Annotated in this window: 157 protein-coding genes, 1 tRNA gene, 1 pseudogene and 1 riboswitch (1 of these 160 only partly in view); of the genes and pseudogenes, 90 read left to right on the top strand and 69 right to left on the bottom strand. The window is 70.6% G+C overall.

The annotated features are described in order from the left end of the window. Positions 1 to 143: 143 nt before the first annotated feature. From ACGFNN_RS24960 to ACGFNN_RS24940, 5 genes are all read right to left on the bottom strand, one after another. The gene (locus ACGFNN_RS24960) at positions 144 to 1,394 is read right to left on the bottom strand and encodes an ROK family protein (protein WP_393559086.1); all 1,251 of its coding nucleotides are present in this window, start codon (positions 1,392 to 1,394) and stop codon (positions 144 to 146) included. Positions 1,395 to 1,475: 81 nt separating this feature from the next. Further along, positions 1,476 to 2,777 carry a phytase gene (locus ACGFNN_RS24955; protein WP_393559084.1) on the bottom strand — a complete coding sequence of 434 codons (1,302 nt, stop codon included), beginning with the start codon at positions 2,775 to 2,777 and terminating at the stop codon, positions 1,476 to 1,478. A gap of 164 nt (positions 2,778 to 2,941) precedes the next feature. Next, a complete protein-coding gene (locus ACGFNN_RS24950) occupies positions 2,942 to 3,589 on the bottom strand; it encodes a DUF305 domain-containing protein (protein ID WP_393559082.1) in 648 nt (215 codons plus the stop codon). Continuing rightward, on the bottom strand, positions 3,586 to 4,242 hold the full coding sequence (locus tag ACGFNN_RS24945) for a DUF3105 domain-containing protein (RefSeq protein ID WP_393559080.1): 657 nt from the start codon (positions 4,240 to 4,242) through the stop codon (positions 3,586 to 3,588). The genes ACGFNN_RS24950 and ACGFNN_RS24945 overlap by 4 nt, the downstream gene beginning before the upstream one ends. A 114-nt stretch (positions 4,243 to 4,356) precedes the next feature. Next, entirely contained in the window at positions 4,357 to 4,773 is a 417-nt protein-coding gene (locus ACGFNN_RS24940; protein WP_393559078.1) for a hypothetical protein, read from the bottom strand. A gap of 71 nt (positions 4,774 to 4,844) precedes the next feature. Here ACGFNN_RS24940 and ACGFNN_RS24935 point away from each other — a divergent pair, with 71 nt between their 5' ends. Further along, complete coding sequence (locus ACGFNN_RS24935; RefSeq protein WP_393559076.1) at positions 4,845 to 5,708, top strand: phospholipid scramblase-related protein; 864 nt, start codon at positions 4,845 to 4,847, stop codon at positions 5,706 to 5,708. A 103-nt stretch (positions 5,709 to 5,811) separates the two neighbouring features. Here ACGFNN_RS24935 and pcaD read toward each other — a convergent pair whose 3' ends face one another. Genes pcaD through pcaH form a run of 4 tightly spaced genes read right to left on the bottom strand, consistent with a single transcriptional unit; the run spans position 5,812 to position 9,630 of the window. After that, on the bottom strand, positions 5,812 to 6,969 hold the full coding sequence (pcaD, locus tag ACGFNN_RS24930) for a 3-oxoadipate enol-lactonase (protein ID WP_393559074.1): 1,158 nt from the start codon (positions 6,967 to 6,969) through the stop codon (positions 5,812 to 5,814). After that, positions 6,966 to 8,312: a 3-carboxy-cis,cis-muconate cycloisomerase gene (pcaB, locus tag ACGFNN_RS24925; RefSeq protein WP_393559072.1), complete on the bottom strand. Its 1,347-nt coding sequence runs from the start codon at positions 8,310 to 8,312 to the stop codon at positions 6,966 to 6,968. The genes pcaD and pcaB overlap by 4 nt, the downstream gene beginning before the upstream one ends. Continuing rightward, positions 8,312 to 8,887 (bottom strand): protocatechuate 3,4-dioxygenase subunit alpha, encoded by a 576-nt coding sequence (gene pcaG / locus ACGFNN_RS24920; RefSeq protein WP_393559070.1) that lies wholly within the window; start codon positions 8,885 to 8,887, stop codon positions 8,312 to 8,314. The genes pcaB and pcaG overlap by 1 nt, the downstream gene beginning before the upstream one ends. Continuing rightward, positions 8,887 to 9,630, bottom strand: a complete 744-nt coding sequence (pcaH, locus tag ACGFNN_RS24915) for a protocatechuate 3,4-dioxygenase subunit beta (protein WP_393559123.1) — start codon at positions 9,628 to 9,630, stop codon at positions 8,887 to 8,889. The genes pcaG and pcaH overlap by 1 nt, the downstream gene beginning before the upstream one ends. A gap of 214 nt (positions 9,631 to 9,844) precedes the next feature. Here pcaH and ACGFNN_RS24910 point away from each other — a divergent pair, with 214 nt between their 5' ends. The 9 genes from ACGFNN_RS24910 (at position 9,845) to ACGFNN_RS24870 (ending at position 19,293) form a co-directional block, all read left to right on the top strand. Next, positions 9,845 to 10,312 (top strand): MarR family winged helix-turn-helix transcriptional regulator, encoded by a 468-nt coding sequence (locus tag ACGFNN_RS24910; RefSeq protein WP_393559068.1) that lies wholly within the window; start codon positions 9,845 to 9,847, stop codon positions 10,310 to 10,312. Positions 10,313 to 10,464: 152 nt separating this feature from the next. Then, the gene (locus ACGFNN_RS24905) at positions 10,465 to 12,168 is read left to right on the top strand and encodes an FUSC family protein (protein ID WP_393559066.1); all 1,704 of its coding nucleotides are present in this window, start codon (positions 10,465 to 10,467) and stop codon (positions 12,166 to 12,168) included. Then, positions 12,165 to 12,668: a MarR family winged helix-turn-helix transcriptional regulator gene (locus ACGFNN_RS24900; protein ID WP_393559064.1), complete on the top strand. Its 504-nt coding sequence runs from the start codon at positions 12,165 to 12,167 to the stop codon at positions 12,666 to 12,668. The genes ACGFNN_RS24905 and ACGFNN_RS24900 overlap by 4 nt, the downstream gene beginning before the upstream one ends. Positions 12,669 to 13,280: 612 nt before the next feature. Continuing rightward, positions 13,281 to 14,912 carry a sensor histidine kinase gene (locus tag ACGFNN_RS24895; protein ID WP_393559063.1) on the top strand — a complete coding sequence of 544 codons (1,632 nt, stop codon included), beginning with the start codon at positions 13,281 to 13,283 and terminating at the stop codon, positions 14,910 to 14,912. Next, a complete protein-coding gene (locus tag ACGFNN_RS24890) occupies positions 14,909 to 15,316 on the top strand; it encodes a roadblock/LC7 domain-containing protein (protein ID WP_362550300.1) in 408 nt (135 codons plus the stop codon). Before ACGFNN_RS24895 ends, ACGFNN_RS24890 begins: the two co-directional genes overlap by 4 nt. Beyond that, positions 15,313 to 15,681, top strand: coding sequence for a DUF742 domain-containing protein (locus ACGFNN_RS24885; RefSeq protein ID WP_393559061.1), 369 nt, complete (start codon positions 15,313 to 15,315; stop codon positions 15,679 to 15,681). The genes ACGFNN_RS24890 and ACGFNN_RS24885 overlap by 4 nt, the downstream gene beginning before the upstream one ends. Continuing rightward, a complete protein-coding gene (locus ACGFNN_RS24880; protein ID WP_362550294.1) occupies positions 15,662 to 16,276 on the top strand; it encodes an ATP/GTP-binding protein in 615 nt (204 codons plus the stop codon). The genes ACGFNN_RS24885 and ACGFNN_RS24880 overlap by 20 nt, the downstream gene beginning before the upstream one ends. A gap of 77 nt (positions 16,277 to 16,353) precedes the next feature. Next, a complete protein-coding gene (locus tag ACGFNN_RS24875; RefSeq protein ID WP_393559059.1) occupies positions 16,354 to 17,865 on the top strand; it encodes a cytochrome P450 in 1,512 nt (503 codons plus the stop codon). A gap of 81 nt (positions 17,866 to 17,946) precedes the next feature. Then, entirely contained in the window at positions 17,947 to 19,293 is a 1,347-nt protein-coding gene (locus ACGFNN_RS24870) for a 6-phospho-beta-glucosidase (RefSeq protein WP_393559057.1), read from the top strand. 28 nt (positions 19,294 to 19,321) lie between these two features. Here the strand turns inward: ACGFNN_RS24870 and ACGFNN_RS24865 are convergent, their stop codons facing one another. Then, entirely contained in the window at positions 19,322 to 19,762 is a 441-nt protein-coding gene (locus ACGFNN_RS24865) for a hypothetical protein (protein WP_393559055.1), read from the bottom strand. Then, positions 19,756 to 20,214: an ATP-binding protein gene (locus ACGFNN_RS24860; protein ID WP_393559054.1), complete on the bottom strand. Its 459-nt coding sequence runs from the start codon at positions 20,212 to 20,214 to the stop codon at positions 19,756 to 19,758. Before ACGFNN_RS24860 ends, ACGFNN_RS24865 begins: the two co-directional genes overlap by 7 nt. A gap of 205 nt (positions 20,215 to 20,419) precedes the next feature. Here ACGFNN_RS24860 and ACGFNN_RS24855 point away from each other — a divergent pair, with 205 nt between their 5' ends. From ACGFNN_RS24855 to ACGFNN_RS24840, 4 genes are all read left to right on the top strand, one after another. Beyond that, positions 20,420 to 21,283 (top strand): helix-turn-helix domain-containing protein, encoded by an 864-nt coding sequence (locus ACGFNN_RS24855; RefSeq protein WP_393559052.1) that lies wholly within the window; start codon positions 20,420 to 20,422, stop codon positions 21,281 to 21,283. Further along, the gene (locus tag ACGFNN_RS24850) at positions 21,280 to 21,516 is read left to right on the top strand and encodes a DUF397 domain-containing protein (RefSeq protein WP_014049581.1); all 237 of its coding nucleotides are present in this window, start codon (positions 21,280 to 21,282) and stop codon (positions 21,514 to 21,516) included. Before ACGFNN_RS24855 ends, ACGFNN_RS24850 begins: the two co-directional genes overlap by 4 nt. A 64-nt stretch (positions 21,517 to 21,580) precedes the next feature. Continuing rightward, complete coding sequence (locus tag ACGFNN_RS24845) at positions 21,581 to 22,390, top strand: SAM-dependent methyltransferase (RefSeq protein ID WP_393559050.1); 810 nt, start codon at positions 21,581 to 21,583, stop codon at positions 22,388 to 22,390. A gap of 69 nt (positions 22,391 to 22,459) precedes the next feature. After that, the gene (locus ACGFNN_RS24840) at positions 22,460 to 22,906 is read left to right on the top strand and encodes a YchJ family protein (protein WP_393559048.1); all 447 of its coding nucleotides are present in this window, start codon (positions 22,460 to 22,462) and stop codon (positions 22,904 to 22,906) included. A 142-nt stretch (positions 22,907 to 23,048) separates the two neighbouring features. Here the strand turns inward: ACGFNN_RS24840 and ACGFNN_RS24835 are convergent, their stop codons facing one another. Then, positions 23,049 to 25,121, bottom strand: coding sequence for an MDR family MFS transporter (locus tag ACGFNN_RS24835; RefSeq protein WP_393559046.1), 2,073 nt, complete (start codon positions 25,119 to 25,121; stop codon positions 23,049 to 23,051). A gap of 55 nt (positions 25,122 to 25,176) precedes the next feature. After that, positions 25,177 to 26,013, bottom strand: a complete 837-nt coding sequence (locus tag ACGFNN_RS24830) for a hypothetical protein (RefSeq protein WP_393559045.1) — start codon at positions 26,011 to 26,013, stop codon at positions 25,177 to 25,179. 105 nt (positions 26,014 to 26,118) lie between these two features. On the opposite strand from ACGFNN_RS24830, the gene ACGFNN_RS24825 reads away from it, so the two are divergent. After that, positions 26,119 to 27,345 (top strand): cytochrome P450, encoded by a 1,227-nt coding sequence (locus ACGFNN_RS24825; RefSeq protein ID WP_393559043.1) that lies wholly within the window; start codon positions 26,119 to 26,121, stop codon positions 27,343 to 27,345. Positions 27,346 to 27,392: 47 nt separating this feature from the next. Here the strand turns inward: ACGFNN_RS24825 and ACGFNN_RS24820 are convergent, their stop codons facing one another. The 4 genes from ACGFNN_RS24820 to ACGFNN_RS24805 form a co-directional block, all read right to left on the bottom strand. Next, the gene (locus ACGFNN_RS24820; protein ID WP_362550263.1) at positions 27,393 to 28,607 is read right to left on the bottom strand and encodes an acyl-CoA dehydrogenase family protein; all 1,215 of its coding nucleotides are present in this window, start codon (positions 28,605 to 28,607) and stop codon (positions 27,393 to 27,395) included. Between the two features lie 4 nt (positions 28,608 to 28,611). Continuing rightward, complete coding sequence (locus ACGFNN_RS24815; protein WP_393559041.1) at positions 28,612 to 29,085, bottom strand: SCP2 sterol-binding domain-containing protein; 474 nt, start codon at positions 29,083 to 29,085, stop codon at positions 28,612 to 28,614. A 76-nt stretch (positions 29,086 to 29,161) separates the two neighbouring features. Next, entirely contained in the window at positions 29,162 to 29,425 is a 264-nt protein-coding gene (locus ACGFNN_RS24810) for a hypothetical protein (RefSeq protein ID WP_362550256.1), read from the bottom strand. Between the two features lie 199 nt (positions 29,426 to 29,624). Further along, positions 29,625 to 30,839: a helix-turn-helix domain-containing protein gene (locus ACGFNN_RS24805; protein ID WP_393559039.1), complete on the bottom strand. Its 1,215-nt coding sequence runs from the start codon at positions 30,837 to 30,839 to the stop codon at positions 29,625 to 29,627. A 651-nt stretch (positions 30,840 to 31,490) separates the two neighbouring features. On the opposite strand from ACGFNN_RS24805, the gene ACGFNN_RS24800 reads away from it, so the two are divergent. The 18 genes from ACGFNN_RS24800 (at position 31,491) to ACGFNN_RS24715 (ending at position 49,399) form a co-directional block, all read left to right on the top strand. Beyond that, positions 31,491 to 32,126 (top strand): hypothetical protein, encoded by a 636-nt coding sequence (locus ACGFNN_RS24800; protein ID WP_393559037.1) that lies wholly within the window; start codon positions 31,491 to 31,493, stop codon positions 32,124 to 32,126. 155 nt (positions 32,127 to 32,281) lie between these two features. Continuing rightward, positions 32,282 to 32,914 carry a hypothetical protein gene (locus ACGFNN_RS24795; protein WP_393559035.1) on the top strand — a complete coding sequence of 211 codons (633 nt, stop codon included), beginning with the start codon at positions 32,282 to 32,284 and terminating at the stop codon, positions 32,912 to 32,914. Between the two features lie 143 nt (positions 32,915 to 33,057). Further along, positions 33,058 to 34,512, top strand: a complete 1,455-nt coding sequence (locus ACGFNN_RS24790) for a DUF6801 domain-containing protein (protein WP_393559033.1) — start codon at positions 33,058 to 33,060, stop codon at positions 34,510 to 34,512. 56 nt (positions 34,513 to 34,568) lie between these two features. Further along, positions 34,569 to 35,522 (top strand): hypothetical protein, encoded by a 954-nt coding sequence (locus tag ACGFNN_RS24785; RefSeq protein WP_393559031.1) that lies wholly within the window; start codon positions 34,569 to 34,571, stop codon positions 35,520 to 35,522. A 693-nt stretch (positions 35,523 to 36,215) separates the two neighbouring features. Continuing rightward, on the top strand, positions 36,216 to 37,199 hold the full coding sequence (locus ACGFNN_RS24780; RefSeq protein ID WP_393559029.1) for an ABC transporter ATP-binding protein: 984 nt from the start codon (positions 36,216 to 36,218) through the stop codon (positions 37,197 to 37,199). Continuing rightward, positions 37,196 to 38,047 carry an MlaE family ABC transporter permease gene (locus ACGFNN_RS24775; protein WP_393559027.1) on the top strand — a complete coding sequence of 284 codons (852 nt, stop codon included), beginning with the start codon at positions 37,196 to 37,198 and terminating at the stop codon, positions 38,045 to 38,047. Before ACGFNN_RS24780 ends, ACGFNN_RS24775 begins: the two co-directional genes overlap by 4 nt. Positions 38,048 to 38,050: 3 nt before the next feature. Further along, the gene (locus tag ACGFNN_RS24770; protein ID WP_393559025.1) at positions 38,051 to 38,854 is read left to right on the top strand and encodes an MlaE family ABC transporter permease; all 804 of its coding nucleotides are present in this window, start codon (positions 38,051 to 38,053) and stop codon (positions 38,852 to 38,854) included. After that, complete coding sequence (locus tag ACGFNN_RS24765; RefSeq protein ID WP_393559023.1) at positions 38,854 to 40,155, top strand: MCE family protein; 1,302 nt, start codon at positions 38,854 to 38,856, stop codon at positions 40,153 to 40,155. Before ACGFNN_RS24770 ends, ACGFNN_RS24765 begins: the two co-directional genes overlap by 1 nt. Continuing rightward, a complete protein-coding gene (locus ACGFNN_RS24760) occupies positions 40,152 to 41,183 on the top strand; it encodes an MCE family protein (RefSeq protein WP_393559021.1) in 1,032 nt (343 codons plus the stop codon). The genes ACGFNN_RS24765 and ACGFNN_RS24760 overlap by 4 nt, the downstream gene beginning before the upstream one ends. Further along, a complete protein-coding gene (locus ACGFNN_RS24755) occupies positions 41,180 to 42,196 on the top strand; it encodes an MCE family protein (RefSeq protein WP_393559019.1) in 1,017 nt (338 codons plus the stop codon). Before ACGFNN_RS24760 ends, ACGFNN_RS24755 begins: the two co-directional genes overlap by 4 nt. A 1-nt stretch (position 42,197) precedes the next feature. Beyond that, positions 42,198 to 43,328: an MCE family protein gene (locus ACGFNN_RS24750; protein WP_393559017.1), complete on the top strand. Its 1,131-nt coding sequence runs from the start codon at positions 42,198 to 42,200 to the stop codon at positions 43,326 to 43,328. Continuing rightward, a complete protein-coding gene (locus ACGFNN_RS24745) occupies positions 43,325 to 44,473 on the top strand; it encodes an MCE family protein (protein WP_393559015.1) in 1,149 nt (382 codons plus the stop codon). Before ACGFNN_RS24750 ends, ACGFNN_RS24745 begins: the two co-directional genes overlap by 4 nt. Continuing rightward, complete coding sequence (locus ACGFNN_RS24740) at positions 44,470 to 45,717, top strand: MCE family protein (RefSeq protein ID WP_393559013.1); 1,248 nt, start codon at positions 44,470 to 44,472, stop codon at positions 45,715 to 45,717. The genes ACGFNN_RS24745 and ACGFNN_RS24740 overlap by 4 nt, the downstream gene beginning before the upstream one ends. After that, the gene (locus tag ACGFNN_RS24735; protein WP_393559011.1) at positions 45,714 to 46,235 is read left to right on the top strand and encodes a hypothetical protein; all 522 of its coding nucleotides are present in this window, start codon (positions 45,714 to 45,716) and stop codon (positions 46,233 to 46,235) included. Before ACGFNN_RS24740 ends, ACGFNN_RS24735 begins: the two co-directional genes overlap by 4 nt. Then, entirely contained in the window at positions 46,232 to 46,831 is a 600-nt protein-coding gene (locus ACGFNN_RS24730) for a hypothetical protein (RefSeq protein ID WP_393559009.1), read from the top strand. The genes ACGFNN_RS24735 and ACGFNN_RS24730 overlap by 4 nt, the downstream gene beginning before the upstream one ends. A gap of 13 nt (positions 46,832 to 46,844) precedes the next feature. Further along, on the top strand, positions 46,845 to 47,375 hold the full coding sequence (locus ACGFNN_RS24725; protein WP_393559007.1) for a nuclear transport factor 2 family protein: 531 nt from the start codon (positions 46,845 to 46,847) through the stop codon (positions 47,373 to 47,375). A gap of 34 nt (positions 47,376 to 47,409) precedes the next feature. Continuing rightward, positions 47,410 to 48,150 (top strand): hypothetical protein, encoded by a 741-nt coding sequence (locus ACGFNN_RS24720; RefSeq protein WP_393559005.1) that lies wholly within the window; start codon positions 47,410 to 47,412, stop codon positions 48,148 to 48,150. A gap of 19 nt (positions 48,151 to 48,169) precedes the next feature. Then, positions 48,170 to 49,399 carry a lytic transglycosylase domain-containing protein gene (locus tag ACGFNN_RS24715; RefSeq protein WP_393559003.1) on the top strand — a complete coding sequence of 410 codons (1,230 nt, stop codon included), beginning with the start codon at positions 48,170 to 48,172 and terminating at the stop codon, positions 49,397 to 49,399. A 4-nt stretch (positions 49,400 to 49,403) separates the two neighbouring features. On the opposite strand, the gene ACGFNN_RS24710 is transcribed toward ACGFNN_RS24715, so the two are convergent. Continuing rightward, positions 49,404 to 50,465, bottom strand: coding sequence for an ATP-dependent DNA ligase (locus ACGFNN_RS24710; RefSeq protein ID WP_393559001.1), 1,062 nt, complete (start codon positions 50,463 to 50,465; stop codon positions 49,404 to 49,406). A gap of 94 nt (positions 50,466 to 50,559) precedes the next feature. Between ACGFNN_RS24710 and ligD the strand changes: the two genes are divergently transcribed. Together ligD and ACGFNN_RS24700 are read left to right on the top strand one after the other, a co-directional pair. Next, entirely contained in the window at positions 50,560 to 51,570 is a 1,011-nt protein-coding gene (gene ligD / locus ACGFNN_RS24705) for a non-homologous end-joining DNA ligase (protein ID WP_393559121.1), read from the top strand. Beyond that, positions 51,567 to 52,664, top strand: a complete 1,098-nt coding sequence (locus ACGFNN_RS24700; RefSeq protein ID WP_393558999.1) for an ABC transporter permease — start codon at positions 51,567 to 51,569, stop codon at positions 52,662 to 52,664. Before ligD ends, ACGFNN_RS24700 begins: the two co-directional genes overlap by 4 nt. Here ACGFNN_RS24700 and ACGFNN_RS24695 read toward each other — a convergent pair. Next, positions 52,651 to 54,891 (bottom strand): OmpL47-type beta-barrel domain-containing protein, encoded by a 2,241-nt coding sequence (locus ACGFNN_RS24695; RefSeq protein ID WP_393558997.1) that lies wholly within the window; start codon positions 54,889 to 54,891, stop codon positions 52,651 to 52,653. The two genes, ACGFNN_RS24700 and ACGFNN_RS24695, sit on opposite strands and share 14 nt — an antisense overlap. Then, a complete protein-coding gene (locus tag ACGFNN_RS24690) occupies positions 54,888 to 57,386 on the bottom strand; it encodes a ThuA domain-containing protein (RefSeq protein ID WP_393558995.1) in 2,499 nt (832 codons plus the stop codon). The genes ACGFNN_RS24695 and ACGFNN_RS24690 overlap by 4 nt, the downstream gene beginning before the upstream one ends. A gap of 229 nt (positions 57,387 to 57,615) precedes the next feature. On the opposite strand from ACGFNN_RS24690, the gene ACGFNN_RS24685 reads away from it, so the two are divergent. Continuing rightward, positions 57,616 to 58,599, top strand: coding sequence for a multicopper oxidase domain-containing protein (locus ACGFNN_RS24685; protein WP_393558993.1), 984 nt, complete (start codon positions 57,616 to 57,618; stop codon positions 58,597 to 58,599). Positions 58,600 to 58,612: 13 nt separating this feature from the next. Here ACGFNN_RS24685 and ACGFNN_RS24680 read toward each other — a convergent pair whose 3' ends face one another. Beyond that, positions 58,613 to 60,796 (bottom strand): DEAD/DEAH box helicase, encoded by a 2,184-nt coding sequence (locus ACGFNN_RS24680; RefSeq protein WP_393558992.1) that lies wholly within the window; start codon positions 60,794 to 60,796, stop codon positions 58,613 to 58,615. A gap of 187 nt (positions 60,797 to 60,983) precedes the next feature. On the opposite strand from ACGFNN_RS24680, the gene ACGFNN_RS24675 reads away from it, so the two are divergent. Both ACGFNN_RS24675 and ACGFNN_RS24670 read left to right on the top strand, forming a co-directional pair. After that, the gene (locus tag ACGFNN_RS24675; protein ID WP_393558990.1) at positions 60,984 to 61,769 is read left to right on the top strand and encodes a VOC family protein; all 786 of its coding nucleotides are present in this window, start codon (positions 60,984 to 60,986) and stop codon (positions 61,767 to 61,769) included. A gap of 203 nt (positions 61,770 to 61,972) precedes the next feature. Further along, complete coding sequence (locus ACGFNN_RS24670) at positions 61,973 to 62,227, top strand: WhiB family transcriptional regulator (RefSeq protein WP_362550179.1); 255 nt, start codon at positions 61,973 to 61,975, stop codon at positions 62,225 to 62,227. Positions 62,228 to 62,284: 57 nt separating this feature from the next. On the opposite strand, the gene ACGFNN_RS24665 is transcribed toward ACGFNN_RS24670, so the two are convergent. Together ACGFNN_RS24665 and ACGFNN_RS24660 are read right to left on the bottom strand one after the other, a co-directional pair. Beyond that, a complete protein-coding gene (locus ACGFNN_RS24665; RefSeq protein ID WP_393559119.1) occupies positions 62,285 to 63,175 on the bottom strand; it encodes a chitosanase in 891 nt (296 codons plus the stop codon). 193 nt (positions 63,176 to 63,368) lie between these two features. Further along, positions 63,369 to 64,346: an acyl-ACP desaturase gene (locus tag ACGFNN_RS24660; protein WP_393558988.1), complete on the bottom strand. Its 978-nt coding sequence runs from the start codon at positions 64,344 to 64,346 to the stop codon at positions 63,369 to 63,371. 376 nt (positions 64,347 to 64,722) lie between these two features. On the opposite strand from ACGFNN_RS24660, the gene ACGFNN_RS24655 reads away from it, so the two are divergent. After that, entirely contained in the window at positions 64,723 to 65,070 is a 348-nt protein-coding gene (locus ACGFNN_RS24655) for a DUF1330 domain-containing protein (protein ID WP_393558986.1), read from the top strand. Between the two features lie 163 nt (positions 65,071 to 65,233). On the opposite strand, the gene ACGFNN_RS24650 is transcribed toward ACGFNN_RS24655, so the two are convergent. Then, on the bottom strand, positions 65,234 to 65,650 hold the full coding sequence (locus ACGFNN_RS24650) for an SsgA family sporulation/cell division regulator (protein ID WP_393558985.1): 417 nt from the start codon (positions 65,648 to 65,650) through the stop codon (positions 65,234 to 65,236). A gap of 348 nt (positions 65,651 to 65,998) precedes the next feature. Between ACGFNN_RS24650 and ACGFNN_RS24645 the strand changes: the two genes are divergently transcribed. Continuing rightward, a complete protein-coding gene (locus ACGFNN_RS24645; protein ID WP_393558983.1) occupies positions 65,999 to 66,613 on the top strand; it encodes a sugar O-acetyltransferase in 615 nt (204 codons plus the stop codon). Here the strand turns inward: ACGFNN_RS24645 and ACGFNN_RS24640 are convergent. Next, positions 66,576 to 66,917: a YciI family protein gene (locus tag ACGFNN_RS24640; RefSeq protein ID WP_393558981.1), complete on the bottom strand. Its 342-nt coding sequence runs from the start codon at positions 66,915 to 66,917 to the stop codon at positions 66,576 to 66,578. The genes ACGFNN_RS24645 and ACGFNN_RS24640 overlap by 38 nt on opposite strands. Positions 66,918 to 67,062: 145 nt before the next feature. Here ACGFNN_RS24640 and ACGFNN_RS24635 point away from each other — a divergent pair, with 145 nt between their 5' ends. The 3 genes from ACGFNN_RS24635 (at position 67,063) to mmpA (ending at position 68,783) form a co-directional block, all read left to right on the top strand. Further along, positions 67,063 to 67,845, top strand: coding sequence for a phosphotransferase enzyme family protein (locus tag ACGFNN_RS24635; protein WP_393558980.1), 783 nt, complete (start codon positions 67,063 to 67,065; stop codon positions 67,843 to 67,845). A 34-nt stretch (positions 67,846 to 67,879) separates the two neighbouring features. Continuing rightward, positions 67,880 to 68,557, top strand: coding sequence for an endonuclease V (locus tag ACGFNN_RS24630; RefSeq protein ID WP_393558978.1), 678 nt, complete (start codon positions 67,880 to 67,882; stop codon positions 68,555 to 68,557). 79 nt (positions 68,558 to 68,636) lie between these two features. Next, entirely contained in the window at positions 68,637 to 68,783 is a 147-nt protein-coding gene (gene mmpA / locus ACGFNN_RS24625) for a morphogenic membrane protein MmpA (RefSeq protein WP_393558976.1), read from the top strand. 26 nt (positions 68,784 to 68,809) lie between these two features. Here mmpA and ACGFNN_RS24620 read toward each other — a convergent pair whose 3' ends face one another. Continuing rightward, on the bottom strand, positions 68,810 to 70,000 hold the full coding sequence (locus ACGFNN_RS24620) for a saccharopine dehydrogenase family protein (RefSeq protein ID WP_393558974.1): 1,191 nt from the start codon (positions 69,998 to 70,000) through the stop codon (positions 68,810 to 68,812). Between the two features lie 205 nt (positions 70,001 to 70,205). On the opposite strand from ACGFNN_RS24620, the gene ACGFNN_RS24615 reads away from it, so the two are divergent. Genes ACGFNN_RS24615 through ACGFNN_RS24595 form a run of 5 tightly spaced genes read left to right on the top strand, consistent with a single transcriptional unit; the run spans position 70,206 to position 76,988 of the window. Next, positions 70,206 to 71,357: a CaiB/BaiF CoA transferase family protein gene (locus ACGFNN_RS24615; protein ID WP_393558972.1), complete on the top strand. Its 1,152-nt coding sequence runs from the start codon at positions 70,206 to 70,208 to the stop codon at positions 71,355 to 71,357. Then, positions 71,357 to 72,391 (top strand): LLM class F420-dependent oxidoreductase, encoded by a 1,035-nt coding sequence (locus ACGFNN_RS24610; protein ID WP_393558970.1) that lies wholly within the window; start codon positions 71,357 to 71,359, stop codon positions 72,389 to 72,391. The genes ACGFNN_RS24615 and ACGFNN_RS24610 overlap by 1 nt, the downstream gene beginning before the upstream one ends. Before the next feature lies 1 nt (position 72,392). Beyond that, complete coding sequence (locus ACGFNN_RS24605) at positions 72,393 to 73,535, top strand: acyl-CoA dehydrogenase family protein (RefSeq protein WP_393558968.1); 1,143 nt, start codon at positions 72,393 to 72,395, stop codon at positions 73,533 to 73,535. A gap of 36 nt (positions 73,536 to 73,571) precedes the next feature. Then, positions 73,572 to 74,786, top strand: coding sequence for an acetyl-CoA C-acetyltransferase (locus ACGFNN_RS24600; RefSeq protein ID WP_362671657.1), 1,215 nt, complete (start codon positions 73,572 to 73,574; stop codon positions 74,784 to 74,786). A 30-nt stretch (positions 74,787 to 74,816) separates the two neighbouring features. Next, complete coding sequence (locus tag ACGFNN_RS24595; RefSeq protein ID WP_393558966.1) at positions 74,817 to 76,988, top strand: 3-hydroxyacyl-CoA dehydrogenase NAD-binding domain-containing protein; 2,172 nt, start codon at positions 74,817 to 74,819, stop codon at positions 76,986 to 76,988. Positions 76,989 to 77,009: 21 nt separating this feature from the next. On the opposite strand, the gene ACGFNN_RS24590 is transcribed toward ACGFNN_RS24595, so the two are convergent. Beyond that, a complete protein-coding gene (locus ACGFNN_RS24590) occupies positions 77,010 to 77,750 on the bottom strand; it encodes a MerR family transcriptional regulator (RefSeq protein WP_362550135.1) in 741 nt (246 codons plus the stop codon). Positions 77,751 to 78,006: 256 nt separating this feature from the next. Here ACGFNN_RS24590 and ACGFNN_RS24585 point away from each other — a divergent pair, with 256 nt between their 5' ends. Further along, complete coding sequence (locus tag ACGFNN_RS24585) at positions 78,007 to 78,483, top strand: macro domain-containing protein (protein ID WP_393558964.1); 477 nt, start codon at positions 78,007 to 78,009, stop codon at positions 78,481 to 78,483. 112 nt (positions 78,484 to 78,595) lie between these two features. Next, entirely contained in the window at positions 78,596 to 79,228 is a 633-nt protein-coding gene (locus ACGFNN_RS24580) for a TetR/AcrR family transcriptional regulator (protein WP_393558962.1), read from the top strand. Positions 79,229 to 79,291: 63 nt separating this feature from the next. On the opposite strand, the gene ACGFNN_RS24575 is transcribed toward ACGFNN_RS24580, so the two are convergent. Then, positions 79,292 to 80,170, bottom strand: coding sequence for an oxygenase MpaB family protein (locus ACGFNN_RS24575; protein ID WP_393558960.1), 879 nt, complete (start codon positions 80,168 to 80,170; stop codon positions 79,292 to 79,294). Positions 80,171 to 80,465: 295 nt separating this feature from the next. On the opposite strand from ACGFNN_RS24575, the gene ACGFNN_RS24570 reads away from it, so the two are divergent. Next, complete coding sequence (locus tag ACGFNN_RS24570; protein WP_393559117.1) at positions 80,466 to 81,359, top strand: oxygenase MpaB family protein; 894 nt, start codon at positions 80,466 to 80,468, stop codon at positions 81,357 to 81,359. Here ACGFNN_RS24570 and ACGFNN_RS24565 read toward each other — a convergent pair. Next, a complete protein-coding gene (locus ACGFNN_RS24565) occupies positions 81,322 to 82,374 on the bottom strand; it encodes a LacI family DNA-binding transcriptional regulator (protein ID WP_393558958.1) in 1,053 nt (350 codons plus the stop codon). The genes ACGFNN_RS24570 and ACGFNN_RS24565 overlap by 38 nt on opposite strands. Before the next feature lie 261 nt (positions 82,375 to 82,635). On the opposite strand from ACGFNN_RS24565, the gene ACGFNN_RS24560 reads away from it, so the two are divergent. Then, complete coding sequence (locus ACGFNN_RS24560; RefSeq protein ID WP_393558956.1) at positions 82,636 to 84,372, top strand: BCCT family transporter; 1,737 nt, start codon at positions 82,636 to 82,638, stop codon at positions 84,370 to 84,372. 13 nt (positions 84,373 to 84,385) lie between these two features. Here the strand turns inward: ACGFNN_RS24560 and ACGFNN_RS24555 are convergent, their stop codons facing one another. Next, positions 84,386 to 85,309, bottom strand: coding sequence for an FAD-dependent oxidoreductase (locus ACGFNN_RS24555; RefSeq protein ID WP_393558955.1), 924 nt, complete (start codon positions 85,307 to 85,309; stop codon positions 84,386 to 84,388). A 104-nt stretch (positions 85,310 to 85,413) separates the two neighbouring features. Between ACGFNN_RS24555 and ACGFNN_RS24550 the strand changes: the two genes are divergently transcribed. Then, the gene (locus tag ACGFNN_RS24550; RefSeq protein ID WP_393558953.1) at positions 85,414 to 87,054 is read left to right on the top strand and encodes an ABC-F family ATP-binding cassette domain-containing protein; all 1,641 of its coding nucleotides are present in this window, start codon (positions 85,414 to 85,416) and stop codon (positions 87,052 to 87,054) included. A gap of 107 nt (positions 87,055 to 87,161) precedes the next feature. Here the strand turns inward: ACGFNN_RS24550 and ACGFNN_RS24545 are convergent, their stop codons facing one another. The 7 genes and pseudogenes from ACGFNN_RS24545 to ACGFNN_RS24515 form a co-directional block, all read right to left on the bottom strand. Then, the gene (locus ACGFNN_RS24545) at positions 87,162 to 87,959 is read right to left on the bottom strand and encodes a pectate lyase (RefSeq protein WP_393559115.1); all 798 of its coding nucleotides are present in this window, start codon (positions 87,957 to 87,959) and stop codon (positions 87,162 to 87,164) included. Beyond that, a pseudogene (locus tag ACGFNN_RS24540) lies at positions 87,933 to 88,412 on the bottom strand (RICIN domain-containing protein); the annotation flags it as partial. The pseudogene ACGFNN_RS24540 and the gene ACGFNN_RS24545, both read right to left, overlap by 27 nt. 243 nt (positions 88,413 to 88,655) lie before the next feature. Then, positions 88,656 to 89,648 carry a LacI family DNA-binding transcriptional regulator gene (locus ACGFNN_RS24535; RefSeq protein WP_393558951.1) on the bottom strand — a complete coding sequence of 331 codons (993 nt, stop codon included), beginning with the start codon at positions 89,646 to 89,648 and terminating at the stop codon, positions 88,656 to 88,658. A 470-nt stretch (positions 89,649 to 90,118) separates the two neighbouring features. After that, a complete protein-coding gene (locus ACGFNN_RS24530; RefSeq protein ID WP_393558949.1) occupies positions 90,119 to 92,551 on the bottom strand; it encodes a Tex family protein in 2,433 nt (810 codons plus the stop codon). Positions 92,552 to 92,763: 212 nt separating this feature from the next. Continuing rightward, entirely contained in the window at positions 92,764 to 92,895 is a 132-nt protein-coding gene (locus tag ACGFNN_RS24525; protein WP_362550104.1) for an LPFR motif small protein, read from the bottom strand. A 69-nt stretch (positions 92,896 to 92,964) separates the two neighbouring features. Further along, complete coding sequence (locus ACGFNN_RS24520) at positions 92,965 to 93,828, bottom strand: hypothetical protein (RefSeq protein WP_393558947.1); 864 nt, start codon at positions 93,826 to 93,828, stop codon at positions 92,965 to 92,967. 232 nt (positions 93,829 to 94,060) lie between these two features. After that, a complete protein-coding gene (locus tag ACGFNN_RS24515; protein WP_393558945.1) occupies positions 94,061 to 94,855 on the bottom strand; it encodes an enoyl-CoA hydratase/isomerase family protein in 795 nt (264 codons plus the stop codon). Positions 94,856 to 94,935: 80 nt separating this feature from the next. Here ACGFNN_RS24515 and ACGFNN_RS24510 point away from each other — a divergent pair, with 80 nt between their 5' ends. Continuing rightward, entirely contained in the window at positions 94,936 to 95,595 is a 660-nt protein-coding gene (locus ACGFNN_RS24510) for an HdeD family acid-resistance protein (protein WP_393558943.1), read from the top strand. A 183-nt stretch (positions 95,596 to 95,778) separates the two neighbouring features. After that, positions 95,779 to 96,201 (top strand): ATP-binding protein, encoded by a 423-nt coding sequence (locus tag ACGFNN_RS24505; RefSeq protein ID WP_362550086.1) that lies wholly within the window; start codon positions 95,779 to 95,781, stop codon positions 96,199 to 96,201. A 30-nt stretch (positions 96,202 to 96,231) separates the two neighbouring features. On the opposite strand, the gene idi is transcribed toward ACGFNN_RS24505, so the two are convergent. From idi to galE, 3 genes are all read right to left on the bottom strand, one after another. Continuing rightward, complete coding sequence (gene idi, locus ACGFNN_RS24500; protein ID WP_362550083.1) at positions 96,232 to 96,825, bottom strand: isopentenyl-diphosphate Delta-isomerase; 594 nt, start codon at positions 96,823 to 96,825, stop codon at positions 96,232 to 96,234. A gap of 154 nt (positions 96,826 to 96,979) precedes the next feature. Then, positions 96,980 to 97,921 carry a cation diffusion facilitator family transporter gene (locus ACGFNN_RS24495; protein WP_393558941.1) on the bottom strand — a complete coding sequence of 314 codons (942 nt, stop codon included), beginning with the start codon at positions 97,919 to 97,921 and terminating at the stop codon, positions 96,980 to 96,982. Positions 97,922 to 98,096: 175 nt separating this feature from the next. Further along, positions 98,097 to 99,083, bottom strand: a complete 987-nt coding sequence (galE, locus tag ACGFNN_RS24490; protein ID WP_393558939.1) for a UDP-glucose 4-epimerase GalE — start codon at positions 99,081 to 99,083, stop codon at positions 98,097 to 98,099. Between the two features lie 302 nt (positions 99,084 to 99,385). On the opposite strand from galE, the gene ACGFNN_RS24485 reads away from it, so the two are divergent. From ACGFNN_RS24485 to ACGFNN_RS24400, 18 genes are all read left to right on the top strand, one after another. Continuing rightward, a complete protein-coding gene (locus ACGFNN_RS24485; RefSeq protein WP_393558937.1) occupies positions 99,386 to 101,140 on the top strand; it encodes a DUF5941 domain-containing protein in 1,755 nt (584 codons plus the stop codon). After that, complete coding sequence (locus tag ACGFNN_RS24480; RefSeq protein WP_393558935.1) at positions 101,137 to 101,874, top strand: sugar phosphate nucleotidyltransferase; 738 nt, start codon at positions 101,137 to 101,139, stop codon at positions 101,872 to 101,874. Before ACGFNN_RS24485 ends, ACGFNN_RS24480 begins: the two co-directional genes overlap by 4 nt. Continuing rightward, positions 101,862 to 102,923 carry an iron-containing alcohol dehydrogenase family protein gene (locus ACGFNN_RS24475; protein WP_362550068.1) on the top strand — a complete coding sequence of 354 codons (1,062 nt, stop codon included), beginning with the start codon at positions 101,862 to 101,864 and terminating at the stop codon, positions 102,921 to 102,923. Before ACGFNN_RS24480 ends, ACGFNN_RS24475 begins: the two co-directional genes overlap by 13 nt. Then, on the top strand, positions 102,901 to 103,680 hold the full coding sequence (locus ACGFNN_RS24470; RefSeq protein ID WP_362674074.1) for a CDP-alcohol phosphatidyltransferase family protein: 780 nt from the start codon (positions 102,901 to 102,903) through the stop codon (positions 103,678 to 103,680). Before ACGFNN_RS24475 ends, ACGFNN_RS24470 begins: the two co-directional genes overlap by 23 nt. An 8-nt stretch (positions 103,681 to 103,688) precedes the next feature. Then, positions 103,689 to 104,561: a glycosyltransferase family 2 protein gene (locus ACGFNN_RS24465; protein WP_393559113.1), complete on the top strand. Its 873-nt coding sequence runs from the start codon at positions 103,689 to 103,691 to the stop codon at positions 104,559 to 104,561. A 102-nt stretch (positions 104,562 to 104,663) separates the two neighbouring features. Beyond that, complete coding sequence (locus ACGFNN_RS24460; RefSeq protein ID WP_362550059.1) at positions 104,664 to 105,593, top strand: ABC transporter permease; 930 nt, start codon at positions 104,664 to 104,666, stop codon at positions 105,591 to 105,593. Next, positions 105,586 to 106,371 carry an ABC transporter ATP-binding protein gene (locus ACGFNN_RS24455; protein WP_362550057.1) on the top strand — a complete coding sequence of 262 codons (786 nt, stop codon included), beginning with the start codon at positions 105,586 to 105,588 and terminating at the stop codon, positions 106,369 to 106,371. Before ACGFNN_RS24460 ends, ACGFNN_RS24455 begins: the two co-directional genes overlap by 8 nt. Before the next feature lie 403 nt (positions 106,372 to 106,774). Then, a complete protein-coding gene (hpnC, locus tag ACGFNN_RS24450) occupies positions 106,775 to 107,689 on the top strand; it encodes a squalene synthase HpnC (RefSeq protein WP_393558932.1) in 915 nt (304 codons plus the stop codon). A gap of 29 nt (positions 107,690 to 107,718) precedes the next feature. Further along, complete coding sequence (gene hpnD / locus ACGFNN_RS24445) at positions 107,719 to 108,639, top strand: presqualene diphosphate synthase HpnD (protein ID WP_362674087.1); 921 nt, start codon at positions 107,719 to 107,721, stop codon at positions 108,637 to 108,639. 115 nt (positions 108,640 to 108,754) lie between these two features. Further along, positions 108,755 to 110,143, top strand: a complete 1,389-nt coding sequence (gene hpnE, locus ACGFNN_RS24440) for a hydroxysqualene dehydroxylase HpnE (RefSeq protein ID WP_393558930.1) — start codon at positions 108,755 to 108,757, stop codon at positions 110,141 to 110,143. Continuing rightward, entirely contained in the window at positions 110,140 to 111,243 is a 1,104-nt protein-coding gene (locus ACGFNN_RS24435) for a polyprenyl synthetase family protein (protein WP_362550048.1), read from the top strand. The genes hpnE and ACGFNN_RS24435 overlap by 4 nt, the downstream gene beginning before the upstream one ends. Positions 111,244 to 111,349: 106 nt before the next feature. After that, complete coding sequence (gene shc / locus ACGFNN_RS24430) at positions 111,350 to 113,362, top strand: squalene--hopene cyclase (RefSeq protein ID WP_393558927.1); 2,013 nt, start codon at positions 111,350 to 111,352, stop codon at positions 113,360 to 113,362. 4 nt (positions 113,363 to 113,366) lie between these two features. Next, positions 113,367 to 114,026 (top strand): 1-hydroxy-2-methyl-2-butenyl 4-diphosphate reductase, encoded by a 660-nt coding sequence (locus tag ACGFNN_RS24425; RefSeq protein WP_393558926.1) that lies wholly within the window; start codon positions 113,367 to 113,369, stop codon positions 114,024 to 114,026. 6 nt (positions 114,027 to 114,032) lie between these two features. Next, positions 114,033 to 115,052 carry an adenosyl-hopene transferase HpnH gene (gene hpnH / locus ACGFNN_RS24420; RefSeq protein WP_362555440.1) on the top strand — a complete coding sequence of 340 codons (1,020 nt, stop codon included), beginning with the start codon at positions 114,033 to 114,035 and terminating at the stop codon, positions 115,050 to 115,052. Between the two features lie 193 nt (positions 115,053 to 115,245). Further along, on the top strand, positions 115,246 to 117,159 hold the full coding sequence (gene dxs / locus ACGFNN_RS24415; RefSeq protein ID WP_393558924.1) for a 1-deoxy-D-xylulose-5-phosphate synthase: 1,914 nt from the start codon (positions 115,246 to 115,248) through the stop codon (positions 117,157 to 117,159). Then, positions 117,156 to 118,550 carry an aspartate aminotransferase family protein gene (locus tag ACGFNN_RS24410; protein WP_393558922.1) on the top strand — a complete coding sequence of 465 codons (1,395 nt, stop codon included), beginning with the start codon at positions 117,156 to 117,158 and terminating at the stop codon, positions 118,548 to 118,550. The genes dxs and ACGFNN_RS24410 overlap by 4 nt, the downstream gene beginning before the upstream one ends. Before the next feature lie 71 nt (positions 118,551 to 118,621). After that, positions 118,622 to 119,245 (top strand): helix-turn-helix domain-containing protein, encoded by a 624-nt coding sequence (locus ACGFNN_RS24405; protein WP_393558920.1) that lies wholly within the window; start codon positions 118,622 to 118,624, stop codon positions 119,243 to 119,245. A 68-nt stretch (positions 119,246 to 119,313) separates the two neighbouring features. Continuing rightward, the gene (locus ACGFNN_RS24400) at positions 119,314 to 119,487 is read left to right on the top strand and encodes a DUF6126 family protein (RefSeq protein WP_362672406.1); all 174 of its coding nucleotides are present in this window, start codon (positions 119,314 to 119,316) and stop codon (positions 119,485 to 119,487) included. 54 nt (positions 119,488 to 119,541) lie between these two features. Here the strand turns inward: ACGFNN_RS24400 and ACGFNN_RS24395 are convergent, their stop codons facing one another. Next, positions 119,542 to 120,366, bottom strand: a complete 825-nt coding sequence (locus ACGFNN_RS24395) for a tyrosine-protein phosphatase (protein WP_393558918.1) — start codon at positions 120,364 to 120,366, stop codon at positions 119,542 to 119,544. 425 nt (positions 120,367 to 120,791) lie between these two features. Beyond that, a riboswitch (cyclic di-AMP (ydaO/yuaA leader) is annotated at positions 120,792 to 120,947 on the top strand. 5 nt (positions 120,948 to 120,952) lie between these two features. On the opposite strand from ACGFNN_RS24395, the gene ACGFNN_RS24390 reads away from it, so the two are divergent. Next, entirely contained in the window at positions 120,953 to 121,867 is a 915-nt protein-coding gene (locus tag ACGFNN_RS24390; RefSeq protein ID WP_393558916.1) for a peptidoglycan DD-metalloendopeptidase family protein, read from the top strand. A 163-nt stretch (positions 121,868 to 122,030) separates the two neighbouring features. Beyond that, entirely contained in the window at positions 122,031 to 122,855 is an 825-nt protein-coding gene (locus ACGFNN_RS24385; RefSeq protein ID WP_362555453.1) for an SGNH/GDSL hydrolase family protein, read from the top strand. A gap of 41 nt (positions 122,856 to 122,896) precedes the next feature. Here ACGFNN_RS24385 and ACGFNN_RS24380 read toward each other — a convergent pair whose 3' ends face one another. Next, positions 122,897 to 123,508: a TetR/AcrR family transcriptional regulator gene (locus ACGFNN_RS24380; RefSeq protein ID WP_365098024.1), complete on the bottom strand. Its 612-nt coding sequence runs from the start codon at positions 123,506 to 123,508 to the stop codon at positions 122,897 to 122,899. A 29-nt stretch (positions 123,509 to 123,537) separates the two neighbouring features. Beyond that, positions 123,538 to 124,797, bottom strand: coding sequence for a Glu/Leu/Phe/Val dehydrogenase dimerization domain-containing protein (locus tag ACGFNN_RS24375; RefSeq protein ID WP_393558914.1), 1,260 nt, complete (start codon positions 124,795 to 124,797; stop codon positions 123,538 to 123,540). Between the two features lie 158 nt (positions 124,798 to 124,955). On the opposite strand from ACGFNN_RS24375, the gene ACGFNN_RS24370 reads away from it, so the two are divergent. Together ACGFNN_RS24370 and ACGFNN_RS24365 are read left to right on the top strand one after the other, a co-directional pair. Next, the gene (locus ACGFNN_RS24370) at positions 124,956 to 125,078 is read left to right on the top strand and encodes a hypothetical protein (RefSeq protein WP_393558913.1); all 123 of its coding nucleotides are present in this window, start codon (positions 124,956 to 124,958) and stop codon (positions 125,076 to 125,078) included. Positions 125,079 to 125,336: 258 nt separating this feature from the next. After that, a complete protein-coding gene (locus tag ACGFNN_RS24365; RefSeq protein ID WP_393559112.1) occupies positions 125,337 to 126,488 on the top strand; it encodes an MBL fold metallo-hydrolase in 1,152 nt (383 codons plus the stop codon). A 262-nt stretch (positions 126,489 to 126,750) separates the two neighbouring features. On the opposite strand, the gene ACGFNN_RS24360 is transcribed toward ACGFNN_RS24365, so the two are convergent. From ACGFNN_RS24360 to ACGFNN_RS24305, 12 genes are all read right to left on the bottom strand, one after another. After that, positions 126,751 to 127,593 carry a S1 RNA-binding domain-containing protein gene (locus ACGFNN_RS24360; RefSeq protein ID WP_393558912.1) on the bottom strand — a complete coding sequence of 281 codons (843 nt, stop codon included), beginning with the start codon at positions 127,591 to 127,593 and terminating at the stop codon, positions 126,751 to 126,753. 101 nt (positions 127,594 to 127,694) lie between these two features. Continuing rightward, positions 127,695 to 128,522 carry an SDR family oxidoreductase gene (locus ACGFNN_RS24355; RefSeq protein WP_393558911.1) on the bottom strand — a complete coding sequence of 276 codons (828 nt, stop codon included), beginning with the start codon at positions 128,520 to 128,522 and terminating at the stop codon, positions 127,695 to 127,697. Next, positions 128,519 to 129,664, bottom strand: a complete 1,146-nt coding sequence (locus ACGFNN_RS24350) for an NAD(P)/FAD-dependent oxidoreductase (RefSeq protein ID WP_393558910.1) — start codon at positions 129,662 to 129,664, stop codon at positions 128,519 to 128,521. Before ACGFNN_RS24350 ends, ACGFNN_RS24355 begins: the two co-directional genes overlap by 4 nt. Next, entirely contained in the window at positions 129,661 to 129,858 is a 198-nt protein-coding gene (locus ACGFNN_RS24345; RefSeq protein WP_362555496.1) for a ferredoxin, read from the bottom strand. The genes ACGFNN_RS24350 and ACGFNN_RS24345 overlap by 4 nt, the downstream gene beginning before the upstream one ends. 20 nt (positions 129,859 to 129,878) lie before the next feature. After that, entirely contained in the window at positions 129,879 to 131,108 is a 1,230-nt protein-coding gene (locus tag ACGFNN_RS24340) for a cytochrome P450 (protein ID WP_393558909.1), read from the bottom strand. Between the two features lie 132 nt (positions 131,109 to 131,240). Next, positions 131,241 to 131,945 (bottom strand): response regulator transcription factor, encoded by a 705-nt coding sequence (locus tag ACGFNN_RS24335; RefSeq protein WP_393558907.1) that lies wholly within the window; start codon positions 131,943 to 131,945, stop codon positions 131,241 to 131,243. A 359-nt stretch (positions 131,946 to 132,304) separates the two neighbouring features. Next, positions 132,305 to 134,092: a sulfatase-like hydrolase/transferase gene (locus tag ACGFNN_RS24330; protein ID WP_393558905.1), complete on the bottom strand. Its 1,788-nt coding sequence runs from the start codon at positions 134,090 to 134,092 to the stop codon at positions 132,305 to 132,307. A 71-nt stretch (positions 134,093 to 134,163) separates the two neighbouring features. Continuing rightward, positions 134,164 to 136,188 (bottom strand): sulfatase, encoded by a 2,025-nt coding sequence (locus ACGFNN_RS24325; protein ID WP_393558903.1) that lies wholly within the window; start codon positions 136,186 to 136,188, stop codon positions 134,164 to 134,166. 121 nt (positions 136,189 to 136,309) lie between these two features. Further along, positions 136,310 to 138,043 (bottom strand): sulfatase, encoded by a 1,734-nt coding sequence (locus ACGFNN_RS24320; RefSeq protein ID WP_393558901.1) that lies wholly within the window; start codon positions 138,041 to 138,043, stop codon positions 136,310 to 136,312. Positions 138,044 to 138,145: 102 nt separating this feature from the next. Then, a complete protein-coding gene (locus ACGFNN_RS24315) occupies positions 138,146 to 139,087 on the bottom strand; it encodes a formylglycine-generating enzyme family protein (RefSeq protein WP_393559110.1) in 942 nt (313 codons plus the stop codon). Positions 139,088 to 139,638: 551 nt separating this feature from the next. Then, the gene (locus ACGFNN_RS24310; RefSeq protein ID WP_393558899.1) at positions 139,639 to 140,385 is read right to left on the bottom strand and encodes an SDR family oxidoreductase; all 747 of its coding nucleotides are present in this window, start codon (positions 140,383 to 140,385) and stop codon (positions 139,639 to 139,641) included. A gap of 128 nt (positions 140,386 to 140,513) precedes the next feature. Further along, positions 140,514 to 140,936, bottom strand: a complete 423-nt coding sequence (locus ACGFNN_RS24305) for a MarR family winged helix-turn-helix transcriptional regulator (protein WP_393558897.1) — start codon at positions 140,934 to 140,936, stop codon at positions 140,514 to 140,516. A 188-nt stretch (positions 140,937 to 141,124) separates the two neighbouring features. Between ACGFNN_RS24305 and eno the strand changes: the two genes are divergently transcribed. After that, a complete protein-coding gene (gene eno, locus ACGFNN_RS24300; protein ID WP_393558895.1) occupies positions 141,125 to 142,465 on the top strand; it encodes a phosphopyruvate hydratase in 1,341 nt (446 codons plus the stop codon). A gap of 85 nt (positions 142,466 to 142,550) precedes the next feature. Here eno and ACGFNN_RS24295 read toward each other — a convergent pair whose 3' ends face one another. Further along, positions 142,551 to 143,294, bottom strand: coding sequence for a LamG-like jellyroll fold domain-containing protein (locus tag ACGFNN_RS24295; protein ID WP_393558893.1), 744 nt, complete (start codon positions 143,292 to 143,294; stop codon positions 142,551 to 142,553). A 327-nt stretch (positions 143,295 to 143,621) separates the two neighbouring features. Continuing rightward, entirely contained in the window at positions 143,622 to 144,056 is a 435-nt protein-coding gene (locus ACGFNN_RS24290) for a VOC family protein (protein WP_393558891.1), read from the bottom strand. Positions 144,057 to 144,254: 198 nt separating this feature from the next. On the opposite strand from ACGFNN_RS24290, the gene ACGFNN_RS24285 reads away from it, so the two are divergent. Continuing rightward, a complete protein-coding gene (locus ACGFNN_RS24285; protein WP_393558889.1) occupies positions 144,255 to 144,755 on the top strand; it encodes a cupin domain-containing protein in 501 nt (166 codons plus the stop codon). Positions 144,756 to 144,898: 143 nt separating this feature from the next. Then, the gene (locus tag ACGFNN_RS24280; protein WP_393558887.1) at positions 144,899 to 145,342 is read left to right on the top strand and encodes an SRPBCC family protein; all 444 of its coding nucleotides are present in this window, start codon (positions 144,899 to 144,901) and stop codon (positions 145,340 to 145,342) included. Positions 145,343 to 145,444: 102 nt separating this feature from the next. Here ACGFNN_RS24280 and ACGFNN_RS24275 read toward each other — a convergent pair whose 3' ends face one another. Beyond that, positions 145,445 to 145,810, bottom strand: coding sequence for a hypothetical protein (locus tag ACGFNN_RS24275; RefSeq protein WP_393558886.1), 366 nt, complete (start codon positions 145,808 to 145,810; stop codon positions 145,445 to 145,447). Between the two features lie 224 nt (positions 145,811 to 146,034). On the opposite strand from ACGFNN_RS24275, the gene ACGFNN_RS24270 reads away from it, so the two are divergent. Further along, positions 146,035 to 147,831: an ABC transporter ATP-binding protein gene (locus ACGFNN_RS24270; protein ID WP_393558884.1), complete on the top strand. Its 1,797-nt coding sequence runs from the start codon at positions 146,035 to 146,037 to the stop codon at positions 147,829 to 147,831. Between the two features lie 77 nt (positions 147,832 to 147,908). Beyond that, on the top strand, positions 147,909 to 148,613 hold the full coding sequence (locus tag ACGFNN_RS24265) for a cupin domain-containing protein (protein WP_393558882.1): 705 nt from the start codon (positions 147,909 to 147,911) through the stop codon (positions 148,611 to 148,613). Between the two features lie 81 nt (positions 148,614 to 148,694). On the opposite strand, the gene ACGFNN_RS24260 is transcribed toward ACGFNN_RS24265, so the two are convergent. After that, on the bottom strand, positions 148,695 to 149,744 hold the full coding sequence (locus tag ACGFNN_RS24260) for a LacI family DNA-binding transcriptional regulator (RefSeq protein WP_393558880.1): 1,050 nt from the start codon (positions 149,742 to 149,744) through the stop codon (positions 148,695 to 148,697). Positions 149,745 to 150,187: 443 nt separating this feature from the next. Here ACGFNN_RS24260 and ACGFNN_RS24255 point away from each other — a divergent pair, with 443 nt between their 5' ends. The 6 genes from ACGFNN_RS24255 to ACGFNN_RS24230 all read left to right on the top strand — a co-directional run bounded on the left by ACGFNN_RS24255 (position 150,188) and on the right by ACGFNN_RS24230 (position 156,619). Continuing rightward, positions 150,188 to 152,197 carry a beta-galactosidase gene (locus ACGFNN_RS24255; RefSeq protein ID WP_393558878.1) on the top strand — a complete coding sequence of 670 codons (2,010 nt, stop codon included), beginning with the start codon at positions 150,188 to 150,190 and terminating at the stop codon, positions 152,195 to 152,197. A 472-nt stretch (positions 152,198 to 152,669) separates the two neighbouring features. Next, a complete protein-coding gene (locus ACGFNN_RS24250; RefSeq protein ID WP_393558876.1) occupies positions 152,670 to 154,724 on the top strand; it encodes a sensor histidine kinase in 2,055 nt (684 codons plus the stop codon). A 7-nt stretch (positions 154,725 to 154,731) separates the two neighbouring features. Beyond that, positions 154,732 to 155,166 (top strand): roadblock/LC7 domain-containing protein, encoded by a 435-nt coding sequence (locus ACGFNN_RS24245; protein WP_362555614.1) that lies wholly within the window; start codon positions 154,732 to 154,734, stop codon positions 155,164 to 155,166. A 2-nt stretch (positions 155,167 to 155,168) separates the two neighbouring features. Further along, positions 155,169 to 155,540 (top strand): DUF742 domain-containing protein, encoded by a 372-nt coding sequence (locus ACGFNN_RS24240; protein ID WP_362555616.1) that lies wholly within the window; start codon positions 155,169 to 155,171, stop codon positions 155,538 to 155,540. Next, positions 155,518 to 156,138 carry an ATP/GTP-binding protein gene (locus tag ACGFNN_RS24235; protein WP_362555618.1) on the top strand — a complete coding sequence of 207 codons (621 nt, stop codon included), beginning with the start codon at positions 155,518 to 155,520 and terminating at the stop codon, positions 156,136 to 156,138. Before ACGFNN_RS24240 ends, ACGFNN_RS24235 begins: the two co-directional genes overlap by 23 nt. A 106-nt stretch (positions 156,139 to 156,244) precedes the next feature. After that, positions 156,245 to 156,619, top strand: coding sequence for an MmcQ/YjbR family DNA-binding protein (locus ACGFNN_RS24230; RefSeq protein ID WP_393558874.1), 375 nt, complete (start codon positions 156,245 to 156,247; stop codon positions 156,617 to 156,619). Between the two features lie 5 nt (positions 156,620 to 156,624). On the opposite strand, the gene ACGFNN_RS24225 is transcribed toward ACGFNN_RS24230, so the two are convergent. Continuing rightward, positions 156,625 to 157,527 carry a transketolase family protein gene (locus ACGFNN_RS24225; protein WP_393558872.1) on the bottom strand — a complete coding sequence of 301 codons (903 nt, stop codon included), beginning with the start codon at positions 157,525 to 157,527 and terminating at the stop codon, positions 156,625 to 156,627. Positions 157,528 to 157,584: 57 nt separating this feature from the next. Continuing rightward, positions 157,585 to 158,295, bottom strand: coding sequence for a transketolase (locus ACGFNN_RS24220; RefSeq protein ID WP_393558871.1), 711 nt, complete (start codon positions 158,293 to 158,295; stop codon positions 157,585 to 157,587). Between the two features lie 130 nt (positions 158,296 to 158,425). On the opposite strand from ACGFNN_RS24220, the gene ACGFNN_RS24215 reads away from it, so the two are divergent. Further along, positions 158,426 to 158,499: transfer RNA gene (locus ACGFNN_RS24215), tRNA-Pro, on the top strand. A gap of 106 nt (positions 158,500 to 158,605) precedes the next feature. Here ACGFNN_RS24215 and ACGFNN_RS24210 read toward each other — a convergent pair. The 6 genes from ACGFNN_RS24210 to ACGFNN_RS24185 all read right to left on the bottom strand — a co-directional run bounded on the left by ACGFNN_RS24210 (position 158,606) and on the right by ACGFNN_RS24185 (position 163,880). After that, positions 158,606 to 159,436, bottom strand: coding sequence for an MBL fold metallo-hydrolase (locus ACGFNN_RS24210; RefSeq protein ID WP_393558869.1), 831 nt, complete (start codon positions 159,434 to 159,436; stop codon positions 158,606 to 158,608). Positions 159,437 to 159,590: 154 nt separating this feature from the next. After that, on the bottom strand, positions 159,591 to 160,226 hold the full coding sequence (locus ACGFNN_RS24205) for an SGNH/GDSL hydrolase family protein (protein WP_393558867.1): 636 nt from the start codon (positions 160,224 to 160,226) through the stop codon (positions 159,591 to 159,593). A gap of 95 nt (positions 160,227 to 160,321) precedes the next feature. Then, positions 160,322 to 161,803, bottom strand: coding sequence for a Gfo/Idh/MocA family protein (locus tag ACGFNN_RS24200; protein WP_393558865.1), 1,482 nt, complete (start codon positions 161,801 to 161,803; stop codon positions 160,322 to 160,324). Positions 161,804 to 161,972: 169 nt separating this feature from the next. Then, positions 161,973 to 162,674 (bottom strand): SAM-dependent methyltransferase, encoded by a 702-nt coding sequence (locus ACGFNN_RS24195; protein ID WP_393558863.1) that lies wholly within the window; start codon positions 162,672 to 162,674, stop codon positions 161,973 to 161,975. A 41-nt stretch (positions 162,675 to 162,715) separates the two neighbouring features. Further along, positions 162,716 to 163,339: a class I SAM-dependent methyltransferase gene (locus ACGFNN_RS24190; protein WP_393558861.1), complete on the bottom strand. Its 624-nt coding sequence runs from the start codon at positions 163,337 to 163,339 to the stop codon at positions 162,716 to 162,718. A 274-nt stretch (positions 163,340 to 163,613) separates the two neighbouring features. Beyond that, positions 163,614 to 163,880 (bottom strand): hypothetical protein, encoded by a 267-nt coding sequence (locus ACGFNN_RS24185; RefSeq protein ID WP_393558859.1) that lies wholly within the window; start codon positions 163,878 to 163,880, stop codon positions 163,614 to 163,616. Positions 163,881 to 164,176: 296 nt separating this feature from the next. Here ACGFNN_RS24185 and ACGFNN_RS24180 point away from each other — a divergent pair, with 296 nt between their 5' ends. Continuing rightward, positions 164,177 to 164,764 carry a fasciclin domain-containing protein gene (locus ACGFNN_RS24180; RefSeq protein WP_393558857.1) on the top strand — a complete coding sequence of 196 codons (588 nt, stop codon included), beginning with the start codon at positions 164,177 to 164,179 and terminating at the stop codon, positions 164,762 to 164,764. A gap of 256 nt (positions 164,765 to 165,020) precedes the next feature. Here the strand turns inward: ACGFNN_RS24180 and ACGFNN_RS24175 are convergent, their stop codons facing one another. Next, positions 165,021 to 166,169 carry a spore photoproduct lyase family protein gene (locus ACGFNN_RS24175; RefSeq protein ID WP_393559108.1) on the bottom strand — a complete coding sequence of 383 codons (1,149 nt, stop codon included), beginning with the start codon at positions 166,167 to 166,169 and terminating at the stop codon, positions 165,021 to 165,023. A gap of 154 nt (positions 166,170 to 166,323) precedes the next feature. Continuing rightward, a protein-coding gene (locus ACGFNN_RS24170) for an RNA polymerase sigma factor (RefSeq protein WP_393558855.1) crosses the window boundary here: on the bottom strand, positions 166,324 to 166,461 show its final stretch. It continues 471 nt past the right edge of the window; 138 of the gene's 609 nt are visible here — the last part of the coding sequence; its start codon lies beyond the right edge, outside the window; its stop codon occupies positions 166,324 to 166,326.

Raw genomic sequence — 166,461 nt, 5'->3', positions numbered from 1 at the left:
TCGACGCCACCGCCGCAGCGGAACGCTCCATGGCCTTCGAAGCCCTCGACCAACTCGCCATGGAACACCTCCTCAACGTCCGCTGACCCACCCCCCAGGGTGCCCGGAACACCGACCGGGCACCCCGGGCTGTCGGGCCCTCCTCAGGCGTCCGGCGCGGCCGGCCCGGCGTACGCGACCGGGTCAGCCAGGACGTCCTGGACCACCAGCGCGGCGGCTCCGCGTGCCGCGTCACCCGCGACGGACGACGCGCGCAGCCTGCCGCCGCCGCGCGACCACAGCCCCGACACCACCCGGTCCGTGAGCTCCGAGTCGGCGGGGGGCGAGAGCCACGGCATCAGGCCGCGGTAGATCCCGCCGAGCACCACCGCGTCGGGATCGAACAGGTTGACCGCGCCGGACAGCACCTGCCCCAGCATCCGGCCCGCCCCGGCCACCGCCGCCAGCGAGTCGGGGTCACCCGCGCCGGCCCGGCGCTCCAGTTCCATCACACCGGCGGCTCCCTCGGTGTCGATGCCCGCCGCGCGCAGCAGGGCCGACTGGCCCGCGTACTGCTCCAGGCATCCGCGTGAACCGCAGCGGCACTCGGGGCCCGCGGGGTCCACCACCACGTGCCCGATCTCCCCGGCGAAGCCGTGCGCACCGCGCAGCAGTTCGCCGTCGAGCACCAGGGCGCCACCCACGCCGATCTCGCCCGTCAGGTAGAGGAAACTGCGGATGGTGCCGAGCCCGCCGAACCACAGCTCGGCGAGCGCCGCCAGGTTCGCCTCGTTCTCCGAGCGCACCGGAAGTGCCGCGGTGCCGGGGGCCAGTCCGGCGAGTGCGTCGGCGAACAGGTCCTCGGCGGCCACCTGGTTCCAGCCGAGGTTCGGCGCCTGGCGCACCGAGCCGCCCGACACCAGTCCCGGCAGCGCGAGCGCCGTACCGACCGGGTACAGATCCTGCTCCCGGGCCGAGTCCAGCGTGCGCGCGGCGATCCCGGCCGCACGCGCCAGGACCTCCTCGGGCGGGGCGCCGCGATTGTCCAGATGCTCGGTCTGCCGCACCCGGCCGGTGCCCGCCAGGTCCACCACGCACACCGACACGTAGTCGATGTTGACCTCGACGCCGAGCCCCGCGGCACCCGTGCGCGCCACCTTGAGGGCCGTCCCCGGCCGTCCCGCCTGCCCGCTGAACGTCTTGCCCGACTCGGTGACGAAGCCGGTCTCCAGCAGTTGCTCGACCAGCGAGGACACCGCCGCCCGGGTCAGCCCGACCCGCGCCGAGACCCCGGCACGGGTCGCCTCACCGGCTTCACCCTCGTCCCGCACGGCACGCAGCACGAGGCTCAGGTTGTGGCGGCGCACGGTGTCCTTGTCGGCCTTGGACCCCAGAGGCGTGAAGTAGCTCTTCATATGGTCGACGAGCCTATGTGATGCCCTCCGGGGCCCGATCCCCGACAGGGCGGCCACCGACAGAGGGGCCGGACAGCCCGCTCACACGCCCGCGGCCCTGGTCACCGCCCGCAGGTCGACGAACTTGAAGCCCGTCGTCTCCCGCCCTTCCTCGCTCCCGTCGGCGGAGGTCTCGTGGCCGTCCTGGACCACCAGCAGTCCGTGCGGGTAGCGGGAGCCCAGGGGCTCGTCGAGCGCCGCCGCGCCGTCGCACTCCTCGCTCCCGTCCAGATCGGCCGAGACGGAGGTGACGCGGAAGCCGCCTTCGTACGCGTTGGTGCCGGAAGCGCTCCGCTCGTACAGGGCGAAGCTGTCGTCGCCCTGTCCGGACGCCATGAGGTGGCCGCGGCCCGGCTTGCCGAAGAGCGTCAGTCCCTCGACGTCGGCAGCCAGCCGCCTGCCGCCGAATCCGGGGTCCGCGCCCGGCGCGCACTCCTCGGTCTCCGGGTCGTACGTCCCGGGGACCCCGTACTCCCTGACCTTGTCCATCAGGACCGGGCGCCCCTTCAGCGTGGCCGGCAGACGCCAGATGCCCACGTCCTCCTGGCCCGCGTAGAGCGTGCCGTCCGCCGGGTCGACGACCATGCCCTCGACCTGCGGGAGCTCCCCCGGTTCCCCGCACGGGGTCCAGGAAGTGCCGTCGGGGAGCCGGAAGGCGGAGGGGAGCGAGAGCGTGCGCACCAGGCGGTAGCCGACCGTGCCGGCCGCGGTCGGCCGCAGTTCGAGCAGGGCCAGGTCGGTGGTGTTACGGCGGCTGACCAGGGCGTACGACCGCCCGGTGGAGCGGTCCTGCCAGGTGGCCAGCCCGTAGGCGGTCCGCTGCTCGTTGATCTCGGCCTGGTCCTCGGAGAAGACCGGTGCGGCGGCGGGGTCCGTGACGTCCTCCAGCGGGCCTCCGGGCCGCGAGGGATCGATGCGGTAGATCCGCAGGCGGTCGTTGCCGCGGTCGGTCACCACCGCCACGTCGGTGCTGCCGGCCGGGGTGCGCAGCCCGTTCACGAGGTCCACGTTGTTGAACCTGCCCGGCGCGTCGTCCTCGGCCGCCGGGGCAGGGGCGGGCACCGACTGGACCAGGGAGGCGTCCAGGCCGTAGACCCGCAGCCCGCCCTCCTTGGCGGTGGCCACGACCAGGCTGCGCCCCGGGTGCGCGTCGTCCCGCCAGATCGCGGGATCGTCGGCGTTGGCGTTTCCGCCGGCCTCGTCGTCGTGGAGCGGCGCGGTCTCCGCGGTCGCGCCCACACCCGGAAGGGCCCGGGCGTGCGCGGAGGACAGCGGGACGAGGGTGAGGAGGGCGGTGCCGAGGGCGGCGCCGGCCGCCAGGCGCGTGGACCGGTGTATGCGCACAGAGCTTCCTGTCGTGGGAGGGGCAGGGCGATGGCTCGTCAGGAAGCGTCCGGCGGCGGCATGGTGCATCGGTGTCGCGACCATGAGGAGTACATGGGATCCGGGTGAATTCGCGGTGCAGCGGGTCCGGCGTCCTGCCGGACCCGCTGCACCCGGCGCGGAGTTCAGGGTGTCGCGCCGCGCTCCTCGAGCATGTCGGCCATCAGCGAGATCTCGGACTCCTGCGCCCGCGCCATCCCCTCGGCGAGGTCCCGGATCTCGTCGGTGACCGCCGAACCGGCCGCCGCCCGCGCCATCTCCGCACCCGCGCGGTGGTGCACGGTCATCAGCCGCAGGAAGAGCACCTCGGCCTCCCTGCCCTTCGCCGCGCGCAGTTCGTCCAGCTCGGTGTCGGTCGCCATGCCGGGCATCAGGGAGCCGCCGGACGCGGTGACCGGATGCCCCATCCACTCCATCCGGGGGCGGTCCGAACTCTTCGGCCGGCCCCAGGACTCCAGCCAGCCGAGCATCATGCCCCGCTGGTTCGCCTGGGTGTTGATGATGTCGTACGCGAGCCGCCTGACGCTCTCGTCGGTGGTGCGGTCGCGGATCAGGAACGCCATCTCCACCGCCTGCTGGTGGTGGACGGACATGTCCCGTGCGAAACCGACGTCGGCCGAGCTCTCGGCCGGTGCGGCCTCGGGGCCCCCGGCCCCGGACGTGGAAGCGGCCGAGGGGCGTACGACCGTCAGCAGCACGAGCACCACGGCCACGACGAACACCGCGGCCCCCGCCCACACCAGTGGGCGGGAAGCACGTGCGGCCGGGGTCACTTGGCGATCCCGCCGGAGCAGGCGGCACCCGGCTCGGGGGTCTGTGCGCCCTGGACGTACTTGGTGAAGAACTGCGCGACGCGCGCGTCGGTGGCGCTCTTCACGGTGAGCTGCTTGCCCCACGCGCTGAGCATCAGCGGGTCCTTCTGGTCGGACACCGGGCTCATCAGGGAGTAGGGCGTCTTCGAGACGCGTTCGGACAGGGCCTTGATGTCGCTCTGCGAGGCCTTGTCGTTGTACGTGACCCAGACGGCGCCGTGCTCCAGGGAGTGGACGGCGTTCTCCTTCGGTATGGCCTCGGTGTAGACGTCGGCGTCGCAGTTCATCCAGACCGGGTTGTGGTCGCCGCCCACCGGCGGGTTCATCGGGTAGTCGACGGGCGTCTGCACGTGTTCCTGGGTCAGGTCGTCCCAGGACTTCTCACCGGCCACGGGCGACGTCCGGGCCTGCTCCTCGGCCTCGTCCTGCTCGTCGGCGGCGGACATCAGGTAGCCGCCCCCGGCGACGAGACCGACGAGCACGACGACGGCCGCGGTGATGGTGATGACGCGGCTGCGGCGCTCACGGGCCCGCTCCTTGCGGCGGGCCTCCTCGAGCTTGGCGCGACGGGCGCTCGCGGGGGTGTTCTTGTTCTGGTTCTTGGCGGAAGCCATGGTCAGTCCTCGGGATCGGCGGATCGCGTGCGCCGGGGCGTCACGCGGCGGAACGGGGCACGGCCGAGACACCCACGGCGCGCGGTCGGCGCGGTGGGTGGTCCCGGGCAGCCCTCAGGTCCGCCGGACCCGCAGACGCGTGAGGTCGACGGCGGTGACACCGTCGTGGGAGGGCCCGCGGATGACCGCGCCGCCGGTGAGCGGGGCGGCCCGGAGAGCGGACGAAGGGGCGGGCAGCGCCGCGGGCGCCGGATGCGCGGGCAGCACGACGGCCTTCGAGTGGTCCGTCGTGCCGTGGCAGGAACTGCCGATCCCGCGTTCGCCCGGGGCATCGGCGACGACCACGGAGACGACGGCGGACGGCACCGGGGTGAAAGTACGGGCGGAGACCGCGGGAGCGTCGGCCTGCGCGGCCGCGGACGGCGGGGCGCAGCAGAGGAACAGCGCCGTGAGCAGCAGTGCCCAGCTCAGCACTACGGGCAGGCCTCTGCCACCCCGTCGCGGGTCCGTCCGTCCGCTCACTCCGGTCATCGCCGTCATCGTAGATGGTGTGTGAAACTTCAATGGGTTCGGCCCACAGCCGGGCAGGATAGTGTGCCCGCGTGACGACGCAATCGAACGTACCTGCGGGCTGGCATCCGGACCCCCATGGCGCCCCTCAGCTGCTCCGATACTGGGACGGCTCCCGGTGGACCGAGCACACGCACCCCGCGCAAGGACCGGCCCCGGCCGCGGCTCAGCAGCCTGCCGCCGCCCAACCCCAGGCCGCGGTGCCGCAGCAGCAGGCCGCGCAGCAGCAGCCGGCCCAGGCCCCGCAGCAGTTCGCTCCGCAGCAGGCGGCCCCCCAGCAGGGTGCGCCCGGTGGTGCCTCGCTCTTCAACCAGCAGGTCCTGGTCGTGAACCAGAAGGCCAAGCTGATCGAGCTCACGAACGAGTACAGCGTCTTCGACCAGCAGGGCAACACCATCGGTTCGGTCGTCCAGGTCGGCCAGAGCGCGTTCCGCAAGGTGCTCAGGTTCGTCTCCAGCATCGACCAGTACCTCACCCACCGGCTGGAGATCCGCGACGCCTACGGTCAGCCCCAGCTGCTCCTGACCCGTCCGGCGAAGTTCATCAAGTCCCGGGTCGTCGTGCAGCGCCCGGACGGGCAGCCGGTCGGCGAGATCGTCCAGCAGAACGCCATCGGCAAGATCAACTTCGCCATGACGGTCGACGGTCAGCAGGTCGGCGCCATCAAGGCGGAGAACTGGCGGGCCTGGAACTTCGCCATCGTCGACCACAACGGCGCCGAGATCGCCCGGATCACCAAGACCTGGGAGGGCCTGGCGAAGACCATGTTCACCACGGCCGACAACTACGTGCTGCAGATCCACTACCAGCTGCCCGAGCCGCTGCTGAGCCTGGTCGTCGCGACCGCGCTGACCGTGGACACCGCGCTCAAGCAGGACGCCCGCGGCCTCGGCTGACCGGTCTGGATGCCTGGCAGGCCCACGCGGAGCCTGCCGGGCACCCTCGCGCGGAGGCCCGCCGGGCACCCCCGCGCGGCCCTGCCGGGACGCCGGTTGGAGGTCAGTCCTTCCGGGCTCCGTCCCCGTCCGCCCCGGCCATCTCCGAGAGCACCCGTTCGGCCACCGCGAACGCCGAGTTCGCCGCCGGGACACCGCAGTAGACCCCGGTCTGCAGCAGTGCCGCGCCGATCTCGCGCGGGCTGAGGCCGTTGTTCACGGCCGCCCGCACATGCATCGCCAGCTCCCCGTAGTGCCCGTGCGCGACCAGCGCGGTCAGCGTGATCAGGCTGCGCTCGCGGCGGGAGAGCGTCGGGTCCGTCCAGATCTCGCCCCAGGCGTAGCGGGAGATGAAGTCCTGGAAGGGTGCGGTGAACCCGGTGGTCGAGGCCTGCGCCCGGTCCACGTGCGCATCGCCCAGGACCTCCCGGCGCACCGTCGTCCCGCTCTCGCGCTCGCAGGGGGTGAAGTGGGCGCGGAGCGCGTCGCGTACGGCCTCGGGGCGTTCCGCCGGAGCCAGGTGCGAGGCGTGCGCCAGCTCGGTCAGCGCGGCACCGGGGATGCCGTCGGCGATCTCCCTGGCGTGGGCGGGTGGCGTCGCCGGATCCTCGCGCCCGGCCAGCACCAGCGTGGGCACCCGTACGCCGGGGAGCCCGGACCGCAGGTCGCAGTCGGCGAGGGCGTCGCAGCACGCGGCGTACGCGTAGGGGTCGGTGGCCAGGAGGTCGTCGAGCAGCCTGGGCTCGGTGAAGCCCGGGGTGAACCAGCGGCCCGCGGCGCTCTCCGCCACCTTGCCCAGCCCCTCGGAACGGACCAGGGCGGCCCGCTCCCGCCATGGACCCGGGTCGCCGAAATGGGCCGACGAGCAGACGACCGCCAGGCGGTCCAGACGCTCGGGGTGGTGGATCGCGAGCCAGAGGCCCACGGCGCCGCCGAGCGAGACCCCGGCGTACGAGAACCGCTCCAGGGACAGCGAGTCCGCGAGGGCGAGGACCAGCCCCGCCAGATCGGCGACCGACGCGCCCGGTCCGACGAGCCCGGCGGGCGAGCCGCCGTGTCCGGGAAGATCCCACCTCACGACCCGGTGGGACGCGGAGAGTTCGGGAGCCACGCCGTCCCAGACCGCGGTGGACGTACCGAGCGACGGGCCCAGCAGCAGCGGGGGAGCCCCGGCGGGTCCTTCGGCGCGGTGGTGGAGGAGGTGGTCGGGGGTCGTGGTCATCGGCGCTCCAGAGCGCGGTCGGTGAGCGGCCCGGCGCAGCCGGTCCAGGCGGCGGGGTCGGTCAGTTCGGTGAGGTCGAGGCCTGCGAACGCGGGTTGTCCCGCCAGGGTCTCCGCGAGCGGCCGGCCGGTGTCGCGGGCCAGGCGGGCGGCCTCCGTGACGATCTCCCTGGCGCGGGCCGGCCCCACCCGCGCGGCGGCCACCGCGGACAGCCGCTCCGAGACGATCAGCCCGCCGGTAAGGCCCAGATGCTGGTCCATGGCCGACGGGAAGACCCTGAGCCCCTCGGTGAGATCCACCGCGTCCCGGGCGGCCCCGCCGACCAGTCGCAGCAGGTCACGCAGCGGTTCCCACTCGGCGTGCCAGGCTCCGGCGGGCCGCTCGTCCTCGGCGGCGAGCGAGGCGAAGAGCGTGGCCGCCGCTCCGGGCGCGCGGCGGGCGGCCGCCGCGATCAGGGTGGCGCGGACCGGATTGGCCTTGTGCGGCATGGCCGAGGACCCGCCCCCGGACCCCTCCGCCACCTCGGCGATCTCGGTACGGGACAGGACGAGTACATCGGCGGCCGTCTTGCCGAGCGCCCCCGCGGTGAAGGCGAGCGCGCCCGCCAGGTCGGCGACCGGGGTGCGCAGCGTGTGCCAGGGCAGGGAGGGTTCGGCCAGCCCGGTCTCACGCGCGTACGCGGCGACGAGCGTGATCCCCACCGGGGCCCCGGGGTCGGCCGGGGCACCGGGGTCGGCGGAGAAGGCGGCCAGCGTGCCCGCCGCCCCGCCGAGTTGGGCGGGGAGCGACTCGCGCACCACGCGCAGCCGGTCGCGCGCGTCGAGGACCAGCGACCGCCAGCCCGCGGCTTTGAGGCCGAAGGCCGTCGGTACGGCGTGCTGGGTCAGGGTGCGCCCCGGCATCGGCGTGTCGCGGTGTTCGGCGGCGAGCCGTGCGAGCGCCTCCGCCGTACGGTCCAGGTCGCCGCGGACGAGCGCCAGCGTCCGGGACGCCACCAGCATTGCCGCGGTGTCGAGGATGTCCTGGCTGGTGGCGCCCTGGTGGACGAAGGGCCGCACGCTCTCGTCGACCGCCGACGAGAGCGCCGAGACCAGCGGGATCACCGGGTTGCCGCCCGACCGGGCCCGGAGCGCGATCTCCCGCACGTCGAAGCGCCGGGCGTCCGCCGCCTCGGTGACCGCCTCGCCCGCCCAGGACGGGGCCGTCCCGGTGGCGGACCTGGCCCGGGAGAGGGCCGCTTCCGCGTCCAGAAGCGCCTGGAGGAAGGCATGGTCGCCGGTGGCGGCCTCGGCCGGCGAACCCGCCCGGCCCGGGGCGAGCAGCCCGGCGTCGCTCTCGTACATCAGCTGAACTCCAGGAAGACCGTCTCGTCCTCGCCCTGGAGGCGGACGTCGAAGCGGTAGGTGCGGGGGTCGCTGCGTGTCGCGATCAGGGTGGCGCGCCGCTCCGTGTCCAGTGAGTCCAGGAGGGGATCGCGCGTGTCGGCCGTCGGCCCGGAGAGCAGGTCGGGGAAGTACACACGGGTGTAGAGGTGGTGGACGAGACCGCGGGCGAACACGGCCACCGAGAGGTACGGAGCTCCGCCCGGCAGCAGGGTGCGCACCACCCAGCGTCCGTCCGCGTCCGTCGGCGCACGGCCGAAGCCGGTGAAGTCCACCCCGTTGCGTCCGATCACCGCACCCGTCGCAGGGTCGTGGCGCAGCGATCCCGGGAGCCCGGCGCGCGATCCGTCGGGAGCCGGCTGCCAGGTCTCCACGATGGCGTCGGGTACCGGTTCCCCGCGCCCGTCGAGCACGAAGCCGTGCACCGTGACGGTCCCGGGGTGCCCCGCCGGAGCCACGTCGCCGCCGCCGGGGAAGGGCAGCGCGTAACCGTAGAAGGGGCCGACAGTCTGGGAGGGGGTCGGGGCGTGGGACATCAGGCGTCGCCTTCTTCCTCGGTCCAGGTGGCACACGGACCGTCGAGGACGATGTCCCAGCGGTAGCCGAGGGACCACTCGGGGACGGACAGATCGTGGTCGTACGCCGCCGTCAGCCGGTCGCGTGCTGCCTGGTCGGTGACGGAGCGGATGACCGGGTCGTAGGGGAGCAGCGGATCACCGGGAAAGTACATCTGAGTCACGAGCCGCTGGGCGAACGCCGTGCCGAACAGCGAGAAGTGGATGTGCGCGGGACGCCAGGCGTTGGTGTGGTTGCGCCACGGATAGGCGCCGGGTTTGACGGTGGTGAAGGCGTAGCCTCCGTCGTCGTCGGTCAGGCAGCGTCCGAAGCCCGTGAAGTTCGGGTCCAGCGGCGCCGGGTGCTGGTCGAGCTGGTGGGCGTACCGCCCGGAGGCGTTGGCCTGCCACACCTCGACGAGCTGTCCCCGCACCGGCCGGCCGGCCCTGTCCAGCACCCGGCCGGTGACGGTGATGCGCTCCCCGAGGGGCTCGCCCGTGTGCTGCGCGGTCAGATCGCGGTCGAGGGCGGTCACATCCGTCACGCCGAAGGCCGGTCCGGACAGTTCGACCGCCTCGGGGTCGCGCACCGGGATGAGCGAGCGGTGCGGGTGACGGAAGTGGCTGCTGCGATAGGGCGGGTAGTCGCGCGGGGGGTGGTGGGCGCCGGGTTCGGCCGCGGCCTGCGCCTTGGCCACCTCGGCGTCGATCTCCGCCTGGCTCATCCCGTCGGGCAGCGGCTGCGGGGAAGGGTGATGTGCGGTCATGTCACGGCTCCGTGCATGGACGAAAATGCTCAGTACACTGACTAAATGTCGTTGGCCATGAAGCTACCCAGGGCCGGTCGCCACGGTCAAGACCCTCAGTACACTGTGCATTCCCGGAATTCCGGCCGCTCGTGCCGGCGGCCCGGCGGGCCGACGACGAGAGGACTGTGCCGTGCGGGCTGTCGACCTGAGCACCCACCCAGGACACCTGGCCAGGCGGCTCCAGCAGGCGCACCATCTGCTCTGGAACACGATGGTCTCCCAGGAGACCACCTCGCCCCAGTTCGCCGTCCTCAACGCCCTGACCGCGGAACCCGGCCTCGACCAGCGGACGGTGGGGGAGCGGGTCGGCCTCGACCGGTCGACCGTGGCCGAGGTCATCACCCGCCTGCTGCGCCGTGCCCTGCTGGACAAGGTGCGCGACCCGCGGGACGGGCGGCGCTACCTGCTCCGCCTCACCGAGGAGGGGGTCCGCACCCACAAGGAGCTCGCCCTCCGCACGGTGCGGATGAACCAGGTCTTCCTCGGCCCCCTCTCCGATGAGGAGCGCCAGACCCTCTTCGGGCTGATGCACAGGGTCGCGGGCGCGGCCGAAGCCCTGCGGGTGCCGGGTGAGGGTGCGACGTCCGCGGACGGGTGACGGTCGCTCCTCAGGGGGCGTGGACTCCGGACCGGACGCCCGCCGGGTCGGTCGGCGTGGCGACCCGGTACGCGCACCGGGCCGTGCGGTCGCCTCGCAGCCCTCCGCGCGGCCAGGTGTTTTACGTGTGTAACACCTGCTAATCTGTTTAGGTGAGTGATACAGCCGTACGACCCCGCAAGCCCGCCGTCCGCGCCCTGCCCGTCAGCGGCGTCCTGGCTCTGAGGAACCCGGCGGAGATCTGGTACAAGCCCGCGCTGAGCGTGGTCGTGGCCTCGGGGGTCCCGAACCTGCTGCTGTACTCCCTCGGCCGCCTGGACCTCGTCATGTACACGATGGCAGGATCGCTCTGCGCCCTGTACGGCCACAACCTGCCGTACTCCCGCCGGGCACACACCGTGCTCCGGGTGATTCTCGGCATGGCGGCGGGGCTCGCGGTCTCCCTGGTCGTGGGCTCGCTCACCGACTCGACGGCCGTCCTCCTCGCGGTCGGCGCTCTCCTCGTGGCCGTGCAGAAGGCGTTCTGCGACGCCAGCCGCATCGGGCCCCCCGGCAACGTGATCTTCGCGTTCGTCACCTCGGCCGCCCTCTTCGCCCCGCAGGAGCTCGGCCAGGTACCGGAGCACATGGCGCTGATGCTGGCGGCGGGCGCCTTCTCGTGGCTGGTGACCGTCGGCCCCGCCCTGTGGCGCAGGGAAGGGCCCGAACGCCTCGCGACCGCCCGTGCGCTCGACGCGGCCTCCGCCTACGCGGCGGCTCCCGGCCACCGGACCCGGCACTCCGCGGCGGCGGCAATCCAGGCGGCCTGGCAGTCGCTGCTGGCTTCCGGGCGTCCCACGCCCGACCGCCGGGCGCTGGAGCGGCTGGTCGTCCACGCCGAACGGGCCCTGGCCACCGCCGGGGACGACGGCCGGTCCCGTGAGACGGATCCCGCGGTACTGCGCGGATGGGCCGAGCGGACCCGGGGCCGTGGTCCCGTCCCCGACCCGCCACCGGCCCCCGGCACCGTGGAACAGCTCTTCGGCGTCGACGCCGAGCGCGCCGGACAGCGGATCCGCAGGGGCCGCCGGGAGGCCAGGTCCGGACTCCTGCGTGGGCTCGGCCCCGGCTCCCCGGTGCTGCCGGTCGCCGTCCGTGCGCTCCTCGGCTGCGCGCTCGCCGGCTACGTGTCCTCGGCGCTGGGTGTCGGTCACCCGTACTGGGCCCTCGTCACCGCCGCCTCGGTCTACCAGCCCAACCTCACCCTCTCCTGGAGCAGGGGTCTGCAGCGTACGGTCGGAAACCTGCTCGGGGTGCTGGTCTTCGCGGCCGTCCTCCCTCTCACCAGGGTCGGACCGCTCGCGCTCGTTCTCTGCGTGCTCTTCTTCAACTTCGCCGCCGAGGCGCTGATCACCCGGAACTACTGGCTCGGCTCGGTCGCCGTCACTCCGATGGCGCTGCTGATCCTGGAGTTCGGCGGGGTTCAGCCGCCCGGCGAACTCGTCACGGACCGCGCCCTGGACACCCTCGTGGGGGTCGCCGTGGGCTTTCTCGCCGTGATCGCCGTCACCAATCGCCGGGCTTCCGGCCGCGTGGAGCGGGCCCTCGCCGCCGTCACCGACGCCACGAGCCGGGCCGAAACGGTGATCGCGGGCAGGTCCGTGGACGCGCCTGCCCTGAACGCGGCACGCCGCGAACTGACCGCGGCGCTCGTCGAACTGCGCGACGCGAGCGATGTGGCCTCGGGCGAGTGGTGGCAGCGCGCCCTGCCCGAGGAGGAGCTGGTCGAGGCCGAGCAGGCGGGACACCGTACGCTCGCGGCGACAGCACGACGGCAGGGACTCATCACCCTGCCCGCGGTGAACGGAGCGGCGTGACCGACGACATCGTCGCCTCGGTGGTACGGCAGTGGCAGGCCGTCCACCCGGGGCTGGACACCGGGCCGATGGAGCTCATCGGCCGGATCAACCGCTGTGCGGCCCTCCTCCAGCAGGCCGAGGACGCGCCCCTGCGCGCCGCCGGGCTTACCCGTGCGGAATTCGATCTGCTCGGCGCCATGCGGCGCACCGGCCGCGAGCTCACCCCAGGAGACCTGGCCCGCGAGACCTTCTCCTCCGGCGCGGCCGTCACCAAACGGCTGCGCGCGCTGCAGGAAGCGGGCCTCATCGCCCGGCGCAGCGATGCCAGGGACCGCAGGGTCGCCCACGTGGGGCTGACCGACGAGGGCCGCGAACTCGTCGACCGGCTGCTGCCCGAACAGCTCGCCTACGAGCGGTCGGTGCTCTCCGGTCTGGACGACGAAGCCCGCGGCGAGCTCAGCGGCCGGCTCGGAGAGCTGCTGGTGCAGCTGGAAGGCAGGCTCGGCGGGCGCCTCTGAGCGGCCGTGGCCGTGGGGCGAGGGCGTGGGCCGGAGTGCGCACGCCCCGACCACCACCCCCGGCCTCACGGAGAGTGGCGGAGCGGCGGAGGGGGATTCTGCGCGCCCGGATGCCGTTCCGGGAGCCGGGCGGAGCGCCCGGTCGGCGCGGATGAAGCCTCGCACGCCCGTCCGTCGCTCAGGATTCTGCTCCTTTCGATCCGATTCGATCACATGTGCCGTTGTCCCGCTCTGCGGTACGAAATAATTCGCGTGCTCTCGCGGTGATCGCGCAAGTGTGCTGCGAAATCCGCAAGTTCTCAGTCCAAGGGCTTTACCCTCCTGGGTCGGATGCGTGTTGCTGTCCTGCTCTGAAGGACCAACGAGTCTGCTTTCTCCCGATTGCCGCGCCCCGTCACTCCTCGCGCACGCGTGGAGGCGGTGAGTGCGAAAACTGGTGAGTGTATTACCGCGGACGAGCTCCCGCAGGCGGTTGGGCGAATATGCCGAGGCACTGTTCTGATCTGGTTAGGCTCACGCGCAGTGAAGTCGAGTTGAGATGAATCCGCGTACTTGTGCACTCCTGACCGTGCATGTGCGTATACCTCCCGAATCAACCGCCAGAGGGTTTAGATGGTCCGTGTTGAATCACCGCCGACCAAAAGAGATGTACCCGTCGTGCGCGCCGCTCTCCTGCCCGTTGTGCTGATGGCCGGTGCCACCACCGCGGGTGCCGTGCCGGTGACCGGCGCGACGCGGGCGGCAGTCGTCTGGTGCGGGGCGATCGCCACCGTGGTGGTCGCCACGCTCGCCGTGGTCCTGAACCGCCGGCGCCGGGCGATGCGCGTCCAGCGCGCCGAGTACGAGCAGCGCATCGCCCGGCTGGAACACCGCATCGCCACGTACGACCAGGAGACCGTGCGGCTCAGCAGGGAGCTGCTGCCCGCCGCGATCCGTCGGCTGCGCGCCAGCAACTCCCCGCAGGAGGTGATGCGCGACGTCGTCGACGCGGACGAGTCGTACCGCAACCTCCCGCAGGCCCAGCGCGCGCTGGTCCTCCAGGTCCTCGACATCATCGACAACGAGGAGGCCATGCGTGACTCCGCGCAGCGCGCCTTCGTCAGCGTCGCCCGCCGCGTCCAGGCCATCGTCCACCGCCAGGCCAGCGAGCTCCGGGAGATGGAGGACCACCACGGGCGGAACCCCGACGTCTTCGACGACCTGCTCCGCATCGACCACGGCACCGCGCTGATCGGCCGGCTCGCCGACTCGATCGCCGTACTCGGCGGTGCCCGTCCCAGCCGTCAGTGGCCCAAGGCCGTACCGCTGTTCAGCGTGCTGCGCGGCGCGATGTCCCGGATCCTCGAGTACCAGCGCGTCGACCTGCACTCGATCGCCAAGGTCGCCATCGTCGGCACCGCGGTCGAACCCCTCATCCACGCGTGCGCCGAACTGCTCGACAACGCCACGCGTTACTCCCCGCCGCAGACCCGGGTCCACGTCACCGCGGTCGAGGTGCAGACCGGCATCGCCATCGAGATCGAGGACGGTGGCGTCAGCCTCAGCGAGGAGGCCCGGGTGAGGGCCGAGAACATGCTCGCCCAGGCCCAGGCCGGGATCAACATGAACGACCTCGGAGAGTCCCCGCGCCTCGGCATGGCCGTGGTCGGCCGACTGGCCCGGATGTACCAACTCCAGGTCTCACTGCGGCAGTCGGCGTACGGAGGGGTCCGGGCGGTCCTCATTGTGCCCCGCGACATGATCACCACCGGCCCGGCGCCCGGAATCGCCCACGGCATCGGTGCCACCTCACGGCCGCAGAGCTCCCTCGACATGTCGCAGATGCAGCACGTCGTACCGGCCCGCGGCAAGCACAAGTCGCGTCCCGCGCCGACCGGTCCGGTCCCCTCGCTCGCGTCGTCCACGGCACCCGCACCCGCACCCGCCGCCTCTGCCGCCGCCCGGCCGGCCGCACCCGCCGCCTCCATGGGGGACGACGAGGTCGTGGTGACCGAGTGGACGGAGGGCGGACTCCCGCAGCGCCGCAGCAGGGGGCGCGCACCCCTCGGTTCGCACAATCTCCCGCAGCAGTCGGCGCCTGCCGCGGAGCCCACCGCGCGTAACGGCCACAACGGGCCTGGCGGCGCCACACCGCCGCCAGGCCTCTGGCTGGAGGCCTTCACCCAGGCCGTCAACGGTGTGCCCAAGGAGCAGCAGAACGGTACGGACTCTGACGACGCGTGGGACAAGGGAGACGAGAAGTGATCCAGCAACGGGGCAACATGGACTGGATGCTCAAGGAACTGGCCGACGACGTTCCGAGCATCCACCAGATCGTGGTCCTGTCCGCCGACGGTCTGCGCATCGCCCGGCACGGGGGTGACCCCGACGCGGCCGACCGGCTCGCCGCCGCCTGCGCCGGCCTGCAGAGCCTGGCCGCGGCGGTCGCCACCGAGATCCCGTACAGCGACGGTCTGATGAAGCTCGTCGTCATCGAGGTCACCGGCGGATTCTTCTACCTGATGGCCGCGGGGGCCGGCGCCTATCTGGCGGTCCTGGCGGGTGAGACCGTCGACGCCGGGCTGGTGGGAGCGCGCATGCGCGACATGGTCGCCCGCATCGGCGCGCATCTGACGAGTCCTCCCCGTCATGACGGGCAGGTCGTATGAGCCCTCCCCGACGTGAACGCCGAAAAGCCGAACCGGCGTTGAGCGACCCGGAGCGGCTCTACGTGATCACCGGCGCTCCGGACGGCGAACGAGCGGCTCTCGACCTCGTCACCATGGTGGTGGCACAGGCGGATCCGTCGCCGATGGTCCAGCCCGAACAGGCCGCGATCCTGCGGCTCTGCAAGTCGCCCCTGTCGGTCGCCGAGATCTCCGCCTATCTCAGCCTTCCCTTCAGCGTGGTCACCTCGCTCCTCACGGAACTCCTGTCGACCGAACTGATCGAATCGCGCGCGCCCGTCGTCCGCGCCGCGCTCCCGGACCGGTCCCTCCTCGAAGCGGTGATGCATGGACTTCAGAAGCTCTGACACGATCACGGGCCCCCGCCGTGAGGACGTCCTGCCCAGCACGGCCACGGCCGCGGTGAAGGTCGTCGTCGTCGGCGGGTTCGGGGTCGGCAAGACGACCATGGTCGGCTCGGTCAGCGAGATCCGGCCCCTGACGACCGAAGAGACCATGACGCAGGCGGGCGTCGGTGTCGACGACAACGTGGGCGTGGAGACCAAGACGGCCACCACCGTCGCCATGGACTTCGGCCGGATCAGCCTCAGCGACGAACTGATCCTCTACCTCTTCGGCACACCCGGACAGGAGCGCTTCTGGTTCCTGTGGAACGGCCTGTTCGAGGGAGCATTGGGAGCCGTCGTCCTGATCGACACCCGGCGGCTCCAGGTCAGTTTCGACGTCATCGGCAGGCTGGAGGAGCGCGGGGTGCCGTTCGTCGTCGCGGTCAACACCTTCCCCGACGCACCCCACCACCCCGTGGAAGCCCTGCGTGGCGCCCTGGACCTGCCCGACGAGGTCCCCATGATCGACTGCGACGCCCGGCTGCGCACCTCCAGCCGCGATGTGCTGATGACCCTGATGCGTTACCTGCACAGCCTTGCCGTACCACTCACCTGACGACGGCCCACCCTGCCTTCCAGCGGGCCCCGCCCCCATGCGCCCGCCTCTCGGAACGTCCTATTCCTGGAGCCACAGTGACAACCCCCTTCCAGTACGAACCCGGCTCGGCCACCGGCCCGGTCCCACCCCCGCAGTGCCCCGCCCACAGCACCGGCATCGGTCCCGGCGGGCTGCGCCGGCTGTACGGCCCCGAGGCCGAGGCTGACCCCGCCGGCCTCTACGAGAAGCTGCGTGCCGAGCACGGCACCGTCGCACCCGTCCTCCTGCACGAGGACGTCCCCGCATGGCTGGTGCTCGGACACAGCGAGAACCTCCACATGACCCGGACCCCCTCGCAGTTCTCCCGCGACTCCCGGCGGTGGCGCGGACTGCAGGACGGCAGCGTCGCGCCCAACCACCCGCTCGCGCCGCTCTTCACCTGGCAGCCGGTGTGCTCCTTCGCCGACGGCGCCGAGCACGAACGGCTCCGCGGAGCCGTCACCGACAGCATGGCCCGCATCGACACCCGCGGTGTCCGCCGCCACATCAACCGGTACAGCAACAGGCTCGTCAACGACTTCTGCCGGGAAGGCAGGGCCGAACTGGTCAGCCAGTTCGCCGAACGGCTCCCGATGATGGTGATGTGCGCGATCATCGGGATGCCGGAGGAGTACGACGACCGGCTGGTGCAGGCCGCCCGCGACATGACCCGGGGCTCGGAGACCGCCGTCGCGAGCAACGCCTACGTCATCGGCGTACTGGACCGGCTCGTGCAGCGCCGCCGGGTCGAGCCCGCCGAGGACTTCGCCAGCTGGCTGGTCGAGCACCCGGCCGGCCTCACCGACAAGGAGGTCAGCGAGCACCTCCGGGTCGTCCTGATCGTGGCGTACGAGACCACCACCAACCTGATCGCCAACGTGCTGCGCATGGTGCTCACCGACCCCCGGTTCCGTGCCCGGCTCAGCGGTGGCCACATGACCGTGCCCGAGGCGGTCGAGCAGACGCTCTGGGACGAGCCGCCCTTCACCTCCGTGCTGGGCCGCTGGGCGGTCGGCGACACCGAGCTCGGCGGGCAGCAGATCAAGGCCGGTGACGCGCTGATCGTCGGCATCGCGTCGGCCAACACCGACCCCGCGGTACGGCCGGACCTCACCGTCAGCATGGAGGGCAACCGTGCCCACATGTCCTTCAGCAGCGGGCCGCACGAATGCCCCGGGCAGGACATCGGCCGCGCCATCGCCGACGTCGGCGTCGACGCCCTGCTGATGCGCCTGCCCGACCTGGAACTCGGCGTCGACGAGAGCAAGCTCACCCGCGAGGGCAACTTCATGGCGAGGCACCTGGTGGACCTCCCCGCAGCCTTCGCCCCCACTCCGCAGCAGGAGATCGACGCCGAACCGCTCCCGGCCGTGGCACGGACCCGTCCGCAGCCCGACTGGGAGGTGTCCTCGTCCGCGAACCGGGTCTCCGCGCCCATGCCGGCTGCCCACATCCCCGCACCCGCACGCCCCGGCGAACCGCATCCCGTACCCACCGTGATCCCCGCACAGCGCAACGCCCCGGCCAGGATCTGGCACGCGGTCAAGCGCTGGTGGAGCGGTGCCTGATCAGCGGCCCGACCGCCGTGCCGGTGCCCCGGGCCCACGGGTCCGGGGCACCGGCACGCCCGCCCCGTACCATCGAGCAGCGTGAAGCTGACAATTCTTGGCGGCGGCGGATTCCGGGTACCGCTCGTGTACGGGGCGCTGCTGCGTGATCACGCCGAAGGCCGGGTCACCCGGGTGACCCTGTACGACACGGACGCGGACCGGCTCACCGCCGTCGCACGGGTGCTGGCCGAGCAGGCCGCGGGGACCGGCGGCGCGCCCGAGGTGATCGCCACCCGCGATCTGGACGAGGCCCTGCGGGGGGCGGACTTCGTCTTCTCCGCGATCAGGGTCGGCGGCCTGGAGGGCCGGGCAGCGGACGAGCGCGTCGCGCTCGACGAGGGCGTCCTGGGCCAGGAGACCGTCGGAGCCGGTGGGATCGCCTTCGGCCTGCGCACCGTGCCCGTGGCGACGGACCTCGCCCGGCGGATCGCCCGGCTGGCCCCCGAGGCCTGGGTCATCAACTTCACCAACCCGGCGGGCCTGGTCACCGAGGCCATGGCCCGCCACCTCGGCGACCGGGTGATCGGCATCTGCGACTCCCCGGTCGGTCTCGGCCGCCGCATGGCCCGGGTCCTGGGCGTGGACCCCGACCGCGCGTGGATCGACTACGTCGGTCTCAACCACCTGGGCTGGGTGCGCGGCCTCCGCCACGAGGGCGTCGACCACCTTCCCCGCCTGCTCGCGGATCCGGAGCTGCTCGGCTCCTTCGAGGAGGGCAGGCTCTTCGGCGCGGAGTGGCTGCGCTCCCTGGGCTCGGTACCCAACGAGTACCTGCACTACTACTACTTCAACCGGGAAGCGGTCGCCGCATACCAGGCCGCCGAGCGGACCAGGGGAGCGTTCCTGCGTGACCAGCAGCAGGGGTTCTACGCCCGGATGAAGGACCCGGCCGCCCCGCCGCTGGCCACCTGGGACCGTACGCGGGCCGAGCGTGAGGCGACGTACATGTCGGAGAACCGGGACGTGGCCGGTGCCGGGGAACGTGAGGAGAGCGACCTCGAGTCCGGCGGCTACGAGCAGGTGGCCCTGGCCCTGATGCGGGCCGTCGCCCGGGACGAACGCACCTCACTGATCCTCGACGTCCGCAACCGGGGCACACTCGCCGCCCTCGACCAGGACGCCGTCATCGAGGTGCCGTGCCTGGTCGACGCCAACGGCGCGCACCCGGTGGCCGTGGACCCGCTGCCGTACCACGCGGTCGGGCTGGTCACGGCCGTCAAGGCCGTGGAACGGGCCGTGCTCGAAGCGGCGGAGACCGGCTCCCGCGCGGCGGCCGTCCGCGCCTTCGCCCTCCATCCTCTGGTGGACTCGGTTTCCGTGGCACGCCGTCTCGTCGACGGCTACCTCGGGGCCCACCCCTCGCTGGCCTATCTCGACAAGCCGTGACCGCGCCCCGGCGCCCCGATCCGACGGGTCAGGGCGCCGGGACCGGCCTCGGACGCCCCGATGGACCCCAGGAGGGTGCGACACCGGTGACCTGACACACCATCAGGAACAGCGGGATGGGCGGCGTGTAGGGCGTCCGGCTGTCCGGCGTGTGGATCAGCCGGGGACGCAGCGCGGGGACGTAGGCGTCCGTGGCGTAGGAGGCCTGCTCCGGCCAGTCCAGGTCGAGGTCGGAGCCCGACGGGACGATCCACCACCACCGGTCGGCGTCGGCGAACACACAGCCCGCACGCGGCAGATGCGACATCAGACGGAAGCCGTACTGCGCGGGCACCCCCACCGCGTCACAGCCGAGACTCGCGGACAGCGCGGGCGGCAGCGCCAGACGGACCCGGCCGGGAAGCCCGCCCTCCTCCGCCGTGCGGCACCGTCGCGCCCCGAGCAGCTGGGACAGGGCGTTCCTCAGCATGTCCGCTCCGGGCCGTACGCCAGTTCCGCCCAGACGATCCGTCCCGAGTGGTTCCCGGCGTCGGTCGAACCCCAGGCCGCGCTCATGGAGTCGACGAGCAGCAGCCCTCGCCCGTGCTCCCCCTCGGCGTTCCTCGTGAGTCTGGGACCGCCGGGCTGGTGGCCCTGGTCCTGGACCGCTATGCGCAGTCTGGCGGCGTCGCACCGCAGTTCGCACACCACCCGGCTGCTCATCGTGTGCACCACCGCGTTGGTGACCAGTTCGGAGACGATCAGCACCGCCGCGTCGTGGGTGTCCCCGGTCAGCCGCCACTCCGCCAGCCGCGCCCGGGTGAGGCGCCTGGCTCCGGCGACCGACTCGGGGTGCGCGGGAAGCGCGAAGCAGTCACGGAGCGCTTCCCTCCCCGGGCAGAGGTCCGAGAGCCGGGGGATGAGCGCACTGCCAGGTGCCACGACCGATTCCTCACAGTGGGGGCTGTGTCACGCCTCGCACCGCTCCTGGGATTGCGGGCACGTTCGCGCGAACTTGGTTCGGTCACCAACTCTCCCCCTGACAAGAACACTTGGCAAGGGGCACTCTGAAAATTCCAGAGTGACTGTGTCCCTCGAGCCACGCTCGTGGCACACTTCTGGAACACAGCGCATCGGGAGGTCTGAAGTGAGCGAACCGCGGTCAGCCCCGACCGTGGGTCAGGTCGTTCTCGGCAAGCGTCTGCAGGATCTGCGGGAGCGCGTCGGCCTGAGCCGTGACCAGGCGGCGAAGGTGCTCCGTGTCGCCCCCGGGACCATACGCAGGATGGAGACCGCCGAGGTCGGGCTGAAGATCCCCTACGTACAGGTGCTCCTCAGGGCCTACGGGATCGCCGACGACGAGACCGACGCGTTCGTCCAGCTCGCCGAAGAGGCCAACAGGCCCGGCTGGTGGCAGCGTTTCCACGACGTGCTGCCCGACTGGTTCAGCATGTACGTCAGCCTGGAGGGCGCCGCCAGCCTGCTGCGTACCTACGAACCGCACTTCGTCCCCGGCCTCCTGCAGACCGAGGACTACGCACGCTCAGTCCTGCGCACCGGCGCAGTCGGTCAGACCAGACCCGCGGACATCGAGCGGCATGTGGCCCTGCGGATGGAACGGCAGGCGCTGCTCACCAAGGACGAGGCACCGAAGCTCTGGGTGGTGATGGACGAGACGGTCCTGCGCCGTCCCGTCGGCGGTCCCGGCGCGATGCGCGCCCAGATCGACCGTCTGCTGGAGGCCACCGAGCTGCCCAACGTGACCTTGCAGATAGCCGAGTTCGCGACCGGTCACCATCCGGGTACGTACGGGCCGTTCGTCCTCTTCCGCTTCGCGGTGCCCGAACTCCCCGACATGGTCTACAGCGAGTACCTGACCGGCGCCGTCTACTTCGACGCGCGCCCCGAGGTGGCGTCCTACCTCGAGGTCATGGACCGCATGGCGGCTCAGGCCGCGACTGCACAACGCACGAAGGAGATCCTCAGGGATTTCCGCAAGGAGCTGTCATGAACCACATATACAACGGCATGCCGGCCGCCGATCTCGGCACCGAAGGCTGGTACAAGCCGTGGAGCGGTGGGAACGGCGGCAACTGCATCGAGGCCATGAAGCTGGCCGACGGCAGGGTGGCGGTCCGTCAGTCCGCTGACCCGGACGGCCCCGCCCTCATCTACTCCAACGGCGAGATCGCCGCGTTCATCCAGGGTGCCAAGGCGGGACAGGCGGACTTCCTCCTCACCTGACGCCCGTTCACCCGGTCCGCACAGCACGCTCCTCGCCGAAGTCCCCGACCGAACGGAGTCCGCCATGACCGGGCAGGAACCTCAGGCCGTCGAGATCGACACGAGCAAGCCGCATCCCGCCCGGATGTACGACTGGTTCCTGGGCGGCAAGGACAACTACCCGGTCGACGAGCAGATGGCCCGGCAACTCCTCGCCCTGGACGCCAGGGGACGCGACATGGCCCGCGTCAACCGGGCCTTCTTGCACCGGGCCACCCGCTGGCTCGCCGAGAACGGGGTACGCCAGTTCCTCGACATCGGCTCCGGCATACCGACCGAGCCCAACCTCCACCAGATCGCCCAGCGGACCGCCCCCGACGCCCGCGTCGTCTACTGCGACAACGACCCGATCGTGCTCGCCCACGCGGCGGCGCTGCTGCGTTCCACCCCCGAGGGGGCCACGGAGTACATCCAGGCCGACGCCCGGCAGCCGGAAGCGATCCTGGAGGCCGCCGGGAAGATCCTCGACCTCGACCGGCCGGTGGCACTGTCCCTTCTCGCGCTGCTGCACTTCGTGGACGACGAGGACGGTGCGGCCGAGATCGTCGACCGGCTCGTGGAACGACTGCCCTCCGGCAGCTATCTCGTCCTCTCGCACACCACGGGCGATTTCGACCCGGAGGGCGCCGCCGCGGCCCGCGCGATGTACCGGGCGCGCGGGATGACGCTGCGGCCACGGTCGCGCGCCGAGTTCACCGCCTTCTTCCACGGTCTCGAACTCCTCGAGCCGGGCGTCTCGCTCTCCGCGGACTGGCACCCCGGCCTCGGCGAGGTCATCGACGTACCCGGCCACGATCCGATCCCCGGCTACGCGGGCGTCGCGCGCAAGCGCTGACCCCGGGCGGCGCCCTCCGGCCGAACGCCCGCCGTCGGCGCGGCGTCGGCCGCAGGCCACAATGGGTGCATGTCACGACGCACCTCACGCCCCCGTCGTCCGTCCGCACCGCGGGCGGCGAGCCCGCGGATCACGCCGGAGACACCGTGCCCGTGCGGTCTGCCGGCCGCCTACGGGGAGTGCTGCGGGCGGTACCACGCGGGCGCCGCGGCCCCGACGTGCGAGGCGCTGATGCGTTCCCGTTACGCGGCTTTCGCCGTCCGGGACGCCGGGTACCTGCTGCGTACCTGGCACCCTTCCACCCGGCCCGCGGTCCTCGACCTGGACCCGCAGACCCGGTGGGTCCGGCTGGAGATCCTGGCGACGACCGAGGGCACCGCCTTCCACACCACGGGGACGGTCACCTTCCGTGCCCACTGGACCGACGGGGACGGCCCCGGCTCGTTGCACGAGAAGAGCCGTTTCGTCCGCCACGAGGGTGCCTGGGTGTACGAGGCCGCTGACTTCACCGCGTAGGGCGTGTACCGAAAGGAGCGTCGCCCGCCCGCCGGGCAGGCGGGACCTTCGATACACGCCCTGGTGCCGCGTCGGTCAAGGTTCGCCCCGTCGCACATGCCTTGATCGACGCGGCACCGGCGGAGTCCGGGGGACCGCGGGTTCAGACCGCGGCCGCCGTGTGCTCGGGCGGGGCCAACTGGTGTTCGAGGTCCTCCGCCAGCAGCCGCTTCGCGATCCGGTCGACCGAGGCGCGCAGCTCCCGGTCGTCGGGCCGTGCCCCGTCCTCGGCCAGCCGCTCGTTCAGCCAGCGCCCCCAGGCGGCGGAGATGGCCGCGGCCTCGCGGCTGCCCGCCGCAGTGTGGGTGAAGAGTCTGCCGTCACCGGTGAGGTAGCCCTCTTCGATCATCCGGTCGAAGACGGGCACCAGCACCTCCGGCGGGATGCGGTGCCGCGCCGCGATCAGCCTGAGACCCGCGTGGCCGACCATCCGGGTGAAGAGATCCACCTGCATCACGGCCCAGGCCCCCGCCATGTCGAGCCGGGTGTCGGACTCCGCCACGATGCGGCGGGCCGTGTCCGGACCGGTCCGGTGCAGGATTCTGGCGACGGCCGATTCGAGCACCTCCGAGGAGTCACCGGTCTTCGGCTGGGCGAAGCCCTCACCCATGTCGGTCGAACTCGCCCGGGCACTGTCGCGCAGCTTCACCTGTTTCAGGAAGAGGGCGACGACGAAACCCAGGAGCGCCACCGGCACGGTCCAGAGGAAGACCGTGTGCAGGGTGTCGGCATACGCCTGGGCGATGGGAGCCGTCTGCTCCGGGGGAAGCGCGTGCACGGCCTGCGGGCTCTGGACCACGCTCGGCAAGGTCGACGGGTCCCCACCCGCCCGTGCGGCCTCCTCGACCCCCTGACGCAGGTTCGGCCGCAGCGCGTTCGCGTAGATCGTGCCGAAGACCGCGGTGCCGAATGAACTGCCGAGCGTGCGGAAGAACGTCACCCCGGAGGTCGCGGTGCCCAGGTCCGAGTAGTCGACCGTGTTCTGCACGGCGATCGTCAGCACCTGCATCGACAGGCCGATGCCGATGCCGAGCACCAGCATGTACAGCGACTCAAGCCACACCCCGCTGTCCGGGCCCATCCGGGACAGCAGGAAGAGGCCCGCCGCCATCACCAGTGAGCCGACGACGGGGAAGTAGCGGTACTGCCCGGTCCGGCTCACCACGTTTCCGCTGAAGATCGACGCGGCCAGCAGGCCGATCACCAGAGGCAGGGTGCGCACACCGGACAGCGTGGCGGAGTCCCCGTCGACGTACTGGAGATACGTGGGCAGGTAGATCATCGCGCCGAGCATGGCGAAGCCGACGATGAAGCTCAGGATGGAGCAGACCGCGAACACCGGGTTGCGGAAGAGCCGCATCGGTAGCATCGGTTCCTTCGCGCGCGTCTCCACCAGACAGAACAGCGCGAGGGCGACGAGCCCTCCGGCGAACAGGCCGAGGATCACGGGTGAGCCCCAGGCGTACTCGTTGCCGCCCCAGCTCGTGGCGAGGATCAGCGCGCTCGCTCCGACCGCCACCAGTGCGATGCCCAGGTAGTCGATGACCGGGCGCCCGGCCGCCCGGACCGACGGGATGTTGCGGGCGGCGGCGATGACCACCACGATCGCGATGGGCACATTGACGTAGAACGCCCACCGCCAGGTCAGGTGGTCGGTGAACAGCCCGCCCAGCAGCGGCCCCACGACCGTGGCGACGCCGAAGACAGCACCGATCGCGCCCTGGTACTTGCCCCGGTCGCGGAGGGGGATGACGTCGGCGATCAGCGCCATGGACGTCACCATCAGCCCGCCCGCGCCGATGCCCTGCACGCCCCGCCAGACGATGAGCAGCAGCATGTTCGAGGCGAGACCGCAGAGGAAGGACCCCGTGATGAAGATGATCGCGGAGATCTGGAAGATCAGTTTCCTGCCGAAGAGATCCCCGAACTTGCCGACCAGCACCGTCGCCACGGTCTCGGCGAGCAGATAGGCCGTCACCACCCACGACATGTGCTCGGCCCCGCCGAGGTCCGAGACGATCGTGGGCAGCGCCGTTCCCACGATCGTCTGGTCGAGAGCCGCCAGCAGGATCCCCAGCACGATCGTCGCGAAGACGATGTTGCGCCGTCGTGGGTCGAGGACGGGCGGCGCGGTGGCACTCTGCGGGGCGGGGGATTTCTCGCTGGCAGTGGTCACCTTCGCACCCTCACACCCGCCGTACCGCGCCGCACGCGGTGAGGGGCCGGACGTGTCAGGCCAGCAGCTCCCGCAGCGACCCGGCCATCCGGGTGACGAAGCCGTCCCGCACGTCCTCGGGCACCCGGTCGAGCGACAGGTACGGGTTGAGGTCCTCCAGCTCGACGAGCAGCAGGTCACCCTCCGGCGTCCGGCAGGCGTCCACCCGCTGGATGCCGTGGGAGAGGGTGTTCCACTCGACGAAGCGGTGCGCGAAGGCCAGGTCCTCGTCGCTCGCCGCGTACGGCTCCAGCACCCAGCGGCGGTCGGGGTGGGGCGCGTACAGGGCGTACCGGAAGTCCTGGCCGACGAAGTAGAAGGACACCTCGTAGCGGAAGTCGATCCTGGGCTGGACGAGGAGGGTGCCGTCCGCTCCGTCCGGGAGCTCCGGTTCCTCGGTGAAGCGGAGCCCCACCGAGTCTGCGCCGAGCTTGGGCTTGACCACGTATCCGGCGGACCGGGGGAGCAGGACGAGGTCCGCCGCGCGGTCCACGGTCGGGATGACGGGGAAACCCGCTCGGCTCAGGTCGACCAGATACTGCTTGCCGGCCATGTCCCCGCGGCCGTCGAGCGAGTTGTAGACCCGGGCCCCCGCGGCCCGCGCCCGGGACCGGAACGCGTCGTACGCCTCCTGGTGGTGGAGGACGGGGCCGCTGTTGCGCACGACGACCGCGTCGAAGCCGTCCAGCAGGGCGGCCGCGTCCCGGGGGTGGCAGAGCGCGATGTCGAAGTCCTCACGGAGCCGGGACGTCAGGAAGATGTCCTCGTCGCAGTAGCGCCTGCCACGCGCCTCGTAGGCGAGATCCGTAACGAAAAGGACGGACGGACGGCGGGTGCCGGTCTCGGCGATCAAGAAGTACTCCCAGGGGGTTCGTATCCGTCACTCGGTCAATAGCCTTGGTGGCGCAGTCTGTTCACCGCTATGAAGCATCCTGATCTCTGCCCCACAGGAGTCACCGTGTCCCAGGCGTCGTCACCGCCCGACATTCTCTCGCCCGCATTCGCAGCCGATCCCTACGGGGCCTACCGGATCATGCGTGAGAGCGCCCCGCTCATCCACCACGAGGCGACGGGGAGCTACCTCGTCTCCCGGTACGAGGACGTGGAGCGCGTCTTCAAGGACCGGGCCCAGGAGTTCACCACCCAGAACTACGACTGGCAGCTGGAGCCCGTCCACGGCAGGACGATCCTCCAGCTCAGCGGCAGGGAGCACGCCGTACGCCGGGCGCTGGTCGCCCCGGCGTTCCGGGGAGCCGACCTCCAGGAGAAGTTTCTGCCCGTCATCGAACGCAACGCGCGCGAACTGATCGACACCTTCCGGCACACCGGGGAGGCCGACCTCGTGGAGGCCTTCGCCACCCGCTTCCCCGTCCTGGTCATAGCCGACATGCTCGGCCTGGACCGGGAGGACCACCAGCGCTTCCACGGCTGGTACACCAACGTCATCGCCTTCCTCGGCAACCTGGCCGGAGACCCGGAGATCACCGCGGCCGGCGAGCGGACCCGCCGGGAGTTCGCCGACTACATGATCCCGGTGATCCGGCGCCGGAGGGAGGAGCCGGGCGACGACCTGCTCTCGGCGCTCTGCGCCGCCGAGGTCGACGGGGTGCGGATGAGCGACGAGGACATCAAGGCCTTCTGCAGCCTGCTGCTCGCCGCCGGAGGGGAGACCACCGACAAGGCCATCGCGTCGGTCTTCGCCAACCTGCTGGCCCACCCCGAGCAGCTGGACGCCGTGCGGCGGGACCGGTCACTCATCGACCGGGCGTTCGCGGAGACCCTGCGCCACACCCCGCCGGTCCACATGATCATGCGTCAGACCGCCGACGAGGTGAAGCTGTCCGGTGGCACCGTCCCCGCCGGGGCCACAGTCACCTGCCTGATCGGATCGGCCAACCGGGACGAGGCCCGCTACGCGGAGCCGGACCGCTTCGACATCTTCCGCGACGACCTCACCAGTACCACCGCCTTCTCCGCGGCCGCGGACCATCTCGCCTTCGCGCTGGGCCGGCACTTCTGCGTGGGCGCGCTGCTGGCCAGGGCCGAGGTCGAGACGGGGGTGAACCAACTGCTGGACGCGATGCCCGATCTGCGGTTCGCCGAGGGCTTCAGCCCGGTCGAGGAGGGCGTCTTCACGCGCGGTCCCGCCTCGGTCGCCGTGCGCTTCACACCGGTGGGGGCCTGACCGGAGGCCGGTGCGTCGGTCCGCCGCACCGGCCCTCGTCCGGGGCGTCAGCGGATCTGGCGCCCCGAGATGGCGCGGGCGATGACCAGGCGCTGGATCTCGCTCGTGCCCTCGAAGATGGTGTAGATCTTGGCGTCGCGGTACATCCGCTCGACCGGGTGCTCCCTGCTGTAACCGGCACCGCCGAGGATCTGGACCGCCTTCTCCGTCGCCGCCACGGCGAGCTCGCCGGCGCGGAGCTTGGACATGGAGCCCTGGGCGGCGTCGAAGGTGCGGTCGTTGCGCGCCATCCACGCGGCCTGCCAGATCAGCAGCCGGACGGCCTCGATCTCGGTACGGATGTCGGCGAGGGCGAAGGCGATCGACTGGTTCTCGATGACGGGCCGGCCGAACGCCTCCCGCTGGCCCGCGTACTCCAGGGCGTACTCGTACGCGGCCCGTGCGATGCCCAGCGCCTGCGCGCCGACCGTGGGCCGGCTGACCTCGAAGGTGGCCATGGCGGCCTGTCCCTTGGCGGCGCCGCCCTCGCGGGCGCGGGCCAGGCGGGCATCCAGCTTCTCCTTGCCGCCGAGGAGGCAGCTCCCGGGGACCCGTACGTCGTCGAGGAAGAGATCCGCGGTGTGCGAGGCGCGCAGCCCCAGCTTCTTGACCGTGCGCCCGGCCTCCAGGCCCTTCGTGCCCGGGGGCACGATGAAGGCCGCCTGACCACGTGCGCCGAGCGAGGGTTCGACCGAGGCGACCACCACATGGACCTCGGCGATCCCGCCGTTGGTGATCCACGCCTTCTGGCCGGAGAGCACCCACTCGTCCTTGGCCTCGTCGTAGCGCGCCCTGGTGGTCATCGCCGAGACGTCGGAGCCCGCCTGGGGCTCGGACACGCAGAAGGCCGCCACCTTCGGGTCGTCCTCGTCGCCGTAGCACTGCGGGACCCACTCGGCCAGCTGGTCGGGTGTGCCGGAGGCGAAGATCCCGGCGACGGCGAGCGAGGTGCCGAAGAGCGCCATGCCGATGCCGGCGTCCCCCCAGAACAGTTCCTCGTTGGCGATCTGGAGGGAGAGCCCGCTGGGGTCCCCGTACATGTCGGCGAGCGACTCGAATCCGTACAGACCGATCCGGGCGGCCTCCTGGATGACGGGCCAGGGGGTCTCCTCGCGGGCGTCCCACTCGGCCGCGGCCGGGCGGACCACCTCGGCGGCGAAGCCGTGGACCCAGTCCCGCAGGTCCCGCTGCTCCTCGGTCAGGGCGAGGGAGAAGTAGCTCATGGGCTCAGGCCTTCGGGATGTCGAAGTAGCGGGTCAGACCCGAGGCAAGGCCGACGTCACCGGCGACCTTCAGCTTGCGCATCATGAACATCGTCACCGGGTTGCCGTTGCCGGACACCAGCTTGAGGAACTCCGCGTCGGCCATCACCAGCGTGGTACGGGGCTCCGCCTCGGATCGGCCCGCGCTCACCGTGCAGGTGCCGTCGGCTATGGCGGTCTCGTACACCTCGTCGGTCTCACCGGTGATCTTCCAGCGGATCAGCGCCTTCAGCGGCCCGGCCGCCTCGGGGCGGAACTGCTGCCGCATGCGGCCGAACACCTCGCTCAGCACCCTGGTGCGCAGGTCACCTCGCATGACCTCGCCGAGTTGCTTGGCGGAGAGACCCTTCACGATCCGCGCGAACTCCTCCGGGGAGACGGCGGCGAAGTCGAGTCCGGACAGTTCGTCGGTGAGGTTGCCGCTGCTGTTGTCGGCCACGCCAAATCCTTACTCCAGAGTAAACTTACTTCTGGGTAAGGTAAGGCGGCGGCCGCCGCTTAGCAAGCAGGCGGCGTCACCACGATCCGTAGGGGCGCACGACGAAGTGCGGGTGGTGGGCGGACAGCACCTTGTTGGCCCGGGCGAGCTCGGACAGGGCCTGCTCGCGGTCGGCCTGGTCCTCGGCGTCCAGCCTCGGTCCCCGGAACCTGCGCACCTCCCTGGCCGCGCAGTCGGCGTCGAACTCCGCCTGCAGGATGTGCGCCGGGGTGCAGGAGCCGATCAGCGCCGCGACCCGGTCGGGGATCGGTACGGGGACGAGGACGTGCGGGGCGGTCATGGGGGGTTCCCTCTCGGATGGTCGGCCAGGAGGTGATGCTCCGCGACGGGCGGTCGGACCGTCGCGCCTCCTTATGTAACGGGACGCAGTTCCTGATTTCTCCTCGAGAACGTCTCCGTGTCGCAACCGTTCGGGGCTGACCGTCTATTTCGCCTTACCTGGAGGTAAGTTGACTCGTCCGTCCGGATGTGATTTCGCATCAGTTCAGCGGCTGCGGGCTTCGGCCGCGTAAGTTCATGGCGCGCAGCACGGCCTCCGTGGCGAAGCGGCTCTCGGGCTCGGTGAGCTGGTCCCCGAAGATCGCCTCCAGGCTGCGCATCCGGTAGCGGACGGTCTGGGGGTGCACGTCCAGCAACTCGCCCATCTGGGCGGCCGTGCCCCGGGTGTCGAGCCAGATCCGCAGCGTCTCGATCAGCCGGGCCCGCCGGGTCGAGCTGATGGCCGCGACCGGCGCGAGTTCGCGCATGGCCAGCTGGTCGAGCAGGGGTGGGTCGGAGAGCAGCCACAAGGTGGTGAGGTGGTCCTCGCACCGGAGCAGAGGAGCGTCGTAGATGATCCCGGTGTCGGCCAGTTCGAGGACTCGCCGGGCCCAGCGGATCGAGTCGGCGGCGAGCGCCGTCGGCACGGTCAGGCCGATCGCGGCCCCACCGGAGGGAAGAACCCGCCCGAGCATCTGTCTACGCGCGTCGTCGACCGGGCCGGGGATCAGCAGGTGGGGTTGAGGGTCGGAGGGGTCCAACAGTACGTCGGCGTCGGCGCTGATCCGGTCGAGTCCGGCCGACGCGCGCACGGCCACCAACGTGACGTGCTCGGGCAGCGTCCACCCGGTCTGCTCGCACAACTCGCCGATGGCGCTGCGTGGTACGGGCCTGCCCGCGAGGATCAGGTGCAGGAGCCGCCTGCGCACCGCCTCGCTCCGCTGGTCGGACTGGGCCTGGACCTCGAGATAGCCCTCACGGGAGAGGGCCTCCAACTCGTCGACGTACGCGAAGAGCGCGTCCGCGAAGCTGAGCATGAGCGCGGGGGAGAAGTTGTAGCTGCGACCGACCTTCTTCGCGCGCCGCAGGGCGACCCGCGCCCCGAGCCGGTACGCGCCCTGCAGCGCGTCCATCGTGCGACCCTCGTATGCCTCGAACCGGCCGAATCGCCGGCACATGTCGTCGCGCAGGACGGTGGGCGACGAGGGCTCCGCGACCAGGTCGACGAAGGAGGAGAGGCTCTGCTCGACACCCATGCGAATGGAGGTGCCGTTGGGCCCGTTCAACAGTCGCGCGTATTCCGGATAGGCGCGGGTCACTTCCATGCCGATCTCTTTGATCAGGCTCGGCAGTTCGGGTCGCATGATCGCGGCGAACTCCTGGGGGAGGGGCCCCAGCGGGTCACCGGTGTCCAGCGGCTGGATGAGTCTCGGCATGACCGTCCCCTTGCTTTCCCGGGCCCCGCGCCGGTGGAGCGGGTGACGGGAAAGCGCTCCCACGGGCCGGCAGGTGTATACCAACAACGGCGCCGAAGATAGACCAAGCCGGGCGGCGTTCACACCGTCTGGACAAGATCGAACCGCGAGAGGACCACAACATGGTTCCGTTGTGGGGTTCCTGTGCAGGTGGGACGGTAAATGCTCACTTCCGGACAATGTTTTCGGCCGGGAGCGGGGCCGGGGCGGCCGAGGGACGGGGCGTGTTCTCCGGGGCTGTCGGCGGCTCCGTGCCATCCGTCGCCCACGACCGCCGCCGCGGGCCGCGCGGGTCTCGTGGCACCCGGAGGCGGAACCCTCGGTCCGGGCGGAATTCCGCTGGGTTATTACGCACCAAGTGACAAGTGTGCGAACTGAATTAGTGACGCGTTGACGAGGAAAAAAACTTGCCGGACCAATCTTGACGCACAGGATTGTGCTCCAAGTTTCCCGCAAGTAACGTCACGCCCTGTCACAGAGCGAATGTGGCTGAAAGCGCAGCACGGACCCCCACGGAGCACGATTCATCGCGGCACTCCCTGCGCCTTTGCAGGAATACGGGTGCTGTCCCCGCAACAGTGCGCCCGCACTGCCGAATCGGAGGAACTCACTGTGCGCAACACCCTCAGGAAGATCGCACTCACGGCCGGTGCCGCCGCCGCTGCCGTCACCCTCGGAGCCACCACCGCCACCGCCGGCGTGGCCGCACCGACCTGGACCGTCGGCCCCAGCTCGCCGGAGACCTTCTCGGCCGGCGCCGGCACGGTCACCCTCACCCTCAACGGCATCCCGATGACGTGTACGTCGTCCGCGGCCCAGGGCAACCTGGCATCGGCCTCAGGTACGACCAACGTGACCGTCGGCACGATCGCTCCGCTGACTTGGAGCGGCTGCACCAGCCCGTTCGGCGCGGTTACCCCGACCGCCGACACGACCACTCCGTGGAAGCTGAACGCGAACACCTACAGCGCGGGTGTCACGAGCGGCTACATCAGCGGCATCAAGGCCACGCTGAAGGTCCTCACCTGCACCTTCACCGTGACGGGCAACGCGGCCGCCACCTACACCAACTCCACGGGCAAGCTGGCGGTCAGCAACAACGCCACCTACAAACTGACCGTCGCGACCGTCACCTCTGGTTGTGCCGGTATCGCAGCTGTGGGCAACAACCCCACCTACACCGCCAGTTACACCGCTGTCACACCGATCGGCGGTACCACCAAGCCGACCATCGTCTACACCCCCTGATCCGGCCGCACTCCGGCTACAAGAGAGCGGAAGTCGCATGGTGGGCCCTGCCCGCCGTGCGATCCCGCGGTCCCGAGCGAACGCCGGCCGGCGGACGTCCTCCGTGCCGGACGTCCCGGGGCGGTGCGCCCGCAGTCGAATCCGAGGAGGCAGCTGTGCGCAGGTCTCTCAAGAAGCCCGCGATGGCGGCCGGTGCCGTCCTCACCTCCGTGGCCTTCGCGGTCCCGGCGGCCACCGCGGGAGTCACCGCTCCGGCCTGGACCGTCGGCCCCGTCTCACCGGAGACGTTCTCCGCCGTCGCGCACGACCCCGTGTTCATCCAGAGCGGCGTCCCGCTGAGCTGTACGTCCTCCACGGCGAAGGGCACTCTCGGATCGGCCACAGGTACCGTGGACGTGCGGATCGGCACTGTCACCTCGATGGCCTGGGCAGGTTGTACCCACCCGTTCGGCCCTGTGGCGCCTGTCGCCGAGGGCCTCCCCTGGACACTGGACGCGAGCACGTTCAGCGCCGGTGTCACCAAAGGCCGGATGACCGGCGTGCGGCTGCGGATGAGTGTGCTCACCTGCACCGCCACGGCGACGGGCCGGTTCGCCTTCACGTACAGCAATTCCACGGGCAAGCTGGCGGTCAGCACCGACGCCACGAACGAACTGACCGTCGTCACAGCCACAGCAGGGTGCTCGGGGCTCATGGGGCTCGGCTCCAACTGGACCTACACGAGCACCTCTTCGGCGGTTGCCCCGATCGGCGGTACGGCCGGACCGACGATCGTGTACTCCCCTTGACCCGGCCTCAGCCGCCCGCGAGTGATCGGGAGCCCGGTGGGTCCATCCGCCCCGGCTGCCACAGAGTCCGTCCGAGGGGGACATCGTCAGTGAGAGGCAGTCGTATGAAGGGTGCACGACGGCGGACGGCGCATGGTGCCGCAGTGGCCACCGCGGTGCTGCTGGGAGGGATGATCCCGGGTGCGCAGGCCGTGTCCGGTGTCCAGGAGGCCGCCGCGGAGCTCATCTACACGTGTGACTTCCCGGAAGGAGAGCAGCCGGTGAGGGCCGGAATCACCGCGGAGCTGCCCGAGTCCGGTCGGCCCGGGCAGGTGATCCAGCCCGAGAAGGTGGTCCTGGATCTGGTTCTGCCCGAGGAGGTGTCCGCCGGCCTCGCCGCGTCCGGGGCCGCTACGGTCGGCGCCGGGACGCGCCTGGCCGTCGAGGTGTCCCAGGATGACGCGAAGGCGCGGGCCGAATGGGCGGGCACCGCGGCGGAGCCGACGCCGCTGCCCGAGGCCGGAGATCTGGTGCTGAGCACGTCGGGCGCAGTTCCGTTCGTGAAACCCGGGGCCTCGGGTGACCTGGTTCTCGAGGCCTCGGACCTCACGCTGGAACTCAGCCTTGAGAAGGCCGACGGCGTGCCCGCCGAGCCGGCGAGCCTCTCTGTCGACTGCGCTCCCGGCCCGGGTCAGGAGAAGGCCTTGGCAGTCGTGGGCGTGGAGGGGGAGGACGGAGCGAGTGAGGACGCCGAGCCGACCCCTTCCGCGACCTGGCCCGGCGAGGGAGAGCCGACCGGACCGGAGGGGGGTGCGCCGGAGGTCGGAGTCAAGGCGTCCGGGTCCGCCGCCGCGAACGCACCCGCGTGCGTCGGTGATCCAGGTGACGAGGCCAACATGGTCGCCTATGTGACCGGGTACGCCAACGTCACCAAGCTGGAAGCCGCCAACAAGTTCCCCCTGGCCTGCGCCCGGATCACACAGGGCTTTCAGGAGATCCAGTTCATCGACGGCGTCCTGCACTTCCTGCAGAACTCCACCATCGATCTCGACTACCGGGGCAAACCCCAGCTTCCGCCCACCACAGGCACCTTCCTGACCTTCGGCTTCATGCCGACGACGGCCACCTTGGAGATGACGCAGATTCCTACGGGCACGCGCCCCGACGGGACCAGGATCGAGAACGTCCGCTCAGACCTGGCCATCGAGGGCGTGACCAGCAAGAACCGCACGGACGTCACGCTGGACTTCATGCTCAGGCTGTACGACGTCAAGGTGAACGGCGTTTCCCTGGATGTGGGGGACGACTGCCGTACGAGCCGCCCGTTCAAGCTCGGTCTGGTCGGCCTGGGGACGTGGAAGGACAACGTTCTGAACGGCTACACCCTTGCCTCGGGCGGCGAGCTGACCGGGTCGGTGACCATCCCGCCGTTCAGCGGCTGCGGGACCGACGAGGACCTCGACAACCTCTTCACCGCGTCGCTGTCCGGTGTGCCCGGTCACGTCAAGCAGGTACAGGGAGCTCCCTGTGCCGCAGCGCAGCACCCGCCCGAGCCTGGTGGTGTTGCCGTCTGCACGGACGAGTACGAACCGCTGGACGTCCCCCAGGCGTCCCGCTGACCGCATCGCCGCACCCATACGTAACTCCCCCCGTGAGATATCGAATTGAGGGAACGATGAGACCTGCCTCCAAGAACTGGATCAAGGCCGCCGGGGCCGTCGCCGCGTCAGCCGCTCTGGTCATGCCCCTGACCGCGTCACCGGCCGGCGCCGCCACGGCCGCCGCCCAGCTGAACGGTTCCTGGGCCCCGTTCGACCGTTGTCCGGTGGACGCCCCCGCCATGCTCGCGACCGACGGCGACGTGGACATCGCGCTGTGCGTGACCTCCACCTCGCCCAACGGGACGATCAAGCTGGGCAACACCACGGCGACGACCGGGTCCACCAACCTGCAGTTCGGCGTCATCCAGCACCCGGCCGAGGGGACCTACACGGTCGTGCCGCCCGCGGCCGGATCGATCATCAGCGGGAAGACCACCATCCCAGGTGGCCTGCTCGGCATCATGTGCCCCAGCAACATCCCCGTCGTCACGGCCGTCTGCGGGCAGATCACCAACGCGACCCTCAACAAGGTGACCGCCACGGTGGAGTCCGCCGGAGCGCCCACCGAATTCAGCCTGGTCGCGGGCATATCCTCCGGGCCGATCGTCAAGCTGCCCGTCAAGATCCGTCTGGAGAACCCGCTGCTCGGCTCCAACTGCTACATCGGCAGCAACAGCAACCCGGTGCTCCTGCGTCCCGGCAACCTCAGCGCGCCCAGCTTCACCGCCGCCCGGTTCAACGGTGACGGATCGGCGAACCCGGACGAGGGATCGATGATTCAGATCGCCCTCTCCGGAGCCGCTCAGGGCGACAGCCAGTTCACCGCGCCGAAGGCCAACGGCTGCGGTCTCGGAGGGATTCTCAGCTGGGCGATCGACCTCAAGGTGGGCCTGCCCGCCGGGGCCGGCACCAACAACCTCGTCCTGAACGACGCCAAGACCTACACGGCCGGTCTCACGGCCCCCGGTCTGTCCGTGCCCAACGCCGGCAGAGAGCTCGCCGACAGCTGGCACTCCGCGGTGAAGTAGCCGCAGGAGGGGCGCCGGTGGCCACATCCGGTTCCTGTCACTCGATGCGCCCCAGGCCTTCAGCGCTCATGAGCCCGCCCGGACCGCATGCACCCTGGTCGGGGCGGGCTTCGGTGTGTCCCGAGCGGAATTCCGAGCCGGCCGCTCGGCGCGAAGGCCCTCACTTTTCGACAGGTTTCGCGCGCGGATTACTCATCGGGGCACAAGAAATCAGCACCGTGCAATTGCCCCGGAGAAAGTTCGTGAAGCGCTATTGCGGACTCAGGTTACCGGCCCGTAGCGTCCCGCTTGAGCGGCTCGGAAACGCGTCCGTACCTGCTCGTCAGACGCACGCGGAGTCCTGGTCGCGCCCCCCTGACCCCGGATTCCTCCGGGAGTTTCTCCGGTCCCGAACTTCCACCGGGGCGGAGGTCTCCCACTCCCGGGGTCCCGCGGCCTCGGCCCCCTGGGCCGCGGGACCCCGGAGAGCTTGCGCAGATTCCGACAATCCCGCCGGGCGGTTTTGTCAATCAGTGACAAGTGATCCACGCCGAGATCAAATTCCGTCGATTACCGCTGCTCAACGGCTTGTCCTGGCGGATTCGGCGGACATACCGTGCGCCTCCCGGTGCATGTGTGACGGGCCGTCCTCGCATTCACCGGAGCCGGAGCTCAGTAGATGACGTCGTTCACCACCACTTCGAGGGAGGGCCGATGGGAATCGAAGTAGTCGTCGAAGGCCTGACGAAATCCTTCGGCAAGCAGAACATCTGGCAGGACGTCAGTCTCACGCTGCCGGCCGGTGAGGTGAGCGTCATGCTCGGACCTTCCGGTACCGGAAAGACTGTGTTCCTGAAATCCATCATCGGACTGCTCAAGCCGGAAAGGGGCCGTGTCCTCATCAACGGTGTCGACATGGTGAACAGCCCCGAGCGTGAAATCATGGAAACCCGGAAGCTCTTCGGTCTCATGTTCCAGGACGGCGCCCTCTTCGGCTCGATGTCGCTCTTCGACAACATCGCCTTCCCCTTGCGTGAACACACCCGCAAGAGCGAATCGGAGATCCGGCGGATCGTCATGGAACGCATCGACATCGTCGGCCTCCTCGGCGCCGAGGAGAAGCTGCCGGGCGAGATCTCCGGAGGCATGCGCAAGCGGGCCGGCCTGGCCCGTGCCCTCGTCCTGGACCCGCAGATCATCCTCTGCGACGAGCCCGACTCCGGACTCGACCCGGTGCGCACGGCCTACCTCTCGCAGCTCCTCATCGACCTCAACGCGCAGATCGACGCCACGATGCTCATCGTCACCCACAACCTCGACATCGCGGCCACCGTCCCGGACAACATGGGCATGCTGTTCTGCCGCAACCTCGTGACCTTCGGTCCGCGCGAGGTGCTGCTCACCAGTGACATGCCCGTGGTCGCGCAGTTCCTCGCCGGGCGCCGCGAGGGCCCCATCGGCATGTCCGAGGAGAAGGACGCGGCAACCCTCGCCGCGGAGCAGACGAACGGCCACGGATACGCCACCGGGCCCCGCGCCGTCGTCCCGCAGCTGGAGCCGTCGCCCGGGATGCCCGTACGGCAGGCGGCCCTTCGCCGTCGCGAGCGGGTCATGGGGATGATGGACCGGCTGCCCGAGGCCGCACGCACGGCCATCCTGGACAGCTACACGCCGGCCTTGGACGGTGGGCGTCGATGACGGCACCGCTGCCCGTACGCCCGCCGGGTGAGCCCGCCCGCGAGGAGGCACCCCAGGAGAAAGCGGGCCCGAGACCGCCCTCACGGCTCCTCGCCCCGCTCCGCCAGACCGGCCAGCTCTTCGCACTCGCACTCGCGGTGGTCCGGGCCGTCTTCCGCCGGCCCTTCCAGGTACGGGAGTTCATCGAACAGTTCTGGTTCGTCGCCAGTGTGACCATCCTGCCCGCCGCCCTCGTGTCCATCCCCTTCGGCGCGGTCATCGCCCTCCAGGTCGGCTCGCTCACCCAGCAGCTCGGCGCCCAGTCGTTCACCGGTGGAGCGAGTGTCCTCGCGGTCATCCAGCAGGCCAGCCCGCTCATCGTGGCCCTGCTGATCGCCGGGGCGGCCGGATCCGCGATCTGCGCGGACCTGGGATCCCGCAAGATCCGCGAAGAGCTCGACGCCATGGAGGTCATGGGCGTATCACCCGTCCAGCGCCTGGTCGTCCCACGGGTGCTGGCCACCATGTCCGTCGCCGTGCTGCTCAACGGCCTGGTGTCCGTCGTCGGGACCCTCGGCGGCTACTTCTTCAACGTGATCATGCAGGGCGGGACCCCCGGCGCCTACCTCGCGAGCTTCTCCGCCCTCGCCCAGCTGCCCGACCTCTACGTCGGTGAACTCAAGGCACTGATCTTCGGCTTCATCGCCGGCATCGTGGCCGCGTACCGGGGGCTCAACCCCCGGGGCGGCCCCAAGGGCGTGGGCGACGCGGTCAACCAGTCCGTCGTCATCACCTTCATGCTGCTCTTCGCGGTGAACATGATCCTCACGGCGATCTACCTCCAGATCGTCCCCCCGAAGGGGGGCTGAGCGATGTCGATGCTCGGCTGGCTGGACCGTTCCGGCGAACAGCTCACCTTCTACGTACGCGCCTTGATCTGGATCCCGAGGACCCTGCACCGCTACCTGAAGGAGGTCCAGAGGCTGCTCGCCGAGGTCGCCTTCGGCAGCGGAGGCCTCGGAGTCATCGGCGGAACCATCGGCGTGATGATCGCGATGACGCTCGCCACCGGCTCCGTGGTCGGCCTCCAGGGCTACGCCGCTCTCGACCAGATCGGCACCTCCGCCCTCACGGGATTCATCTCCGCCTACTTCAACACCCGTGAGATCGCCCCGCTCGTCGCGGGCCTCGCCCTCTCCGCGACCGTCGGCGCCGGCTTCACCGCCCAACTCGGCGCCATGCGGATCAACGAGGAGGTCGACGCACTCGAAGCGATGGGCGTGCGCTCCATGCCCTACCTCGTCACCACGCGCATCATCGCCGGAGTCGTCGCCATCATCCCGCTGTACGCGATCGGACTGCTCTCGTCCTATCTGGCGTCCCGCTGGATCACCGTCCTGTTCAACGGGCAGTCGGCGGGCACCTACGACCACTACTTCGATCTCTTCCTCTCCCCGCAGGACGTGCTGCTGTCGGTACTCAAGGTGCTGATCTTCAGCGTGCTGGTGATCCTCGCCCACTGCTACTACGGCTTCCACGCCACCGGCGGCCCCGCCGGAGTGGGCGTCGCCGTGGGACGGTCGGTGCGCAACGCCATCGTGCTCATCAGCGTCACCGACTTCTTCCTCTCCCTCGCCATCTGGGGCGCGACGACAACCGTGAAGGTGGCCGGCTGATGAGCAACTCCACCGCGCGGACGGTGCGCCTCAGACTCGCCGGGGTGGCCTTCGTGCTCGTGCCCGCCGTCCTCGTATGGGTGTCTGTCTCCGTCTACGAGAAGGACTTCACCGACGACGCCGTCGTGACCGTACGCACCGGGAGCGTGGGCAACGAGATGCACGACAACGCCGAGGTGAAGCTGCGCGGCGTCGTCATCGGCGAGGTGCGCCACATCTCGGCAGACGGCGAGGGGGCAGAACTCACCCTCGCCATCGACCCGGACCGGCTCGACCGGATCCCCGCCGACGTCACCGCCCAGATGCTGCCCACCACCCTCTTCGGGGAACGGTTCGTCGCCCTCGTCCCGCCCGCCGTCCCCTCCGCCGAGCCCCTCCGCGCCGGGGCCGTCATACCGCAGGACCGCTCCAGCAACGCCATCGAGCTGGAGGAGGTGCTCGACAACGTCCTGCCGATGCTCACGGCGGTCAAGCCGGAGAAGCTCGCCGCGACGCTCGGGGCCGTCTCCCAGGCACTCCGGGGCCGCGGCGAGAAGCTGGGCGACACGCTCGTCACCCTCGATGCGCACCTGAAGGAGTTCAACCCCCAGCTCCCCACGCTCAACGCGGACATCAAGGAGCTCGTCAAGGTGAGCCACCTCTACGCGGAGGCCGCGCCCGACGTCCTGGACGCGCTCACCGACTTCACCACCACCAGCGGCACGATCGCCGAGCAGGAGGCGGAACTGGCTGGCCTGTACGGATCCACGACGGCCTCCGCCGCGGACGTCACCGCCTTCCTGCGGAGGAACAAGGAGAACCTCATCCGGCTCTCCGCCTCCGGCCGCCCGACCCTCGAACTCCTCGCGGAGTACAGCGACGCCTTCCCCTGCACCCTGCGCACCATGGCGGGGTTCGTGCCCGCGATGGACAAGGCGCTGGGCAAGGGCACCGACCGGCCGGGACTGCACGTCAGCGTCAAGGCGGTGGAGTCCAAGGGCAGATACGTGGCGGGCGAGGACACCCCCGTCTACGACGCGACCGGCGGACCGCACTGCTACTCGGTGCCGTACACGGGCAGGACCGTCCCGACCGCTGACCGACACGCCCCCGCCACCCCGGAACAGGGAGCCGAAGGCGCCGGCACCGTGCGGGCGCCCGCCGCCGACACGGCCCTCGGCATGCCGAACTCCCCGCAGGAGAGCGTGCTCGTCAACGAACTGGTCGCGCCCTCGCTGGGCGTCCGGCCGCAGACCCTGCCCGACTGGAGCAGCGTGCTCATCGGTCCGGCGTTCCGCGGAGCGGAGGTGAAGCTCAAGTGAAGCGCCGCTCCCTCGCGGGACCGCTGGTGAAGTCCCTCGTCTTCGTCGTGGTGACCACCCTCGCCACCACCGTCCTCGCCCTGTCGATCGCCGACACGGGCGTCGGCGACACCACCTCGTACAAGGCACGGTTCGCCGACGTCACCGGGCTGGTCGTCGGCGACAGCGTGCGGATCGCGGGCGTCAAGGTCGGACAGGTCGAGTCCATCGGCGTCGCCGACCGGCGGGAGGCCGAAGTCGGCTTCGCTGTACGCAAGGGCCGCGAGCTGCCCGCATCGGTAACCGCGTCGATCAAGTACCTCGACATGGTCGGCCGGCGCTACATCGACCTCGACCAGGGCGTCGGACCGGTCGGGGCGGACTTCAGGCCGGGTGCCACGATCCCACTGTCGCGCACCACCCCCGCACTGGACCTCACCCAGCTCTTCAACGGCTTCCAGCCGCTCTTCGAAGGGCTCTCCCCGCCCGAGGTCAACAAGCTCGCCGGCTCGATCGTGCAGGTCCTCCAGGGGGAGGGCGGCACCGTTGACAGCATCCTCTCCCACGTCGGATCGCTGGCCGGGACCGTCGCGGCCAAGGACAAGGTGATCGGTGAGGTGATCAAGAACCTCAACACGGTCCTCAAGACCGTCAACGACCGCGAGGCGGGCTTCGACGACCTGGTCGTCACCCTCGAGAAGCTCGTCAAGGGCTTCTCCGGTGACCGCAAGCCCCTCGGCCAGGCGGTCACCGCGATGGGCGCACTCACCACCGTCACCGCGGATCTCCTCCAGGAAGGCCGCGCGCCCCTCAAGAAGGACATCCGGCAACTCGGCCGGCTCAGCGGTCAGCTCGACGCGGGCGCACCGCAGATCGAGAGCTTCCTGCGGAACACACCCGCCAAGATGGAGGCGATCACCCGCCTGACCTCCTACGGCTCATGGCTCAACCTCTACCTGTGCGAGGCGAGGGTCGCCGGGGTGACGACCGAGGACGGCAGCGCACCGCCCACCGGCATCACCATCGGCGGATCGAGGTGCACGGGATGAGCATCAAGCCCGTCCGGGAACGCAACCCCGTGGCCGTCGGCGCCGCCGGGCTCGTCGTCCTGACCCTGACCGGCCTCGCCGCCTACCGTGCGGACGCCCTGCCGTTCATCGACGCCGGAACCGCCTACAGCGCCGACTTCACCGAGTCCGCGGGGCTGGACACCGGCGACGAGGTGCGGATCGCGGGTGTGAAGGTCGGCGAGGTCACCGGTGTCCGGCTCGACGGCGCCAAGGTGAAGGTCGACTTCAGGGTGAAGGACGCCTGGATCGGCGACTCCTCCACCGTCGGAATCGCCGTCAAGACCCTCCTCGGCGACAAGTACCTCGCCGTCGACCCGCTCGGTGACGCCCCCCAGGACCCCGACACCCGCATCGAGTCGAGCCGCACCACCTCTCCGTACGACGTCACCCAGGCGTTCAACGGGCTCGGCGAGACCATCGAGGAGATCGACACGGCTCAGCTCGCCCAGAGCTTCCAGGCCATCTCGGACACGTTCAAGGACTCCCCGCCCGACGTCCGCAGCGCCGCCGCGGGGCTCTCCGCGCTCTCGAAGACCGTGTCCGAGCGTGACGCCCAGCTCGCGACCCTCCTCAAGGGCAGCAAGAAACTCACCAGGTCCCTCGCCACGAAGAAGAGCAGCTTCGAGACCCTCCTGGAGGACGGCAACCTCCTGCTGGGCGAGATACAGGCGCGGCGGGACTCCATCCACCTGCTGCTCACCGGCACCCGGAACCTCGGGACACAGCTCACCGGCCTCGTCACCGACAACGACAAGCAGCTGAAGCCCACCCTCGACTCGCTCGGCCGGGTCACCACCGTCCTGGTGAAGAACCGCAAGAGTCTCGACAAGGTGCTCTCGACGGCCGGCACCTACAACCGGCTCATCGGCAACACCCTCGGCAACGGACGGTGGTTCGACAACTACGTGTGCGGGGTCGTCCCCAAGAACTACCTGCCGAAGGACACCCCTCCGGCGAACGACTGCATGCCGCCGAAGCAAGGGGGCCGCTGACATGAGACGCACCCGCGTCATCGGTATCGGAGCCGGACTCGCCGTCATCGCCGTGGCCGTCGGCTCCGGTGTGGCGGCCATGGACCAGGAGGGCACCACCGTCACCGCCTACTTCGACCGGGTCACCGGGGTGTACCCCGGTTCCGACCTGCGGATCCTCGGGGTGAAGGTGGGTACCGTCGAATCGGTGACACCACGCGGCGAGGAGGTCCGTGTCACTCTGCGGCTCGACGCGGGCGTCGAGGTCCCCGCGGACGCGCACGCCCTCGTCGTCGCACCCAGCCTCGTCGCCGACCGGTACGTCCAGCTCGCCCCCGCCTACACCGGGGGAGCGCGGATGAAGGAGGGCGCCGTCCTCCCCGCGGCCAAGAACGCCACACCCGTGGAGGTCGACCAGCTCTACGCGTCGATCACCGAACTCTCCACCGCCCTCGGCCCGGACGGGGCCAACGCACAGGGGGCGCTCGCCGGGCTCCTGGAGACCGGGGCCGAGAACCTCAAGGGCAACGGAGAGGCCATCGGTGACTCCGTCGAGCAGTTCGGCAAGGCGACGAAGACACTCGACAAGAGCAGCGGCAACCTCTTCGACACACTGTCCTACCTGCAGACCTTCACCACCATGCTGAAGGAGAAGGACGGCGACGTGCGCTCCGCGGAGCAGCAGCTCAACACCGTCACCGGCTTCCTGGCCGACGACAAGGAGAACCTCAGCGCGGCGCTGAAGGAGCTCGGCACCGCACTGGGCCAGGTGAAGGGCTTCATCCAGAAGAACCGCGGGGCCCTGAAGAAGAACGTGGACCTCCTGGTGCCGCTCACCCAGAGCCTGGTCGACCAGCGTGCCTCCCTCGCCGAGTCGCTCGACACCCTCCCGCTCGCCGCAGGCAACGTCCTCAACGCCTACGACCCGGCGAACCGCACCCTCAACGGGCGCACCAACCTCAACGAGCTGTCCATGGGCGGCCCGCTCCTAGAACCCGAGGCGGGCGGCGTGAGCCTCGACGGGCTGGCCCCGGTGGACGCGACCCGGCGCAGAGCGCTGCCCGTCCTGCCCCTGCCCGCCGTCGGCACCGTCTACGGCACTCCCGAGGACACCCCGGAGAAGACCGGCCGTGAGAAGGGAGCGGACCGATGAGCCCCGCCCTGCGCAGCCCCGGCACCCGCGTGCTCACCGGACTCGGCGCCCTGGTCGCCGCAGGGGTCTGCCTCACCCTCGTCACGACGACCACCGGCCTGCCGTCCCTCCCCGCCATCGAGCGGGTGCCGCTTCCCGGCGGAGCCGACCTCGGCGACCACCCGTACGAGATCACCGCCGAGTTCGGCGACGTCCTGAGCCTCGCGCCCCAGGCGTCGGTCAAGGTCAACGACGTGGCGGTGGGCCGGGTCACCCGCATCAGCCTCATCCCGGGCGGCTGGACGGCCAGGGTCACCATGAGGGTCAACGGGAAGATCAGGATGCCTGCCAACGCCTACGCCCATCTCGAACAGTCCAGCCTCCTCGGCGAGAAGTTCGTCCAGCTCTCGGCACCCGCCGCCGGCACGGCGAAGGGCACGCTGTCCGACGGCGACCGCATCCCGCTCGCCCGGACCAACCGCAACCCCGAGGTCGAAGAGGTCTTCGGCGCCCTGTCCATGCTCCTCAACGGCGGCGGCGTCGCCCAGCTCAGGACCATCACCACCGAACTGGACAAGGCGCTGACCGGCCGGGAACCCCAGATCCGCTCGATGCTCCGCAGGGTGGACACACTCGTCACCGACCTGGACACCCACAAGGAGGACATCACCGACGCCCTCGACGGGGTCAACCGGCTCGCCTCGACCCTCGCCACCCGGAAGCAGGACGTGGGAACCGTACTCACCGGACTCAGCCCCGGCCTGAAGGTCCTGGAGAAGCAGCGTGGATCGCTCCTCACGATGCTGCGCTCTCTGGACACCCTGTCCACCGTCGCCGTCGACACCGTCAACAGGAGCAAGGCGGACATGATCGCCGACCTCAAGGCACTCGCCCCCACCCTCACCGCTCTCGCCGATTCCGGGAAGGACTTGCCCGACTCCCTCCAGGTGCTCCTCACCTATCCGTTCACCGACGAGGTGCTGCGCGGGGTCAAGGGCGACTACCTCAACGTCTACCTGGACGTCACCGCCATGCCGGGCACACAGATCATCCCCGCCCTCACCCCGGACTCCCAGGCCACGGCCGGAGCCAGGAAGTCCGCCCCCACGCTGCCCCTGCCGCTCCCCTCGGTCATCCCGTCAGGCACGGAGGTCGGCGCTCGATGATCACTTTCGCCACCCGGCTCAAGAACATCGCCTTCCTGGTCATCGCGGTGCTGGTCCTCGGCTACCTGGGCGCCCGTTACGCGGACCTCGGGCACTACGTCGGTCTGCGCGGCTACTACACCGTCACCGTCAAACTGCCCCAGACCGGAGGCCTGTTCACCCACTCGAACGTGACCTACCGCGGGGTCTCCGTCGGCCGCGTCGGTCCGATCGAGCTCACCGACGACGGCGTCGAGGCCGAATTGCGCATAGAGAACGACGCACCACCCATCCCCGACAGTCTGCACGCCGTCGTCGCGAGCCTCTCCGCGGTCGGTGAGCAGTACGTCGACCTGCGCCCCACCCGCGGGGACGGCCCCTTCCTGGGGAACGGCTCGGTCATCGACCAGGCAGACACGACCATCCCAGCACCCGTCACCGACGTCCTCACCAGCGTCGACGACCTCGCCGCCTCCGTCGACACCGACGCGCTGCGCACCGTCGTCGACGAGCTCGGCGCGGCGTTCGAAGGGCGCGGGGACGACCTCCAGGTCCTGCTCGACACCGGAGCTGCGTTCGTGGAGGCCGCCGACGAGGCCCTGCCCACCACGACCAAGCTGATGGCGGACGGAGAGACGGTACTGCGCACCCAGGCCGAACAGGGCCAGGCACTCAAGGGGTTCGCGTCGGGGGCCGAGCGACTCGCCGCCGAACTCAAGGGATCCGACACCGATCTGCGAAGGCTGATCGCCGCGGCCCCCGGAGCGACCGCCCAGATCAGCGGGCTCCTGCGCGACCTCGAACCAGGCTTCGGAGTCGTCGTCGCCAACCTCCTCACCACCTCCGAGGTCGCCGTCACGCGGCAGCGCGGCCTCGAGGAGCTCCTGGTGAAGGTGCCCGCGGTCGCCGCTGCCGGAGCGAGCATCATCGACGAGGACGGCAAGGCCAGGTTCGGGATGTCCGTCACCTTCTTCGAGCCGCTGCCCTGCACCGCCGGATACGGATCCACGACCTACCGCCCGGGCAAGGACGTCTCGACCGCCCCCGCGGTCAACACCGGGGCCCGCTGCGCCTCCCCGCCCGGCAGCGGGATCAACGTACGCGGCAGCGCCAACGCCCCCTCCGGCGGCGGCGTCCCGGAACCGGCGGAGCCCGGCGCCCTGCTCACCGGCGCCGGACCTGCCGGAACATCCGCGGACGGAGTGCACACCCGGCCCGCTCCCGAGGGAATGGCCGGTCTGCTGGGTCTGGGGGGTGGCGAGTGAACGCCCGCACCAGGAAGCTCGGCGGCTGGACGGCCCTTCTCGCGGCCGCACTGGTCTGCGCGTTCGGCATCCGCGCCTACGCGCTGGCACGCGCCGACGAGGGCCTGTCGTACGCCGAGGCGCGTGACGCCGCGATCGCCGACGGCCGGAGCCACATCGCCCGGCTGAACAGCATGGACGGCCGGAGCGCCACGAGCGTGGGGTCAGGCCTCGACGCCTGGCTCGCCGTCTCCACCGGTCCGCTGCACGACCGGCTGGAGCGCACCCGGAAGAAGGACGCCTCCGAACTCACCGAGTCCGGGGCGACCGCACGCGGCAAGGTCACCGACGCCGCTCTCACCGCCCTCGACGAACGGGCCGGGACAGCGGCCCTGATCGCCACCGTGGACGTGGTGGTCACCCCGCGAGCCGGCAAGGGCGGTACCGAGCGCAAGCGGTTCGAGGCGACGCTCGCCCGGACCGGCGACGGCTGGAAGGTCAAGGCACTGGACGCGATACCGGTGGGGAGCGGCGGATGAGGCGGACCGGAGCAGCCACCGTCGAGGGCGCGTCCCCGGACGCGGAGACCGAGGTGGCGGACGAGGGAGCCGATCCGCGACCGGACAGCCGACGTGGCGCGTCCTGGCGCCGTGGTCTCGCGGCTCTCCTGGCCGTCGCCCTGCTGGCCACCGGCGTCGTGCTCCTCCTCCAGGCACGGGAGCTGCGCGACACCCCGGCCACCTCGAACCGCGCGCTCACCGACACCGCGGAGACCGCCCGTGTCGCCGGCGACGTGAGCAGCGCCCTGAGCAAGGTCTTCTCGTACGGCCCGCGGTCCACCGCCGTCACCAAGGAGTCGGCGAAGCGGCTGCTCGGGGGAGACGCGCTGCGGCAGTACGCGGCCCTGTTCGGGCAGGTCGAGAAGCAGTCGGCCGACCAGAAACTCACGCTCACCTCGCAGGCGGTACGCGCAGGGGTCACACGGCTCGACGACGACGGCGCCCATCTCCTGGTCTTCCTCGACCAGGTGTACGAGCGCGAGGGGAAGGCCCCCACCACGGCAGGGGCGCAGCTCTCGGTGACGGCGGAGCTGCGTGGCGGCCGCTGGATCATCGTCGACATCACCTCCAGGTAGGGGAGAGGCACCGATGGCACGGGTACGAACGACGAGGAATCCGCTGGTGACGGCGGCGATCGCGCTGACGGTCGTGGCGGCCGGCGCGGCGGGGTGGGGCGGCTGGTCGTGGTACGAGGCGGCGCACGACGACGCGGCGGCCTACGCCGAGGCCCGCGACGACGTGCTGGCCGCCGGGGAGCAGGCCGTACAGAACATGAACACCCTCGACCACGCGAAGGTGGACGAGGGGCTGGACAGCTGGGAGGACTCGACCACCGGCGACCTCCACAGTCAACTCGTGGACGGGCGGGACGCGTTCGTCAAGCAGATCGAGGCAGCGAAGACGGTCAGCACCGCCCAGATCCTCTCCGGCGCGGTGACGGAGCTCGACGACAGGGCCGGCAAGGCGGGAGTGCTGGTCGCGCTGCGGGTCACCGTGACCGCGCCCGAGGGCAAGCCCGCGGTGAAGGAGAGCCGGATGCTCGGGCAGCTCACCCGCACCTCCGAGGGGTGGAAGCTGAGCGCCCTCGGACAGGCGCCCGTCGGCAACACCGCCGGCTGAACCCCGACCGCCCCGCCCCGGAAGGACCACCCACATGTCGACGACCCGTCACCTCGTCAACCGCCGCCGCCGGCTCGCCGCCGTGGCCCCGGCCACCCCGCGGGCGGTCACGGACCAGGACCCGGTGGATCAGGAGCGGACCACCGAGGCCGCTCCTCCCGCTGAACCCGATGCCGGGACTCCGGACATCCCGGGGCAGCGGGACGCCGAGGGGAAGGAGGACCCGGCCCAGGGCGAACGCCCCCGAGGACGGCTGCCGGTCCCGCGGATCCCCCTGCCCGCCGTGCTCTGCGCGGCGACCGTCCTCCTCGGAGCCTTCGCCGCCTGGTCGTTCGGCTCGGCGGCCGAGCTGCGCGACGACCCCACCCGGCGGAACACCGCGCTGACCGACATCAGCCGGACCAGCGAGGTCAAGGGCCAGATCTCAGAGGCGGTGGGTGCCGTCTTCTCCTACACCTACGCCTCGCCCGGCAAGTCGGACCTGGCGGTCCGCACGTACCTGACCGGCAAGGCCGTCCAGCAGCACCAGGACATGCTCGCCGAGGTACGGGCGCAGGCGCCGAAACAGAAGCTCGTGCTCACCACCACCGTCACCGAGACCGGAGTCGAGCTCCTCGAAGGCGACCGCGCGAGGGTGCTGGTCTTCGCGGACCAGAGCAACACCCGGACCGGCAAGGAGGAGGAGACGACGTACGCGGCCGCCATGTTCGCCGTGGACGCCGTTCGCCGAGGTGACACCTGGCGGATCGCGGCCATCGATACGTTCGCGCGATGACCGACGAGAGGCAGGACACATGAGGTTCAACGGGAACATGCGCCGCGGGCTGACCGGCACGGCCACCGCAGTGGCGGCGATGGCGGCGCTCACCGCCTCCCAGGCCCCGGGAATCGCGGGAACCGTCGCCGACGAAACGAAGAACGTGGCGTCGGACGACGTCGTCTGGACCGAAGTGCCCAACGACGACAGCTATCACACCGAGCTTCCACCCCTCGAGTCGCCGAAGCCCCCGCGGAGAGCCGAGGGGAGCGAGCCGGGCCCGGCCGTCGCCCGGTCGTGGGCCGAGGCCGGAATCCCCACCACCGTCCTGGCCGCCTACCGCAAGGCCGAGCGCTCACTGGGCCGCAGCGACCCGGGCTGCCACCTGACCTGGCAGTTACTCGCGGCCATCGGCAAGGTCGAGTCCGGCCATGCGAGCGGCGGCCGGGTCGACGCGGCGGGAACCACGCTCACACCCATCCTCGGCCCCGTCCTCGACGGAGCGGGCTTCGCGAACATCCCGGACACCGACGGCGGGGCGTACGACGGCGACGCCACATACGACCGGGCGGTCGGACCGATGCAGTTCATCCCGTCCACCTGGGCCCACTGGGGTCAGGACGGCAATGGCGACGGGCGCGAGGACCCCGGCAACATCGCCGACGCCGCGCTCGCCGCCGGGCACTACCTCTGCGCGGGCACCCGCGACCTGGCGGTGAAGGCGGACCTCGACCGGGCCGTCCTCAGCTACAACCACTCGGACACGTATCTGCGAACGGTCCTGTCCTGGCTGGAGTTCTACCGCAAGGGCGTCCACCCCGTCGCCGACGGCAGGGGAGTGATCCCCGCCAGCCCCGGCGCCGGAGGCCCGCACGCGCCGAAGGCCCCGGTGGGAGGGCCAGGCAGTCCCGGCGGCGGGAAAGGCGGCGGGATCGTCGTCGGCCCTCAGCCCACCGGCACCCCTCGGCCGACCACGTCCCCCACCCCCTCCGTCACGCCCTCGGATTCCGGCACCCCGGACCCGGACCCCACGGAATCCGACCCGACCCCCGACCCCACCGGCAGCGGCCCCACCGACCCGACGCCCACACCGGACCCGACCACCACGCCGGACCCCACGACGACGCCTGACCCGACCACCACCCCCGACCCGGACCCCAGCACCTCCGACCCGGGCTGCCCCACCCCGTCCCCGGAACCGGACCCGGCCGCCCCCACCGGTGACCCGTCGGACGGGCCCTGCCCGGAGCCCACCCCCACCGCCTGACGGATCAGCCGGAACCCAGCACCGCGGAAAGGTCGTACCGCACGACTTCCTCCAGCTGTGTGTAGGTGCAGCTGGCGGGGGTGCGGTCCGGCCGCCACCTCCGGAACTGGGTGGTGTGCCGGAAACGGTCGCCCTCCATGTGGTCGTACGCCACCTCGCACACCCGCTCGGGAGCGAGGGCCACCCACGACAGGTCCTTCTTGCCCGACCAGCGGCTCGGCGCCCCGGGCAACCGCGACCCCTCGTGCGCCGCCGCGTCCGCCCAGGCGGCCCACGGATGACCGGCGGGGTCGATGCGCAGCGGATCCAGCTCCTCCACCAGCTCGGCACGACGCTTCATGGGGAAGGCCGCACAGACCCCGACGTGCTGCAGGGCGCCCTCGTCGTCGTACAGCCCGAGGAGCAGCGAGCCGACGACCGGGCCGCTCTTGTGGAAGCGGTAACCGGCCACGACACAGTCGGCTGTCCGCTCGTGCTTGATCTTGCACATGGCGCGCGTGTCCGGCCGGTAGGGCAGATCCAGCGGCTTGGCGACCACCCCGTCGAGTCCCGCGCCTTCGTACCGCTCGAACCACTCCCGCGCGAGGTCCGCGTCCGTGGTGGCGGGGGCCAGGTGCACGGGCGCCGAGGCCGCGGCCAGCGCACCCTCCAGGAGCCGGCGCCGCTCGGTCTGCGCGGTGCCGAGCAGAGAGATGTCGTCGAGCGCGAGTACGTCGAAGGCGACCAGACTCGCCGGGGTCCGCTCGGCGAGCATCCGCACCCGGGAGTCCGCCGGATGGATGCGCTCGCTCAGCCGGTCGAAATCGAGCCTGCCCTCGTGCGGAAGGACGATCTCACCGTCGATGACGCACCGCTCCGGCAGGTTCTCCAGGACGGCGGTGACCACCTCGGGGAAGTACCTGGTGAGCGGTTTGCCCGTGCGACTGCCGATCACCACCTCGTCGCGGTCCCGGTGCACGATCGCGCGGAAGCCGTCCCACTTGGCCTCGTACTGCATCCCGGGCGGAATCCGGGACACGGACTTGGCGAGCATCGGCTTCACAGGAGGCATCACCGGCAGATCCATGGCCCGATTCTCACTCACCCGATGGACCGACGCTTCCGATATGCGGCATATGTGGGCCCGGCCTACGGTGTCGGACATGGCAGCTGGAACAGCGGTGGAGCTGGACGCGGACGGACGGGCCGTGCGTCTGTCCAACCCTGGCAAGGTGTACTTCCCGGAGAAGGGCTACACCAAGAAGGACGTGGCCGACTACTTCCACGCGGTCGGCCCCGGCATCCTGCGCGCCTTGCGCGAGAGGCCCACCACCCTCCAGCGCTTCGTCGACGGCGTCGAGGGCGACTTCTTCTACCAGAAGAGGGCCCCCAAGAACCTCCCCGACTGGACGCCCACCGCACGCATCGAGTTCCCCAGCGGCCGGCACGCCGACGAGATGTGCCCCACCGAGATCGGCGCCGTCCTGTGGGCGGCCAACCTCGGCACCCTGACCTTCCACCCCTGGCCGGTCCGCAGAGCGGACACCGACCACCCCGACGAACTGCGCATCGACCTCGACCCCCAGCCGGGCACCGACTACTCCGACGCGGTCCGGGCGGCCCACGAACTGCGCTCGGTGCTGGACGACAACGGGCTGCGGGGCTGGCCCAAGACCTCCGGCGGCCGAGGCATCCACGTCTTCGTCCCGATCGCCCCGGAGTGGACGTTCACCCAGGTCAGGCGGTGTGCCATCGCGGTGGGGCGGGAGCTGGAGCGCCGGATGCCGGAACGAGTGACCACCGCCTGGTGGAAGGAGGAGCGAGGCTCGCGGATCTTCGTCGACTACAACCAGACGGCCCGCGACCGCACCATCGCCTCCGCCTACTCGGTACGCCCCTTCCCGCACGCCCCCGTCTCCGCCCCCCTGCGCTGGGAGGAGATCGACGACGCCGAGCCCCGGGACTTCGACCTGCGGACCATGCCCGCCCGCTACGCCGAGGTCGGCGATCTGCACGCCGACATGGACGACCACGCCTTCCGGCTCGACCAGCTGCTCGAACTCGCCCGCAAGGACGAGCACGAGCACAAGCTCGGCGACCTCCCCTACCCGCCGGAGTACCCCAAGATGCCGGGCGAGCCCAAGCGCGTGCAGCCGAGCCGGGCCCGGCACGACGACGGCGACCCGGCGTGACCTCGGGGGGCGGCGGCGAGCACGGGGCCCACGGCAGGCCGCCGACCCGGCGGGAGTCGTGGGAGACGTTCAAGAAGTCGCCGTACTTCCCCGCGGTCGTCCTGGTCCTGATCGTCTCGGCCGCGGCCGGCCTCTTCGCCGGCTCGTACACCTACGCCATGGCCGACCCGACGCCCCATCGGATCCCGGCCGCGGTCGTCGAAGGACCCAGGACGCCGCACGCCGCCGCCTTCGTCAAGGGCATGGAGGAGGCGCTCGACGCCTCGCTGGAGCTCCACCGGTACCCGGACGGCGCGCAGGCCCGGGAGGCCCTGGACGAGCAGCGGGTCTTCGTGATCCTGCGGAGCGCGGGGGAGGGCGTGGCCATGCAGGTCGCCGGAGCCTCCGGTGCCTCCGTCGCCCAACTGCTCGCCGAGACAGGGGTGAAGGTTGCCCGCGCCCTGGACACCCGCATCACCGTCACCGACGTGAAGCCCCTCGGGAAGGGCGACCCGCGGGGTCTCGCCCTCTTCTACATCTCGCTTGCCGCCGTCATCATCGGCTTCCTCGGGGCGATCCAGCTCAGCGTCCACGCCCGGGCGCTGCTCCCGCTGGAGCGGATCCTGTTCACGGTCGCCTACGCCCTGCTCGGCGGCTTCGCCATCGCCGCCGTCGTCGACTGGGGGCTCGGGGCGCTCGACCTGCCCTTCGCGCAGTCCTGGATGATCCTGGCGTTCACGATGTTCACCTCGGGCATGGTCTTCACCATGTTCAACACCCTGATGGGCCGCTGGGCGATGATCCCCACCTGGGGGGTCATGGTCCTGCTCGGCAACCCCTCGTCGGGTGGTGCGGTGTCCTGGCCACTGCTGCCGTCGGTCCTCGGGCACATCGGGCGCTGGCTCCCTCCCGGAGCCTCGGTCAACGCCCAGCACACCGCGGTCTACTACCAGGGCCACCAGTACGTCTTCCCCTACCTGGTCCTGGCGGCCTGGGCGCTGGTGTCGTGCACGGTCTTCTGGGTGTGGCGTCACCGGCACCCCGGAGGCCGCGACCACATGCCCGAGCATGCGGCCACGGCCTCCAGGGCGGAGCCGGACCCTACAACTCCTTGACGCGGATGTCGCGGTAGGAGATCACGTCCGTGGTGCTGTGGACCTGGAGCCCGATGTAGCCGGAGGCGTACCGCCGGCCGTCCGTGCCGGGGTCGTCGCCCCGCGGAGGCTCGAACAGCTGGCCGCCGGTGTTGTCGAACTCGTTGAGCAGGACACCGTTGCGGTAGACCTGGTAGTGCTGGTCCACCACCCGGATCTCGTAGTCGTTCCAGGTGCCCTTCGGGGTGACCCCGGCGCCGCCGAGGCCGACCCGGTCGAATCCGTAGACGGAACCGGTCTTGTACATGTCGCCGTCCGGCCGGTCGTTGATCTGGATCTCATGGCCGTACTTGATGGCGACCCACTCCGGACTGGACTCCTCCGGGTGGTCGTGGACGTCCGGGAAGCGGACGAAGACCCCGCCGTTGGCGTTGCCCGTCCCGGGGGCGTCGTCCCGCCACTGGAGCTTGAGCGAGAAGTCGCCGTACTGCCTGGCCGGGAACCACAGCATCCCCATGCCGTCCACCGTGGTGGAGCTGGTGATCGACCCCTCCTCCGCGTTCAGTGCGAACTTCCCGCCGCCGACCTGCTCCCACTTGGCGAGCGACGCCGCCGTGCCGTCGAAGAGCTTGCGGTAGCCCTCGTCCTGGCCGGGTGTACCGATGCCCGACTGCTTGGCCGCCCGGTAGATCTTCTTGTGCTCCCGGGCGTCGATGACCCCGTCGGCCAGGAGCTTGTCCAGCACCTTGTCCACGTGCTTGAGGAACAGTGCGTGCGAGGACCAGTCCTTCTCGTCCTCGATCAGCTCGTTGACCGTGCAGCGGTTGCCGGTGAGGCGGTTGGGGACACCGGTGTCGACCGTGCCCACGATGACGGTGCGCCGTTCGTCGTACTCCGGGCAGTTCGGCGCGGGGACCCCGCCGCTCTCCGCGACGGTGAACGAGGACTGCTTCGCCTCGGAGGTGTTGCCGGCCTTGTCCGTCGCCCGGTGGGCGAAGGTGTGACGGCCGACCCGGTCGATGATGACCGGCTCGGTGTAGGCGAGGTACGGGCCCCCGTCGAGGGAGTACTCGGTCTTCTCCACGCCCGAGTCCGCGTCCGTCGCGGTGACGGTGGCCTTCGCGCTGGTGATGAAGGCGCCGTCCGAGTTCTTGTCACCGCTCACCACCACGGAGGTCTCGGGCGCCGTGGTGTCCTGGGTCGGCGGTTCGACGACCGTGAAGTCGACGGACTTCTCGGCGGCGGCGTTGCCCGCCTTGTCGGTGGCGCGGTAGCGGACGGTGTGTTCCCCCACCTCGTGCACCATCACCGGCGCGGTGTACGCCTGCCAGGCACCGTCGGCACCGAGCGCGTACTCGATGGTGTTGACGCCCGAGCCGGTGTCGGAGGCGGTCACGGTGACCGTCGCCATCCCGAGGTAGGCGCCGGCGTCGTCCTTCTCGCCCGACACGGTCGCGGACGTCTCGGGCGCGGTCCCGTCGTCCGTGTCCGGCGCGGCCACCGCGAAGTCCACGGACTTCTCCTCGGCGGCGTTGCCGTCCTTGTCGGTGGCGCGGTAGCGGACGGTGTGGTCACCGACCTCGTCCACCACGACCGGGGCGGTGTAGGGCTGCCACTCGCCGTCGGCACCGAGCGCGTACTCGACGCTGTCGACACCCGAACCCTCGTCGGTCGCCGCCACGGTGACGGTCGCCTGCCCGACGTAGGCGCCGTCGGCGTTCTTGTCGCCGTCCACCGTCGCCGAGGTCTCGGGCGCGGTGGTGTCCTCGCCGCCGCCTCCGCCCTCGGTCACCGTCAGGATGCCCTGCATCGATCCGTGGCCGGGGATCGTGCAGTGGTAGAAGTACCGGCCGGGCGTGAGGGTGACATCGACGCTGTGCTTGCCCCCTTCGCTGTCACTGGGGTTGGCCAGGATGTTGACCGCGACATCGCTGTTGAACTCCGGGTCCGACACGCTGAACGTCAGGGTGTGCGGCATGCCCGAGGTGTTGCCGGTGGCCGTGCTGTTCTCGAACACGATGGTCGCCGCACCGGCCACCGCCGTCTTCGGTGCCGACAGGTAGTGGTCGATGGGGTCGCCGGCGGTCCAGTTGAGCACCTGGTCGGCCGCTGCCGCCACTCGGTCGTCCTCGCGGCCGTAAGCGGCGGTCGAGGCCAAACCGAGGACCATCAGGAACGAACCGAGCAGGGCGAGCCACCAACGGGTGGGCCCGTACCGTCGTCGCGCGAGGAGTGAAGGGTGTCTCACTGCGCTGCCGCCTTCCTGGCCAGGTCCGCGGCGGCCGGGGTCGGACCGCCGCCCTTGTAGGTCACGCGCCACAGCGCGGACTTGGAGTCGGAGGTGAAGAAGCCGCGCCCGTAGTCCAGGACGTAGAGCGAGCCGTCCGGCGCGAACTTCCAGTCCATGAGGTTGCGGATGCCGTCGGCGCCGACCGGGATGATCTTCTTCAGCGACTCCGCGTGGGTGGGCAGGCCGCCCTTGCCGACCGTCTTCGGGTCGGTCAGCACGGCGTGGCGGGGCTGGGTGTCGTCGTAGAAGTCCCCGACGAACCACTTCCCGTCCCAGTACGCGGGCCACTTGGCCTCGCTCGTGCTCGCCGCGTCGTAGCGGTAGACCGGGCCGTTCATCGTCGCCTGGCCGCCGCCCTTCAGCCAGGGCAGGAGCTCCTTCTGGTCCTCCACCTTGTAGCTCGGGATGCCGTCGGCGTCACGCGGGTAGTCGACGCCGCCGCCCTGGGGTGAGTACCAGATGGTGTTCGAGGTCACCGGCGGGAGCTTCACCAGGCCGTCGTTGTTGGGCGACTCGTTGCGCGGGGCGTCGCAGTCGTACCAGCCGAGCGGCTTGGAGGGGTCGGGCAGGTTGCGGTCACGGTAGGGCTGCTTGTTGCCCATGCAGTAGGGCCAGCCGTGGTTCCCCGCCTTGGTGATCGCCGCGAAGGTGTCGTACTTCGCGGGCCCCCAGGTCGTGCTGGGCTCGCCGGCGTCGGGGCCGACCCAGCCCGCGTACAGGGTGTCCGTCGCCTTGTCGACGGAGATGCGTGCCGGGTTGCGCACACCCATCACGTAGATCTCGCCCCGGGTCTTGCCGCCGCCCTCGTCCGGCTCCTTGCCGGTGAAGAGGTTGCCCTCGGGCAGGGTGTACGTGCCGTCGTCCTCGGGGTGGATCCTGAGGATCTTGCCGTTCAGGTTGTTGGTGTTGCCCGCGGTACGCCGGGCGTCGGCGAAGGAGACGCCCTTGTAGTTCGGCTCCGGGTTGTTGCCGGAGTAGCCGTCGCTGAAGCCCGAGGAGTTGTTGTCGCCCGTGGCGATGTAGAGGTTCTCCTTCGAGTCCCAGGCCATACCGCCGCCCGCGTGGCAGCAGCTGTGGATCTGCACCGGCCAGCTCAGCAGCACCTTCTCGGACGCCATGTCCAGCTTGTTCGTGGCGTGGTCGAAGGTGAAGCGGGAGACCTGACGCACAGCCATCTGCTTGTCGCGGTCGATCTTCGCGTGCGGCGTGTAGTGCAGGTAGACCCAGCCGTTGGTGGCGAAGTCCGGGTCCAGCTCGATACCGAGGAGACCTTCCTCCACCTTGACCAGCTCGTCGCCGCCGCCCTTGTTGCCGAAGACGCTGAGCTTCCCGGCCAGGGTGACCTTCTTGGTGGCCGGATCGTAGACGTGGATCTCGCCCTCGCCCTTGCCGACGTTCGGGTCCTTCCAGTCGGTCACCACCGGGACGCTGCTGTCCGCGCCGCCGCGTCCGATGTAGAAGACCCGCCCGTCCTTCGCCGTCACCAGGCCGTGCGGTTCGCCGATCTGGTCGTTCTGCCCGGGCTGGTTGGGCTGGGTGAGGCGTTCGGCCGCGTAGTTGGAGTCGATCGTCGCCTTGCAGTCGGCCTGCGAGATACGGCTCGTCCAGGCCAGTGCGCCGCGCAGGTGGTCCCGGAAGTCGGTCTCCGCGTAACTCGCGGCCGTACCGCCCATCGCGGTGTAGAAGGAGCGGCCGCCGTCGTAGTCGCGGCACCAGGAGACCGGGTGGTCCCAGCCGTTGGCGCTCTTGCCGGGCGTGTAGGTGATCTCGCGTACGCGAGCCACGGTGTGCACGTCGCCGGACGGGTTGTCCTTCCAGTTCAGCCACTTGTCCGGGCGCTTCCACTCCAGCGGGAGGTTCTTCGTCGCCGGGTGCAGCCGGTCGCCGATCTCCACGGTGGCGCGCTGGACCGCGCTCGGGCTGTCCGCGGCGGGGCGGGCGCCGACCAGGCCGGTGAACCAGTCCGAGTACGGTTCGGTGCGTGCAGCGTCGTGGATGCCGAGGAAGCCGCCGCCGGCCTCCATGTAGGCCTCCAGGCCCGCCTCCTGCTCCGGGTCGAGTACGTCGCCGCCGCCGGTCAGGAAGACGACCGCGTTGTACTTGCCGAGCTGCTTGCCCTTGGTGAAGACGCTCGCGTCGTCGGTGGCGACGGTCCTGAACCGGCCGGCCTCGGGACCGCTCAGCCCGATCTTCTCGATGGCCGCGATGCCCGCGTCCACGGTCGGCGACTCCTCGCCGGCCGAAGCGTGGAAGACCAGGACCTTCACGTCGGCCCCACCCGGTGGCGAGGGCAGGGACAACGTTGTCGCCACGCGTTCCTTCAGTCCTGGGTCCGGATAAGGGCTCGCGGTGGCCGCGTTCCCTCCGAGCAGGGACGCGGTCAGACTGCCGACCGCCACGGCCGCCGCCATCCCGCGGCGCGATCTGGACCTGTGATGTGGTGTGCGCTGCATGTGGTCACCCACCCCTCTGGGTCACTTCTCCGGTCACTTCTCTCGTCGCACCTCTGGGATCACTGCGACAGCGCACGAAGCTAGACCTCTTTTCGTGGTCCGCCAATAGGTATGGCAGCAATCGAACGAACTTTGTCCTGAGTGTGGATAAACGCTGGACCCCCGGCTACGGTGTGGGCCGTCCGAGGGAGCAGCGCGTCAGTTTCCTTCTCGCAGTGGGGAGTTCGACATGGACCGAAGGACCTTCAACCGCAGGATGCTGGTCGGCGGGGGAGTGGCGGCGGCCACCGGCGTGACATCGATGTCACTCGGAGCGGTGCAGGCCACGTCCGCCGAGAACCCGGCGAAGACCGCGCCCGCGGGAGGTGCGGTCCGTCATCTCAAGCTGTACGCCGAGACCTTGGCGGACGGCTCCATGGGCTACGGCTTCGAGAAGGGCAAGGCCACGGTCCCCGGCCCCCTCATCGAGATCACCGAGGGCGACACCCTGCACATCGAATTCGAGAACACCACGGACGTCGACGCGAGCCTCCATGTCCACGGCGTGGACTACGACGTCGCGAGCGACGGCACCCGGATGAACCGCAGCCACGTCGAACCGGGCGGCACCCGGACCTACACCTGGCGCACCCACGCCCCGGGGCGCCGCAAGGACGGCACCTGGCAGGCGGGCAGCGCCGGTTACTGGCACTACCACGACCACGTCGTCGGCACCGACCACGGGACCGGTGGCATCCGGAAGGGCCTGTACGGGCCGCTCGTCGTACGGCGCAAGGGCGACATCCTGCCGGACAGGACGATCACGATCGTCTTCAACGACATGACGATCAACAACAAGGCGGCCCACGAGAGCCCCAACTTCGAGGCCACGGTGGGAGACCGTGTCGAGGTCGTGATGATCACGCACGGCGAGTACTACCACACGTTCCACATCCACGGGCACCGATGGGCCGACAACCGCACGGGCCTGCTCACCGGACCCGACGACCCCAGCCGCGTCGTCGACACGAAGATCTGCGGCCCCGCCGACTCCTTCGGCTTCCAGATCATCGCGGGCGAACACGTGGGCGCCGGAGCGTGGATGTACCACTGCCACGTGCAGAGCCACTCCGACATGGGGATGGCCGGACTGCTGCTCGTCGCCAAGGCGGACGGGACGGTCCCGGGCTACGACCCGCCGCACCACGCCGCGGCGCAGGAGCACCAGCACTGACCGAGGGCCGCGGTCATACCCGCTGCCGCAGTCGTGCCTGCTCCTCCTCGACGATGCGCCGGGCGAGAGCCCCGTCCGACACGTCCACTGCGTCGGGCGTCGCCTCGGCCAGGTCGCTGCGCCGGGCGTAGTCGTCGAAGAGGCGGTCCTTGCGCGCCAGGATGTCCAGCATCCGCTGGTCCACGCTGTCCGCCGCGAGGAGCCGGTGGACCCGCACGCTCCTTATCTGCCCCATGCGATGGGTCCTGGCCACCGCCTGGTGTTCCATGGTCGGCTTGATCTGAGGCTCGCAGAGGATGACCACGGAAGCCGCCTGGATGTTGAGTCCGACGCCGCCGGCCTGTATCTGGCTCAGCAGCACCGCGTGCCCGTCCACCGCGCCGAAGGAGTCCACCATCTCCTGACGGCGCGCGGCCGGGATCCTGCCGGAGACAGGGCCGAACACCTCCTCGCCCAAGGCCTCCCGTACCGCGCCCAGCACCTCACGGAAGTAGGAGAACACCACGACCTTGAGCCCGTTCCCCTCGGCCTCCGCGACGATCTCACGCAGCCGGTTCAGCTTCGCGGACGTCTCCGGCCGGGCGTAGGCCGCCCGGCGCATCCGCATGAAGTGCCCCGAGCCGACGGCCTCCCGGTACTCCTCCAGATCGGCGGGCGAGAACTCCTCCCACTCGTCCGCCTGTACCAGTGCCGGGAGTTCGGCCAGGACATCGGCCTGGTTCCGGCGCAGATAGGCCGGGGCCACCGCCTTGCGGAAGGCGTGCGAGCCGGCGACACCGTGGGTGGAGGTGACGAGCGGCGCGAGTTCGGGCCGCAGCTGGCGCACCAGGCTCCGGAACTCCTCGACGCGGTTCTCCATCGGCGTACCGGTCAGGAAGAGCACCCTCTCGGTGTGCCCTGTCCATCCGGCCACCGCCCTGGCGCGCCTGGTCGCGGAGTTCTTCACGAAGTGGGCCTCGTCCACCACCACCATGGCGGGTCTGACCCCGGTACCGGGGGAGTCGGGCAGGGCCGCCAGCGAATCGAAGGTCGTCAGCGCGACCCCGCCGCGCTCGCACCACTCCCCGAACGCGCCCCGCCGCTCCGGACCGTGCACAGCGACCGCGCGAAGGGTGGAGCGGGCGGCCACCTCCCGCCGCCAGTTGATGAGCACGCTCGCCGGGCACACCACCAGGAAGTGGGTCTCGCCGCCGCCGGCGAGATGAGCCATCGCCGCGATGGCCTGAACGGTCTTGCCGAGCCCCATCTCGTCGCCGAGGATCACCCGCTTCTGGGCCAGTGCGAAGCGTGCGCCGAAGGACTGGTACCCGCGCAGCGACACCCGCAGGCGGGAGTCGTCGAGCCGCAGCCCGCGCACCCGGTCGGCGATCCCGGACGGCAGGAAGCCCTCGGCGGCGTCCCGGTCGGGTCCGCTGCCCGACAACTCCGCGAGCAGGCTGTAGTACTCGGCCGGGCGCAGCTCGAAGTCGACCCAGGCCTCGGCGCCGGACGCGGAGCCGCGCAGCAGGTCGACCGAGGCCTGGGCGAACCGGGTCCGCAGCTCCCGCTCCGCCGCGTTCAGCGTCACCGCGCGTACCGAGTGGACCGCCGCCCGGACCCTGGCCGCGGCTTCCCGCCCCGCGAAGAGCATCCGCAGCCTGCTCCCGGCCGGTGCGGCGGCCGCGAGCAGCGGCTCCAGCTCCTCCGCGAGGCGCCGCGCGTCCTCGGCGGCCCGGCGCGTCTCCGGACCGCCCTCCACCAGCCGGTGCGCGGCGACGAGCAGGGCGGTGGTGGCCTCGTCCGACGCGTCGGCCATGTCTATCCGCAACGCGACGGTGTCCCGGACCGCGTGCGCGATCTGCCGCGCGGCGGCGAGTGCCTGGTCAGCGGTGTGCGCACCGACGCCGGGGACCTGGCGGAGCTCGTAGCGTCCGGCGCGGTGCACCCGGCCGACCGTTGTGAAGCCCGCCTGTTCCAGCGCGCCGAGCCGCAGTCTGCCCTCGGTCACCTCCGTGAGCCGGGACACGGGGATGGACGCCAGTTCGCCGTCCACCAGCGAATCCAGCAGCGGTGCGAGTGCCGCGCGGGCGGCTTCCACGGCGCCGTGATGGTCGTCGAGCACCGTGCGGGCCGCCGAGGCGAGCGCCCCGGCCTCGTCGAGCAGCGCACGTGCCGCTCTTCCCGTGGGTGTCCCGCCCCTGGGTCCGGCCTGAGTCATGTACGTCCTTCTGTTCCCGCCGCCGCGGCCCGGCCGTGACGGGGCCATCGTCCCACGCGGCTCCCGCCGGGCGGCACGGCACGGCGGAAGGGCGGTTGTCGGTGCCGGGTGCAAGACTCGGACGAGTGCGTCACCTCCAGTCCGACACGACGAGCGGGGCCACACGGGACCCGCGAAGGAGCACACCATGCTCGACCCCTCTTTCGAGACCGGCGCCCCCAACTGGATCGACCTCGGCACCCCCGACATCGACGCCGCCACCGGCTTCTACGGGGGGCTGTTCGGATGGGAGCTCGTGCCCGGCGGACCGGAGACCGGCGGGTACGGGACGTACCAGCTGCGCGGCAGGACGGTGGCGGGCGTCATGACCGTGCCGACCGAGCAGGGGAAGCCGGCCTGGTCGGTCTACTTCAGGACTCCTGACGCCGACGCCACCGCACGGGCGGTGGAGAAGGCCGGCGGGACCGCCGCGTTCCCCCCGATGGACGTACTGGACTACGGGCGCATGGGCGGCTTCACGGACAGCACGGGCGCGTACTTCGGCGTGTGGCAGTCCGGGACCGTCACCGGCCTCGGGGTGATCATGGAGTCGGGCTCGCTGCTCTGGTCCGAGCTGCACACACCGGACGTGCCGGCGGCGGCGGCGTTCTTCAACACGGTCTTCGGGTGGCAGACCCAGGCCATGGACTACCCAGGAGGCTCCTACACGACCGTCCGGCCCGCCGGCGGGAGTGACGACTCCGCCTTCGGCGGCATCGTGGGCCTCGGTCAGGATCCCGGGCGGGCGGCGGGTCCGCACTGGCTGCCGTACTTCGCCGTGGACGACGCCGACGCCACGGCCGCCGCGGTGGTACGGCTCGGCGGCGCTGTGACCATGGACCCCGCGGACGTGGCGGAGGTCGGCCGGATCGCCACCTTCGCCGACCCCGCGGGCGCGGCCTTCGCGGTGATCAAGCCGGCGCCGATGGGCTGAGGATGTCCGTCATGCCGCGGGACCGGCGCATGGTGTCGGTCCCGCATGGCCGCCGGACCCCTGGACGCGAGCGACATCGCTCGGGGTCGGAGGCGGCCTCGCCCGGGCGGACGCGGTGGAGAGCGATCGCGGAGAAGCCCGCCCGGCCGGTTGTTGAACGCTCGTTGATCACTTGTTTATCGCCGCCGGGCACTGTGTGTCCCATGCCGACCAACACCATGACCGACGAACTCGCCTGGCAGGAGACCGCGCTGTGCGCGCAGGCCGGCCCCGAGTTCTTCTTCCCGGCTCCGGGCAGCTCCACCCGCGAGGCGAAGCAGCTGTGCAACGCCTGCGAGGGCAGGCTGGCCTGTCTGGAGTACGCACTCGCGCACGACGAGCGGTTCGGGGTCTGGGGAGGGCTCTCCGAGAAGGAGCGGGAACGGCTGCGCAGAGAGGCCCGTACCGAAAGCCGCTGACACGAAGGCGGGAACGGCCGCACGACCGCTCGCGGGGCGCGGTCGCCGCGCGATCCGTCAGGTGATCCGGAAGGTCTCGCCGTAGACCTGCCACACCAGGGGCCTCTCCAGCCCGAGGTTGCCCTCGCGCAGGAACACCCGCTGCGCCGTGTCGATCCGGGTCGTGTCGCGCTGCACCGTGCGGGCCTTGATGGCCGTGCGGCCCGCGTCGAGGAAGGCGTTCAGGTACGCGGTCTCGTCACCGCCCTCCGCGACGGTGTCGGCCGAGGCCATCGCCGCGTCACGGATTCCGTAGAAACCGTCCGCCTCGATGCCCGGTCCGTGAAGCACCATCGCGTCGTAGTAGACGAACTGGCCCAGCGTGCCGAGGCCGTCCATCTTCGCGAGCCGGACCGCGGGCTCGAAGTACAGCCGGTCGCGTGTCGTGTCCTGGGCCTCGCGGAACGCGGGGTCCTCGGCGGCCCGGTGCCAGGCATCGGTGAAGCCGGGGTCCAGGCCCTCGTGCGAGTCGGTGCCGTCCACCGCGCGCAGGGCGGGGAGGAACCGGGCCAGGGGATTGTCCGGATGTTCCTCTGTGTAGGCCTCGACCAGCTGGAGCATGTCGTTCGTGCCGGAGCAGAAGCCGACTATGCCCGCCGTGTAGCCGGCGCCGTCCCCGATGTCCTCGATCGCTCCGTACTGGCTACGCCAGTCCAGGGTGGATGCCTCGGCGCTGGACACCAGCCGGGAGGCGGTCTCCTTCATGGCCGGGGCGGCGAGACCGGGGGGCAGCGCGTCGATCTCGTCCGCGTGCTCGTCGGCTTCCTCGGCAGCCTCCGGCGTTGCCGCACCTGACTTCGCGGGGCCGGCCGCCTGCTGGGTGATCGCCGGCTGCTCCGAGCCGCCTCCACCGAAGACGATCGAGGCGATGACGGCGACCGGCGCACCGATGAGAACAAGACGAGTCACGGGTTTCACGGGGCACAGAGTACGTTCCGTGAATCCATGCGGATGGTCCGGGAGCGAAGAAGCGGCGCACGCGTGCCGCGTGCGCCGCCTCGGAAGCTCGGACCGCGTCCGTACGGGGTGGCGGGCCGGGCGCTCGCGCCGGGCCGGGCGGACCGGGGAGCGGACACGGGTCCGGCCCGACCTGCGGGTCTCGTCAGCCCTGGGCTGCCCGGGCAGCCATACGTGCCTTGCGCGCCGCCAGCTTCTCGTCGAACTTGGACGCCTCGCTGTCCAGACCGTTCATGTACAGCCCGAGTTCCTCCTGGGCCTTGAGGCCCTCCGGGCCGAGGCCGTCGATGTCGAGCACCTTCAGGAAGCGCAGGACGGGCTGGATCACGTCGTCGTGGTGGATGCGCATGTTGTAGATCTCGCCGATCGCCATCTGCGCGGCCGCCCGCTCGAACCCGGGCATGCCGTGACCGGGCATCCGGAAGTTCACGACGACGTCGCGCACCGACTGCATCGTGAGGTCGGGGGCGAGGTCGAACGCGGCGCCGAGCAGGTTCCGGTAGAAGACCATGTGAAGGTTCTCGTCGGTCGCGATGCGGGCGAGCATCCGGTCGCAGACGGGGTCGCCCGACTGGTGTCCGGTGTTGCGGTGCGAGACGCGCGTGGCGAGCTCCTGGAACGCGACATACGCGACCGAGTGCAGCATGGAATGGCGGTTGTCGGACTCGAAGCCCTCGGCCATGTGCGCCATGCGGAACTGTTCCAGCTTGTCCGGGTCCACGGCGCGCGAGGTGAGCAGGTAGTCGCGCATCACGATGCCGTGCCTGCCCTCCTCCGCGGTCCACCGGTGCACCCAGGTACCCCAGGCGCCGTCGCGGCCGAAGAGCGACGCGATCTCGTGGTGGTAGCTGGGCAGGTTGTCCTCGGTCAGGAGGTTCACGACGAGGGCGATGCGGCCGATGTCGGTGACCTTGGACTGGCCGGTCTCCCATGCCTCGCCGTCCTCGAACAGGCCGGGGAAGTTGCGGCCGTCGGAGAACGGCACGTACTCGTGGGGCATCCAGTCCTTGGCGACCTTGAGGTGGCGGTTGAGTTCCTTCTCAACCACCTCTTCCAGCGCGTACAGCAGCTGGGCGTCCGTCCACGCCTTCGAACTGCCGAGGTGGGGAGAGGTGATCGTCACGGGTGCTCCTGGGGACGGGAGATTTACCTACGGCTTCGTAGGTTACGTGACCGTAGGTTAAGGCGGCGGTAAGGCCCTGGCCAAGCCCGGTCCTCGCAGTGTGCGTTCACTCACTGTCATCTGTGCAGGTCATTGGTGTATTCGTCGGGATAGGTCGGGCACCGGAATGCCCCATTTCCCTGCGCGGCCCCTGCCCCTTCCCACGTGTCCGCGGTCCCGGAGGGCGGGAGCGAGGGCGGACGCATGGCGGCGCCGGAGCTCCCGTGGTGTTCCGCCCGTGGCGGACGCGAGCGCTCGTTGCCGGCAGGAGCCGTGCCGGGCGTGTTCGCGTGCCAGGATCGGCGGCGTACGGAGCCCGACCGACCGGAAGGACACCATGCCCGCCTACGCCGTAGCGCACCTGCAGGAGGCAGCCCCGGCTGCCGAGATCGCCGAGTACATCGAGCGCGTCACCGCCACCTTCGAACCCCACGGCGGCCGGTTCCTCGTACACGCCGCGCAGCACGAGGTGAAGGAGGGCAGCTGGCCCGGGTTCGTCGTGGTGATCGGCTTCCCCGGGATCGCCGAGGCGCGAGCCTGGTGGGACTCGCCCGCGTACCGGGAGATCGCACCACTGCGCTCGCGGCACATCGAGGGCGACATCATCCTGGTCGAAGGCGTCCCCGACGGCTACGACGCGGCCGCCACCGCCAAGGCGATGCGAGACGCCCTGCCCGCCGAGTAGCCCCTGACCGAGGACGCTGCCGGAGTCCGGCGCCGTGCGCGGCCCGGACTCCGAGGGGGAACCGCCCTTCGCTCGGGCCGCCGGTGGCCGTACGCGTCGCGCCCGACGCGTCCACTCGCACCGCCGGCGGGCGAAGTCCCGGTCCCTGCGCGAGACGTGTCCCTCAGGCTGCCCCGCCGAGCAGATCGGCCAGGTCGTCGTCCAGGTCCAGGAAGGACGACTCGTCGCCCACCGGGACCAACTCCTGCGCACGCGCGAGGAAACGGCGCAGCTCGGCCGTCCGGACGTGCACCATGGCGATGCCCTCCAGCGCGTGGAACTCCAGCACCGTGCGGTCGTAACCGAAGGGGCGGACCCGGACGTCGCCGATCCCGGCGGGTGTGTCCATCCCGGTGGTGAGCAGCTCGCGGGAGAACTCCCAGGAAACTTCCGTGCCTTCGAGCGTCGCCGGACCGGGGAACGCCATGCGGACGGCGAACGGGTCGCTGCGGTCGTAGTGCAGGGTGGCGGGCAGAGTCTCCATACGCGGTGCGGACGCGACCATGCGGGCCTGCACGGACTGCTCGATAACGCTGGACAAGAACTGCTCCCTCTCGCCTCGGACAACGGTTCCCGGCATTGGAGTAGACGACGGAACGCGCCCATCCGTGCACTGGCGGAAGGAGTGAGCTGCGTCACCGCCCGCACCCTCCACCTGATCGACTGCCCCGAATCGCGCGGGGCACCCTGGACCGGCGGACACCCTCCGGGTTAGCTTCCAGCGCGATGAAGGCCCAGGGGGAGCGGCGCCGGAGGTGACACCCCGACTCCCCGGCGCGATCGCCGACTGCCGGATCGTCCGCGCGTACGCCCCGGACGCGGACGTGCGAGACCAGGTGGCCGCTCCTCGCGGGCGGCTCGGGAACCAAGGACGAAGGGACCGTTCGCCGTGACGGACGCTCATGAAGAGGAAGTTCTCGCCCGGATCGCGGAAGGGCTCGTCTACACGGAGTCGGAAGCCGGATTCCTGTCCCCTGAGCGACGGACGGACCAGATCTTCGAGTACAACCGGACGCCCCCGAGCCGGGAGGAGAGGCGCAGCGAGCTGCTTGCCGGAATCCTCGGCTCGGTCGGCGCCCGTCCGGTGCTGCTGGCGCCGTTCCACGCCGCGTTCGGCGGCAACGTGCACATCGGGGACGACTTCTTCGGCAACGTCAACCTCACGTTCGTCGACGACGTGGACATCCGCATAGGCGACGGAGTCATGATCGCTCCCAGCGTGACACTGACCACGACAGGGCACCCCGTCCACCCGTCGCGCCGGGTGGACTTCGGCCGGTTCTCCGAGCCGATCGTGATCGAGGACAAGGTGTGGATCGGCAGCAACGCGGTGATCCTGCCCGGTGTCCGCATCGGATACGGGTCGGTCATCGGCGCGGGCAGCGTCGTCAGCCGCAGCATCCCGCCCATGACCGTCGCCGTGGGGGCGCCGTGCCGGGTGGTCCGCGCCATCACGGACGACGACCTCACCACGCGTACGGCAGGGAACCCGCCCCGGCCCTGAACCGCTCAGGCGGGGGCTGCTGCCGGTACGGCGCGAGAGGCTCCGAGGTCTTCGTCGCGAGGAACTCGGTGATGCGGTACGCGCACACCTCGTGCGCCGCGAACGGATCGGAGGCGGCGATCCTCTCGATCTCGGCACGGTCGTCGCCCACGGCGAGGATCACTCCGCCGTCACGCGGGTTCTTGCGCCCGGAGGCGATGAACATCCCCGCCGCGTACTGCCCGTCCAGCCAGGCGACGTGCTCCGCCATGAGGGCGTCGACGTGCTCGACCGGTGCGGTGTAGGTCAACTCGAGTACGAACATGATCGCCAGGCTACCGCCGCCCTGCGGCGACCCGTGACCGACGCAGGGGTACGGCCGGCCCTGAGCTCGATCCCGGTCGCCCTTCGCACGTCGACGGTCCTCATATCGAGGTGATCCTGACGAGCTGATCGGGCACACTGGCTCGATGCGGGACGGTGATGAACAGCCTTTGTCCGGTGGCAACGTCAGTGATGGTGTCGTTCGCGTGGGCGACACTGTCCGCCGGCCAGCCGGACCATGGACTCCCGCTGTTCACGCCCTGCTTGCCCATCTGCACGAGGTGGGATTCGGTGCGGCGCCTCGTCCGCTCGGCATCGACGATCAGGGGCGCGAGGTCCTGAGCTTCATGCCGGGAGATGTGGTCTGGCCGGACCGGTTTCCGCTGATGGAACCCGCTCCTCAACTGGCCCGCGTGGCACGGCTGATCCGGGACTTCCATGACGCCGTGCAGGGCTTCACGCCGCCCACCGATGCGCGGTGGCAGGCGCTGATCCCCGCCGAGGGCAGTGACATCATCGCCCATAACGACCTGGCCCCCTGGAACCTCGTGGTCGCGGACGACGCGCGGTGGGCCCTCATCGACTGGGACGCCGCAGGTCCCGGCTCGCGCCTGTGGGATGTCGCGTACGCCATTCACGGGTTCATCCCGCTGTCCGCGCATCCGGACTGGCAGAGCCCGGACGCGGCGGACCGGCTGAGAGCCTTTGCCGACGCGTACGGTCTGGCTGAGTCCGAACGCCGTCGGTTGGTCCCTCTTCTTGGGCGCCGTACGCGTTCCATGCACGTCTTCTTGCGCGATCAGGCAGCCCAAGGGGCCCAGCCCTGGGCCAGGCTGTGGGCTGAAGGCCACGGCGACGCCTGGCGGAACGACGCCGAATACATCGAGCAACGCGAGGACCAGTGGTTGCGGGCTCTGCTCGCCGGCTGAGGCGCTGTCCGCCGTCGTCCTAGACTGACCGGTCATGACGATCTTCCGGATGCCCGCCGACGAGGCCGAAGCCCGCGCGGTTCAGGACGAGTTGCGCGGGCGGGTGGTCCTCGACGAGTCCGGGCCCGCACCCGGGACCGGGCGGGTCACCGGGGTCGACGTCGCCTACGACGACGCGAGGGACCTGGTCGTCGCCGCGGCTGTGGTGCTGGACGGTGCGACCCTGGAAGTGGTCGCCGAGTCCACGGCGCAGGGCCGCGTGACCTTCCCGTACATCCCCGGCCTCCTGGCCTTCCGTGAGCTGCCGACCGTGCTCGCGGCGCTGGAGCGGCTTCCGGTCGATCCCGGGCTCGTGGTCTGTGACGGCTACGGACAGGCCCATCCACGGAGGTTCGGGCTCGCCAGCCACCTCGGCGTGCTCACCGGGCTGCCGGTCATCGGCGTCGCCAAGAACCCGTTCACCTTCCGCTACGACGAGCCCGGTCCCGCACGAGGCGACTCCAGCCCCCTCCTGGACGGGGACGAGGAGGTGGGCCGGGCGCTGCGCACCCGGCACGCGACCAAGCCCGTGTTCGTGTCCGTCGGCCACCGCACGGATCTGGACAACGCCTGCGCCCAGACGCTCGCCCTGGCGCGCGACTTCCGTCAGCCGGAGACCACCCGCAGGGCGGACGCCCTGTGCCGCTCCGCCCTGCGGGCCGCGACCGGCTGAACGGGCCGCCCCCGATCTGTTGCGAACTGAGTACATGCACGGATGTTGTTCGTCGAACATCAGGGGCAGGCTGGTACGCATGATCGACCACAACACTCCTCGGATGAGCACCGGAACCGTACGTCTCTCCCAGCGCGGCGTCGCCGTCGGCATGACCCTGGGCGTCCTCGCGGGAGGCGCTTGGACGGTGTCGATGGTCGTCACGCTGGCGTCCTGGATGTTCTGACCCGCGTCCGTGCTCCGGGGTCGGGGTCAGCGCACCGCCGCCACCCGGAAGCGCAGCCCCGCCGCCTGGAGCCGCTCCAGCAGCGCGTCGCCCATCGCCACCGCGGTCGTGACCTGTCCCGAGGTCGCCGGAAGGTCGTCGAGGGCGAGCGAAAGGGCGGCCTCGGCCAGCATCTTCGCCGTCTCGTCGTAGCCGGGATCGCCGCCCGACACCTCGGTGAGGACGCGCCGTCCGCCGCCCTCGCCGATGAAGCGGACCGTGAACCAGCTGCGCCGCCTGCGCTGTTCGTCCGGGCCCGTCCCGGGCTCTACACGGGCCGAGAGCCAGTCCCGGGCGGCGGGGATCTGGGCGGCGCCCGCCAGCAGTCCCACGGCCGTCACTCCGCCCAGGGCTACCGGGAGGTGCTTCACCGAGGCGAAGTGCCGGTAGCGGAAATCGGGCCCGTAGCGCTCAAGGGCCCGCGCCGACCGTTCGACGACGCGGGGGTCAAGGGTCGGCAGCGGCAGCGCCCAGGTGCCGGTCCCGGCGCTGAAGTGCGGTGATCCCTGCGGGGCCCTGGCCCGCCGGCCGACGGTGCGGGGTTCGTGCAGACGCCGTTCCCGCGCGGCCCGCAGCATCTGGGGCCCACGCCCCATCGCGGTGAGGGCCGACGCGAACGTCCCCCCGGAGAAGACCGCGTTGGTGCGGACGTAGCCGTCGACGGTCAGCGGAACGCCCTCGGGGAGCTGCAGGACGGTGAAGTAGGCGCCGAGGTCGTGGGGGACGGAGTCGAAACCGCAGGCGTGGACGAGCCGGGCACCCGTCTCACGGGCCCGGCCGTCGTGCTCCAGGTACATCCGGTCGACGAACTCCGCCTCCCCGGTGAGGTCGGTGTAGTCCGTCCCCGCCTCGGCGCACGCGGCGACCAGCTTCTCGCCGTACCAGACGTACGGTCCCACCGTCGAGGCCACCACGTGCGTGGACTCCGCGAGTTCGCGCAGGGAGCCCGCGTCGTCGGCGTCGGCAGTGACGAGGGGGACGTCGGCGCAGTGCGGGTGCTCCGAGGCGAGGCGCGCGCGCAGCCGTTCGAGCTTGGAGAGGCTCCGGCCGGCCAGGGCCCAGCGGCAGCCCTCGGGCGCGTGCTCGGCCAGGTAGGCGGCGGTGAGCGCCCCCACGAAACCGGTGGCTCCGAAAAGGATGACGTCGTAAGGGCGTTCCGCCCCGTTCTGCCTGTTCATGCGTGCCTCCGCGGGGCCGGGCGTCGATGTGGCAGGCAGAGGTTAACCGAGGCGATCGTGGCGCCGTACGGCCGGGCGCCCCGCGGTGCGAGAGTATCGATCGCGAAGAACTAAGCGCTTGCTCGGCCAAAAGGGTTGTGTGGAGCGCGGTCCGTTCTTAGCATCATCGATGTTACATCAGTTGTGTCACACCGCTGGGGGCTTGATGGCAACGACAGGACAGGGGCCGCAGGGTCCGCTGACCGGGGTGCGCGTCGTCGAACTGGCGGGAATCGGCCCCGGGCCGTTCGCCGCCATGCTCCTCGCCGACCTGGGTGCCGACGTCGTCCGCGTCGACCGTCCCGGGGGCTCCGTGATCGGGATCGAACCGGCCTTCGACCTCACCAACCGCAACAAGAGGTCGGTCCTGATCGACCTCAAGACCGAGGACGGCGCCGGGAAGGTGCTCGACCTCGTCGAGCGGGCCGACGTCCTGATCGAGGGGTACCGGCCGGGCGTCGCGGAACGGCTGGGCGTGGGTCCCGAAGCGTGTCTGGGACGCAATCCCCGGCTCGTATACGGGCGGATGACCGGGTGGGGCCAGGACGGACCGCTCGCCGACCGGGCCGGACACGACATCGGCTACATCGCCCTCAGCGGCACCCTCTCCATGATCGGAAGATCCGCGGAGCCGCCCGCCCTCCCCGCCAACCTGCTGGGCGACTTCGCGGGTGGCTCGCTCTACCTCGTCGTCGGGGTGCTCGCGGCGCTTCAGCACGCCCGCACACCGGGAGGCGCCGGGCAGGTCGTCGACGCCGCGATCGTGGACGGCGCCGCCCATCTCGCCACGATGATCCACGGCATGCTGGCCGCCGGCAGCTGGCAGGACCGGCGGGGCGTCAACCTTCTCGACGGAGGCTGCCCCTTCTACGGCAGCTACGAGACGTCCGACGGGCAGTACATGGCCGTCGGGGCACTGGAGCCCCGCTTCTACGAGGAGTTCGCGGGGCTCCTCGGGCTGGGGGACGAGGCTCCCGACCGCAACGACCCGGCCCGCTGGGAGGAGCTGCGTGCCCTCGTGGCCGACCGGTTCAGCACCCGCACACGCGCCGAGTGGACCGAGGTCTTCGAGGGGACGGACGCCTGCGTGTCCCCCGTGCTCTCGCTCCGTGAGGCCCCACGGCACCCCCATCTCGCCGCGCGTTCCACCTACGTGGAACACAGCGGCCTCACCCAGCCCGCACCCGCGCCCCGCTTCTCGGCGACGCCGGTCTCCGTGAGGACCGGGCCCGCGTTGCCCGGCGCCGACACCGAGTCCGTCGCCGCCGACTGGGACCTGCCGGGCCTGCGTGCCACCGGGAAGGAAACGACAGGCTGATGGAACTCTCCCTGCCGCTGAACTACGCGGGCGACCCGCGTGCCGCCTGCGACGAGGTCGCCGCACTCGAGTCCGCCGGGCTCGACGCCGTCTGGGTCGCGGAGGCGTACGGCTTCGACTCACCCACCCTCATGGGATATCTCGCCGCGAGGACCGAGCGGATGAAGATCGGTGCGGCGATCCTCAACGTCTACTCCCGCACCCCCGCCCTGATCGCCCAGACCGGTGCCGGGCTGGACGCCGTCTCCGGCGGCCGCGCCCTGCTCGGACTCGGCGCCTCGGGCCCGCAGGTGGTGGAGGGCTGGCACGGCAAGCCCTACGACAAGCCGCTCGGCCGCACCCGCGAGACCGTCGAACTCTGCCGGCGGATCTGGCGCCGAGAGGTCATCGACCACCACGGCATCACCGACATGCCGCTGCCGAAGGAGAAGGGCGGCAAGCTGGGCAAGCCGCTGAAGATCCTCACCCGGCCGGTCCGGGACACCATCCCGCTGTACGTGGCCTCCCTCGGCCCCGCCAATGTGCGGCTGACCGCGGAGATCGCCGACGGCTGGCTTCCCACGCTCTACATCCCGGAGAAGGCCGCCCAGGTCTGGGGAGGCGCCCTGGCCGAAGGGACCGCGAAGCGGGACCCGGCACTCGGCCCGCTGCAGACCGTGGCGGGAGGCATGCTGGCCATCGGCGACGACGCGGCCGCGCTCAGGGACCTCGCCCGCCCGCAGATCGCGCTCTACGTCGGCGGCATGGGCGCACCCGGCAAGAACTTCTACAACGACCTCGCGGTCGCCTACGGATACGAGAAGGACGCCGCCCTCATCCAGGAGCTCTACCTCTCCGGGAAGAAGAAGGAGGCCGAGGCGGCCGTACCGGCCGAGTTCTGCGAACTGATGACGCTCTGCGGACCCGAGGGCTACGTACGCGACCGTATCGAGGCCTTCCGCGAGGCCGGCGTCACCATGCTCAACGTGACCCCCATCGGCGGCGACCCGGCGCGGCTCATCTCCACCGTCAAGAACTGGCTCCAGGGGGCTTGAAGTGCAGCGGCAGATCTTCACCGACGAGCACGACGCGTTCCGAGAGACCGTCCGCACCTTCCTGGCCAAGGAGGTCCTCCCGCACTACGAGCAGTGGGAGAAGGACGGCATCGTCTCCCGCGAGGCCTGGCGCGCGGCCGGCCGGCAGGGACTGCTCGGTCTCGCCGTACCCGAGGAGTACGGCGGCGGAGGCAACCCCGACTTCCGATACAGCGCGGTACTCGCGGAGGAGTTCACCCGGGCCGGGGTGTCAGGCCTGGCGCTCGGCCTGCACAACGACATCATCGGCCCCTACCTCACCGGTCTGGGCACCGAGGAGCAGAAGCGCCGCTGGCTGCCGGGGTTCTGCGGCGGGGAGATCATCACCGCCATCGCCATGACGGAACCCGGAGCCGGCTCCGACCTCCAGGGCATCCGCACCTCCGCGGAGGACAAGGGCGACCACTGGCTCCTGAACGGCTCGAAGACCTTCATCTCCAACGGCATCCTCGCCGACCTCGTGATCGTCGTGGCGAAGACCTCACCCGAAGGCGGCGCGAAGGGACTCTCGCTGCTCGTCGTCGAGCGTGGCGCCGAAGGCTTCGAGCGGGGACGCAACCTCGACAAGATCGGGCAGAAGTCCCAGGACACCGCCGAGCTCTTCTTCAACGACGTGCGTGTGCCCAAGGAGAATCTCCTCGGGGAACTCGACGGCGCCTTCATCCACCTGATGACCAACCTGGCCCAGGAACGCATGGGCATAGCGGTCGCCGGGATCGCCGCGGCCGAACACCTCCTCGAGATCACCACCACGTATGTCAAGGAGCGTGAGGCCTTCGGACGCCCGCTCTCCAAGCTCCAGCACATCCGCTTCGAGATCGCGGAGATGGCCACCGAGTGCGCCGTCACCCGGACCTTCCTCGACCGCTGCATCGTCGACCACTCCGAGGGCACCCTCGACGCCGTCCACGCCTCCATGGCCAAGTGGTGGGCCACCGAACTGCAGAAGCGCGTCGCCGACCGATGCCTCCAACTTCACGGCGGCTACGGCTACATGACCGAGTACAGGGTCGCGAAGGCCTTCACCGACGGCCGTATCCAGACCATCTACGGCGGAACGACCGAGATCATGAAGGAGATCATCGGCCGCTCGCTGCTCGCCTGACCTCCCGCCCAGCACCGACCCCGAAAGGCAGCTGCCTTGAGTACCGAAGCATTCGTCTACGACGCGATCCGCACCCCGCGCGGCCGCGGCAAGGCCAACGGCGCCCTGCACGGCACCAAGCCGATCGACCTCGTCGTCGGTCTCATCCACGAGATCCGCGACCGCTTCCCCGGCCTCGACCCTGCGGCCATCGACGACATCGTGCTCGGCGTGGTCAGCCCGCTCGGCGACCAGGGCTCCGACATCGCCCGTATCGCCGCCATCGCCGCCGGACTTCCCGACACCGTGGCCGGTGTGCAGGAGAACCGCTTCTGCGCCTCCGGCCTCGAAGCGGTCAACCTCGCCGCCGCGAAGGTACGTTCGGGCTGGGAGGACCTCGTCCTCGCCGGAGGCGTCGAGTCGATGTCCCGTGTGCCGATGGGCTCCGACGGCGGTGCCTGGGCCATGGACCCGATGACCAGCTTCGAGACCGGTTTCGCGCCCCAGGGCATCGGCGCCGACCTCATCGCCACCATCGAGGGCTTCTCACGGCGCGACGTCGACGAGTACGCCGCCCTCTCCCAGGAGCGGGCCGCCGTCGCCTGGAAGGAGGAGCGCTTCTCACGGTCCGTCGTCCCGGTCAGGGACCGCAACGGCCTGCTCGTCCTCGACCACGACGAGCACATGCGCCCCGGCACCACCGCCGACTCCCTGGCCGCCCTCAAGCCCTCGTTCGCCGCGATCGGCGAGATGGGCGGCTTCGACGCCGTGGCCCTCCAGAAGTACCACTGGGTCGAGAAGATCGACCACGTCCACCACGCGGGCAACTCCTCCGGGATCGTCGACGGGGCCGCCCTGGTCGCCATCGGTTCCAAGGCGACCGGCGAGCGATACGGCCTCACGCCGCGCGCCCGCATCGTCTCGGCCGCCGTCTCCGGATCCGAGCCGACCATCATGCTCACCGGGCCGGCCCCCGCCACCCGCAAGGCACTGGCCAAGGCCGGGCTCACCATCGACGACATCGACCTCGTCGAGATCAACGAGGCCTTCGCCGGCGTCGTCCTGCGCTTCGTCAAGGACATGGGCATCTCCCTCGACAAGGTCAACGTCAACGGCGGCGCCATCGCGCTCGGCCACCCGCTCGGCGCGACCGGCGCGATGATCCTCGGCACCCTCGTCGACGAACTGGAACGCCAGGACAAGCGCTACGGCCTCGCCACCCTCTGCGTCGGAGGCGGCATGGGCGTCGCCACCGTCATCGAGCGTCTCTGACCGTTCCCCCTCTCACACGGAGATACACGAATGACCGAGAGCACGACCATCCGCTGGGAACAGGACGAGACCGGCGTCGTCACCCTCGTACTGGACGACCCCAACCAGTCCGCCAACACCATGAACCAGGCCTTCCGCGACTCCATCGCGGCCGTCGCCGACCGCGCGGAGGCCGAGAAGGACTCCATCCGCGGCATCATCTACACCTCCGCCAAGAAGACCTTCTTCGCCGGCGGCGACCTCAAGGACATGATCCGGATCGGTCCGGACAACGCCCAGGCCGCCTTCGACGCCGGAACCTCCATCAAGCGGTCGCTCCGCCGCATCGAGACCCTCGGCAAGCCCGTCGTCGCGGCCATCAACGGCGCCGCACTCGGCGGCGGCTACGAGATCGCGCTGGCCGCCCACCACCGCGTCGCCCTGGACAACCCGGCGACCCGGATCGGCCTGCCCGAGGTGACCCTCGGCCTGCTCCCCGCAGGAGGCGGAGTCACCCGCACCGTACGGCTGATGGGTATCGCCGACGCGCTGCTCAAGGTCCTCCTCCAGGGGACCCAGTACACACCCGGCCGGGCGCTGGAGAACGGGCTGATCCATGAGGTCGCCGCGTCCCGCGAGGAGATGCTCGACAAGGCCCGCGCCTTCATCGACGCCCATCCCGAGTCCCAGCAGCCCTGGGACGTCAAGGGCTACCGGATCCCCGGCGGCACCCCGTCCAACCCGAAGTTCGCGGCCAACCTGCCCGCCTTCCCGGCCAACCTGAAGAAGCAGCTCGCGGGCGCGCCCATGCCCGCGCCCCGCAACATCATGGCCGCGGCGGTCGAGGGGTCCCAGGTCGACTTCGAGACCGCCCAGACCATCGAGGCGCGGTACTTCACCGAGCTGGTCACCGGCCAGGTCGCGAAGAACATGATCCAGGCGTTCTTCTTCGATCTCCAGGCCGTCAACTCCGGCGCCAGCCGCCCCGAGGGCATCGAGGAACGCCCGGTCCGCAAGGTCGCCGTGCTCGGCGCCGGGATGATGGGGGCCGGCATCGCCTACTCCTGCGCCCGCGCCGGTATCGACGTCGTACTGAAGGACGTCTCCACCGAGGCCGCGGCCAAGGGCAAGGCCTACAGCGAGAAGCTCCTCGCCAAGGCGCTCTCCCGGGGACGCATCACCGAGGCGAAGCGGGACGAACTGCTGGCCCGCATCACCCCGACCGGCGACCCGGCCGACCTCGCGGGCTGCGACGCCGTGATCGAGGCGGTCTTCGAGGACACCGCCCTCAAGCACAAGGTCTTCCAGGAGATCCAGGGCGTCGTCGAGCCCGACGCCCTGCTCTGCTCCAACACCTCCACGCTCCCCATCACCGTGCTGGCCGAGGGCGTCGAGCGGCCGGTGGACTTCATCGGGCTGCACTTCTTCTCACCCGTGGACAAGATGCCACTCGTCGAGATCATCAAGGGTGAGAAGACCGGCGACGAGGCGCTCGCCCGCGCGTTCGACCTGGTGCGCAGGATCAAGAAGACCCCGATCGTCGTCAACGACTCCCGTGGCTTCTTCACCTCGCGTGTCATCGGCCACTTCATCAACGAGGGCGTCGCCATGGTCGGCGAGGGCGTCGAGCCCGCGTCGGTCGAGCAGGCGGCGGCACAGGCCGGCTACCCGGCGAAGGTGCTCTCCCTCATGGACGAGCTGACCCTCACCCTGCCGCGCAAGATTCGCAACGAGACCCGTCGCGCGGTCGAGGAGGCCGGAGGAACCTGGGTCACGCACCCGGCGGACGCGGTGATCGACCGGATGGTCGACGAGTTCGGGCGGCCCGGTCGCAGCGGTGGCGCGGGGTTCTACGAGTACGGCGAGGACGGGTCCCGGGGCTCGCTGTGGCCGGGTCTGCGTGAGCACTTCACCGAGCCGGGGACCGAGATCCCGTTCGAGGACATGAAGGAGCGGATGCTCTTCTCCGAGGCGCTGGACAGCGTCCGCTGCCTGGAGGAGAACGTCCTCACGACCGTCGCCGACGCCAACATCGGCTCCATCATGGGCATCGGCTTCCCCGCCTGGACCGGGGGAGTGCTCCAGTACATCAACGGCTACGAGGGCGGACTGCCCGGTTTCGTGGCACGCGCCCAGCAGCTCGCGGAGCGCTACGGGGACCGCTTCAAGCCGTCCGCCCTCCTGCTGGAGAAGGCCGAGAAGGGCGAGACCTTCCACGACTGACGGCAGTACCGCGGGCCGTGTTCACCGCTCCTCGTCCCTGGTGAACGCGGCCCGCAGCTCCTCCTTCAACGAGCGCTGGAAGGCGGTCAGCAGAGCCTGGAGCACCATCGGCTGCATGTGGACCGAGAGCGACTTCATCGCCTTCACGTGTTCGGGGTCCGACTCCCTCTCCCGGTAGGGACCCCACACCTCGTCCCGGAACAGCCGGGTCAGTTCGTGCGCGGCGGAGCGGGTGTGTTCCAGCAGGACCGTGCGCGCCGCCAGGATCGTCTCGTGCGCGATCGGCACCTCCAGGAGCTCCACCCCGAGCCGGAGCAGACCGGGGTCCACCTGGAAGGGGTCGCCGGGTGTCCCGGGACGCTCCAGCACGCCCATCGCGGCCAGCCGGTCCACGTCCTGCTCGCTGAGAGGCCTTCCCGCCCGGCGCTCCAGTTCCGCCCGCTCCATCCCCTCCGCCGAGTCCGGCGCCCATGAGGCCACCAGGGCGCGGTGGATCGCCAGATCCTGTGCACTCAGGTCGGGCGGCAGCTGCTGGAGGTAGCGCTCGATGGCTGCCAGCGTCATGCCCTGGTGCTGGAGTTCCTCGATGAGGGCGAGCCGCGACAGGTGGTCGTGCCCGTAACGCCCCACCCGCCGGGGGCCGATGACCGGGGGCGGCAGCAACCCCCTGGTGCTGTAGAAGCGCACGGTGCGTACGGTGACTCCCGCACGTGCCGCCAGTTCGTCGACCGTCAGTGCCGGATCATCCGTCCCGGTCGCCATGTCCACTCCTCGTTGCCGGGGTGACCGCCGGTCGTACCGGCGATCGCCTGCTCCGTGCTCTTCCCAGGACCGTCCGCCCGTGTGCCGTGCCTCGGTCAGGTGGAACAGTATTGCTGTCTCACCATTGTTGTGAAAGTGCCCGGGTGGCGCCGATGCGACGGCACCCCGGCCTCCTCGACGCGGCGTACGCGCCCGCGTCCACACGGCGGCTCCCGTGAGCGGGCCCGTTGTCGGTGGCCGGCCGTACGGTTGGCCCATGTCGGGGATCACGTATGTGCGGGGGGACGCCACGGCGCCGCAGGGCGAGGGCGTCAAGATCATCGTGCATGTCTGCAACGACCTCGGTGGCTGGGGCAAGGGCTTCGTGCTGGCGGTCTCCCGCCGCTGGCCCGAGCCCGAGGCCGCCTACCGTAGGTGGCACCGGGAGCGCGCGGGAAACGACTTCGCCCTGGGCGCCGTGCAGTTCGTCCAGGTCGAGCGGTATGTGTGGGTGGCGAACATGGTGGGCCAGCGGGGGATGCGTACAGGGAGCAAGGGGGTGCCGGTGCGCTACGCAGCCATCGACGACGGACTCCGGAAGGTGGCGGAACGGGCAGGCGAACTGGATGCCTCGACCCATATGCCGAGGATCGGCTGCGGGCTCGCGGGCGGCACCTGGGCGAAGGTCGAGCCCCTCGTCACCGAACGGCTCGTGGCACAGGGCGTCGAGGTGACGGTGTACGACCACGGGTGAACCGGGGGCAGCCGCTCACGCCCGCTCCCGTCGCCTGCGGGAACGCTCTCCGGGCGGCACCGGCGCCCGTGCGCGGTGTGGTTGAGTGGCTCCATCGAACTGGGAGGGGTCCATGGCGGCACCGGGAACCGACCGGACGCTGCTGTCCGGAGCGTTCGGCGACGCACAGCCGTCCGACGCGCTGACGGAGCAGATCCTGGACGCCGCGCGCGAGCAGTTCATGACCTTCGGCCTTCGCCGCTCGACCGTCGACGACGTGGCCAGGCGTGCCAAGGTCTCCCGGGTCACGGTGTACCGCCGGATCGGCAACAAGGACAGCCTGATCGCCGCCTGCCTGTTGCGGGAGTATCGTCGGTTCGTCGTCGAGGTGGACGCGGCGGTTGCCGCCCTGCCCACGGTGGAGGACCGGATCGTCGCCGGATTCGTCACCGTCCTCAGGCACATCCGCGAGCACCCTCTGGTGGGGGGACTGCTGAGGCTGGAGCCGGAGGTCATGCTCCCCTTCCTCACGCTGGAGAGCGGTCCCGCGCTGCTCGCCATGCGCGAGTACCTGGCGGACCGGCTCCGCGAAGCCCGCCGCGCCGAGGGCGGGCCGGAGACGGATCCGGCACCGGTGGCCGAGCTGATGGTGCGGATCACCGTCTCCTTCCTGCTCAACCCGGAGAGCTGCTTCGAGCTGGACGACGACGAACGGGCCGGGGAGTTCGCCCGCCGCTATCTGGTGCCGTTGATCAGCTCCGCGTGACCGTCCCCGCCGACGGTGAGGACCGCGACGGGTACACCGGTGAAGCCCACCGGGCCGGGGACCTCACCGCGTCTCCGTCGGCAGGGGCTCCAGCGGCCGGCTGTGCGCCCAGTGCGGACCGAGGTCGTCCAGCCGGTATCCGAAGGGATAGCTGCGTGCCCGCAGGCGTGACGGCAGCCGGCCGGGCCGGGCGGGCAGCAGGCGCACCAACGACGACCTGGCCCGTAACGCCCGTTCGGCCGTGGTGCGCACCCATCGGGGCTGTGCGGGGAAACCCAGCGCGCGCAGCAGCGGTTCGTCCAGCAGCGCGAGGGAGAACCTCGCCACCAGCGGACGCAGGGGCGCCGGGTACCAGGCGGTCATGATCCTGAAGGTCGCGTTGGCCACACGGCGGTTCGCCGGGTCGTAGGCGAACATCCGCTCCTCGTAGGCGTCGAGCAGCTCCTCGAACTCCTCGTACGTACCCGGCACCCCCTCGATGCCCATCATGGAGGCCATCCGCCGCCCCGCCTCGGCGAGAGCCTGCCTCTCCTGGGCGCACAGGGGCCGCCACCCGAAGCGGTCGATCCAGCGCTTGGGGCCCACCACGGTGGTGGCCAGCACATAGAGGTAGTCCTCGTTCGGGATGCGGTACCTGCCGTGGATCCGGTTGAGGTGGCGTGCGGCGGCGCGGGCACGCTCGGAGTCGAAGCCGTCGGCCGCCATCTCGTACCCGAACAGGACGGTGTCGTCGTAGCGCTTCTGACCGTTGCGCTCGAACTCCTGGGTCCGGTCGAGCAGTACGGAGATCCTGGGAACGCCGTAGTCCCTCAGGAAGGCGACGCCGATTCCCTGCCGGTAGTCCCACGGGAACTCGTACCGGGACATCAGCCTGAGTATCTCGGCGCAGTCACGGGTGGGGTCCATCCGGCGGATCTCGCGCAGTCGGCTGTAACGGCCCATGGCGGGTGGCCTCCTCGGGAGGGGAGATCCCGGGCGCGGTGGAGCGTGAGGCTCCACCCGGTTCCCTCGTGGGGCCTGAGGCGGTTCCCGCCCGGAGAGTCAAAGTTACAAATACTATTGATGTGTTTCACAGGGTGCGTCAACACCGCGGACGCGCGGGCCGCGACGACCGGGCCGCGCGCACCCGGTGCATCGCCCACGCCTGTCCGCCGTCACCCCGTGGGCGGCGGTGATCGCATACTGGAAGGCGTACGGCCAGGAGCCGGAAGAGACGGCCTACCTCTGGGGGCACCGCATGACCAGCACGGACGAGCCCACCCCGCCCCCGCCGGGCGGTGTCCTCTGGAGCCTCGCCGGCGACATCAGGGGGCTGCTGATGCTGCCCGCCGCCCTCACCCTCCAGGTGGCGCACCCGGCCGTCGGCGCCGGGGTCGACGACCACTCGGTCTTCCGCACGGACCCGTGGGGACGTGGCGAACGCTCCCTGCGCTCACTCCAGCTCTGGGTGTACGGGGGCGAGGCCGCAGCCGACGAGGGGCGCCGGCTCAGGCAACTGCACCGCACCATCCAGGGGACCGACACCCGCGGCCGCCGCTACCACGCCCTGACGCCCGCGAACTACGCCTGGGTGCACGCCACGGGCTTCCCCGTCTACCAGCACGCCTCGCGCTACCTGGTCCGCCCGCTCACCGGGGCCCAGGAGCGGGCCCTGTACCGCGAGTGGCTCCAGGTGGGCCGCGTCCTGGGGATCCGCGACAGGGACATGCCGCCGACGATCGAGGAGTTCTGGCCGTACTACCGCGGGATGCTCGCCGAGGAGGTCGAGGCCACCGCCGTCGTACGCGAGCTGGTGGACGTCGACGCGCCGGTACCGCCGCCCGACCGGGGACCGCTTCCCGTGCGGGTGCTCGTGCGGTGCCTGTGGCCGGTACTGCTCCCACCGCTGGCCCGGTTCCGGCGCTTCATCACGATCGGACTGATGCCCCCGGACGCCCGAGCGGCCATCGGGCTCGGCTGGACCCCGCGCCAGGAGCGGCGGCTGCGACGGTTCGGGGCAGTGGTGCGACGGACGGTGCCGCTGCTGCCCGAGCGATTGCGCTACCTTCCCCTCGCCCGGAAGGCACGGGCCGAGTGGCGTGCGGGCGCCGGGCTCAGGCCGAGGCCCGGCGGATCAGCGCCGTCGGGGTGACCACGGAATCGGGCCAGGCCCCCGCGTCGCTGTTGAGCCGCTCCATGAGCAGGCTCACCATCAGCCGTCCCATGCCCTCCACGTCCTGACGTATCGTCGTCAGAGGCGGCTCGGTGGCCTCCGCCACGGACGCCATGTCGTCGAAGCCGACGACCGCCACGTCCTCGGGCACCCGAACACCTCGCTCGCGCAGCACCCGCAGAGCGCCCGAGGCCATCATGTCGTTGGCCACGAAGACCGCGTCCAGCCCGGGGCACGTGTCCAGCAGGCTGGCCATGGCACGGGCCCCGCCCTCGACGGTGAAGTCCCCTTCGGCGACCATCTCCGGCCCGGCGTCGGGCCGGACGTCGTGGTAACCGTCGATCCGGTCGAGGGCCGACGTCTGGTCGCGGGGGCCCGCGATGTGCGCGATGCGCTGGCGGCCCAGCGCGACCAGATGCTCCACCGCCGTACGGGCCCCGCCCCGGTTGTCGCAGTCCACGAAGGGCACGCCGGTGTCGCCCTCACCGCCCTCCGACGGGCGTTCGGGGCGGCCGCCGTAGACGGTCGGAACCCTGAACCGCCGAATGATCGCGGGCAGTTGGTCGTCGGTGTGCAGGGAGAAGGCCAGTACACCGTCCACGTGACCGCCGGCCAGATAGCGGGTGACCCGGTCGAAGTCCCCGCTGCCCTCGACGAGGAGCAGTACCAGCTGTGCGTCGTGGGCGTTGAGCGCTCGGCTGATGCCCCGGATCTGGCGGGAGAAGAACGGATCGGAGAAGATCCGGAACTCGGGCTCGTCGATGATCACGGCGACCGCGCCGTTGCGCCGGGTGACCAGCGTCCGCGCGGCGTGGTTGGGGATGTAGCCGAGCTCCTCGACGGCCTGGCGCACCTGATCCACCAGGGGCTGCCGTACGCCGGCCCCGCCGTTGACGACGCGCGAGGCCGTCGCCCTCGACACCCCGGCACGGGCCGCCACGGCCTCCAGGGTGGGCCGCGTCTCGCGCGTGGGATCGGTGTTCCGGTCGGGCAAGGGTCGCTCCTCGTACACGTGCACCCCGTCGGGGAACGGCTGGAACCGGCTGGCTCTGCGCCTGTGAACCGGCAGGTTCGGCGCCAACGCGGTCAGCCTAGCCGCCCCGTCCGTACGGTCGGGCAGGCGATCACCCCTGTCGATGTCATGAAGCCGCATATGCGGACATAGCGGATAGGCTTGTTGGTCCCGCTGTACGCACACTCCGTGTGGTACTGCCTACGGAGAGCGAAATCTCGCACTGCGTGAAAGGTGCCATCTGTGTCACACGACGAGCAGGGAACCGGTGGGCGGGGGGACTATCTCCCCGTCACCGCCGATCTACCCGCCCAGCCGCAGCACGGTCGGCGGCCCACGACCGACCGGGTGGTCTTCGGCGTCACGGCGGTGCTCACCGTCGCCTTCGTGGTCTGGGGGGCGACGGCCACCGACTCACTGGAGAGCGTCTCCAGCACGCTGCTCAACGGCCTCATCCACAACGGTGGCTGGGCCTTCATGCTGGCGGCATCCGGCTTCGTGGTGTTCGCCCTCTGGCTGGCCATCAGCCGGTACGGCAACATCTCGCTCGGTCAGGAGGGGGAGGAGCCCGAATTCCGTACGGTCTCCTGGGTCGCGATGATGTTCAGCGCCGGTATGGGCATCGGTTTGATGTTCTACGGGGTGAGCGAGCCGCTGGCCCACTTCGTCGACCCTCCGCCGGGTACCCGTCCCGAGGACGCCGCCGAGGCGATGCAGACGGCGATGGCCACCACCCTCTTCCACTGGACGCTGCACCCCTGGGCGATCTACGCGGTCGTGGGGCTCGCGATCGCGTACAGCGCCTACCGGCGGCACCGCAGGCAGACGATCAGCTCCGTCTTCGTGCCGCTCATCGGTGAGAAGCACGCCCACGGCACCGCCGGCCGGATCATCGACATCCTCGCCATCTTCGCGACCCTGTTCGGTTCGGCCGCCTCGCTCGGACTCGGCGCCCTGCAGATCGGCAGCGGCTTCCAGGAGCTCAACTGGATGGAGAAGACGGGAACCGGCCTGCTGGTCGCGATCATCGCCGCGCTGACGGTGTGCTTCGTCGCCTCCGCCGTCTCCGGCGTCGAGAAGGGCATCCAGTGGCTGTCCAACATCAACATGGTGCTCGCCCTGATCCTGGTGATCTTCGTCTTCATCGCGGGCCCGACCATCATCGTGCTCGACCTGCTGCCCACGTCCATCGCCGCCTACTTCGGCGACCTCGCCCAGCTCGCCGGCCGCACCGAGGCCACCGGTGAGGGGGCCGTGGCCGACTGGCTCGCGAGCTGGACGGTCTTCTACTGGGCCTGGTGGATCTCGTGGACGCCCTTCGTCGGCATGTTCATCGCCAGGATCAGCCGGGGCCGCACGATCCGTCAGTTCGTCGGCGGTGTGATCCTGGTCCCCAGCACCGTCAGCCTGATCTGGTTCGCGGTCTTCGGCGGATCGGCGATCCGGCTGGAGGAGGCGGGCGAGCTCAAGAACGTCGGCGACACCCCGGAGGCGCAGCTCTTCGGCGTACTGCAGCAGTTCCCGATCGCCACGGTGATGAGCATCCTGGTCATGGTCCTGGTCGGGATCTTCTTCGTCTCGGGTGCCGATGCCGCGTCCATCGTCATGGGCACCCTCTCGCAGAAGGGTGTCCTCGAACCCGCCAAGTGGGTCGTGATCTTCTGGGGTGTCGTCACCGGTGCCGTGGCGGCGATCATGCTGCTCATCGGGAACGGCCAGGGAGACGCGCTCGCGGGTCTGCAGAACCTGACGATCCTCGTCGCCGCGCCCTTCACCATCGTCATGATCGGCATGTGCGTCTCCCTGATGAGGGACCTCCGCCACGACCCGATGATCGTCCGCAGGGAGTTCGGTGTCGAGGCCGTCGAGTCCGCGGTCATCGAAGGGCACGCCAAGTACGACGGGGACTTCGAGATCAGGATCGGTCCCGGCACGGCGGAGGTCACCACCGACGAACGCCACAAGGACGACCGGGCATGACGGGGCCCGCGGCTCAGCCCACCAGCTGGGCCGCGGCCCGCGCACAGCCCCGTGCCACCGTCACCCCGGCTCCGCCGTGGCCGTAGTTGTGCACCAGCAGCGCGCCGCCCGGCAACTCCTCGGCCTCGATGCGCACTCCCGCGTCCCGCGACGGACGCAGACCCACGCGGTGACCGATGACCCGGGCACCGGCGATCTCGGGCCGCACCTCGGCGCAGCGCGCCACGATCTCCCGCGCCGTGCGCGGATCGGGCTCGGTGCGAGGGTCGTCCGCCTCCGCAGTACCCCCGAGGACCAGACCGTACGGCTGGGGGAAGAAGTAGGTCGTCGCGCTCGACGCCGGATCGGCCCGGGTGAACCACTCCTCGATCCCAGGGTTCTCCACCAGCACGAGCTGGCCACGGACCGGCCGCACCCCGGCGTCCGGGACCAGCTCACGCGCGCCGAGGCCGGCGCAGTTGACCACCACGGGCGCCTGGGCCGCCGCCTGGGCGAAACCACTCACCGCCCGGCGCTCCACCACACCACCGGCGGTGGTGACCCGGTCCTCCAGCCAGCGGAGATGGGCCGGCATGTCGATCAGCGGAAGCGTCACCCGCAGGCCGTCGGCCTCCTCGCGCGCGCCCGTCAGACGTGCGGCCCACGGGCCGAGGGCGGCCAGGCGCTCCCCGCCGTGCACCCCGGCGACCATGCGGACACCGGTCGAGCCCGGATCGGCGGACAGCTCCTCGTACACCCCGAGCGTCTCCAGGGCCCAGTCACCGACCAGTGGCTCCGGCTCGATCCGGTAGGGCCACCAGAGGGCACCGGCCACCGCCGAGGTCGTCGCCCCCGCCGGGTCGCGGGACCAGACCCGCACCCGGAGTCCGCGCTCGGCCAGCAGCAGGGCCGTGGTCAGCCCGCTGACTCCGCCACCCACCACGATCACATCGGTCACCGCGCACCCTCGCTTCCGTATGGTTCCCTGCCGGGACGGGCCATGATCGCACCCGGGGTCCACGCGCGGTGCGGCGGCGGGGAGTCGCTAGGATCGGCACCCTGATGACTGCCACTCTCGTCGCCAAGGACCTCGCCGCCGGACACGGCGACCGCACTCTCTTCGCGGGACTCGACCTAGTGGTCGCGCCCGGTGACGTGATCGGTCTCGTCGGAGCCAACGGCGCCGGAAAGTCCTCGCTGCTCCGCCTGCTCGCGGGGATCGACCGGCCGGAGGAGGGCGAGCTGCGCCTCTCCCCGCCCACCGCCAACGTCGGACACCTCCCGCAGGAGCCCGAGCGCAGGCCCGGCGAGTCCGTGCGGGAGTTCCTCGCCCGCCGCACCGGGGTCGCCGAGGCCCAGACCGCGATGGACGTCGCGACCCAGGCCCTCGTCGACCAGGCCCCCGGCGCGGACGACGCGTACTCCGAGGCACTGGAGCGCTGGCTCTCCCTCGGCGGAGCCGACCTCGACGAACGCGCGGAGGAGGTCGCCACCGACCTCGGACTGACCATCGGCCTCGACCAGCCGATGACGGCCCTCTCCGGAGGACAGGCGGCCCGCGCCGGCCTCGCCTCCCTCCTTCTCTCCCGCTACGACGTGTTCCTGCTCGACGAGCCCACCAACGACCTCGACCTCGACGGGCTGGAACGACTCGAGCGTTTCGTCTCCGGACTGCGCGCCGGCACCGTCGTCGTGAGCCACGACCGCGAGTTCCTGATGCGTACGGTCACCAAGGTCCTCGAGCTCGACCTCGCCCAGCAGCAGATCAACCTCTACGGCGGCGGCTACGCCTCGTACCTGGAGGAGCGCGAGCGCGCCCGCGCGCACGCCCGGGAGGAGTACGAGGAGTACGCGGACAAGCGCTCCGCGCTGGAGAGCCGTGCCCAGACACAGCGGAGCTGGATGGACAAGGGCGTCAAGAACGCCCGTCGCAAGGCCACCGACAGCGACAAGATCGGACGCAAGTTCCGCAGCGAGTCGAGCGAGAAGCAGGCGGCCAAAGCCAGGCAGACCCAGCGCATGATCGAACGCCTTGACGTCGTCGAGGAGCCCCGCAAGGAGTGGGAGCTGAGGATGGAGATCGCCTCGGCGCCGCGCTCCGGCTCCGTCGTCGCCACGCTCCGCGACGCCGAGGTCCTGCGGGAAGGCTTCTCCTTCGGCCCCGCCAGCCTGCAGATCGACTGGGCGGACCGCGTCGCCATCACCGGCGCCAACGGGGCCGGCAAGTCCACCCTGCTGGCCGCGCTCCTCGGCAGACTGCCGCTCGACGCCGGCCACGCCTCGCTCGGTTCGGGCGTCGTGGTGGGCGAGGTCGACCAGGCGCGCCAGCTGTTCCACGGCACGGAGAGCCTGCTGGACGCCTTCTGCGCCGCCGTCCCCGACACCGAGCCCGCCGAGGTGCGCACCCTGCTCGCCAAGTTCGGTCTGCGTGCCGCTCATGTACTGCGCCCCGCCACCACCCTCTCGCCCGGCGAGCGCACCCGGGCGGGGCTCGCCCTCCTCCAGGGCAGGGGCGTCAACCTGCTCGTCCTGGACGAGCCGACCAACCACCTGGACCTCCCGGCGATCGAGCAGCTCGAATCCGCCCTGGAGGCGTACACCGGCACGCTCCTCCTGGTCACGCACGACCGGCGGATGCTGGAAGCGGTCCGTACGACCCGCCGCGTCGAGGTGTCCGACGGCAAGGTCACCGAAGCCGGCTGACGCGAAGGGTCCCCGCCGCACGGGCGGGGACCCGCTGCGGTTCCCCGTACGCGGACCTGCCCGCCCCGGAGACCGGGACGGGCAGGCTTCGCGCGCGGGGGCGTGCCTCAGTCGACGTAGGTGATGTCGGACGAGGAGTAGATGCAGTTCGTGCCGTCGGCGCCCGAGCCGATCTTGCTCGGCTCGCCGCTCGTCGTTCCCTTGTATTTGACGCAGACGTCCAGGTCGCGGCCGGCGTCGTCGTAGATGGTGATGTCGGAGAACCGTGCGGTGTCGCCGTAGTTGGTGTTGATGCCGACCAGCGAGTCACCGGGGGTGGTGGCCCAGATGTTCTGGAGCTGGATGTGCCGGCCGTACTGCGTGGAGCAGTTGCCGCAGGAGCGGACCAGCTTGCCGAAGTCGTCGACCTGGAAGTTCTTGACGATCAGCGTCCCGGCGCCGTTGTGCTGGAGGACCTTGTCCTCCGCGAGGCGCGCGCCGCCGCCGTCCACCGTCCGGACCGTCGAGGAGGAGCTGCCGCGGAAGGTCGCGGCGTCCTCGCCCACGTCCTCCCACCAGACGTTCTTGATCGTGCAGGCGCCCGAGCAGTGCACGCCGTCGGCCGCCGGGGCGCCGAGGATGACGTTCTGGAGTGTGGCGCCGTCCGCCAGCTCGATCAGTGCGGGCTGGTCCTCGTCCTGACCGCCGCTGCCGAGGTCACCACTGCCGTACAGCCGCTTCATGCCACCGTCGTACGTCCCCGAGACCTTGATGGTCGAGGAGACGGCCTGGCTGCCGTTGGCCGTCGGCCATGCCGGACGGTCGGAGGGCGGGTCGGTGGGGTCGGTCGGGGGGTCCGTCGGGTCGGTGGGCGGGTCCGTCGGGGTGGTACCCGAGGCGGTGAAGGTCCAGCTCTTGCTGCTCACCGAGTCGCACGAGTTCTGCTGAACCAGGGCGCCCGAGGCGGTCGAGCTGTCCTTCACGTTCAGGCACTTGCCGCCGTTGCTGTTGACGACGCGGTAGGTGCTGCCGCTGACCGAGGTCAGGGTCCACACCTGGGTGGCGCCGCCGCCGCAGTTCTGCTGCTCCACCGCCTTCCCCGCGCTGGTGGAGGAGTCCTTGACGCCCGCGCACTTGGCGCTGTGCGCCGCGGCCAGGGTGTAGCCGCTGCCCGAAGCGGCGAGCTTCCAGGTCTGGTTGGCGGCGCCGTTGCAGGCGCTCTGTGCGAGCTGGGTCCCGGCGGAGGTGCTGGAGCCCGGGACACCCAGACACAGACCGCTGGCGGCGTTCTTCAGGCTGTACGAGCCGGCGGCCGGGGCTGCCGAGGCCGAACCGGTTGCGAAGAGAGCCGTGAGGCCCGCTGCCAGGAGCGAGACCACGGCGACGAAGGTGGCGGCCGCACGGCCGCCCCGTCTCCTGACGTGCTGATTCTCGGTGCGCACTAGCTGGTCCTTTCACCGCCTGCGGCGTCCTCCGCAGGCACCTGTCAGTGGTTGGTGCGGTGGTGAAGGCTGGTTCCCGCTTCGGAAGCAAGATTCCTTATGCTGAACCGTGTTCGTGTATGCGAACAGCGGTGACGGTACGACACCTGGTTCCCGCGGTCAATAAGGCGGTGTGGACGCTCAGTTGGCGGGCCGGCCGGGGGGCGCGGTGGAGTCCCTGACGACCAGTGAGGTGGTCAGCGTCGTCTGCGCCGTGGCCGGCCTGTCCGCCGTCGACTCCACCATCTGGAGCAGCAGATCGACCGCCGTCCGGCCGGCGGGGGCGGTCGGCATGGCGACCGTGGTCAGCCGCGGGCGGTTCAGCCGTCCGGCCACGGTGTCGTCCACCCCGACCACGCTGATGTCGCCCGGCACCCGTACGCCCCGGTCGTCCAGGCCTTCGACGAGGCCGATGGCGACCAGGTCGTTGTAGGCGATCACCGCGGTGGCGCCCGTCCTCAGCACGGCCTCTGTCGCCGCGATCCCGCCCTGCTCCGTCGGCGCGTTGGGGCTCAGTACGTCCAGCCGGATCCCGTGGTTCGCGGCCGCTCTGCCCGCGGCACGTCGCATCTCCGCGCTGGTCCACGATCCGCGCGGACCACCGACCAGGGCCAGACGGGCATGGCCCAGCGCCACCAGATGCTCGACCGCGAGCGCGGCGCCGTGACCCACGTCCATCAGGACGGCGGACAGCCCCGTGACCTGACGGTTCACCAGCACGAAGGGCGGGTGACCGCCCAGCGCCGCGATGACGTCGTTGGCCAGCCGGGGGCTGACCAGAACCACGCCGTCGACCTGGCGGGCCAGGGTCTGGATCGCCTCCTCCTCCCTCCGGACGTCCTCGTCCGTGTCCGCGACGAAGACTTGGTACCCGCGGACGCGGGCGTACGCCTGCGCCGCCTTGATGAGCGGCGGGAAGAAGGGGTTGGCGATGTCCGAGACGATCAGCCCGAGATTCCGGGTGCGGCCCGTGGTCAGCGCCCGCGCCGTCTCGTTGGGCTGGTACCCCAGCTCCGCGGCGACGGCCAGGACACGTTCCCGGGTCTCCTGTTTGACGAGATGGGAGGCGGAGAACGCCCGCGAGACGGTGGAGACGTGAACTCCCGCGGCCTGCGCGACATCACGGATGGTCATCGCCACGGTCGATCCCCTTGCCCGCCCCTGCGGCTTCGCCGCCGCCTGCCCCCGAACGTACCCCCGCCGGTCCGCCCCGCATACGAGTGGGCCCGTCGGTGACGCTCATGGTGCAACCGGTTGCACGGGTGAGGATGCCTCAACAGGCCGTGGCGGGCCAGGGATCGGCCCGTGCGGCGTCCGGGTGTTCTCGTGTCGTACCGGCCATCGGCAGCCCTTTCCGCCACGTCGTCGACGCAGGTGCGAGGGTGGGGATCTTCGAGTGGAGAGCCTTGCTACCGGGATGCGAACAAGTGCCTTGCAACCGGTTGCATCCCGGGCTGGCACTCAGAGTGGCGGCGCGTCCTGCTCATGTCAATGCTTCGGGCAACACCCTTTCCACGTAACGGTGTTGTCTCGTCGAGCGGGCCGGAGCGGATACGCGGGAGGGGCGAACGGGGCCGTTCCCCGTCCGCCCCTCCCGCCGTACGTCAGCGCCTGCCGCCGCCCTGATCCGAGCCGCCGGTCAGTCCGGCGCGCCGCAGCGCGTCGGCCATCGCGCTGTTGGCGGGTGCCGGGCGCTGGGCTCCGCCTCCGCCGCCTCCGCGCCTGTCGTTGCGACGGCCGCCGCCCTGCCGGCCGTCCTGCTGGCCCTGGCCCTGTCCTTGCCCCTGACGCTGGCGAGGCGGCCGTTCGCCGCCCCTGGCGTCCCGGTCCCGCCGCGGTTGCCCGCCGCCCTGGCCGGCGGTGGTGTCGTCGTCCAGCCGGAGGGACAGCGAGACCCGCTTGCGCGGGATGTCGACGTCCATGACCTTCACCTTCACGATGTCGCCCGGCTTCACGACGTCGCGCGGGTCCTTGACGAAGGTCCGCGACATCGCCGACACATGGACCAGGCCGTCCTGGTGGACGCCGACGTCCACGAACGCGCCGAAGGCGGCCACGTTCGTGACGACCCCCTCCAGGACCATGCCGGGGGCCAGATCGCCGAGCTTCTCGACGCCCTCCTTGAAGGTGGCGGTACGGAAGGCGGGCCGCGGGTCACGGCCGGGCTTCTCCAGCTCCCGGAGGATGTCCGTCACCGTCGGCAGCCCGAACTTCTCGTCGACGAAGTCGTCCGGCCGCAGCGAACGCAGGGTCTCCGTGTTGCCGATCAGCGAGGCGACGTCACCACCGGTGCTCTTCACCATCGTCCGCACCACGGGATATGCCTCCGGGTGCACGCTCGACGCGTCCAGCGGGTCGTCGCCGTCCCGGATCCGGAGGAAGCCCGCGCACTGCTCGTACGCCTTGGGGCCGAGGCGTGCCACGTCCTTGAGCGCGCGGCGGGAACGGAACGGTCCGTTCGTGTCCCGGTGGGCCACGATGTTCTCCGCGAGCCCGGATCCGATGCCCGACACCCGTGAGAGCAGCGGCGCCGACGCGGTGTTGACGTCGACCCCGACGCCGTTGACGCAGTCCTCGACCACCGCGTCCAGGGAACGCGACAGCTTCACCTCGGAGAGGTCGTGCTGGTACTGGCCCACACCGATCGACTTCGGGTCGATCTTCACCAGCTCGGCCAGCGGGTCCTGGAGCCGGCGCGCGATGGAGACCGCGCCGCGCAGGGAGACATCCATGTCCGGGAGTTCCTGCGAGGCGAAGGCCGAGGCGGAGTACACCGAGGCACCCGCCTCGGAGACCATCACCTTGGTGAGCTTCAGCTCGGGGAGCCTGTCGCAGAGCTCGCCGGCGAGCTTGTCCGTCTCGCGTGACGCCGTGCCGTTGCCGATGGCGACCAGATCGACCTGGTGCGCCTTGACCAGGCGTTCCAGGGAGGCGAGCGCCTGGTCCCACTTGTTCGCGGGCACGTGGGGGTGGATCACGTCCGTGGCGACGACCTTGCCGGTCGCGTCCACCACGGCGACCTTCACACCGGTACGGAAGCCCGGGTCCAGTCCCAGCGTCGCGCGGGTGCCCGCCGGTGCCGCGAGCAGCAGGTCGCGCAGGTTGGAAGCGAAGACGCGTACGGCCTCGTCCTCCGCCGCGGTGCGCAGCCGCAGTCGCAGATCGATCCCCAGGTGCACGAGGATCCGCGTCCGCCAGGCCCAGCGCACCGTGTCGCCGAGCCACTTGTCTCCCGGCCGGCCACGGTCCGCTACGCCGAAGCGGCGGGCGATCATGTTCTCGTACGACGAGGGGCCGGGCTCCTGCGACGGTTCCTCCGGCTCCAGGACCAGGTCGAGCACGTCCTCCTTCTCGCCGCGGAGCATCGCGAGGACCCGGTGCGACGGCAGCTCGGTGAACGGCTCCGCGAAGTCGAAGTAGTCGGCGAACTTGGCCCCCGCCTCCTCCTTGCCCTCCCGCACCTTCGCGACGACTCGGCCGCGCGACCACATGCGCTCGCGCAGCTCACCGGTGAGGTCGGCGTCCTCGGAGAAGCGCTCGGCCAGGATCGACCGGGCACCGTCCAGCGCGGCGGACGGGTCCGCGACGCCCTTGCCGGCGTCGACGAACGCCGCCGCCGCGGCGGACGGGTCGACGGACGGGTCGGCGAGCAGCCCCTCGGCCAGGGGCTCCAGGCCCGCCTCGCGCGCGATCTGCGCCTTGGTTCGGCGCTTCGGCTTGAACGGCAGGTAGATGTCCTCCAGCCGCGCCTTGGTGTCCGCCGCGCGGATCTGCGCCTCCAGGGCCGCGTCGAGCTTGCCCTGCTCGCGCACGGAATCGAGGACCGCCTTACGGCGGTCCTCGAGCTCCCGCAGGTACCGCAGCCGTTCCTCGAGCGCGCGCAGCTGCGCGTCGTCGAGCATCTCGGTCGCTTCCTTGCGGTAGCGCGCGATGAAGGGCACGGTCGACCCGCTGTCGAGCAGATCGACGGCCGCCTTCACCTGACGCTCACGTACGCCGAGTTCCTCGGCGATCCTGCCTTCGATTGACGTCGTCACGGTTTTCCCGACTCGCCTTCTCGTACTGGCTGTGCTGGCTGTGCCACCGGGGTGGTCCACACCCGGGTGGGCCCCTCAGGACCTGTGTGGAGTTGTCCCGTGACGCCACGGGACAACTCCACACAGGTCCTGGCCTGCATTGTGCCGGGTGGGCGGGGGCCGTGTCGCGTGACCTGCTCGATCACGGCCCCCGCAGTGCCGCGGGTGGGCGGTCAGGCGCGCCGGGTCCTGCCGCCGCGCGACGCGCCGCCGAAGAGTCCGGCCAGGAGCCGGAAGGGAAGGGTCACCACGGTGGCGACGGCCGAACCGACGGTACGCAGGGCGTTCGCTATCGCACGGAACACGGTGTGCCTCCTTCGTAGGGTGTGCCTACCGCCTGACCCCTCCCTTCCGGATCAAACATGCGGGGCCGCTCAGCCCTTGCCGACCAGGTCGGCCGGGAACGCCCCGGCCGAGGCGGCCGTGAAGAGGAATCCCCGGCCCAGCTCCGTGAGCCGGGCGACGCCGTCCTCGCCCAGGTGCTCGTAGGGCGCGGCGTCCATCCTGTCCGTCGACTCCTCGAGACCGGCCCGCAGGGCGGTGCCCGCTTCGGTCAGCTCGCCCGCGGCGTCCAGGAGCCCGCGGCCCTGGAGCCGCTCCACGGCCGCGTCCCAGTCCGTGCGGCGCCAGCCGCGCGTGGCGAGGATCCAGCGCGGGGCCATGCCCTTGCCGGTGGCGGTGTGGCTCACGAGCGCCTCCAGCGGGTCGAGCCCTGCCGAGAGAAGTGCGGCCAGGTGCCCGTCACCGCGGTGCTCGCGCAGCAGCGTCGCGGCGTGCCAGAAGGCGAGGTGGGGCTGGTCCGGCACGGGCAGATCCGCGTGCGCGGCGTAGAGCGGGCGCGCGTGGGAGGTGCAGGCCTCCACCGCGCGCAGTGCCAGGCCGGCTGCCTCCGCCATCTCCGGGGAGGCGATGACCTCCTCGCCCAGCACCCGGCGCAGCGTCGAGTCCGCCGCCCGCAGTCGCGCGTCGAGCGCCGCCGCGGGCGTGATCTCCGACCAGACCGCGGGCAGATGCCGGGCGACGAGCTCGTGGTTGAAGTTGTAGAAGGTCGCGGTGACCGTACCCGCCCCCACGGCGCCCAGGGCGGCGCCACGGGAGGCGAAGTAGACCCGGCTCTCGTCCTCGATGCCGAGCTCCGCGAACTCCTTGCCGAGGTCGGGGGAGAAGTAGACGCTGGAGTGCAGTGGATTGACGGCGTTGTGGCAGCGGCGTCCTGCCCGCGGGGGAAGAGTACTCATGCCCGCACGTTACCGACTGGTTGGTACGCGGGACAGGGTGGGGGCGTGACAGCCGGCGAAGGCGCACGGCATGGCCGTAAAGGTGGGAAGTTCGTCATTGCGGTCATCGGGGCCGCCCGCCCAGGATGTCGGGCATGCAGAAGCGATCCGGACGCCGAGCCGCCCTACGACAGCGGATCACCCGGGAAGGCGCCCGCGGCCGTCGTCGAGTACTGGCGGGCCAACAGCCGGCTCATCCTGACGTAGGCGCGGCCGCGGTGCTCCCCGTCGTCCAGGTGAAGCGGGGAGCGCGCCGTTCCAGGAAGGCGGCGACCCCCTCGGCGGCGTCGCCGCTGCCGCGGGACTGCTCCGACCAGTACGCGTCCCGGTCCTCGCGTCCGTCGGCGAACTCCTTCGCCGCCGCCTGGGTCAGCCGCGAACGCGACACCAGGATCCGGGCGAACGACCGCACCCGCTCCTCCAGGGCTCCGGCCGGCCGGACCTCGTCCACGAGTCCTGCGCGCAGGGCCCGGTCCGCGTCGATCAGTTCCCCCGAGAACAGGAGGAACTTCGCCGTGGCCGGGCCGACGAGCGAGACCAGCCGACGAGTCGACGACGAGGGGTAGACGATCCCCAGTTTCGCCGGGGTGATTCCGAAGGAGGAGCCTTCTTCGGCGAACCGCAGATCGCACGCCGCCGCGAGCTGGCTGCCGCCGCCGACACAGTGCCCGCGAACCGCCGCCAGGGTGGGCAGGGGGAACGCGGCCAGAGCCTCCTCCGCCTCGACCGCGAGCGCCTGCGGCCGCCCGCCCGGTTCCCGGAGGGAGCCGATGTCCGCTCCGGCGCAGAACGTGTCACCGGCACCGGTCAGTACGAGCATCCGCACGGCCGGGTCGGCGGCCAGCGCTTCCAGCAGCGGTGGGAGGGCCTGCCACATGCCGGTGGTCATGGCGTTGCGCTTGGCGGTGTTGCTGATGACGACGGTGGCGACGCCGTCCACGACCGTGTGCTCCAGCGCCGGTTCGGCCGTCCGCTCCCTGGGATCCATGCGCCGGATGCTATCCGCACCGCTCGAACCTATGATCAAGAAGGGGTCGCGAAGCAGGCACGCACCGTGAGGAGCTGTCGATGTCCGGACCCAGGGCCGAGGGCAGGAAACTCAGCCGAAGCTTCAGCGCGCTCGCCCTGCTCGGCGCCGTGCTGGTCGTCGCGGGGCTGGTGGGCCTCGTCTACACGGGGGTGGCCACCCTCACCTCGATGATCCTCTTCGGCTGGCTGCTGCTCGTCGGCGGTCTCGTCGGCCTCCTCCACGCGGTCCAGGCCCGTGGCACGCCGTACTTCTGGCTGGGCGTGGTGGTCGCCGCCCTGAACATCGCCGCCGGAGTCGTCGTCATCAAGTACCCCGCGGGCACCGCCGAGGCGCTGACGATGTTCGCGGCCCTCCTCTTCCTCACCGGGGGAGTGTTCCGGCTGGTCGGCAGTGTGGTCGTCCGGGGTCCCCAGTTCGGCTGGACCCTGCTGCAGGGGGCCTTCGGACTGCTGCTCGGTGTCCTGGTCCTCGTCGACTGGCCGCACAGCAGCCTCTACGTCCTCGGGTGCTTCTTCTCGCTGGCGCTGCTGTTCGACGGACTCGGGCTGATCGCGATCGGCGTGGGAGGCCGACGGGTCGTCAGCATGGTCACGGAGCAGATGGCGCCCGAGGACGGAGACCGGGCGGCACCCGGCGAGACCGACACACCGCCACCCGAGGAAACGGACCGTATGAAGCCACAAGACGGTGAGAAATAGTCTCCTCACCTGACGCTGTCATACCCACTCGGTCAGATGTGTTCCAGAAGCGACTACTTCCGGTCAGCAGTGCGGTCCGGACCACACTCTTCCCGACACTCGTTACCCGATGGTCGGTACGAGATGCGAGTCGAGAGCGGGTGGCGGTCTGTGGAGAGCCGTGGGAGTGTTCCGGCCCATCCCGTGTCGTACGAAGGGGTGTGGCGCTTCACCGCACCCTCGTCGGACGTCTCGGTGCCGCAGGCCCGCCACGCGGTGAGGGACCTGATCCAGCGCCAGGGCGTCCCCGTCGACGACGACATCTTCCAGGGCCTGCTACTGATCGTGTCGGAACTGGTCACCAACGCGGTCAAGCACGCAGCGCTGCTCTCACCCGAACTCGCCGTCGAGGTGGCCATCGGAGCGGAGTGGATCAGGGTCTCCGTCGAGGACAACCACCCGTACCGCCCGACCGCGCTGGTCACCGACTACGCGCAGACCGGCGGCCGCGGTCTGCTCCTGGTCCGTGAGATCACCGCCGAGGCGGGAGGCACCTGCGACGTGGAGCACACCGCGGGCGGCGGCAAGATCATCTGGGCTGCCCTGCCTCTGAAGGCGCGGCTCTGACCGCGACCGCACCGGGGTCCGCGTGCGGTGTCACCACCCTGCCGACGGGCCCGTCAACTCCCTGATCGCCGGCCTGGCGGCGTCCAGCACCGTCATGAACCACGCCGAGAACGGCGCGGCCGCGTGGCGCTCCGCGAGCTCCCCGGCGGTCACGAAGGCCGTCTCGCCCACCTCCTCCTCGTCCGGCCGCAGCCGCTCCTGCACCATGCCGACGAAGAGGTGGTTGAACTCCTGCTCCACCAGGCCCGACATGGGGTCGGGGTGGTTGTAGCGGACCGTGCCCGCCGCGGCCAGCAGCGAGGGCGAGACGCCGAGCTCCTCGTACGTACGCCGCGCGGCCGCCGCGAAGGGGGCCTCGCCCGGGTAGGGGTGCCCGCAGCAGGTGTTCGACCACACGCCGGGGGAGTGGTACTTCCCGAGCGCGCGGCGCTGCAGCAGCAGCCGTCCCTGCTCGTCGAAGAGGAAGACGGAGAACGCGCGGTGCAGCTGACCGGGAGCCTGGTGGGCCGCGAGCTTCTCCGCGGTGCCGACTGTGGTGCCGTTCTCGTCGACCAGTTCGAGCATGATCGCGTCTGCAGTGCCGTTCGACGAGCTGTGCGCCGCGGCGGCTGGTGTGGTCGGCATACCCATCCTTCGCTTTGGGCCCCGGCCTCGTGCGCCGGACCCCTTCGAGTGCGGACAAGTCTGCCGTACAAAAGCCGCTTGTCCGCACTTCGGGTGCGGGTATGTCCGCCGACTGCCTGACGGGGCGTCCGTGCCGCGGCGTGGCGGGGCCCGCTCAGTGGCAGAGCCTGGCCTCGTGCTCGGCGTGGCCGCTGGGCTCGAGCTGGAAGGTGCAGTGCTCGACGTCGAAGTGGTGCCCGAGGCAGCCCTGCAGATCGTGCAGGAGCTTCTCGTGGCCGATCGAGTCCAGCATCTCCTGGTGCACGACCACATGGGCCGAGAGCACCGGCATGCCCGAGGTGATCGTCCAGGCGTGCAGGTCATGGACGTCCAGCACCCCCGGCAGAGCCGTGATGTGGGCACGCACCTCGTCCATGTCGACGCCCTTGGGCGCGGACTCCAGCAGCACGTCCAGCGTCTCCCGAAGGAGCCTCACCGTGCGGGGCACGATCATCAGGCCGATGAGCAGCGAGGCGATCGGGTCCGCGGCCTGCCAGCCGGTGGCCAGGATGACGCCCGCCGAGACGAGCACGGTCACCGAACCGAGCGTGTCGGCGAGGACCTCGAGATAGGCGCCCCGGACATTGATGCTGTCCCGCTGCCCGCGCATCAGCAGCGACAGGGAGACCACGTTGGCCACCAGGCCGACGGCGGCGAAGACGAGCGCCGGACCGCCCCTGGTCTGGGCCGGAGTGATGAACCTGTCGACGGCTTCGAAGAGCAGATAGCCCCCCACCCCCAGGAGCAGCAGGCAGTTGGCCAGCGCGGCGAGGATCTCGGCGCGCGCGTAGCCGAAGGTGCGGTTGGGGCCGGCGGGCTTGTTGGCGAAGTGGATCGCCAGCAGCGCCATGCCGAGCCCCAGCGCGTCGGTCGCCATGTGGGCGGCGTCGGCGATCAGGGCGAGGGAGTCGGCGAGCAGTCCGCCGACGATCTCCATGACCATGACGCCGAGCGTGATCCCCAGGGCGACCCGCAGCCGGCCCCGGTACGCGGCGGCCGCGGTCCCCGTCGGGGGCGGCCCTCCGTGCCCGTGCCCGTGATCGTGGCCAGCCCCCATGAGAACGCCTCCGTAACCCCGCCGTGTCCCTCGGACAGCGCGGACGCACCTCGCCCGGTGCCGCCAGTGAACTACGGGGGAGGGGTAGCGGGCAACACGGCACTGAACACCGTTGTCATATGCTCTGACCTGCGGAAATGGTGCCAGGTCAGAGCGTCGCCGCCGGCTCCTTCCGTCAGGACGCCGAGCGGGCCTCCGGGTGGCGCAGGCACCAGCCCTCCCAGGCCGACTCCACCATCTCGCGCATGGTGTGGCGTGCCTTCCACCCGAGCTCCCCCTCCATCCGGCCGGCCGACGCCACGGCACGCGCCGCGTCCCCGGGGCGGGGGGCCTCGACCACGGGCTCCGTCCGCAGGCCGGTGACCTCGCCCACCAGCTCGGCGAGACGGCGCACCGACACACCCTCGCCCCGTCCGATGTTCACGGTGAGATCCTCGCCGTTCGGACTCGCGTCCAGACGGCGCGTGACGGCGAGGTGCGCGTCCGCGAGGTCGGCGACGTGGATGTAGTCGCGTACACAGGTGCCGTCCGGGGTCGGGTAGCCGTCGCCGAAGATCCGGGGCGCCTCGCCCCGGGTCAGCCGGTCGAAGAACATGGGGACGACGTTGTAGACGCCTGTGTCGGCGAGGACCGGCTCCGCCGCTCCCGCCACGTTGAAGTAACGCAGGCACGCGGTCGAGATCCCGTGCGCCTTCCCGGCCGCGCGCACCAGCCACTCCCCGGCGAGCTTGGTCTCGCCGTACGGGTTGATCGGCGCGCACGGAGTCTCCTCCGTGATGAGTTCCACGTCGGGGACGCCGTAGACGGCCGCGGACGAGGAGAAGAGGAAGCGCCGTACACCGGCCGCGACCACGGCCTCCAGCAGTACGGCCAGCCCGGACACGTTCTCCCGGTAGTACAGCAGCGGCTTCTCGACGGACTCCCCGACCTGCTTCTTCGCAGCGAGATGCACCACACCGGTCACGGCGTGTTCCGCCAGGACCCGGTCGACGACCTCCCGGTCGGAGGCCGATCCGCGGACCAGGGTGATCGCGGCGGGCAGCCGTTCCTCGAGACCCGTCGAGAGGTCGTCGAGTACGACGACACGCTCCCCGGCCGCAACCATGGCCTTTGCCACATGTGCCCCGATGTAACCCGCTCCGCCTGTGATCAACCACGTCATACGTGTCAGCCTATGCGCTGCCCGGACGCGGTTTGTGAGCCGAGGCGTTGATCGACGATGATGATCGCGAACGGCGCCGCATGATGGCCGATTCGCCCGAACGGAGCACGAACGGGCGGTGAACTCGGCCTTCCGTTCATCCGATAGCCTCAGCCGACGCGCCGCCGGCCCACCTCCGGGCCACATGTCGCGCCGTTCCCATCAGCTCCAAGGAGTGAGTTCGTCTGTCGACCGCCATCCTCACCGGTGCGCCGGTACCCGGATCGTCGCTCGAGGACGATCTGAGGTCACTCGGCTTTGACGTGACCGCAGCAGCCGACGCCGGCGAAGCCGCCGAGCTGCTCGCCGCGGTCCCCATGAACACGCGCGTCGCGCTCGTGGACCCACGCTTCGTCGGTCACGTCCACGCCCTCAGGCTCGGGCTGACCGACCCGCGTTTCGCCGCCGCCTCGATCCCCGGGGCCCTGACCGCCCAGCCCGAGGCGCGCCCCGCGCTGCTCCGGGCCCTGCGGCGGGCTGTGGCGGCCGTAGGCGCGGGCAGCCCTCTCGCCCCCTCCGCCGGTGAGCCCGTCACCGAGGAACGCACGGTGCCCGGCCGTCTGGCCGTCGCGCTGGACGTGGAGGGCACGGCCGTGCAGCGTCCCGAGCTCGGCTCGCTCACGGCGGCCGTACCCACGACGCCCGAGGCACGTACCGAAGCCGTCGCGGCCGTGGCGGCCGTCGACGACGAGGCGGTGCGGCTGCGCAGCGCGGTCAAGGCCCACGACGGGTTCTTCACCACCTTCTTCATCAGCCCCTACTCCCGGTACATCGCCCGCTGGTGCGCCCGCCGGGGCCTCACTCCGAACCAGGTCACGACCGCCTCGCTGATCACCGCGCTGATCGCGGCCGGCTGCGCGGCGACCGGCACCCGCGGCGGCTACGTGGCCGCGGGAGTGCTTCTGCTCTTCTCGTTCGTCCTGGACTGCACGGACGGCCAGCTCGCCCGGTACTCGCTCCAGTACTCGACGATGGGCGCCTGGCTGGACGCCACCTTCGACCGGGCCAAGGAGTACGCCTACTACGCGGGCCTCGCCCTCGGCGCCGCCCGAGGCGGTGACGACGTCTGGGTCCTCGCCCTCGGCGCGATGGTGCTCCAGGCCTGCCGCCATGTCGTGGACTTCTCGTTCAACGAGGCCAACCACGACGCGGTGTCCAACACGAGCCCCACGGCCGCCCTCTCCGACCGGCTCGACAGCGTCGGCTGGACGGTGTGGCTCCGCCGGATGATAGTCCTGCCCATCGGTGAACGATGGGCCATGATCGCCGTGCTGACCGCCGTGACCACGCCCCGTGTCGTCTTCTACGCCCTGCTCGTCGGCTGCGCCCTGGCCGCCTGCTACACCACGGCCGGCCGGCTGCTGCGCTCGCTGACCCGCAAGGCGCAGCGCACCGACCGTGCGGCCCTGGCGCTGCACGACCTCGCCGACTCCGGCCCCCTCGCCCAGGCCGTCGCGGCCGTGCTGCGGCGCCCGGGCGGCGGTTTCACGGCCCCCGTCCTGGCGTTCGCGGGAGCACTGGTACTGCTGGCCGCAGCGCTCTTCGCCCCGTACGGCGGCTGGCTCACCGTGGGGGCCGCGGCCCTCTACGCCGTCCTCTCCGGGCTGGCGGTGTCGCGGCCGCTCAAGGGCGCGCTCGACTGGCTGGTTCCTCCGGTCTTCCGGGCGGCCGAGTACTGCACGATCCTCGTGCTGGCGGCCCGCAGTGACGTCCCGCACGCCGTTCCCGCGGCATTCGGCCTGGTTTCGGCCGTCGCCTACCATCACTACGACACGGTGTACCGCATCCGCGGCGGCACCGGGGCTCCGCCCCGGTGGCTGGTGCGCGTGACGCTCGGGCACGAGGGCCGGACCCTGGCCGTGGCCGTACTCGCCGCCGTGCTCATCCACGATCCGGCTTTCACCACGGCCCTCACCGCACTCGCGGCAGCCGTGGCTCTGGTGGTGCTCGCGGAGTCCATCCGCTTCTGGGTGTCCTCCTCGGCTCCCGCCGTACACGACGAAGGAGAACTCGCATGATCGGCCTCGTACTGGCTGCCGGCGCCGGACGCCGCCTGCGTCCGTACACGGACACGCTGCCCAAGGCCCTGGTGCCCGTGGACGGCGAGAAGACCGTCCTCGACCTGACGCTGGCCAACTTCGCCGAGGTCGGACTCACCGAGGTCGCGGTCGTCGTCGGGTACCGCAAGGAGGCGGTGTACGCCCGCAAGGCCGAGTTCGAGGCGAAGTACGGCGTGACGCTGACGCTCATCGACAACGACAAGGCCGAGGAGTGGAACAACGCCTACTCCCTCTGGTGCGCGCGCGAGGTCCTCAAGCAGGGCGCCATCCTGGCCAACGGTGACACCGTGCACCCGGTCTCGGTCGAGAAGACCCTGCTGGAGGCCCGCGGCAAGGGCCAGAAGATCATCCTCGCCCTCGACACGGTGAAGAACCTGGCCGACGAGGAGATGAAGGTCATCACCGAGGACGGCAAGGGCGTCCGCCGGATCACCAAGCTGATGGACCCGGCCACCGCGTCCGGCGAGTACATCGGCGTCACCCTGATCGAGCCCGAGGCCGCCGAGGAGCTGGCCGACGCGCTGAAGGCCACCTTCGAGCGGGACCCCGACCTCTATTACGAGGACGGCTACCAGGAGCTCGTGAACCGCGGCTTCACCGTCGACGTCGCACCCATCGGCGAGGTGACGTGGGTCGAGATCGACAACCACGACGACCTCGCCAGGGGCAGGGAGATCGCGTGCCTGTACTGACCCGCCTCATCCCGTCCCCGGTCGTCGTCGACATCCGGCGCGGCGCGATGGACGATCTGGCCGGTCTCCTCGCCGACCAGCGGATCTCCGCGTCGGGCGAGCTCGCCATCGCGATCAGCGGGGGGTCCGGGCGCGCCCTGCGCGAGCGGCTCGCCCCCGTACTGCCGGGCGCCGACTGGTACCCGGTCGCCGACGGCACCATCGACTCCGCGGTCCGCCTCGCCGACGGAATCAAGGGCAACCGCTACGACGCGGTCGTCGGCCTCGGCGGCGGAAAGATCATCGACGTGGCCAAGTACGCCGCGGCGCGCGTGGGCATGCCCATGGTCGCCGTCGCGACGAACCTGTCCCACGACGGGCTCTGCTCGCCGGTCGCGACCCTGGACAACGACAACGGGCGGGGCTCCTACGGGGTCCCCACCCCGATCGCCGTGGTCATCGACCTCGACGTGATCCGCCAGGCGCCCGCCCGCTACGTGCGTTCGGGCGTCGGGGACGCGGTCTCCAACATCTCCTGCGTCGCGGACTGGGAGCTCGCCCACGAGGTCCGCGGCGAGGACATCGACGGGCTCGCGGCAGCCATGGCCCGGCAGGCCGGCGAGGCCGTGCTGCGTCACCCCGGCGGGGTCGGCGACGACGGTTTCCTCAAGGTCCTGGCCGAGGGGCTGGTCCTCACGGGAATCTCGATGTCGATCGCCGGGGACTCCCGGCCCGCCTCGGGCGCCTGCCACGAGATCAACCACGCCTTCGACCTGCTCTACCCGAAGCGTGCCGCCAGCCACGGTGAACAGGTCGGCCTCGGCGCCTGCTTCGCCATGTACCTGCGGGGCGCGCACGAGGACGCCGTCCACATGGCGACCGTCCTGCGGCGTCACGGGCTGCCGGTGCTGTCCGACGAGCTCGGCTTCACCACGGACGAATTCGTGCGGGCCGTCGAGTACGCCCCGCAGACGCGCCCGGGACGCTTCACGATCCTGGAACACCTCAACCTGCCCACCGACCAGATCAGGGACGCGTACGCCGACTATGCAAAAGCCATCCATAGCTGAACTCCGTCCGGTCGTGCACCCCCCGGGCGTCAAGGACCGGCGCAGCGGTGAGCACTGGGCGGGTCGGCTCTACATGCGTGAGGTCTCGCTGCGCATCACCAGGCGCCTGGTGACCACCAGGATCACGCCCAACCAGCTGACCTACGTGATGACCGTCGCCGGTGTGCTCGCGGCTCCGGCGCTGCTCGTCCCGGGCATTCCGGGCGCGCTGCTCGGCGTGATCGCCGTCCAGCTCTACCTGCTGTTCGACTGCGTCGACGGTGAGGTGGCCCGGTGGAAGAAGCAGTACTCCCTGGGCGGGGTCTACCTGGACCGGGTGGCGGCGTACCTGTGCGACGCGGCCGTGCTGGTCGGCCTCGGTCTGCGCGCCGCCGACATCTGGGGGTCCGGGCGCATCGACTGGCTGTGGGCTTTCCTGGGCACGCTCGCCGCGCTCGGCGCCATCCTGATCAAGGCCGAGACCGACCTCGTCGGTGTGGCCCGCCACCAGGGCGGACTGCCGCCGGTCAAGGAAGCCGCGTCCGAGCCGCGCTCGTCCGGCATGGCGCTCGCCCGCCGGGCCGCAGGCGCGCTCAAGTTCCACCGGCTGATCCTCGGGATCGAGGCGTCCCTGCTCATCCTGGTGACCGCGGTCCTCGACACCGTGAGGGACGACCTGTTCTTCAGCCGTCTCGCGGTCGCGGTCCTGGCGGGCATCGCCCTTCTCCAGACCGTCCTGCACCTGGTGTCGATCCTGGCGTCCAGCAGGCTGAAGTGAGCTCCCCCATGAAACTCGGCGCGGTGATCATCACCATGGGCAACCGCCCCGACGAACTGCGTGCCCTTCTCGATTCGGTCGCCGGGCAGGAGGGCGACCGGATCGAGGTGGTCGTCGTCGGCAACGGTGCCCCGGTACCCGACGTCCCGCCGGGCGTCCGGACCGTCGAGCTGCCCGAGAACCTGGGTATCCCGGGCGGCCGCAACGTCGGGATCGAGGCGTTCGGCCCGTCCGGCACCGACGTGGACGCCCTGCTCTTCCTCGACGACGACGGGCACCTGCCCAACTCCGACACCGCCGAGCTCTGCCGGCAGGCGTTCGAGGCGGACCCGGCACTCGGCATCATCAGCTTCCGCATCGCGGACCCGGACACCGGAGTCACCCAGCGGCGGCACGTGCCGCGCCTGCGGGCCGCCGACCCGATGCGCTCGTCGCGGGTCACCACGTTCCTCGGCGGCGCGAACGCCGTGCGCAGCCAGGTGATCGCCGACGCCGGTCCGCTGCCGGGCGAGTTCTTCTACGCCCATGAGGAGACCGACCTCGCCTGGCGTGCCCTGGACGCCGGGTGGATGATCGACTACCGCTCCGACATGGTGCTGAACCACCCCACCACCGCGCCCTCGCGGCACGCGGTCTACCACCGGATGGTGGCCCGCAACCGCGTCTGGCTGGCCCGCCGGAACCTTCCCGCGCCGCTGGTCCCCGTGTACCTCGGTGTCTGGCTCCTCCTCACGCTGGTCCGCAGGCCCTCCAAGCCCGCGCTCAAGGCATGGTTCGGCGGCTTCCGGGAAGGCTGGACGACGCCCTGCGGGTCCCGGCGCCCCATGAGGTGGCGTACGGTGTGGCGCCTGACCAGACTGGGCCGGCCGCCGGTGATCTGAGAGGCTCACCTCTGAGACCATGAGCCGTACGCGTTTCGTACGGGGATCCTGTCCGCCTCGGCCGCGCCCGGCTGCGCATTGTGAAGACGAGAGTTCCTAACTGTGAGTGACACGACCCACGACGGCGGGATTGCCCTCAGCAGCCCGCCGTCCGCCGACGAGGGGCTGAGCCCGTCCCGGCTGGCCGAGAAGTACGGCCTGACGGTGAGCGGAGCCCGGCCCGGGCTGTTCGCGTACATGCGGCAGCTCTGGGGCCGACGCCATTTCATCCTGGCTTTCTCGAGGGCCAAGCTGACCGCCCAGTACAGCCAGGCCAAGCTCGGCCAGCTGTGGCAGGTGGCCACACCTCTGCTGAACGCCCTGGTCTACTTCCTGATCTTCGGGATCATCCTGGGGACCCGGAAGGGCATGACCCAGGAGGTCTTCATCCCGTTCCTGGTGACCGGGGTCTTCGTCTTCACGTTCACCCAGAGCTCGGTCATGGCGGGGGTGCGTTCCATCTCCGGCAACATCGGTCTGGTCCGGGCCCTGCATTTCCCCCGCGCGTCGCTGCCGGTCTCGTTCTCGCTGCAGCAGCTCCAGCAGCTGCTCTTCTCGATGATCGTGCTGGTGGCCGTGGCCGTCGGTTTCGGCAGTTACCCGGCGCTGTCCTGGCTGCTGGTGATTCCGGCGCTGGCCATGCAGTTCCTGTTCAACACGGGCCTGGCGCTCGTCATGGCACGGCTGGGCAGCAAGACCCCCGACCTCGCCCAGCTGATGCCGTTCGTCATGCGGACGTGGATGTACGCCTCGGGCGTCATGTTCTCCATCCCCGTGATGCTGGCGGACAAGCCCCAGTGGATCGCGGACGTGCTGCAGTACAACCCGGCGGCCATCTACATGGACCTGGTCCGCTTCGCCCTGATCGACGGCTACGGCTCGGAGAACCTTCCGCAGCACGTCTGGGCCGTGGGGCTCGCCTGGGCGCTCGTCGTCGGCGTCCTGGGCTTCGTGTACTTCTGGAAGGCAGAGGAACGGTACGGCCGTGGCTGAGGAATCGTCCCAGGGACACATCCCCACCGTGATCGCGGACGATGTGCACATCGTGTACAGGGTCAACGGCACGGGGGGCGGCAAGGGCAGCGCCACCGCCGCGCTGAGCCGGATGATGCGGCGCGGCAAGGGCGAGCAGCGCGGTGTGCGCAAGGTGCACGCGGTGCGGGGCGTCTCCTTCACCGCGTACCGAGGTCAGGCAATCGGTCTCATCGGCACCAACGGCTCGGGCAAGTCCACCCTGCTCCGGGCCATCGCCGGTCTGCTGCCGACCGAGCAGGGCAAGGTCTACACGGACGGCCAGCCGTCGTTGCTCGGGGTGAACGCGGCCCTGATGAGCGACCTCACCGGTGAGCGCAACGTGGTGCTCGGTGGTCTGGCCATGGGCATGAGCCGTGAGGAGATCCGGAGCCGGTACCAGGACATCGTGGACTTCTCCGGGATCAACGAGAAGGGTGACTTCATCACCCTGCCGATGCGGACGTACTCCTCCGGCATGGCCGCCCGGCTGCGTTTCTCGATCGCCGCCGCCAAGAACCACGACGTCCTCATGATCGACGAGGCGCTGGCCACCGGCGACCGGAAGTTCCGGGTCCGCTCGGAGGAGCGGATCCGTGAACTGCGCAAGGAGGCCGGTACGGTCTTCCTGGTCAGCCACAACAACAAGACGATCCGGGACACCTGCGACCGCGTGCTCTGGCTGGAAAAGGGCGAGCTCCTGATGGACGGCCCCACCGAAGAGGTGCTCAAGGCCTACGAGCGGGAGACGGGCAAGTAGTCGTCACCCGTGTGGCCCCCGCCGGAGCGCGACGGCGGGGGCCGCCTGGTGTGCGGTGCGTGGACGTCACGGGCGCTCCGGGATCTCCTCCCGGCGGATGACGTCAACAGGCCTGAATCCGGGGAGGGTTGACGGCGAACAGGGTGAGAGAGCGTGTGCACCTCACCCCGGCGCGGCCCCGTGGGCTGTACAACGTAAGCTGTCCCGGTACTGATTCGCGGCACTGTGGGGTGATACGCCCCGGCGCATCGCCCGTTGTGCGCATGTCGCACTCGGCCGGACCAGCGGCGTGTCCGAAAAGGGATGTTTTGGGTCGGCAGTGTAGAACGGGAGATATGACGGCAATGATGGAAAATCTCCAGCTCCGACGTGGTTTCGCCGTCCCCGCGTCGGGTGGTACACCGTGACCCGCACCGAGCGGCCCCGACCCGACGCCGCCACCACCACGCTCGACAAGGCCGCGGACGAGAACTTCCCCGTGGCCCCCTTCTTCCTGCCGAGGGCCTGGCGCGACGACCTGATGGCCGTGTACGGATTCGCCAGGCTCGTCGACGACATCGGCGACGGCGACCTGGCCCCGGGCGGGGACGACGCCCGCCGCCTCGGCCTCGACCCCGGCCGGAGCGAGGACCGCCTCGCCATGCTGGACGCCCTCGAAGCCGACCTGCACCGTGTCTTCTCCACGGGTGAGGAACCCCTTCATCCCCTGATGCGCGCCCTCGGTCCCACCGCCCGGCGCTGCGCGCTCACCCCGGAACCCTTCCTCGCCCTCGTCGAGGCCAACCGGCAGGACCAGAAGGTCCGCCGCTACGGCACCTACGCGGACCTCCTGGCCTACTGCGAGCTTTCCGCCAACCCCGTCGGCCGCCTCGTCCTGCAGATCACGGGCACCACGAGCCCCGAGCGCATCCGCCGCTCGGACGCCGTCTGCACCGCCCTCCAGATCGCCGAGCACCTCCAGGACGTCGCCGAGGACCTCGGCCGCGACCGTGTGTACCTGCCCGCCGAGGACATGGCACGCTTCCATGTCGGCGAGGGTGACCTGGCCGCGCCCTCCGCGGGTGCGGCCGTACGCGCGCTGATCGCCTTCGAGGCGGAACGCGCCCGCGAACTGCTGGACGAGGGCATTCCCCTCGTGGGAAGTGTCCACGGCCGGCTCAGGCTGCTGCTCGCCGGATTCGTGGGCGGTGGCCGTGCCGCGCTCGCGGCCGTCTCGGCCGCCGGATTCGACGTACTGCCCGGACCGCCCAAGCCCACCGCGCCCGGACTGCTGCGCGAGGTGGGAGCCGTCCTGCGAAGAGCGCACAGAAAGGGGTGATCCGGACCGTGGAGGGACAGACGACGTACATGTCGGCACCGGTACAGGCCGCGTACAGCTACTGCGAGGCCGTCACCGGACAACAGGCCCGTAATTTCGCGTACGGCATCCGACTGCTGCCGTACGAGAAGCGGCAGGCCATGTCGGCGCTGTACGCCTTCTCCCGTCGGGTCGACGACATCGGCGACGGAGACCTGGCCCCGGAGACCAAGCGCGTCCGGCTGGAGGACACCCGGGAACTGCTCTCCCGGATCCGCGACAAGGCCGTCGACGAGGACGACACCGACCCCGTCGCGGTCGCGCTCGCCGACGCCGCGCGGCGCTTCCCCCTGCCGCTGGGCGGGCTGGACGAGCTCATCGACGGCGTCCTGATGGACGTACGGGGAGCGACCTACGAGACCTGGGACGACCTGAAGGGGTACTGCCGGTGCGTCGCCGGCGCCATCGGCCGCCTCAGCCTCGGCGTCTTCGGGACGGAAGCCGGCGCACCGGGTGCCGAACGGGCCCCGGAGTACGCCGACACGCTCGGCCTCGCACTCCAGCTCACCAACATCCTGCGCGACGTGCGCGAGGACGCCGGGAACGGGCGCACCTACCTGCCCGCCGACGACCTCGCGAAGTTCGGCTGCTCGGCCGGTTTCGGCCGTGCCACCCCGCCGCCCGGCTCCGACTTCGCGGGGCTCGTGCACTTCGAGGTCCGGCGTGCCCGGGCGCTCTTCGCCGAGGGGTACCGGCTGCTGCCGATGCTGGACCGTCGCAGTGGGGCCTGCGTGGCGGCCATGGCCGGCATCTACCGGCGCCTCCTCGACCGGATCGAACGCGATCCCGAGGCGGTCCTGCGCGGCAGGGTCTCGCTGCCCGGCCACGAGAAGGCCTACGTCGCGGTGCGAGGGCTGTCGGGGCTCGACGCGCGTCACATCTCACGCCGGACGGCCAGGGGGAGGGCCTGATGGCCGGTCGGATGCGGTGTGCTTCCCGGGCAACCTTCGCGTCCCCCGGCGCGTCCCAGTCTGCGACGGCCCGGCGCGAGCCGCTGAGCGTCCCGCCACGGCGAGAGGAGCAGGCATGAGCGCCCAGGATCCTCGCGATTCCCGCGCCGTGGTCGTCGGAGGCGGTCTCGCGGGTGTCACGGCGGCACTGCGTCTCGCCGACGCGGGGCTCCGGGTGACCCTGCTCGAAGGACGTCCCCGGCTCGGCGGGCTCGCCTTCTCCTTCAGGAGAGGTGACCTCTCCGTCGACAACGGGCAGCACGTGTACCTGCGTTGCTGCACCGCGTACCGCTGGTTCCTGGACCGGATCGAGGGAACCCATCTCGCCCCGCTCCAGGACCGCCTCGACGTTCCGGTGCTGGACGTGGGCCGGAAGGCCGGGCCGCGAGCCGGGCGACTGCGCCGCACCGGGCTCCCCGTGCCGCTGCACCTCGCCGGAGGACTCGCCGCCTACCCCCACCTGTCGCTCGCCGAGAAGGCCGGCGTCGCACGGGCCGCGCTGGCACTGGGACGCCTCGACCCCGCCGATCCGGCGCTCGACGCCATCGACTTTGCCACCTGGCTCCACCGCCACGGGCAGTCACGGCGCACCGTCGAGGCCCTCTGGGACCTCGTCGGTGTAGCGACGCTCAACGCCACCGCCCCCAACGCCTCGATGGCGCTCGCGGCGAAGGTCTTCAAGACCGGGCTTCTCTCGGAACCGGGCGCGGCCGACATCGGATGGGCCGCGGTGCCCCTCGGAGACCTCCACGACACCCTCGCCCGCAAGGCGCTCGAGTCGGCGGGCGTAAGGATTCACCTGCGTGCCCGCGTCGGTTCCCTCACGAAGTCCGAGGACGGACGCTGGTCCGTCGCCACCGAGGACGAGCGGTTCGCGGCGGACACGGTCGTCCTGGCCGTACCGCAGGGCGAGACCCACCGGCTCCTGCCCGAGGGCGCCCTCGACGACCCCGGCAGGCTGCTCGAACTGACCGACGCGCCGATCCTCAACGTGCACGTCGTCTACGACCGAACCGTCCTGCGCAGGCCCTTCCTCGCCGCGCTCGGCTCACCGGTGCAGTGGGTCTTCGACCGTACCCACGCCTCAGGTCTGCAGGGCGGGGGCCAGTACCTCGCCCTCTCCCAGTCGGCCGCGCAGGACGAGATCGACCTGCCGGTCGCCGAACTGCGCACCCGCTACCTGCCCGAGCTGGAACGGCTCCTCCCGGCGGCGCGGGGGGCCGGTATCAGAGACTTCTTCGTCACCCGGGAACGCACCGCGACCTTCGCGCCCGCGCCCGGTGTCGGACGCCTGCGCCCGGGCACGCACACCCGTGCCCCAGGACTGCACCTGGCGGGAGCATGGACCGCCACCGGCTGGCCCGCGACCATGGAGGGTGCGGTCCGCAGCGGTTCCACCGCCGCGGACGCCGCACTCCAGGCCCTCGGCCGGCCCCACGAACATCCGCTGCAGGAGGCGGCATGAGCAGTACCACCGGAACAAGAGGAGAGTCTGTGACCCCGGCGAATCCGGCTTACGACACCGTGGTGGACACCGCGGACGTCACCGCGCTTCTGGAGCGTGGAAGGGCCCTGTCAGCGCCGGTACTTCGAGCTGCCGTGGGCCGGCTGGCACCGCCCATGGACACAGTGGCGGCCTATCACTTCGGCTGGATCGACGCCCTGGGCCGTCCGGCCGACGGCGACGGCGGCAAGGCGGTACGTCCCGCGCTCGCGCTGCTGTCCGCGGAAGCGGCCGGCGCACCCGCGGAGGCCGGCATCCCCGGCGCCGTGGCCGTCGAACTCGTGCACAACTTCTCGCTGCTGCACGACGATCTGATGGACGGTGACGAGCAGCGCCGCCACCGGGACACCGTGTGGAAGGTGCACGGTCCCGCCCAGGCCATCCTCGTCGGCGACGCGCTCTTCGCCCTCGCCAACGAGATCCTGCTGGAGCTCGGCACCGTCGAGGCCGGGCGGGCCGCGCGCAGGCTGACCACGGCCAGCCGCAAACTGATCGACGGTCAGGCCCAGGACATCTCCTACGAGCACCGCGAGCGGGTCACCGTCGAGGAGTGCCTGGAGATGGAGGGCAACAAGACCGGCGCCCTTCTGGCCTGCGCCGTCTCCATCGGCGCCGTCCTCGGCGGGGCGGACGACCGCACCGCCGACGTCCTCGAGGCGTACGGCTACCACCTCGGCCTCGCCTTCCAGGCCGTCGACGATCTGCTCGGGATCTGGGGCGACCCGGAGTCCACGGGCAAGCAGACCTGGAGCGACCTGCGCCAGCGCAAGAAGTCCCTGCCCGTCGTCGCCGCGCTCGCAGCGGGCGGACCGGCGTCCGAGCGTCTGGGCGAACTCCTTGCCGCGGACGCCGCGAGCAGTGACTTCGACAGCTTCTCCGAGGAGGAGTTCGCCGCGCGAGCGGCACTCATCGAGGAGGCGGGCGGCCGTGAGTGGACCGCCCAGGAAGCCCGCCGTCAGCACGCGGTAGCCATCGAGGCGCTGCACGGCGTCGACATGCCGGAGCGAGTGAGGGCGCAGCTCACCGAACTCGCCGACTTCGTGGTCGTACGAAAGAGATGATGAACCTCCAGATATGACTCGCAGTCGCCGGCGGGCGCCCCACGGGGGGCGCCCGCCGACGGAGACCCCAGCACAGCAGAGGACCTGACTGCACGAAGGGGAAGCCATGACAGCGACGACAGACGGAAGCACCGGGGCCGCGAACCTCCGCGCGGCACCGGCAGGCGATCCGACCGAATCGATCACCGCCGCGGACGATTTGCTCACCGTCGCGCGGAGGGCCGCGGAACGCTCGGTGGAGCATCTCCTCGGCAGGCAGGACGAGCAGGGCTGGTGGAAGGGCGACCTCGCCACCAACGTCACCATGGACGCGGAGGACCTGCTGCTCCGTCAGTTCCTGGGAATCCAGGACCCGGACACCGTCAAGGCCGCTGCCCGCTTCATCCGGGGCGAACAGCTCGGCGACGGCACGTGGAACACCTTCTTCGAAGGCCCCCCCGACCTGTCCGCCACGATCGAGGCGTACGTCGCCCTGAGGCTGGCGGGTGACAGGCCCGACGATCCGCACATGATCCGCGCGGCCGGGTGGGTCAGGGATCAGGGAGGCATCGCCCGGTCCCGGGTCTTCACCCGGATCTGGCTCGCGCTCTTCGGCTGGTGGAAGTGGGAGGACCTGCCGGAGCTCCCGCCCGAGCTGATGTTCTTCCCGAAGTGGTTCCCGCTCAACATCTACGACTTCGGATGCTGGGCCCGCCAGACGATCGTTCCGCTGACCATCGTGTCCGCGAAGCGCCCGGTACGCCCCGCCCCCTTCACCCTCGACGAACTGCACACCGATCCGGCATGCCCCGCACCGCCCAGAAGCCGAGCGCGGGCGGCCAGTTGGGACGGCGTCTTCCAGCGGCTCGACAAGGCGTTGCACCTCTACCACCGGGTGGCCCCGCGCAGACTGCGCCGTATCGCCATGAACGCCGCCGCCCGCTGGATCATCGAACGTCAGGAGAACGACGGCTGCTGGGGAGGCATCCAGCCGCCCGCCGTGTACTCCATCATCGCCCTGCATCTCCTGGGATACGACCTGGACCACCCGGTCATGCGGGAGGGGCTCGCCTCCCTCGACCGGTTCGCGGTCTGGCGGGAGGACGGCGCCCGCATGGTCGAGGCCTGCCAGTCCCCGGTGTGGGACACCTGCCTCGCCACCATCGCACTCGCCGACGCCGGGGTGAGCCCCGATCACCCCGCGCTGGTGCGCGCCGCGGACTGGATGCTCGGCGAGGAGATCGTCCGCCCCGGTGACTGGTCCGTCCGTAAGCCCGAACTGGCCCCGGGCGGATGGGCGTTCGAGTTCCACAACACCAACTACCCCGACATCGACGACACCGCCGAAGTGGTCCTGGCCCTGCGCCGGGTCAGACACCCCGACCCCGCGAGGGTCGAGGCCGCCATCGAGCGCGGGGTCCGCTGGAACCTCGGCATGCAGTCACGCAACGGCGCGTGGGGGGCCTTCGACGCGGACAACACCAGCCCCTTCCCCAACCGGCTGCCGTTCTGCGACTTCGGGGAGGTCATCGACCCGCCGTCGTCCGACGTCACCGGGCACGTCGTGGAGATGCTCGCCGTCGAGGGCCGGGCCCACGACCCCCGGACCCGCAGGGGCGTCGAGTGGCTGCTCGCCGAACAGGAGGCGAACGGCGCCTGGTTCGGCCGATGGGGCGTCAACTACATCTACGGCACCGGCTCCGTGCTGCCCGCCCTGATCGTGGCGGGAGTGCCCGCCTCGCATCCGTCGGTGCGGCGGGCCGTCGACTGGCTGAAGTCGGTCCAGAACGACGACGGGGGCTGGGGCGAGGACCTCAGGTCCTACCACGAGGAGAAGTGGATCGGCCTCGGCGCCTCGACCCCCTCCCAGACCGCGTGGGCCCTCCTCGCCCTCCTGGCCGCGGGCGAGCGGGAGAGCCGGGCCGTCGAGCGAGGAGTGGCCTGGCTGGCCGACACCCAGCAGGCAGACGGTTCCTGGGACGAGCCGCACTTCACCGGCACCGGCTTCCCCTGGGACTTCTCGATCAACTACCACCTCTACCGACAGGTGTTCCCGCTGACCGCCCTCGGCCGCTACGTGTACGGCGACCCCTTCACCAGCGGTGCCTGCAGCGGTACCCACAACGGCAAGGGGGCCTGAACCCATGGGTGGTGCTCAGGAGCCGCCCGGTACCGCCACTCCGCTGCTGATCGCCTGCGCGCTGGGCATCGAGCGCCTCGCGCTGCGCACCGGCAGGCGGGGCGGCACCCCGCGGCCCGGCCCGGTGAGCGTCATCCGGTCCGGAATGGGCCCACGGGCCGCGGAGAACGCCGTCCGGGAGGCGCTGGGTCTCGACGGCGCGGGCGGCACGGCCGTCCTCGCCGCCGGCTTCTGCGCCGGACTCGAACCGGGCATGCACCCGGGCGACCTGGTGGTCGCGGAGGAGACCCGGGACACCGGCGGCACCACGGTCTGCACCGGTACCGGGGCGATGGTCGACGCGCTGGTCAGAGCGGTACCCGGGCGCACGGTCCACACCGGTCCGCTCACCGGCTCAGGGCACGTGGTCCGCGGCCCGGAGCGCGTCTCGCTCCGGGCCACCGGCGCGATCGCCGTGGACATGGAGTCGGCCGCCACCCTGCGGACGGCCGTACGGACCGGACAACGCCCTGTTGCGGCCGTACGGGTGGTCGTGGACGCTCCAGAGCATGAGCTCGTCCGTATCGGCACGGTGCGCGGTGGAATATCGGCATTCCGCGTTCTTCGTGCTGTCCTTCCGGCTTTTTATGAATGGCACCGATCTTTGCTGCTCCCCAGGAGGTGAGCCCAGATGGCCATGCCGCTCCGTCAGTCCATCAAGGTTGCGACGTATCTCTTCGAACAGAAGCTGCGCAAGCGGGAGAAGTTCCCGCTGATCGTCGAGCTGGAACCCTTGTTCGCCTGCAACCTCGCCTGCGAGGGCTGCGGGAAGATCCAGCACCCGGCCGGTGTGCTCAAGCAGCGCATGCCGGTCGCGCAGGCGGTGGGCGCGGTGCTGGAGTCCGGTGCGCCGATGGTCTCCATCGCCGGCGGTGAGCCGCTGATGCACCCGCAGATCGACGAGATCGTGCGCCAGCTCGTGGCGAAGAGGAAGTACGTCTTCCTCTGCACCAACGCCATGCTGATGCGCAAGAAGCTGGACAAGTTCACGCCCTCGCCGTACTTCGCCTTCGCCGTGCACATCGACGGCCTGCGTGAGCGTCACGACGAGTCGGTCGCCAAGGAAGGCGTCTTCGACGAGGCGGTCGAGGCCATCAAGGAGGCCAAGCGGCGCGGGTTCCGGGTGACGACCAACTCCACGTTCTTCAACACCGACACCCCGCAGACCGTCATCGAGGTCCTCAACTACCTCAACGACGAGCTGAAGGTCGACGAGATGATGATCTCGCCGGCCTACGCCTACGAGAAGGCACCCGACCAGGAGCACTTCCTGGGGGTCGAGCAGACCCGCGAGCTCTTCAAGAAGTCGTTCGCCGGCGGCAACCGGAGCCGCTGGCGGCTGAACCACTCGCCGCTCTTCCTCGACTTCCTCGAGGGCAAGGCCGACTTCCCGTGCACGGCCTGGGCCATCCCCAACTACTCGCTCTTCGGCTGGCAGAGGCCCTGCTACCTGATGAGCGACGGGTACGTCCCCACCTACCGTGAGCTCATCGAGGAGACCGACTGGGACAAGTACGGCCGGGGCAAGGACCCGCGCTGCGCCAACTGCATGGCGCACTGCGGCTACGAGCCCACGGCGGTGCTCGCCACCATGGGCTCGTTGAAGGAGTCCCTGCGAGCGGCACGGGAGACCGTCGGCGGGAGCCGGTGACGTCATGACCACGGGAGAACCGGTGCCACCGGGTCTCCTCACCCCGCCGGCCCGGCCCCGCACGACGGTACGCCCAGGGGCGCTCCGTCAGGGGCCGGGCCGGCGGGTGCGTGGTCGGAGGAGCACCAAGGCCGGGAACCTCGCGGGGTACCGGCCATGAGCCGATCACTGGACCAGGGAGAGGGGCCCGTACGTGACGATGCTGGAATCCATCAAGGGGCCGCAGGACCTCAAGGCGCTGAGCCCGGCGGAACTCGGCGTGCTGGCCGAGGAGATCAGGGAGTTCCTCGTCCGGACGGTGACGCGGACGGGCGGTCATCTCGGACCCAACCTCGGGGTGGTCGAACTCACGATCGCCCTGCACCGGGTGTTCGACTCCCCGGTGGACCGCGTCCTGTGGGACACCGGGCACCAGAGCTATGTGCACAAACTGCTGACCGGACGGCAGGACTTCTCCAAGCTGCGCACCGAGGGTGGCCTCTCCGGCTACCCCTCCCGTGAGGAGTCCGAGCACGACGTCATCGAGAACTCCCACGCCTCGACCGTCCTCGGCTGGGCTGACGGCCTGGCCAAGGCGGACGAGGTCCTGGGCCGCCGCCGCCATGTGGTCGCCGTCATCGGCGACGGCGCCCTCACCGGCGGCATGGCGTGGGAAGCGCTCAACAACATCGCCGCGGCCGGGGACCGCCCGCTGATCATCGTGGTCAACGACAACGAGCGTTCGTACGCCCCGACCATCGGCGGTCTCGCGAACCACCTGGCCACGCTCCGTACCACCGACGGCTACGAGCGCTTCCTCTCCTGGGGCAAGGAGATGCTCCAGCAGACGCCCGTCATCGGGCCTCCGCTGTACGGGTCGCTGCACGGCGCCAAGAAGGGCTTCAAGGACACCTTCGCCCCTCAGGGCCTGTTCGAGGACCTCGGCCTGAAGTACGTCGGACCGGTCGACGGGCACGACACCGCCGCGGTCGAGTCCGCACTGCAACGCGCCAAGCGGTTCCGAGGTCCGGTGCTGGTGCACTGCATCACGGAGAAGGGCCGGGGCTACGCCCCCGCTTTGGCCGACGACGCCGACCGCTTCCACACGATCGGCAGGATCGACCCCCTGACCTGTGAACCCCTGGTGGTCCCGGCGGCGCCTTCCTGGACCTCGGTCTTCGAGGACGAGATCGCCGAGATCGGCGCCGAACGCCAGGACGTCGTGGCGATCACCGCGGCCATGCTGCACCCCGTCGGACTGACCCGGTTCGCCCGGGAGTTCCCCGACCGGATCTGGGACGTGGGAATCGCCGAGCAGCACGCCGTCGTCTCCGCGGCGGGCCTGGCCACCGGTGGGCTGCACCCCGTCGTCGCGGTATATGCCACCTTCCTCAACCGGGCGTTCGACCAGCTGCTGATGGATGTCGCGCTGCACCGGTGCGGGGTGACCTTCGTCCTGGACCGCGCGGGAGTCACGGGGACCGACGGCCCGTCCCACAACGGCATGTGGGACATGTCCGTGCTGCAGGTCGTCCCGGGGCTCCGGATCGCCGCTCCCCGCGACGCCGACCGGCTCCGGGAGGAACTGCGTGAGGCCGTCGGCGTCGAGGACGCTCCGACGGTGATCCGGTTCCCCAAGGAATCGGTGGGGGAGCCCGTGCGTGCCGTCGGACGGATCGGGGGGATGGACGTCCTGCACCAGGCAGCCGACCCTGAGGTCCTGCTGGTTGCGGTCGGTGCCCTCGCCCCGCTCTGCCTGCAGACGGCCGACCTGCTCGGAGGGTCCGGCATCCGCGCCACGGTGGTCGACCCCCGGTGGGTCAAGCCCGTCGACGCCGAGCTGCCCGAGCTCGCCGCACGGCACCGACTGGTGGCGGTCGTCGAGGACAACTGCAGGACCGGCGGGGTCGGCTCGGCCGTCGGGCAGGCACTGAGGGACGCGGGGGTCGACGTACCGCTTCGGACATTCGGGATCCCTGAACGGTTCCTCGCGCACGGCGGGCGCGAACAGGTGCTCGCCGAGATCGGGCTCACCGCGGTGGACATCGCGGGAGGGATCGGCGCGGCGCTGGCGCGCGGCGCGGCGGACGGAACACGGCACCACCTGCCGAAGGAGTACGGGGCATGAACGACGGACGACCGGTCTTCGACCTGGCACGGCTTCTCTCGGAGCGCGGTGGCGAGCGGTACGAGCTGCACACCCGGTACCTCAACCACCAGTTGCCGAGGATGCTCCACACCCTCGGGTTCGACAAGGTCTACGAGCGGGCCGAGGGCGCGTACTTCTGGGACGCCGAGGGCAACGACTACCTCGACATGCTCGCCGGCTTCGGCGTCATGGGGCTCGGCAGACACCACCCGGTGGTGCGCGGCGCGATGCACGACGTCCTGGACGCCTCGCTCGCCGACCTCACACGCTTCGACTGCCAGCCACTGCCCGGCCTGCTCGCCGAGAGACTGCTTGCCCACAGCCCGCACCTGGACCGTGTCTTCTTCGGCAACAGCGGCACCGAAGCCGTCGAGACCGCCCTCAAGTTCGCCCGGTACGCCACGGGCAGACCACGGATCCTCTACTGCCACCACGCCTTCCACGGGCTGACCACCGGATCGCTCTCCGTCAACGGGGAGAAGAGCTTCCGGGAGGGGTTCTCACCGCTGCTCCCCGACACGGCCATCGCCCTGGGCGATCTGGACGCGCTGCGACGTGAGTTGAAGCAGGGGGACGTGGCCGGGCTGGTCGTCGAGCCGATCCAGGGCAAGGGGGTGAACGCCGCGCCTCCCGGCTTCCTGCGGGAGGCGCAGGAACTGCTGCACCGGCACAAGGCCCTGCTGATCGCCGACGAGGTGCAGACCGGTCTGGGCCGGACCGGTGACTTCTACGCCTACCAGCACGAGGAGGGGGTCGAACCCGATCTGCTGTGCGTCGCCAAGGCGCTCTCCGGCGGGTACGTGCCCGTCGGTGCGACGCTCGGCAAGGACTGGATCTTCAGGCGCGTCTACTCCTCCATGGACCGGGTGCTCGTGCACTCGGCGAGCTTCGGATCCAACGCCCAGGCCATGGCGGCCGGACTCGCCGTGCTCGCCGTGATGGACAACGAGCAGACCGTCGCGAACGCCCGCCGTACCGGTGACCTGCTCCGTGAGCGCCTCGCCGCGCTCGTCGGCCGCTACGAGCTGCTGCACGAGGTACGCGGACGCGGGCTGATGATCGGCATCGAGTTCGGCCGGCCGTCCTCGCTCAAGCTCCGCAGCCGCTGGGCGATGCTCCAGGCCGCCCGCAGGGGGCTCTTCGCGCAGATGGTGGTGGCGCCGCTCCTGCACAAGCACCGGATCCTCACCCAGGTCTCGGGAGACCACCTGGAGGTGATCAAGCTGATTCCGCCGCTGATCATCGGCGAGCGGGAGGTGGAGCGGTTCGTGACCGCGTTCACGGCAGTCATGGACGAGGCGCACAGCGGGGGCGGGCTGATGTGGGACTTCGGCAGGACACTGGTGAAGCAGGCCGTCGCCGACCGCTGACTCCGGGTTCCGGAGTTTGCCTCTGAGGCAATTAATTTGCCTCAGAGGGAACGAGGTGGCCCAATGGGCGCATGAACCCTCCCGGCGCCGGAACGTCCGACGAACTGCCCGGTGTCGCCCCACGCCTCCGCGACCTCCGTCGTGGCCGCGGTCTCACCCTGGAGAGCGCGGCCGGGCGGGCGGGGCTCTCACCGGCCCACCTCTCCCGGCTCGAGACCGGCCGCCGGCAGCCCTCACTCCCCATGCTGCTGGGGCTGGCCCGTATCTACGGTACGACCGTCTCCGAGCTTCTGGGCGAGATGCCACCGGAACGCGACGCGATCATCCGGGGCGCGGGTCCGACGGAGGCCGGCCCGGTCGGGCCCGAGGCGGGAGGCTGGCTGTACCGGCAGGCCGGCGGGGCGGGCAGGGCCATGCAGGCACTGCGGGTGCGTGTCCCGTACGGAGCCGAGGGGGACCTCGTGCGCGTCCACCCGGGCGAGGAGTGGCTGTACGTCCTGGAAGGCGGGCTCAGGGTGGTGCTCGGCGAGTCGGTCCACGACCTCGGCCCCGGTGACAGCGCGCACTTCGACTCGCTCACCCCGCACCGGATCGGGGCACTCGACGCGGACGGGGCGAGCCTGCTCTTCGTCCACACCCTGCTGCAGAGCCCGGTCGCCGAGCTGTGCCCGGGCAGTGGGGCCCACCGGCTCTGATCCCCGCGCGCGCCGCACGGTGCGTCGCTCCCGTCACCGAGGCCCCCGGGCCGTGAGAGAGGACCGTCATGTCCGATTCGGAGAACTTCGACCCGCTGACCCCGCGCGGGGCCAAGGGCCAGGACACCCAGGAGCGGCGCATGCCCCGTGGCGTCGTGATCCGTCTCTTCGCCTATCTGGTGGCGGGCCACATCGTTGCGGCATTCCTCTTCCTGCTCTTCACCGTGGCGGGCGAGGGGTGAGCCCTCTCGCCCACCACGAGTCCGAGCGTGGCCGAGGAAGCGGCGTCCAGGGCGTCAGGCGCCCTCGACCAGGCGGTCGCGCAGCTTCTCACGGGTCTCGGGGCTGACCTTCAGCCCTTCGAGGAGGTACCGGTCGGTGCCGCCCCAGATCTCGTCGATGGTGGCGAACGCGGCGGCGAGGTAGTCGGAGTGCGCGCCGAAGAGCGGATTGAGCAGCTCCATCACCTCTTCGGACATACCCGTGGCGGACGTGTCGCTGCGCTTCACCTTGTAGCGGCGGTGGGCGTCGTTGGACTTGAGGTAGTCGGCCTCGATGGCCTCCCTGTCCACGCCCACCGCGAGAAGGGTGACAGCGATCGAGAGGCCGGCCCGGTCCTTCCCCGCCGCACAGTGCATCAGGGCCGGCACGCTGTCCTCCGCCAGCGCGTGGAGCACGCGGCTGTGCTCGGAGGTGCGGTCCCTGATGATCGAACGGTAGGAGGCGACCATGCGGTCGGTGCCCTTGCCGTTCGCCAGGATCGAGCGCAGCTGCTCGATGTTGCCGTCACGCACGAGTCGCCAGAACTCGGCGCCGTCGGCCGGGTCGGAGAGCGGAATGCTGACGTTGCGGACGCCGGGCAGGTCCACGTCGTAGCCGTCGAGCTTGTGGTCGGCGGCGTTGCGGAAGTCGAAGACCGTGTGCAGACCGAGTCCGGAGAGGAAGGCCGCGTCCGCCTCGGTGGCGTGGGCGAGGTGCCCGCTGCGGTAGAGGCGCCCGAAACGCACGGTGCGCCCGTCCACGGTGGGAAGTCCGCCGACGTCACGGAAGTTACGGACACCGGTGAGATCGACGTCCGTCGGTTCGGGGCCGGCCGGCGGGACCTCTGGCAGCTGCGTCACAAGGGCTCCTGGGGTGTCGGGCGCCGGCGCCGCTCGCCGACGGGGCACGCTCGCGACGATACGACATGGCTGCATCGAGCAATCGCTTCGGTGCCCCGGCCTCACGGCGACATTTCGATCTGATTTAGCGCGACCAGTAATGAGATGTCCGTATTGATGCATTTGGAATAACATACGCATCTTGTGTGACGGCTTGGCCGCGATGGGTGAGCGGGATCATATCCGTGACGGTGTGTGGCGAATGCGCGCGAGGGCCTTCCTGGTGCCACACGGAAAGCCAAGATCTGTAATCCACGGAGTGTGACGGTAATTCCGCGCCGGAATTGACCTCTCCATTCCACTCCGCAATCCGGCGCTTGTTCGCGGAGTCCGGGCTCGCTTAACGTCACGGTCAATCCGGACGGAACGCCTAATCCTGCCGCCGACCGGAATCCGAACCGACTCACGTGTGGCAGGAGCGGGGGAACCAGGTAAGTCGCCGTCCGGGGGGATCCGGGCGGCTAGGGGTCAAGTCGCGTACCGCGGCCGGGCATCTCCAGTCCGAACCCGACAGCTCACCTCGCAGGCGCCGGAGAGGAATTCCCCCATGCCCGCACGAGGCAAGCACCGTCGCAGGAAGACCGGCCCGATATCCCGAGGCGTCCTCGCCGCAGGGACGGGCGGCGCCGTTCTCGCCCTCCCGCTGATCGGCGCCACCGGCGCCCACGCCGCCGAGCAGTCCGCGCCGGCCGCGAAGTCCGCCGCGGCGCACAGCGCCCCGGCGGCCGCGGCCAAGAAGGCTCCCCGGACCTACTCCGTGGTCGCCGGGGACTACCTGGCCAAGATCGCCGTCAAGGAGAAGATCAAGGGCGGCTGGCACAAGCTGTACAAGGACAACCGTGAGGTCGTCGGCGAGAACCCGAGCCTGATCCGTCCGGGTATGAAGCTGACCCTCGGGGCGAAGGCCTCCGCGCCCGCCGCGAAGTCCACCGAGGCCACGCCCTCCGCGGCGAAGGCAGCGGCACCCGCCACCGAGCGGCAGGCTCCGGCCGGGAAGACGGCCGCCGCTCCGGCCGAGGGGACCCCTGCCACGGGCACCTCCGAGAGCAACACCTCCGGCTACGCCGCGCCGGTCGAGAACCCCAACGTCACGACCCAGTACCGTGCTTCCGGCGCCAGCTGGTCCAGCGGCTACCACACCGGCTCCGACTTCCAGGCGGCCTCCGGCACCAGCGTCCGCTCGATCGGCCCGGGCACCGTGGTCTCCGCCGGCTGGAGCGGTTCCTACGGCAACGAGGTCGTCATCCAGCACAGCGACGGCATGTACTCCCAGTACGCGCACCTGTCCTCCCTCGAGGTCTCCGCCGGGCAGACCGTGACCGGCGGCCAGCAGATCGGCCTCTCCGGTTCCACGGGCAACTCCACCGGCCCGCACCTCCACTTCGAGGTCCGGACGGGACCGAGCTACGGCTCGGACGTCGACCCGATCGCCTACCTGCGTTCGCACGGCGTCGCCATCTGAGTCACGTCACCTGAGGGCAGGGGAGAGGGCGGTGCGCTGCGGCGCACCGCCCTCTCCCCTTATTCCGGCTTTACCAAAAACTGACCGGGTGGTCTTTCTCACCATCCGTCAACCCTTTATTACGGTCGCGTAGGTCACATTCGAAGGTGCAGGATATGCCCTTGTGGCAGACGATTCGAGAAACAGACGAGGCATCATCGGGTCGTACGCGGCGATCGGCGACAGCTTCACCGAGGGCGTCGGAGACCCCGGCCCCGACGGGAGGCTGGTCGGCTGGGCGGACCGGTTCGCGGTCCTGCTCGCGGACCAGCTCCCCGCCCCCGACGCGGTGACCGGTTCCGCGGACGACCCCCACGGGAACTTCCGGTACGCCAATCTCGCCGTACGCGGACGCCTCCTCGACCAGATAGTCGAGGAGCAGGTCCCCCGGGCCAAGGAGCTGGCGCCTGATCTGGTGAGCTTCTGCGCGGGTGGCAACGACATCCTCCGGCCCGGATCCGATCCGGACGACGTGGCGGAGCGCTTCGAGCGAGCGGTCGCCGACCTGACCCGGACGGTCGGAACGGTCATGGTCACCACCGGCTTCGACACCCGTGGCATTCCGGTGCTCAAGCACCTGCGCGGCAAGATCGCCATGTACACCGCCCACGTGCGGTCCATCGCCGACCGCTACGACTGCCCGGTGCTCGACCTGTGGTCCCTGCGGTCGGTCCAGGACCGGCGGGCCTGGGACAACGACCGGCTCCACCTCTCGCCCGAGGGCCACACCCGCGTGGCGCTGCGAGCCGCCCAGGTCCTCGGTCTCGACGTGCCGGCCGATCCCGACCAGGTGTGGCCCCCGCAGATCCCGCGGGGCGCCTTCGAAGTGCGCCGTGACGACATCCAGTGGGCGCGGGAGTACCTCGTGCCCTGGATCGGCCGCCGTCTTCGCGGGGAGTCGTCCGGTGACCACGTCGCCGCCAAGCGACCGGATCTGCTTCCGCTCTGACGGCAGCCGCCGCCGTCCGGGAGCCGGGCGGCGGCCGCTCCTCAGCGGGTCAGAGCGTCGTGGTCGATGCCGAGTTCACGGGCGAGCGCTTCCTCGGCCCACAGCAGCATGGTGGCCCGCGAGAGCGGACCCCCGTACGACATCATCTGGACGGCAAGCCCGTCCAGGAGGGCGGTGAGACGCCAGGCCACGGACATCGGATCGTCGCAGTGGAACTCACCTGCCGCGGCGCCCTCCTCGATGACCTCGGCCATCTCGGCCTTCCACTGCTGGTCGAGATCGCCGGCGACCTCGCGGAGCACCGGATCACGCAAGGAGGACGCCCAGCCCTCGATCCACAGCCGCCAGCCCTTGGCCTGCCCGGTCGGCGCGTACCAGCGAACGGCCGCCCGCAGTCGCCGAACCGCGCTGGTGCGGCGGGCCAGCAGCTTCCGCAGATGGGCGAGATCCGCCTCCGCCGCATGGGCGAATGCCGCGGCGACCAGCTTCTCCTTCGACGAGAAGTGGTACAGCACGAGGGCGTTGCTCACACCGAGGACCGCGGCCACGTCGGCGATCCGTACGGCGGCCACACCCCGGACCTCGATCTGTTCGACGGCAGCCCTCAGGAGCTCCTCCCGACGCTCCGCCACTGTCAGTCGTACCCTCGCCACGCGGTCACCATAACCAACACCGCTCGTGCTCACGTCCCCGTGCCCGGCCGCCCAGGCCGCGAGCGGTGGTCTCGCGGACCGGCGGACGCGTCCTCCCCGTACCAGCCGAACCGCTCCGCCATCAAGGGAAGCCGGTCCGCGGCGAGCGCGTGGGCGGCGGCTCTGGGCGTGCAGTCGTCGCGCGCCGCCCGGTCGAGGACGCCGCCCATGAGCGTGCGCATCGAGCGACGGGTGTGAGCGAAGGCCTCCTCGGCATCGGCCCCGATGTCACCGAACAGGGTCCACCACCACCACGCGTTCGTACCGGAGTTGACGACGACATCGGGCAACACGGTGATGCCGCGGGCGGCGAGCAGGGCCTCCGCCTCGGGCAGAACCGGCATGTTGGCCGCCTCGACCACCCAACGTGCCCTCACCGATGCCTGGTTCACCGGATCCACGGCGTAGGACACCGCCGAGGGGATCAGCACGTCCACATCGGCCGAGAGCCATGCGTCGCCAGGAAGTTCGCTGTCTCCCTCGCGCAGTGCCTCGCGGTCCACCGTCCCGTAGGCGTCCCGCGAGGCGATCAGGGCCTCGACGTCCAGACCGTCCGGATTGGCGACGGTCCCCTTCACGTCGGCGACCGCGACGACCGTCAGCCCGGCCTGGGAGAGGAACCGTGCCGTCGCCCCGCCCATGGTGCCGAAGCCCTGCAGTGACACCCGGGCGTCCCGGTACGCCACGCCTGACCGGTCGAGCGCGGCGAGCGTGGATTCGGCGACTCCGCACCCGCCGACCAAGCCGTCCAGACCCACCCCGGCCACGGTGACGGCGAACGCCTCCGCCAGGCGCCGCCTCGCGGCCTCCGGGTCCTCCAGCAGCGGGTAGACCGCTTGCACGGTCGAGACGAGCCCGGCCTCCGCCGCCGCCCGGTCGACGACCTCCTGGCTGAGCCCGAGGTCCTCGCCGGTCGTCCAGACGGTCTCCACGTACGGACGCATCGCCCGCAGGAAGCGGACGAGCACCCCGTAGGCGGCCGGGTCCCGCGGATCGCAGTCGATGCCGCCCTTGGCCCCGCCCAGCGGGATGTACCGCACTCCGGTGGCGTCGGGATCGAAGTGGAGGGCCTCCTTCATGGTCATGCCCCTCGCCAGTCCCGCGACCTCCGGAAGGGTGCAGCCCCGCCTCATCCGCAGGCCGCCGCTCGACACTCCGCGCACCAGCCGGTCGACCACGAGGAAACCCTCGACTCCCGTGACGTGGTCCGTCCAGGTCAGCGAGATCAGCGGGGCGGGGGAGGCTGACATCACGGTACGGCTCCAGGGTCGGGACGCGGCAGTCCACTGAACAGCCGGTCAGTATCCGGAGGTCCGGGTGCGACTGTCAACGCGGGTGGGAGGGTGCCGTGGGGAGCACCATGCGCCGACTGCGGAATCCTGCGAGGTACACGCACGTTGGAGTCTTCATGACCGACTTCGAACCCGGACACGAGGCACTGCCCCGACTCCTCGGCGAGTACGGCGGCGGCGTGCCGGTCACTCCGAGGCGTGACGGCAGGCCCCGGGTCACCCATGTGGGACCACCTTGACCGCGACGAACACCGCAGGGTGAGGGTGCGGGGCCGCAGGGGCGTACCCCCGCCGCGGACCGGCCACGTCCACGGCAGGGCTCGTACCCGACGCCGCACCGCACAGCATGAGATTCCCGGGAGCCGCGGCTCTGCTCCGTTCACCCGCGAACTCTCGCACCGTCGGACCGCCCGACGATAATGAGACGACACCTAGGCACAGGAGATGTTGTGACCGGCCCCGACCACCAGCCCTCACTCCGTACCCGACTGCGCTCGATGCGCCCGGACGCCTTCGGGGCGGACCCGGAAGGTGCCCGTATGGAGCGGATCCGGAACTCGCCGAATTTCGCCGACGGTGTGTTCCGCAATCCGGAAGGGACACAGACCCGGCCCTCCATCCCCATGATCGAGTTCGCCAAGATCTACTTCCGCAAGGAGGAGCGGGTCCGCAGGTCACCCTCCGGGACCGTCCCCGTGCACGCCACGACGCTGGCCGACCTCTCGGCCGCCCCGGCCTCCGGGCTGAGGGTGACCTGGCTGGGGCACTCCAGCGTGCTCACGGAGATCGACGGCCGCCGGGTCCTCTTCGACCCGGTCTGGGGTGAGCGCTGCTCACCGTTCGCCTTCGCAGGACCGAAGCGCCTGCACCCCGTTCCGCTCCCGCTGGCGGCCATGGGCCCCGTCGACGCCGTTGTGATCTTCCACGACCACTACGACCACCTCGACCTGCCCACGATCAAGGCCCTCGCGGGCACGGACACCGTCTTCGCGGTGCCGCTCGGGGTCGGGGCACACCTGGAACGCTGGGGAGTTCCGGCGGACCGGATCCGCGAGCTCGACTGGAACGAGACCACGCAGATCGCGGGGATCAGCCTGACCGCCACCCCCGCCCGCCACTTCTGCGGCCGCGGCATGCGCAACCAGCAGCACACACTCTGGGCGTCCTGGGTCGTCGCGGGCCCCGATCACCGTGTGTACCACAGCGGTGACACCGGATATTTCTCCGGCTTCCGCGAGATCGGCGCTGAGTACGGTCCCTTCGACGCGACGATGATCCAGGTCGGCGCCTACTCGGAATTCTGGCCCGACATCCATATGACACCGGCCGAGGGGATCCGCGCCCACCTCGACCTCCAGGGCGGGAAGCCGCACGGTGTACTGCTTCCCATCCACTGGGCCACCTTCAACCTCGCGCCGCATCCGTGGGCGGAGCCCGGCGAGTGGATGACGGACGCCGGCGAGGAGGCGGGTCAGCCGGTGGCGTTCCCCCGCCCGGGCGAGCCCTTCGAGCCGGCCGGTGAGCTGCCGGTGGAGCCCTGGTGGCGGGCGGTGTCGGAGCCGATCCCGCACCCGTGGCGGAGTCCGCGGGGTGCTGGGGAAGTGGCCGAGTCGAGCAGGGGTGATCTCGACCTCGCGGGGGAGCGGTGAGGTCGGTCGGGGGCGAGATGGGGGAGATGAGGCGGATGCTGGAGCGTCTGCCCGCTGACGAGCGGGATGCGGGACTGCCGTAGCCATCGTCTGACGCGCAGGTTCCGACGTCGGCTTTCAGGAATCTTGGAACCTGCGCGCTTCGGACGCCGACAAAATCAAGCAGCGCTCGGCGGGACCTCGGACGAGACATCCTTCGGCCCCAATCGCGAGTGGCGGTGACCTGGCGCGGTACAGGGCATCGGGAGATCGCTTCCCGTTCTCAGGTCGATCGTTTCCCGTCCTGTGCCAGATTTCTGGCCGACAAGGTGAGGCGGCGGCGCGGGAGGTCGACCTCGACGATCCGCACGGTGATCTCGTCCCCCTCGCTCACGAGCTCGTCGGGGTGCTCGACGGGCTCGTCGCGGAACTCGGTGTTGTGCACAAGGCCATGGACGCCGTCGGCGATGCGGACGAAGGCTCCGAACGGAATCAGCTTGGTGACCTGGCCGGTGGTGACAAGGCCTGCCTGGTCCGCGTAGGAAGCGAGCGGGTCCTCTTGGAGAGCCTTCAGCGACAGCTGAACCTGTCCACGCCGGGTGTCCACGTCGATGATCTCGCCTACGACCCGCTGGCCCGCCGTAACAGCGTCGGTGGGATGGTCGATCCACCGCCAGCTCAGTTCGGGGATTCTGATGAAACCGGTGCACTGATCGACCGGTTCGCCGTCGAGGTTCACGAACACACCGAAGTTGTGGACGCTCTGTACCTGGCCCTGGTGTGGTGCGCCGCGCCGAAGGCCTAGAAGGAATGCTCGCAGAGCCGGATCCTCACACGCTGCAGCGGAGGCCCAGACGCACTCCTGCTGCCAGTCGACGGCTATCACTTCGAAGGTGAGCCGCTGCCCGATGCGCACAGCTTCGGATGGACGCCCGATCGCCTTGCGGGTCAGATCACCGCGAGGGATACGCCCCACTGCTTTCCTGGGGCCGGAGAACCCGTCCAGTTCGACGAGCACTCCCCGATCCTCGATGCTGATGACGCGGCCGGTACGTACTTCGCCGGCTCGTATGGTGTTCAGGAAGTCCTTCAGAGGCTCGCCAGGCAAAGGTTGAGTCACGGCCACGACTCTAGGCCAGGGGCTACTTGGGCCTGTCTCTGAAGGTGATCATCCTCCCCCCGCTCAACCGCTCAGCACGAGCAGTCAGTGCCTCCAGGAGCCCTCGGCTATCGCGGCCGGTGCCAGCGCAGCCAGGCTGCCTGTCCGCCGTCGACGAGAAGATCGGTGCCGGTGGTGTAGAGGGATCCGGGACCGGTCAGGAAGGCCGCTGCCTCGGCGATCTCTCCGGGGGTGCCGGTACGGCCTGCTCCGCAGGCGTCGAGCATGGCCATCATGTGGTCTCCCGACGGTGCTTGTTCTTCGGACTTGGCCATGGGAGTGGAGATGACGCCGGGGCTGATGGTGTTGACGCGGGCGCCGACGCGGTTCCACGCCAGGGCAGCTGCCTGGACACGGACCTGGTTGGCGCGCTTGGCCAATATGTATGCCGCTATGGGATCGTCTCCCACGGATGTGACCACATCGAGGGACAGCAGTTCCCCGGCGGGCGCGGTGGCCAGTCGCACTTCATCCGCGTGGCTGAGCGTCGCGTAGTGACCGGCCATGCTGGCCACGCAGACCAGTGAGGTGCCGCGGGTCGCGACCGCCCTGAAAGCGTCGATGACGTGCGCGGTGCCGGCCAGGTCGACCCGCATGATCTGCTGGACCGTCGAGGTGGCGGCGGAGACTCCGGCGGTGTGCACCACCGCGGCCACGCGTCCCTTCATGCCTGCCGTCCTGGCGAGTTCCGTCACGGCTTGTGCATCCGAGACATCGGTGAGCTGCCCTTGGACGGAGTAGCCCTCGGCGCGCAGCGTGGTGACGGCACGGTCGAGGGCTTCGGGCGCGGCGTCGGCCAGGACCACGGCCCGACCGCTGCCGATGCGCCGGGCGACTGCCACTCCCATGCCCCCTGCGCCCGTGACCACGACGACGTCGGCTCCGGCTTCGCTCATGATTCCTCCGTCTCGAGAAGGGCCTGCCGCCACGGGCGGACGGCCTTGGGGGGCATGCCGACCGCGAGGGCTCCGACCAGGCGGCCCTGCTTGCGGTAGGTGGCCAGGAAGCGCCTTCGGTGAAGGTCGCCTTCGACGATCTCGACGGTCTCGTGACCGCGTAGGTAGCCGTACGCGTGCACCTTCATGTCGTACTGGTCGGACCAGAAGTAGGGCACGGGCGCGAACGGTCTGCGGGTCCGCGGGTGCAGCAGGTTGCGTGCCGCCGCCATGCCTTGCTCGGCGGCGTTGGTGCGGTGCTCGATTCGCATGGACTCCCCGAAGAGCGGGTTGTGCCAACGGGCGACGTCTCCGGCGCCGTAGACACCGGGCGCGGCCTCGTTGTACCGGTCGCAGACCAGTCCGTCGGCGATGTCCAGGCCGCTGCCGTCCAGCCATTCGGTGTTCGGAACCGAGCCGATCGCCGTCAGCACCTCGTCGGCCTCCAGCCGTGTGCCGTCCGCCAGTTGCACGCCGTCGTGCGTCACCTGGGTGACCGTGACCCCCGTGCGCAGATCGACGCCGTGCTCGCGGTGCGCCTGTGACAGCACCTCTCCCACCTGCGCTCCCACGGCGTGGGCCAGTGGCACGGGCGCCGGTTCGAGCAGGACCACCTCGCAGCCGAGCCCCCGGGCCACGGCCGCGGCCTCGGCACCGAGGAACCCTGCGCCGACCACGACGAGCCGTGTCCCCGGGCGGAGCCGTTCGCGCAGGTCCAGGGCATCGCGCAGGGTCCGCAGCACATGGCCGCCCTGGCCGGGCAGCCGGCGGGGGCGGACTCCGGTGGCCACGATCAGTCCGTCGTAACCGACCAGTTCACCGTCGGCCAGTCGGACGACCCCAGCGGCGGCGTCCAGGCCGGTGGCCGCGGCGCCGAGCCTCAGATCCAGCTTCAGCCCGCCGATCTCTTCCTCGGTCCGCAGGGACAGCCGCTCCGACTCCCAGTGGCCGGCAAGGATCTGCTTCGACAGCGGTGGACGGTCGTACGGTGCGGCCGGCTCCTCGCCGATCAGGGTGAGCGTGCCCGCGTATCCCTCACGGCGGAGGGTCTCCACCGCGGCAAGCCCGGCAGCGGAGGCCCCCACGACGACGATTCGGTTCACCGCTCCACCAGACGGAGAGCCGCGGCCGGGCACACGGCCGCCGCCTCGCGGACCGAGTCGTGGTGCTCGGCGCTCGGACTGGCATCGAGTACGACGGCGACACCGTCCTCGTCACGCTGGTCGAAGACGTCGGGGGCGACCATGGCGCACTGCCCCGCCGCAACGCACTTGGGTTCGTCGAACTCGATGTGCATGCTCATCGTTGCTTCCTTCTTCACCACGTGACCGGCAGGGACTTGAGACCGTAGGCAACGCCCTCCATCGCGAACGGCACCTCCGCGAACGGCACGGCGAGCGCGAGGGTGGGAACGCGCCTGTAGAGGGTGGAGTAGACGACCTGCAACTCCACGCGGGCGAGCGACTGCCCCAGGCACTGGTGGGCTCCGTATCCGAACGCGTGGTGCTGACGGGCGGGCCGAAGCAGGTCCAGCTTCTCCGGCTCGGGGAACTCCTCGCCGTCGTAGTTGGCTCCGGCCAGTTCGAAGATCACACCGTCACCGGCCTTGATGACCTTGTCCCGCAGCGGGATGTCCTCATTGGCCATGCGCCGGATCCCGGAGTGCACGATCGTCAGGTAGCGCAGCAGTTCCTCGACGGCGTTGGCGACGAACTTGGGGTCGTCGCCTCGCTCGCGCAGCAACTCCATCTGGTCCGGGTTTTCCAGGAGCGCGAGAGTGCCCAGCGAGATCATGCTGGCGCTGGTCTCGTGCCCGGCGATCAGGATCGCGCTGGACATGGTGATGGCTTCCTCGGCGGACATCTCTCCCGCCTTCACACGACCGGCCATCTCCGACATGACGTCGTCGCCGGGTGCGGCCATCTTCTCGGCGAACAGCCGGGCGAGATACCCGCCCAGCGCCCGGCCCGCCTCCCCGGCCTGTTCGGGGGTGGACTCGTGGCTGATCAGCACATGGCTGGTGGTCTGGAAGAACTCGTGGTCCTCGTACGGGGCGCCGAGGATCTCCGTGATGACCAGCGTGGGCACCGGCAGCCCGATCGCCTGCACCAGGTCGACCGGGTTCGGTCCGGCGAGCATGTCGTCGATGAGCCCGTCGAGGACGGCCTGGATGCGGGGCCGCAGCGCCTCGACCCGCTTGACCATGAACGGAGCGTTGACGGTCCGGCGCAGCCGGGTGTGCTCGGGCGGATCGGTGTTGGTGATCAACGCGGGGTGGTGCGGTGCGCTCGCCGCCCGACTGCGCGTCATGTGCGGGTAGCCGGGGCGCTTCTCGTCGATGCTCAACCGGGGATCGTTGAGCAGAGCGCGCTGGTCGGCGTGACGGGTGATGAACCAGGGCGTGCTTCCGTCCCAGATCCTGACCTTGCCCACCGGCTCCTCGCGGGTCATCCTCCGCACCGTCGCCGCCGGGGCGAATGGACACTGCGGGTCCCGCCGCAACGGATACTCGGGGACACGGTCGGCGGACGTCAGGTTCTCGGACATGAGCCTCCTCGGTTCGTCGTCGCCGGCGCAGTCGGAGCCACCGGATGACGGAATGCGTCGATGGACGCATGCAAACAGAGCGGGCTGACAGACTCCGGACGGCAACCTGACAGGAAGCGGACGTGACGTGAGTCACGTCCTGGGGGTGACTCGGTCTCCCAGCCAGTAGCCGAATCCCCGGCGGGTGTGGATGAGCGCCGGCCGCGTCCGGTCGACCTTCTGCCGCAGCCGGGACATCAGACGCTCCACCGTGTTGGCGGTGCGCGACTCACCCCATACCTGCAAGGCCAGCTGCTCCTTGGACAGGACTCTGCCCGCGTTGAGCAGAAGGTGACGCAACAGCCGGTACTCGGCCGCCGTGATCTCCAGTCGGCGCTCACCGCGCCACACCTGGCAGACCGCCTCGTCCAGCACCAAGTCGTCGTGGCGCAGCACGGGTTCGCGGTCGGCGGTGCGTGTGCGCAGCAGAACCTGGACGCGTGCGAGCAGTTCGGGGCCCCGGCACGGCTTGGTGACGTAGTCCGACACCTCTGTGCCGATCTCGGGAACCACCTGCTCCAGCGACTCGCACGAGGTGATGCAGAGGATGGGCGGCCGTTCGACCAGGGTGGGACGGTGGCGGGACAGCTCCCTCAGGTCGGGGATGTCCATGTCCATGATGATCAGATCGAAGCGTTGCGGTTCCAGCGCCTTGACGGCTGCGGCACCGGAACCCACCGCCTCGACGGCGTGGCCCGCCGACCCCAACCATGCGACCAGGGACCGACGAAGGCCGGGATCAGGGGCTGCCGCGAGGAGGCGGCGGCCGTGGGCGACCGGCTCAACCGGGTGGTTCACACGCACCTGCCCCTCCCGATCCGTCGTCGGTCACCGGTGCTCGCCGAGGACTTCACTGGTGCTGATCCTCCTGGGTGGTTCGCGTCGAGTCCGAACTCGTCACCTTCTGCAACGTGAGCTCGCCGCGTCGTGGGGTCATCGCCTTTGACGTACAGCGTTGTTCGACTCCAAGCTGTCACGCAACCCCGGCGGGCGAGGGCGGCGCGGCGGAATCCCCCTGCCGCGTGGCGAGGCGCCTGCGGACGACCTGTACGTCCGACATGCGTGAGTGCCTGTGCCCCGCGAGCCGCGTCGGACCTGTGTGCCAGGCTGCCGCGACCGCGAGGCCGGCCGTGTGGAGGCGGCGGAATGCGGATCGGCTAGCGGGCAGCTCCGGGGGCCGGAGGCGTCACCGTCCTCCTGCTCTCGTAGCGGACGGGCACACCCCGGACGCGGGCGGACGCTCGCACGTGGAGCAGGCCGGGAGTGATGACGTCCGTGCTGCCGGGTGGGGTCACCTCCCATCGGCTCTCCAGAGCGTCTCCGGGAGCCAGGCTGCGCCGTTGCCTGCCAGGGACAGGCTTGATCCGCCATCCACGCGGTGCGCTGAGAGCGAGACCGGGGTCGGTCCAGGTTCGCCTGGAGGCGTTGGTGAACGTGGCGGTGACGGTCAGCGGCTCGCCCGGTGCCGCGGACGGCGGCGCCTGGAGGCGGACGCCGAATCCCTCGCGTTCGTACCGCGCGGACCAGGAGGAGCGCAGCAGCTCGGTCAGTTCGGCGACCAGTCTGGGCCGTTCGGCGGCGAGGTCCGTGGTCTCACCCGGGTCGGTGGCCAGGTCGTACAGCTCCAGATCCCACGACTCGTCCGGGGCGGTGCGGTCGCGTGCCGGGGCGAAGCGTACGGCCTTCCAGTCGTCGCGGCGTACGGCCTCGGCGAGCCGGTTGATGCGGCCCTTGTCGACGGCCTTGGCACGGGCGGTCGAACCGGGGTCGTTGCGGTACCAGTAGAGGTGCTCGTGGGACGGTGCCGTCCCCGGTCGGCGTGAGAGCAGGGCGGCCGCGGACAAGCCGTCGATGTCGCGGGGAGCGGGGGCACCCGCCAGCTCCGCGAGTGTCGGCAGGACGTCGATCAGCGGAGTGGGACGGTCGGTCACCGCGCGGCCGACGGTGCCCGGCCACCAGGCGATGAGGGGAACACGGACACCTCCCTCGTAGAGATTGCGCTTGTAGCCCTTGAGGGGTCCGTTGGCGTCGAAGAGGTCGGGATCGACCTTGCCCTCCTCATGGGGGCCGTTGTCACTGGTGACGAGGACCAGAGTGCGCTCCTCGATGCCGTGGCGACGCAGGGTGTCGACCACGGAGCCCACCAGGGTGTCCAGTCGGGTCACCTGGGCGGCGTGCTTCCGGTCGGCTTCCGGCCAGGGGCGATCGGCGTACTCCTCCGCTTCGGGGATGTCGCTCGGCGCGTGGGGCACGTTCGGGGTGAGGTACAGCAGGAAGGGCTCTGCGGCGTTCTCGGTGACGAAGTCGTTCGCCCGATTCTGGATGAGGTCGATGGCGTACGTGCCCTTACGGCCGTCGGCGTTCTCGGGGAGCTCGACCTTCTCGCCGTTGTGCCACAGGTACTCGGGGTAGTACTGGTGCGCGTGCCCATGCCCGATGTAGCCGAAGAACTCCTCGAAACCACGCCAGTTGGGGTGGCTGGGCTGCCCGTCTTCGTCCGGGCCGAACCCCCACTTGCCGATGCACGCGGTGCGGTAGCCGCGAGCCCGCAGGACCTCGGCGAAGGTGGTGTCGTCGTCGCCGAGCGAGCCCTGCGGTCCGCCGAACGGGTTCTGCCGTACAGCCGCGTGACCGCTGTGAAGGCCTGTCAGGAGGGAGGCACGCGAGGGAGCGCAGACCGCCGCTGCGGCGTATGCCTGGGTGAAGCGGGTTCCCTGCGCAGCGAGTTCGTCCAGGGTGGGGGTGTGGATCAGTCGCTGGCCGTACGAGCCCAGGTGACCGAAGCCCAGGTCGTCGGCGAGGACGACGACGATGTTCGGGCGGTCGTCCTGGGGGCGGCCTGGACGCCTCTCCGGCGTCCCGCCCGCGACCGCGGGGCGCGCGGTCAGCGCGGGCGCGGCGGCGAGGCCGGCGGCAGCGGCGATGAACCGACGGCGGGTCGGCATGGTCGAACTCCTCGGATCTCGGGGGTGAAGGGAAGCGTCGGCGGGAGGTGGTGCTGCCCGCGGGCCGTCGCTCAGCCGCGGGCGCTGTGCGCCGTGAGGCCGTCGAGTGCCAGGGTGCCGCTGTCGATGCGCACGCTCGTTGCCCATCGGTACTGTGCGCGCACCGCCGGATCGCTGAGGTCGAGCGCGCCCCCGGTGTCGGCGGTGAACAGGTACTCCCACCCGTCGCCCTGATCGGCGTAGGCGGTGGACTTCGTCCCGTGCAGGACGAACGCGTAGCGGGCGCCGGGTGCGGTCAGGTCCACGGTGCCGTCGAGGTTGTTCAGCGGCTCGGCTCCCGCGGTGATCAGTTGGCCGTTCACCCGCAGGTCCCAGCCCACCCGGTTCAGCCCGTTGTGATAGCGGAACAGCAGGTAGTTGCCGGCGTCCTTGGCGACACCGACGAACACGGTGTCCTGGGTCCCGCTCTCCGCGAACCGGCCGGGGGAGAGCACCGCCACCGCGGTGTCGGAGCCGGGCGTGATGCTGGAGCGGAACACCAGATGGGTCAACCGGTTGCTCCGTACCGAGAGTTGTCCGCCTGCGACGGCCACCTCGCCGGCATGAGCGGTCACCGGAAGGACGCTCCAGTCAGCCAGGTCACCGTCGAAGCGCTCGTCCAGCTCGCGCACCGGGTACGCGCCGGCCTCCGGTGCCGGAGGGAGGATGCCGACCTCGGCGATGTGCGCCTCGAGCCTGCCGCGCAGGATCCGGGTGCGCCCGGGGTGCCGGTCTGCGATGTCGGTGCTCTCCCCGGGGTCGCGCTCCAGGTCGTACAACTCGCTGTGTCCGTCCCGCAGATACCGCACCAGCTTGTATCTGCCGGAGCGCACGGCGGCGTGGGGGTGGGTCGCACCGATGAAGTGCGGATAGACCCAGTACAGCTCGTCGCGGCCGAGACTCCCCGTGCCGGTGAGCAGCGGGGTGATGCTGACCCCGTCGAACTGCCGGCCGGGCCTGCCGCCCGCCAGATCGAGTGCGGTGGGCAGCACGTCGATGGTGGAGACGGGGGCGTCGATCCAGCGGCCCGGGCTTACCCGCCCCGGCCAGTGCGCGATCATCGGGACGCGGATCCCGCCCTCGTACAGCTCGCCCTTGCCGCCGCGCAGCGGCTGGTTGGCATCCCGGTAGGGTCCGCCGTTGTCGGAGGCGATCAGCAGCAGGGTGTCCTGCGCCAGGCCGAGTTCGGCGAGTGCGCCGGCGATCCTGCCCACCTGGTCGTCGACGCTCTCCAGCATCGCCGCGAGCACAGGGCGGTTGGGGGCCGAAGTGGCTCCCGGCTTGGCCTGGTACTTGGCGACGAGGTCGGGCTTGCCGTCGAGGGCGGTGTGCACGGCGTAGTTGGAGACGTGCAGGAAGAACGGCTCGTCCCGGTGGCGGGTGATGTAGTCGACGGCCTCCGTGGCCAGCCGGTCGGTGAGATGTTCACCGGGTTCGCGGGCCTCCAGCTCCGGCAGGAAGAAGTACGGATGGAAGTAGTCGCCGTCCGCGATGTACTTCTCCTCCGAGGCGATGACCTCGTCGAAGCCGTGCGCGTAGGGATTGCCGGGACGCTCGGCGTACGGGCCGCTGTACGTCTCGGTGAGGTGCCACTTGCCGATCAGCCCGGTGGCGTAGCCGAAGAGCCCGAGCACGTCAGGCGCGGTGGGGACGGAGGGGGAGAGGTACTTCGCGCTGGCGGCGTTCTCGCCGCGCAGGAAGTCGGTGATGCCGCTGCGCGCGGGGTAGCGCCCCGTGACCAGTGCGGCGCGGGTCGGTGAGCAGAGCGGGGCGGCGGCGTAGGCGTTGGTGAACAGGGCGCCTTCCCTGGCCAGCCGGTCGATGTTCGGCGTCTCGTTGAAGGTGTTCCCGTAGGCTCCGAGCTCGTCGTGACCCAGGTCGTCGATGGACACGAAGATGACGTTGACGGGACGGTTCCGGGGGCGGCCGTGGCCCGGGTGCGAGGGCCGGGTGTGCGCCGAGGCCGAAGGGCCTGTCGCGAGGGCCGCCACCGCGGTGCCGGTGGCGCCGCCGATGAACCCGCGACGGGACAGACCTGTCGGGAGGGGGCTTGGCATGGGTATCTCCAGGTGGGTGGCGCGGCGGGGCCGCGGTGGCGTGGGGCGGCCCCCGGCCGGGGCCCTGACTCCCGGGCCGGGGGACCGGCGAGTCAGGAGGGCCCCGGCCGGGAGCCGGGGGTCAGCCGCTGTGGCCCGTCGGCAGCACCAGCGGCACCTCATCGCCCGGACGGACGACGACGGTCTCGTTCTCCCGTCGCACGATCCGGCCGTCGGCGTACGTGCTTCCCGTGACGGTGAAGGTGAGAGGGGCCTTGCCGTCGCGCAGGGTCGCGAGCGGCGCGTCGAGCTTGTCCAGCCAGCGGATCAGTCTGCCGCCCAGCTCGTTCACGAGCGCCGGCCTCTTGGCGGCCAGGTCGTGGGTCTCGCCGATGTCACCGTCCAGGTCGTACAGCTCCCATGAGCGGTCCTCGTAGGAGTAGAGGAGCTTCCACTTCCCGGAACGGATCACCGACTGCGGGCGCTGGTCACGGCCGCCGGCGATCAGGTACCCGGGCAGGTGCCAGTAGATGGCGTCGCGGTGGAGAGGGGCGGTACCGGTGAGCAGCCCGCTCAGGTCGGCGCCGTCCAGCTGCTGCCGCTCGGAGGGGGATACGCCGGCGAGCGACGCGATGGTCGCGGTGTGATCGGCGACGTACACCGGGGTGTGGTCGACCCGGTTGCCGCGCACCAGCCGGGGGTTGGTGCTCCAGGCGATCTGCGGCACCCGGATGCCGCCCTCCCGCAGTTCGCCCTTCTGGCCTCGCAGTGGCCCGTTGTCGGTGAACTGGTCCACACCGCCGTTGTCGCCGCTGAAGAGCAGAACGGTGTTGTCGGCGAGCGGGTGACCGGGGTTGCGCGGGTCCGCAGTGGTCCTCAGATGGTCCACGAGACGTGCCACGTTCTGGTCGAGGCCCTCGATCAGCGCACCGTACGAGGGGTTCGAGGTGCTGCTGCCCGGGGTCTTCGCCCGGTACTTGCCCAGCAGGTCCGCACGCGCCTGCTTCTCACCGACCGGAGTGTGAACGGCGTACGAGCCGACGAACGCGAAGAACCTGTCGTTCTTGTGGCGGTCGACGAAGCCGAGTGTGGCGTCGGCCAGAGCGTCCGTGATGTGTTTGTCCGTGCCGACCAGACCGTTCAGGGCGGCGTCGCCGACTCCCTTGCTGTACGGCTTGATGTTCCGGTCGACGTACTCCTGGGTGTAGTCGGCTGCGTAGGCGTCGAGTTCGGGGCCGATCTTGCTGTGGAACTGCCCGTCGGTGGCGTGGTAGGCCCCCGGGTCACCGGCGTTGGTGCCGCCGAAGTTCTCGTCGAAGCCGTGCTGAGCGACGATGTCCGCGCCCGATCTGCTGACATGGAACTTGCCGAAGTAGCCGGTGGTGTAGCCGACGTCCTGCAGCCGTTCGGCGATGGTGCGCGCGTCGTTCGGCAGGGCGTTCGCGCCGTCCGCGCGGCCCTGGGCGGGGCCCTTGAGGAGAGTGTCGTCGCCGCCTCTGTTGAGATCACCGACGAGGTAGATGTTGTTCTGCGGGCGCGGGGCGTAGAGCCCGGTGAGCAGCGCGGCTCGGGTCGGCGTGCAGTTCACCGACGTGTAGCCGTTGTCGAACGCCACTCCCTCCTGTGCGATCCGGTCGAGGGCCGGCGTCTCGTAGTAGTCACTGGGGTGGCCGGCATTGGTCCTGCCCGTGCTCACATCGGTCCAGCCGAAGTCGTCGGCGAGGACGTACACGATGTTGGGCGCCGGGGCGGCCCGGCCGCCGGGCCGGTCGTGCGGCTGGGGGCCGGCGGCCGACGCGGGAGCACCGAGGGTGGGCAGGGTGAGAATCACGGGCAGGGTGAGCAGGCCGATCAGCCGTGAACGTCTCTTCTTCATCGTCGTCTCTCTCCTGGGAGAAGGGGCAGGTACGGATGCGGACAGGTGGATGCGAACCGGCGGTCACGGCGGACCGGCGGCTGGACTCGAGGTGGCTCGGTGTCAGTTGCTGCTGGGCTCGCCGTCGTTGGCGCAGCGGAAACCGATGTTCGCCGCCGCGGAATCGGCGGTGTTGCCGGAACGCGCGGCGACCCGGTAGCGGTAGCAGTAGGAGTCGTGGCAGAGGAAGGAACCACCCCGCATGACGCGGCGGGCGTCAGGGTGGGGATCGTGCAGGGGGCCGCGGGGGTCGAGAACGGGGGCCTCACCGGCTCGCGCCGCATAGGTGTCGGGCGCGAACGTGTCGGCGCACCACTCCCAGACATTGCCGACCATGTTCCACAGGCCGTAGCCGTTGGGCCGGAACGCCTTCACGGGGGCGGTGGTCTCGTGCCCGTCCTCGGCCGTGTTGTGGGTCGGGAAGGTTCCCTGCCAGATATTGCAGTTCCAGCGTCCGCGAGGGGTCAGTTCGTCCCCCCACGGGAACCGCCGGCCCGCCAGGCCACCGCGCGCCGCGAACTCCCACTCGGCCTCCGTGAGCAGACGCTTCCCGGCCCAGGCGCAGTACGCCTGTGCGTCGTTCCAGGTGACCTGTACGACCGGGTGGTTCTGCAGGCCGCCGACGGATGACAACGGGCCGGCCGGGTGGCGCCACGAGGCGCCGCGCACGACCAGCCACCACGGCGTCCCGGTGGCCCGCCCGACGATGTCGGCGGAATCGGCTCGTAGGGAGAGGTGGAACACGGCTGACACGCCCAGCCGTTCGGCTTCCGTCTCGTAACCGGTGTCCTTGACGAAGGCGGCGAAGGCCGCGTTGGTCACGGTGGTCGCGTCGATCAGATACGGGGTGAGGCGCACCTCGTGCGCCGGACCCTCGCCGTCCGCCGCGTACCCTTCGCCGAAGCCGTCACCCATCGTGAACGAGCCTCCGGGCAGGGCTACTTGACCACGGGTGCCGCGAGCGTCCCAGGTCGGACGAAACGGCTCCGGGGGTCTGACGGCCAGGGTGCCGGGAGTGCCGATCAGTCGGCTGCCGGTGGTGGCGGCCGAGTGGCAGGATCCGTGACTCCCGGTGGTCGGGGCGCAGCAGGACATCGGTGGGCTCCAAGGGGGTGGGTGATCACCGGTGGCGGATGAGAGGGCACGCCGGACCTACGCATCGCAGCAGTCATGAGTTGCCATGGCACATGCGGATGCGGCCGGGGGACGCGCACGCGCGCTCGACGGCACGTCGGAGCACGCCGTGCGAGGACGAGGCCCCGCGGTCAGCGAGGGGCCTCAGCGCACCGCGTACGAAGAGGTGCCGCGCGAAGCGGACTTGGGGGATCGCAGCTCAGGGAGCACGCCAGGCGACCGGGGGCGGCTGCTGCGGAAAAGGGGAGTGCTCAGCGACAGAACTGGTCGAAGTGGTCGACGCGACGGCTGGGCCAGAACGGATCCAGCAGTACCGTGCGGACTGAACGGGCACTCCTCATGCGGGAGATGACACCACGGCCCGGGCCGATGTTCAATGGCGCGTCCGGCTGATGAGATCTCCCGGCTGTCCTGACGCCGTCTCAGGGGCCTTTGTGCGAGGCCAGCCAGTCCGAGTAGCGCGTCGGGGCGAGGGAGGCGTCGGGTCCGGCGGTGAGTACGTCCCCGCGCACGACGGCGAACATGCCGGCCGAGTCGTCCGTGGTGACGGTCCAGCTGTCGGAGCGTGCCGCCAGTGTGATCCTGCCGAGCTCGTCCAGAGGGAAGACCTCGGGGCCGGCGATGTTGTGGATTCCCTGCAGGGGATCTCCGGCGGCGATCTCCGCGACCGCGTCCGCGACGTCCTGCGCGGCGATCGGCTGGATGGGCGTGGCGGGCAGCCGGACGCCTGCGGCGTCGGCCGTCCAGCTCATGATCGAGTCGACGAACTCCATGAACTGCGTGGCGCGGACGATCGAATAGGGGATCGGACCCGCTGCGAGGAGCTCCTCCTGGAGGGTCTTCGCACGGTAGTAGTCCAGCTCGGGTACCTGGTCCACGCCCACGATCGACAGCGCGACGGCATGGCGCACTCCGGCCTTCCGTCCCGCCTCCAGCAGGTTCCGGACCGACTGCCTGAAGAAGTCGGGCGAGGCGTCGTCGAAGGTCGGTGAGTTCGTCAGGTCGATGACGACATCGGTGCCTGCGAGAGCCTCGTCCAGGCCCTGGCCGGTGATGACGTCCACACCCGTCGATTTCGAGTGCGGCACGGCCTCGTTCCCGTCGGCGTTCAGCCTCTTCACGGTCCTCGAGCCGATCAGCCCCGTACCACCCATCACAGCGAACCGCATGACACAGGCCCTTCCGCCCGGGGATTCCCCACCCTCATGTGCCTGACCGGTCCACTGAAACACGCCTCCCTCCGCGTCGCACCCGCGCAGTGGGAAGGCGGTACGGCAGCCGGCGCCTCAGCGGTGCCTCAGCGGGCCGCGAGCCGCTCCAGCAGGACCGCGCTGCGGGCCAGCACCTCGCGTTCCTCCTCGGAGAGCTCGAGCTCGATGGCCTGGGCGAGCCAGCCGGCCCGCCGCCCTCGTTCCGCCTCCAGCGCGGTTCGACCGGCGGGTGAGAGCTCCACCAGCGACTTCCGGCCGTCCGTGGGGTGCGCGCGGCGTACGACGAGGCCCTGGTCCATGAGCAGTCCGACCGCACGGGCCATGGACTGGGGGCGTACGCGCTGATCCGCGGCCAGGTCGCTGGTGGTCATGGCCCCGTCCCGGTCCAGGGTGCCGAGGACGGAGACCTGCCCGAGGGGGATCCGGTCCTCGTGCTTCACGCGCCTGGTGAGCTTGCCCATGGCGTTGCGCAGTTCGGTGGCGACGGCGGCGGGTTCCGGTGTGGGCATAGGGCACCTTAACCGGTGGTGACCAGCGAAGCTGCACACCTGACCTGCACAGCTTGGCTGTACAGCGAAGCTGCACAGCAGAACTGAACAGCTCAACTGAACAGCATTGCTGTAGAGTCCCTCGGGTCGCGGTCGCGCCGGCGTTGTCGCACCAGGCCGCGGCGAGCTTTCGATGCGAAGGGCCTCCCATGGCTTGCAGTTCAGCTGAGTCCACAGTCATCGCCTCCGTCACCGCCCGCAGGGTCCTCGACAGCCGGGGCAATCCCACCGTCGAGGCGGACGTCCTCCTCGCCGACGGTTCCCTCGGCCGCGCCGCCGTCCCCTCGGGTGCCTCCACCGGGGCGCGGGAGGCCGTGGAGCTGCGGGACGGGGATCCCGGCCGGTGGCACGGCAAGGGCGTCGACCGTGCCGTCGCCCACGTCGTCGGCGAGATCGCGTCAGCCGTCGTGGGGCGCGACGCCGACGACCAGGTCGGACTCGACTCCGCGCTCATCGCGCTCGACGGCACACCGGACAAGTCGCGACTCGGCGCCAACGCGCTCCTCGGTGTCTCCCTCGCCGCCGCGAAGGCCGCCGCCGCGGCCCACAGGCAGCCGCTCTACCGCTACCTCGGCGGGGCGGGCGCCCGGCTCCTCCCGCTGCCGATGATGAACATCGTCAACGGAGGGGCCCATGCCGACAATCCGCTGGACTTCCAGGAGTTCATGATCGCGCCGATCGGCGCGGACAACTTCGCGGAGGCCGTGCGCATGGGCTCCGAGATCTTCCACACCCTTCGGCGCGATCTCCTGTCGGCCGGGCACTCCACCGGCGTCGGCGATGAAGGCGGCTTCGCGCCCGCGCTGCGTACCGCCGAGCAGGCGCTCGACTTCGTCATGGCGGCCGTCGAGCGCGCCGGCTACCGCCCCGGTGCGGACATCGGTCTGATCATGGACCCCGCATCGTCGGAGTTCTTCCGGGAGGGTGCCTACGTGTACGCGGGTGAGGGCGTGCGTCGCACCCCGGCCGAACATGCCGACCACTTGGCCAAGCTGGTCGAGGCCTACCCGATCGTCTCGATCGAGGACCCGATGGCCGAGGACGATCTGGACGGATGGCGCGAGCTGACCGCCCGCATCGGTGACCGGTGCCAGCTCACCGGTGACGACGTGTTCTGCACCGATGAGAAACTGCTCCGTGAGGGGATTCGCACCGGTGTGGGGAACTCGGTGCTCGTCAAGGTCAATCAGATCGGCACTCTGACCGAGGCCCTTTCCACGGTCGCGACGGCCCACCGGGCCGGATGGACCGCTGTCATGTCGCACCGTTCCGGGGAGACGGAGGACACCACCATCGCGGACCTGGCGGTGGCGACGGGCTGCGGCCAGATCAAGACGGGCTCCCTGTCCCGCTCGGACCGTACGGCGAAGTACAACCGGCTCATCCGTATCGAGGAGGAGTTGGGCGAGTCCGCGCGGTACGCGGGCAGCGCGATCCTGGACCGGTTCACCGCGGTGGCCGGCCCTGCCGCGCGCACGGCGGGACGCTGAGCGCGTGTGACGCGGTGGCCGACCGGGCGTGAGCCGTCGGCCACCGGCGCCACAGGAGCGGGCACCCGGTCAGGCACCGCTGCCGTCAGCCGCCCATCATGATCGTGTAGTGCTCCGCCAACCGCGCCTGGGGCAACTCGCGTGCGTAGACGGCGACTTTGCCGATTCCTCCGAGGAAGTAGGAGGTCAGTGCCGCACTCCCGATGCGCATGGGTGACGTGGTGTTACCGGGAACGATGCCGTAGTCGGCCAGGGCGTCGCTGTCCCTGAGCTGACCGTCCCGGTAGATCCTGGTCTTCCCGGGCGGCTGGGCCGGGCCGTCCGGTGCGGTGCTGATGACGAGTGCGTAGTGGATCCACTCGCCGGGCCGGATCGGATCCTGGAAGTACGAGCCCGCTCCCAGCCCGCCGGCCGGGTTGAAGGCGTAACCGGAGACGCGGTTGGCGCGGCCCTCGGTGTTGTCGTCCGAGTAGACGCGCGCGACCCATTCGCACTGGTTGACGGTGGCGTAGGTGAGCTTGCCGAGCCAGTGGACGTATCCGGTGCCTTCCGTCCGCGGGAAGGTCAGCACGTCCGGACGAAGCCAGGCCTCGATGGTCAGGGCGCCCGTGGTGGACACGGAAAGGGCGTCGTCGTCCGGGACTTCCACGTACTGGCCGCTCGTGCCGTCGAACAGGGTGGCCGGATCGCCGTTGGGCAGGTGGGTATGGGCCGGTGACCCGTGGTAGGTCGCGGTGATGCCGCCCGGGGACACCTCGGTGCCCGCCCCTCCCAGTCCGAGGTACAGCACCGGTGCATCCGAAATGATCGCCTGGTCGTAGCTGCTCACGGGTAACCTCCCTGCGGCTTCGGCCTTACCGACGGCCCCTCCCGTACGGAGCGCCGGGGGGTGGCGGTGGGCCACCGCTTCACTCTAGGAGCGGGGCCTCGGAGGCGAAACGGCGCTCGTGCCGTCCGCGTGGTCATTCGGTGTGCGCCGGAGCGACGCGTTCCGCGCGTCCGCCCTCGTCGCGGCTCAACGCCCCGGAGGGGCTACGGGGAATTCCCAGGCGGAGCTTCCCGTGGTCCACCGTGGCCGACCAACTTGGGGCCGTTCGGAGCGGTAACGGCCTCGGCCGGGGGAGCTACGGTTCCCCCGGCCCGGGGTGTCGCGGGCTCAGTCGAGGCAGAACTCGTTCCCCTCGACGTCCCGCATGTTGATGCAGGACTCGTTCTCCTCGTCGGCGAGCAGGATCTGATCGCAGACCGCACCGAGCGCCACCAACCGGTCGCATTCGGCCTTGAGCACGGCCAGTCGCTCCTCACCCACAAGCCCGGTGCCTACCCTGACGTCGAGATGCACCCGGTTCTTGGCGACCTTCCCCTCGGGCACGCGCTGGAAGTACATGCGCGGGCCGGCCCCGGAGGGGTCCTTGCACGCGAACCACGCGCCCCGCTCCTCTGCGGGCAGGGAGAGGTTGTAGGCCTCCCAGGAGGCGAACCCGTCCGGCGGCGGAGGCGCCACGTAACCCATTACCTCGCACCAGAAGCGGGCGACGCGCTCCGGGTCCGCGCAGTCGAAGGTGACTTGGATCTCCCTGATCGATGACATCGGCGCACCATAGCAGCGGGCGGACTTCGAGCTCGATCCATTTCCTCCCGCGAGGGAGGTGGGAATCCGGCCTCTGAGGGTGGGAGGGCGACTGCGGAGGAGTCTCGCCCGACGTACCGGCGGCAGGAGGATTGGCCCAGCTTCCCGGGGTGTGAATGGCCCTCAGGGGCAAGCCAGTTGAGCTCTAGTGTGGTGCTCATGAACGACACGACCAAGGCACCGTTCCCTCCCGTTCTCACCCGGCACGGTCAGGCCGAGACCTGCGCCGATCCGAGCAGTGTGATGCGGCTCCTCGGTGAGAGCGGGCAGTCCGGGAACGGCTTCACCAGCTACCGTTCCACCTTCGCCGAAGGAGCCGTGGGGGCGCCGGCTCACTTCCACACCCGGGCCACCGAACTGTTCTTCGTGCTCGGCGGAGCCCTGCGGGTCCTCGTGGACGAGGAGGTGACGGTTCTGCACGAGGGGGACTTCCTCGCGATCCCGCCGCACACACCGCACGCCTTCGCCGCGGCACCCGGGGCCACCGCTGACGTGCTGTTCGTGTTCGACCGTGCCATGGACCGTTTCGCCTATCTGCGTCTGCTGGGCAGGGTCATGCGGGGTGAGGCGGATCCGAAGGAGATCGCCGAATCCGCCGAGCGCTTCGACAACCACTACGTCGAGAGCAGCGCCTGGCGCGCGGCGCTGGGGGCGGTGTGACGCTCGGCCGGGTGCCCGGTGCCTCTCGGTCTGTCGCCCGGCATCGTGCCGGAATGCCCTCGGGGGCGGCAGGCGTGTGTTGTCGGCCATCGGGTAGTCGGCAGCGCAAGGCCTGACCGACTGAGAAGAAGGTGTTGTTCTCCATGTCCGCATCCCTCGTCGAAACCGTCGACATCAACGCGCCGGTCAGCGTGACCTGGGCGCTGTGGAGCGATGTGACGCTGTGGCCGAAGTTCCTGAGCCACGTGCGAAGGGTCGATCCGATGGACGAGCGCCGGTTCTCCTGGCAGCTGTCCCTGCCGGGTGCCGACAAGGGCTTCGTCGCGGAGCTCACCGAGGTCGTTCCCCAGGACAGGATCGCCTGGAAGACGATCGAGGGGGTGCACCACGCGGGTGTGGTCACCTTCCACCGGCTCGACGACACGTCCAGCCGGGTCGCCCTGCAGATCGAATACGACCCTAGCGGGTTCATCGAGCACCTCGGTGCCCTGACCAACCTCGATTCCGTACTCGCCAACTACGATCTGGGCGAGTTCCAGAAGCTGGCGGAGTCCACGGCCGCAGGTGACGGCCCGCGCGGGTTGTGACCCGCACTCCGGCCGCACCAGGCGACCGGCACGTCTGACCGTGGGCGCACCCTCCTCGGAGGGTGCGCCCACGGTCAGACGTGCCTTGAGCGGCTCCGGAAGTCAGCGGTGAGACTGTGTGGAGGTTTCCGCCTGTGAAGAGACCCGGGCCTTCGCGCCGGTCAGCAGGCTCCGCGTGCTCTCCTCCTCATAGCTCCCACGGCTTCCGTCGCTCTCGTCACCGTGAGTCTTGCCGGGGCGGCTTCGAGCCCCCGCGGCACGTGCCGCGTCGGACTCGCGGGCGGTGCGCAGCGGGGACTGGGTCCACTCGGCGAACCACCAGACACCCGCGACGACGGACGCCCACAGCAGCCCGCTCAGCATCGCGCCAGGCCACGGTGAGTTCTCCGCCCACCGCTCCACGGCCGTCAGCGCCACCCATCCGCTGAGCAGCACCGTCAGAACTCGTACACGCCTATACCTGAACATCTCGGCCCGCTACCCGGTTGATGCCGGATTACACAGAGTGAGCCGAAATGATCGCGTCAGCGCACCTGGGGACGCCGGGCGCGAGAGCCCTGCCGGGGACGGATGCTGATCCGCGCGTCCGGGAGCGGCAGCCGACGGGCGATGCGCGTGCTGTTCGACCGTTCACGCGTCTCCTTCACCGGGACGGGGTTGAACGCGGCGGTGGAAGCAGATGGGATGGAGGCATGAAGAAAGCGCTTTCGCCGCTCGGTGCCGAATCCGCGGCACCCTTCGACCACCTTGACCACCGTTACCGCGGAGAGAACCCGATACGCACCCTCGGCCACCTGTTCCGTCCCGACCGTGGCCGGCTGGCCATGGCGGTGGTCATCTTCGTCGTGAAGCACAGCCCCATCTGGCTGCTGCCGTTGATCACCGCCACCGTGCTCGACGTGGTCGTCCAGCACGGGCCCGAGTCGGGGATCTGGAAGGCGACCGGAATCCTGCTCTTCATCCTCGTCATCAACTACCCCCTGCACCAGTGGTACGTGAGGTTCCTCGGCGGCAGCATCCGCCGGATGGGCACGACCCTGCGATCCGCGCTCTGCCGGCGTATGCAGCAGCTCTCCATCGGGTACCACGCCCGGGTCAGTTCGAGCGTGCTCCAGGCCAAGGTGGTGCGCGACGTGGAGGCCGTGGAACAGATGGTGCAGCAGAGCTCCGACATGGGGCTCGGAGCGGTCGTCACGCTGATCGGCGGGCTCGTCGTCATCGGCGTCCGGGTGCCCGAGTTCCTGCCCGTCTTCCTCGTGGTGGTTCCCGCCTCCGGCTTCCTCGTCATGAAGCTGCGCAGCCGACTGCGCAGCCACAACGAGTCCTTCCGGCGCGAGGTGGAACAACTGTCGTCCCGTGTAGGGGAGATGACCACGCTCATTCCCATCACACGCGCCCACGGCCTGGAGCGCACCGCGCTCGGCCGCGTCGACGGCTCGCTGCGCCAGGTTTTCGCCGCCGGCTTGCGGCTGGACACCATCAACGGCCGCTTCGCGTCGCTCGCCTGGGTCGTGATGAACACCCTCGGCGTCCTCTGCCTCTCGGGCTCGGCACTCGTGGCCTACCACGGCTGGATGCCCATCACCGCCGGCGACGTGGTGATGCTGAGTGCCTTCTTCACCGTGCTGACCGGTTCGGTGACGACCCTGCTCGGCCTGGCTCCCGTGCTCACCAAGGGCCTTGAATCGGTCCGTTCGGCCGGAGAGGTCCTTCAGGCCCCCGATCTGGAGAACAACGCGGGCAAGACCAGGGTCGAGAGCGTGGTGGGTCACATCGAGTTCCAGGACGTCGGCTTCGCCTACGAGAACGGAGCGCCCGCCGTCGACGGATTCACCCTGTCGGCCCGGCCGGGAGAGACCATCGCGCTGGTCGGGGCGTCGGGGGCCGGGAAGTCCACGGTGCTGAACCTTCTCATCGGCTTCATCAGGCCCACCTCGGGCCGCATCCTGCTCGACGGAACGGACATGGCGGGCCTGGATCTCCGCACCTACCGGCGCTTCCTGTCGGTGGTGCCCCAGGAGTCGATCCTCTTCGAGGGGAGCATCCGCGAGAACGTCACGTACGGAATGGCCGACACGGACGAGCAGACCCTGATGCGCGCCCTCCGTGACGCGAACGCACTGGAGTTCGTGGACGACCTTCCGAACGGTCTGGACACGGTCATCGGCGAGCGCGGCGCCCAGTTGTCGGGTGGTCAGAAGCAGCGGCTCGCCATCGCGAGGGCCCTCATCCGTGACCCGAGAGTGCTCGTACTCGACGAGGCGACCTCCGCACTCGACAACCGCTCCGAGGCCCTGGTGCAGGAGGCCCTCGGCCGGCTCGTGCACGGCCGGACCGTCTTCGTCGTGGCCCACCGACTCTCCACGATCCAGGGGGCCGACCGCATCGTCGCGATGAAGGACGGCCGGATCTCCGAAGTGGGTACGCACGAGGAACTGCTGGGCGCGGGCGGTGTCTACGCCGGGTTGCAGCCGGCCGGACCCAGGTGACCAGGCCTTCTCGAACCGCAGAACGAGCAGCAAGGAGACACATGACGAATCCGCCTTCATTCCCGGGAGGAGTCTCGGTGAGCCGCCTCGCGGTCTACGACTGGCCCGCGGACGACGGGGCGGGGAGGGCGGGCAGCGGCACGCCCCATGTGCACACCGTCTCCTCGGAGGGCTATGTGGTCGTCGCGGGTGAGGGAGCGGTCCAGACCCTCGGTCAGGACGGCTACGCGGAACATCGTCTGTTCCCCGGCAAGGTGGTGTGGTTCTCCCCCGGGGTGGTCCACCGCCTGGTCAACGACGGGGACCTCGAGATCGTCGTCGTGATGTCCGACGCCGGGCTTCCCGAGGCGGGGGACGCCGTGCTGACGTTTCCTCAGGACCTCCTCGAGGACCCTGAGCGCTACCAGGAGGCTGCCCGGCTCCCCGATCAGTCGCCGGAGCTCACCGACGACCCCCGGGTGGCCGCCGCCGCCCGTCGGCGCAGGGACCTGGCGCTGGCGGGCTACGCCCAGCTGAGGGAGAGGGTGGACGCCGAGGGCGGGGCGGGGCTGGCGGATCTGCATGCTGCAGCGGGCCGCCTCGTCGCCGGGTGTGTGCCGGAGTGGCGCGCCGTCGTCCGGGCAGGGGCGGAGCGGAGCACCGCCGGCACGGTCGCCGCTCTGGGGGAGCTCGCCCACGGTGGCGTGGGCCACCTCTCGGACGCCGCGGTCGCGGCCCGTGCCGCACACCCGGGGCCACCGCGGTACGGCATGTGCGGCCGGCTCACGACCTGGGCGCTTTGACCACCGGCGGGCACGGGTGACGCAGTACGTACGCGCCACCCGGGAGGCCGAGCGGTTGCTCGTCGAAGCGGACGGAACCGCTCAGCCTCGCGCCGTGGGGTGTACAGCCGCCGGTGCCGTGCTGTCGCGGACCACCAGCCGGGGGGCGATCTCCTGGTAGTGCGCGGGAGGCCCGCCCTCGATCTCCTGGACGAGAGCCTCCACGGCCGTGCGGCCGACCGAGGTGAAGTCCTGGTGGACGGTGGTCAGGGGCGGGATGAAGTTCCGGGCCTCGGGCATGTCGTCGAACCCCGCGACACTCACGTCCTCGGGGACCCGCCGGCCTGCTTCGGCCAGGGCGCGCAGCACGCCGAGGGCCATCTGGTCGTTGGCGGCGAAAACAGCGGTGAGTTCGGGCTCGGCGGCCAGCGTCCGCCCCGCGGAGTAACCGGAGTCGGAGTACCAGTCGCCGTGGATCGGCTCCGGCACGGCACATCGGTGGGCCAGCAAGGTGTCACGCCATCCCCTCAGGCGCAGACGGGCGGAATGGGAGTCCTGCGGGCCGGCGAGATGGGCGACGGTCGGGTGGCCGAGCTGGAGAAGATGCTCGGTCACCAGCCGCGCGCCCTCGTACTGGTCGGTGTCGACCACCGCCGACCGGTGGACCGCCCTGGAGTCCACGACGACGACCGGGATGTCCCGCAGGGGCCGTTCCTCCACGCCCCCGCCCTGCCGTGACTCGACGAGCATGATCACCCCGTCGACCGCCTGCTCACCCAGCCGGTCGAGTGCCGCACTCACCTCGGCCTCGGCGGGGCGGGCCAGCGGCGTCAGGGTGAGGGTGTAGCGCCGGTCGGTGGCCGCGGCCGCGACCGCCTCGAGGGTCCGGAGATTTCCGTACGAGGCGAGAGTGAAGACGACGACCCCGATGTTGCGGAACTTGCCCGATCTCAGGGCCCGGGCTGCGGTGTTGGGGCGGTAGCCCAGCTCGCGCATGGCAGCCAGTACCCGCTCCCGGGTCGCCGCGCCGACATTCGTGCGCCCGTTGGCCACGCGCGAGACCGTCTGCCCCGATACGCCTGCCAGCCGGGCCACGTCGTCGATGGAAGCCTCGCGCCGGCGTGGCCGGTGCTCCCCGGATTCTGTCCGCACCCTGTCCGTGGCCTCCTTCGGAGCGCCCGACGGCGCGTGGTCCGCGATTCCCGTCAGGGTAGGACGCGCCGGTGTTCTCCGGCCACGCGGGGCCCGAGTCCACTCAGGAGGAAGCGGGTTCACCCCGCATCGCCTCGTGGCGACAGCGGTAGGAGTGATGGCCACGGGGATGTTGACGTCAACATCCGGGGTATCTAGGCTCCACGTGCAAGGTGAGTACGGTTCCGGCCGAGCGCCCCTCGGCCTCCGTGATCGCTGTGCCGATTCGCCGCTTCCCGCGATGACCGGCACCGTCCTGGCTGTCGGCCGGCCAGGTGTACGGCATGCCCCGGCCTCGCCCGACAGTGCGGCCCGCAGTCTCCCGCGACGTCGTGATCCCGCCCGCGCGACATACACGCATCACCGGAAGAGGCACCCGTGTGCCCGGAAGAGGACGGACTCGGATGACACCCCGACGCCCATGGCCGCTGAACGTCGAAGGGATCGCCTACGGAGGTGACTACAACCCCGAACAATGGCCGCTGGAGGTCCAGTTGGAGGACGTTCACCTGATGAAGGAGGCGGGCGTCGGACTCGTCAGCGTCGCCATCTTCTCCTGGGCGCAACTGGAGCCCAGGGAAGGGGACTTCGACTTCGGCTGGCTGGACGCCGTGCTGGACCGGCTGCACACCGCGGGCATCGGCGTGGCACTGGCCACCGCCACGGCCTCGCCGCCTCCCTGGCTCACCCGCAAGCACCCGGAGATCCTTCCCCGGCTCGCCGACGGCACCGTACTCCACCAGGGTTCGAGGCAGTCGTACGCCCTCGCCTCCCCGGTGTTCCGTGACTACGCCCTGGGCATGACGCGCCGCATGGCCGAGCGGTACGGCGGCCATCCCGCACTGGCCGTGTGGCACGTCGACAACGAGCTGGGCTGCCATGTCCCGCACGACTACTCCGATGCCGCGGCCGAAGCCTTCCGGCGCTGGCTGCGTGCGCGGTACGGCACACCGGCCGCCCTCAACGCCGCCTGGGGAACGGCCTTCTGGTCCCAGCGCTACGACTCCTTCGACGAGATCCTCCCGCCGCTTTCATCGCCCACCTTCGTCAACCCGACCCAGCAGCTCGACTTCGCCCGGTTCTCCTCCGACGAACTCCTCAGCCACTACCGGGCCCTGCGCGATGTGCTCCGCGAGGTGACCCCGGACGTGCCGGCCACCACGAACCTCATGATGTCCACCGCCACCAAATGGATGGACTACTTCTCCTGGTCCGAGGATCTGGACCTGGTGGCCAACGACCACTACACCGTCGCGCGTGACCCCGAGGCCCACATCGAGCTCGCCTTCAGCGCCGACCTCAGCCGCGGCGTCGCGGGAGGCGAGCCCTGGATGCTGATGGAACACTCGATGTCGGCGGTCAACTGGCAGCCCCGCAACCGCGCGAAGGGCCCGGGAGAGATGCTGCGCAACTCCCTCGCCCATGTGGCACGGGGGGCCGACGCGGTGATGTTCTTCCAGTGGCGGCAGTCGGCGGCAGGAGCCGAGAAGTACCACTCCGCCATGCTTCCGCACGCCGGTGAGGACTCCGACGTCTGGCGCGGAACCCTCGAACTGGGACGCCGGCTGCGGGCCCTCGCACCGGTGCGAGGCAGCCGGGTCTCGGCCGACGTCGCACTCGTCTTCGACTATCCCTCCTGGTGGGCCTCCGAGATGGAGGGGCACCCCACTCAGGCGCTGAGCTACCCGGACGAAGCGATGCGCTGGTACCGCGCCCTGTGGCAGCGGGGGATCACCGTGGACATCGTGTCTCCACGGGCGGTTCCGACGGACCATCGTGTCGTGATCGTCCCCACCCTCTACACGGTGGACGACAGCGCTGCGGCCCGCATCGCCGAGGCGGCGCACGAGGGTGCGAGCGTCCTCGTCACCTTCTTCAGCGGCATCGTCGACGAGCGCGACCATGTGAGGCTCGGCGGGTACCCGGGCGCCTTCCGCGAACTGCTCGGCGTGCGTACGGAGGAGTTCCACCCCCTTCTCCAGGACGAGACCCTGACCCTGGACGACGGCACCCGCGCCTCGCTGTGGAGCGAGAAGACCCGCCTCGAGGGTGCGCGGGCCGTACGTACCTGGGCCGACGGCCCTCTGGAGGGCCTGCCCGCCGTCACCCGTAACCGCGCGGGCCGTGGCAGCGCCTGGTACGTCGGCACCCGGCCCGATGCCGACGGGGTCGCACGGATCGTCGACGCCCTCCTCGACGAGGCCGGCGTCGCCCCTGTGGCCGCCGGGCTGCCGCGGGGGGTCGAAGCCGTGCGCCGGTGCGCCGACGACGGGACCTCCTACCTCTTCCTCATCAACCACACGCATCAGGACGTCGATGTGGCCGCCGTCGGACACGAGTTGATCCGCGGGCAGGACGTGTCCGCGCGCCTGACCGTGCCGGCGCTGGAGACGGCGGTGGTACGCGAACGCTGACCTGCGAAGGCGGTCCGGCGCGCGCGGGGCTGTGTCCGGCCGCCGTGAGGCGGGCACGATCCGCGTCCGGAGGAGCCGGGGGAGTGCGACCGGTGACACCTCCGGGCTGGAGCGGGTGAAGGTAGGAGCGGGGAGCGCGGTCCGTGCGGGCTCCCCGCTCCAAGGCGTGTCCGGATCATTGAGGCGCCGGAAAATCGAACGTACGGACACGGGTCGTGCAGCCGTACCGATTCGACCCCGAATGGAATCGGCTGCCCGTGCGATCCCTCATACCAGAGCGGGACGCCTGGCGGGCAACTTCGACAACTGCACATCGAGCACGGGCGATTGACGACTACCGTGTGTGGCCGGTGATCAACGGTGGGCTCATATCGGTCGAGCCCGCCCCAGCCGTTGACCCGGGCCTGACCGACCGCCGTAGGTGTCACCACACGAATGCCGATTCCTGGTGCCCCACGTACCGAGGACGATGATGTCTCAACTTCGCGCACCCACAGCGCGACCGGAACGCCGCGAGGGCGGACGGCACGGCCGTCCGGGCGGCCGTGCCCATTCGGCTTCCGGCCGGCCGCGCGCCGCGCAGCCCGCCCCCGACGCCGGGCTGCGGCCACAGCTCCTGCGTACGGCCCTCCTGCCGACCGTGGCCGCCGTACTCAGCGGGGCCGCGGCCGTCATCTTCACCATCCGTTCCTCCGGGGTACGCCCTTCCGGCAGCCTGCTGGCCGCGCTCGGCGGATCGGGCGCGCTGGCCGTGGCGGCCGTGGCGGCAGCCCTCCTCGGTGCCAACCGTGTTGCCGCGGGCGTGCACGACCGGTGCATGGCCCTCCGCCGCGCCGGTGCCCAGCACCACGCCGAACTCCAGCGGGTCGTCGACCAGCTCCGTGACGGCGAACCTCTTCCCGCCCGACGGGCCACTCCGGCGGCCGCCCCCGACGCGGACGCCTTCGACCTGCTCGCGCAGGAGATGAACCGCGCGCACGAAGACGCGGTGGCCGCGGTGGTGCAGGCCTCTCAGCTCTTCCAGGGGAACGGCAACGAGCAGAAGGTCGAGGTCTTCGTCAACCTCGCCCGCCGTCTGCAGTCCCTCGTGCACCGCGAGATCCAGATCCTCGACGAACTGGAGCACGAGGTCGAGGACCCCGACCTGCTCAAGGGCCTCTTCCACGTCGACCATCTCGCCACGCGCATCCGGAGGCACGCCGAGAACCTCGCCGTACTGGGCGGTGCGGTCTCGCGTAGGCAATGGAGCAACCCCGTCACGATGACCGAGGTGCTGCGCTCGGCGATCGCCGAGGTGGAGCACTACCCGCGGGTCAAGCTCGTCCCGCCGGTCGACGGCACCCTGCGCGGACACGCGGTCGCCGACGTCATCCACCTGCTGGCCGAACTCGTCGAGAACGCCACGGTCTTCTCCGCCCCGCACACCCAGGTCCTGATGCGGGCCCAGAGGGTCACGGCGGGGCTCGCCCTCGAGGTGGAGGACCGGGGACTCGGGATGCCGAGCGCCGAGCAGAAGCGGATGAACACCCTCCTCGCCGACCCCGACCAGGTCAATGTCGCCCATCTGCTGCAGGACGGACGCATCGGACTGTTCGTCGTCGCCTCGCTGGCCCGCAGGCACGGGATCGCCGTACGGCTGCAGAGCAACATCTACGGAGGCACCCAGGCGGTCCTGGTACTGCCCGAGGTCCTGCTGGGCATCGACATCGATGCCACCACACCGGGGGCCGCGGCCGTACCCCCTCCCACGCCCGACGCGGCGCCCGCCGCGCTCCAGGGGCAGCCGGGCCGGCCCATGGTTCCGCCCCAGGCGGGGGACCGGCCGCCGCTCCGGCTGGACCAGCGGCCCACGCAGGACCGTCCTCGGAAAGACGGCCCGCCCCTGCCTCTGCGTGCCGAGCGGGTCGACCGCCCGAACCCCGTCGCATCAGCGCCGCCGGTCGGCACGATGCCTGCTCCCACGATGCCGACTCCCACGGTGCCCACGACGGCCGGAATCCCGGCGGGGCAGGGGGGCCCGCCCGCGCCCGGCCCCCGCCCGGTGAGCACGGACGGCATGGTCCGCTCCTCGGCCCCCATCGGCGCCCCGGCCGGGAACCCGGCGGACGCCGGACGGCCCCGGCTCCCCAAGCGCAGTAACCAGGAGCATCTGGTTCCGCAGTTGAGGGAAGCCCCGGTGCTCCGGTCCGAGGACGAGAACGCCCTGCACGACCCCGGCCTGATGGCCGCCTTCCGCCGCGGCGTCGACCTCGCCGAGGCCCAGACCGCCGAGGAGCCCGAAGCGCTGCGGGCGGACGCCGCCCACGGTGCGGTGCCCCCCGCGGCCGGCGGCGCCACGACGACCGTCGGGGCGCAGAGGTCCCCCGGCCTCGCCCCGCTGCCGTACCGCAACAGCCCCACCCCCACCTCCACCCCCACCTCCACCCCCGGCGCCGTCGCGACCGCCGACGACCTGGCGGACGCCGGGTACCCACGGCCGCAGAGGTCCGAACCGGATCCGCGCACCGAGAACCAGTTCAAGGAGTAGATGCAGCATGACGACCGAAACGCCGTCCGGTCAGGTCTCGGACCTCGACTGGCTGCTGACCGGCCTGGTCCAGCGGGTGCCCTACACGCGAAGCGCGGTTCTCCTCTCTGCGGACGGTCTGGTGAAGTCCGTCCACGGGATGGACTCCGACAGTGCCGACCACATGGCCGCCCTTGCCGCGGGCCTGTACTCGCTCGGCCGCAGCGCCGGTGCGCGGTTCGGCGACAACGGTGACGTACGACAGGTCGTGGTCGAGCTCGACTCCACGCTCCTGTTCGTCTCGACCGCGGGCTCCGGCACCTGTCTCGCCGTCCTCGCCGGCCGCGAGGCGGACGCCGCGGTGCTCGGCTACGAGATGGCCATGCTGGTCAAGAGCGTGCGCCCCTACCTGACGACGCCGCTCCGGCAGCCGGCCGGAGCACCGTTCACCCCGGGGCTGTGAGGATGCCGGCCCCGCAGGACGGGCCGTTGCTCGACGACGCGGCAGGCCGGCTCATCCGCCCCTACACGGTGAGCGGCGGCCGGACCAGACCGACCACCGTGCTCGACCTGCTCTCCCTGGTGATGGCCACGGGGAGACACCCCCAGGCCCACCTCGGCCCCGAACACACCGTGGCCCTGGAACTCTGCGACGGACCGACGTCCGTGGCGGAGGTCGCGGCCCATCTCAGGCTGCCCGCGGTCATCACCAAGGTGCTCCTGTCCGACCTGGTCGACTGCGGTGCCGTCACCGCCCACGCCCCCGCCTTCCATGACATGCCAACCGACCGATCCCTGCTGGAGGCAGTGCTCGATGGTCTACGACGACAGCTCTGACAGCTCCGGAAGCTCCGGCTACTTCCCCGTGGCCCTCAAGGTCCTCGTGGCAGGCGGGTTCGGCGTCGGGAAGACGACGTTCGTGGGTGCGGTCAGCGAGATCGCACCGCTCAGCACGGAGGAGCTGCTGACGCAGGTCAGCGCGGCGACCGACAGCCTCGAAGGAATCGAGTCCAAGACCGCGACGACCGTCGCCATGGACTTCGGCCGGATCACGCTGTCCGAGCAGCACGTGCTCTACCTCTTCGGCACCCCGGGGCAGGAGCGGTTCTGGTTCATGTGGGACGAGCTGTCCAAGGGCGCCCTCGGGGCGGTGGTCATCGCCGACACCCGCCGGCTCGCCGACTGCTTCGCCGCCGTGGACTTCTTCGAACGCCGTGGCATCGGATTCATCGTCGCCGTCAACGAGTTCGACGGCGCCTACCGCTACGAACCGGAGGAGGTACGGGCCGCGCTGGACCTCGGCCCCGACGTGCCCGTCGTGCTCTGTGACGCCAGGATCGCCAGCTCGGGAACGGGCGCGCTGGTCACGCTCGTCCAGCACCTCATCAACGCCACCACACCCGCCCCGCTCTCCGGCTCCGGAGCGTATCCGTGAGCACCGCAGGTGTGGCTGAGCGGCCGCGGCCCGCCCCGCCGACCCCCCACTGCCCGGTCGGGAACCACGTCCGAGGCCGTCACCGCCCTCGGAGGAAGAAGACCGGATGAGCGTCACCGTCACCGCCGACGACGTCCGTACCGTCGCGCTCTCGCTGCCCGACACCACCGAGAAGCTCGCCTGGGGGCAGCCCACGTTCCGGGTCGCCGGAAAGATCTTCGCCGCGCTCGGTGACGACGACGTGACCATGGGCGTGAAATGCCCCGTCGAGGACCGCGCCGAACTGATCGCATCGGAGCCGGAGAAGTTCTTCGTCCGGGAGGGACACGACGACAACTACGCCTGGCTCCGGGTCCGGCTGGCGGCGCTCGACGACGTGGCCGAGCTCACCACCATCCTCACCGACTCGTGGAGCCAGGTCGCTCCGCGCCGTCTGCTCGCCGCCCATCCCGAGCTGAGTCCGCCCCCGGCCGACGGCTGAAGGGCTCAGCGGGCGCCCAGGAAGCCGGTGATCCGCTGACGCAGGGACCGCTCGTCGAGGCCGTGGGCCGCGAGGTGGTCGGCGAGCTGCCCGTACCGGCGCAGCTCTCGCCTGCCCACCCCCAGTCCGAGCACCCGATGGGGAAGGTCTGCCAAGGCGTCGTTGGCCGCCGACGTGGACGTGCCTGCCAGGTAGGGCTCCACGATCACCACGTCCGAGACGCCGCTCCCGCCGAGTGCCCGGCGGAGCCCCGCCCCGTCGAAGGGGCGCACGGTCGTCGCGTGGAGGACGCTGACGTCGAGACCCTCCGTGGCCGCGAGAACGTTGTCGAGCATCGGGCCCACGGAGATCACGACCCCGCCCCGGCCCCGCTTCACGGTGCTGAAGCCGTGGCCGGACACCGGGTGGGCCGTGCTGTTCGACTGGAGGGAGAGCCGGACATAGACCTTGTCGTCACCGGCGACGGCATGCCGAAGCAGGGTCTCGGCCTCGTCGGGATGGCCCGGGACGTGCACGGTCCAGCCGTCGAGTGTGTCGAGGAGGGCGACATCGCCGGGCGACATGTGGGTGAAACCGCCGGCCGGCCAGTCGTACGAGCCTCCGGCGCTCACCAGCACGCCTCCCACGCCCTGATGGCCCAGGTCCAGCTTGACCTGCTCGAACGGGCGCTCAACCAGGAAGCTCGCGAACGTGTGCATCACGGGACGCATCCCGGTCAGGGCCATGCCTGCCCCGGCCCCGATGAGCAGCTGCTCCCTGATGCCGACGTTGATCACCCGGTCCGGATGGGCCCGTGCCGCCATGTCGAAGCCGTCGCGGCTGATCTCGGCCAGTACCAGGGCGAGGCGGGGGTCCTCGGTCAGCAGTGCGGTGGTGGTGGCGATGAAGCGGTCACGCATCGTGTCCATGGGATGTCCTTCGTAGTCCCGGGCGACGCCGGGTGCGGGGTGTACGGGGCGGGCCGGTCAGCGCTTGGGCGCCACGCGGGCGATCACGGCGTGCGGCCTGCCCGGGTGAGCCGCGGTGTAGGCGGCGTGCAGCTCCTCGTGGTCCCGGCCGTCCACCGTCAGTACGGACCACCCGGCCGCCCGGAACCGGGCGGCGATGCCGCCCCGGGTGGCGTACGTCGCCGAGGCGTTGTCGATCACCACGGTGTGCAACTGCTCGAGCCCGGCCGGGCCCGCGTAGGCGATCGCCTCGTGGCTGCTGCCCTCGTCGAGCTCCGCGTCGCCGGTCAGCACCCACACCTGGGGGTCCAGCAGCCCTTGCGCCCGGAGTCCCAGCACGGAGCCGACGGCCAGCGGCAGTCCATGACCGAGTGAACCGCTGCCGATCTCCACGCCGGGGATCAGGAGCCGGTCGGGGTGGTGCCCGAGCGGTGATGCGTAGGAACCGAAGCCGGTGAGCAGCTCCTCACCGACGAAGCCCTTGGCGGCGAGTACGGCGTAGAACGCCATGGGGCCGTGTCCCTTCGACAGCAGGAAGCGGTCACGGTCCGGGGCGTCGGCGGTGCCGGGGGAGACCCGCAGCACCCGGTCGTACAGGACCCAGAGGGCGTCCAGTGTGGAGGTCGCCGCCGGCCCGTGCTTCTCGTCGCCGGTCATCAGGCTCATCAGCCGGGCGAGGTCGTCGTAACCGTGCACAGCTCGCGTCGTGCTCGTGTCGCTGTTCGTCATAGGGCGAGCGTTCAACATCAAGCATGGTTGAGGTCAAGCCTCCCGGAAACGGGTTCGTGAGCACCGGTCCGAGTGCGGTATTGTTCTCATGCGCGTTCGGCCAGGGGGAAAGCCCAGGTCAGACGAGTAACGGGACGTGGCGCAGCTTGGTAGCGCACTTGACTGGGGGTCAAGGGGTCGCAGGTTCAAATCCTGTCGTCCCGACTCGAGAGAGTCGTAACCCAAGGGCCGCTCCGGAGTAATCCGGAGCGGCCCTTGGGCGTTTTCCGGCCGTGGGGCGTGGCAGTGCGATCCGGGAGTGGCCGAGGTGTCACTTTCGGTGGTGCCCGTCGCCAGGTCGGTGCGCTATGAACGGCTCGGTCAGGTGAGGTGTCGCGAGGTGAAGGGCGCCGTCGCTCCGGCCGCGGAGTACCCGCTCCCTGGATGACCGGGCCCGCTCGGCGTCCATCTCGTGGGCGTAGGCGAGCTCGGGGTGGAGCAGCTGGATCGCGTGTACGAGCAGGTCACCGGTGAGGGCGACCAGGTCGCGCCCGGACTCGACGAGCACGCTCTGGTGCCCCGGTGTGTGGCCAGGGGTGGCCAACGCGAGCTCGCCGTGCCGCAGCAGGGTGTCACCGTCGAGCAGTCGTAGCTGACCGGAACTCCGGAGCGGGTCGATCAGCGTGGATCGCAGCTGCGGATTGATCTCGTCGATCGCGGCGATCTCGGCCCGCTGCAACACGTACTCGGCGTTCGGGAAGAACGGCCGGGCATGGTCGCCGCCGACGACCGCCCAGCCCACGTGGTCGGTGTGAAGGTGCGTGAGCACCACGGTGTCCACATCGGTGGGCTGGATGCCGGCGGTGGCCAGTGAAGCCGGGAGCGCCCCTGGCACGGGTGCCCACGAGGCGGCCGGACTGTCGGCGGGGCCGATTCCGGCATCTACAAGCGTCACGCCCCGGTCGCCGCGGACCGCGAATGCCCGGAACTGGAGCCACCATCGCCCGAGGGTGTCGACAGCGCCGGGGTCGAAACGGTCGGCGGCCGACCACTGCGCGTCGGTGGCGGTGGGGAACGCCTCGGACCTCGGGGAGAAGAAGGGGCCCGCGCTGTCGGGGAGCGCGATGACGGTGTACGGGCCGACCTGGAGGGTGGGGAGCATCCGCAGATGATGCCATCGGCGGACGGTTTCGGGGCGGTGTATTGACGCCTGGTCAGCTTCGACACACGTCCTGACGGCCTGTCAGTCAGGGTCACTCCGTCCTGGAGCGGCCGCGCTGCGGGCCCCCGGACGGAGTGTGCGCCCGGTATACCGCCTATGCCACCCCTCGACCGGCGCACAGGCCGGTCCACGCGTCGGCGAGGATCCGGTGCCCCGGTTCGGTGAGATGCACCCCGTCATGCGCGATCATCGCGGGGTCTCCCGCCTCGCGGGCCGCCTGGTTCAGCAGACCGTCCGCGGCGAGAAGCGCCGCGTCGAACTCTGCCGCCAGCCTGCGCACAGTGTGGATGCGTCCGTCCAGGTCCGCCCGCCAGTCCCACTGAACGGGCCGCACCGGTACCAGGAACGGCTCGATCAGCACCAGTCGCATACCCGCGTCCCTCGCCTGGCCGGCGATCAGGCGGTAGTCGGACTCGTACGCCTCGACCGGAACGAAGCGCCCGTACTCGAAGCCGTGCCAGGTGTCGTTGACGCCGATCATGACGGACAGGACATCGGGCCGGAGATCCATGGTGTCCGTTGCCCAACGGGTGCGCAGATCCTGGACCCTGTTGCCGCTGACACCCCGGTTGACGACCCGGGCACCGGCGTGAGTCGAGGCGAGCCGGTCGGCCACCATCCGCACGTATCCGTGGCCGAGATCGGTGGGGTCGTCGACGTTCCGTCCTGCGGCCGTGATGCTGTCGCCCTGGAACAGGAGCTGTTCAGTACCTTCGAGTTCAACGGTCATGGGAGCGTCCCTTCTGCGAGGTGGCGGACACCGGCAGGAGCTGGACGCCGATTCCGTGGGTGTGCCGACGCGGGGTCGAGGGGGTGTGAAACGATTCAATACTTTGCGGCGTCTTCGCCGGAGAGCGGCACGCCGAGCCGGAGGTCTTCGACCGGCACCGGCAGGCCGGTCCTGAGGGACTCGTTGGCGGCGATCCCCACGGCGACCGCGCGAATGCCGTCCAGGTAGCCGGCCGCCCGGCCGAGCGGATCCGGTTCCAGGCGCAGGTCGCGGCGGAAGACGTCCTTGAGGAGTATCGCGTCCCCGCCCCCGTGGCCGCCGATTCCCTGGGGGATGACGACCTCCTCGGCGCGCTGCCAGTGCTTCTGGACGACGAGCCGGTGGCCGACCGGCCGGACGCGGTCGTCGGCATTCGACTCCGCGGTGGCCGAGGGGTCCAGCAGACGTCCGTCCGCGAGTTCGAGGTGCCCGCGCTCGACAACCAGAAGTTCGGCCCGGCCGCGGGTGCCGTTTACGGAGACCCGGTATCCCTCCCACGGGGAGTGGGCGTTGAGGGAGTAGGAGAGGGTGGCGCCGCGCGCGTAGTCGACCAGGACGGACAGGTTGTCCTCGATGGTGATCCCAGGGGCGAACGGGTCCCGGTCCCGCAGGTATCCGTCGTGGTGCTCGGCGCGGAGGTAGAGCGCCTCCAGCCGGGGGTCGTCCCTCAGGTCGAGTGAGAAGGGGTCACCGCTCGTCCCGGTCCCGCGTTCGGGGCGTGGGCCGAGTTCCCGGGCCACTGTGCCGCGGTCGCCGTAGAAGCGCAGACCGCCGGAGGCGTATACGCGCCGGGGGGCGTCGTCGATCCACCAGTTCACCAGGTCGAAGTGGTGGCTGGCCTTGTGTACGAGGAGCCCGCCGGAGTTGGCCTTCTCGCGGTGCCACCGCCGGAAGTAGTCGGCTCCGTGCCTCGTGTCCAGCACCCACTCGAAGTGCAGGCTCGTGACGTCGCCGATGGTGCCGTCCGCGATGACCTGGCGCAGTGACGAATTGCGGGGTGCGTAGCGGTAGTTGAACGTCATGATGACGTCCCCGCCCGTGTCGGCGACGGCGTCGGTGATCAGGCGGCACCCGGCGGCGTCCGTGGTCAGCGGCTTCTCCACCACCACGTCGGCCCCCGCACGCAGGCTCCGCTCGATGAGTTCGGCGTGCGTACGGTCGACGCTCGTGATGATGACGGTGTCGACGGCCTGCTCGGTGACCATCCGCTCGAGGGCGTCAGGGGTGTAGCGGGCCAGGCGGGCCGGTTCGGCCCCGCCGTGGGCCTGCCCGGTCTGCGCGTCGTAGAAGTCGATCCGCGCCGGGTTGGGGTCGAGCCAGGCGACCAGCTCCCCGACGTCGGCGTGTTCCCCGGTGAGTGCGCCGACGTACATGCCGGCGCGGTGTCCCGTGCCGGCCACGGCATACCGACGCCGGGGGCGCCCGGGCGCGGGTGGCGCGAACGCCGGTACGACACCGGGTCCGGGAGCGGAGGCCGCAGAGCTGACGGGCGGGGGCGGCGCGGTCGGGTTCTGGTCGACGGGGCTGTGCTGCGTCACAGGAACCTTCGCTTTCGGTGGTGGGCGGGTGGGTGCGGGTGGGTGGTCAAGGGGTGGACCCGAGATGGCGAGGCCGTGCTCATCAGCGTGTACCCCCCTGTGTCCAGGGCGCCTGGCTCGTGCTCGACAAGGTCCGGCGGCGTGGATTATGGCGATCCGTCACCTCGTCTCAACCCGTCGGATCCTCCGTCCGGCGCGCCCGTACGAGCTGCAGCACCGCCGGGTTGGAGTCACTCGGTGCCGACAGGAGATCCACGGCCTCGACGGTGAAGCCGTGGCCGGTGAGGAGTTCCTCCCACACGCGGGGCGCGAGTACCCACATCCGTACGGGGATGGGTTCGTCGTCGCGGAGCCGGACACGGAGTTCACGGGTGGCGACCGAATCGGAGGGGCCGAGGCCGCTGTCGTCGGTGTGCAGCGCGCTGAAGACGAGCGGTGCGTTCGCCGTGAGGCCGCACCGAAGTGCCGGAAGCAGATGGAGCGGGTCGATGCAGGCGAAGCTGCGGACGCTGTAGGCGGCTTCGTAAGGCTGGGTACGTCGCAGGTGCTCCGCGACATCGGAGTGGAAGAAGCAGACCCCCGGTTCGCTGCCGTGGGACCGGATCGCGCGGTGGTGCTGGGTGGGCGACAGGTCGACCCCGTCCACGAGAGCGCCGTGCCTCCGGGCCAGGTGGACGGCATGGTGGCCGGGACCGGATCCGATGTCCAGCACCCGCTTGCCGCGGATGGGGCCGAGGGCTTCGGCACCCGGGCCTTCGTCGGAGCCGAACGCCCAGTCGATTCGCTCGGGGACGGGCGGTGTGTAGCCGTGGTCCAGCTGTCTCTGCCCGTAGACGGTCCAGGCGTGTTCGTGTGCCGGTGATGCGCTCACGGCTTCTCCCAGGTGATAGGTCAGGGGTCTTCCGGCAGCTCTCAGGGCCTCAGCGCATAGCAGCGGAGTACGTCCAGGTCGGCGGTACGGACGGCCGACCAGCGCGCCGTGAGGATCTCGGCCTCAGCAGCCGTGATCCCGAGATGCCGGTGCGGACCGGCCTGTTCGCGGCGGCCGTGGATCTCGGACACGACCCAGAAGCAGCCGCCGGGTGCCAGCAGCCGCCGCACCCGGTCGAGGAAGGACGGTTTGTGCTCCACCCATCGGTAGACGAGCCGGCAGGTGATGACCGCATAGGCCGCGTCAGGCAGCGCGGAGAGATCGTCCGTCCCGAAATCGGCACATCTCCATAGCGGGTTCGGGCCGACGGAGGTGTCCTGCCCGCTCGCCAGCGTCACAGCGCTCGGGGCGCAGTCGATGCCCGTGGTGCGATAGCCGAGTCGGTGGTGAAGGTGGCGCGCGAGAGAGCCGTCACCGCTGCCGATGTCCAGAGCGGGCCTTCCGTTGCCGGGGCCGAGGTGCTCCGCCAGCAAGGCCGCCTCATGGGCGTCGATCCCGCGGTAGCGGCGGCCGTTCGCCCAGTGCGGCTCCCAGTAGGCCTGTGGGGAGGGGGACGTGTGGGCATCGACGTCCTCGGCGCGCGGCTTGCTGGGTCTGTCGGACACTGGCACGTGGCAACCCCCCTGACCGACATCGTCCCCGGGCGCGCTCCTCGGCACAAGGCCCCGTGAGGCGCCGGCAGGTGGGGTCTGCCGGTACGGCCCCGACCCGCCCGGAGCCGACCGCTCTCTGGGGTTCCGGGCCGGTTCCAGGTCATCCCGGAAACCGGGCCGGGTAGCTGAGGGGAGCCGGCGCGGTGTGTTCCGGTTCACGCGCCGGTCGACACGGGCCGTGAGGCCGCCGGACTCGCCCGGGGCGGGCAGAGCGTTGCGCGGAACCTCAGGCGGGCGTCCCCGGCACCTCGGGCGCCTCCGGCACCTCGGGCACGTCCTGTTCCTCGTAGCGGCTCAGTGCCAGACCGAGGCCGAAGAAGGTCGGGGCCCACTCCCCGATGAAGATGCCCCACCGGTCGGCGCGTGCGTACCCCTGCTGCTCCAGCTTCACCGAGCCCAGCCACGAGACGAAGGACAGGCCGACGGACGCGAAGGCGGCGGCGTAGGCGTGCTCACTGTGCAGGCCGCTCTCGTGCAGCTTCTTGACGATCATCATGCTCTCCCAACTCGTGGCGACCGGAGTCCGGGTGCTCCGGTGGGGTGGGCGGGCCGCTGTTCCGCACCCGCGTCTCCACGATGCTCCGGAGGAGCCCCGCGCACCTGTCGCAGCGGTTGTGCGTCGATCGGGCGCGCGGTCGGCCACGCCGTCGCGGGCCGGATGCCTCGTCGTGGAGCCCGCGAGCCGGTCCGCCTCGTACGAGGTGCATCCAGGAGCGGGGCGGGGAGCGAAGTAAGGGTGTGGCGGGCCGTGCAAGGAGCCCGCCGCCACTCACAGCAGAGGTGAAGGTCATGACCGTCATCAACAGCCGTCTCAAGGCTCTCGCTGTCGCCGGAGCCGGTGCGCTGCTCGTACCGATCGGGCTCACCGCAACCGCACCTGCCGCACAGGCCGGCTCCGCCGCGGAGCCCTTCGGACCCGCATGCTCCTCGTTGCCGACCAGCGGCGAGGGCAGTGCCTCCGGGATGGCGGACGATCCGGTCGCCACCGCGGCGTCCAACAATCCGGAACTCTCCACGCTGGTCACTGCGGTACAGAAGGCCGGTCTCGCCGACACGCTGAACAACGCGGAGAACATCACCGTCTTCGCGCCCACGAACGACGCCTTCGAGAAGATCCCGAAGGCCGACCTGGACAAGATCCTCAACGACGAGGCACAGCTGAAGAGCCTCCTCAACTACCACGTGGTGGGCGAGAAGGTGACCGTTGACCAACTGCCGGACGGCACCTTCAAGACCCTCCAGGGCGGCGAGATCACGACCTCCGGGTCGGGCCAGAACTTCACGGTGAACGACTCGGCGAAGATCGTCTGCGGTGACCTCGAGACGGAGAACGCCACCGTTCAGCTCGTCGACACGGTACTGATGCCCGCGTCCTGAGCTGCCGCGCGCCCGAAGGGTGTCCCGTTATTCCAGGTGGGTGCGCGAGGCGGCTGATTCCCCTGCTCCCGGCTTCGGCCGAGCAGGGGAGCCCCATCCTCGCCACGTGTCGGAGCGCCCACGTACGTCGCGTACGCGGACTCGCCTGCGCCACTCGATGCACCGCATCCGGCGCCACGCACCGACCCACCGGGTATCGCGGGACGGCTCTCGGCCGGGTGCGAGCCCTCTCAGGCCGCGTATCTGATCGGCCGCTTCAGAACGCGTACCTGATCGGCAGCCAGGGAGCGTGCGTGGCCACGAGGCGGCGAACGGTCTCCACCGACGCCGCCTTGACGCCGCTCCGGTAGCGCACGTTCCAACTGCCGTTCTGTGAGAGCTTGGGCTCCTGGAGCTCCGGGCGCCAGATGGTCTCCTCGGCGCGCGGATGCCACAGGAGGTTGACCTCGTGCAGGTCCTGATGGTGCGTCAGCATGATGACCTCGGCGGCCGCCTGCGCCTTGACGGTGTCCGGCAGGACGTCGTCCATCTGCCGGAGCAGTTGTCCCCACGCCTCCTCCCAGCCGGGGCGGACGACGACGGGGGAGAGGTTGAAGTGCACCTCGTATCCCGCCTCCACGAAGTCCGCCGCAGCGGCGATGCGCTTCTCGACGGGGCTCGTGCGGATGTCGAGCAGCCGTGAGTCGTCCGGCGGCATCAGAGAGAACCGGACCCGGGTGCGGCCACGCGGCTCCAGCAGGAGGAGGTCCGGGTTGACGAACTTGGTGGCGAAGGACGCCTTGGCCGAGGGCCACATGGTGAACGCACGCACCAGATCTGCGGTGTTGTCGCTGATCAAGGCATCGACGGAGCAGTCGCTGTTCTCCCCGATGTCGTACACCCAGGCATCCGGATCGCATTGGTCGGGCTGCTTCTTGGGGCCCTGCGCGGCGATGTGCCGTGCCAGCCGGGTGAGGACGCCGTCGATGTTGGTGAACACGGTGACGGGGTTGGCGAAGCCCTTGCGCCGGGGCACGTAGCAGTAGGCGCAGGCCATGGCACAGCCGTTGGCGGCCCCGGGAGCGATCCAGTTCGCCGACCGGCCGTTCGCCCTGACGGTGAGCGACTTCTTCTCGCCGAGCACCAGGACGGTGCTCTTGATCCGCACCCACCGTTCGACGCTGCCGCGGTTTCCGTGCAGTTCCGGGATGCGCCAGTGCGAGTCGACCGGAATCACCTCGGCGTCGGGGAAACGGGCGAGGATCTGTCGCCCGCGCGGCGAGGCCGCGGCATCCCGCTCCGCGTGGATCTCGCGCACCGACAGCAGCCGGCGTGCCTCATGGGAATCGCGGAAGCGAGGGCCGGGCGGGCCGGGCGGATCTCCCGCGGGCTCCTGACCTCCAACGCCGTGGTGGAGATCCGCCACGCCGAAAAGGCCGTCCTGGACGGCATCGGCGCTGCCCGACGGCCGATCGGAACGGGAGGGGTGGGTCCGGGAATCATTCACGTCACCATCAACCGTACGAGACGGGCGCGGGATGTGGTCGGGCCGGCGCCTCGCACCACGCCCCCGCACGGGTTCACCGCCCGGCCACGCCGCCGCCGTCGATCCGGTCGCGCAGCCGGTGCAGCCCGCGCCGCGCATGGCTCTTGACCGTACCGAGGGGGATTCCGGTGCGCTCCGCGATCTGCACGTGTGTGAGGTCCTCGTAGAAGGC

It is taken from the genome of Streptomyces sp. NPDC048590, assembly GCF_043199535.1.
Lineage (GTDB): Bacteria > Actinomycetota > Actinomycetes > Streptomycetales > Streptomycetaceae > Streptomyces.
This window is presented reverse-complemented; position numbering and strand designations above follow the sequence as displayed.

Coding starts and splice junctions, on each gene's coding strand:
- ACGFNN_RS24685 (WP_393558993.1), top strand. CDS start 57,616: ATGGACCGAAGGACCTTCAACCGCAGGATGCTGGTCGGCGGGGGAGTG.
- ACGFNN_RS24340 (WP_393558909.1), bottom strand. CDS start 131,108: ATGTCCGAGAACCTGACGTCCGCCGACCGTGTCCCCGAGTATCCGTTG.
- ACGFNN_RS24520 (WP_393558947.1), bottom strand. CDS start 93,828: ATGAGTACTCTTCCCCCGCGGGCAGGACGCCGCTGCCACAACGCCGTC.
- ACGFNN_RS24235 (WP_362555618.1), top strand. CDS start 155,518: ATGGTCTACGACGACAGCTCTGACAGCTCCGGAAGCTCCGGCTACTTC.
- ACGFNN_RS24710 (WP_393559001.1), bottom strand. CDS start 50,465: ATGGATCTGCCGGTGATGCCTCCTGTGAAGCCGATGCTCGCCAAGTCC.
- ACGFNN_RS24820 (WP_362550263.1), bottom strand. CDS start 28,607: ATGAGCTACTTCTCCCTCGCCCTGACCGAGGAGCAGCGGGACCTGCGG.
- ACGFNN_RS24715 (WP_393559003.1), top strand. CDS start 48,170: ATGAGGTTCAACGGGAACATGCGCCGCGGGCTGACCGGCACGGCCACC.
- ACGFNN_RS24755 (WP_393559019.1), top strand. CDS start 41,180: ATGAGCATCAAGCCCGTCCGGGAACGCAACCCCGTGGCCGTCGGCGCC.
- ACGFNN_RS24745 (WP_393559015.1), top strand. CDS start 43,325: ATGAGCCCCGCCCTGCGCAGCCCCGGCACCCGCGTGCTCACCGGACTC.
- ACGFNN_RS24280 (WP_393558887.1), top strand. CDS start 144,899: ATGTCCGCATCCCTCGTCGAAACCGTCGACATCAACGCGCCGGTCAGC.
- ACGFNN_RS24325 (WP_393558903.1), bottom strand. CDS start 136,188: ATGCCAAGCCCCCTCCCGACAGGTCTGTCCCGTCGCGGGTTCATCGGC.
- ACGFNN_RS24435 (WP_362550048.1), top strand. CDS start 110,140: ATGAGCAGTACCACCGGAACAAGAGGAGAGTCTGTGACCCCGGCGAAT.
- ACGFNN_RS24945 (WP_393559080.1), bottom strand. CDS start 4,242: ATGGCTTCCGCCAAGAACCAGAACAAGAACACCCCCGCGAGCGCCCGT.
- ACGFNN_RS24400 (WP_362672406.1), top strand. CDS start 119,314: ATGTCCGATTCGGAGAACTTCGACCCGCTGACCCCGCGCGGGGCCAAG.
- ACGFNN_RS24655 (WP_393558986.1), top strand. CDS start 64,723: ATGCCCGCCTACGCCGTAGCGCACCTGCAGGAGGCAGCCCCGGCTGCC.
- pcaD (WP_393559074.1), bottom strand. CDS start 6,969: ATGACCACGACCCCCGACCACCTCCTCCACCACCGCGCCGAAGGACCC.
- ACGFNN_RS24240 (WP_362555616.1), top strand. CDS start 155,169: ATGCCGGCCCCGCAGGACGGGCCGTTGCTCGACGACGCGGCAGGCCGG.
- ACGFNN_RS24640 (WP_393558981.1), bottom strand. CDS start 66,917: ATGTTCGTACTCGAGTTGACCTACACCGCACCGGTCGAGCACGTCGAC.
- ACGFNN_RS24515 (WP_393558945.1), bottom strand. CDS start 94,855: ATGGATCCCAGGGAGCGGACGGCCGAACCGGCGCTGGAGCACACGGTC.
- ACGFNN_RS24895 (WP_393559063.1), top strand. CDS start 13,281: ATGGTCCGTGTTGAATCACCGCCGACCAAAAGAGATGTACCCGTCGTG.
- ACGFNN_RS24355 (WP_393558911.1), bottom strand. CDS start 128,522: ATGAGCGAAGCCGGAGCCGACGTCGTCGTGGTCACGGGCGCAGGGGGC.
- shc (WP_393558927.1), top strand. CDS start 111,350: ATGACAGCGACGACAGACGGAAGCACCGGGGCCGCGAACCTCCGCGCG.
- ACGFNN_RS24680 (WP_393558992.1), bottom strand. CDS start 60,796: ATGACTCAGGCCGGACCCAGGGGCGGGACACCCACGGGAAGAGCGGCA.
- ACGFNN_RS24255 (WP_393558878.1), top strand. CDS start 150,188: ATGACACCCCGACGCCCATGGCCGCTGAACGTCGAAGGGATCGCCTAC.
- pcaH (WP_393559123.1), bottom strand. CDS start 9,630: ATGAGCCAGGCGGAGATCGACGCCGAGGTGGCCAAGGCGCAGGCCGCG.
- ACGFNN_RS24535 (WP_393558951.1), bottom strand. CDS start 89,648: ATGACCATCCGTGATGTCGCGCAGGCCGCGGGAGTTCACGTCTCCACC.
- ACGFNN_RS24570 (WP_393559117.1), top strand. CDS start 80,466: ATGACCAGCACGGACGAGCCCACCCCGCCCCCGCCGGGCGGTGTCCTC.
- ACGFNN_RS24960 (WP_393559086.1), bottom strand. CDS start 1,394: ATGAAGAGCTACTTCACGCCTCTGGGGTCCAAGGCCGACAAGGACACC.
- ACGFNN_RS24405 (WP_393558920.1), top strand. CDS start 118,622: ATGAACCCTCCCGGCGCCGGAACGTCCGACGAACTGCCCGGTGTCGCC.
- hpnH (WP_362555440.1), top strand. CDS start 114,033: ATGGCCATGCCGCTCCGTCAGTCCATCAAGGTTGCGACGTATCTCTTC.
- idi (WP_362550083.1), bottom strand. CDS start 96,825: ATGCCGACCACACCAGCCGCCGCGGCGCACAGCTCGTCGAACGGCACT.
- ACGFNN_RS24185 (WP_393558859.1), bottom strand. CDS start 163,880: ATGATCGTCAAGAAGCTGCACGAGAGCGGCCTGCACAGTGAGCACGCC.
- ACGFNN_RS24225 (WP_393558872.1), bottom strand. CDS start 157,527: ATGGACACGATGCGTGACCGCTTCATCGCCACCACCACCGCACTGCTG.
- ACGFNN_RS24550 (WP_393558953.1), top strand. CDS start 85,414: ATGACTGCCACTCTCGTCGCCAAGGACCTCGCCGCCGGACACGGCGAC.
- pcaB (WP_393559072.1), bottom strand. CDS start 8,312: ATGTACGAGAGCGACGCCGGGCTGCTCGCCCCGGGCCGGGCGGGTTCG.
- ACGFNN_RS24575 (WP_393558960.1), bottom strand. CDS start 80,170: ATGGGCCGTTACAGCCGACTGCGCGAGATCCGCCGGATGGACCCCACC.
- ACGFNN_RS24865 (WP_393559055.1), bottom strand. CDS start 19,762: ATGCTGAGGAACGCCCTGTCCCAGCTGCTCGGGGCGCGACGGTGCCGC.
- ACGFNN_RS24725 (WP_393559007.1), top strand. CDS start 46,845: ATGGCACGGGTACGAACGACGAGGAATCCGCTGGTGACGGCGGCGATC.
- ACGFNN_RS24510 (WP_393558943.1), top strand. CDS start 94,936: ATGTCCGGACCCAGGGCCGAGGGCAGGAAACTCAGCCGAAGCTTCAGC.
- ACGFNN_RS24720 (WP_393559005.1), top strand. CDS start 47,410: ATGTCGACGACCCGTCACCTCGTCAACCGCCGCCGCCGGCTCGCCGCC.
- ACGFNN_RS24250 (WP_393558876.1), top strand. CDS start 152,670: ATGTCTCAACTTCGCGCACCCACAGCGCGACCGGAACGCCGCGAGGGC.
- ACGFNN_RS24495 (WP_393558941.1), bottom strand. CDS start 97,921: ATGGGGGCTGGCCACGATCACGGGCACGGGCACGGAGGGCCGCCCCCG.
- ACGFNN_RS24245 (WP_362555614.1), top strand. CDS start 154,732: ATGACGACCGAAACGCCGTCCGGTCAGGTCTCGGACCTCGACTGGCTG.
- ACGFNN_RS24765 (WP_393559023.1), top strand. CDS start 38,854: ATGAGCAACTCCACCGCGCGGACGGTGCGCCTCAGACTCGCCGGGGTG.
- ACGFNN_RS24730 (WP_393559009.1), top strand. CDS start 46,232: ATGAGGCGGACCGGAGCAGCCACCGTCGAGGGCGCGTCCCCGGACGCG.
- ACGFNN_RS24370 (WP_393558913.1), top strand. CDS start 124,956: ATGACCGACTTCGAACCCGGACACGAGGCACTGCCCCGACTCCTCGGC.
- ACGFNN_RS24365 (WP_393559112.1), top strand. CDS start 125,337: ATGCGCCCGGACGCCTTCGGGGCGGACCCGGAAGGTGCCCGTATGGAG.
- ACGFNN_RS24850 (WP_014049581.1), top strand. CDS start 21,280: ATGAACCACATATACAACGGCATGCCGGCCGCCGATCTCGGCACCGAA.
- galE (WP_393558939.1), bottom strand. CDS start 99,083: ATGACGTGGTTGATCACAGGCGGAGCGGGTTACATCGGGGCACATGTG.
- ACGFNN_RS24610 (WP_393558970.1), top strand. CDS start 71,357: ATGGAACTCTCCCTGCCGCTGAACTACGCGGGCGACCCGCGTGCCGCC.
- ACGFNN_RS24595 (WP_393558966.1), top strand. CDS start 74,817: ATGACCGAGAGCACGACCATCCGCTGGGAACAGGACGAGACCGGCGTC.
- ACGFNN_RS24630 (WP_393558978.1), top strand. CDS start 67,880: ATGACGATCTTCCGGATGCCCGCCGACGAGGCCGAAGCCCGCGCGGTT.
- ACGFNN_RS24775 (WP_393559027.1), top strand. CDS start 37,196: ATGACGGCACCGCTGCCCGTACGCCCGCCGGGTGAGCCCGCCCGCGAG.
- ACGFNN_RS24425 (WP_393558926.1), top strand. CDS start 113,367: ATGGGTGGTGCTCAGGAGCCGCCCGGTACCGCCACTCCGCTGCTGATC.
- ACGFNN_RS24310 (WP_393558899.1), bottom strand. CDS start 140,385: ATGCGGTTCGCTGTGATGGGTGGTACGGGGCTGATCGGCTCGAGGACC.
- ACGFNN_RS24210 (WP_393558869.1), bottom strand. CDS start 159,436: ATGCTCCCCACCCTCCAGGTCGGCCCGTACACCGTCATCGCGCTCCCC.
- ACGFNN_RS24410 (WP_393558922.1), top strand. CDS start 117,156: ATGAACGACGGACGACCGGTCTTCGACCTGGCACGGCTTCTCTCGGAG.
- ACGFNN_RS24805 (WP_393559039.1), bottom strand. CDS start 30,839: ATGCCGAGACTCATCCAGCCGCTGGACACCGGTGACCCGCTGGGGCCC.
- ACGFNN_RS24880 (WP_362550294.1), top strand. CDS start 15,662: ATGGACTTCAGAAGCTCTGACACGATCACGGGCCCCCGCCGTGAGGAC.
- hpnD (WP_362674087.1), top strand. CDS start 107,719: ATGTCGGCACCGGTACAGGCCGCGTACAGCTACTGCGAGGCCGTCACC.
- ACGFNN_RS24220 (WP_393558871.1), bottom strand. CDS start 158,295: ATGACGAACAGCGACACGAGCACGACGCGAGCTGTGCACGGTTACGAC.
- ACGFNN_RS24885 (WP_393559061.1), top strand. CDS start 15,313: ATGAGCCCTCCCCGACGTGAACGCCGAAAAGCCGAACCGGCGTTGAGC.
- ACGFNN_RS24465 (WP_393559113.1), top strand. CDS start 103,689: ATGAAACTCGGCGCGGTGATCATCACCATGGGCAACCGCCCCGACGAA.
- ACGFNN_RS24285 (WP_393558889.1), top strand. CDS start 144,255: ATGAACGACACGACCAAGGCACCGTTCCCTCCCGTTCTCACCCGGCAC.
- ACGFNN_RS24590 (WP_362550135.1), bottom strand. CDS start 77,750: ATGGCGACCGGGACGGATGATCCGGCACTGACGGTCGACGAACTGGCG.
- ACGFNN_RS24480 (WP_393558935.1), top strand. CDS start 101,137: ATGATCGGCCTCGTACTGGCTGCCGGCGCCGGACGCCGCCTGCGTCCG.
- ACGFNN_RS24290 (WP_393558891.1), bottom strand. CDS start 144,056: ATGTCATCGATCAGGGAGATCCAAGTCACCTTCGACTGCGCGGACCCG.
- ACGFNN_RS24275 (WP_393558886.1), bottom strand. CDS start 145,810: ATGTTCAGGTATAGGCGTGTACGAGTTCTGACGGTGCTGCTCAGCGGA.
- ACGFNN_RS24620 (WP_393558974.1), bottom strand. CDS start 70,000: ATGAACAGGCAGAACGGGGCGGAACGCCCTTACGACGTCATCCTTTTC.
- ACGFNN_RS24320 (WP_393558901.1), bottom strand. CDS start 138,043: ATGAAGAAGAGACGTTCACGGCTGATCGGCCTGCTCACCCTGCCCGTG.
- ACGFNN_RS24180 (WP_393558857.1), top strand. CDS start 164,177: ATGACCGTCATCAACAGCCGTCTCAAGGCTCTCGCTGTCGCCGGAGCC.
- ACGFNN_RS24750 (WP_393559017.1), top strand. CDS start 42,198: ATGAGACGCACCCGCGTCATCGGTATCGGAGCCGGACTCGCCGTCATC.
- ACGFNN_RS24675 (WP_393558990.1), top strand. CDS start 60,984: ATGCTCGACCCCTCTTTCGAGACCGGCGCCCCCAACTGGATCGACCTC.
- ACGFNN_RS24470 (WP_362674074.1), top strand. CDS start 102,901: ATGCAAAAGCCATCCATAGCTGAACTCCGTCCGGTCGTGCACCCCCCG.
- ACGFNN_RS24230 (WP_393558874.1), top strand. CDS start 156,245: ATGAGCGTCACCGTCACCGCCGACGACGTCCGTACCGTCGCGCTCTCG.
- ACGFNN_RS24690 (WP_393558995.1), bottom strand. CDS start 57,386: ATGCAGCGCACACCACATCACAGGTCCAGATCGCGCCGCGGGATGGCG.
- ACGFNN_RS24840 (WP_393559048.1), top strand. CDS start 22,460: ATGTCACGACGCACCTCACGCCCCCGTCGTCCGTCCGCACCGCGGGCG.
- pcaG (WP_393559070.1), bottom strand. CDS start 8,887: ATGTCCCACGCCCCGACCCCCTCCCAGACTGTCGGCCCCTTCTACGGT.
- ACGFNN_RS24845 (WP_393559050.1), top strand. CDS start 21,581: ATGACCGGGCAGGAACCTCAGGCCGTCGAGATCGACACGAGCAAGCCG.
- ACGFNN_RS24785 (WP_393559031.1), top strand. CDS start 34,569: ATGAGACCTGCCTCCAAGAACTGGATCAAGGCCGCCGGGGCCGTCGCC.
- ACGFNN_RS24810 (WP_362550256.1), bottom strand. CDS start 29,425: ATGACCGCCCCGCACGTCCTCGTCCCCGTACCGATCCCCGACCGGGTC.
- ACGFNN_RS24375 (WP_393558914.1), bottom strand. CDS start 124,797: ATGTCAGCCTCCCCCGCCCCGCTGATCTCGCTGACCTGGACGGACCAC.
- ACGFNN_RS24615 (WP_393558972.1), top strand. CDS start 70,206: ATGGCAACGACAGGACAGGGGCCGCAGGGTCCGCTGACCGGGGTGCGC.
- ACGFNN_RS24580 (WP_393558962.1), top strand. CDS start 78,596: ATGGCGGCACCGGGAACCGACCGGACGCTGCTGTCCGGAGCGTTCGGC.
- mmpA (WP_393558976.1), top strand. CDS start 68,637: ATGATCGACCACAACACTCCTCGGATGAGCACCGGAACCGTACGTCTC.
- ACGFNN_RS24345 (WP_362555496.1), bottom strand. CDS start 129,858: ATGCACATCGAGTTCGACGAACCCAAGTGCGTTGCGGCGGGGCAGTGC.
- ACGFNN_RS24770 (WP_393559025.1), top strand. CDS start 38,051: ATGTCGATGCTCGGCTGGCTGGACCGTTCCGGCGAACAGCTCACCTTC.
- ACGFNN_RS24780 (WP_393559029.1), top strand. CDS start 36,216: ATGGGAATCGAAGTAGTCGTCGAAGGCCTGACGAAATCCTTCGGCAAG.
- hpnE (WP_393558930.1), top strand. CDS start 108,755: ATGAGCGCCCAGGATCCTCGCGATTCCCGCGCCGTGGTCGTCGGAGGC.
- ACGFNN_RS24635 (WP_393558980.1), top strand. CDS start 67,063: ATGCGGGACGGTGATGAACAGCCTTTGTCCGGTGGCAACGTCAGTGAT.
- ACGFNN_RS24390 (WP_393558916.1), top strand. CDS start 120,953: ATGCCCGCACGAGGCAAGCACCGTCGCAGGAAGACCGGCCCGATATCC.
- ACGFNN_RS24305 (WP_393558897.1), bottom strand. CDS start 140,936: ATGCCCACACCGGAACCCGCCGCCGTCGCCACCGAACTGCGCAACGCC.
- eno (WP_393558895.1), top strand. CDS start 141,125: ATGGCTTGCAGTTCAGCTGAGTCCACAGTCATCGCCTCCGTCACCGCC.
- ACGFNN_RS24670 (WP_362550179.1), top strand. CDS start 61,973: ATGCCGACCAACACCATGACCGACGAACTCGCCTGGCAGGAGACCGCG.
- ACGFNN_RS24270 (WP_393558884.1), top strand. CDS start 146,035: ATGAAGAAAGCGCTTTCGCCGCTCGGTGCCGAATCCGCGGCACCCTTC.
- ACGFNN_RS24585 (WP_393558964.1), top strand. CDS start 78,007: ATGTCGGGGATCACGTATGTGCGGGGGGACGCCACGGCGCCGCAGGGC.
- ACGFNN_RS24205 (WP_393558867.1), bottom strand. CDS start 160,226: ATGACCGTTGAACTCGAAGGTACTGAACAGCTCCTGTTCCAGGGCGAC.
- ACGFNN_RS24330 (WP_393558905.1), bottom strand. CDS start 134,092: ATGCCGACCCGCCGTCGGTTCATCGCCGCTGCCGCCGGCCTCGCCGCC.
- ACGFNN_RS24940 (WP_393559078.1), bottom strand. CDS start 4,773: ATGACCGGAGTGAGCGGACGGACGGACCCGCGACGGGGTGGCAGAGGC.
- ACGFNN_RS24740 (WP_393559013.1), top strand. CDS start 44,470: ATGATCACTTTCGCCACCCGGCTCAAGAACATCGCCTTCCTGGTCATC.